Source organism: Novosphingobium sp. SG720, from assembly GCF_012275365.1.
Taxonomy (GTDB): Bacteria; Pseudomonadota; Alphaproteobacteria; order Sphingomonadales; family Sphingomonadaceae; genus Novosphingobium; species Novosphingobium rhizosphaerae.
On the sequence record NZ_JAAZQN010000001.1, the window covers coordinates 1,817,763 to 2,048,448 of the forward strand.

The 230,686-nt window shown below is 65.5% G+C and carries 192 protein-coding genes and 4 pseudogenes (2 of these 196 only partly in view); 86 read left to right on the forward strand and 110 right to left on the reverse strand.

All coding sequences use genetic code 11. From position 1 onward, the window contains the following. The 6 genes from FHW94_RS08150 to FHW94_RS08175 form a co-directional block, all read right to left on the reverse strand. Positions 1-12 carry the beginning of an SDR family oxidoreductase gene (locus FHW94_RS08150; RefSeq protein WP_168555140.1) on the reverse strand. It extends 813 nt beyond the left edge of the window, so only the first 12 of its 825 coding nucleotides appear in the window; its start codon is at positions 10-12; its stop codon lies off the left edge, out of view. Positions 13-67: 55 nt separating this feature from the next. Beyond that, the gene (locus tag FHW94_RS08155; protein WP_168555141.1) at positions 68-1,018 is read right to left on the reverse strand and encodes a VOC family protein; all 951 of its coding nucleotides are present in this window, start codon (positions 1,016-1,018) and stop codon (positions 68-70) included. A 239-nt stretch (positions 1,019-1,257) separates the two neighbouring features. After that, the gene (locus tag FHW94_RS08160; RefSeq protein ID WP_349237461.1) at positions 1,258-2,100 is read right to left on the reverse strand and encodes a fumarylacetoacetate hydrolase family protein; all 843 of its coding nucleotides are present in this window, start codon (positions 2,098-2,100) and stop codon (positions 1,258-1,260) included. 108 nt (positions 2,101-2,208) lie between these two features. Continuing rightward, positions 2,209-4,230, reverse strand: a complete 2,022-nt coding sequence (locus FHW94_RS08165) for a TonB-dependent receptor (RefSeq protein WP_168555142.1) — start codon at positions 4,228-4,230, stop codon at positions 2,209-2,211. Between the two features lie 330 nt (positions 4,231-4,560). Next, on the reverse strand, positions 4,561-5,994 hold the full coding sequence (locus FHW94_RS08170) for an aldehyde dehydrogenase (protein ID WP_168555143.1): 1,434 nt from the start codon (positions 5,992-5,994) through the stop codon (positions 4,561-4,563). A 46-nt stretch (positions 5,995-6,040) separates the two neighbouring features. Continuing rightward, a complete protein-coding gene (locus tag FHW94_RS08175) occupies positions 6,041-6,895 on the reverse strand; it encodes a fumarylacetoacetate hydrolase family protein (protein ID WP_168555144.1) in 855 nt (284 codons plus the stop codon). Positions 6,896-7,149: 254 nt separating this feature from the next. Between FHW94_RS08175 and FHW94_RS08180 the strand changes: the two genes are divergently transcribed. Continuing rightward, complete coding sequence (locus FHW94_RS08180; protein ID WP_168555145.1) at positions 7,150-7,896, forward strand: cytochrome b/b6 domain-containing protein; 747 nt, start codon at positions 7,150-7,152, stop codon at positions 7,894-7,896. A gap of 251 nt (positions 7,897-8,147) precedes the next feature. Here FHW94_RS08180 and FHW94_RS23015 read toward each other — a convergent pair whose 3' ends face one another. The 3 genes from FHW94_RS23015 to FHW94_RS08195 form a co-directional block, all read right to left on the reverse strand. Next, positions 8,148-9,146, reverse strand: a complete 999-nt coding sequence (locus FHW94_RS23015; RefSeq protein WP_210425481.1) for a hypothetical protein — start codon at positions 9,144-9,146, stop codon at positions 8,148-8,150. Next, positions 9,143-9,865 (reverse strand): HupE/UreJ family protein, encoded by a 723-nt coding sequence (locus tag FHW94_RS08190; protein ID WP_210425482.1) that lies wholly within the window; start codon positions 9,863-9,865, stop codon positions 9,143-9,145. The genes FHW94_RS23015 and FHW94_RS08190 overlap by 4 nt, the downstream gene beginning before the upstream one ends. A 111-nt stretch (positions 9,866-9,976) precedes the next feature. Next, positions 9,977-11,326, reverse strand: coding sequence for a helix-turn-helix domain-containing protein (locus tag FHW94_RS08195; protein ID WP_168555146.1), 1,350 nt, complete (start codon positions 11,324-11,326; stop codon positions 9,977-9,979). A gap of 156 nt (positions 11,327-11,482) precedes the next feature. On the opposite strand from FHW94_RS08195, the gene FHW94_RS08200 reads away from it, so the two are divergent. The 3 genes from FHW94_RS08200 to FHW94_RS08210 are packed head-to-tail and all read left to right on the forward strand — an operon-like array spanning position 11,483 to position 14,366. Beyond that, the gene (locus FHW94_RS08200) at positions 11,483-12,256 is read left to right on the forward strand and encodes a c-type cytochrome (RefSeq protein WP_168555147.1); all 774 of its coding nucleotides are present in this window, start codon (positions 11,483-11,485) and stop codon (positions 12,254-12,256) included. Next, positions 12,253-13,152 (forward strand): peptidylprolyl isomerase, encoded by a 900-nt coding sequence (locus FHW94_RS08205; RefSeq protein WP_168555148.1) that lies wholly within the window; start codon positions 12,253-12,255, stop codon positions 13,150-13,152. The genes FHW94_RS08200 and FHW94_RS08205 overlap by 4 nt, the downstream gene beginning before the upstream one ends. Next, a complete protein-coding gene (locus FHW94_RS08210; RefSeq protein ID WP_168555149.1) occupies positions 13,149-14,366 on the forward strand; it encodes a HupE/UreJ family protein in 1,218 nt (405 codons plus the stop codon). Before FHW94_RS08205 ends, FHW94_RS08210 begins: the two co-directional genes overlap by 4 nt. 363 nt (positions 14,367-14,729) lie before the next feature. Here the strand turns inward: FHW94_RS08210 and FHW94_RS08215 are convergent, their stop codons facing one another. The 9 genes from FHW94_RS08215 to FHW94_RS08255 all read right to left on the reverse strand — a co-directional run bounded on the left by FHW94_RS08215 (position 14,730) and on the right by FHW94_RS08255 (position 22,146). Next, on the reverse strand, positions 14,730-15,242 hold the full coding sequence (locus FHW94_RS08215; protein WP_168555150.1) for a DUF6644 family protein: 513 nt from the start codon (positions 15,240-15,242) through the stop codon (positions 14,730-14,732). Between the two features lie 28 nt (positions 15,243-15,270). Then, on the reverse strand, positions 15,271-15,756 hold the full coding sequence (locus tag FHW94_RS08220; protein ID WP_168555151.1) for a DUF6644 family protein: 486 nt from the start codon (positions 15,754-15,756) through the stop codon (positions 15,271-15,273). Between the two features lie 162 nt (positions 15,757-15,918). Beyond that, positions 15,919-16,437: a nuclear transport factor 2 family protein gene (locus FHW94_RS08225; RefSeq protein ID WP_168555152.1), complete on the reverse strand. Its 519-nt coding sequence runs from the start codon at positions 16,435-16,437 to the stop codon at positions 15,919-15,921. Beyond that, a complete protein-coding gene (locus tag FHW94_RS08230; RefSeq protein ID WP_168555153.1) occupies positions 16,434-17,465 on the reverse strand; it encodes a hypothetical protein in 1,032 nt (343 codons plus the stop codon). The genes FHW94_RS08225 and FHW94_RS08230 overlap by 4 nt, the downstream gene beginning before the upstream one ends. A gap of 32 nt (positions 17,466-17,497) precedes the next feature. Beyond that, positions 17,498-18,226, reverse strand: coding sequence for a hypothetical protein (locus tag FHW94_RS08235; RefSeq protein WP_168555154.1), 729 nt, complete (start codon positions 18,224-18,226; stop codon positions 17,498-17,500). Positions 18,227-18,236: 10 nt separating this feature from the next. Continuing rightward, positions 18,237-18,641: a DUF6152 family protein gene (locus tag FHW94_RS08240; protein ID WP_168555155.1), complete on the reverse strand. Its 405-nt coding sequence runs from the start codon at positions 18,639-18,641 to the stop codon at positions 18,237-18,239. A gap of 288 nt (positions 18,642-18,929) precedes the next feature. Next, positions 18,930-20,279, reverse strand: coding sequence for a hypothetical protein (locus FHW94_RS08245; RefSeq protein WP_168555156.1), 1,350 nt, complete (start codon positions 20,277-20,279; stop codon positions 18,930-18,932). Positions 20,280-20,330: 51 nt separating this feature from the next. Continuing rightward, positions 20,331-20,981: a YceI family protein gene (locus tag FHW94_RS08250; protein WP_168555157.1), complete on the reverse strand. Its 651-nt coding sequence runs from the start codon at positions 20,979-20,981 to the stop codon at positions 20,331-20,333. Between the two features lie 271 nt (positions 20,982-21,252). After that, a complete protein-coding gene (locus FHW94_RS08255; RefSeq protein WP_168555158.1) occupies positions 21,253-22,146 on the reverse strand; it encodes an acetoacetate decarboxylase family protein in 894 nt (297 codons plus the stop codon). 461 nt (positions 22,147-22,607) lie between these two features. Between FHW94_RS08255 and FHW94_RS08260 the strand changes: the two genes are divergently transcribed. Then, positions 22,608-24,809: a TonB-dependent receptor gene (locus tag FHW94_RS08260; protein WP_246865926.1), complete on the forward strand. Its 2,202-nt coding sequence runs from the start codon at positions 22,608-22,610 to the stop codon at positions 24,807-24,809. A gap of 191 nt (positions 24,810-25,000) precedes the next feature. On the opposite strand, the gene FHW94_RS08265 is transcribed toward FHW94_RS08260, so the two are convergent. From FHW94_RS08265 to FHW94_RS08300, 8 genes are read right to left on the reverse strand one after another with little or no spacing between them, the layout of a single operon-like run. Then, positions 25,001-25,858 carry a hypothetical protein gene (locus tag FHW94_RS08265; protein ID WP_168555160.1) on the reverse strand — a complete coding sequence of 286 codons (858 nt, stop codon included), beginning with the start codon at positions 25,856-25,858 and terminating at the stop codon, positions 25,001-25,003. After that, positions 25,855-26,367 carry a DUF6152 family protein gene (locus tag FHW94_RS08270; RefSeq protein WP_168555161.1) on the reverse strand — a complete coding sequence of 171 codons (513 nt, stop codon included), beginning with the start codon at positions 26,365-26,367 and terminating at the stop codon, positions 25,855-25,857. Before FHW94_RS08270 ends, FHW94_RS08265 begins: the two co-directional genes overlap by 4 nt. Further along, a complete protein-coding gene (locus FHW94_RS08275; RefSeq protein ID WP_168555162.1) occupies positions 26,367-28,004 on the reverse strand; it encodes an FAD-binding oxidoreductase in 1,638 nt (545 codons plus the stop codon). Before FHW94_RS08275 ends, FHW94_RS08270 begins: the two co-directional genes overlap by 1 nt. A gap of 2 nt (positions 28,005-28,006) precedes the next feature. After that, positions 28,007-28,543 (reverse strand): hypothetical protein, encoded by a 537-nt coding sequence (locus FHW94_RS08280; protein ID WP_168555163.1) that lies wholly within the window; start codon positions 28,541-28,543, stop codon positions 28,007-28,009. Beyond that, a complete protein-coding gene (locus tag FHW94_RS08285; RefSeq protein WP_168555164.1) occupies positions 28,540-28,977 on the reverse strand; it encodes a cytochrome c in 438 nt (145 codons plus the stop codon). The genes FHW94_RS08280 and FHW94_RS08285 overlap by 4 nt, the downstream gene beginning before the upstream one ends. Position 28,978: 1 nt before the next feature. Then, entirely contained in the window at positions 28,979-29,617 is a 639-nt protein-coding gene (locus FHW94_RS08290; protein WP_168553772.1) for a hypothetical protein, read from the reverse strand. 41 nt (positions 29,618-29,658) lie between these two features. Continuing rightward, positions 29,659-30,540 carry a hypothetical protein gene (locus FHW94_RS08295; protein WP_168555165.1) on the reverse strand — a complete coding sequence of 294 codons (882 nt, stop codon included), beginning with the start codon at positions 30,538-30,540 and terminating at the stop codon, positions 29,659-29,661. A 16-nt stretch (positions 30,541-30,556) separates the two neighbouring features. After that, positions 30,557-31,030: a DUF6152 family protein gene (locus tag FHW94_RS08300; RefSeq protein WP_168555166.1), complete on the reverse strand. Its 474-nt coding sequence runs from the start codon at positions 31,028-31,030 to the stop codon at positions 30,557-30,559. Positions 31,031-31,341: 311 nt separating this feature from the next. On the opposite strand from FHW94_RS08300, the gene FHW94_RS08305 reads away from it, so the two are divergent. The 5 genes from FHW94_RS08305 to FHW94_RS08325 all read left to right on the forward strand — a co-directional run bounded on the left by FHW94_RS08305 (position 31,342) and on the right by FHW94_RS08325 (position 37,657). After that, the gene (locus tag FHW94_RS08305; RefSeq protein WP_168555167.1) at positions 31,342-32,346 is read left to right on the forward strand and encodes a fumarylacetoacetate hydrolase family protein; all 1,005 of its coding nucleotides are present in this window, start codon (positions 31,342-31,344) and stop codon (positions 32,344-32,346) included. A 67-nt stretch (positions 32,347-32,413) separates the two neighbouring features. Beyond that, positions 32,414-33,025, forward strand: a complete 612-nt coding sequence (locus FHW94_RS08310; RefSeq protein WP_168555168.1) for a TetR/AcrR family transcriptional regulator — start codon at positions 32,414-32,416, stop codon at positions 33,023-33,025. Positions 33,026-33,126: 101 nt separating this feature from the next. Then, the gene (locus FHW94_RS08315; RefSeq protein WP_210425484.1) at positions 33,127-36,111 is read left to right on the forward strand and encodes a molybdopterin-dependent oxidoreductase; all 2,985 of its coding nucleotides are present in this window, start codon (positions 33,127-33,129) and stop codon (positions 36,109-36,111) included. Continuing rightward, positions 36,108-36,953 (forward strand): 4Fe-4S dicluster domain-containing protein, encoded by an 846-nt coding sequence (locus tag FHW94_RS08320; protein ID WP_168555169.1) that lies wholly within the window; start codon positions 36,108-36,110, stop codon positions 36,951-36,953. The genes FHW94_RS08315 and FHW94_RS08320 overlap by 4 nt, the downstream gene beginning before the upstream one ends. A 41-nt stretch (positions 36,954-36,994) precedes the next feature. Then, a complete protein-coding gene (locus FHW94_RS08325; RefSeq protein ID WP_168555170.1) occupies positions 36,995-37,657 on the forward strand; it encodes a VOC family protein in 663 nt (220 codons plus the stop codon). An 8-nt stretch (positions 37,658-37,665) separates the two neighbouring features. Here FHW94_RS08325 and FHW94_RS08330 read toward each other — a convergent pair whose 3' ends face one another. The 3 genes from FHW94_RS08330 to FHW94_RS08340 all read right to left on the reverse strand — a co-directional run bounded on the left by FHW94_RS08330 (position 37,666) and on the right by FHW94_RS08340 (position 39,877). Continuing rightward, the gene (locus FHW94_RS08330; protein WP_168555171.1) at positions 37,666-38,352 is read right to left on the reverse strand and encodes a TetR/AcrR family transcriptional regulator; all 687 of its coding nucleotides are present in this window, start codon (positions 38,350-38,352) and stop codon (positions 37,666-37,668) included. Between the two features lie 200 nt (positions 38,353-38,552). Further along, positions 38,553-38,996: a sugar nucleotide-binding protein gene (locus FHW94_RS23570; protein ID WP_168555172.1), complete on the reverse strand. Its 444-nt coding sequence runs from the start codon at positions 38,994-38,996 to the stop codon at positions 38,553-38,555. A gap of 131 nt (positions 38,997-39,127) precedes the next feature. Beyond that, positions 39,128-39,877 (reverse strand): Crp/Fnr family transcriptional regulator, encoded by a 750-nt coding sequence (locus FHW94_RS08340; protein ID WP_168555173.1) that lies wholly within the window; start codon positions 39,875-39,877, stop codon positions 39,128-39,130. Positions 39,878-40,138: 261 nt separating this feature from the next. Between FHW94_RS08340 and FHW94_RS08345 the strand changes: the two genes are divergently transcribed. Then, complete coding sequence (locus FHW94_RS08345) at positions 40,139-42,361, forward strand: catalase (protein ID WP_168555174.1); 2,223 nt, start codon at positions 40,139-40,141, stop codon at positions 42,359-42,361. Here FHW94_RS08345 and FHW94_RS08350 read toward each other — a convergent pair. From FHW94_RS08350 to FHW94_RS08370, 4 genes and pseudogenes are all read right to left on the reverse strand, one after another. Further along, entirely contained in the window at positions 42,294-43,286 is a 993-nt protein-coding gene (locus tag FHW94_RS08350) for an NAD(P)/FAD-dependent oxidoreductase (RefSeq protein ID WP_349237462.1), read from the reverse strand. The genes FHW94_RS08345 and FHW94_RS08350 overlap by 68 nt on opposite strands. A gap of 63 nt (positions 43,287-43,349) precedes the next feature. Further along, positions 43,350-43,880: a hemerythrin domain-containing protein gene (locus FHW94_RS08355; protein ID WP_168555176.1), complete on the reverse strand. Its 531-nt coding sequence runs from the start codon at positions 43,878-43,880 to the stop codon at positions 43,350-43,352. 194 nt (positions 43,881-44,074) lie between these two features. Then, positions 44,075-44,368: pseudogene (locus tag FHW94_RS08360) on the reverse strand (bifunctional methylenetetrahydrofolate dehydrogenase/methenyltetrahydrofolate cyclohydrolase); the annotation flags it as partial. 103 nt (positions 44,369-44,471) lie between these two features. Next, the gene (locus tag FHW94_RS08370) at positions 44,472-45,179 is read right to left on the reverse strand and encodes a YafY family protein (protein ID WP_168555178.1); all 708 of its coding nucleotides are present in this window, start codon (positions 45,177-45,179) and stop codon (positions 44,472-44,474) included. 103 nt (positions 45,180-45,282) lie between these two features. Here FHW94_RS08370 and FHW94_RS08375 point away from each other — a divergent pair, with 103 nt between their 5' ends. Continuing rightward, positions 45,283-45,894, forward strand: coding sequence for a glutathione S-transferase (locus FHW94_RS08375; protein ID WP_168555179.1), 612 nt, complete (start codon positions 45,283-45,285; stop codon positions 45,892-45,894). Positions 45,895-45,980: 86 nt separating this feature from the next. On the opposite strand, the gene FHW94_RS08380 is transcribed toward FHW94_RS08375, so the two are convergent. Beyond that, positions 45,981-46,922, reverse strand: coding sequence for a GlxA family transcriptional regulator (locus FHW94_RS08380; protein ID WP_246865928.1), 942 nt, complete (start codon positions 46,920-46,922; stop codon positions 45,981-45,983). 122 nt (positions 46,923-47,044) lie between these two features. On the opposite strand from FHW94_RS08380, the gene FHW94_RS08385 reads away from it, so the two are divergent. After that, a complete protein-coding gene (locus FHW94_RS08385) occupies positions 47,045-47,839 on the forward strand; it encodes an SDR family oxidoreductase (protein ID WP_168555180.1) in 795 nt (264 codons plus the stop codon). Between the two features lie 39 nt (positions 47,840-47,878). Continuing rightward, positions 47,879-48,643: an SDR family NAD(P)-dependent oxidoreductase gene (locus FHW94_RS08390; RefSeq protein ID WP_168555181.1), complete on the forward strand. Its 765-nt coding sequence runs from the start codon at positions 47,879-47,881 to the stop codon at positions 48,641-48,643. Between the two features lie 74 nt (positions 48,644-48,717). Here the strand turns inward: FHW94_RS08390 and bdcA are convergent, their stop codons facing one another. Continuing rightward, the gene (gene bdcA, locus FHW94_RS08395) at positions 48,718-49,431 is read right to left on the reverse strand and encodes an SDR family oxidoreductase (protein WP_168555182.1); all 714 of its coding nucleotides are present in this window, start codon (positions 49,429-49,431) and stop codon (positions 48,718-48,720) included. 145 nt (positions 49,432-49,576) lie between these two features. On the opposite strand from bdcA, the gene FHW94_RS08400 reads away from it, so the two are divergent. Continuing rightward, positions 49,577-50,473: a LysR family transcriptional regulator gene (locus FHW94_RS08400; protein ID WP_168555183.1), complete on the forward strand. Its 897-nt coding sequence runs from the start codon at positions 49,577-49,579 to the stop codon at positions 50,471-50,473. Between the two features lie 26 nt (positions 50,474-50,499). On the opposite strand, the gene FHW94_RS08405 is transcribed toward FHW94_RS08400, so the two are convergent. After that, on the reverse strand, positions 50,500-51,699 hold the full coding sequence (locus FHW94_RS08405) for a cytochrome P450 (protein ID WP_168555184.1): 1,200 nt from the start codon (positions 51,697-51,699) through the stop codon (positions 50,500-50,502). A gap of 92 nt (positions 51,700-51,791) precedes the next feature. On the opposite strand from FHW94_RS08405, the gene FHW94_RS08410 reads away from it, so the two are divergent. Beyond that, positions 51,792-52,757, forward strand: coding sequence for a LysR family transcriptional regulator (locus FHW94_RS08410; RefSeq protein ID WP_210425485.1), 966 nt, complete (start codon positions 51,792-51,794; stop codon positions 52,755-52,757). A gap of 16 nt (positions 52,758-52,773) precedes the next feature. Here the strand turns inward: FHW94_RS08410 and FHW94_RS08415 are convergent, their stop codons facing one another. The 4 genes from FHW94_RS08415 to FHW94_RS08430 form a co-directional block, all read right to left on the reverse strand. Continuing rightward, the gene (locus FHW94_RS08415; RefSeq protein WP_168555185.1) at positions 52,774-53,595 is read right to left on the reverse strand and encodes an amidohydrolase family protein; all 822 of its coding nucleotides are present in this window, start codon (positions 53,593-53,595) and stop codon (positions 52,774-52,776) included. After that, positions 53,586-54,575, reverse strand: coding sequence for an aldo/keto reductase (locus FHW94_RS08420; protein WP_168555186.1), 990 nt, complete (start codon positions 54,573-54,575; stop codon positions 53,586-53,588). The genes FHW94_RS08415 and FHW94_RS08420 overlap by 10 nt, the downstream gene beginning before the upstream one ends. Further along, a complete protein-coding gene (gene fucP, locus FHW94_RS08425; protein WP_168555187.1) occupies positions 54,572-55,900 on the reverse strand; it encodes an L-fucose:H+ symporter permease in 1,329 nt (442 codons plus the stop codon). The genes FHW94_RS08420 and fucP overlap by 4 nt, the downstream gene beginning before the upstream one ends. 65 nt (positions 55,901-55,965) lie before the next feature. Next, a complete protein-coding gene (locus FHW94_RS08430) occupies positions 55,966-56,976 on the reverse strand; it encodes a zinc-binding alcohol dehydrogenase family protein (protein ID WP_168555188.1) in 1,011 nt (336 codons plus the stop codon). A gap of 385 nt (positions 56,977-57,361) precedes the next feature. On the opposite strand from FHW94_RS08430, the gene FHW94_RS08435 reads away from it, so the two are divergent. Together FHW94_RS08435 and FHW94_RS08440 are read left to right on the forward strand one after the other, a co-directional pair. Beyond that, complete coding sequence (locus FHW94_RS08435) at positions 57,362-60,274, forward strand: TonB-dependent receptor (RefSeq protein WP_349237463.1); 2,913 nt, start codon at positions 57,362-57,364, stop codon at positions 60,272-60,274. Between the two features lie 68 nt (positions 60,275-60,342). After that, positions 60,343-61,851, forward strand: a complete 1,509-nt coding sequence (locus FHW94_RS08440) for a tryptophan halogenase family protein (RefSeq protein ID WP_246865929.1) — start codon at positions 60,343-60,345, stop codon at positions 61,849-61,851. An 11-nt stretch (positions 61,852-61,862) separates the two neighbouring features. Here the strand turns inward: FHW94_RS08440 and FHW94_RS08445 are convergent, their stop codons facing one another. Together FHW94_RS08445 and FHW94_RS08450 are read right to left on the reverse strand one after the other, a co-directional pair. Then, on the reverse strand, positions 61,863-62,192 hold the full coding sequence (locus FHW94_RS08445) for an L-rhamnose mutarotase (protein WP_168555571.1): 330 nt from the start codon (positions 62,190-62,192) through the stop codon (positions 61,863-61,865). 26 nt (positions 62,193-62,218) lie between these two features. Beyond that, the gene (locus tag FHW94_RS08450) at positions 62,219-63,865 is read right to left on the reverse strand and encodes a DUF5597 domain-containing protein (protein ID WP_168555190.1); all 1,647 of its coding nucleotides are present in this window, start codon (positions 63,863-63,865) and stop codon (positions 62,219-62,221) included. A 215-nt stretch (positions 63,866-64,080) separates the two neighbouring features. Here FHW94_RS08450 and FHW94_RS08455 point away from each other — a divergent pair, with 215 nt between their 5' ends. The 3 genes from FHW94_RS08455 to FHW94_RS08465 all read left to right on the forward strand — a co-directional run bounded on the left by FHW94_RS08455 (position 64,081) and on the right by FHW94_RS08465 (position 68,636). Continuing rightward, positions 64,081-65,658, forward strand: a complete 1,578-nt coding sequence (locus FHW94_RS08455) for an alpha-L-fucosidase (protein WP_168555191.1) — start codon at positions 64,081-64,083, stop codon at positions 65,656-65,658. A gap of 33 nt (positions 65,659-65,691) precedes the next feature. After that, complete coding sequence (locus tag FHW94_RS08460; RefSeq protein ID WP_168555192.1) at positions 65,692-67,779, forward strand: beta-galactosidase; 2,088 nt, start codon at positions 65,692-65,694, stop codon at positions 67,777-67,779. A gap of 74 nt (positions 67,780-67,853) precedes the next feature. Then, positions 67,854-68,636: an IclR family transcriptional regulator gene (locus FHW94_RS08465; RefSeq protein ID WP_349237464.1), complete on the forward strand. Its 783-nt coding sequence runs from the start codon at positions 67,854-67,856 to the stop codon at positions 68,634-68,636. A 48-nt stretch (positions 68,637-68,684) separates the two neighbouring features. Here FHW94_RS08465 and FHW94_RS08470 read toward each other — a convergent pair whose 3' ends face one another. After that, the gene (locus FHW94_RS08470; protein WP_168555194.1) at positions 68,685-69,575 is read right to left on the reverse strand and encodes a LysR family transcriptional regulator; all 891 of its coding nucleotides are present in this window, start codon (positions 69,573-69,575) and stop codon (positions 68,685-68,687) included. Between the two features lie 119 nt (positions 69,576-69,694). Here FHW94_RS08470 and FHW94_RS08475 point away from each other — a divergent pair, with 119 nt between their 5' ends. Next, complete coding sequence (locus FHW94_RS08475; RefSeq protein WP_168555195.1) at positions 69,695-70,450, forward strand: SDR family oxidoreductase; 756 nt, start codon at positions 69,695-69,697, stop codon at positions 70,448-70,450. 63 nt (positions 70,451-70,513) lie between these two features. Here the strand turns inward: FHW94_RS08475 and FHW94_RS08480 are convergent, their stop codons facing one another. Together FHW94_RS08480 and hisD are read right to left on the reverse strand one after the other, a co-directional pair. Continuing rightward, positions 70,514-71,299 carry an SDR family oxidoreductase gene (locus FHW94_RS08480; protein ID WP_168555196.1) on the reverse strand — a complete coding sequence of 262 codons (786 nt, stop codon included), beginning with the start codon at positions 71,297-71,299 and terminating at the stop codon, positions 70,514-70,516. Continuing rightward, the gene (gene hisD / locus FHW94_RS08485; RefSeq protein WP_168555197.1) at positions 71,296-72,627 is read right to left on the reverse strand and encodes a histidinol dehydrogenase; all 1,332 of its coding nucleotides are present in this window, start codon (positions 72,625-72,627) and stop codon (positions 71,296-71,298) included. Before hisD ends, FHW94_RS08480 begins: the two co-directional genes overlap by 4 nt. 207 nt (positions 72,628-72,834) lie before the next feature. Between hisD and FHW94_RS08490 the strand changes: the two genes are divergently transcribed. Next, the gene (locus FHW94_RS08490; RefSeq protein ID WP_168555198.1) at positions 72,835-73,884 is read left to right on the forward strand and encodes a LacI family DNA-binding transcriptional regulator; all 1,050 of its coding nucleotides are present in this window, start codon (positions 72,835-72,837) and stop codon (positions 73,882-73,884) included. Between the two features lie 22 nt (positions 73,885-73,906). Here FHW94_RS08490 and FHW94_RS08495 read toward each other — a convergent pair whose 3' ends face one another. After that, positions 73,907-74,389 (reverse strand): Lrp/AsnC family transcriptional regulator, encoded by a 483-nt coding sequence (locus FHW94_RS08495; protein ID WP_168555199.1) that lies wholly within the window; start codon positions 74,387-74,389, stop codon positions 73,907-73,909. 125 nt (positions 74,390-74,514) lie between these two features. Here FHW94_RS08495 and FHW94_RS08500 point away from each other — a divergent pair, with 125 nt between their 5' ends. The 9 genes from FHW94_RS08500 (at position 74,515) to FHW94_RS08540 (ending at position 88,922) form a co-directional block, all read left to right on the forward strand. Further along, positions 74,515-76,860 (forward strand): transketolase, encoded by a 2,346-nt coding sequence (locus FHW94_RS08500; protein WP_168555200.1) that lies wholly within the window; start codon positions 74,515-74,517, stop codon positions 76,858-76,860. 256 nt (positions 76,861-77,116) lie between these two features. Next, positions 77,117-80,071, forward strand: a complete 2,955-nt coding sequence (locus FHW94_RS08505) for a TonB-dependent receptor (protein WP_168555201.1) — start codon at positions 77,117-77,119, stop codon at positions 80,069-80,071. A gap of 81 nt (positions 80,072-80,152) precedes the next feature. Continuing rightward, the gene (locus FHW94_RS08510; protein WP_168555202.1) at positions 80,153-81,448 is read left to right on the forward strand and encodes an FAD-dependent oxidoreductase; all 1,296 of its coding nucleotides are present in this window, start codon (positions 80,153-80,155) and stop codon (positions 81,446-81,448) included. A gap of 40 nt (positions 81,449-81,488) precedes the next feature. Further along, positions 81,489-82,871: an MFS transporter gene (locus FHW94_RS08515; protein ID WP_168555203.1), complete on the forward strand. Its 1,383-nt coding sequence runs from the start codon at positions 81,489-81,491 to the stop codon at positions 82,869-82,871. 10 nt (positions 82,872-82,881) lie between these two features. Further along, positions 82,882-84,588, forward strand: a complete 1,707-nt coding sequence (gene ilvD, locus FHW94_RS08520) for a dihydroxy-acid dehydratase (protein WP_168555204.1) — start codon at positions 82,882-82,884, stop codon at positions 84,586-84,588. Positions 84,589-84,596: 8 nt separating this feature from the next. Next, complete coding sequence (locus tag FHW94_RS08525) at positions 84,597-85,310, forward strand: MarR family transcriptional regulator (protein ID WP_168555205.1); 714 nt, start codon at positions 84,597-84,599, stop codon at positions 85,308-85,310. A 74-nt stretch (positions 85,311-85,384) separates the two neighbouring features. Continuing rightward, positions 85,385-86,674, forward strand: a complete 1,290-nt coding sequence (locus tag FHW94_RS08530; protein WP_210425486.1) for an aconitase X catalytic domain-containing protein — start codon at positions 85,385-85,387, stop codon at positions 86,672-86,674. Beyond that, positions 86,671-87,117: a DUF126 domain-containing protein gene (locus FHW94_RS08535; RefSeq protein WP_168555206.1), complete on the forward strand. Its 447-nt coding sequence runs from the start codon at positions 86,671-86,673 to the stop codon at positions 87,115-87,117. The genes FHW94_RS08530 and FHW94_RS08535 overlap by 4 nt, the downstream gene beginning before the upstream one ends. Before the next feature lie 215 nt (positions 87,118-87,332). Then, entirely contained in the window at positions 87,333-88,922 is a 1,590-nt protein-coding gene (locus FHW94_RS08540; RefSeq protein WP_168555207.1) for a carboxylesterase family protein, read from the forward strand. A gap of 55 nt (positions 88,923-88,977) precedes the next feature. On the opposite strand, the gene FHW94_RS08545 is transcribed toward FHW94_RS08540, so the two are convergent. Then, complete coding sequence (locus FHW94_RS08545) at positions 88,978-91,128, reverse strand: TonB-dependent receptor (RefSeq protein WP_168555208.1); 2,151 nt, start codon at positions 91,126-91,128, stop codon at positions 88,978-88,980. 528 nt (positions 91,129-91,656) lie between these two features. On the opposite strand from FHW94_RS08545, the gene FHW94_RS08550 reads away from it, so the two are divergent. Together FHW94_RS08550 and FHW94_RS08555 are read left to right on the forward strand one after the other, a co-directional pair. Continuing rightward, a complete protein-coding gene (locus tag FHW94_RS08550) occupies positions 91,657-92,934 on the forward strand; it encodes an MFS transporter (protein ID WP_349237465.1) in 1,278 nt (425 codons plus the stop codon). Positions 92,935-92,942: 8 nt separating this feature from the next. Then, the gene (locus tag FHW94_RS08555) at positions 92,943-94,193 is read left to right on the forward strand and encodes an arsenic transporter (protein WP_168555209.1); all 1,251 of its coding nucleotides are present in this window, start codon (positions 92,943-92,945) and stop codon (positions 94,191-94,193) included. A 24-nt stretch (positions 94,194-94,217) separates the two neighbouring features. On the opposite strand, the gene FHW94_RS08560 is transcribed toward FHW94_RS08555, so the two are convergent. From FHW94_RS08560 to FHW94_RS08570, 3 genes are read right to left on the reverse strand one after another with little or no spacing between them, the layout of a single operon-like run. Beyond that, positions 94,218-97,223, reverse strand: coding sequence for a TonB-dependent receptor (locus FHW94_RS08560; protein WP_168555210.1), 3,006 nt, complete (start codon positions 97,221-97,223; stop codon positions 94,218-94,220). Next, positions 97,204-98,151 carry a FecR domain-containing protein gene (locus FHW94_RS08565; RefSeq protein WP_168555211.1) on the reverse strand — a complete coding sequence of 316 codons (948 nt, stop codon included), beginning with the start codon at positions 98,149-98,151 and terminating at the stop codon, positions 97,204-97,206. Before FHW94_RS08565 ends, FHW94_RS08560 begins: the two co-directional genes overlap by 20 nt. Continuing rightward, positions 98,148-98,699 (reverse strand): RNA polymerase sigma factor, encoded by a 552-nt coding sequence (locus FHW94_RS08570; protein ID WP_168555212.1) that lies wholly within the window; start codon positions 98,697-98,699, stop codon positions 98,148-98,150. The genes FHW94_RS08565 and FHW94_RS08570 overlap by 4 nt, the downstream gene beginning before the upstream one ends. 220 nt (positions 98,700-98,919) lie before the next feature. On the opposite strand from FHW94_RS08570, the gene FHW94_RS08575 reads away from it, so the two are divergent. The 4 genes from FHW94_RS08575 (at position 98,920) to map (ending at position 104,177) form a co-directional block, all read left to right on the forward strand. Beyond that, positions 98,920-101,727, forward strand: coding sequence for a TonB-dependent receptor (locus FHW94_RS08575; protein WP_246865930.1), 2,808 nt, complete (start codon positions 98,920-98,922; stop codon positions 101,725-101,727). A gap of 96 nt (positions 101,728-101,823) precedes the next feature. Next, complete coding sequence (locus FHW94_RS08580) at positions 101,824-103,086, forward strand: histidine-type phosphatase (protein ID WP_168555213.1); 1,263 nt, start codon at positions 101,824-101,826, stop codon at positions 103,084-103,086. Between the two features lie 91 nt (positions 103,087-103,177). After that, entirely contained in the window at positions 103,178-103,384 is a 207-nt protein-coding gene (locus FHW94_RS08585; RefSeq protein ID WP_168555214.1) for a ParD-like family protein, read from the forward strand. 1 nt (position 103,385) lies between these two features. Further along, complete coding sequence (gene map / locus FHW94_RS08590) at positions 103,386-104,177, forward strand: type I methionyl aminopeptidase (RefSeq protein ID WP_168555215.1); 792 nt, start codon at positions 103,386-103,388, stop codon at positions 104,175-104,177. A 34-nt stretch (positions 104,178-104,211) separates the two neighbouring features. On the opposite strand, the gene ftrA is transcribed toward map, so the two are convergent. After that, a complete protein-coding gene (ftrA, locus tag FHW94_RS08595; protein ID WP_168555216.1) occupies positions 104,212-105,177 on the reverse strand; it encodes a transcriptional regulator FtrA in 966 nt (321 codons plus the stop codon). 90 nt (positions 105,178-105,267) lie between these two features. Here ftrA and FHW94_RS08600 point away from each other — a divergent pair, with 90 nt between their 5' ends. The 5 genes from FHW94_RS08600 to FHW94_RS08620 all read left to right on the forward strand — a co-directional run bounded on the left by FHW94_RS08600 (position 105,268) and on the right by FHW94_RS08620 (position 110,235). Continuing rightward, positions 105,268-105,876, forward strand: a complete 609-nt coding sequence (locus tag FHW94_RS08600) for a glutathione S-transferase (RefSeq protein WP_168555217.1) — start codon at positions 105,268-105,270, stop codon at positions 105,874-105,876. Between the two features lie 135 nt (positions 105,877-106,011). Then, positions 106,012-106,632, forward strand: a complete 621-nt coding sequence (locus FHW94_RS08605; protein ID WP_168555218.1) for a glutathione S-transferase family protein — start codon at positions 106,012-106,014, stop codon at positions 106,630-106,632. A gap of 67 nt (positions 106,633-106,699) precedes the next feature. Beyond that, positions 106,700-108,727 (forward strand): pyridoxamine 5'-phosphate oxidase family protein, encoded by a 2,028-nt coding sequence (locus tag FHW94_RS08610; RefSeq protein ID WP_168555219.1) that lies wholly within the window; start codon positions 106,700-106,702, stop codon positions 108,725-108,727. A gap of 33 nt (positions 108,728-108,760) precedes the next feature. Further along, entirely contained in the window at positions 108,761-109,225 is a 465-nt protein-coding gene (locus tag FHW94_RS08615; protein WP_168555220.1) for a nuclear transport factor 2 family protein, read from the forward strand. 101 nt (positions 109,226-109,326) lie between these two features. After that, entirely contained in the window at positions 109,327-110,235 is a 909-nt protein-coding gene (locus FHW94_RS08620; RefSeq protein WP_168555221.1) for a LysR family transcriptional regulator, read from the forward strand. A gap of 48 nt (positions 110,236-110,283) precedes the next feature. Here the strand turns inward: FHW94_RS08620 and FHW94_RS08625 are convergent, their stop codons facing one another. After that, on the reverse strand, positions 110,284-111,186 hold the full coding sequence (locus FHW94_RS08625) for a LysR family transcriptional regulator (protein ID WP_168555222.1): 903 nt from the start codon (positions 111,184-111,186) through the stop codon (positions 110,284-110,286). A gap of 94 nt (positions 111,187-111,280) precedes the next feature. Between FHW94_RS08625 and FHW94_RS08630 the strand changes: the two genes are divergently transcribed. Beyond that, entirely contained in the window at positions 111,281-112,156 is an 876-nt protein-coding gene (locus FHW94_RS08630) for an oxidoreductase (RefSeq protein WP_168555223.1), read from the forward strand. Positions 112,157-112,163: 7 nt separating this feature from the next. On the opposite strand, the gene FHW94_RS08635 is transcribed toward FHW94_RS08630, so the two are convergent. Further along, the gene (locus tag FHW94_RS08635) at positions 112,164-113,150 is read right to left on the reverse strand and encodes a LysR family transcriptional regulator (protein ID WP_168555224.1); all 987 of its coding nucleotides are present in this window, start codon (positions 113,148-113,150) and stop codon (positions 112,164-112,166) included. A gap of 262 nt (positions 113,151-113,412) precedes the next feature. Between FHW94_RS08635 and FHW94_RS08640 the strand changes: the two genes are divergently transcribed. From FHW94_RS08640 to FHW94_RS08650, 3 genes are all read left to right on the forward strand, one after another. Then, positions 113,413-115,050 (forward strand): GMC family oxidoreductase N-terminal domain-containing protein, encoded by a 1,638-nt coding sequence (locus FHW94_RS08640; RefSeq protein WP_246865931.1) that lies wholly within the window; start codon positions 113,413-113,415, stop codon positions 115,048-115,050. 19 nt (positions 115,051-115,069) lie between these two features. Then, entirely contained in the window at positions 115,070-117,508 is a 2,439-nt protein-coding gene (locus FHW94_RS08645) for a TonB-dependent receptor (RefSeq protein ID WP_168555225.1), read from the forward strand. A gap of 101 nt (positions 117,509-117,609) precedes the next feature. Then, positions 117,610-119,103, forward strand: coding sequence for an aldehyde dehydrogenase family protein (locus tag FHW94_RS08650; RefSeq protein WP_210425487.1), 1,494 nt, complete (start codon positions 117,610-117,612; stop codon positions 119,101-119,103). A 13-nt stretch (positions 119,104-119,116) separates the two neighbouring features. Here FHW94_RS08650 and FHW94_RS08655 read toward each other — a convergent pair whose 3' ends face one another. From FHW94_RS08655 to FHW94_RS08675, 5 genes are all read right to left on the reverse strand, one after another. Continuing rightward, positions 119,117-122,710, reverse strand: a complete 3,594-nt coding sequence (locus FHW94_RS08655; protein WP_168555227.1) for an ABC transporter permease subunit — start codon at positions 122,708-122,710, stop codon at positions 119,117-119,119. 19 nt (positions 122,711-122,729) lie between these two features. Further along, positions 122,730-123,623 (reverse strand): ABC transporter ATP-binding protein, encoded by an 894-nt coding sequence (locus tag FHW94_RS08660; RefSeq protein ID WP_168555228.1) that lies wholly within the window; start codon positions 123,621-123,623, stop codon positions 122,730-122,732. A gap of 162 nt (positions 123,624-123,785) precedes the next feature. Next, positions 123,786-124,376, reverse strand: coding sequence for a TetR/AcrR family transcriptional regulator (locus FHW94_RS08665; RefSeq protein ID WP_168555229.1), 591 nt, complete (start codon positions 124,374-124,376; stop codon positions 123,786-123,788). Then, on the reverse strand, positions 124,376-125,779 hold the full coding sequence (locus FHW94_RS08670; RefSeq protein ID WP_168555230.1) for an efflux transporter outer membrane subunit: 1,404 nt from the start codon (positions 125,777-125,779) through the stop codon (positions 124,376-124,378). Before FHW94_RS08670 ends, FHW94_RS08665 begins: the two co-directional genes overlap by 1 nt. A gap of 13 nt (positions 125,780-125,792) precedes the next feature. Further along, positions 125,793-127,379 carry a DHA2 family efflux MFS transporter permease subunit gene (locus tag FHW94_RS08675; RefSeq protein WP_210425488.1) on the reverse strand — a complete coding sequence of 529 codons (1,587 nt, stop codon included), beginning with the start codon at positions 127,377-127,379 and terminating at the stop codon, positions 125,793-125,795. A gap of 118 nt (positions 127,380-127,497) precedes the next feature. Between FHW94_RS08675 and FHW94_RS08680 the strand changes: the two genes are divergently transcribed. Next, the gene (locus FHW94_RS08680) at positions 127,498-128,661 is read left to right on the forward strand and encodes an HlyD family secretion protein (protein ID WP_349237466.1); all 1,164 of its coding nucleotides are present in this window, start codon (positions 127,498-127,500) and stop codon (positions 128,659-128,661) included. Between the two features lie 21 nt (positions 128,662-128,682). Continuing rightward, positions 128,683-129,489 (forward strand): SDR family oxidoreductase, encoded by an 807-nt coding sequence (locus tag FHW94_RS08685; RefSeq protein ID WP_349237467.1) that lies wholly within the window; start codon positions 128,683-128,685, stop codon positions 129,487-129,489. Between the two features lie 75 nt (positions 129,490-129,564). Here FHW94_RS08685 and FHW94_RS08690 read toward each other — a convergent pair whose 3' ends face one another. Then, complete coding sequence (locus tag FHW94_RS08690; protein WP_168555232.1) at positions 129,565-130,185, reverse strand: LysE/ArgO family amino acid transporter; 621 nt, start codon at positions 130,183-130,185, stop codon at positions 129,565-129,567. A gap of 75 nt (positions 130,186-130,260) precedes the next feature. On the opposite strand from FHW94_RS08690, the gene FHW94_RS08695 reads away from it, so the two are divergent. Next, positions 130,261-131,178 carry a LysR family transcriptional regulator ArgP gene (locus FHW94_RS08695; protein WP_168555233.1) on the forward strand — a complete coding sequence of 306 codons (918 nt, stop codon included), beginning with the start codon at positions 130,261-130,263 and terminating at the stop codon, positions 131,176-131,178. On the opposite strand, the gene FHW94_RS08700 is transcribed toward FHW94_RS08695, so the two are convergent. Beyond that, positions 131,175-131,732 (reverse strand): DNA-3-methyladenine glycosylase I, encoded by a 558-nt coding sequence (locus tag FHW94_RS08700; protein ID WP_168555578.1) that lies wholly within the window; start codon positions 131,730-131,732, stop codon positions 131,175-131,177. The two genes, FHW94_RS08695 and FHW94_RS08700, sit on opposite strands and share 4 nt — an antisense overlap. Before the next feature lie 301 nt (positions 131,733-132,033). Here FHW94_RS08700 and FHW94_RS08705 point away from each other — a divergent pair, with 301 nt between their 5' ends. Next, positions 132,034-133,212: an MFS transporter gene (locus tag FHW94_RS08705; RefSeq protein WP_168555234.1), complete on the forward strand. Its 1,179-nt coding sequence runs from the start codon at positions 132,034-132,036 to the stop codon at positions 133,210-133,212. A 57-nt stretch (positions 133,213-133,269) separates the two neighbouring features. Here FHW94_RS08705 and FHW94_RS08710 read toward each other — a convergent pair whose 3' ends face one another. Next, complete coding sequence (locus FHW94_RS08710; protein WP_168555235.1) at positions 133,270-133,953, reverse strand: TetR/AcrR family transcriptional regulator; 684 nt, start codon at positions 133,951-133,953, stop codon at positions 133,270-133,272. Positions 133,954-134,100: 147 nt separating this feature from the next. Continuing rightward, entirely contained in the window at positions 134,101-136,308 is a 2,208-nt protein-coding gene (locus tag FHW94_RS08715) for a TonB-dependent receptor (protein WP_168555236.1), read from the reverse strand. A gap of 385 nt (positions 136,309-136,693) precedes the next feature. On the opposite strand from FHW94_RS08715, the gene FHW94_RS08720 reads away from it, so the two are divergent. The 4 genes from FHW94_RS08720 to dld are packed head-to-tail and all read left to right on the forward strand — an operon-like array spanning position 136,694 to position 140,754. Beyond that, on the forward strand, positions 136,694-137,548 hold the full coding sequence (locus FHW94_RS08720) for a fumarylacetoacetate hydrolase family protein (protein WP_168555237.1): 855 nt from the start codon (positions 136,694-136,696) through the stop codon (positions 137,546-137,548). A gap of 4 nt (positions 137,549-137,552) precedes the next feature. After that, positions 137,553-138,284, forward strand: a complete 732-nt coding sequence (locus FHW94_RS08725) for an SDR family oxidoreductase (RefSeq protein ID WP_168555238.1) — start codon at positions 137,553-137,555, stop codon at positions 138,282-138,284. Further along, positions 138,281-139,045 carry an SDR family NAD(P)-dependent oxidoreductase gene (locus tag FHW94_RS08730; RefSeq protein ID WP_210425489.1) on the forward strand — a complete coding sequence of 255 codons (765 nt, stop codon included), beginning with the start codon at positions 138,281-138,283 and terminating at the stop codon, positions 139,043-139,045. Before FHW94_RS08725 ends, FHW94_RS08730 begins: the two co-directional genes overlap by 4 nt. A 35-nt stretch (positions 139,046-139,080) precedes the next feature. Continuing rightward, entirely contained in the window at positions 139,081-140,754 is a 1,674-nt protein-coding gene (dld, locus tag FHW94_RS08735; protein ID WP_349237483.1) for a D-lactate dehydrogenase, read from the forward strand. Between the two features lie 84 nt (positions 140,755-140,838). On the opposite strand, the gene FHW94_RS08740 is transcribed toward dld, so the two are convergent. Then, positions 140,839-141,435 carry a TetR/AcrR family transcriptional regulator gene (locus tag FHW94_RS08740; RefSeq protein WP_246865932.1) on the reverse strand — a complete coding sequence of 199 codons (597 nt, stop codon included), beginning with the start codon at positions 141,433-141,435 and terminating at the stop codon, positions 140,839-140,841. 271 nt (positions 141,436-141,706) lie between these two features. On the opposite strand from FHW94_RS08740, the gene FHW94_RS08745 reads away from it, so the two are divergent. Continuing rightward, positions 141,707-142,711, forward strand: a complete 1,005-nt coding sequence (locus FHW94_RS08745; RefSeq protein WP_168555239.1) for a DUF1080 domain-containing protein — start codon at positions 141,707-141,709, stop codon at positions 142,709-142,711. Between the two features lie 118 nt (positions 142,712-142,829). On the opposite strand, the gene FHW94_RS08750 is transcribed toward FHW94_RS08745, so the two are convergent. Together FHW94_RS08750 and FHW94_RS08755 are read right to left on the reverse strand one after the other, a co-directional pair. Beyond that, positions 142,830-143,237 carry a DUF6379 domain-containing protein gene (locus tag FHW94_RS08750; protein ID WP_246865933.1) on the reverse strand — a complete coding sequence of 136 codons (408 nt, stop codon included), beginning with the start codon at positions 143,235-143,237 and terminating at the stop codon, positions 142,830-142,832. A gap of 38 nt (positions 143,238-143,275) precedes the next feature. After that, entirely contained in the window at positions 143,276-144,181 is a 906-nt protein-coding gene (locus FHW94_RS08755) for a TIM barrel protein (protein ID WP_168555240.1), read from the reverse strand. A 215-nt stretch (positions 144,182-144,396) separates the two neighbouring features. On the opposite strand from FHW94_RS08755, the gene FHW94_RS08760 reads away from it, so the two are divergent. Genes FHW94_RS08760 through FHW94_RS08775 form a run of 4 tightly spaced genes read left to right on the forward strand, consistent with a single transcriptional unit; the run spans position 144,397 to position 147,793 of the window. Continuing rightward, the gene (locus FHW94_RS08760) at positions 144,397-144,903 is read left to right on the forward strand and encodes a heme-degrading domain-containing protein (RefSeq protein WP_168555241.1); all 507 of its coding nucleotides are present in this window, start codon (positions 144,397-144,399) and stop codon (positions 144,901-144,903) included. Continuing rightward, entirely contained in the window at positions 144,900-145,925 is a 1,026-nt protein-coding gene (locus FHW94_RS08765) for a Gfo/Idh/MocA family oxidoreductase (protein ID WP_168555242.1), read from the forward strand. The genes FHW94_RS08760 and FHW94_RS08765 overlap by 4 nt, the downstream gene beginning before the upstream one ends. A gap of 21 nt (positions 145,926-145,946) precedes the next feature. Continuing rightward, positions 145,947-146,990, forward strand: coding sequence for a Gfo/Idh/MocA family oxidoreductase (locus tag FHW94_RS08770; protein ID WP_168555243.1), 1,044 nt, complete (start codon positions 145,947-145,949; stop codon positions 146,988-146,990). Further along, the gene (locus FHW94_RS08775; RefSeq protein WP_168555244.1) at positions 146,987-147,793 is read left to right on the forward strand and encodes a hypothetical protein; all 807 of its coding nucleotides are present in this window, start codon (positions 146,987-146,989) and stop codon (positions 147,791-147,793) included. Before FHW94_RS08770 ends, FHW94_RS08775 begins: the two co-directional genes overlap by 4 nt. Positions 147,794-147,851: 58 nt before the next feature. Here FHW94_RS08775 and FHW94_RS08780 read toward each other — a convergent pair whose 3' ends face one another. The 5 genes from FHW94_RS08780 to FHW94_RS08800 all read right to left on the reverse strand — a co-directional run bounded on the left by FHW94_RS08780 (position 147,852) and on the right by FHW94_RS08800 (position 151,902). Continuing rightward, positions 147,852-148,121 carry a hypothetical protein gene (locus FHW94_RS08780; RefSeq protein ID WP_168555245.1) on the reverse strand — a complete coding sequence of 90 codons (270 nt, stop codon included), beginning with the start codon at positions 148,119-148,121 and terminating at the stop codon, positions 147,852-147,854. Next, positions 148,058-148,312, reverse strand: coding sequence for a hypothetical protein (locus FHW94_RS08785; protein WP_168555246.1), 255 nt, complete (start codon positions 148,310-148,312; stop codon positions 148,058-148,060). The genes FHW94_RS08780 and FHW94_RS08785 overlap by 64 nt, the downstream gene beginning before the upstream one ends. An 83-nt stretch (positions 148,313-148,395) precedes the next feature. After that, positions 148,396-149,811, reverse strand: a complete 1,416-nt coding sequence (locus FHW94_RS08790; RefSeq protein ID WP_282599577.1) for an NAD-dependent succinate-semialdehyde dehydrogenase — start codon at positions 149,809-149,811, stop codon at positions 148,396-148,398. Positions 149,812-149,876: 65 nt separating this feature from the next. Further along, positions 149,877-150,887, reverse strand: coding sequence for a dihydrodipicolinate synthase family protein (locus FHW94_RS08795; protein ID WP_168555248.1), 1,011 nt, complete (start codon positions 150,885-150,887; stop codon positions 149,877-149,879). A gap of 13 nt (positions 150,888-150,900) precedes the next feature. Then, positions 150,901-151,902: an NAD(P)-binding domain-containing protein gene (locus FHW94_RS08800; protein ID WP_168555249.1), complete on the reverse strand. Its 1,002-nt coding sequence runs from the start codon at positions 151,900-151,902 to the stop codon at positions 150,901-150,903. 146 nt (positions 151,903-152,048) lie between these two features. Here FHW94_RS08800 and FHW94_RS08805 point away from each other — a divergent pair, with 146 nt between their 5' ends. Then, a complete protein-coding gene (locus FHW94_RS08805) occupies positions 152,049-152,714 on the forward strand; it encodes an FCD domain-containing protein (protein ID WP_168555250.1) in 666 nt (221 codons plus the stop codon). A 75-nt stretch (positions 152,715-152,789) separates the two neighbouring features. On the opposite strand, the gene FHW94_RS08810 is transcribed toward FHW94_RS08805, so the two are convergent. From FHW94_RS08810 to FHW94_RS08820, 3 genes are all read right to left on the reverse strand, one after another. Then, a complete protein-coding gene (locus tag FHW94_RS08810; RefSeq protein ID WP_168555251.1) occupies positions 152,790-154,505 on the reverse strand; it encodes a tannase/feruloyl esterase family alpha/beta hydrolase in 1,716 nt (571 codons plus the stop codon). A gap of 35 nt (positions 154,506-154,540) precedes the next feature. Then, a complete protein-coding gene (locus FHW94_RS08815) occupies positions 154,541-155,740 on the reverse strand; it encodes an MFS transporter (RefSeq protein WP_168555252.1) in 1,200 nt (399 codons plus the stop codon). A gap of 72 nt (positions 155,741-155,812) precedes the next feature. Then, a complete protein-coding gene (locus FHW94_RS08820; protein ID WP_168555253.1) occupies positions 155,813-158,284 on the reverse strand; it encodes a TonB-dependent receptor in 2,472 nt (823 codons plus the stop codon). A gap of 171 nt (positions 158,285-158,455) precedes the next feature. On the opposite strand from FHW94_RS08820, the gene FHW94_RS08825 reads away from it, so the two are divergent. Then, the gene (locus FHW94_RS08825; protein ID WP_168555254.1) at positions 158,456-159,088 is read left to right on the forward strand and encodes a response regulator transcription factor; all 633 of its coding nucleotides are present in this window, start codon (positions 158,456-158,458) and stop codon (positions 159,086-159,088) included. 21 nt (positions 159,089-159,109) lie between these two features. Here the strand turns inward: FHW94_RS08825 and FHW94_RS08830 are convergent, their stop codons facing one another. The 5 genes from FHW94_RS08830 to FHW94_RS08850 all read right to left on the reverse strand — a co-directional run bounded on the left by FHW94_RS08830 (position 159,110) and on the right by FHW94_RS08850 (position 165,809). Beyond that, on the reverse strand, positions 159,110-162,484 hold the full coding sequence (locus tag FHW94_RS08830; RefSeq protein WP_168555255.1) for an ATP-binding protein: 3,375 nt from the start codon (positions 162,482-162,484) through the stop codon (positions 159,110-159,112). A gap of 183 nt (positions 162,485-162,667) precedes the next feature. Then, positions 162,668-163,648: a nitronate monooxygenase family protein gene (locus FHW94_RS08835; protein WP_168555256.1), complete on the reverse strand. Its 981-nt coding sequence runs from the start codon at positions 163,646-163,648 to the stop codon at positions 162,668-162,670. Then, positions 163,648-164,808 carry an acetyl-CoA C-acetyltransferase gene (locus FHW94_RS08840; RefSeq protein WP_168555257.1) on the reverse strand — a complete coding sequence of 387 codons (1,161 nt, stop codon included), beginning with the start codon at positions 164,806-164,808 and terminating at the stop codon, positions 163,648-163,650. Before FHW94_RS08840 ends, FHW94_RS08835 begins: the two co-directional genes overlap by 1 nt. A gap of 60 nt (positions 164,809-164,868) precedes the next feature. Then, entirely contained in the window at positions 164,869-165,645 is a 777-nt protein-coding gene (locus FHW94_RS08845) for an enoyl-CoA hydratase-related protein (RefSeq protein ID WP_168555258.1), read from the reverse strand. After that, a complete protein-coding gene (locus tag FHW94_RS08850) occupies positions 165,642-165,809 on the reverse strand; it encodes a hypothetical protein (RefSeq protein WP_168555259.1) in 168 nt (55 codons plus the stop codon). The genes FHW94_RS08845 and FHW94_RS08850 overlap by 4 nt, the downstream gene beginning before the upstream one ends. Positions 165,810-165,983: 174 nt before the next feature. Here FHW94_RS08850 and FHW94_RS08855 point away from each other — a divergent pair, with 174 nt between their 5' ends. Next, positions 165,984-167,510, forward strand: a complete 1,527-nt coding sequence (locus FHW94_RS08855; protein ID WP_168555260.1) for an acyl-CoA synthetase — start codon at positions 165,984-165,986, stop codon at positions 167,508-167,510. Between the two features lie 16 nt (positions 167,511-167,526). On the opposite strand, the gene FHW94_RS08860 is transcribed toward FHW94_RS08855, so the two are convergent. From FHW94_RS08860 to FHW94_RS08875, 4 genes are read right to left on the reverse strand one after another with little or no spacing between them, the layout of a single operon-like run. Next, positions 167,527-168,633 carry an NAD(P)-dependent alcohol dehydrogenase gene (locus FHW94_RS08860; RefSeq protein WP_168555261.1) on the reverse strand — a complete coding sequence of 369 codons (1,107 nt, stop codon included), beginning with the start codon at positions 168,631-168,633 and terminating at the stop codon, positions 167,527-167,529. Positions 168,634-168,647: 14 nt separating this feature from the next. Continuing rightward, positions 168,648-169,508, reverse strand: a complete 861-nt coding sequence (locus FHW94_RS08865) for an AraC family transcriptional regulator (protein ID WP_168555262.1) — start codon at positions 169,506-169,508, stop codon at positions 168,648-168,650. Positions 169,509-169,519: 11 nt separating this feature from the next. Beyond that, positions 169,520-170,749: a cytochrome P450 gene (locus tag FHW94_RS08870; protein ID WP_168555263.1), complete on the reverse strand. Its 1,230-nt coding sequence runs from the start codon at positions 170,747-170,749 to the stop codon at positions 169,520-169,522. 2 nt (positions 170,750-170,751) lie between these two features. After that, positions 170,752-172,974: a TonB-dependent receptor gene (locus FHW94_RS08875; RefSeq protein WP_246865934.1), complete on the reverse strand. Its 2,223-nt coding sequence runs from the start codon at positions 172,972-172,974 to the stop codon at positions 170,752-170,754. Positions 172,975-173,229: 255 nt separating this feature from the next. Between FHW94_RS08875 and FHW94_RS08880 the strand changes: the two genes are divergently transcribed. After that, positions 173,230-174,660, forward strand: a complete 1,431-nt coding sequence (locus FHW94_RS08880; RefSeq protein WP_168555265.1) for an aldehyde dehydrogenase family protein — start codon at positions 173,230-173,232, stop codon at positions 174,658-174,660. A 97-nt stretch (positions 174,661-174,757) separates the two neighbouring features. On the opposite strand, the gene FHW94_RS08885 is transcribed toward FHW94_RS08880, so the two are convergent. Then, positions 174,758-175,096, reverse strand: a complete 339-nt coding sequence (locus FHW94_RS08885; RefSeq protein ID WP_246865935.1) for a hypothetical protein — start codon at positions 175,094-175,096, stop codon at positions 174,758-174,760. Between the two features lie 369 nt (positions 175,097-175,465). Between FHW94_RS08885 and FHW94_RS08890 the strand changes: the two genes are divergently transcribed. The 6 genes from FHW94_RS08890 to FHW94_RS08915 are packed head-to-tail and all read left to right on the forward strand — an operon-like array spanning position 175,466 to position 184,264. Next, on the forward strand, positions 175,466-178,291 hold the full coding sequence (locus FHW94_RS08890) for a TonB-dependent receptor (RefSeq protein ID WP_168555267.1): 2,826 nt from the start codon (positions 175,466-175,468) through the stop codon (positions 178,289-178,291). A gap of 2 nt (positions 178,292-178,293) precedes the next feature. Further along, positions 178,294-179,325, forward strand: a complete 1,032-nt coding sequence (locus FHW94_RS08895) for a LysR substrate-binding domain-containing protein (RefSeq protein WP_168555268.1) — start codon at positions 178,294-178,296, stop codon at positions 179,323-179,325. Continuing rightward, positions 179,325-180,653: a citrate:proton symporter gene (locus FHW94_RS08900; protein ID WP_168555269.1), complete on the forward strand. Its 1,329-nt coding sequence runs from the start codon at positions 179,325-179,327 to the stop codon at positions 180,651-180,653. Before FHW94_RS08895 ends, FHW94_RS08900 begins: the two co-directional genes overlap by 1 nt. Positions 180,654-180,664: 11 nt before the next feature. Next, on the forward strand, positions 180,665-181,990 hold the full coding sequence (locus tag FHW94_RS08905; protein WP_168555270.1) for an acyclic terpene utilization AtuA family protein: 1,326 nt from the start codon (positions 180,665-180,667) through the stop codon (positions 181,988-181,990). Next, a complete protein-coding gene (locus FHW94_RS08910) occupies positions 181,990-182,298 on the forward strand; it encodes a hypothetical protein (protein WP_168555271.1) in 309 nt (102 codons plus the stop codon). Before FHW94_RS08905 ends, FHW94_RS08910 begins: the two co-directional genes overlap by 1 nt. After that, positions 182,291-184,264, forward strand: coding sequence for an alpha/beta hydrolase domain-containing protein (locus tag FHW94_RS08915; protein ID WP_168555272.1), 1,974 nt, complete (start codon positions 182,291-182,293; stop codon positions 184,262-184,264). Before FHW94_RS08910 ends, FHW94_RS08915 begins: the two co-directional genes overlap by 8 nt. Before the next feature lie 141 nt (positions 184,265-184,405). Here FHW94_RS08915 and FHW94_RS08920 read toward each other — a convergent pair whose 3' ends face one another. Continuing rightward, positions 184,406-186,175, reverse strand: coding sequence for a tannase/feruloyl esterase family alpha/beta hydrolase (locus FHW94_RS08920; RefSeq protein ID WP_168555273.1), 1,770 nt, complete (start codon positions 186,173-186,175; stop codon positions 184,406-184,408). Between the two features lie 119 nt (positions 186,176-186,294). Between FHW94_RS08920 and FHW94_RS08925 the strand changes: the two genes are divergently transcribed. Continuing rightward, positions 186,295-186,711, forward strand: coding sequence for a MarR family transcriptional regulator (locus tag FHW94_RS08925; RefSeq protein ID WP_168555274.1), 417 nt, complete (start codon positions 186,295-186,297; stop codon positions 186,709-186,711). A gap of 47 nt (positions 186,712-186,758) precedes the next feature. On the opposite strand, the gene FHW94_RS08930 is transcribed toward FHW94_RS08925, so the two are convergent. Together FHW94_RS08930 and sigJ are read right to left on the reverse strand one after the other, a co-directional pair. Continuing rightward, positions 186,759-189,044, reverse strand: coding sequence for a TonB-dependent receptor (locus FHW94_RS08930; RefSeq protein WP_168555275.1), 2,286 nt, complete (start codon positions 189,042-189,044; stop codon positions 186,759-186,761). 161 nt (positions 189,045-189,205) lie between these two features. Next, positions 189,206-189,988: pseudogene (gene sigJ, locus FHW94_RS08935) on the reverse strand (RNA polymerase sigma factor SigJ); the annotation flags it as partial. Here sigJ and FHW94_RS23205 point away from each other — a divergent pair. Both FHW94_RS23205 and FHW94_RS08940 read left to right on the forward strand, forming a co-directional pair. Beyond that, positions 189,987-190,115: pseudogene (locus FHW94_RS23205) on the forward strand (DoxX family protein); the annotation flags it as partial. The pseudogenes sigJ and FHW94_RS23205 sit on opposite strands and share 2 nt — an antisense overlap. Positions 190,116-190,171: 56 nt before the next feature. Beyond that, positions 190,172-190,351 (forward strand): annotated as a pseudogene (locus FHW94_RS08940) (IS3 family transposase); the annotation flags it as partial. Positions 190,352-190,368: 17 nt separating this feature from the next. Here FHW94_RS08940 and FHW94_RS08945 read toward each other — a convergent pair. The 3 genes from FHW94_RS08945 to FHW94_RS08955 are packed head-to-tail and all read right to left on the reverse strand — an operon-like array spanning position 190,369 to position 193,032. Further along, positions 190,369-191,349: a hypothetical protein gene (locus tag FHW94_RS08945; protein WP_168555277.1), complete on the reverse strand. Its 981-nt coding sequence runs from the start codon at positions 191,347-191,349 to the stop codon at positions 190,369-190,371. After that, positions 191,346-191,819 carry a DUF2269 domain-containing protein gene (locus FHW94_RS08950; protein WP_168555278.1) on the reverse strand — a complete coding sequence of 158 codons (474 nt, stop codon included), beginning with the start codon at positions 191,817-191,819 and terminating at the stop codon, positions 191,346-191,348. Before FHW94_RS08950 ends, FHW94_RS08945 begins: the two co-directional genes overlap by 4 nt. Continuing rightward, positions 191,812-193,032 carry an SDR family oxidoreductase gene (locus FHW94_RS08955; RefSeq protein ID WP_168555279.1) on the reverse strand — a complete coding sequence of 407 codons (1,221 nt, stop codon included), beginning with the start codon at positions 193,030-193,032 and terminating at the stop codon, positions 191,812-191,814. Before FHW94_RS08955 ends, FHW94_RS08950 begins: the two co-directional genes overlap by 8 nt. Positions 193,033-193,300: 268 nt before the next feature. On the opposite strand from FHW94_RS08955, the gene FHW94_RS08960 reads away from it, so the two are divergent. Together FHW94_RS08960 and FHW94_RS08965 are read left to right on the forward strand one after the other, a co-directional pair. Then, on the forward strand, positions 193,301-195,037 hold the full coding sequence (locus FHW94_RS08960; RefSeq protein WP_246865936.1) for a sensor histidine kinase: 1,737 nt from the start codon (positions 193,301-193,303) through the stop codon (positions 195,035-195,037). After that, a complete protein-coding gene (locus tag FHW94_RS08965; RefSeq protein WP_168555280.1) occupies positions 195,034-196,359 on the forward strand; it encodes a sigma-54 dependent transcriptional regulator in 1,326 nt (441 codons plus the stop codon). Before FHW94_RS08960 ends, FHW94_RS08965 begins: the two co-directional genes overlap by 4 nt. A gap of 263 nt (positions 196,360-196,622) precedes the next feature. Here the strand turns inward: FHW94_RS08965 and rlmJ are convergent, their stop codons facing one another. Together rlmJ and FHW94_RS08975 are read right to left on the reverse strand one after the other, a co-directional pair. Next, complete coding sequence (gene rlmJ / locus FHW94_RS08970; RefSeq protein WP_168555281.1) at positions 196,623-197,453, reverse strand: 23S rRNA (adenine(2030)-N(6))-methyltransferase RlmJ; 831 nt, start codon at positions 197,451-197,453, stop codon at positions 196,623-196,625. Positions 197,454-197,787: 334 nt separating this feature from the next. Then, positions 197,788-198,351, reverse strand: coding sequence for a MarR family transcriptional regulator (locus tag FHW94_RS08975; RefSeq protein WP_168555282.1), 564 nt, complete (start codon positions 198,349-198,351; stop codon positions 197,788-197,790). A gap of 151 nt (positions 198,352-198,502) precedes the next feature. On the opposite strand from FHW94_RS08975, the gene FHW94_RS08980 reads away from it, so the two are divergent. From FHW94_RS08980 to FHW94_RS09005, 6 genes are all read left to right on the forward strand, one after another. Further along, entirely contained in the window at positions 198,503-199,000 is a 498-nt protein-coding gene (locus tag FHW94_RS08980; RefSeq protein WP_168555283.1) for a DUF3237 family protein, read from the forward strand. Further along, positions 199,000-200,673 (forward strand): CocE/NonD family hydrolase, encoded by a 1,674-nt coding sequence (locus FHW94_RS08985; protein WP_168555284.1) that lies wholly within the window; start codon positions 199,000-199,002, stop codon positions 200,671-200,673. Before FHW94_RS08980 ends, FHW94_RS08985 begins: the two co-directional genes overlap by 1 nt. 3 nt (positions 200,674-200,676) lie before the next feature. After that, a complete protein-coding gene (locus tag FHW94_RS08990) occupies positions 200,677-201,171 on the forward strand; it encodes a DUF3237 domain-containing protein (RefSeq protein ID WP_168555285.1) in 495 nt (164 codons plus the stop codon). Positions 201,172-201,267: 96 nt separating this feature from the next. Then, positions 201,268-204,195, forward strand: coding sequence for a TonB-dependent receptor (locus tag FHW94_RS08995; RefSeq protein WP_168555286.1), 2,928 nt, complete (start codon positions 201,268-201,270; stop codon positions 204,193-204,195). A 67-nt stretch (positions 204,196-204,262) separates the two neighbouring features. Continuing rightward, a complete protein-coding gene (locus tag FHW94_RS09000; protein ID WP_168555287.1) occupies positions 204,263-205,861 on the forward strand; it encodes a carboxylesterase family protein in 1,599 nt (532 codons plus the stop codon). Further along, on the forward strand, positions 205,858-207,474 hold the full coding sequence (locus FHW94_RS09005) for a tannase/feruloyl esterase family alpha/beta hydrolase (RefSeq protein ID WP_168555288.1): 1,617 nt from the start codon (positions 205,858-205,860) through the stop codon (positions 207,472-207,474). Before FHW94_RS09000 ends, FHW94_RS09005 begins: the two co-directional genes overlap by 4 nt. On the opposite strand, the gene FHW94_RS09010 is transcribed toward FHW94_RS09005, so the two are convergent. The 17 genes from FHW94_RS09010 to FHW94_RS09090 form a co-directional block, all read right to left on the reverse strand. Continuing rightward, complete coding sequence (locus FHW94_RS09010; protein WP_168555289.1) at positions 207,456-207,854, reverse strand: nuclear transport factor 2 family protein; 399 nt, start codon at positions 207,852-207,854, stop codon at positions 207,456-207,458. The genes FHW94_RS09005 and FHW94_RS09010 overlap by 19 nt on opposite strands. Beyond that, the gene (locus FHW94_RS09015; protein ID WP_168555290.1) at positions 207,851-208,249 is read right to left on the reverse strand and encodes a nuclear transport factor 2 family protein; all 399 of its coding nucleotides are present in this window, start codon (positions 208,247-208,249) and stop codon (positions 207,851-207,853) included. Before FHW94_RS09015 ends, FHW94_RS09010 begins: the two co-directional genes overlap by 4 nt. After that, positions 208,246-209,631: an MFS transporter gene (locus FHW94_RS09020; RefSeq protein ID WP_168555291.1), complete on the reverse strand. Its 1,386-nt coding sequence runs from the start codon at positions 209,629-209,631 to the stop codon at positions 208,246-208,248. Before FHW94_RS09020 ends, FHW94_RS09015 begins: the two co-directional genes overlap by 4 nt. A 166-nt stretch (positions 209,632-209,797) precedes the next feature. Beyond that, a complete protein-coding gene (locus tag FHW94_RS09025; RefSeq protein ID WP_168555292.1) occupies positions 209,798-211,327 on the reverse strand; it encodes a carboxylesterase/lipase family protein in 1,530 nt (509 codons plus the stop codon). A 74-nt stretch (positions 211,328-211,401) separates the two neighbouring features. Then, positions 211,402-212,520, reverse strand: coding sequence for an NAD(P)-dependent alcohol dehydrogenase (locus FHW94_RS09030; protein WP_210425490.1), 1,119 nt, complete (start codon positions 212,518-212,520; stop codon positions 211,402-211,404). A gap of 51 nt (positions 212,521-212,571) precedes the next feature. Further along, the gene (locus FHW94_RS09035) at positions 212,572-214,029 is read right to left on the reverse strand and encodes a benzaldehyde dehydrogenase (protein WP_168555293.1); all 1,458 of its coding nucleotides are present in this window, start codon (positions 214,027-214,029) and stop codon (positions 212,572-212,574) included. A gap of 1 nt (position 214,030) precedes the next feature. Then, the gene (pcaD, locus tag FHW94_RS09040; protein ID WP_168555294.1) at positions 214,031-214,828 is read right to left on the reverse strand and encodes a 3-oxoadipate enol-lactonase; all 798 of its coding nucleotides are present in this window, start codon (positions 214,826-214,828) and stop codon (positions 214,031-214,033) included. After that, positions 214,825-216,027 carry a 3-oxoadipyl-CoA thiolase gene (gene pcaF / locus FHW94_RS09045; protein WP_168555295.1) on the reverse strand — a complete coding sequence of 401 codons (1,203 nt, stop codon included), beginning with the start codon at positions 216,025-216,027 and terminating at the stop codon, positions 214,825-214,827. Before pcaF ends, pcaD begins: the two co-directional genes overlap by 4 nt. Further along, positions 216,024-216,698, reverse strand: a complete 675-nt coding sequence (locus FHW94_RS09050) for a 3-oxoacid CoA-transferase subunit B (RefSeq protein WP_168555296.1) — start codon at positions 216,696-216,698, stop codon at positions 216,024-216,026. The genes pcaF and FHW94_RS09050 overlap by 4 nt, the downstream gene beginning before the upstream one ends. Further along, entirely contained in the window at positions 216,698-217,408 is a 711-nt protein-coding gene (locus FHW94_RS09055) for a CoA transferase subunit A (RefSeq protein WP_168555297.1), read from the reverse strand. Before FHW94_RS09055 ends, FHW94_RS09050 begins: the two co-directional genes overlap by 1 nt. An 11-nt stretch (positions 217,409-217,419) precedes the next feature. Continuing rightward, positions 217,420-218,196 carry a benzoate diol dehydrogenase BenD gene (gene benD / locus FHW94_RS09060; RefSeq protein ID WP_168555298.1) on the reverse strand — a complete coding sequence of 259 codons (777 nt, stop codon included), beginning with the start codon at positions 218,194-218,196 and terminating at the stop codon, positions 217,420-217,422. Further along, positions 218,193-219,215 (reverse strand): benzoate 1,2-dioxygenase electron transfer component BenC, encoded by a 1,023-nt coding sequence (gene benC / locus FHW94_RS09065; protein ID WP_168555299.1) that lies wholly within the window; start codon positions 219,213-219,215, stop codon positions 218,193-218,195. Before benC ends, benD begins: the two co-directional genes overlap by 4 nt. Before the next feature lie 28 nt (positions 219,216-219,243). Beyond that, a complete protein-coding gene (benB, locus tag FHW94_RS09070; RefSeq protein WP_168555300.1) occupies positions 219,244-219,750 on the reverse strand; it encodes a benzoate 1,2-dioxygenase small subunit in 507 nt (168 codons plus the stop codon). Beyond that, positions 219,747-221,135, reverse strand: a complete 1,389-nt coding sequence (locus FHW94_RS09075) for a Rieske 2Fe-2S domain-containing protein (RefSeq protein ID WP_168555301.1) — start codon at positions 221,133-221,135, stop codon at positions 219,747-219,749. The genes benB and FHW94_RS09075 overlap by 4 nt, the downstream gene beginning before the upstream one ends. Positions 221,136-221,148: 13 nt before the next feature. Then, positions 221,149-222,054 (reverse strand): dioxygenase, encoded by a 906-nt coding sequence (locus FHW94_RS09080; protein WP_168555302.1) that lies wholly within the window; start codon positions 222,052-222,054, stop codon positions 221,149-221,151. A 52-nt stretch (positions 222,055-222,106) separates the two neighbouring features. Then, a complete protein-coding gene (gene catC, locus FHW94_RS09085; protein ID WP_168555303.1) occupies positions 222,107-222,397 on the reverse strand; it encodes a muconolactone Delta-isomerase in 291 nt (96 codons plus the stop codon). Next, positions 222,397-223,557 (reverse strand): muconate/chloromuconate family cycloisomerase, encoded by a 1,161-nt coding sequence (locus FHW94_RS09090; RefSeq protein WP_349237470.1) that lies wholly within the window; start codon positions 223,555-223,557, stop codon positions 222,397-222,399. Before FHW94_RS09090 ends, catC begins: the two co-directional genes overlap by 1 nt. Before the next feature lie 107 nt (positions 223,558-223,664). Between FHW94_RS09090 and FHW94_RS09095 the strand changes: the two genes are divergently transcribed. The 3 genes from FHW94_RS09095 (at position 223,665) to FHW94_RS09105 (ending at position 226,035) form a co-directional block, all read left to right on the forward strand. After that, positions 223,665-224,633 carry a LysR family transcriptional regulator gene (locus FHW94_RS09095; RefSeq protein WP_168555586.1) on the forward strand — a complete coding sequence of 323 codons (969 nt, stop codon included), beginning with the start codon at positions 223,665-223,667 and terminating at the stop codon, positions 224,631-224,633. A 118-nt stretch (positions 224,634-224,751) separates the two neighbouring features. Continuing rightward, positions 224,752-225,423, forward strand: a complete 672-nt coding sequence (locus FHW94_RS09100; protein WP_168555304.1) for an OmpW family outer membrane protein — start codon at positions 224,752-224,754, stop codon at positions 225,421-225,423. A 159-nt stretch (positions 225,424-225,582) separates the two neighbouring features. After that, positions 225,583-226,035 carry a YaiI/YqxD family protein gene (locus FHW94_RS09105; protein ID WP_168555587.1) on the forward strand — a complete coding sequence of 151 codons (453 nt, stop codon included), beginning with the start codon at positions 225,583-225,585 and terminating at the stop codon, positions 226,033-226,035. A gap of 374 nt (positions 226,036-226,409) precedes the next feature. Here FHW94_RS09105 and FHW94_RS09110 read toward each other — a convergent pair whose 3' ends face one another. Next, positions 226,410-228,086, reverse strand: coding sequence for a DUF5597 domain-containing protein (locus FHW94_RS09110; RefSeq protein WP_349237471.1), 1,677 nt, complete (start codon positions 228,084-228,086; stop codon positions 226,410-226,412). A gap of 611 nt (positions 228,087-228,697) precedes the next feature. Next, on the reverse strand, positions 228,698-229,324 hold the full coding sequence (locus FHW94_RS09115; protein WP_349237472.1) for an NUDIX domain-containing protein: 627 nt from the start codon (positions 229,322-229,324) through the stop codon (positions 228,698-228,700). Positions 229,325-229,481: 157 nt separating this feature from the next. Between FHW94_RS09115 and FHW94_RS09120 the strand changes: the two genes are divergently transcribed. Next, positions 229,482-230,546, forward strand: a complete 1,065-nt coding sequence (locus FHW94_RS09120; RefSeq protein WP_168555306.1) for a bifunctional nicotinamide-nucleotide adenylyltransferase/Nudix hydroxylase — start codon at positions 229,482-229,484, stop codon at positions 230,544-230,546. A 52-nt stretch (positions 230,547-230,598) separates the two neighbouring features. Next, positions 230,599-230,686, forward strand: the start of a protein-coding gene (locus tag FHW94_RS09125) for a nicotinate phosphoribosyltransferase (RefSeq protein WP_168555307.1). It continues 1,295 nt past the right edge of the window; 88 of the gene's 1,383 nt are visible here — the first part of the coding sequence; its start codon is at positions 230,599-230,601; the stop codon falls past the right edge of the window.

Here is a 230,686-nt window from a genome sequence, read left to right on the forward strand (position 1 = left end):
TGCGACTGGCATTGCAATTCCTCTCGTTTGGCCGGGATCGACGCTCAACGGCGCGCCCGACGCGTTGTTACTTCATCAGTTCCTTGATCACCGGATTGGGCGGCCCCCACTGCCCGCCGAGCAGTTCCTCCAGCCCGGCGATGCCGCCGCCATCGGCCGCACGCAGCTGGTCGCCGTCGGTCCAGTGCTCGATCTCGTGGCCCCAGGGATCGTTCCAGTAATCAAACACCTGGCTGCCCAGGATATGACGCCCAACGCCCCAGTGCGAATGCCACCCGGCCTGCATCAGGTAATCATGACCGGCCATCAGGTCGTCGACATCGGCCACTTCGAAGGCCGAATGCATGAACTGCGGCGGCGCGCCGGGGCGGCAGAACAGGAACACCGTGTGATGGTCGCAAGGTTCGTCGCCGCGATCGGCCCGCATGAATGCGCCGATCGCCACGCCCGGCTCGGGCTGGATCTCGTCAGACGTCACGAAGCCGAAGCGAGTCTTGTACCACTCTTCCGAGCGGCGGAAGTCCGACACCCCGAACACGCAATGCCCCAGGCGCATGACATGCGATGGCCCCTGGCGCACCCGGCGGAACCGCCCAACGCGCGGATATTCCCCGGCGTGGTTCCAGGCATCGGGATAGGGCGCCCGGCGATCAACCGGCGGCAGGGCTTCCTGTTCGGCCACGGCCTCGATGCAGAAACCGTCGGGATCGGTCAGGCGCACCACCAACCCGCCCCCCGGCGCGTCGAGCGGTTCAACCTCAAGGCCATCATGCGCGGCCAGCGCTTCAAGATCGGCGCGATCGCGCACCCAGATACCAAGGGCGGCAAAGCCGGGCTCGCCGCGCTCGGTGGCATGAAGGAACGGTGCGCGCCCGGTGCCGCGCATGAACAGGCGATCGGGCTCCTGCTCGGCCACCGAATCCGCCATGCCGAAATCGAGCAGGAACGCCCGCATCCTGTCGAGGTCGGGCGCGCGGAAGCGCACATAGGCGACGTCGTAGGCTTTGGCGATGCTCATGATATCTCGCTCCGCGATGGGCCGGCCGAGACCCCGCGATCGGGCGGCGGGCCAGGAATTGCCCGGCTGACGGTGTCCGCGCCGGACTTCAAGTTAATTAAACTATATAGTCATTTTTGACCAATTCGGTCAATACGCCATTGGCGGTGCGTCCCCCCGAATGCACCGCCAATGGGTTTCTGCCTGCGTCCGCACCTGCCGGGGTGCGCATGGCGCGTGCGGGCCACAGGCAGAACCGGTCAATCCGGAGTACAAACGCCTTCGATATGGCCAAGGCCGGCGATCTCGCAGCGGCAAACATCGCCGGGCGAGAACATCGCCTGCGGACGCCGGGCCCAGCCCACGCCGCCGGGCGTGCCGGTGAAGATGATATCGCCCGGCTCCAGCGTCATCGCCTGCGACAGATACTCGATCTGCGCCCACACATCGAACACCAGGTTGCCGGTGTTGGACGATTGACGCACTTCGCCATTCACCGTGCAGGTGATCGCGGCCCCATGGGGATTGGGCATCTCGTCGGCCAGGGTAATCCACGGACCGAACGGCGAATGCCCGTCGAACGACTTGGCAACCGACCACTGCGGGGAATGGCCCTGCCAGTCGCGGACGCTCACATCGTTGCCAACGCAATAGCCAAAGACGGCAGCAGGTGCGTCTTCGCAGCTGATGTTGCGCCCGCCCTTGCCGATCACCGCGACCAGCTCCACTTCATAGTCGACGCTGTCGGGCGACGCCTTGGGCAGCGGGATCGGGTCGAACGGGCCCGAGGTCGAGCTCGACGCCTTGAGAAACCACATCTGCTGTTCGGGCCGCGGACGGCCGGACTCCGCAATGTGGTCGGCATAGTTGAGACCGATGGCGAGGATCTTGCCAGGACGGCGGATCGGCGCGAGCAGGCGCACCGTGTCGAGCACGATCCACCCCGTTTCCGACGCCTCAAGCGCACGCAGGCGATCCTGCCAGGCGTCGAACCCGGCGATCAGGTCGATCATGGCCGGTGCCCCGGGAACGGGCAGGATCGCCCCGTCCTTGACGATGCCCACCTGTTCGGCGCCGCCGGCCTCGAATGTTGCGAGTTTCACTCTGGTCTATCCCTCTGCTCGAACCAGCCGCGACACGCACCACGCGTCGCGGCGGCTTGCCTGTTTCATTGCCCTTTCAGCGCGGGCGATGTTAGGTGCCTCAATCGGTCAGAAATGAACGCGAACGCCCATGCGCAGCGTGCGCGGCTCGACCACGCGGCTCAACCGCCCCTCGACCGGGGCAGCATCGAAGCCGGGAATATAGGACTGGTACCAATAGGCGATGTCCTTGTCCTTGCTGGCCAGGACGTTGAGCACTTCGCCATAGACCTGGAAGGCGCCGAAGGTTCGTGCCGCGCGGACGTTGACGACGTTGCTGCCCTTGTCCCGCTGGGAATTGTCCTCGACCAGCGGATAGGGCCCGAGATGGCGCAACCGCACGCTGGCTTCCCACGGCCCATCGACGACGGAAATACCCGCCGAGGCTGCGTTTTCAAAGGCATTGGGAATGTATTGACCGTTGTCGTAGCGGGCATGGCTGGCAGTGTAGTTGCCATCGAGCGCAAGCCACGGCACCGGGCGCCAGAACGCCACCAGTTCATAGCCGCGTCGACGGCTGGCAGCGGTGGGTTCCACGGCATTGGAATCGCCCACGAACTTCAATTCGCTGCCAAGGTCGAGCCACCAATAGGTTGCCGTCAGGCTGAAATGCCCGAGCTGGAAGCGCGCGCCCAGTTCCTTGCCCGTTCCCGGCACCAGCACGGGCACCGGCGTGGTCGTTACTGCACCACGCACGTCGTTGGAGTGGAAGCCGCGCCCCCAGCTGGCATAGAGCTCGACGTGGGGGCCGACTTGATAGGCCACTTGCAGCTTGGGCGAGAGGATCGCGTCGTTCCCCCTTCCCTGCCCCAGGGCCACGGCCTCGGGATCGAGCGCATGGACCGAATAGTGGTAGTAGTCCCCGCGCAGGCCACCAATGACGCGCAAGCCCGAAAGGGGACGCCAGGTGGCCGAAGCGTAAAGCGCTGCCGACGCTTCCTCCACCGAATAGGTGCCCTGCGACGCAACGAGGCGACGGGCATCGGTGTGCAGCACGCCGACGCGGCCGATATCGTCGTAGCGGTTTTCGGTACCGATTGTCAGCGCAAGGCGATCGGAAACGGTCCAGTCCCGGCTGCCGGTCAGGCCGTAGATCTTGCGCCGGTCGACCTGGTGGATCTGTGCGCTCTGCCCGGCCGCATCATAGTACTCGGGGTTGGAGTACATGTTCCAGTTGTAGTACTGGAAATAGGCATTGGCGCGCCAGTCTTTGCCGGTGTAGCCAACATTGCCGATCAGGCGGGTGGTTTCCCCCGTCGCGGTGGGATCGGGCGAGCAGTAGGCATTGGCACAAAACGACGAGCCGATGATCCGCTCAGGGATCTGCTCGGTCGGCCGCCAGGTGCCGCGATAGCCATGCAGAGTCACGTCGAGTTCGCCGGCGCCAACGGGCCGGACATATTTGACGAAGCCGGCATAATGGCGCAGCCGCTCGGGCTGTTGCCACGGCCCGTCATAGACCCGGTAATCGCCAACCGCGGTGAGCAGGGCGCCGTCACCGGTCTTGATCGTGCCGCCCGCCGCAAGCCGGCGATGCCCATAGGAGCCGATCTCCGTCGAAATCCACGGGGCATCGTACTTGCGGATGGTGGTCATGTAGGCCGCGCCGGCCATGGCAAAGTCGCCGCCATCGGCGCGGTAGGGCCCTTTGCGGAAATCTTCGCGCGCAACGATTTCCGGGATCAGTCCATTGAGGTCGAGATAACCCTGGCCGTGGCCGTGGGTGCGGAAGTTCATCTGCACGCCATCGATATAGGTGGTGAAGTCCGAGCCGTGGTCGAGGTTGAAGCCGCGCAGGAAATACTGGTTGGCCTTGCCGCTGCCCGAATGCTGCGCGGCGACCATCCCGGGAACGGCCTCAAGCAATTCGGCGGTGCGCAACAGCGGCCGCACCAGCAAGTCCGAACCGCTAATCGTCCCTTCGCTCGCCGATTGCGCCGTGCCGATCTTCAGTTCGCCGCGGCCGAACACGACGATGTCGGCGCCACTGGTCCCAGCCTGTGCGGACGCTGCATCCGGGGCGGGCGTTGCATCCGGGGCTGGCGTTGCCGCTTCCTCGGCGAAGGCCGGCATGGCGGCCATCGGCATCATGGCGAGGACCGCGACCGATGCGACGCGGCGAGGCAAACAGGTGTGCAAGACTTCATCCCCTCAGGTGTTCTTTGACGGCGTGGCCGGCGTACCTGTGCGGCAGCCGCGGCGAACACCGTCGGTTGGTAGGCATCGCCTTGGGGGCAAGTTATCGGGAACGCATGCACTTTACCGTTGCGATCGACGTTTTGTAACGCAATCCCCGTTCTCGTAACTATCTATGGAATATGAATTTTATTCAAAAGACATTGATAGCCCCGAAACGACGAACGCCGCCCCCACCTAGTGGCGGGGACGGCGCTTGTCAGCCAGGATCGCGCGACGCGGCGATCAGATCGGATAGTGGCCCGGTTGGGTTTCCATGGTGATCCAGCGCAGTTCGGTGAAGCTGTCGATCCCGGCCTTGCCGCCAAAGCGCCCATAGCCAGACGCGCCAACACCGCCGAACGGCATCTGCGCTTCATCGTGCACCGTCGGGCCATTGACGTGGCAGATGCCCGACTTGATCTGACGCGCCACTTTCAGGCCGCGTGCAGTATCGCGGGTAAAGACCGCAGCCGAAAGACCATATTCCGTATCGTTGGCCAGTTCGATTGCATGGGCTTCGTCGCGGGCACGAATTACGCCGACGACCGGACCGAAGCTTTCATCGCGGAACAGCTTCATGCCCTGCGTTACGCCATCGACGACATGCGCGGGCATCAGCACGTTGTGGGTGGTTTCGCCGCCGACCAGCAGCGTGGCGCCCTGCGCCAGCGCGTCGTCGACCAGCGAGCGACAATGCGCCACGGTCTTGGCATCGACCACCGCGCCCAGCGGGGTCTTGCCCTCGCGCGGGTCACCCACGGCGAGCGTTTCGACCTTCGCCTTGAAGCGCTTGGCAAATTCTTCGGCCACGGTTTCGACCACGATGATCCGCTCGGTGCTCATGCAGATCTGGCCCTGGTTCATGAACGCCCCAAACGCCGCGGCCTTGACCGCTTCATCCAGGTCAGCATCTTCCAGCACGATCAGCGGCGCCTTGCCGCCCAGTTCGAGCAGGCAGGGCTTCAAGTGGCCGGCCGCGCGGGTGGCGATGATCTTGCCAACCGCGGTGGAGCCGGTGAAGTTGATCCGGCGCACGGCCGGATGGTCAATCAAGGCACCGACGATTTCTGCGGCATCCTCGGGCGCATTGGTCACGATCTGCACCGCCCCGTCCGGCAGGCCGGCAGCCTGAAAGGCTTCGACGATAAGGGCGTGGGTGCGCGGGCACTGTTCGGAAGCCTTGAGCACCACGGTGTTGCCGCAAGCCAGCGGCATTGCAATCGCGCGCACGCCCAGGATGATCGGCGCGTTCCATGGCGCGATGCCAAGCAGCACGCCGACCGGCTCGCGCACGGCCATCGCGATGCACCCCGGCTTGTCGCTGGGGATCACTTCGCCGCCGATCTGCGTGGTCATCGCCGCGGCCTCGCGCACGATGCCCACGGCCAGCATGAGGTTGAACCCGGCCCAACCCTCCGTCGCGCCGATCTCGCCCATCATCGCGGCGATGAAGTCGGGTGCGCGCGCTTCGAGTTCGGTGGCCGCGTTCAGCAGCAACGCCCGGCGGGCATTGGGGCCAACCGCCGCCCAGGCGGGAAAGGCGGCCTGGGCCGCATCGCAGGCCGCTTGCGCATCGGCAACGGTGGCCGCGGGGGCTAGGGTGGCAACGTCACCGGTCACCGGGTTGCGCCGCGCAAAACTGCGCGGCGCCGGGGTTTCGATCTGTGCAACGCTCATCGTGCTCTCTCCCGTTGTGCAGTCGTGCTGCATTGCTTGGCCTGGTTCAGCCAGCGTCGGCAAAGCGGTTTTCGATATGGCCCAGGCCATCCACGGCAACGCGCACCACGTCGCCCGCTTTCATGAAGCGATGCCCCGCGATGCCAACGCCGGCCGGCGTGCCGGTGGCAAGCAGGTCACCCGGCTCAAGCGTCATGACCTGGCTGAGATAGGCGATCTGGTCGTAGATGTCATAGATCATCTCACCGGTCGAGGCACGCTGGCGCTCTTCGCCATTGAGTTCGAGCGTGAGCGTGAGCGCGTGCGGATCGGCCACTTCGTCGTCGGTGGTGATCCACGGACCGATCGGGCCGTGCGTGTCGAACGACTTGCCCAGCGTGAAGGTTGGCGAACGGAACTGCCAATCGCGCGCGGTAACATCGTTGCACACCACGTAACCGGCGATGACCGATCGGGCGTCCTCGCGCGAGACATGGCGGCAGCGCTTGCCGATCACGACGCCGAGTTCGGCCTCGTAGTCGACCATGTCGGGCGCAGAGCGCGGCACTTCGACTTCGGCATAGGGCCCGTTGATGCAGGTCACCTGCTTGTTGAACCAGATCTGGGTCTTGGGCGCAGTCACGCCCGCCGCTTCGGCTTCGTCGACATGCGACTGGTAGTTCATGCCGATCGCGAGGTACTTCTGGGGATCGCCGATCGGCGCTTCGAGAGTCACGTCAGCCAGCGGGAACGAAGGTTCGGACAGCGCATCGATCGCGCTGCGCAGCGCATCGAAATCTTCCAGCAGGGCGCGCATCGAAGCCCCGGCGCCGGGCGCGGCCGCGCTGATATCGACGACATGGTCGTCAACCACCTTGCCAAGGCGGGTGCGGCCATCAACGGTAAACCTGGCAAGTTTCATCGTTCGCAGTCCTTTCAGATCATCGTCCCAGAGCGGTGGCGCGGCCTTGCCGCAGGCGGCCGCGGCGGATCGCGCCCGGCCTTGGCGGCGGGAACGTCGCGCCTTGCTTTTGGCTGACTAGTTTGTACAATGATGACTGTCTAGTTCATTTTTAGCGCCAAGACGGCCAGGACAGGAACGATCCTGCGCGGCCCTGGGCACGACGAACCAAGGCCGGAAACGGCGCTCATCAATCACGGGACGGAGGATAAGGAATGGCAGCGAACGCCGCCGAGGATGGCCAGCGTTATACCCGCGTCGCGATCGTGCTCCATTGGGCAATCGCGATCCTCATTATCTACAACCTGGTCAGCGGCCTGCTGGTCTGGGACATCGGCCGGGCCTGGTTCAAGGCGCACAAGCCGTTCTATGCGTTCGGCATCACGTCGCACTTGTCCTCCGGCCTCACCGTGCTCGCGCTGACGATCGTGCGCATCGTCTGGCGCCTGATGCACGAGCCGCCCGCGCATGCGCCTGGAACAAAGACATGGGAGCGGCACGCCGCCCATCTTGCTCACTTCCTGCTTTACGCCGGGATGGTGCTGATGCCGCTGTCGGGCTGGGCGATCCTTTCGGCCCATCCGCCGGTCGGGTCGGAAGGCGCCAAGGTCGCGCGGATGGCGATGGGCGCATCGCCGATGGCCGCACCGCCCCCGGGCGCAGCCAAGGCTCCCCCGCCCCCCGGTCCCGGCGCACGTCCCGGCGGTCCGCCGCCGCCTCCGGGTATCTGGTGGCTGGTGCCCCTGCCCGCGATCACCCCGATTGCCGAGATCGGCCGCGAACCCGGCGGCGTGAAGCCGCAGATGGAACTGCACGAGGAATTCGCCGCCTGGCACAAGGTGGGCGGATACCTGATGCTGGCGCTGTTGCTGCTCCACATCGGTGCCGCCCTCAAGCACCAGTTCCTCGATGGCCAGGCCGAATTGCAGCGCATGAGCCTGCGCCGCCGGCGCGACGCCTGATCACCCAACCGCAACAATGAAGGGCCGCCGGGAGATAAATCCGGCGACCCTTTTTGTGTCTAGGTGGTGAACCACAAACGGCGAGCATATCGGGCCAAAGCGAACGCCGCGAAGGCTGGATGCCTTTGCAAGGGGCACTTTGCGCTGAGATGGCAGCCATTTCGGCGTCCCGTCGGAATTTGAACCAAAGCCCCCGCCACAACGCGGCCTTTGGCCTCAAACCTCAGTGGCGCCATTCATGAATTCACACCCTAGTCCACGCCAGGCGCGTAGACCTTATGGCAGGCGTTGCAGGCATCGTTAATTTCCATGCCGGCGGCCATATAGGTATCGTCGTTGCGGCGCCCCGTCGTCTCGGCAACGCGCAACGCCGCGGCACGCAGGCGAAGTACCGCTTCGGTCCACGCGGGCTGGTCCACGCGGCGCCCAGGGATGAGCAGGACATTGCTCAGTTCGGCCAGCATCTGCGCATCGTTGCGCGCTTCCTGCCACTCCTGGTCGGTGCTGGGAAACAGCGAGCGGAGGCCCTTGTCGTCCGAGACATAGCCCTGTCGCTTCCATGTCTGCTGCGCAGCGTGGCTCATCACCTCGGCCATGAAGCGCTTCATCGGCAGGCGCGTGTCATAGGGCGTGGCATCACCACCCGTTCCAGACGCGGCGGCGGTGGTCGCCCCGGCAGTGGATCCGCCAAGCGGCGCAAAACGCTCGACAGGGCCGCGCACCGTCGCGGTGATCACCACCGGGCTGGTGCCCGTGTTCTTCCAGAACCAACCGTGACGCCCGGTAAATCCGGCTGTGAAGCGACCTTCGCCATGCGATGCCGTCCCGCGGGCATAGGAGGTGTAATCGCCCGGCCTTGCCGGCCGTTCGGGATCGCCGTGGAATTCAAACTCGACCGGCTGGCCGTCGGTCGCCCACTGATAGGTCATTGCCACGCCGGCGGCCATCACCGCCTTGGCCTCGCGCCCTCCATAGGGGCCGATCACCATGCGCACTTGCCGCGCGCCATCGGGCAAGGTCGTCACGCTGTCACCCGCCGTGGCAGTGGCGGCAAGCCCGGCTCCATCGCGCTGGGCAACCTTCATCGCCCCCATCTGCGTCAGGCCCAGCACGCGGCCCAGCCCGGTGATGTCGATCCCCCGCTCGGCGGGCAGCACCGCCACCACGAGGATCAGGGCGGACATACCGACGGCGGCAGCCACGGCGGTATTGAGACCACGCCGCGACAGCGGCTCGGGTGAAACGGTCACGCGGCACCTCCTGCGATGAGACCGGCAATCTGCTGGCCGAAAAGAACAAGACCCGCCGTCATTAGGGCGACGTTGGCGACCAGCGCCTGGCGAGGGAAACGGGGGCTGCGGCGCCACCACGACATCACCAGCACGATTGCGCCCAGCGCCATCAGCTGGCCCGCCTCGACCCCCAGGTTGAAGGCGACGAGATTGACCACCAGCCCGTCCCTCGCGAGGCCGAGATCCTGCAGCTTGGTGGCAAGACCCAGGCCGTGGCACAGGCCAAAGCCGAGCACCATCAGCCGCGGGTCGGGCCGCCACCCAAACCAGCGGGTGAAGGCATCGAGATTATCGAGCGCCTTGTAGACGATCGAAAGCGCAATGATGGCGTCGACGGCGCGAGGATCGACCGGTAGCGCCAAAAGCACGCCGAGGATCAGCGTAGCGCTGTGACCAAGCGCGAAGAGCGATACGTAGAGTGCGACCTGCCGCCAGCGAAACAGGAAGAACACCACCCCCACCAGGAACAGCAGGTGATCCGTGCCCGTCACCATATGTTTGGCGCCCAGATAAGCGAAGGGACCCGGCTGGATGCCATGGGTCAGCGCCAGGAACCCACGATCGCCCTGGGCCACATCGTGCGCCAGCGCCGAGCCGGCCAGGCTGAGGAAGGACGCCAGGGCCATCACCCCAGCGCACCCGGCCCGCAGCGCCACCGAAAACCGCCTGCCGTCCATCGCTCTCCCCTGCCTCGTTTGTGCAGAAGGACTGCGCTAGCGGGATCGGGTCACGCTAGTTTCGTACGGTGACGAATAAGATGAAACGCGCTTTTCGGGGTTGCCGCCGCTTCATCTTGCGCTGGCGGCGGGGCGTGGCGACGCGGCCGGCACAGGGCTCGACGGCGCGATGTCCCCAGGCTGCCAGATCCCGCCGTCGCGGATGGGCCGGGCAAGGACGAGCGAACTGCCCAGGTTGAGGTTACCCTGGGTGCGCACTTCGAACAGCGCCTCGAAAGCCCCATCGCCGGTGCGCGTGTCGATGGCATCAAGCTGCGCGCGATCGGCGGCGATCTCGGCCATTTGCACCACTGCCGCGTCGCGCGTGCCCGCCACGATGACGATGCGATTACCGGTTGGCCCGATCAGGCTGGCGATATAGCCATAATCGCGTTGCGGCACCTTTCCGGCCGCAACCAGGCTCCAATCGGAGCGGAACCGTCTGCCGCTGGCCTTGTCGACCAGTTCGTCGAAATCCTCGCCCAGCCGGAAGCCCGAGGCGCGGAACAGCGGATCCTGCAAGGGGCCAAGGCCGCTGAGGAAACCGATGTAGACAATGTTGGCGGCCTTGAACACGTCGGGCTTCACGTCTGACATGGCTTCTACCGGCGGCCGCTCGGAACTGCGCATGGCTGCGGCATTGACCGTGGGGAGTATGCTGCGCAGCGCCATCCCGGTGCTGACCGGCAGGTAATGCAGGTCAAGGTCCATGTTCTGGCCGACCTTGTCGGGATTGAGCAGCAGGTAGGCATCGAGATCGGCGCGCGAATTGATCGCGAAATCGCGTACCAGGCGAGTCACCACGATCCCGTCGCTCGCCTCGCCATAGACATAGTAATCGCCCAGCACGACCATCATCGGCCGGCGATTGTCGAGCAGCGGCTTCCATAGCTTGTTGAGCACCGGGCCAGCACCAACGGGTGGCCGCGTGCTGTAGATTGCCCAGCAGACAAGATTGAGCAGCACCAGGCCGATCGCAAGCGCGACGAAGGGCCGATCGGCCAGCCGCCGACGCCAGCCGGGCTGTGGCGCTGCATCGACAGGAGACGCGGGGGCCAGGGCAGCCGGTGCCGCGGCGGCCGCCTCGGCGTCTTCGGGCGTTGCCAGGACAAGGCGGTATTCACCCAGCGGGATCGACAGCCGATCGCCCGCTTCCGTCGCACGCGCATAGTGTTCGCCCAGCTTGCGCCGCAGCCGGTGGATGTAGACCCGCACCGATGCGTCGAGCATAACGTCGAAATCTTCGCGCTTGGCAAACACCTCCTGCGCGATCTCGATCTCGCGCGGGGTCTGCCCCTCGAGCGAGCGGGCAAGCAGGTAGTCGAACAGGCGGATCAACGGTTCCGACCGGCCCAGGTCGCCGCTCTCGCGGACGCGGGTCGCCTCGGCCGCGAGCCGTTCGCCATACGTGGTCTCGGCCAAGTTCATCCCCCCTCGCTACCAAGCCTGCCGACACGGGCAAGCGCAAAGTGCATTTGGCCGCTTACCGCCCGGCTCGGGCCCGTTACGCAAGGTGTAACCTGAAGATAACTGTACGTTGCTGGACGCAAGACTGGGGAAAAGCCACGCGACTGTTCGATGACCGCACCATCTTCGAAAGCCGCGCCACCGCGCGCGCGCCGCCTGCTCCTCATCTTGCCGCTGGTCGCGCTCGGCACGTTGGCGATCGCCGTCGCCATGTCGCACGGCGGCAAGGCTGCCGGCGTGTTGCGCGCAGACCCTGAGACGATCCTTGACGATCCCGCGCTGCGCGAAACCGCGCTCAAGGCCGGGAAAGAGGTTTTTGCGCAGCATTGCGCCGCGTGCCACGGTGAAAACGGCAAGGGTGACACCCGTATCGGCGCGTCCGACCTGACCGACCGCGACCGCCTTTATGGGGATGGCACGGTGTCGCAGATCGAGGACATCGCACGCTATGGCATCCGCGCCGGCAACAAGCGCGGCTGGAACCTTGCGGTGATGCCCGCCTATGCCTCGCCCGTGCCCGACAAGGCCGAAGCGCTGCCGCCGCAAAAGCCCGCCGACATCGAGGCGCTGACCCAGTTGCTACTCTCGTTCACCGCGCGGGCCACCGACGAAGCCGCCGTCGCGCGCGGGCGGCTGGTCTATTCGAAGGCCGGCTGCTGGGACTGCCACGGTCGTGACCTGGGCGGCGATCCGGCAATCGGTGCACCCAACCTTACCGACGATGTGTGGATCTACGGCGGCCGCGCCGACGATATCCGCCGCTCCATCTCGCATGGCCGCGCCGGCACGAGCCCGGCATTCGGCCGCACCCTCACCCCCGCGCAGCTGCGCAGCGTCGCGGTCTATGTGGCCTCGCTGTCGCGAACCGAACAGGACGGGAAATGACCAACCAGATTGCCTCACCCGACGGGCCTCGCGCCTGGACCCGCGACCTCGACAAGCCCATGGCGCGGCGCTCGCTGCTGCTCGCCGCAGCCGGCGCGCTCATCGGCCTGGGCATCGCCGGCTATGGCCTGTTCACCGCGCAAGGCACCCGCACGGCATCGGTGCCGGCCGAAGACGCCGCGCTGGTCAACAACGTGCCGGTGCTGCGCGCCGACCTGATCGCCCAGACCACCGCGCTCCACGGCATTCCTTATGCGCAGGCAAGCCAGGCGCAGCGCAAGGCCGTGCTCGACGGCATGATCCGCGAAGAGCTTTACGTCCAGCGCGGGATCGAAATGGGCCTGGCCAACGACGATATCGATGTGCGCCAGGCGCTGGTCCAGGCCACCGAGGGACAGATCGCGCAAGATGCCGCCACGGCCAAGCCGGCCGAGGACGAATTGCGCCATTGGTATGACACCCACCGAACCCAGTATGCCAGCGAAGGCATGATGACGCTGCACGAATGGCTTGCCCCGCGCGGGGCCGATGCGGCGCGGCTCGTTGCCTCTTTGCGCGCCGGGGCCACGCCCGCCTCGCTCGGCCTGCGCACGACCGGCCGTGTCGACGATGGCGAGGAATTCTACTTTGCTGCCGAGGAACACCTGGGCAAACCGCTGTTCGCCATTGCCAGGACGATGGCCGATGGCGCGGTTTCCGACCCGCAACCGGCGCCTGATGGGATGCATATCCTGCAGATGGTGCGCAACCGTCGCCCGGTGCCGACCGCGTATGATGCCGTGCGCGACCAGGTTTTGCGTGATTTCATCGCCGACAAGGTGGCGCGCCTGCAGGATGGCAACAACCGCTTCCTGCGCAAACGGGCCGATATCAAGATCGCGGCCGATCTCAAATGAGCCCGCGCCCCCTTGCCCGGCTGCTGCTGGCCCTGGCCGCTGCGCTGTTTGCGCCGTTTTCTGCCGCAAGCGCGCACACCCGCTCGGAATCGCATTCGACCTGGCTGGTCGATGGCAGTTCCGTCCACCTGACCTTTTCGGTGGCTGATCTGGAGGCGCGCCGGCTGACACCCGACGGACGCCCACCCAACAACCCGCAGCTGATCGGCTACCTCCTGCCGCGGGTGGGTGCCACCGCGGGGGGCAAGGCCTGCCCCCTCGCCGGCAAGCCCCGTCCGGTTGCCGCGGCAACCGGCTATCGCCGGGTCGAATTCTTCTACGATTGCCCGTCGAGCGAAGGCATCGTGCTGCACGACACCGCATTTTTCGAAATCGTGCGAACCCACGTCAACATGGCGCAGATCCAGACGGCGAAGGGCGATTTCGCCGAAGACGTGCTGACCGCCGAGTCGACCGAAATCGACATGACCAGCGCGCAGGGCGGCGAGATCGAGGGCGCCGGGTTCTTCACGTTCGTGAAGATGGGCATCATGCACATCTTTACCGGCGTCGATCACATGAGCTTCCTGCTCGGCCTGGTGCTGATTTCGCGCCGATTCAAGGACCTGATCTTCGTGATCACCGGGTTCACCATCGGTCACAGCCTCACTCTGGCGCTGGCGGTGACCGGGATCATCCGCCCGCATGCCGAATTCATCGACGCCCTGGTGGCGCTGACGATCGCGCTGATCGGCGTGGAAAACCTTGCCGTGCAAATACGTCGGCCCGGCCTTTTCGCGCTGTGGACCGCCGGCGCGCTGTTCGGCATGGCCGTGCTCAAGCTGCTGGGCATAGGCCTGCTGCCCTTTACCTTGCTGTTTGGCGCCGGGCTTTTTGCCTCGAACTATCTGATGGTGGCCGGCCATGTCCGCGATGCCGATCGCCTGCGCCTTGTCGTCACGCTGGTGTTCGGTTTGATCCATGGCTTCGGCTTTGCGGCCGACCTGCTCAACGAATCGATCCCGCCAGCCAAGCTTGCCGAGCTACTGGTCGGGTTCAACCTGGGCGTGGAAATTGGCCAATTGACGGTCGTCTCGTCGCTGGTGGCCGTGGTCACCGTGCTGCGCCGCTATCGCCTTACACTGCCGCGCCCGATCACCGTTGACTTGTGCGCCTCGTTTCTCGTGCTCGAGGGCGTCTACTGGTTCGTCAGCCGCAGCTACAGCCTGAGCTGACCACCGCTGTTCCCTGCCCCACCCGGGGCGCTTCCCACCTGCGCCCTTCTCTTCGGAGAAGGGCGTTTTTTTTGCGCCCAGCGCCGCGCCAGGCGCAGTGCCACGCCACCCGTGTGGCACCCCATTGGATACGCACGCCGTGCCGCTTCTGCGCCCGGCATTCGCCTCGGATCGAGCTTGCGCGCAGGACGGGCACAGCAACCCTCGCCCTGCCCAACGCCGATCAGGCGGCAACCCAACGTCCACGCCAAAGGACCCTGCCGTGCTGCACACCACCCCTGCGCAATGCTGCACGCAAAAAAGCCGGGCCGACCCCTTGAAGGATCGGCCCGGCTCGTTCGGGCAATGCATTGTGCCAGGCGATCAGGCCAGCGGGTAGGCGTAGCCGATCCAGCGGCCAAGGAAGATGATCACCAGCCACAGCGTGAGCGACGTGACGCCGGCAACGCGGGCGCTGATGGGCGTGGGCAAGCGATCGTCCCACTCGCCGATCTTGCGATAGGCGGTCATGTGGAACACCGCCATGTTGATCCCGGCAATGGCGATCGCCACAAGCTTGAGCCGGAACGGAATGCTCTCGGCATAGCCGGTGGCGTTGGACACGAACAACAGCGAGCCGGTGATCGCCGCGATCACGAACGCAACCCAGGTAAAGGGCAGCATATCCATGATCAGCTGGCGGGCGCCACGACGATGCGAGGCAAAGCCGAGCAGGCGCAGGTCGACGATCACGATGGTGCCGACCACGACGGCAATCATCAGGACATGGGTGCTTTCGATCCACGGAAACAGCGTGCCGCTTTCGCGGATGGCCGTGGCGATCGACGAATCGTAGAGCGCCTGAAGCAGGCCGCCTTCGGAGCCATCGGGTTCCATCTCTTATCCTCCAGACAAATTTCGTTTTTTACAGGTAGGCGATCCAGCGGCCGCAGAAGATCACCACGATCCAGATGCCCAGCGAAGCCCAGGCCAGCGGCTTGACCAGCGCAGCGGCGCGGGCGTGCTCGGCCCGGTATTCGGGGTGCAGGATCGGATAGCGGAACAGCAGGGTGAGCACGAAGCCGGTCAAGACCAGCGCCATCTTCGCCCAGAATGCAGTGTTGGTCAGCACGCGGTAGGGTTCTGCCATGCCGAGCACCAGGCCGCTGCACAGCAAGATCGCCAGCGACGTCCACATCCATGGCAGATGGCGGCGGACCACTGCCTGGGGCGTCTCGTCGGTGGCGAGCACGCCGGCAAGGCGCAGGTCCATCACGATCGCCGAGCCGACGACGCCGGCAATGGCGATGATGTGGATGCTCTGCACCGTGGGGATGATCCAGGTGGCTTCACGGATGCTCGTGCTGAGCTCGGAGCTATAGAGATTGCTTGCGAACTGTTCGACGGACATGTCGGTGGGTTCCTCGGGATTGGCAGGCAGTCGGCGTTCATCGGAAGTGCCGGCGGCGCGAGCGGCCGGGATGCACCTCCACGCATGCAGCGATGACCGAGCCTGCGGGACAACGCTTGTTATTTACGGTTCCAGGCAACAAAGCCCGGCGTAACAAGCACGTTACGGTTGCGCCGGGGCGGGTGCACCGCCGCCTGCGGGCGGCATCGGCGTTCCAACGTCCCAGTGCTCGACCAGTTGGCCATGAGCGATGCGGAACATGTTGAAGATATAAGTGGGTCGCGGGCGGCCGTCGGGGCCGGGCAGGTCCCGTGCGGTCAACAGCATGACGCGGTCGCCTTCGGCCATGACCGCGACGGTGCGCGCCGGGGGCATGCCCTTCATTGCCGGCATCGCCTCGAACATGGCAATCAACTTGTCCCGCGCGCTGCCCGGTCCAGGCAGGTCTGCCAGGCCCGCAGCGTGCTGCACATAGTCGGGCGAGAGGAAGCGCTCGGCAATGCCCCGGATGCGCTCGCGGGTCGTGCCAGCGGCATCCGCCTCGTCAAGCGCGCGATAGAATTCGAGCACCAGTTGCTTGTTCGCAGCCTCGGCCGGCACCGGGTGGGCACCGGCTGAAGTCGCGACCGCGAACAGGCCCGAAAGCGCCACCGCCAGGGCGCCCTTGCGGAGCGGGCTCATTCCTGCGGCTCGGGAACAAGGCCCGCATCGGGGCTGACGCTGGGATCGCCGACCTGCTCCTCGCAGTTGTATTCGGCAAAGACGGCCTGGTGCGGAATCCAGCCATAGCTGCGCACGATCGTCCACGGCGCGGTATAATACGTCGGGTCGACGATGGTGGTGGCAATTTCCAGGAAGGGAACATGGCCGCCATCATCGACCTTGCGGATGCGCTGGATCAGCTTGCCTTTGGCCGACAGCGGCGTGCCATCCACATCGAGCCAGATCGCCTGGCGGAAATCGCTGCTCTCGACCACCAGAGTGTTGCCATCCCAATGCCCGACCGAGCGCCCCATGTATTGCTTGGCGACCGGCAAAGGCGCGCGCTGCGGATCGAGCGAGATGTACCAGCGTCCGTGGTACTCCTCGAACACGAACTCGACGTAATCGCGCGTCTGGGTGATCAGGAACGGAAAATTCAGGTCCCGCTGCCACTGCGGGCCAGGCGGCCGGCAGATCGCGGACGCATTGATGAACGGTGTGCCTGCTACCAGCGACTTGACGCGCCGCGCCAGCACTTTGGCACCTTCCATCGTATAGGGCGCCGGAGCGCCATAGATATCCTTTTGCGAACGGAACTGCAGAGGCTGGTTGTTGAACCAGGTGCCCTGGAAATCGCGCGGGTCCGACGCCGGCATGGCAGCATCGGCCGGCAGCGGCGGACGCGGCGGCAGGACACCGGGCCCCGGCGGCGGCAGTTCGGCCACCAGCTTCTGTGCCGGGGTCAGGACTGGCCCGGGGGGCGGGCTCCCAGCGGGCGGGCCGGCCGAAGCGCCGGGCGGCAGGCGAAGCTGGCCACCTTGCGCGGGCGGGCCATCAGCACCGCCGGCCGGCGGTGCCTGGGTGGCGGAAACACCCGGCGGTGGCCCGGCAGGCGGTTGTTGGCCTTGGGCCAGCGCCGGGGCGGACGCTGCCGAGAGCAGCAACGCGAGCGCGGAAGCGACCGTGCCGCTCCTCCGCCCGCCCGGAAACGGAAAGGGGATCGTCATGCAGACTTGCTCCAGATCGGGTGGCAGGCGCCTCAGCCGGGGAATGCCGGCTTGTGGGCGGTGATGCGGTCGAGGCAGACATCTTCGGGGAAGATCGCGTCGGGCTGGCGCTTGTAGGTCACCACCGCTTCCCAGGGATGGGTGAAGTAGGCCGGATCCTCGATCGTAATGCGATCCTCGAGCGTGTCGGCATCGAGCAGGCGATAGCGCTCGGTCACCTTGAGGTCGTATCCGTGCGGGACAAGATCATCGATCAGCGTGCGGTCGGAAGCGCCTTCCATTACCGAAACCAGCGTATCGCCTTCCCAGTGTCCCTTGGACTTGCCGGTGGCAGTGGGCACCAGGCCCTGCCCCAAGAGATCGGGCTGGGGCGGCACACCCACGTTGATCTGGCGCAGCGCGCGGTTCCATTCATAGTCGAACGTCACCACGCCCTGGCGATACCAGATCTTGAAACGCATCGGCGACAAGGCCAGCCGCGGCACGCCAGGATTGGAGCAGCGCGACAGGGTGATGTCATAGTCGTCGATCTTGTTCTGCGCCCGCAGCTTGCGATTGGCATCATAGGCCTTGCGGCCCTCGGCGGTAAACGGCACGGCGCCGGCAACAGGCTTGAGCGTCGTGGTGGGTGTGGCGATCTTCCACACCCCCTCGATCGCTGGCTTGGCGGGCTGGGCTGCGGCCTGGGCAGCGCCGCCCAGCAGGACAGCCGCCAGCAAGGCGCGCAGCGCCGGGCGCGCGCGGGTGGTTTCGATCGCCATGTCGGATCCTTCAGTTGCCGCCCGCGCGGGCGGCTTCGACGTCGGAAAAGGTCTTGCCGCTGGGCAGGCGCAGGCTCGCCATGGCCCCGCCGGGCTGGCCGCTGATGTTCGGGTGGAACACCACCTTGACCTTGTCACCACGGCGGAAATCGCGGGGCGTCAGACCCTGCTTGGAAAACATCAGCGGGCTGCCGGCCACGATCGACATCTGCCGCTCCTGCCCCTTGTCGATGTAGATCAGCACCATCGAGGAGTGCGGCGCGCCCCAGCGGAATTCCTTGAGCGTGCCATCGACCGACACCGTGCGGTTCATGTCGTAGGCCGCAAAGGAGTGGTGCGCCAGCGCCGGTGCGGAAAGGCCGAGGGCCACCGCCGCAAGGGGCGCCGCCAGCCGTGCTCTTTTCAACGTGATCATTATGTTACTCCAAACGGGCGGCCCCGGATGGACGGCACGGACGATGCCTTTCCGGCACGTCCCTTCATAACGGCGGCACAGCTGCGCCACCGCCAGGATCGGCCGGTCGCTTGCGCAGGTCATGCAAAGTCCGCAATCGGACTGGCGCCTTGCAGGCAGGACCGGGCCGTTGGCTCGTCGTGCGGTTCCATCCTTGCCCCCCACCCCATGACGGTGAGCGTCAGGTTGACCGCATGCTAGATCGCTATGCCGCAGAAGTTAGATGAATCATCTCGTTGGCAGGAGCGGTCAGGCCACCGCGCGCAGAACCTCGGGCAAGGGCTGCATGACATCGAGCTTGAGCTGGGCAAGCGCGTCGGCAGCGGCAACATCACCGGCCTGGATCGCCGCGAGAATGCGCCGGTTGAGCGCAATCACATCACCGCGGTCCACCGGGGGCATCGGGTCTGCCGCCAGGAACACGCTCGCCACGCCCAGCGAGCGCACGACCATGGCCAGCAGGGCGTTCCCGCTCAAATCGAGCAACAGGTTCTCGAGCGTCAGGGCCTCGAACGCATCGTGCTTGGGCACGGTCAAGGCCGGGGCGACAAGGCGGCCGGCAAGCTGCCGCGCCGCAGCCAGGCCCGGCGCTCCGCTCACCAGCAGGGAGATAGCCTCGCGATTGTCGCGCGGCGAGGTGGCGCTGGCCATGAGGCAGGGCGCCAAAAGGCGGATCACCCCAGTCGGCGCGGCCGGCGGCGCCAGTTCGGCGCCCTTGCGGCCCTGGCGGCAGCGCACGATGCCGAAGTCCTGGAGGATGCGGCGCGCCTGGCGAACCACCGCGTCGGTATAGCCCAGGCGCATCGCGGTTTGCCATTCGGCTTCCTGGCTGGCAGGACTGCCGCTCAACTCGCGGGTCAGCCGCGCGGCAAGCGCCATGGCAGACTTGCGGCCAGACAGCGAAAACGCCCGCTCCGCGATTTCCAGCGAAATGATCGGTGACGCCGCCTGGTCGCTTGCCCCCAGCACATCGAGCCTGGCGATGGCCGCGGCAAGATTGCCGTTGCAAACCGCTTCGGCAAACACCGCATCGTCATCCGGCGCCTCTCGCCCGGCGGCCGTGCGCACCAGCATTTCGGCAAGCCGTGCCAGCAGGACCATCGTCGTGTTGCCGGTCTGTTCTGCCAGCGCCACGGCAAAGCCGTGCGAAGCGCCCGGCGCGGTGGACGCCACCGGCGCGATCCGCCGGCGGATCGCCGCGCTGGCAACCATGCGCCACACCAGTTTCCGGAATTCCTCGATCGCCGCGCGCGTTTCGCCGGCCAGCGCAAGATACATCAGCACCGCGCCGACAATATCTTCGAGCGCGGGCGCAGCCACGAACAACCCGCCACCCGGCCCGCGCCGCACGTCGAGCAGGCCACGCGCTTCGAGAATGGTGATCGCCTCGCGAAAGGCGGGGCGGCCAAGGCCAAGGCGCTTGCGCACGTCGGGCAGCGCGCCGAGCGACTGGCCAACCGGCCAGCCCTGTCGCAGCAGGCCCATCTCCATGTCGTGCACCGCCTCGTGCGCCAGACTTGCCGGATCGAGCGCTCCAAGCATGCAGGCGCTGATGCGCTGGAGTTCGTCCGCGCCGCCTGCCCGCGTAAGGTCAGCCATAACCACTTTCCGCCTTCTCCCAAGGTCCTCTCGCGCCGGCCGATTTTCGGCTCAGCCCTTTATGAATTCTGCGTCGAGGACGACCGTGACCTTGCCCACCATGCGCGACATTTGCGTCTGAGTAAATTGGGTGGTGTCGATAACCATCGAGCCCGTAAAGCCTGCCGTTGGCGCCCCTGCCATCGAGCGACCGACGCCGACGAGTTCTGCCTCGATCGTAGCGGGCTTGGTCACGCCCATCAGCGTCAGGTCACCATCGATCAGCGCATGGCCGGGCGTGGTCTGGCGCACGCTGCGCGACACGAACCGAGCCTCGGGATAGGCGGCAACATTGAGCGATTGCGCGCTTTCCGGGGGAATCTTGTAGACGATCGGAGCGTAGAAGGGCTTGGCGTCAACCGTCACGTCCAGCGCGATGGCCCCGGCATTGGCGGGATCCCACTGCAAGGTGCCCTGGCGCACGCCAAAGCGCAGCACGTTGTAGGACATGCCACGGTGCAGCACGCGTGCAACCACCGACGAATGTTCCAAGTCGACGTTATAGCGGCCCGCGGGCGCCGCGGCCGGATCCTTGCTGGCCGGGGCCATGGCCACGGCCGGCGGCATCGGCGCGTTGGCCGGCGCACCCTGCGCATGAACGAAACCGGCGATGCCTGCCGGAATGGCGGCCATGGCAATCAATCGTCCCCAGGTCATGCCCATCGTGAACTCTCCCGTTTGCGGTGCCGGAACCGACCGGTCTTCCGTTTGGCGCCGCAATGAAACGCGGCCGCCACGCGCCGGCCCATGCCGGCAGAAACCTTGGCCACGGGCCAGAATCGGTGCAAAACTGCCGATGCCGCCTGCGACTCCGAATTATTTGACCTATTTAGTCATATTTGAACATTACGGTCAAGTAAGGCAAAAATAGTGCTGCGGCTTGGGGCGGACCCTGGATACCAGGCCCCGCCCCGCGTCACGCCGTAGAGATGCCTCAGGCCGGCTCGACCGCGCGGTGGGCATTCATCGCCACGCCGATGCCAGGGCCGCTGAACGCCACCATTTCGGCATCGACATATTCGATGATGTCGAGATCGGCGATGCCGTTGACGATGTGGGACGAAAGCGGCAGCTGCTCGAACGTGGCACGGTGCCAGTTGACCGCACCCTTGCCCGTCCAGCGACGGAACTCGAATTCGTCAAAGCTGATATTGACCTGCGCACCGCCACTGCCGGCCGGCGCCGCCGAGGTGGTGACATAGGCCAGGTCGGCGCCTTCGCTGCCATTCGGGCTCGTGCGGGGCATGTACTTGTAATACATCTGCGCCCCGCCGTTGGAGCCAGGCAACTGCTTGACTGGATTGGCTTCCTCGACGAGATTCGACATCTCGATATCGAAGAAGGTGTGTTCATACCACGAGGCTTCGCACGTGGCGTGGCCCGCGGCCTCGTCCCAGGCGATATCGGTGAAATTGGCGAACATCTTGGGGAAGCCCAGTTCTTCGCGACCAGTCATGATCGCGTCGGGCGCGCCTTCCCAGATGATGGGGCACAGTGCCCCGTCGAGCCGCTCGGTCTTGCCCTGATACGTTACCGGGAAATCGACCGAGAGGATGCCATAGCCACGGCCGGCCAACCAATAGAGATCCTTGAACCAGGCGCAACTGACCGACACGATCGGTTCGCCACGCAGGCTGAAACCGATCGGCAGTAGCTTCTCGAGCTTGGCAGGATCGGTCCGATAGGCAACCTTCATCCATTGCGCGCGCATCCGCCCTGCTTCCTCGGCCGTCCACATGCGGCCTTCGGGGTGCTGGCGCGGACCGGGCGTAGGGCCGAACATGATCGGCATGCGATAGCGCGAAGAGGGATCGGGAATAAACGTCATGTCGATGCTTCCGTTCGTGTTGGAGTGAAAAAATGGTGGTGATGGCCCTGCCCCTGCCCGGCCATGAACCGGCGGGCACGGCCGAGTCGGCCCAAGCCGGCGAGGCGAGAGGCGTCGATCTGTGATATTGGATTGCAGGTGCCGGATGCGCGTTGTGCACGTCCACGCAACCCGTGCCCCGTCAGGCGTGCTCTCTCCCGTTCATGCTCATTTCTGGACTATAAAGTCATATTTGAACCAAGTGGTCAAACTCTAACTCGCTGTCTGTCCCAAAGGGCAGGACACCGCATGTGCGAACATGACAAGAACGCAATTCATGCATCTATCTTGTCCGCCACCGCTTGCTAGGCCCATGTCGATAGTGGCGCGGCAAAGACGACGCCCAGTCCTGCCCAACAAACAAGTCTGACACGGGGAACGTCAGGAAACGTGAGGGGAAGATAATGAAGCGAATCCCATATATGATGTCGACGTCGCTGCTGGCGGCACTAGCGGCCGCGCAGCCTGCTTTCGCCCAAGAAAGCACGCCTCCCGCTCCAGAGCATGCGGCCAGCGACACCGGCAACGCCGGCCTTCAGGAAATCATCGTCACGGCCGAGCGCCGCTTCAACACCGCGCAACGCACGGCCGCCGCGATCAGCGTGCGCACCGGCGCGGATTTGCAGCTTCAGGGCCGCTATGAACTCAAGAACATCCTGGAAGACGTTCCGGGGGTTTCGGGCGGCGCCTCGTTCGGGGTGAACACATCGCAGGCCGGCGGCACCGACAATGCGGCGACGGGCCTGGTGTTCCGCGGCATCCAGTCGAACTCGGGCGTGGGTGGCAGCGCCACGTCGACCGCGGCGGCCGCAGCGATCTATGTCGACGATGTCTACAACGGCATCGGTGGCGGCTACGACATCGGCCGGGTCGAAGTTCTGCGCGGTCCGCAAGGCACGCTCTATGGGCGCAGCGCCACCGCCGGCGTGGTGGCGATCCATACCAACGATCCCGATTCCAAGGCGTTTGCGGTCAATGCCACGGCCGAAATCGGCAATTACAACCTGCGGCGTTTTTCGGGCGAAGTGAACCTGCCGCTTGTCACCGACAAGCTGGCGCTGCGCGTTTCGGGCAACCACTTCGAACGCGATGGCTATTACACCGCCCAGGGCGACGCGCGCCGCAGCACCAGCTTCCGCGGCAAACTGCTGTGGACACCCACCGAAAACTTTTCGGCGCTGCTGGGCTATGCCCAGGAATTCAACCAGACCCGCTCTGGCGGTGTCGCGGTCAGCCAAGGCTCTTCGCCCACCGATTTCGTCTTCGTGCCCCAGGCAGTGGGCACCGGTCGCAATCACTTCCGGCAGTACTGGGCCAACTTCAACCTTGATCTTGGCGCCGTGGCGGTGACGTATATCCCGGCCTATCGGACCTGGTACCAGAACGCCACGACGATCGCGCGCAGCGCCCCTCCTGGGCCGAACATCGACAACTTCGTCTATGTTCCCAAAGACAACTTCATGACCCACGAGGTCCGCATCCGCAGCACGGCGACCGACAGCAAGCTGCGCTGGCAGGCCGGCTTCATGTACTATCGCAACGCGCTGAGCGAGACGAACAACCTGTTCAATCTCGATCTGCCGCCGGCCGGCGCCTATCTGTTCAAGTCGAACACCCACAAGGTAACGACGGCCGAAGGCGTGTTTGCCGAAGCGACCTATTCGTTTACGCCCGAAACCCGCCTGACCGCGGGCCTGCGCTATGACCACACCAAGATCGAAGTGGACCAGGACTATACCGGGTTCACCGGCATCACGGCGTCGCTCAGCGGGCCGCAGCGCGTCGCCGCGTTCAACAACGTGACCTACAAGGCGCGTCTCGAACACGACGTGACGCCGCAGAATCTGGTCTACGCCTCGATCTCCACCGGCTTCTCGCCGGGGGACACCTCGCTGACCCAGGACCTTGCCGGCGTGCCCCAGGTCCAGGTGCTCAAGGCGCAGACGCTCACCGCCTATGAAGTGGGCACCAAGAACCGCTTCCTCAACAACCGCCTGCAACTCAACCTTGCCGGGTTCTACAACGACTACGGCGGCTATCAGACCGCAGGCATCAACGTGGCGCCTCCGGGTCCGCTGCGCATCTTCCAGACGATCACCGTGCCGGTGAAGACCTATGGCTTCGAGTTCGAACTGCAGGCGCGGCCTTGGGCGCGCGGCACGTTCCAGCTCAACGGGTCCTACACCCACGCGCGCTATGGCGACTTCGGGATCTATGCGGCGTACTTCTCGACGCATGAGGTTTCGCCCTCGCCGCCGTGGCAGGTTGCCGCTTCGTACGATCATCGCCTGAACCTGGGCGATACGACGTTCGTGATGCGCGGCGCGCTGCGCTTCGTTTCGGCCCACGACAGTTCGCGCATCACCGTGCAACAGGCGCTCGACGGTGCTTCGCCCTATATCCGCGTGCCCACGGTGCTGTTGGCAGACCTCAACGCCAACTGGATCATCAACGATCACCTGTCGATCGCGGGGTATGTGCGCAACCTCACCGACAAGCGCTATCTGCCCGACAACTGGAACGTGGCGCAAGTGACGGCGGGCAATCCGCCGGTCGTGACGGTTTCGGCCAACTCGCTGAGCGAGCCGCGCACATTCGGGATGCTGGTCGACGTGAAGTTCTGACCAGCTCCACCGGCACCAGCCAACGCAACGGCGCTGCCCGGCCCCAGCCGGCAGCGCCGTTTTCGTTGGCGAAATTGCCGGGCGCTCCGCAGCGGTGCCAACGGCAAAAGGCCGGAGCGGGTTTGTCCCGCTCCGGCCTTTGCTGCGTCATGGCTGTCAGCCGGCGCGCTGGCGACGCGCCGGCCAGGTCGTCAGCGATCCTGCGCCTTGTCCTTGACGTTAACCTCGAGCTTGCCCGTATCGGGATCGAGATAGTCGCGGTTGTCGGTGCAGGCCCATTCCTGCGGCTCGTTGCGCCGCTCGATGCCGCGGATGAACTTGCGCGGCGGAAGGGCATAAGGGCTCTTGAAGATCGTATCGTCGTAGATCGTCGTCTGGATTTCGAGCGTGTTGAAATCCAGCAAGCGCATCCGCTCCACCAGGCGCAGGTTCGGGCCATGCGGACCGAACACCACGCCCGCCAAGGGCGAGTGATCGCCCTGCACCCGCACGTCGTTGGTCAAGCGGCCGATCTGGAACACCGTATCGGGCGCGAGGCCGGTGGTATCGACCACCAGCGTCCCGCCTTCCCAATGCCCGATCGATTCCCCCAGGTATGAAGGATTGGGCATTTCACTGTGCTGGCGCCCATCGGTGTGGATGAAGCGCGTCATCCCCGACGTCTCGATATAGAGCGCGATCATGCCGGGCGACTGGAAGAACTTCATCGGCATGCCACCGATGTTCTGCACGAACGGCATGCCGAGCGGTTTGCAGTTGGTGAACGGGCTATCCTCGGCGGGCTTGTACTTGGCGATATAGTCACGCGCAAACGGGGTGTAATCGGGCGGCGTGGAGAAATCATCGGCGATCGGGTTGATCGACTGCCAGGTGCCTTGCCAGAAATCGGGCTGGCGGGCGATCTCCTGCCAGGCCGCAGCCTGTTGCTCGGGCGTGCGCGCCACGGCCGGTGCATCATCGGCGCGGGCTGCGGGGGCGGCAAGTGCCAGGGCCGACAGCGCGACAAGCGCGCCGGTGCGAAGCTGGCGATGAACGCGGTTGGGGCTCATTTGTAGGGTTGTCCCTGCGGCTTGGTGGGAACCTTGACCGGGCCGCCGGCCAGGGCCTGGCCGTTGGAGCCGGCCGGATCGACCAAGACCTTGCCCTTGGCCAGGAACACGTTCTGGATCGAACCGATCGGACGCCCATCAAGACCGGGGTGCACATCGACCACGATCTTGTCGCCAGACTTGATGTCGCCCGCGTTCCAGCCCCAGCGCGCCATCATGTTGGGGCTCGATCCCACCAGCGACCATTGCTCGGTGCTGCCATCGGCCTTGCGCACCACGACGATGAGCCAGGTGTGCGGATTGGCCCAGGTGAACTCACGCACCGTGCCGGTCAGCGTGGTCAGCTTGGCCATGTTGAACTTGGCAAAGGAGTGGTGCGCGTCGGCGTTCTGGGCCCAGAGCGCGGCCAGCGCGGCAAGGGCAAACTTCCATTTGCCGTGTCTTTTCTGCGGTACGTCCATGGTGACACTCTCGCTATGCATAAGGTTCTGCCAGTAAATTGCGCGCATCAGCCGGCCGCCTTGGCCGCCCGCGCGCGGATCGCGTAGCGCCCGACCGACATGATGCCGTTGGGATCGACCGCGTCCTTGATCGTTTCCAGGAAATCGCGAAGCGCGTGGTCGTTGTAGGAATAGGTGCCCATGATCAGGTCGTAGAACGCAGGGGCGGTCCGGTATTCGCCCCAGCCACGCTCTGCGGCCACTGCCACCAGTTCCCGGAAAATCGCACGCACCTTGGCATTGACCTCGGGCGAGCGCGTCACCGGCAGGCCCATGGCGAACAGGAACGCGCGCTCGAAGATCGCCGAGGGGAACTGCAGCGGCGGGCCAGGCAGCTTGTACTTGCGGCCGATCCGCGCAAACACGTCCATCGCCTCGATCGCGGCCTCCCCCGTGCGCGGAATGACCGGCGAGAAGAAGATGTGACCGACGACCTCCTGGTCCTCGTAGGTGTACATCGGGCCCAGGCTGAACGTGCGCAACGAGGGAATGCCGAGCGGACCTGGATCGAACATCCGGGCGACGTCCTCGGCCGGCAGCGGCAGGGCACGGACCGGGTTGAGCGTGAATTGCGCGCCGGGAATGGCGGAAACGGCCTCGCGGATGCACTCCCACTGCGCCTCGATGAACCGCGCCGGGCCATAGAGCTGGAATTCGCAAGACCAGAACGGCAGGCCGGCCGCCTGCGCCGCCGCTTCCAGCTTGGTCATGTCGGCGCCCGCCGGGTCTTCAAGGATCACGCGGATCGCGGGATCAATCGCTGGCGGCCCGCCGAAATGGGCCGCATCGCCACGCGTCCCGGTCGTCGGGCTGGACAGCGTCCACAGCCCCTGCACGATCTTGCCCTGCTCAAGCCGGCCGATGATATCGACCAAGGGGATGATGTCGTGGAACCGCGGCACCGTCAGCACCCCCGTGGCGTGGCTTTCGGGCTGGGGCATCAACCAGAACCCCATCTTGGTGACCACGCCAAAGTTGGACTGCTTGAACAGGCCATCGATGCGCGGGCCAAAGCCAGGGCGGAACTGCTGCCATGTCTTGGCGCCGGGCATGGCCCCCATGCCGGTGCGCAACACGCGCCCGTCGGGCAAGACCACTTCCATCCCGCATTGCGCATCGAAATGGTTGCGATAGGGGGCCAGGGTCACGCCCACCCCGCCATCAAGGGCGTTGCCGATCAGGCTCCCCCAGCCGGGACTGGGGCAGTCGATCCATAGCTTCAGGCCCTTTTCCTGGATGTAATTGTACAGATCGAAATAGCTGACCCCAGGCTCGACCACCACGTAACCGTTGCGTTCGTCGATCTCGATCACGCGGTTCATCCGCTTGAGATCGAGGACGACGCTGCCGGCCACGGCCGGGGCGGCGCCACCATAGCCCAGGTTCTTCCCCGTCGAGATGGGATAGACCGGGATGCGATAGCGATTGGCGATCCGCACCAGCGCGGCCACCTCTTCGGCGCTGGCGGGGGCGACGGCAGCCGCTGCGCGCGGTTCGTCAGCCTCTCCCCACAACACCGAGTAGGAATCGCGGTAGAGTTCGAGATCCTCGTCGCTGGTGAACAGCCAGTCGGCGCCGACCACTTCGGCAAAGGCCCGCAGCGCGGCCGCAAAATCGGCCGGGCTGACGTGGGGGGGCACGTTCACGGTCAACTCTCCTGTCGAGCGGCGCGCAAGGGGGCGCCGGCTCGCTTGTGCATGGTCCACACGTGCAGCCGCCCGGCCTCGCACGATCGGTTGTAAGTGGCGCGCCCGGCTTGCATGGCCGGCGCGGCGGGCGCGATGGCCCCCAGCGCGGCGCCCAGATCGCGGCTGCAGGCTGGATCATCGGCGGCATGGCAGGTATGGCCGGTGAGACGGAAACCATGATCCGCGGCGATCTGCTCAAGGCAGAACAGCGTTGCACCCGACGTCACGCCCGAAACCGCCTGGCTGTCCGCAAACATGCGCGCCATCGCGGCATAGCCGGTCACATCAGGGGTGAACTGCAGCACCGATGCCGGCGCAGCGGCGAGCCTGCCGGACAGCTCGCGCGGCAAAGGCGCCCTGCCGTCGATGACGACGGCATCTATCGGCCGCCAAGCCACCCGCGCTTGCGCGCCAGCACCCAGCCCTGCGCCACCTGCCAGCGCCAGCGCTCCGCCGAGCATGGCACGCCGGGTGCAGACAGGCGTGAGCGAGCTCATGGCTTGCCCCCGCCAGACCGGCGGCGGGCCGGCGGCTTCGTCAGGTAAGTGGCAACAGCCGCCAGTTCGGCGTCGCTGATCTCGGTCTTGCGGAACGAAGGCATGAACGAAATGCCTTGGCGCACCACCTGCCGCACATAGTCGGGCGACAGGTCGCTGCGCTGCTCGAGGATTGCGGGCACCGCGCCCTGGTACTTGCGCTGGAGCGCCAGGCTGCCCGGCCCGGTGGGCGTGGCATGGCAATCGGCACACCACTTGCGATAGACCGGCAGCGCTGCAACCGGCGCTGTGGCCACGGGCTTGCCTGCCACAGGCGCGGGCGCGGGCCGGGCCTGCCCGATGGCAGCCCCCGCGCCCAACGCCAGAACGGCGGCCAGCACAACGGGGACGCGGGTTACGGCCCCGCGCCGATCCACGCCCGAATTGCCCTGCATGTTACTTCGCTCCGATGACCGTCTTGCGCTGCAGAATCCGCCACTCGCCGTTGCGCTTCTCCAGCACGTCTTCGTAGTGCCCGGGCAGGCCGACCGTGGTGATCTTGGTCGCAAGATCAGGATAGACGCTCACGAAATAACCGTAGTGCGTTGCCCGGGTGGCACTCTGGAACTCGAAATGGTGGCTCAGCGACAAGTGCCACGGCGGATTGCCGTTGCCGATGGCATTGACGCGCGGCATTCCTGCCGGCGCGGTGCCAGGACCAGCCGGTGCGCCAGGCGCCCCAGGGCCACCCGGCCCACCAGGCGGCGGAAACCCGGGTGGTGGCGATCCGGGCGGACCACCGGGCGCGCCACCCGCCGAAGGCGGAGGCATCGCCGCCGCGCGATAGGGCATCGTAAAGCTCTTGCCGGGTTCGGGCTCGGCGATGATCGTCGCTTCGGGCCAGAATGCCCGGTCGAAGCGCGCCATATCGTGCTGCTCAAGCCCGAGCGTGTAGTTGTCGACCGCATCGTTCACGCCGACCCAATCGTCCACGGTCGGATGATAGGCCGCAGCGGCGGGCGCCGTCTGGGCCTGCGCCCCGGCCGCAGCGGCAAACGTCAGGACGCTCCCCGCCAAGGCCATTGCAAGTTTCATATCGCGCATCACGTCCGCTCCCCGGCAAGGCTCGATGAACCTTATTTGTTGGCTTCGTTTTCCTTGAGCTTCTTGAGAACCGCTTCCGGATCTTCCATCACCGTCGCATTGGCATTGGGATCGAAGTTGACCGGATCGTCGGCGGTTCCGCAAACCCACTCGGCGGGCCAGCCGGCTTCGCCGCGGTTGCGCTTGAAGATCTGGGGATCGGCCTCGTAGGGCTTGGTCCAGATCGTGTCGTCATAGATGGTCAGGCGGATTTCCATCGTATCGGGATCGAGCAGGCGGAAGCGTTCCACCATGCGCATGTCCGGCCCGTGCGGGCCAAAGATGGAATCCGGCGGCAGGACCAGGCGCCCCGTGCCCTTGCCCGGGAAATTGGTGTACTGCGTCAGCACGTCATCGTGGAAGCTGATGCTGTCGACCACCAGCGTATCGCCTTCGAAATGCGCGACCGATTCACCCAGGTAGCTGGGGTTCGGCCGGTCCGAATGCTTCCCGTTGAGACGCAGGAAGCGAGTCATGCTGCTGTTTTCGATATAGATCGCGATCATGCCCGGTTCGTAGAAGAACTTGAGCGGCGACCCGAGGCGCTGGATGATCGGCATGCCGGGCGTCTTGCAGCCTGCCCCGGCGAACGGAATGTCCTCGATCGCCTTGAACTTGTCGGCATGGGCCTTGGCCTGCGGCGTCAACGGCGTGCCATTGGCCTTGTCGAGGAACGAGGTAACGCTCTGCCAATTCCCGGTGAAGAAATCCGGCATCCGCGTCACGTCACCCCAGGCCGAACCCAGTGGCTGGGCGCCGGCCGGTGCCGCGGGCGCAGCAGGCGCGGGCGCTGCAGGCTGCGCCACGGCCAAGGTCGTCGCGATCGGCATGGCAGCGCATAGCGCGGCTGCAAGCACGGTCTTGGTATGAAACATCGATCGACCTTTTCGCTTAGCGGGGGTGCGGGGCAGAACCGGGACCGCCAGGGCCGCCAAGGCCGCCGCCGGGCGCAGCGCCAAAGCCCGAACCGAGCACGCGGCCAGTGGCCAGGCGCACTTCGTTGATCAGGCCCACCGGCTTGCCATTGCGGCTAGGGAAGCCCGAAACGGTGACTTTGTCACCAGCCTTCATGTCGTGAGAATTCCAGCCGCTGCGGGCCAGCATACCGGCGCTGCCGGCCTCGAAGCCCCAGATCACCTGGGTGCCGTCGGGCTTGACCGAACGCAGGTAGAGCCACGAATGCGGGTTGGACCAGACCCACTTTTCCACCGTGCCACTCACGACGACCTTCTTGGTCATGTCAAACGGGGCGGCCGAGTGGTGGGCCGACGCCGGCGCCGCGACCAGGGCAAGAGCCGGGCCACCAGCTACGATCAGCGCGGTTTCCAGCAGGCCGGGGAAGCGAGGTAAACGAAACACTTTCACCGCAGTCACCTTTCGAAGTTTCAGGCACGCCTCTCCAACGGCACGCCCCCGCTGGCCCCATTGTGCCGGCGGTTGTCCCATTATGTGCGCCCAGCCGCGTCCGAAAGCTAGGTGCCACAATTAGATGTCCGCGCCGGGCACTGCCGGGCAATTGGCGGGAAACTGCGAATTTTTGCACCTAACTCGGATCGGGCCAAACGATACGATCGGCCTGGCATGCAGCGCGCCGGCCGGTCTCTTCCGCCGGCAAGCGCATGCGGCGGGCGCCGCTTGCCCGCCCTTCCCGTTCCTGACCAAAAGGGCCCCATCGCGTGAAGCTCGCGACCATTCGTAATGCCACGCCCGACGGCGCGCTCCACCTTGTCTCGCGCGATCTGTCGCGCATGGCCCCGGCCGCGCCGATCGTGGCGACGCTGCAGCAGGCCATCGAGCAGTGGGCGCTTGTCGCGCCGCGCCTGGCCACGCTTGCCCAGCAGCTCGAACTTGGCGCGGCACCTGGCATGATGCCGTTCGAGCCCAGGCTCGCCGCCGCGCCGCTGCCGCGTGCATGGCAGTGGCTCGACGCCTCGGCGTTTCACGCGCATGGCGACTTGCTTGAAACGGTCTTCGGCATCGATCCGCCCCCCGAAAAACGCACCGTTCCGTTGATGTACCAGGGGGCGGGCGACGACCTTCTGGGCCCCTGCGACGATATTGCACTCCCCAGCGCGGACGACGGCATGGATTTCGAAGGCGAAATCGCCGTGATCGTCGATCGCGTGCCGATGGGCACGCCGGCCGATGTGGCCCATCGACATATCCGCCTGCTGATGATCGCCAACGACACCAGCTTGCGCGTGCTGGCCGGGAAGGATCTGCGCACCGGGTTTGGCTTCCTCAATTCCAAGGCTTCGACCAGCTTTGGCCCCGTGGCGGTAACGCCAGACGAACTCGGGCCGGCCTGGCGCGACGGGCGCATCCACCTGCCGCTGCAGGTTCATTGGAACGGCACGCTGTTCGGCAGGCCGCATTGTGGCGCGATGGGCTTTTCGTTCGGCGAACTCATCGCCCACGCCGCGCGCACCCGGAACCTTGCGCCGGGCACGATCATCGGCTCGGGCACCATTTCCAACGACGATTTCCGCACCGTCGGTTCGGCCTGCATCGCGGAACGGCGCGCGATCGAACTGATCGATGAAGGACAGCCGCGCACGGCCTACATGGCGTTCGGGGACAGGGTCCGCATCGAGATGCTCGACGAAGCCGGGGCATCGATCTTCGGCGCAATCGACCAGGCCTACGTCCGCGCCGCCCCGCCGGCCCAGCCCCACGCCTAGCCGAAGGAAACGAACGGTGACGGGAAAAGCCTTGCCTCCGCCAATGCCAAGGATCGACCGCCGGCGCGTGCGCACCCGCAGCGCGCTGATCGGGGCCGGCCAGAAGCTGTTTGCCGCGCGATCGATCGACGGGGTGACGATCGACGACATCGTCGCTGCCGCCGACGTTGCCAAGGGTAGCTTCTACAACCATTTCGACGACAAGGAGACGCTGGCTGAAGCCATCGTCGAACTGGTCCAGGGTGACTGCGAACGCGAAGTGCAGCAGGCCAACCATGCGATCCAGCATGCCGCCTGCCGCATGGCGCGGGCCATGGCAGCGCTGATCCGCTATGCCGAGCGTCATCCCGATCGCTATCGCGCGATGGTCAACCTGTCGAAGCGACGCGCCCAGATGGACGCACCGATCAACGCGGGCCTGCGGCACGACATCCGGACCGGGCTCGCCAATGGCGAGTTCTCGGCGCTCTCGGTCGAAGGCGGGATGCTCACCGTATTCGGGTTGGTGGCCACCGCCGTCGATCATCTCGTGGTCGCCACACCGCGGCGCGAACCCTCTGAAGTCGCGCGCGAAATGGCATTCCTGCTGCTGCGTGCGCTGGGCGTGCCAGGCGAGCGCGCCAGCCCCATCGCCGAACGTGCCGCGCAAGAGGTCTTCGCCGGCAGCGACGGCTGCTGACCTGCACCAAGGGGCAGGCGGCGTGCGAAAAGCTGCACCGAGAAGTTGACTACTTCGTATAATAGTGGGATACATCGGGCAGATGGTGAGGATGACGATTGGTGGATATCAAGGCACTGCGGCTGAAGGCGACGCTGTTCGCGCTTCCCAAGGTTTTTGCGCTTAAGGCAAAGGGCAGCCCGCAGTTCCGGGCCTTTCTCGAACAGAAGGCCTGCGTGGTGCAGATCCGCCTGGCGGACGGCAGCATCGCCCGCCACTATGCCTTCGACCGCGGCCGGATCGTCAGCCGCAAGGGGCTGCACCCCAGCCCCGACGTGGTGATGCAGTTCAAGGACGTCGATACGGCCGTTGCGCTGACCACCCCGCCGATCAACTATGCCGAGGTGATCCACGCCGGTAAGAACTTCCGCGTGGCCCTGATGGGCGACGAGGATCTGATCGCATGGTTCACCCAGCTCGCCTCGCGCCTCGATTCCGACGGTTGGAAGATGGGCGAGCCCATGCCCGACGGCAGCACGCGCTATACCCAGATGACCAACGGTGGCCCGCTCCACGTCTACGTCAAGGACGGCAGGATCGTGCGCACCGCAATCATCGAATTCACCAAGGACGATCCCGAGACCTGGACGATGGAGGCCAGGGGCAAGCGCTTCACCCCGCGCCGCAAGGCTTATGTCGCGCCGCATTCGCTCGCCATGAAGTCGATCGTCTATTCCGAAGACCGCCTGCTCTACCCGATGAAGCGTGTCGACTTCGATCCCGACGGCGAACGCAACCCGCAGAACCGCGGCACATCGGGTTATGAGCGGATCAGCTGGGACGAAGCGCTCGATATCGTCTCCAAGGAAATCCTGCGGCAAAAGCAGGTCCATGGGCCGGGCGCGATCGCGCTTGCCCACCCTTCCCACCACCAGTGGGGCAATGTCGGCTATTACCTGTCGGCGATGATGCGCTTCGGCAATACCGTGGGCGTCACCCGCGTGATGCTCAACCCGGACAGCTGGGAAGGCTGGTACTGGGGGGCGATGCACCACTACGGCAATTCGATGCGGCTTGGCGCGGCTGCCGGCTATGGCGGCCTGGAGGATGCGCTCAAGGAAGCCGAGCTGATCGTCTACTGGTCGAGCGACCCGGAATCGCAGTTCGGCGCCTATGGCGGCACCGAGGCGAGCGAGCGGCGGCTTTGGGCCAAGGAACTCGGCATCGAAGCGATCCACATCAACCCGCACTATTCGCCCACGGCGGCGTTCACCGGCGGCAAGTGGCTGCCGATCCGCCCGGGCACCGACACCGCCCTGGCCCTGTCGTTGATGTACGTGTGGATCCAGGAAGATCTCTACGACCGCCATTTCGTCGAGAACCGGTCTACCGGGTTCGACGAATGGAAAGCCTATGTCATGGGCGAAACCGACGGCGTGCCCAAGACCCCCGAATGGCAGGAGGAAGAAACCGGCATCCCGGCGCGCGAGGCCCGCGCACTGGCGCGACTGTGGGGCCGCAAGAAGGTCTACCTGGGCTGCGGGGTCAACGGTGGCGGCTTTGGCGGCGCGTGTCGCAATGCCAGCGGCATCCAGTGGGCGCGCGCCATGGTCATGCTCATGGCCATGCAGGGCTGGGGCCGCCCGGGGGTGAACTTCGGCAATCTCACCAACGGCACCCCGGTCAATCTCGAATTCTATTTTCCCGGCTATGGCGAAGGCGGGATTTCGGGCGAACTGATGGCCACTGGCTCGGCCACCAACAATTACGTTCGCATGCCGCACCTGCTGTCGATGAACCCGGTTCCCCAGATCGTCCCGCGCCAGAAGCTGCCCGAGGCGATCCTCGAAGGCTTCGCCGAAGGCTACCTGCTGGAGCCGACCAGCATGGAAATCCAGTTCCGGCCCTACTTCTACCCGGCGCCAGGCTGTTCCAAGATTCACATGCTCTATCGCTATGGCGGCTCGTCGATGGGCACGATCGCCAGTTCCGCGCGCTTTGCCGAAATGTACCGCTCGCCCGAACTGGAATGCGTGGTGGCACAAGGCATCTGGAACGAAGGCGAGACCCGCTTTGCCGACATCATCCTGCCTGCCTGCACCCAGTTCGAGCGGCATGACATCGGCGAATGGTCGAATTCTTCGGGCTTCGGGTATCACTGGCAAGCCCAGCTCAACCACCGCGTCATCGCCATGCAGCACAAGTGCATCGAGCCGCTGGGGGAATCGAAGTCCGACTACCAGATCTTCTGGGACATCTGCAAAAGGCTGGGTCTGGGCAACTATTACTCCGAGGGCTGCTCCGAGCTCGACTGGGCGAAGCGCGTGTTCGACTCGTCCGACCTGCCCAAGCACATCTCGTGGAAGAAATTCCTGCGCAAGGGCTACTACGTAGTACCGCCCGAAAAGCCCGAGACGCGCGTGGCGGTCGACATGCGCTGGTTCTATGAAGGCCGTCCCAAGGACTTGCCCGAGCCCTTCCCGTTGCCCGCCGGATATAGCCACAAGTGGCTCCATGGTCTTCAGACCCAGTCGGGCAAGTTCGAATTCGTGCCCAACTCGCTCAAGCGGTTGCAGCCCGAACGCCCCGACCGCCCCGCGCTGATGCGCTATACCCGCCCGTTCGAAGGCGCGCGCGAGGGCGAGCGGTATCGCCGCTATCCCATCCAGTTGCTCACGCCGCATCAGCGCTTCAGCTTTCACACCGCGCAGGACGGCAAGGGCAGCGCGATCAGCGATCTTGCCGATCACCGCGTCTGCGTCGATGGGCACTATTACTGGATCGTACGGATCGCCGAAGACGACGCGCGGCGGCGTGGGATTGCCCACCACCAACTGGTGCGCGTGTTCAACGATCTGGGCAGCGTGATCTGCGCGGCCGAAGTGACCAACCGCCTCGCCGCCGGCGTCGCCCATTCCTATGAATCGTCGGCGAGCTACCAGCCGCTCGGCGAACCGGGTGCATCGCCCGATATCGGCGGCTGCATGAACATCCTCACGCCCAACCGCATGCAGGCCGACGGCACCGTCGCCTCGGCCGGATCGCTGTGCCTTGTCGAAATCGAGGCCTGGTTGGGCACGTCCACGCTGCAGGAAGCCGCCGAATGAGCAAGTACAACCTGATCTTCGATGTCGCGCGGTGCAACAGCTGCAACAACTGCGTGCTGGCGACCAAGGACGAATACCTGGGCAACAGCTTCCCGGGCTATTCCGAACCCGCACCGCGGCTGGGTGACCTGTGGTTGACGCTGGCCCGGCACGAACGTGGCGCCGCACCGATGATCGACGTGTCGCACTATATCGAGACGTGCCAGCAGTGCGATAATCCGCCGTGCCTGACGCCAGAGACCAGCGATGTCGTCTCCAAGCGCGCCGATGGGATCGTGGTGATCGATCCGGTCAAGGCCCGTGGCCGCAGGGACCTGGTGGGCACCTGCCCCTATGGCCAGATTCACTGGAACGAGGAATTGCAGCTGCCGCAGAAGTGGTCGATGGATGCGCATCTGCTCGACAACGGCTGGAAAGAGCCGCGCGCCGTGCAGTCTTGCCCGACACAGGCCCTCACGTTGGCCAAGCTGGACGACGCGCAGATGGATGCGCGCGCAAGCGACGAGGGGCTGGTTCGCCTCCACTCCGAACTCGGCACACGCCCGCGCATCTGGTACCGCAACTTCGACCGCGTCAGCCACTGCTTCCTTGGCGGTGCGCTGGTTCGCCGCGAGACCGGGCGCGAGGATTGCGCCGCCGGCCTGCGGGTGCGCCTGCTACAAGATAACAAGGTCCTGATGGAACAGGACAGCGATCCTTTCGGCGAGTTCAAGTTCGAACCGCTCGAGGGTCGGGGAGAAGTCTACCGACTCCAGGTGGCCCATGCCACCGGCGCGGTCGTCTTCGAAACGGACGTCACCTTGGATGACAACACCTATCTCGGAGTGATCGAAGTCCGGTGAGCCATCGGGTCGGTGTTTCCACCGACAAGAAGGACTTACCCATGGCAATATCCGAAGAAACCGGCCGCGAGGAGATCCTGGCCCGCAGCGACATCCGCCCTTCGCAATTGGCCCATATCGTGCTGCGCACCGCGCAGTTTGCGGTCATGCGCGATTTCTACCTGGCGTTCCTGAACGCCCGGGTGGCCTATGAAAACGCCTTTGCCAGCTTTCTGCGCTATGACGAGGAACACCACCGCGTGGTGATCATCGCCATGCCCGGGGCGGCCCCGGTCCAGCCCCGCGCCTCCGGCCTGGAGCACTATGCGTTCAGCTATGCCTCGCTCGGTGGCCTGCTCGCCACCTACCAACGGCTCAAGGCCTTGGGGATCAGGCCGGACTGGTGCCTCAACCACGGGTTCACGATGTCGATCTACTATCGCGATCCCGATGGTAACCAGGTCGAAACCCAGTTCGACACCATGGCGTGCGCCCAAGCCGACGCCTACATGCGCAGCCCCTATTTCGATATCAATCCGATCGGCGTCGACTTCGATCCGGAAGTGTTGCTCGCCCGCTATTTGCGCGGAGACCCGATGGGCGAACTGGTCCGCTTTGGCTCGGCGCCCTACCCCGATGGAGTTCCTCATATCCGGCCAGGCGGCGTACCCGATTACGACTTTGACGGCGCCCTGTTCGCCAGCACGTCGGCCCCAGCAGGATAGGTCAGGACCTAGATCGCACCGCCAAGGTGATCGTCTTCGTCCGCCGGCTCGGGAAACAGATCGGCGACTGCCTTTTCGGCAATCGACTGCGCACGCCGGGTGCTCACGCCCAGCGCGCGCAGCAGGATGAATGCCATTTCGCGCGCGATTTCGGGCGGGGCGCTGCGCGCGCGGGTGGCTGAAAGATACTCCACGGCGGTGGCGATCAGGCCGAAGACGGTGAGCATCCCGCCCTGCAGGGTGATGCCGCTGAATTGGCCAACATCGAGCCCAGCGGCGATGTCGCGGCGCAGCCCGGCGTTGATCGGGGCCTCGATGTTGGTGCGCCGCTTGGACAGGCTGACCATCGAGCGATAGCGATCCGGGTGCGCACGGGCGTAGCGGATCAACGCCGCCATGGCCCTCGCGACGCGACTGGCCGGATCGGTCACATCAAGGTTGGCACTGGCTACCTCGCGTTCGCAATCGCCTTGTACCAGATCGACGATCGCGCCGGCCAAGCTCTCCTTGTCGTCGAAATGGTTGTAGAAACTGCCCTTGGCGACATCGGCTGCGGCGACGATATCGTCGATCGTCACGCCGTCGATCGAACGCGCGGCAAACAGGCGCTGCCCCGCCCCGATCAATGCCGATCGGGTACGCAGGCGCCGACGGTCTACCTTGACCTCGTTGGCGTCATTGGTGGGTTGCGACACGGCGAGTCTCCGGCAGGCTGGGCGTCCATGCGATCCACCGCAAAGCCCGAATGGCATGCGGCAATTTGACTGCGCTATTGCACAAAACGGGCGATGAGCAACCCCCTCAGCGGCGCGGCCGATTGCCAATGCGGGTGGCCAAGGGCGAAATACGCCTGTTCCAAGGGGTAAGGTATCGCCCAGGGCACCGCGCTCCGTATTCAGGCCATGGCCGGAACCGCTGGCGTCAAGCGCGTCGGCAGTTTCAGCACACTGGCGAATTGCGCGATCGCTGCCGTCAGCGTGGGCATCATCATTCCGCATTCCGTGCCAAGTGGCGCGTGACGCGGGCGCGCGGCGACCCAACCCATTGCCGCTTGCGCCAGTGCCTCGATCCGCCCGGCCGGAAGGTTGAGCGCGGTGGCCAGGTCGACGGCGAAATCGGCCCACGACACGGCGCCAGCATTGGCAAGATGCCACAGGCCCGTTTCGCCATCGATGACCAGATCGACCGTCATGCGCGTCAGATCGGGCACATAGGTGGGCGACGTGACGCAGTCCGCCGCGGCGGCAAAGCTGCGGCAGGCATCGGCCAGGGCAACGGCACCCACATGGTTTGCCGCCAGGCAGGCAGCGGGGTGGGCTTCGGCGTCATCCACCCGCACCAGCCCGCGGCATTGATCACCGCCCAACCGGCCGGGTGGAATATCGGGTTGCTGCCAGCGGCCGCCTGATCTTGAGCTGGGACTGAGCGGCAACGCGGCCAACCTCGCCAAAACACTTCGCTTGGCGCCGATCATCTTGATCGGGCGTTCGCCACCGATACCGGCGACAACGACTGGGCGATATAGAGATAGTCCGGGTTGAACTGGCCGCGCGCGGCCAGGCGATCGGGATCGGGAATATCGACGAGCGACGAGCGGAATACGCATAGCCGCTCTTCGCGCAACTTGCGCATCACCCGGTTGACGTGAACATTCGTCAGGCCGCAAATTTCGGAAAGATCGGCCTGGGTCAGCGCCAGGGTAAAGCGGTGGCCATCGCTCAACCCCGCCGACACCAGGCGCGCGTTGGTTTCGCACAGGAAATGCGCGACCCGCCCCATGGCATCCAGCCTGCCCAGGCGGAACAGCCAGGCGCGGTGGATGGCCGCGTCAATCAGCGTGGCAAACCACAACTTGCGCATGAGGTGGGGCCGCTCCACCAGGATGGCCTCCAGCGCGGAATGCGGGATCGTGGCGGTCTTGGCCGCGGTGACAGTCTGCACATCGTGGTCCAGCTCTCCCAAGGGAAAAGCATGCAGATCAACGAAATCGCCGGGAAAATGCACCGCAACGAGTTGCCGCAACCCGCGGCGATCATCGATGTAGCGAGACACGATGCCTTCTATCAGAAGCGTGCTGTAATCGAGTTTCACACCGGCGCGCACGATCGTTGCTCGCGGCGGCAGCGTGTTCACCTCCACGACCGCTGATTCCAGGGCCGCGCGTTCATCGTCATCCAGCCTGACGCCCCGTTTGCCGCGTAGAAACCTCTCGGTGAACATGCACGCTCTCCTCTCACGTCGCGCGTATGCCCGCTGCCGCACCACCAAGCAGGTGCGCGGCATGCGGACGGTAAGCTGCCATCAATCGTATCAACGCAGGTTAGTTTGATCCGCGTTCCTGCAACTTCCCCGATCCCCTGGGGTTCCGGTCGAGACGCTGCGCGTAACTTACGACGCCATCATGCTTTTGCTGGCGGCGCCGGCACCACCGCTCGCTGCGATCAATCCAGCTGACAAACCGCTCACCGACAAGGACACGACATGGCGATCAAGCCCGAGAACACGGAATCTTCCGCACCACCCCCCGGCACTTTGGCGCCTGCGCAGCTTTCCGGAACAGACCTGGGCGGAGAGACGCCAGCAAAGGCATCGCCCGTGCCCGGCGATGCCGACATCAGCTTTTCGTTCGACGAACCGCTGGGCGATGGCGGCGAGACGCACCAGGTTGCCGATGGCGACGTGGCAACGCTTACCACGCAGCAAGGCATTCCGGTGTCCGATGACCAGAACAGCCTGCGTCAGGGCGCGCGCGGCCCATCGCTGCTGGAAGACTTCCATTTCCGCGAAAAGATCTTCCATTTCGACCATGAACGCATTCCCGAACGCGTCGTGCACGCGCGCGGCTATGGCGCGCATGGCTATTTCGAACTGACCGACAGCCTGGCTGACGTATCTCGCGCTGACGTGTTCCAGCGGGTGGGCGAACGCACGCCGGCTTTCGTGCGGTTCTCAACGGTTGCAGGCTCCAAGGGCTCGTTCGACCTTGCCCGCGACGTGCGCGGGTTTGCGGTCAAGCTCTATACCCAGGAAGGCAACTGGGACCTGGTGGGCAACAACATCCCGGTGTTCTTCATCCAGGATGCGATCAAGTTTCCCGACCTGATCCACGCCGCCAAGCCCGAGCCGGACCGCATGTTTCCGCAAGCGCAGACTGCCCATGACAATTTCTGGGATTTCATCAGCTTGAGCCCGGAAAGTTTCCACATGATCATGTGGACCATGTCGGACCGCGCCATTCCGCGCTCCTTCCGCACCATGGAAGGCTTTGGCGTCCACACTTTCCGCCTGGTCGATGGCGAAGGCAAATCGACCTTCGTGAAATTCCATTGGAAGCCCCGCCAGGGCCTGCAATCGGTCGTGTGGAACGAAGCGGTCAAGATCAACGGGGCCGATCCCGATTTCCACCGGCGCGATCTGTGGGATGCCATCAACGCCGGCGATTTCCCCGAATGGGATCTGGGCGTCCAGCTGTTCGACGACGCGTTTGCCGATAGCTTTGATTTCGACGTGCTCGATGCCACCAAGCTCATTCCCGAAGAGCTGGTGCCGATCCGCATCGTCGGTCGCCTCGTGCTCGATCGGGCGGTCGACAACTTCTTTGCAGAAACCGAACAAGTTGCCTTCTGCACGCAAAACGTGCCGCCGGGTATCGATTTCTCCAACGATCCGCTGCTCCAGGGCCGCAACTTTTCGTACCTCGACACGCAAATCAAGCGCCTGGGCGGCCCCAACTTCACGCATATCCCGATCAACGCGCCGAAATGCCCGATGGCGCATTTCCAGCAGGACGGCCACATGGCCATGCGCAACCCCAAGGGCCGCGCCAACTATGAGCCCAACAGCTGGGGTCCCACCCAGGGCGGCCCACGCGAAGACCCCGCCCGCGGGTTCGTCACCCACGCCGAAACTGCCGACGGGCCCAAGCAACGGGTGCGCTCGGAAAGCTTTGCCGATCACTACAGCCAGGCCCGGCAGTTCTATATGAGCCAGGCGGCGATCGAGCAGAAGCACATCGGCGATGCGCTGGTGTTCGAGCTGTCGAAAGTGGAGCGGCCGGACATTCGCGCACGCACTGTCTCGCACCTGCGCAACATCGATGAAACGCTGGCGGCCACCGTGGCCGATGGCCTTGGCCTCGCGCTTCCCGAGGCGGCCGTCGCCGCGCGCGAGACGATGACGGACCTGCCCCCGTCCGACAAGCTCAGCATCGTCAAGAACAACCCGGAAAGCTTCAAGGGTCGCAAGCTCGGCATCCTGGTCAGCGACGATGCCGATGTCGATCTGGTGCTGGGGCTGGTCGATGCGCTTGAAGCCGAAGGCGCGGTCTACGAAATCGTCGCGCCCAAGATCGGCGGCGTCACGCTGTCGGACGGAACGACGCTTGCTGCCAAGCACAAGATCGACGGCGGCCCGTCGGTGCTGTTCGATGCGGTGGCGATCGTGGTTTCGACCGATGGCGCAGACCTGCTGGCGCGCGATGCGGCAGCCAAGGACTTCGTCACCGATGCCTTTGCCCACTGCAAGTTCATCGGCTTTTCGGCCCAGGCCGAAACGCTGCTGGTTGCCGCCGGCGTTGCCGGTTTGCTCGATGAAGCCTGCCTGCCGCTTGACGTGACCGAGGATGCAACCGCGTTCATCACGGCCTGCCGCACCTTGCGCTATTGGCCGCGTGAACTCGCGGTCGATCTTGACGCGCAGAGCTGAACAGGAATGAGGGGTTTGCCGCAGCCAGATCGTTACGGATCGTGGTTGCGGCAACCCCCGCCTCCCCCATGGCATGGGTGATCTGGTCCAGACCAAGCACGACATCGCCGGCCGCATAGAGACCGGGCAGCGAAGTGCGCTGGTGGCTATCGACCAGCACGCATCCTTCGGCGGCAAGGTCGGCGCCCAGGTGCTGGGCAAGTTGCGAGCGCACCGTCGATCCGAGCGCGGGGTACAACGTGTCGAAAGCGCGCGTTTCCCCCTCGATATCGAGTTCGATCTTGTCGAGCCCAAGCCGCATCGCATGGCACCGCCCCGCCAGGATAACGCCCGCATCGGCGAGGCTCTCCAAAGCTGTGGCGTCCAGGTCGTGGCCCGATGCCGGGGCGACAAGGGTGATGCGCGACGAAAAGGACCGCAAGAACAGCGCTTCGCCGCAGGCTCTTTCGCCCGTGCCGAACACGGCAATGTTCAATTCGCTGGCTTCATGGCCATCGCAGATCGGGCAATAGCGGATAAGCCCTCGGGCAACGCCCTGGTCGTGGTCCGCCTCGCGCAACAGTTGAGGCCGATGATTGACGACACCGGTTGCCAGCAGCACGGCCTGGGCCCGAATGGTGCTTTGTGCCGTGCTCGCGACGAAGCCAGGGCCGCTTCGCACAAGCCCGGTTACCTCGCCCCGCCGCAGATTGGCACCGAACCCGCGCGCTTGGCGGCGCATGCGGTCAAGCAGCACCGGCCCGGCGATCCCATCGGGAAAGCCGGGCGTGTTGTGTGACATGGGGATCGATGCCGCCCGGCTTTGAGCGCCATCGACGACGGTGACGGAAAGATTGAACCGTGCGAGATAGATCGCCGCGGTCAGGCCCGCGGGCCCGCCACCGATCACCAGGCAGTCGCAATTCGTGCCTGCCCACTCATCCACGCGGCAGGCCCTGCCGATGGAGGACGTGCCGGCGATCATCCGGCGATCGCCGGCGCATCAGGGTCATTTGCTCGCCTGGGCCATCAGTTCGGCCTTGCGCGCGGCCAGCTGTTCGCCAAGCTTCTGAAGGTCGAGATCGCTGTCCTTGCTTTCGGGGAACATCTCGCCTTCTTCTTCCTCGACGTGGTGGTTGATATATTCGCCCAGCACGGTCACCTTGGCGTCGAACAGGCGGTCGCCAGCCTTCATCGCCTGGATTTCGGCGATCAGTTGCTTGGCGCTGGCGTGCTCCACTTCGGCCTCGTCGAGCAGATCATCGTCATCGATCGCCTCGCGCGTGGCGGGATAGTAGATCTCTTCCTCGATCTGGGCATGAACGATCAGGGCAAGGCAGATCTTGTCGGCCAGTGCCTGCTTTTCGGCATCGTCTTCCAGTGTTTCGTACTTCTTGAAGAAGTCCTTCACTTCCTTGTGATCGTCCTTGAGCAGCTTGATCGCATCGCTCGGCTTGGACGCGGCGCGCGCGGTCTTGCGGGCGGTCTTGGATGCGGGTGCCGAGGCCTTGCCCTTGGTGGTCTTGGTGGTTGTGGTCATGCGGAGGTCCTCATCACGATCGCGGATAGCCCGCGCGTTTCCACATGAACGTTCGGCAGAGTGAACGGCGCCGGCAGCGGCCTGAAAACTAACCTCGATCAAAGCGAATTTTAAATGCCGCCAGGCCGGCTGCATGAACATCGCACGCGATGCGGCAAAGCATCCGTGTCCATTACGGCTGCCAAAACGCGCGTTCATGCGGGCGTTAGGCCCCCTGCTTGCGCAGCCTTGATCGTGTTCGACAGCAGGCAGGTGATGGTCATCGGTCCAACGCCCCCCGGCACCGGCGTGACTGCGCGCGCATGGTCCATTTCATGGATCGCGGCATCGCCGACCAGGCGATCCTTCTGCCCCGCACTCCCCGCCAGCCGCGTGATGCCGACATCGATGACCACCGCGCCCTGCTTTACCCAGAATCCACGCACCAGCGCGGGCGATCCTGCCGCGGCAACGACGATATCGGCCTGGCGCGCGATCTCGGGCGCTCCAGTTGGCTTACGAGCAGCGGATCATCCCGCGCAAGTGAGCCTGGACGAGTTGTTCGATCCGGCGATGCAGGCGCTCAACTGACGCGAGAGCCTTTGCGGCCGGTCATGGCGACGCGGCGGCGGCATTGCGCCGTTCCATCATGTCGCGCTTCCACCGCTGGCGCAGTGCGGCCGGCCGGATGCCGTGCAGTTGCTCCAGGAAACGCGCGGCGAGGATACGATCGGCCCGGAAATGCCGGAAATCCTGCCGCAGTTCGCACCACGCAGCCAGCATCCGGGTTTCGTCAAGGAAGCCGACGATGACCGGCCAGACGACGCGGCAGGTCTGATGGCCGTGCTGGTCGAGATAATCGATCTCGATCTTGCGGCCGGCGCGGATCCATTCGCGCGCGCGGGCAAGGTTGATGCCATCGGGGACTGGCGTGGTGATCGACCGCGTGCCGATGGCCGGATCGGCGATAAGGGCACGCAACTGGTCGGGCACGACGCGGGTGATCTTGGCGATCAGGTCGCGCGCGGCGTTGGCAAGCACCGGGTCACCGCGACTTGCCACCCACTGGGCACCCAGCACGGCTGCCTCGATCTCGTCGGGTGTCAGCATGAGCGATGGCATGTCGAACGCATCGTCGAGGATATAGCCGAACCCGGCTTCTCCCTGCACCGGCACGCGCTGGGCGATCAGATCGGCCACGTCGCGATAGACCGTTCGCTGCGAAACCTCGAGTTCACGGGCGATCTCTGCGGCAGTCACCGGCCGCGACGAGCGACGAAGGATCTGGATGATCTGGAACAATCGATCCGCTCTGCGCATGATGGCATCTCCTGCTGACAGAATGCTGTCAGCAGGGTCAGTGTACAAGGTAAATCGTTCTGCACACCGGTGCATAACCCCTTGCCTTGAGAGGAACAGCTCGATGATTACCCTTTTCCACGCGCCCAAGTCGCGCTCGTCCCGCATGATCTGGCTGCTTGAAGAGATCGGCGTTCCCTATGAAATCCGTCCGGTCTCCATCTTCCGGCCGATGACCGGTGACGGGCAGCCCGACCCGGCCAATCCCCATCCCGACAAGCGCGTGCCCGCCGTCGTCCATGATGGAAGGCTGCTCGCGGAATCGGTTGCGATCGTGCTCTATCTGCTCGACGCCTTTCCCGAAGCGAACCTTGCCCCGGCCCAGGCCGATACGGACCGCGGCGATTACCTCACGTGGATGGCGTGGTACGTTGCCGAACTGGAACCCGCGCTGTTCGCTGCCCAGGCTGGCGACCTTGCCGGCTCGGCGCAGAAGCAACGCGGCCATGACGCGGTCGTCGCGCGGTTGAGAAATGCGCTCGCCGCGGGCCCTTATGTCATGGGAGACGCGTTCACCGGGGCTGACTTGCTGATCAGCAGCGCCATGACGTTTGGCCGCGCGGCCTTTCCGGCCGACGCCCTGTTCGATGCCTATCTCGAACGGTGCCGCAACCGCCCCGCCGCCATCCGCGCACTTGCCCTCGACGATCAGGCGGGCCCCCAGCCGGCGGCCTGACGCCGGCCGCACGATCCGCAGCAAGGCCTGATCAGCACCGTTGCCACGGCGCGTCCCGCCGTGGCGCGGGGTTTATCGCGCGTCCATCACGCCGCCCGGGCAAGCCGGCGCAGGGTTTGCGGCGGCTGCCCGTACTGCCGCATGAAGGCTTCGCGCATGCGGCGCAGATCGACAAAGCCGCTTTCCTGCGCGATCTGGTCCATCGGGTGGCGCGTTTCCTCGATCATCAGGCGCGCGGCTTCCAGGCGGATCTGCTCCACCGCCTTGGCTGGCGTCTGGCCGGTTTCGGCGCGGAAGGCGCGGCTGAACTGGCGCGGGGAAAGTGCCGCAACCTCGGCCAGCTCCTCCACGGTGAGCGGATTGGCGAGATGCGCCTTGGCAAAGATCAGCGCCTTCTGGATACGGTCACTGCTCGGCGAAAGTTCCAGCAGTTCCGAATGCTGTGATTGTCCGCCCGCGCGGCGATGATGCATGACAAGCCGGCGGGCGACTGCCGATGCCACGTCGCGGCCGAGATCCTTTTCGATCAGGGCCACTGCAAGGTCGAGCCCCGCGGTCAGCCCTGCCGATGTCCAGACCGGCCCCTCATTGATGAAGATGCGGTCATCCTCCACCCGCACATCGGGAAAGGCTGCCCGCATCTCGCGCGCGTAAGACCAGTGGGTGGTCGCCCGCCGGCCATCGAGCAAGCCCATCTGGCCCAGCAGGAATGCCCCGGTGCAAAGCCCGGCCACCCGGCGCGCCTCCTTTGCCATGGCGCGCAGCCGTTGGAGCACCGTCTCGTCCTGCTGGGGCGGCGGCACCAGGCCGGCCAAGAGCAGCAGCGTGTCGATCGGTCCAACATCATCAAGCCGGGCGGTGGGAACGGCAAAGCCACTCGACGACATGATCGGCCCGCCGTCGACCGAGGCGATCGACAAGGTGTAATAGTCTTCGCCCTGCAGACCGTTGGCGAGTTCGAAGGCCGCCTGCACGCCCAGCGCGAGAAACTGAAATCCTGGCGTCAGCACCATCGAAACATGTGGCAAGGGGGTTTCCGATCTTATGTCCTGAAAACGTACTTTCTACGTCATACCAGACATCGCGCATCAGGTCCATAAGGTCCGTGTCGAGAGCAAGCACGCTCTCTTGCCAGACAAGGACCAAGGCCATGAACACCAAGGGTACTGCACTTATCACCGGCGCCTCCACCGGGATCGGCGCGATCTATGCCGATCGCCTGGCCGCGCGCGGCCACGATCTCATCCTGGTGGCGCGCAACAAGGACAAGCTCCAGTCGCTCGCCGCGACGATCTCGGACAAGACGGGCCGTGCGGTGGAAGTCCTGGCCGCCGATCTTGGCGATACTGCCGATCTGGCGCGGGTCGAAACGGTGCTGCGCGAAGACGCGAGCATTTCGGTGCTGGTCAACAATGCCGGCATCGGCACCCACACCACGCTGCTGGAAAGCGATGTGGAGCGAATGGAAGCCATGGTGCGCCTGAACGTTACCGCGCTGATGCGGCTGACTTATGCGGCGGTGCCGGGCTTCGTGGCGCGCGGTGGCGGCACGGTGATCAACATCGCTTCGATCGTGGCCGTGGCGCCCGAACTGCTCAACGGCGTCTATGGCGGCACCAAGGCTTTCGTCCAGGCTTTCACCACCTCGCTCAACCACGAACTGTCCGCACAGGGCATTCGCGCCCAGGCGGTGCTGCCCGGCGCAACCCGCACGGACTTCTGGGCGCTTGGCGGCCTGCCGGTGGAGCACTTGCCCAGCGAAATCGTGATGCAGGCCGAAGACATGGTCGATGCCGCGCTGGCCGGGCTCGACCAAGGCGAAACCAGCACAATCCCGGCACTGCGCGATGTGGAACTGTGGCACGCCTTCGAAACGGCGCGCCGCGCCCTTGGCCCGCAGCTGTCGGCGACCCAGTCCGCCCCGCGCTTCCACGCCGCGGCCTGAACCCGTCCCCATCCTCACCAAGCAGACAGGATTGAACCGATGAAACTGACGGGCAACACCATCTTCATCACCGGCGGCACCAGCGGCATTGGCCGCGGCCTTGCCGAAGCGCTGCACAAACTTGGCAACAAGGTGATCATCTCGGGCCGGCGCACCGCGCTGCTGGCGGAAGTGACGGCAGCCAACCCGGGAATGGCCGCAATCACGCTGGACGTTACCAGCCTCGACAGCATCCAGGCGGCGGCACGCGAGCTGATCGAAAAGCACCTCGATCTCAACGTGGTATTCAACAACGCCGGCTTCATGCCGTTCGACGATGTTTCCGGCCCGGTGGACGACGTGCTGACGCAGGACCTGATCACCACCAACCTGCTGGGCCCGATCCGCGTGACATCGGCCTTGATCGAGCATCTCAAGACCAAGGCGGGCGCCACCGTGCTCTATACCAGCAGCGTCCTGGCCTTTGTGCCGATCGCGAGCAACGCGGTCTACTCGGCCACAAAGGCGGCGCTCCATTCCTTCGCGCTGTCACAGCGCTTCCAGTTGCGGAACACCAATGTGCGCGTGCAGGAAATCGCGCCGCCGTGGGTGGATACCGATCTGATCTACAAGAGCGGAGACCCCCGCGCGATGCCTTTGCCCGATTTCATCGAGCAGACGCTGGTCGCCCTGGCGACGGACGATCCCGAAGTGATCGTCGAGGCCATCCGCCCGCTGCGCGACAATCCGGGCGCAAACGAGCATGCCCTGTTCGACGCGTTCAACCAGAGCCTGGTGGAAAACCCGATCCCGGTCGGGGCCTGACCGCCCCGCGGCGGGAGAGGCGCAGCGTCGGCCGCCCCTCTCCCACGCAGGCACGGCGCATTCATGCGGGCTGATCAGGCGCCAAAGCCGCCATCGATGGTCTGCATCGAGCCGGTGATCATGGCGCCATGTGGCCCGGCAAGGTAGGCAGCCAGTTCGGCAATCTCGTCGCCCCGCGCGTGGCGCTTGATCGCCATGAAGCCGTGCATCATCGCTGCCATCGGCCCTTCGGCCGGGTTCATGTCGCTGTCGGTCGGCCCAGGCTGGATGCTGTTGACCGTGATCCCGCGATCGCCGAAATCCCGCGCCAGCCCCCGCACCATGCCCTGCAGGGCCGCCTTGGTCATGGCATAGGCGGCGCCGCCGGCAAAGGGCATGCGATCGCCATTGACCGAGCCGATGACGATGATCCGGCCATCATCGTTCATGCGTCGCGCCGCTTCTACAGCAGCATGATAAGGCGCCCGGATGTTGACGTCGATCATGCGATCGATGTCATCGGCATCCAGGTCCAGTGGGTTGCCCAGCACCAGCGTGCCGGCATTGACAACCAGGACATCGAGCGCTCCGCGTTCGGCCACTGTGGCAATGAGCGCTTGGCGGTCGGCGCTGTTCGCCTGGATCGCCTTGGCGCCCGTCTCGGCGGCTATCGCGTCGGCCGCATCGTGCGAGCCTGCATAAGTGAAGGCAACCGAAGCGCCAGCCGCGCTGAAGCGGCGAACGATTGCAGCACCGATCCCCTGGCTGCCGCCGAGGATCAGGACATTCTTTCCGGCAAAATCACGCATGATCAGTCTCCTGTGAATCGATTTCCAGCAAGAGCGAACCTTTTGCGTGTCAGGCCCTTCCCGCTGTCTGGACCTGAAGATGCCAATGATGCATCGTTCGAACTAGCCATACAATTCCGGAACTGGATGACGAAAAATCCGAACAATGATGAAAGTTGACGGTATTGCCGCATTCGTCGCCACGGTTGATGAGACGTCGATCAGCGCGGCATCACGGCGGCTTGGCCTGGCCAAGTCGGTGGTCAGCGAACGGCTGGCCGAACTGGAACGATCGCTGGGCGTGACCCTGATCCAGCGCTCCACTCGCAAGCTGACCCTGACGAGCGCGGGCCAGGCGCTGCTCCCCCGCGCACGGCGCATCCTGCGCGAAATGGAAGAGGCCATGACCGAACTCGACGCCAGCAGCGGCAAGCTGGCGGGACCGCTGCGCATCTCTGCCCCGGTGGGATTTGGTACGCTGCACCTTGGCCCCGCCATTGCCGGCTTCCTGCACGATCATCCCGGCATCGAGATGGCCCTCGAACTGGACGACAGCTTTGTCGATGCCGCAACCGGCGGGTTCGATGCGGTCTTGCGGCACGGCGCGATCGGGGATGGCCGCCTCATCGCGCGGCGCCTGGCGCGCAGCCGGCGGTTGCTGGTTGCCTCGCCAGCCTATCTTGCCTTGCACGGCGTCCCTGCCTCGCTGCCCGATCTCGAACGCCATCGCGGCGTGCTCTATGCCAACCGGGCGGGCGACTGGCGCTTTGCCGTGGGTGCGGGCTGGTCGGTGGTCAGGCCCAAGGCGCCCTTGCGCGTCAACAACGGCCTCGTGATGCGCGACGCTGCCCTCGCCGGCCTGGGATTGGCACTGCTGCCCTCTTTTTTCGTGCACGCGGAAATCCGCAATGGAGCGCTGGTGGAAATCGACGTCGGCGCGCCGGCAGAAGGCGCGGAACTGTTCCTGACTTATCCGCGCGATCACGGCGCGGCGGCGAAAATCCAGGCCCTGGGCGAAAGCCTGCGGCGCAGCTTTGGCGACCCGCCCTATTGGGAAGCCTGACGGCGCCGCGCCAGTCATGGTGGCGCTCAGGCCAGCTCAACTTCCAGCGGCAGGTTCGCCAAGGCATAGAGCGTGTTGTTGATCCGGCGCGTGGGCGGCGCGGCCAGGCGCAGCGCTGCGACGCGATCGACCAGCGCGTCCAGCACGATTTCCGCCTCCTGCCGGGCAATCATCTGCCCCAGGCACTGGTGAATGCCGAACCCGAAGCCGACATGGCCACTGGTCTGCCGCGTGATCACGAATTGGTCGGGATCGTTCCATTGCCGCGGATCGCGGTTTGCCGCAGCCAGGAACGTGACGATCTTTGCGCCTTCAGGAAGGGAAACGCCGCCAAGCTCGACCGCGCGCGTGGTCGTGCGGAAGAAGACCTGTGCGGTCCCTTCCCAGCGCAGCGCTTCCTCGAACGCGCGCTTGACCAGCGATCGATCGCTGCGCACGGCCGCCCAGGCTTCGGGATGCCGGGCAAAGGCGTGGATCATGTTGCCGATGCCGTTGATCGTGGTGTCCACACCGGCGGACAACAGCGAGCGAACCAGCAGCTCGCATTCCGGCTCGGCCAGACCGGCTTCGCGTCCGAAATCATGGACATCCCGCCCCCACCCGCCCGGTTGCAGGTTCTGATAGCGGCAGGCATCGGCTATCCACGCCTGCGCCGCCTCGATCCCGACCAGGCTTTGTTCGAACACGGCGTTGCGCGGGCCAAAGGCGTTGAAGACCGACGTGGCATAGGCCAGCAGGTGATCGCGCCCGTCAGGCGGCAGGCCGACCATGTCGGGGAAGATGCGCAGCGGAAACAGCTCGGCAAGCTGGGTGACAGCATCAAACCGGCCGCGTTTCACCGCCGCCTCCACCAGGTCCGCCGCCACTGATCGCCATCCTTGGGCCAAGGCCTTGAGCCGCGGCAGGGCAACCACCTTGTTCATCACGCTGCGGGTTTGCCGATGCAGCGGCGGATCGCGTTCGAGCAGCAGCGAGGGCGTGCGGAATGGCGTTTCGCGCGCGAAATCGGCCAATCCCACCCCCCGGCTGGAACAGAATGTCTGCCAATCGGTGAGCACATGCTGCACTTGCGCATGGCGCGCGACGCCAAACACGCCATAGCGCGGGAACCACAGCACCGGCCCCGCTTCGCGCAGCGTGGCGTGATGGGCATAAGGATCGGCCAGGAACGCCGGGCTGAACGGGTCCAACGCAATGCTTGCCGGTTCGCTCGTCGTGACAGTCATGGCCCCTCGTTCCACCGCTTACTTGTGTGTCCGGCATAGAGGGGCAACGTCACGCTGTTTACCTGATAACCTCGATAGCCTAAATCCAGAATATGGATATCTCCCGCCTCGACATGAACCTGCTGGTGGTGCTCGACGCCTTGTTCGAAGATCGCACCACCACGCGCGTGGCCGAGCGTCTGGGGATGAGCCAGCCGATGGTCAGCTATGCCCTGGGCAAGCTGCGCCAGACCTTTGGCGATGCCTTGTTCGTGCGCAGCGGCAACGCCATGGCCCCCACGCCGCTGGCCGAAACGTTGCGCGATCCGATCCGCCGGGTCTTGCAGACGGTGCGCGGCGAAATCCTCAAGGAAACGCGGTTTACGCCCGCCACGGCCCAGCGGCGCTTCACCATCTGCCTGTCCGATATCGGCGAACTGGTGTTCCTGCCCCGCCTTGTGGCGAGGCTTGCCCAGGCTGCCCCCCTTGTCACGGTGCGCAGCGTCTCGCTTTCACCGCGAGACATCCGCGCGGGCCTCGCCGATGGCACGATAGACCTTGCCCTGGGCTATTTCCCCGATCTGACCGACGGCGCGACCTATCAGCAAACGCTGTTTACCCATCCGTTTGCCGTGATGATGCGGCGCGGGCACCCCTTGCTCGCCACGCGTTTGACGCTCGATGCGTTTCTTGCCGCCGACCATGCGGTCGTCTCGCAGGAAGGGCGAAGCCAGGAAATCTTCGAAACGCACATGACAGAGCTGGGGCTATCGCGGCGCGTGGTAATCCAATCACCCCACTTCCTCAGCCTGCCGCTCCTGATCGCGCAGTCCGACGTGATCGCCACGGTGCCGCAAGCGGTGGCACGTGCCTTTTCCCACATGGCGCCGGTCACCAGCGTCGATCCGCCGCTTGCCATTCCCGCCATCGTGCTCAAGCAATTCTGGCACCGGCGCGTGCACGACGATCCTGCGGTCCGCTGGCTTCGGGGCGTATTGGCCAGCCTGTTCCTGGGGCGCGACCCGACGCTGGAAGAAAGCGACCCGATCTTTTCCAATCCTGTCCGCGCCGCACCCTGATGGCGGGAAGATGCGATCAGACGCCGTAGAAAGCCCGGGCCGCGTCCACGAACAGCCGCTGCGGTGCCAGCCCGGCCGCAGCAGCCAGCCGCTGCGCCGCTGTCAGCCAATCGGCATAGCGATCACCGGCAAGATGCAGCACCGGCCAATCGCTGCCCCACAGCAACCTGTCGCCAAAACACCGCGCCAGATGTTCGACATATGGCGCCAGCGCTTCGGCGTCCTGATGTGCAGCCTGCTCGGTCCGCAAGCCTGACAGCTTGCACCACAGGCCGTGATCAGCCAGGCGCGCCATGTCGTCGCGCCACGGGTCCAGTTCATTGCGCGCAGCAAAAGGCTTGGCCGCGTGGTCGATCACGATCGGCAAATCGGGCCAAAGCCGGGCAAACGCTTCCAGGATCGGCAGGTGGCGCGGCTGGACCAAGGCGTCGAAGCGCAAGCCGTGTGCCAGCATCGCCTCGAGCGCGGGGGTCAGCGCGTCTCCCAAGATCCACGCGCTATCCGCAATGGACTGCAGCATGGGGCGCAGGCCCCGCAGCTTGCCGTGCCCGGCCAACGCAGCAACCCTGGCTGCCGCCCCCGGCGCCGCCAGATCCACCCAGCCAACCACGCCCAATACCCATGGTGTCGCATCGGCGAGCGCCAGCATCCAGTCGGTATCGGCATCGCTGGGTTGGGACTGGACCAGGATCGTCCCGGCAAGCGGCACCGCCGCCGCTTCCTGCAACAGATCGGCCGGGCCGAAATTGCGGTGGATGGCCGCTTGGGCCGGCGTCGGCCATTCATGGCCAGGCGTTGCGAGGTCCCAGAAATGCTGGTGGGCATCGATCACCCGCATGATGCGTCTTCTCGCAACAGGCCTTGCGCTTTCAATTCCGCCCAGAAATCGGCGGGAATGGGCCACTTCATCCAGGCGATGGCGCGCTCCACCTCGGTGGGGTGGCGAAAACCCGCGATCACTTGGGCGACGGCCGGATGATGCAACGGGAACTGCAATGCGGCGGCAGGCAAAGGCACGCCATGCCGCGCAGCGACCGCGTTGATCCGGCGCACCTTGGCCACGAGTTCGGGCGCAGCGGGGGCATAGTCATAATAGGGCGTGCCCGGCCCGTCCGGCCCCGTCGCCAGGATGCCCCCATTGAACGGCGCGGCCAGCCAGACTTGCGTGCCCGCCTGGAGGCAGGCCGGCAACAAGGCATCGAGGGCCGATTGGTCGAGCAGGGTATAGCGACCGGCAATCAGGATGGTATCGACCTGCGTTTCCTGCATCAGCGAGAGACAGACGGCCGTTTCGTTGACGCCGAGGCCGATGCCGCCGATGCAGCCATCTTCCCGCAGCCGTTGCAGCGCGCGCCAGCCGCCACCCTGCAACAGATCGTGCCAATGCCCGCCATGATTGGCGCCGTGGGTCTGGCTGCCGACATCGTGGACCAGGAGCCGGTCGATATAGGCCAGGCCCAGGCGGTGCAGGCTGGCCTCGTGCGAGCGCAGGATGCCAGCGGCCGAATAGTCGTAACGAGCGCGAAACGGCATTGGCGAAACGAAGCCATCGTGCAGGCCAGCCCTGCCCATGGCAGTATCGGGCTCAAGCACCCGCCCCGCCTTGGTCGACAGGGTGAAGCCGGTACGAGCGCGCAAGGCATCGCCCAGCCGCCGCTCGGCTAGGCCGCGCCCATAATGCGGGGCGGTATCATAGTGGCGCAGGCCCAGTTCCCAGGCCTTGTCCACAGTGCTGGCAGCGTCCTCGGCCGAAACCGGGGCCATGAGATTGCCCAACGAACTGCCGCCGAACCCCAGGCGCGTGGCAAAGCCGGTCATGCCACGGCCACCCTTTCGCCCAGGCGGCGGGCAAAAAACGCCACGCCCGCAAAGCACAGCAACGGCAGCACCAGCGCCGGATGCAGCGACCCGGCATGAAGCGCGATCTGTCCCATCAGCGGAGGAACAACCGCGCCGCCAACGACCGCCATGACAAGGCATGACGCACCCAAGGGCATCAGCGGGCCCAGATCCTCGATGCCGAGGGCAAAGATCGTGGGAAACATGATCGACATGAAAAAGCTCGACAGGATGAGCGCCGCAACCGCCACCGTGCCGCCCGACAAGACGGCCAGCGCCATCAGCACCATGTTCACCACCGCATAGCCCACCAGCAGCACCGCCGGGCGAAACCGGATCATCAGCGCCGCGCCGGCAAAGCGCCCAAGCATGAACAGGACCAGGCTGAACGACAAGAGGTATGCCGCCTCCCGCTCGGTGATCGTCGGCAGGGCATCCTTGGCAAAATCGATGAAGAAGCTCCAGATGCCCACCTGCGCGCCGTTGTACAGGAACTGGGCAATGACCGCTCTGCGCAGCTTTGGGCGCGCCAACAGGCGGCGCGCGGCACCGGCTTGCAGGGGCGCCGCCGCGCCGGTCTGGAGCCTGGGCAGCGGGGCAAACACAAAGGCAAGCCCAACCAGCAGGACCGCCAGGCCGAGCACGAGGTAGGGCACCTGCACCGTCTGCGCCTCGCTCGCCCGATAGGCCGCCCGCTGCGCCGCGCTCATCGCTGCCAGCGCGGCGCTGGAATGCTCGACGCCGGAAAAGATGAAGAGCCCGCCGATCAGCGGCGCCACGACACCGCCGATCCCGTTGAACGCCTGCGCCAGGTTGAGGCGCTGCGACGCGGCAGCCGGCGCACCAAACGCCGCGATGCAGGGGTTGGCGGCGGTTTCCAGAAATGCGGCGCCCGCCGCGATGGCATAAAGCGCGGCCAGGAACAGGGAAAACGTGCGCGCAAGCGAGGCAGGATAGAACAGGAACGCGCCCACGGCATAGAGCGCCAAGCCAACCAGGATGCCAGCACGATAGCCATAACGGCGCATGATGATGCCGGCCGGCAAGGCCATGGTGAAATAGCCGATGTAGAACACGAACTGGATGAACCCGGCTTCTGCCCGGTTGAGGCCCAGCGCCTTCTGGAATTGCCGGATCAGGATATCGTTGAGATTGTTGGCCAGGGCCCAAAGGAAGAACAGGCTGACGACCAGCGCGAACGCCACGCCGAAGCCCGGAAGGATGAACCCGCCCGCGCCGGAATGCCCCTCGTCTGCCGGCCCTGCCTTGGCCGGGTCACTGCCGGCCTGCGGCGCAGTGTGCATCAATCCTTCTCCTGTTGCTTGTCTTATCAACCCGATCTGCGCCGGGGCCTAACACACCGTATCGGTCAGACTTCCACAATAGCTTTCAAGATCCGGTCGGCATCGGCGATCAGAATGGCCATCTGATCGGGCAGATCCGCCATCTGCACGCTGTGGGTGTGCAGCGCCGCCACGGGGATGGCCCCGCTGCGCATCGCCGCGATCACCCGTTCGAAATCCACCTTCAAGGCATTGCGGCAGGCAAGCAGCGTGGTTTCGCGCTTGTGGAATTCCGGATCGGGAAACACGAGGTCGTCCTTCACCACGCTGACCAAGGCGTAAGTGCCGCCGTGCGCCACGAAATCCAGGCCCCGCTGCATCGCCGCGATGCTGCCGGTGGCGTCGAACACCACGTCATAGAAATCGCCGTTCGTGCGAGCGGCCAGGTTGGCGTTGAGATCCGCATCCACCAGCAGCACATCGGCAAAGCCGAGCGCATCGCGGGCATAGTCCAGGCGGGCGGCGCGCGTATCGAGCAAAGTCACCAGCGCGCCATCGAGTTGGGCGAACAGGGCAACCGCCACACCGATCGGCCCAGCGCCGGCAACCAGCACGCGATCGCCTGCGATAACACCGGCCCGCGCAACGGCATGGGCACCGATGGCCAGGAATTCGATCATCGCCGCTTCGTCGAACGACAGGCCATCCACGTCCATCACCGCTTGTTCGGGCACGGCGATCCATTCGCACAGCCCACCATCGGCATGAACCCCCAGCACCGCGATGTTGACGCAACAGTTGGGCTTGCCGCGGCGGCAGGCAACGCATGTGCCGCAGGGCAGGTAGGGATTGATCGTCACCGTCTGGCCGGCGCGGAACGCGGAACCCGCCGGCGCTTCCACCACTTCGCCCCCCAGTTCATGGCCGATGACGCGCGGGTAGCTCAGGAACGGCTGGTTGCCGGTGAAGATGTGATAATCGGTGCCGCACAGCCCCACCCGCCGCATCCTGACCAGCACCTCGCCTTCCCCGGCGCCGGGCGAGGCCCGGTTGGCCGCCGAAAGTTCAAACGGCTTCTGGCAAACGATCGCTTTCATGGAATGGCCTTGCACGCGGTTGCGGAATTGATTGCAAATATGAAATGCAATTATCGTTTATGCAATGGCGGATTTCGTTCGAGACTCGGGCGAAGGCCATGAGGCTGGCAATCGGCATCACGCGGGGCCGATAAAAACGGCGGTTCCACGCGCAGGCCGGCCAAGCATGAGACGCTGAGAGCGCACCACTAGACGATTTTTATTGATTTATATTCAATACCTTAAATTCACCTTCACGCCTCACCTTCCGTCGCCTCGATCACCGCAAAGCACCTCAATAATTTTCACATATGCATTTGTATTTTCATTTGTGGCAAGTTGCACTATGATACCGCTCACAACGCAGATGCCGCGATGCGCGGCCTGGATCATGGGAGGGCAATTCGTGATTGCGATCAGACAGGTTTTCGGTGGGGCGTCGACACTCGCATTGGCGCTGGCGTGCAGCCATCACGCAGTGGCCCAGACCGCAGCGCAAACCGACGCGACGGCGCCCCAAACGCCGCAATCCACCGTCACCACCACCACCACCGGTACACCGCCAGCCAACGCAGACGATGATAGCACCACCCAGGGTGCCATCGTGGTCAGCGGGCTGCGGCAGAGCCTGGCGACGGCCCAGGCGATCAAGCGCAACGCCAGCCAGTTGGTCGACTCGATCACGTCGCAGGACATTGGCCGCCTGCCCGACACCAACGTGGCCGAAGCGCTGCAGCGCATTTCGGGGATTCAGATCCAACGCAATCGTGGCGAAGGCAGCGCGATCGCCATTCGCGGGCTTACCGAAGTGCGCACCGAACTGAACGGCCGCGACATCTTCTCGGCCAACGGCGGGCGCGGCCTATCGCTGGAAGAAATCGGTCCCGATCTGCTTTCGGGGGTGGATGTCTACAAGAACCCGTCGGCCGAACTGATCGAAGGTTCGCTGGGCGGTACGGTCAACCTGCGCACGCGCATGCCCTTTGATTCCAAGGGCCAGGTCGTGTCTTTGACCGGCAGCACCACGAACTACGATTTTGCCAAGAAGCAGCATTTCGGCGCTTCGGGCCTGTACAGCAATCGCTGGGAAACCGGGCTGGGCGAGATCGGCTTCCTGGTAAACGCCTCGTGGCAGCAAACCGCGTTCCGCCAGGATGCGGTACAGATGGAGCCGTATTACTACCATGGCCCCAACGCCATGTCAGGCGCCACGGTGCTCGACTCCCTGGTGCCGGGCTATGAAACGCAGAACGTGCAGGTGCCGGGAGGCGGCGGCTTCAACGATGCAGTGGGTGACCGCAAGCGCTTCAGCGCCGCGGCCGCACTGCAGTGGAAGCCTTCGAGCAACCTGGAAATCTACGCGCAGTTCCTGACGGCGCACTATCGCTATCACGACTATGGCCTGTCGTTCTTTGCCTATGGCAGCGACCTGGCGCCAACCCCGGGGTCGACCTACACGGTCGACAACGGCGTGGCGACTTCGGGTTCGTTGCAAGATCCCAACGGGGCTGCGGTTGTCTATCAAGGCAATCGCAAGACCATGACCAACGATTACTCGGCGGGCATGAAATGGGAACTGGCCAGCAACCTGCATGCCTCGGTGGATTACCAGCACATCCATTCGACCGCGCAAGTCCAGCAGGTCAACCTCACGATGACACTGCTGACGCCGGCGCAATCGGGCCAGCATTACAATCTGCTGTTCGATACCCGCGGCAAGACGCCCTCGCTGTTGATCGACACGCCGGGCTATCTCACCGATCCGGCCAACTATGCGTTTACCGCGATCCAGCCCTATGCCGAAGACAACAAGGCCGATGCCGACAGCCTGCGCGCCGATCTCGATTGGGATTTTGGCGAAAGCGGCCTGCTGCGCAAGATCACCGTGGGCGCCCGCTATTCCAACAAGCGCGCGATCAACCGCAATACGACCTGGGGCACATGGACGGCGATCGATGGCTCCAATTGCCCCAATTCGGTGTGCACCGGGGCCGATTTCCCCGAATTCGTCGAGGCCAATGCGCTGCAAAGCTCCCTGCTGCGCGGCCAGGCCGCAAGCTCGGTGTTCGGCAAGGTCTTGCAGTGGCGGCTCAGTTCGGCGGCCAATCCCAGCCAGGCCTTTGCCGATGTGAAGGCCATTTCCGGCCAGAACATTGCGTTCCGCTCGTTCGATTCACCCGACGCGTTCAACGGCCGCGTCACGGAAAAGACCACCTCGGCCTATATCCGCGCCATGTTCGGATCCACCGTGCTGGGCATGGACTGGGACGGCAACGCGGGCGTGCGCTATGTCCAGACCAAGCAGACCGGCGTGGGATCGAGCGTGCTGAGCTATCGCACCGACAGTTCGACCTCGGCCGTCACCGTGGTTGAGCCCTATACCGGTGGGCAGGACTATACCAAGTGGCTGCCCAGCGTGAACCTGCGTCTGAAAATGACCCCCACACTCCAGGCTCGCTTCGCGTTTTCCAAGAACATCAACCGTCCTGATTTCACCCAGCTCAACCCCAGCTATTCGCTGACGCCAACCTACAACGGCACCAGCACCACGCCGACCACCGTCAACCCCAGCCTGCCCTATGACGCCCAGACCAACCCTTATGCCGGCACCGGCACGGTTGCGGGCAATCCCAACCTGAAGCCCGAGCGCGTGACGTCGTTCGATGCCTCGCTGGAATGGTATTTCTCGCCCACTGGCTATGTCTATGCCACGCTATTCAAGAAGAACCTGCGCGATCTGGTCGATAACCGCACTTATTCGATGACGCGCGATATCGAAGGCGTGGGCAACGTCGAATTCAATGTGACCACGCTGGTCAACGTGTCGAAGGGCGGCGTAAAGGGTTTCGAAATCGGCGCACAGCGCTTCTTCGATTTCCTGCCCGGCTGGCTCTCGGGCTTCGGGGTTCAGGCCAACTACACGCTCGCAGACAGCAACGCCGGCGTGATCGCCCAGGGCACGGCAGGCAGCACTAACCAGGTGGCGGTGCCGCTGATCGGCCTGTCGAAGCACAGTTTCAACCTGATCGCGCTCTATGACAAGTTCGGCTTCAACTTTCGCCTGGCCTATAACTGGCGCAGCAAATACCTGCTGACCACAACCGGCGTGGGCACGCAGACGCTGCCCGAATTCGTCCGCCCCTATGGCGTGCTCGATGCATCGGCGAGCTATGATTTCAACGAGCACCTCTCGCTCACGCTCGATGCCTCCAACGTCACCAACACTGCCTATCGCAGCTATCTTGGCACTTCGGCCAATCTGCGCGATTTCAAGTATGATGATCGGCGGCTGTCGGCGCGCGTGCGCGTGCGCTTCTGACCGCTTGCGGGCGGGCCGCTTTGCATGGCCCGCCCGCTCACCATGCTATCGACGGCAAGGCCGGAGGAATGAAAATGGGCCAGAGCGCGGTGCGCCATGTCACGATCGTGGGCGGCGGCACGGCCGGTTGGATGGCCGCCGCCGTTTTGGCGCGCAGCCTGCCGCCGGGCCACGTGACGATCACCGTGGTGGAATCATCGGCCATCGGCACGGTCGGCGTGGGCGAGGCAACGATCCCGCCGATTCTGCGCCTCAATGCGCTGCTCGGTGTTGACGAAGATGAACTCGTCCGCCGCACCCAGGCCACCTACAAGCTGGGCATCGAATTTCGCGATTGGCGCGCGCAGGGCCACACTTACTTCCACCCGTTCGGCACTCTGGGCGCAGACCTGAACGGGGTGGATTTCCACCACTACTGGCTGCGCACGCGCCAGGGCGAACTGGCCGACTATTCGCTGCCGGCGCAGGCCGCGCACGCCGGGCGGTTCGCCAGGCCTGCCGATGATCCGCGCAACGTGCTCTCGCGCATGGCCTATGCGCTGCATTTCGATGCCACGCTTTATGCGGCCCTGTTGCGCGACATCGCCGTGCAGCACGGCGCCGTGCATGTGGACGGCCGCATCGTGGATGTTGCCCTGCGCGATGACGATGGCTTTGTCGAAAGCCTGCGCCTGGAAGACGGGCGCGCGATCGGCGGCGACCTTTTCATCGATTGCTCGGGCTTTCGCGGGTTGCTGATCGAACAGGCGCTGTCGACCGGTTATGAAGATTGGTCACACTGGCTGCCGATGAACCGGGCCCTGGCGAGCGGCACCCGCACGCACCAAGCACCCCAGCCCTTCACGCGGGCAACCGCGCAGGATGGCGGCTGGATCTGGCGCATTCCGCTGCAGCATCGCGTGGGTAACGGCCATGTCTATTGCAGCGACTTCATCAGCGACGAAGCCGCGCATGACACGCTGATCGGCCAATTGGATGGCGAAGCACTGGGCGAAGCGCGCCCGCTGCGCTTTGTCACCGGGCGTCGCAAGCAGGCATGGAACCGCAATGTCGTGGCGCTGGGCCTGGCGTCGGGATTTATCGAGCCGCTGGAATCGACATCGATCCACCTGGTGCAGCAGGGCGTGACGACGCTGTTGTCCCTGTTCCCCGCCGACCGCATCGATCCAGTCGAAGTGGCCCAGTACAACCGCCTGGTTCGCCGCGATTTCGAAACGGTGCGAGATTTCGTGATCCTGCACTACAAGCAGACACACCGCCGCGACACGCCGTTCTGGCGCCATGTCGCGGCGATGGAGGTGCCCGAAAGCCTGCGCGATCGGATGGCGTTGTTCGCCGCCAATGGGCGCCTGATGATCGAGCCGGGCGAACTGTTCACGCAAACCAGTTGGGCTGCCGTCATGCTCGGCCAGGGGCTGATCCCGCGCGGCTATGATCCCCAGGCCGATCTGGTTCCTGCGCCAGAGCTTGAAGCGCAGCTTGGCCGCATGCGCGGGTTGATCGCCCGGGGGGTGGACGCCCTGCCCGCGCACCTCGATTTCATCAGGCACGCGGGCGGCCTGGCGGTTTCAGCCTGATAAGGGCGCGGTCAGGGCTGCTCGGCCAGGCTATAGATCCGTTCCGCGGGCACCCATTTCACCCCCACCGGCGCAAACGGCAGTCGGCGCTGAAACTGGTCCATCAGCGTTTCCCAGGCACGGACATCGGGATCGGTGGCATCGCGCTGCGCCTTGGCCGCGGCCGAAAAGGCCGGCCCGGTTTCCATGATCATGCACAGCCGGTCGCCCACCTGCCAGATTTCCAGCGCGCGGATATCGCTTTCGCGGATCGAGCGGGTGACGGCCGCCGGCGGGCCGCCGGGCCGATGCCACATGCGATAGGCGCGGATCGCCTCCGCCTCGTCATGGAGATCGAGCATCAGCACGTGCCGTTCTGTGGGCGTGCTCACCGGTAATGCCCCATGGTCACTTTGAGCACCTGCGGGCGATCGGTCAGGTTCAGGCCATAGTCGGTCTGATCGCCGTTCCAGATGCGTGTCATCACCCACTTGCCATCGACCATGCGGCCTTCTTCGGCGCGCAGCATGATGCCCTTGCCGGGCGAGCCGGCCGCCGGCGCGAAATTGACCCGCACGTGGTCTCCGATCAGGAGAAACTCATCGTCCGAAAGCTGCATCACGGCAAAGCCACCAACCGGCTTGTCGGCGGCCGGCGTGGGATCGGCCTTGAAGAACGTCCATTCCTTCATGCCAAACTGCCACTCGCCCCAATCGCCGCTGATGGTCCAGTTGCCCATGGTGGTGGAAATCGGCTTGCCGTCATCGGGCTTGGCCCCGCCCCAGGTGGAGCGAGACACCGCCAGCTTGGCCCAATCGCGCATCATCGGCGCCAGCATGCTGTATGGCAGGGCAAAGGCCCCCAGGGTCTTGTCGTCGAGTTCCTTGGCGCCCAGCGGGTAGTTCATATAGCCGCTCAGATCCATGCCGAACGGAGAAAAGCCGATCGCCCCACGCCCCAGCGCCGGATAGAAATAGCGGCCGAACAGCACCGAATTGCCGATTTCCGGCACCATCAGAGCGTTATCCGGGCGGTTGTACTTGTCCATATAGAACAGCACGTTGTCGCTTTTTCCGTCATAGATGTCGGGCGCGGCCAGGTCGATCGCGGGCGCGGCGGCCTTCCACACGTCGATCACGTCCTGCTGCGGTCCGCCGCTGGCCACGCCATCGGGATCGGGCAGGTTCGATGGCCCGGCCAACGCCGCGTTGACATACATCGGCAGCGGCTTGATCGCCTTGCCGGCCCGGGCGATCTCGTTGACGTAGCTGGCGGTGTACCAGGTGTTGAAATAGCGATCGGCCTGAGCCCCAAACGCCTGCGACCAGGTGCCGGTGCGGCCGGTTGCTCGCGCCAGCGCCGTGGGAATCGGCAGGGCAAACAGCCGCTCGGCTTCCGCGCCATGGTCACGGGGCAAGCGATAGCTGCCGGTTTCGTTTTCCACCTGCACCATGATCACGGTGTTGCGGGCGTCATGCGCGCGGATGTATTCCATCAGCTTGACGAAGGCGCGCTTGTCGCTGGCCAGGGTATTGGCGCCATGCGCGCTCAGCACCTGGTGGTCTTCACCGTCCTTGCGCTTCATGCGTGGGAAACGCCGGTTGTCCAGCTTCACCCAATCGGGCGTATAGCTGTAGTTGGTGTTTTTCCAGGTGCCAAACCACAGCAGCACCAACCGCTTGTCATGCTGGCGCGCCTGATCGAGCAGCGTGCCGAGGTAGGAGAAATCGAACTGGCCTTCGACCGGTTCGATCTGCTGCCAGGCAACCGGCACCTCCAGCGTATTGGCGTGGATGCGATCGAGCACGGGCCAGATGGTATCGAGATAGGCCGGGTAGTTGACCGCATTGTTGGCTTGCGCACCGAGCATGAAGAACGGCGCGCCATCGACGATCAGCGCGTGACGGCCGTTGCGCGTCTCGATCCGGGGCAGCGGCGTGGCGGCATCGGCCGCCGGGCCACCCGCCGCCCATGCCGAGGCTGGGCTCACCAGTGCCAGGCCGATAGCCGCGATCAAACTCTTTTGGTGCTTCATGACCTCTCCTCGCCTGGGCTTGCGGACGCTTGATCCTGTCACAAGCAGGCCGCCTTATGTTAGCGCTATCTACATCGCGCCGGCAAATCTGCAAATCTGTCGATTCGCTTGCCAATGATGTTGCATTTTGAAAATGCATTTGCAAATATGGTAATACAGCAAGCACGGACGCAGGCTTTCACGCCTTTTGCCGCCGCGCGCCAGGGGAGGTAGAAATGGACGCAATCACCAAGCGCGATCTGCTGCGAGGATCCGTGGCCACCGCGCTGGGCCTTGGCGCCGCCGGTGCGAACGCCGCCGCCCTGGGCCAAAGCGCCGGCCAGCAGGACACTGCCCCCGAACCCGGCCTGCCCCCGATTGCCAAGGGACGTTTCGATTCCAGCGTGGCGTCGCTCAAGACCTATCAGACGCCGGACTGGTTCCACGACGCCAAGTTCGGCATCTGGTCGCACTGGGGCGTCCAGGCCGTGCCCCGACAAGGCGATTGGTATGCCCGCTTCATGTATGTGCCGGGCCATCCGCACTATGACCATCACCGCAAGACCTATGGGCACCCTGCGGAATCCGGCTACAAGGATATCATCCCGCTGTGGAAGGCCGAGCGTTTCGATCCCGAAGCGCTGATGGATCGCTATGCCGCCGCCGGCGCGAAGTATTTCGTGTCGATGGGCGTGCATCACGACAATTTCGACCTGTGGAAGTCCACCCATCACCGCTGGAACGCGGTCGCGATGGGGCCAAGGCGCGACATCGTGGGCGAATGGCAGCGCGCCGCCCGCCGCCGCGGCCTCAAGTTCGGCGTGTCGGAACACTTGGGCGCAAGCTATACCTGGTGGCACCCCAACGGCCTTTACGACCAGTTCTGGCCCAAGCTGGGCGTGGCCTATGACGGGGCCGATCCGGCCTATGCCGACCTCTATCATGGCAACCATGACGAGCCGTTCCGCAACACGCCGGAAAGCTGGTACACGCAGAAGACGGCTTACCACCGCATGTGGCTGCGCCGCTTGCGCGATCTGGTCGACAATTACGAGATCGACCTGCTCTATTCCGACGGCGGCCTGCCGTTCGGCGAGATCGGACGCTCGCTTGTCGCGCATCTTTACAACACCAGCATCGCGCGCCGCGGGCGGCTCGACGCGGTCTATACCTGCAAGGATTCCGGCTCTGGCGAGTTCCACAAGGAAGCCTGCGTGCAGGATGTGGAACGCGGCGTGATGAACGGCATCCACCCGCTGCCCTGGCAGACCGACACCTCGAACGGCGACTGGTTTTTCGCCGAAAATTCCGATTACAAGACGGCCCGGCAGATCATCGCCATGCTGGCCGATATCGTCAGCAAGAATGGCAACATGCTGCTCAACGTGGTGCAATATGCCGATGGCAGCCTGCCGCCACAGTCAGACCAGCTGCTGGCCGATCTGGCCACCTGGATGAAGATCAACGCCGTTGCGATCCACGGCACGCGGCCCTGGCACGTCTTTGGCGAAGGGCCCACCGAAACCGCCTCGGGCATGTTCAAGGAAAGCGGCGACTATACCGCCCAGGACATCCGCTTCACCACGCGGGGCGAAACGCTTTACGCGCTGACCCTGGCCGAAGCGACCGGCCCGGTGGCCATTGCCGCGCTGGCGCAGGGCAATCCCCACGAACGCCGCCAGGTTCGGCGCGTGCGCATGCTGGGCCATGGCGGCCGGGCTTCGTTCCGGCAGACCGACCAGGCGCTGGTAATCAATCTGCCCGCCGCCAGCCCCACCCGCCAGGCCACCGCCTTCGAAATCACCTTCGCCTGAATTCATCGCGTTTTGCCAAGGATCATTGGACCCATGCCACGCCGCTCCACCGCTTTCGTCCGCGCCGCCCGCACGGCTGCCACCCTGGGCCTGGCCATCGCCCTGCCCGCCATCGCCGTGCCGCAACCGGCCGCCGCGCAAAGCGCACAAGGGCATCCTGATTGGCCCGGAGCCGGCGATCTGTTCGTCGGCACGTGCTACCAGCCGATCGATCGCTCGCCCGCGCAGATCAAGCAGGACATCGCGATCATGAAGGCGGCCGGTTTCAACATGGTGCGCATGGGCGACCTTTCATGGGATTCTTTCGAACCGGAAGAAGGCCGCTTCACCTTCGAATGGTTCGACGATGTCATCGCGCAAATGCACAAGGCCGGCATCAAGGTGATTGTCGATATCCCCGGCCAACCCGCGCCGATCTGGCTGCACAAGGCCTATCCGGGGGTGGACCTGGTCAACCAGGAAGGCGCCCGGCTGCATCCGGCCACGCGCTATTGGGACAATATCAGCGATCCCGATTACCGCCGCCTGATGCGCCGCATGGCTGAAAAGATCATGCAGCGCTATGCCCACAATCCGGCGGTCATCGCGCTGGGTTACACCAACGAGATCGGCAATGGCCAGATGTCGTTTTCCGAGGCGGACCGGCAGCGCTTCATCACCTGGCTCCAGCACAAGTACGGCAGCATCGAAGCCTTGAACAAGGCCTGGGCAACCCAGCGCTGGTCGCGCCGGATCAACACCTGGGATCAGGTCGACTTGCCCTATCTCCACGGCCCCGGCCCCAACGAACGCTATCTCGACCTGCACCGCTATTGGTCGGATGACACGGTGGGCGCGCTGCGCGAACTGGAAGCGGTGCGCAAGCAGTTTGCCCCCAACCTGCCCGTGGCATCGAACTTCTGGCCGACCGCCTGGGGCAAGGGCTTCGACTATCTGCGCGCCTGGGAAGGCATTTCCACATATGGCGCGCAAGGGTTCTATCCCGGCGAACCGGTGGGCGCGGCGTTCGAAGTGATGATGAATAAGGCGGGCCACACCACCCCGGTGTGGTTCAACGAATTCACCGCCGGCGGGGGCGGTTTCTATGGCACACCCGGCCGTTCGCGTATGTGGGCCTATTTCGGGCTGCTCTATTATTCGCAGACGTTCCTGGCCTGGACATTCAATTCGCATAGCGGTGGCGAGGAACAGGCGCTGTTCGGCCTGGTCGACCACGATGGGCGGCCATCGTGGAAAGTGGACGAATTCGCCACGATCGCCCGCGAATTCAAGGCGATCAAGGCGCTCGGCTTCCCGCGCTATCACACACCGCAAGTGGCCCTGCACTATTCCTTCGACACCAACTGGCTGACCTCGCCACCCGAGGGGCCCAACACCATGCAGGAATACTTCAAGGGCAAATACCAGGAACAGGTGAAGGCCGGCTTCGAACCGTTCTACCGCGACAATATCGACACCGCAGTGATCGATATCGGCCACGATGCCATCGACAAGTACAAGCTGGTGGTACTCTCCAGCGCCTATGTCATGGACCAGGCCACGTCAGACGCAATCCGCAAGTATGTTGCCAATGGCGGCACCGTGATCATGACCGGCTATTCCGCGAAAGTGGACAGCACGGCTAAGTGGTTCGAAACGCCCCTCCCCGGCGGCTTGACCGATGTGTTCGGCCTGCGCACCAACGAATTCTATCGCGCGCCACAGCCGCTCAAGGTCTCGTTCGCCGGGCAGGCGCTGACCGGCACCGACGACTACTATGAAGTCCTCGAACCCTCTACCGCGCAGACGCTGGCGACGTTCGAAAACACCCCCAAGCGCAGCCCGGCGATCACCGTCAACCGCTTTGGCAAGGGCCGCGCGATCTATCTTGCCACCGCGCCGCAGGCGGCCCTGCTCGGCCCGCTGGTCCGCTCGCTCTATGCCCAGCTTGGCATCGCGCGCGGCCCGGAAACGCCCGACGGCGTCGTCGCGCGCGAGGTCGATGGGCGCACGCTCTACGTCAACACCACGCCCGCCCCGATCACCGTGCCCATCGCGGGTTCCAAGACCGGCGCGATCAGCAGGCAACGCTACACCGGGCACCTCGATCTGCCGGGCTATGGGGCAGAGATCGTGGAGTGAAGGAACCGCCGTTTGACTGCCGCCATATCTCATATAATGCAAATCCGCCCTGAACCAGGACGGACGGAGCATTGATGCGAACAGGTCCCAAAGCGAGTTATGCCGCGCCCGCGGTGGAGAAGGCTTTCGAGGTGCTGGAGCTTTTCGCCAGCCGCCCCGATGGCGCCTTGATCAGTGAAATGGCGGTTCAACTGGGCCGATCCGTGGGCGAGATTTTCCGCATCGTCATCGTCATGGAAAAGATGGGAATCCTGCGCAAATCGCACAAGGATGATCGGTATTCGGTGGCCTACAAGTTCCTCGATCTGGCCTACCGCGTGACCCATGCCAAGGATCTGGTCGAAACCGCAAAGCCGGCCATGCGCCAACTGGCGCTGGATACCGCGCAATCCTGCCATCTGGTGGTGATCAACGACAGCGCGGGCATGGTGATCGCCCGCGAACAGAACCCGGGCACGCGCGGCTTCTCGCTGCGCCTGGGGGCCGCGGTGGATATCCTCAACAGTTGCTCGGGCCAGGTCTTGCTTGCGTTTTCACCCGAGGAACTGCGCGATCACGTGATCGCGCAGGCATCCCGCCTGACCCCGCAACCCCCATCGCGCGCCGCGTTGGACAAGCGGTTTGGCGCCATTCACCGCCGCGGCCACGAACAGCGCAAAAGCCCGATAACCCGCGGCGTGACCGACATCAGCTATCCGGTGTTCGGGCCCGATGGCATGGCCGCCGGCGCGCTGACCATCCCCTTTCTTGAACTGATCGACGGATCGCAACGCGTGGACATGGAAACCGCACGGCAAATGCTCGACCGGGCTGCCCAGGAGATTTCCATCTCGCTTGGCCATACGCCGAGGCCTTGACGCGCTAGCGCGGCCGACGGCGGTGATACCGCTTCAAGCGCACTGGCCCTATGTCGGAAAGGTCGCCGCCAGATAATCGATCAGGGCGCGCACTGCCGGCGGCAGGCCGCGCCTGGTGGTGAAGACAAGGTGCACGATCCCCGTCTGCGCCCGCCATTCGGGCAGCACGTGAACGAGCCGGCCATCGGCCAGGGCGGCTGCGCAGACATGATCGGGAAGCAACGCCACGCCAAGGTCATCAACGGCTGCCGCGCGCACCGCGGTAAAATCGCTGCACGTCATGCGCGGTTCGTGGCGGATACGATGCGCCTCGCCACTCTTGCGTTCAAGCACCCATTCCACTTCGCCGATCTCGTCGGACGTGCCCAACGTCGGCACTTTGGCTAGCGCGGAAAGATCGTTGCCGATGCGGTTGGCCACCTGCGGGCTGGCAACCAGGATGCGCGCCGATGTGCCGAGCGTGCGCATCGTCAGCGCGGCATCGCTGGTCAGCGCCACGCGCACGCGCAGGGCCAGGTCGATGCGCTCCTCGATCAGATCCACGGCCCGGTCCGTGGCGACGAGCTGCAACCGCACCCGCGGATGGCGCGCCAGAAACCCCGGCAGGATTTCCGAAAGGATTTCGACCAGGCCGGTGGGGCAACTGAACCGGACGCGCCCGTGCGGCTCGGCCTGCGCTTCGGCAACCAGTGCTGCGGCCTGCTCCGCTTCGGCAATCATCGCGCGGCAGCGCTCATAAAAGGCCTGGCCCACATCGGTAACGCGAAAGCGACGGCTCGATCGCTCGATCAGCCGCGCGCCAAGCCGCGTCTCGAGCGCAGCGATGCGGCGACTGAGCTTGGACTTGGGCTCTCGCAGTGCCCGGCCCGCCGCGGCAAAGCCACCGTGGGCGACCACTTCGGCAAAGTAGGCGTAATCGTTGAGATCGGCGCGCATCATCGTTCCCCTGATGGAACGATATGTATCATTTCTGCAGACTACAGCCAAGATCGTTGCAGGTTCATATCCCTTTCCAGCGGCGCAGGAACGCGCCGACCATACAATCAGGAGCATGAACCATGACGCAGGATTTCAACAACAAGGTGGTGGTGATTACCGGCGGCACCTCGGGCATCGGCCTTGCCACGGCGCAGGCCTTTGTGGCAGCGGGCGCTTCGGTGTTCATCACCGGCCGCCGCCGGGACACGCTCGACGCCGCCATAAAAGCCATCGGTGGGCGAGTGACCGGCGTGCGCAGCGACATGTCCAACCTGGCCGACATCGATCGGCTCTATGATGCCGTCCAGCAGCAGCATGCCCAGATCGACGTGCTGTTCGCCAATGCCGGGGGCGGCAGCTTCGCCCCGCTCGGCGCGATCAGCGAGGAACAGTACCAGCAGACCTTCGACACCAACGTGAAGGGTGTGCTGTTCACCGTGCAAAAGGCGCTGCCGCTGCTGCGTGACGGGGCTGCCGTGGTCATGACCAGTTCGACCGCCGCGGTTACCGGTACGGCCGCCTTCAGCGTCTATTCTGCCACCAAGGCCGCCGTGCGCAGTTTCGCGCGCAGCTGGATTCTCGACCTCAAGGACCGCAAGATTCGCGTGAACGCCGTAAGCCCCGGGCCGATCGAAACCACCGGCCTCGTCGAACTGGCTGGCGCCGATGCCGCCGCCCAGCAAGGCCTGCTCGACATCCTGGCCGGGCAAGTGCCGCTCGGTCGCGTTGGTCAGCCCCAGGAAGTGGCCAAGGCCGTGCTGTTCCTCGCTTCGGACCAGGCGAGTTTCGTCAATGGCATCGAACTCTTCGTCGATGGCGGCATGGCCCAGATCTGACAAGAGCGGTGCCTGGCGGCGCTGTTCGCTTGTCGAGCAGCGCCGCCAGGCCTGCGCCATCAATCAGTCTGCGGTCCAGCCACCATCGACAACCAGGCTGGTTCCGGTGATCAGGGCCGAAGCATCGCTGGCCAGGAACACGACCGCGCCCATCAGGTCTTCCACCGTGCCCAGGCGGCCCAGCTTGATCTTGGCGAGCACGCTTTGACGGAACGCCGCGTCTTCGAAAAACGGCTTCGTCATCGGCGTTTCGATGAACGTCGGGGCGATCGTGTTGGAACGGATGCCATGCGGCGCTAGGTCCAGGGCGAAAGCCTTGTTAAGCCCCTCGATCGCCCATTTGCTGGCGCAGTAGAGACTGCGGTTGGGCCCACCGACATGGCCCATCTGGCTGCCGATGTGGATGAGGCTGCCCCCTGCGACGCCTTCAGCCAGCATGGCCTTGACCGCGGCTTGCGCGACAAAGAACGCCGACTTGACGTTGAGATCGAGCACGGCGTCATAGTCTGCCTCGCTCACCTGCCACAGCGGCATGGGGCGATTGGTGCCGGCATTGTTGACCAGCACGTGGAACGCCGGGCGCGCGGCAAAGAAGGCGGCCACGGCGGCCAAGTCGCTCACGTCGAGCACGGCCGCCTGGGCCTTGCCGCCCGCAGCCACGATCGCCGCAGCGCCCGCCTCGATTTCCGCAGCGGTGCGGGCAACCAGGGTCACCTCGGCGCCGGCCTGGGCCAGGGCTGCCGCCATGGCCAGGCCGATACCCCGCCCCGCCCCGGTGACGAGCGCGCGCCGCCCGTCTAGCCGGAAGCTGGGCGTTTGCGGCAGCGCGCTGATGCTCTCCCCGCTCATGCCCTGGTCAGTTCCGAAGGTTCGGCCTGGCCGGCATAGGGCACGTTGCGCCCACCAAAGCGGCGCACGCGGATATTGGCCTGTTCGCCATGGCCGGCAAAGCCTTCCAGTGCGCACAGACGGCTGCAATATTCACCCACCAGCGCGCTTGCCTCATCGGTCAAGACCTTTTGGTACGTGCAGGTCTTGAGGAACTTGCCCACCCACAGGCCGCCGGTATAGCGCGCCGCCTTCTTGGTCGGCAGGGTGTGGTTGGTGCCGATCACCTTGTCGCCGAACGAAACGTTGGTGCGCTGGCCCAGGAACAGGGCGCCATAGTTGGTCATGTTCTTGAGGAAATAGTCGGGATCGGCGGTCATCACCTGCACGTGCTCGCTGGCGATATCATCCGCGATGCGCACCATCTCCTCATAGCTATCGGCCACGATCACTTCGCCAAAGCTTTCCCACGCCTTGCGGGCGTGTTCGGCCGTGGGCAGGATTTCCAGCAGGCGGTCGATTTCAGCCATGGTGGCGCGGGCAAACTTCTCGCTGTTGGTCAGCAGGACACCGGGGCTGTCGGGGCCATGCTCCACCTGACCGAGGATGTCGGTCGCGGCCATTTCGGGGTCGCAGCCGATCTCGTCGGCAATGATCAGGGTTTCGGTGGGGCCGGCAAACAGGTCGATCCCCACGCGGCCGAACAGCTGGCGCTTGGCTTCGGCGACAAAGGCATTGCCCGGGCCAACCAGGATGTCGACCGGATCGATGCTCTGCGTGCCGATCGCCATGGCGCCGATCGCCTGGATGCCCCCCAGCGCATAGATTGCATCGGCGCCGGCCATGGCCTGCGCGGCAACAATGGCGCGCGCCGGCTTGCCCTGGAACGGCGGCGCGCAGGTGATCACGCGCGAAACCCCGGCAACCTTGGCAGTGATCACGCTCATGTGTGCCGAGGCGAGCAGCGGATACTTGCCGCCTGGCACATAGCAGCCGGCCGCGTTGATCGGCACGTTCTTGTGGCCCAGGATCACGCCAGGCAGCGTTTCGACTTCCACATCCTTCATGGAATCGCGCTGGATCTGGGCGAAATTGCGCACCTGCGCCTGGGCAAATTCGATGTCCTTGCGCTCTTGCGGCGAAAGGCTGTCGACCGCCGCATCGATCTCAGCCTGGCTCAGGCGGTAATCGTCGCGATCCCAACCGTCGAACTTGATGCTCATCTCGCGCACGGCAACATCGCCGCGCTGCTCGATATCGGCCAGCGCCGCCTCAACGATATCGCGCACCTTGCGGTCGGTCGCTGCCTTCACGTCTGCGGCCGCGCCGCGCTTGAGCCATTGGGCCATCTGCGAAAATCTCCCTGGCGATCGGTCACTCCCGTCGCTTCACCCATCAATGAATACATATTCACGGAGATTTTGGAATATGCAATTTTCGATAGAGATAAATTCGCTTTTTTGATTTGAATGCATATTCACCGATCCGCGCATGCCAGGCGCTCATCGCGCTGATCTCCGTTTGACCGCCTGCCTGCCCAACGATAGGAACCAGGGATGGTTGATCCGTCCGACGCCAATCTGCCCCCTGCCGGTACCGCGGCGCCGTCCGTCACCGTGCACGACGTGGCCCGAGAGGCTGGCGTCTCGCAATCGGCCGTTTCGCGCGCCTTCACACCGGGTTCCAGCCTCGCCGCGGACAAGCGCGAACGTATTATCGCCGCGGCCGCGCGGCTGGGCTATCGCCCCAATCCGCTGGCACGATCGTTGATCCGGGGCAGATCGGGCATTGTCGGCGTGGGGGTGGGCAATCTTGCCAACCCCTTCTTCGTCGAGACGCTGCAGCTGCTGTCGGATTGCCTGGACAGGACCGGTCTGCGCCTCATGCTGTTTCCGGCACAAGGCGAACCCTCGATCCAGGACGTGCTGCATTATCGCATCGATGCGCTGGTGCTGTTGTCGGTAAGCCTGTCGTCCATGCTCGCCACGGAATGCCGGCGTGCAGGCGTCCCGATCATCCTGTACAACCGCACCACCGACCAGCGTGAAACCTCATGCGTTGTGGGGGACAACGCGATCGGTGCCCGATCCGTTGCCGCGCACCTGCTGGCCGGTGGCCACCAAAGGCTCGCGTTCATGGCAGGCTCGCCCGACGCGTCCACCAATATCGAGCGTGAGGCCGGGTTTACTGCCTATCTGGCCGAACAGGGCCATCCCGCGCCGCTGCGCGAATGCGGCCATTTCGCGTTTGATGCTGCCATGGCCGCCACGCGCCGCCTGCTCTTGCGGCCCGATCGACCGGACGCGCTGTTTTGCGCGAACGACACCATGGCGCTGGCCGCCGTGACCGTGGCAAGGCACGAGTTCGGGCTCGATGTCGGCCGCGAGATTTCGATCGTCGGCTATGACGACGTGCCGATGGCCGCGTGGCCCGGCTTTGCGCTGACCAGCTATTCCCAGCCGGCGTCGCTGATGGTCGATGAAACCGTGCGCCTGATCCACGCCCTGCGCCAGTCTCCCAAGAGTCATGAAGCCGTGGTCTGCCCCGGCACCCTGGTCATCAGGGGCAGCTCGCGCCCGGTGCGGGTGGAGCAATTCACCCGCTAGGCCGGCGCCAGGGTGGCAGCGGTCAGGCCCCGCCCTTGCTGACCGGCAGCGCGGTCTTGTAGACAACGGGCCGCAACGCGAAACTGGTCGTCACCTGAGACACGCCCGCCACTTTCGTCAGCTTGTGGCGCAGGAAATCCTCGAACTCGCTCAACGAGCCGACCAGCACGCGCAGTTGATAATCGGCCTCCCCGGTCATCAGGTAACATTCCATCACTTCCGGGAAGTTGGTGACCGAGGCTTCGAACAACGACAGGCGCGTGTCGTCCTGCTGCTCCAGCCGGATGCGCACGAATGCGGTAACGCCCAGCCCGACCGCTTCGGGATTGACCAGGCCGACATAGCCCTGGATGACCCCGCTGTCCTCCAACTGGCGCACCCTGCGCAAGCAGGGGCTGGGCGATAGGCCCACGGCATCGGACAACTGCTGGTTGGTGATTCGACCATCGGCCTGGAGGCGCTCCAGGATCCGCAAGTCAATGCCGTCTAGCCGGTCGATTGGCATAAAATTGCTCCAAGCCCGCTCTAGCAGCAGATCATGCCAATATACTGCGCAACACGCGCAATCTTTGCAATGACCTCTTGGGCAATGGTTGGCTAAATTCACGCACAGCAAATCAGAGGATCGCCATGGCCATCGTTGCACAACAGCAAGACCTGCAGGATAACGTTGAGGCGCTCGAAGCGCTCGATACGCGCCTGCGCTGGCTTTCGGCCTGGACCGTCCACAATGCCAATCACGTGCGCAAGAAGCGCGACGGGATGAAAGTGGGTGGCCACCAGGCCAGTTGTGCCTCGATGACGACCATCATGTCCGCGCTCTATTTTCATGCGCTGCGCCCGCAGGACAAAGTGGCGGTCAAGCCACACGCCGGGCCGGTTCTGCATGCCATTCACTATCTGCTGGGCAACCAGAGCCTGGACCAGTTGCAGCGCTTTCGCGGGCTGGGCGGCATGCAAAGCTATCCTTCACGCACGAAAGATCAGATTCCCGTCGATTTTTCAACCGGGTCGGTTGGGCTGGGCGTTGCCATCACGGCCTTTGCCAGCCTGGTGCAGGACTATCTGATCGCCCATGGCCAGTTGCCTGCCGACAAGGCCGGCCGGATGATCGCCCTGATGGGCGATGCCGAGCTCGACGAAGGCAACATCTACGAATGCCTGATCGAGGGCTACAAGCACGAAATCCGCAATTGCTGGTGGATCGTCGATTACAACCGCCAATCGCTCGACAGCACGACGGCCGATCGCATGTTTCGCCGTTTCGACGATATCTTCGAAACCTGCGGCTGGCGCGTGCTGACGCTGAAATATGGCAAGCTGCAGCGCGCCGCGTTCAGCCAGCCGGGTGGCGAGAGCCTGCAGGATTGGATCGACAACTGCCCCAACGCCGACTTTGCGGTGCTTACCTACCAAGGCGGGGCCGCCTGGCGTGATCGCCTGAGGGCCGACATCGGCCACAAGCCGCACGTCAAGGCGCTGCTCGACGGGTTCGACGATGCCACGCTGGCGCAGGTCATGACCAACCTGGGCGGCCATTGCGTGGAAACCCTGCTGGAAGCGTTCGCGGCGGCCGATGACGATACGCCCACGATGTTCATCGCCTATACCATCAAGGGTTACGGCCTGCCGCTCGCCGGCCACAAAGACAATCATTCGGGCATGATGAACCCGCAGCAGATCGCGCAACTGCGCGAAAGCTTGAACATTGCCGAGGGCGCGGAGTGGGAGCCTTATGGCGGCTTGGGCAACAACGTGGCTGCCGCGCTGCGCGACTTTGTCGGCCGCAGCGCCTTTGCCGCAACGCCGCCCGAGCACGAGGCCCCTGCCGTGCCGGTGCCGGCGCGCCTGCCTGCGCCCGACGGCCAGGACCAATCAACCCAGTCTGCGTTCGGTCGCATCCTCATGGACCTGGCCAAAAGCGGCGATAGCCTTGGCGACCGCATCGTGACCACCGCGCCCGACGTGACGCAGACCACCAACCTGGGTGGGTTCGTCAACCGGCGCGGCCTGTTCCGCCGCAGCGAATTGCAGGACGTGTTCCATGCCGCCAAGATCCCGTCGGCCCAGCGATGGTCGGGGCATGCTGCTGGGCAGCACATCGAACTGGGCATCGCCGAGAACAACTTCTTCCTGATGCTGGCGGCCCTTGGCCTTGCCGCCCCGCAATTCGGCACGCGCCTTCTGCCCGTGGGCACGGTTTACGATCCGTTCATCGCCCGCGGCCTCGATGCGCTCAACTATGGCTGCTATCAGGACGCGCGCTTCCTGCTGGTGGGGACGCCATCGGGACTGACATTGGGGGCCGAAGGGGGCGCCCACCAATCGATCAACACGCCGCTGATCGGCATGGGCCAGCCCAACCTCGACTACTTCGAGCCCGCCTATGCCGATGAAGTGGCGATTTTGATGCGCCACGCATTCGAGCACATGCAGAAGCCTGACGGCAGTTCGGTCTATCTGCGGCTCAGCACCCGCTCGATCCCGCAGATCGAACGCACCGACGACGCCTGGGAAGCCGATGCGATCCGCGGCGGCTATTGGCTGCGCAAGCCAGCGCCCGATGCCGAAGCCGCCATCGTTTTCACCGGCGCCATCGCGCCCGAGGCGCTTGCCGCATGGGAAGCCTTGGTGGAGGACATGCCTGGGCTGGGCCTGCTCAACGTCACGTCGCCCGATCTGCTTCATCGCGGCTGGTCGGCCCGCCGCGCCGCGCGCTGGACCGGTGGCCCGATCGTACCCAGCCATGTCGAGCATCTGCTTTCGGGGCTGCCCGCTACGGCCGGGCTCGTCACGGTGATCGATGGCTCGCCAGGCGCGCTATCCTGGCTGGGCGGCGTCAAAGGCATGCGCGTAAGCCCGCTGGGTATCGACCGCTTTGGCCAGACGGGCGATCTGCCCGATCTCTATCGGGCGTACCGACTGGATGTCGATGCGATCATCGACGCCGCATCGGAACTGTTTCTGGACGCTTGACGCGCCCTAGAATCCAGACATCGCAGCGCATTCTGGTGCGGCAGGGCCAGGCACGCCACCGCCTTGGCGGGGCCGGGCCCTGCCGTGTCCGCTTTCACCAGCACGCCCAAGCCTCCGCCCGGTTGTGACGCGCACGCGTTTCGTTGCACTTGCCGAACCGACGCCATTCGAACCTCTAATAAAGTACCTTGCTATCTAAAATCACATTAGGTAGCTTGCGACTCAACGGGAAGATACCCGACGAGAGGATCGACATATGAGGAAGGCGTCTTGTGACCAGCCTGCGCGCAGGCTTGTTTCCATCATCGCTCTGGCCTGGACGACATTGCCGACGATGGTCCTGGCCCAATCGCTCCCCAGCGAGCCGCGCACCCCTGCCGCCCAGGCAGACGATGGTGCCGCCGAGGAGAGCACAACCGCTTCGGGCGGCCCCATCGTGGTTACCGGCACGCGCATCGCCAGCGGGTTCGATGCCCCCACCCCGGTTTCGGTCATGGGCGCTGAGCGCCTGGCCGAGCGTGGCGCCGGCAACATCGGCGACGCTCTGAACGAACTGCCCGCCTTCCGCTCGACACAGACGCCGGCGTCCACCGGCCTGTCGGCTGCCGCCGGTTATGTGGGTGGGCGCATCCTCGACTTGCGCGGTCTTGGCTCGGTGCGCACGTTGACGCTGGTGGATGGCAAGCGCTTCGTGCCTTCGACCACGCAGGCCACTGTCGATACCAACATGATCCCCTCGATCCTGCTGCAACGGGCCGAAGTGGTCACCGGCGGCGCTTCTGCCGTCTATGGGTCTGACGCGGTGTCCGGCGTGGTCAACCTGCTGCTAGACAAGAAGCTGACCGGCTATCGCTTCAACGCCCAGGCCGGCGTTTCGAAATACGGCGACGCCAGCACGCGCCAGATCGGTATCGCCGGAGGCTGGGCAATCGGCCAAAGCGCGCATCTTATCCTCGGCGGCGAATACGAGACCAACGATGGGGTAGAGGCCTGCCGCGTGCGCGAATGGTGCGCCAACGGGCAGATCAACTGGGGCCGCAATCCCGGCCAGACCGGCCTTCCGGCAAACAACATCCTCAGCAACGTTCATCCCTGGTCGGCCTCGTACAATGGCGTGACCACCCCGCCCTCCTCGGCTTACACCGGCAACGCGGTTCCCACCCTGCGCCCGATCGACGGCATCACCTTTGGCCGCGATGGCACGCCGCGCCGCTTCCAGTTCGGGTCGCTGGTCAATTCGCTCTACCAGGTGGGCGGCGAAAGCGACGGGCCGGGCGAGAACATCTACTTCGATTTCCCGATCGTCTCGCCGACCAAGCGCTACAACGCCATGGCGCACCTGACCTGGGAGGCGAGCCCTGCCCTCACGCTCGAATTCACCGGCAACTATGGCCATGCCGAAGGGTGGCACCGCGCGGTCGCCTATCGCAACACCGCGCTCACGATCCGCGCCGACAACGCGTTCCTGCCACGCTCGGCCGACCCGACGCTCGACATCCCGATGATCCTGGCCGCCAGCGGGCTGACCAGCTTCACCCTGGGCAAGGGCTTCGACGATATCGGCCCCGGCCAGATTCACGTGCGCAACAACGTGATCCGCGCTGTCGTCCAGGCGCGTTATGACCTTGGTGGCGGATGGAAGGCCGATGCCTACTACCAATTCGGGCGCAACAGCTTCCGCAGCGACCTGACCGGCGGCACCGTGACCTCGCGCCTGCTCAACGCGATCGACTCCGTTTCGGTCAACGGCACGCCGACCTGCCGGATCAATGCCGACGCCTCGACCGCCAACGACGATCCGGCGTGCGTTCCGCTCAACCCGTTCGGCTATGCCAACGGTTCGACCTTTGCGGCGGCCAAGGCCTATGTCACCGCCAACGGCTACCAGACCAACGTGACGACCGAGCATGTCGCCGCCGCCAACGTGACCGGCTCGCTGTTCAACCTGCCGGGCGGTCCGCTGGGCGTGGCCGTGGGCGGCGAATACCGCAACGATGCGGTCAAGGGCGATGCCGACCTGCTGTCACAGAGCAACCGCTTCTTTACCGGCGGCGGCTCGCTGATTTCGGGCCGCATCGCCGTGGCGGAAGGCTATGGCGAAATCGAGGCACCGATCCTGCGCCATGTTCCCTTCTTCGACGAACTGGGGCTCAACGGCGCGATTCGGCGCACGCACTACAAGCGTTCGAGCGACTTCTTCCCCTCCAGCTCGCTGAGCGTGACCACCTGGAAGTTCGGCGGCACCTGGGCACCGATCGAGGCGCTCCGCCTGCGCGCCACACGCTCGCGCGATATCCGCGCGCCCAACGTGTCCGAACTGTTCGGCCCCACCACGCAGACGCAGGGCATCCTCACCGACCCCCAGCGCGGCGGCGTGCAGACCGTGGCGCCGATCACGCAAGGGTCCAATCCCAATCTCCAGCCCGAAAAGGCCGACACTTTCACGGTCGGCGCGGTGATCCAGCCGCGCGGCGGGTTCCTCGGCCGCTTGCGCGCCTCGGTCGACTATTACCGGATCGAGATCAAGGATGCGATCAGCACGCTGGGGCAGCAGAACATCGTCACCCGCTGCTTCCAGGGCGATCCGCTCAGTTGCTCGCTGGTTACCCGCGACTCCTCCGGCGCGATCACCAACATCGTCGATACGCAGCAGAACGTGAACAAGCTGATCGCGCGTGGCTTTGATATCGAGGTGTCCTACCGCCAGCCCCTGGGTGGCGACGCCAGCCTCAACACCCGCGTGCTGGCCAGCAACGTGATCGACCTTATCACCGTCGACGCGGTTGGCCCCACCGAGCGTGCCGGGCAGACCGGGCTGCGCGCGGGCACGCCGCCGGGCATTCCCGACTGGACGGTGGACGGCATGGTCACGCTCGACCTGCCCGACCGGTTCAGCTTCTCCACCCATGTCCGCTGGATCAACAAGGGCTTCTACAACGCCGCCTTCATCGGCCCGGATCAGGATGGCTATGCCATCACCGCGCCGACCAGCTCCAACACCAACAGCGTGCCATCGAAGACCTACGTCGACCTGCTCGCCACCTTCCGGGTGCGCCAGCAGGGGGCGCAGAAGTTCGACGTGTTCTTTGGCGTGGACAATGTCTTCAACACCGATCCGCCGCGCGTTCCCGGCGCCAACGGCTCGGGCAACAACGTGCTGTTCAACCCGGTCGGCCAGTCCTTCAAGGCCGGGGTCCGCGGCACGTTCTGATCACTCTCACTTGCCCCGGGGCGCTTCCTCCTCCCGCGCCTCGGGGATTTTTCTCCCTTGCTGACAATGGATTGTGCCAAGATGCTCGAACGCCCCTTCGACCCTGAGACCCGCATCGTTTCCCGCCGCGACGCGCCCGGCCTGATCGAGCGCGAATGCGATATCTGCGTGGTCGGCTCCGGCGCATCGGGCGCTTCGGCGGCGATCGAGGCAGCCCGCGCGGGTAACCGCGTGATCCTGGTCGACGGCTTGCCCTCGCTGGGCGGCCAGGCGGTCAATTCGATCATCGGCATGTTCTGCGGCCTCTATACCCCCGGTCTGGATGGCCGCCAGCTCACGCACGGCATCGCCGACGAGATCATCGCCGGGCTGACCGCCAATGGCGACGCCCACATCATCCAGGGCGGGGTGATGAAAGTGGTAATGTACAACGAGGTCGCGCTCGGTCGCTGGGTGGAGAAGGCCGTGATTGCCGCCGGTGTCCAGCCCTTGACCGGGGCGATCATCCGCCAGGTCCATGTCGAAAGCCGGCGGGTTACCGCGCTCGACATCGCCACGCGCCACGGCGATGTGCGCATCCGCGCGCAAGGCTTCATCGATGCCTCGGGCGACGCGGCGCTCACCTGGCAGGCCGGCTTCGATTGCCGTGTCCAGGCCGAAGGTCAGATCTACGGCTCGCAGATGCTGATCGTCGAGGGCATCGACGACGCACACAAGCCCGATTGGGACACGATGGCCCGCCGCATCGCCGAGCGAGGCGAGCAATATGGCATGATGCGGCGCGACGGTTTTGCCGCGACATTCCCCGGCACCGACATCGCCATGGTCAACATGACGCACATCGAAACGCCGCTCGATCCGTTCGAAGCGGCCGAGAAGCAGATCGATGGCAAGGAGCAGGCCGACCGCACGCTGGTGTTCCTGCGGGCCGAATTTCCCGAGGCTTTCGGCAAGGCGCGGGTACGGGCCTATGGCCTGCCCGGCGTGCGCCAGACCCGCTGGATCGTGGGCACGCACCATCTCACCACCGCGGAAGTGCGCGCCGCCACGCGCTTTGACGATGCCATCGCGCGCTGTTCCTGGCCGCTCGAGCAGCATCACAACCGCGAGGGCTATGTCTGGGAAACCTTCGGGCCCGACCATATCCACACCGTGCCGCTGCGCTCGCTGGCGGTGGCCGGGGCCGACAACCTGCTGGCCGTGGGGCGCTGCATCGATGCCGATTCCACCGCGCTGTCATCGGTGCGGGTCATGGGGCCGTGCATTGCCATGGGGGCCGCCGCCGCCCATGCCCTGACGATCGCGGGTTCGGGATCGGTCCACCAGGTCGACATGGGCTTGCTCCGCCAGAAGATTGCAGCAAATCTCGAAGGATAAGGTCGCGCACCAAGCCGGCCAGCCGGGAAAGGATCCCTGAATGGGAAAGGCCAGCAGGACCATCGACGTTGCCCGCGTGATCGACGCGCGCGGCCTTGGTCCGTTCAATTACCGCCTGATCGCGCTGTCGTGGCTGATAACCGTGTTCGACGGCTTCGACATGATGATGATCAGCTTCACCGCGCCCTACATGCGCGACGAGTTGGGGCTGACCAAGCCGATGCTGGGCAATGTCTTCTCTGCCGGGCTGCTCGGCATGATGATCGGCGGCTTCGTGCTGGCCTGGCTGGGCGACCGGCGCGGCCGGCGCCAGACGATCGCGCTGGCGGCGGTCGCCTTTGGCATCCTTACCGCCGCCACTGCGCTCGCCCGGTCCTATGAAGCGCTGCTGGTGCTGCGCTTCCTCGACGGTTTCGCGATCGGCGGCATGCTGCCGCTCGCCTGGGCGCTCAACATCGAATACGTGCCCACCCGGCTGCGCTCGACCGTCGTGACGGTGATCATGATGGGCTACAGCCTCGGAACCGCGCTGGCCGGGCCGGTCACGGTGTGGCTGGCGCCGCGCTTTGGCTGGGAAGGCGTGTTCGTGGCAGGCGGCGCTGCGACTTTGGTGATCGCCGCCGCGCTGTTCGTCTGGCTGCCCGAATCCGTGCGGTTCCTGGTGGCGCGCAACCGTGATCCGGTGCGCCTTGCGGCCACGCTCAACCGCATCGATCCCGCGCTCGGCGCCACGCCCAGCGACCAGTTCGTGCTGGGCGACGAGGCCAGGGTGGCGGCGGGCAACTTCCGCGTCGGCCAGCTTTTTGCCGGGCCGCTGCGCTGGATCACCCCGCTGCTGTGGCTGGGCTATATCGCCAGCACGCTGGCGGTCTATTTCAAGGCCAACTGGGGTCCGATCGTTTACGAGGACCTGCATTTCCCGCGCGACCTGGCCGCCTATCTCTCGTCGTTCTCCGGCATGATGGGTGCGGTGCTGGGCCTGCTCCTGATGCGCTTTACCGATCGCAAGGGCGCCTTGGCCGTCGCCTTCTTCCCGGCGCTCGCCGCGCCGGTGCTGCTGCTGATCGGGCTCGTGCCGTTGAGCCCCATGGCCTTCCTCGTGCTCTCGGTGATCTCCACCAGCCTGGTCGGCGGGGCGCATTTCGGCATCCTGTCGATCGCCGGGATCTATTACCCGACCGCGATCCGCGCCAACGGTTCGGGCTGGGCCACCTCGGTCGCCAAGATCGGCGGCATTGCCGGGCCCATCCTGGGCGGCCTCGTGCTCGCATCGGGCCTGCCGGTGGTCACCAGCTTTGCGATCCTCGCGATCTGCCCCGTCGTGCTGGCGCTCTCGGCGTTCGGCATCGCCTTCGCCGTCGGCCGCGAACAGCGCGCCGGCGCAGCCTCCGCCCCTGCCCCCTCGTTTTCCCCCATATCCTGAAAGGCCGGCCATGACCGCTCCCGATCCGCAGACTCAACGCCCCCTGCGCAGCCTTGCCGCCAACTCCCCGGTTCGTCAGGCCCACTGGCGCGCGCTTGGCCTGACCGACGCCGACTTGCTCAAGCCCAAGATTGCCGTGGTCAATTCCTCGTCGGAATTGGCGGTGTGCTTCGCCCACCTTGATGGGGTGGCCAAAGTGGTCAAGGACGCGATCCGCGCCGCGGGCGGCGTGCCGTTCGAAGTGCGCACCACCGCCCCTTCCGACTTCATCACCGGCGCCGGCCGCCAGGGGAGCTACATCCTGGCCGCGCGCGACCTCGTGACCAACGATATCGAGGCCCAGGTCGAAGCGGCGATGCTCGACGGCATGGTCTGCCTCACCAGTTGCGACAAGACCCCGCCGGGCCACCTGATGGCGGCCATGCGGCTGAACATCCCCACGCTGCTGGTGATCGGCGGCTACCAGGCCTCGGGCACGGTCGACGGCGATCCGGTCGATATCGAGGACTTGTTCTCAGGCGGAGTCGGCGCCAGCCTGGGCAAGCCCGGCAAACATGCGATGGAGGACGTGACCCGCAATGCCATTCGCGGCCCCGGCGTTTGCGCCGGTATGGCCACGGCCAACACCATGCATTGCGTGGTCGAGGCGCTGGGCATGTGCATCGCCGGTTCGGCGCCGGTGCGCGCCAACAGCGACAAGATGTTCGACGCGGCCCGCGCGGCCGGCGCGCGCATCGTCGAGATGGTTCACGAGGACCTGACCCCGCGCCGGATCATGACGCCCGGCGCGTTCCGCAACGCTGCGGCCATGGTCCTGGCCGTCTCGGGTTCGATCAATGCGATCAAGCACCTGCAGGCAACAGCCACCGAAGGCGGAGTAGACGCCGATCTTTTCGCCATCTGGGATGAAATCGGCCGCAAGGTCCCCACGCTTTCGGCGGTGCGCCCCAACGGCCCGGTTCGGATCGAGGGTTTCGAGGATGCCGGCGGCGCCCGTGCGATGCTCAAGCAGTTGGAGCCGCTGCTCGACCGCGAGGTGCTGGTGGCATCGGGCCGCACCATGGGCGAGGATCTGGCCGACGCGACCATTGTCGATGCCGAGATCATCCGTCCGCTCGACCGCCCCGTATCCGAGGGGCCGTCGATCGCGATCCTCAAAGGCTCGCTCGCGCCCGAAAGCGCAGTGGTCAAGCTGGGCATCCGCGACGGCACCCGGCCCGAGGCTTTCGAAGGCACAGCCCGTGTATTCGAGGATACTGCCAGCGCCATGAAGGCGATCGCGGCGGGACAATTGCAGAAGGGCGACGTTCTGGTGCTGCGCGGCCAGGGGCTCAAAGGTGGGCCGGCGATGGGCGGCGGCGCGTCGATCGTGCTGTTCGCCATCGACGCGGCGGGCCTGGCGCGCGACGTGGCCTTCATCACCGACGGGCAGCTTTCGGGCTTGTGCCTCAAGGGCCTGACCATTGCCGAAGTCGCGCCCGAGGCTGCGATCGGCGGCCCGATCGCCCGGGTGCGCGACGGCGACCGCATCGAGATCGACGTCGCCACGCGGCGCCTTGATCTTGCCGTCCCGGCCGACGAACTGGCGCGGCGGCCAGCACCGGGCAACGCCTTTCCCGTGCCGGCGGATGGCTGGCTCGGGATCTATCGCCGCGATGTGCAACCGATGGCAACCGGCGCGGTGCTGCTCGACCTGCCGGTCGGTGGGCGAGGCTGACTTCGCCCATGGCCCCGCCCCGGTCACGCCCGGCCGCGCCCGCTTCGGTAGCAGACTATACAATCCCGCCGGCCTCGGGCATGGTGGCGCCGATGGACGATACCGACGGCAAGGCGCGAACGCGCGACCGCACCGACCACAAGCGTGGCCCCAAGGCCGCCCCGCCCAAGGCGCCGGCACAGGCGCGGCCTGGCCGCCGGCGCGAGGAGATTGCCTTGCCCGGTGGCTTTGCCACTGATGAATCCGAACGCCACCTGATGCGCTACCGCCGCGCCAGCGGCGACAGCACCGACGACGGCCTGTTCCGCGTCACCCGTGCCATCGTCGTGGCGGGACGGTTGTGGCGCAAGGTTGCCAACGACCGCATCAAGGCGCTCAACCAGACGATGGCGCGCTGGGAAACGCTGTTCCACGTCGCCTATTCCGATGCGGCGTTGACCCAGGGCGACCTCGCCCGGTTGATCAGCGTGGAAGGGCCAACGATGGTGCGCATGCTCGACGCGCTGGCCCGCGACGGACTGATCGAGCGCGAGCAGAGCACCGAGGATCGGCGCGTCACGCTCAATCGCATCACCCCGGCCGGGCAAAAGGCCATCGAGGACATCATGGCGATCACCAATGAACTGCGCGGCGACGTGCTGGCCGGGATCGAACCGGAAAAGCTGGCCGTGACCGTCGAAGTGCTCACGCGCATTCTCAAGCGCCTCGATTCGATGCGCTAAGCACCATTGAGCGCCCCCGATACTGGGGGATTTTGCTAAAATAGATAGCTTGCTACAAGATGGAGAGGATCGACATGGTGACGCTCACCACGCAAGAAAAGGCGATGCTCGATGGCGCGCAGGGGCCGGCGGTGGCCCGCGCCATGGCGCTGCTGGTTCGCTATGCCGAGGCGCTGGGCGCCGAGGATTTCGTTGAAACCAACAATGTTGCCGGGGTGCCGGGCTCCGCCTCGCCGTGGATGAAGGAATATTACGCAGCTGACGGCGGCGACTATCGCGCGGTGTTCTCGCGTTTCGATCTCGATTCCGATGACGTCGTCGACGTGCCGCGGATGAATGCGTTTTCGTGCCACCTCCAGGGCGGCATGGACCCCGAACTGTGGCGCGAACAGGGCATGACCGAGGCCGCCAATGCCAACTTCCGCTCCGACGAGGCAGAAGTAGCGGCCCATGGCATCCAGTTGCTCAAGACCTGCACGCCCTATCTTGCCGGCAACGTGCCGGTGATGGGCGAGCATTGCGCGTGGATGGAATCGAGCGCGGTGGTCTTCTGCAACTCGGTGGTCGGTGGGCGCACCAACTGCGAGGGGCGTGAATCGACCAGCGCGGCGATGCTGGCAAAGCGTATTCCCAACTGGGGCTTTCACCGCGATGCGTACCGCCTGGGCCAGCACGCCATCGACGTGCAAGTGCCGGTAGACGATGTGTTCGACTGGGGCCTGCTCGGCTATTTCACCGGGGCGGCAGTGGAGGACACGATCCCTGTGCTCTCAGGTGCCATCGCCAACCCTTCGCTGATCCGCCACAAGCACTTCGGCGCGGCGGCGGCCTCTTCGGGCGGGGTGGAGATGTACCACATGGTCGGCATCACGCCCGAGGCGCGCGATCTGGAGACCGCGTTCGGCGGGGCCCCGCGCGGCGAGCGCTTCATCTATGATGCAAAGGCGCGGCGGCGCACCTGGGAAACGCTCAACAGCGTCGGGCAGAGCACGGCAGTCGATTTCGTCATGCTCGGCTGCCCGCACTACTCGATCGAGCAGATCGCCGAGGCTGCGCATCTGATCGAGGGCCGCCGGGTTCACGCCAACTGCGCCCTGTGGATCTTCACCAGCCGCGCGGTGAAAGCCGTGGCCGATGCGGGTGGCCACACCGCCACCCTGCGCGCGGCCGGCGCCCTGCTGATGACCGACACATGCTCGGCAATCAGCCAGGCGATCCCGCCCGGCACCCGCGTGGCCGCCTTCGACAGCGCCAAGCAGACTCATTACCTGCCGGCGATGATGGGGATCGAGGGCTGGTTTGGCACCACCGCCGAATGCATCGATGCCGCCTGTACCGGCGTCTGGCGTGGGGACCTCGCATGAGTGCCGCCCCGCTCCCCACCCGCACGCCCGATTATGTGATCCACGGGCGTTGCGTCGTTCCCGGCGTCATCGTTGGCGAAGCGCTGGTCACGCGCGACACGATCTCTGGCTGGGGCGGTGTAAACCCCATGGCCGGAACCGTGATCGAAAGTCGGCATGAACTCAACGGGGTAAGCTTTGCCGGCAAGATCCTGGTGTTCCCCGGCGCGAAGGGATCGTCGGGCTGGTCGTCGATCTTCCATATGACGCGGCTTGCCGGCACCGCCCCGCTGGCCCTGCTGTTCAACGTGACGACCACGAAAGCGGCGCTGGGCGCGGTGGTGCTGCGGGTACCGGCCCTTACCGATTTCGACCGTGACCCGCTCGATCTGATCGCCAGCGGTGACCTGCTGCGTGTGGACGCGGGCGAAGGCCGCGTGGAAGGCTGGCGCGCGCTGCCCTAAGGCGCGCAGGCGCCATTCCACCGGCGAGGCCGTGGACAAAGCGCCCGCTCCCCGCGATCGGTGCGCGGCGGATCGGCGTTGCGAATTCGGGCACGCGCGCGTGCGGGATGGGCTACAGACCTAAGGCGGCCGCCTGCTCAGGCTTTGCCGGCTGGCGTGCCTGTTTCTCAGGATGGTTCGCAGGACCGGGGCGCCAGAAAGAAAGGCACGGTTCCATGTCCACGCTTGATCGTCGCAGCTTCCTTTCTGCCGGTGGCGCCGCGCTTGCCGCCACGGCCGCATCGGCCCACACGCCAACACGGCGACCGTCCGTCGTCACGGTGACCGGTGGCAAAGTCGCCGGCCGTGCAACCGCGGTGCCTGGTGTGACGGCCTGGCTCGGCATCCCTTACGCAGCGCCACCTGTCGGACCGATGCGTTGGCGCCCGCCTGGCCCGGTTCAGCCGTGGCGGGGGGTGCGGCCGGGCGATCGTTTCGGCGCCAGCCCCTGTGCCATGCCGCAATCCTTCGACGGCCCTGACCAGCGCGTGCCGGGCATGTCGGAAGACTGCCTCACGCTCAATGTCTGGGCTCCGCCCCGCGCGGACAAGCCGCGACCGGTCATGGTGTGGATCTACGGCGGCGCCTATGTCTCGGGGACGACGGACGATCCACGCTATGACGGCGCGGCGATGGCCGGGCAGGACGTGATTTTCGTCAGCATCAACTACCGCGTCGGCATCCTGGGCTTTTTCGCCCATCCCGAATTGGCAAGTGAGTCGCCCGATGGCGTTTCGGGCAACTATGCCCTGCTCGACCAGATCGCCGCGCTGCGCTGGGTCAAGGAGAACATCGCGGCGTTTGGCGGGGATCCGGGCAATGTCACGATCCTGGGCCAGTCGGCCGGCGCCTTCAGCGTCGCCTATCACCTGGTCCTGCCCCAATCGCGCGGCCTGTTCCATCGTGCCATCGCGCAAAGCGGCGCGCCGATGGGCCAGGTCAACGGCCTGTCGATGATTGCCGATCTGGCCCCGATGGAGCAGGCCGGCCTGGCCTTTGGCGCAAAGGTCGGCGCGCCCCGCCTGGCAGACTTGCGCAAGATGGACGCCATGGCGCTGGTCAGGGCCTATGACGGATCGTGGAATTTCCAACCGGCGCTCGACGGGCACGTGATCCCCGCCCACCCCTTTGCCATGATCCGCGACGGCAACCACGCCCGCGTGCCCCTGCTCGCTGGCTACAATGCCGACGAAGGCGCGATCTTTGCGCCGATGGGCGGAGGCACGGTGGCCGGCCTGGACGCAGCGCTGACAGAAACGTTCGGCCCGCTGGCGGCCAAGGCGCGCGCGGTCTATCCCGCGCAAACCGCGCAGGAAGCCGCCGCGCGTGGCGCGGAAGTGTTCGGCGACCTGATCTTCAACTGGAACACCGCCGCGCTCGCCTCTGCCATGGCCCGGTTCGGCAGCGATCCGGCCTATCTCTACCATTTCACCTATGACGGCATGCCGCGCCTGGGCAACGGCACGCGTCGTTGCGCCTTCCACGGGGCAGAGATCGGGCTGGTGCTGCGCACCCTGGGCGCGCGGGGCGAGCCGGTCAGCGCCGAACAGCGCGCGATCAGCGCCATGCTATCGGGCTATTGGCTGGACTTTGCCCGGCAGGGCGATCCCAATGGCGGGGGGCGCCCAGCCTGGCCCCGGTTCGTGCCCGGAACCCCCAGCGTGTTTCATCTTGAAGGGCTGCAGCCACGCGCGGGAGAAATCCCCTTCGCGCGCCGCATGGCACTCATCGGCGAAGCCTGGGCCAATCCGATCCTGCAAGCCTGAACACGAAAGGGCAGCGGGACGGGCAAGCGCGCCCGCCCCGCTGCCCCGCATTTAATCAATAGCGATACTGCAAGGTCGCGCCGATCGTGCGCGGGCGATAGGTCTGGTTGAAGTACAGATAGCTGCCCACGCCGTCGTGATTGCGGGCCAGGAGGTCGCGCGAGTTGGTGAGGTTATCGACGAACAGCGAGGCATCGAACCCGCCCATGCGACCACCGAACCGCAGTTGCAGGAAATTGGTGCCGCCCAGGGCATAGAGGCCCGGGTCATACCCATAGGCGCCCTTCACCGTATCGAGCGCGCTGCTGCTGGCAAAGCTGTAATCGAGGCGCAGGTAGCCGTCGATCGCAGCGCTCACCGGGCGTTCCACCGTGGCATAGAGGTGGCCGCTCCAGATCGGGCCACTGATGCGCTGTCCAGCGGCCTTGAGCAGCAGGCCGTTGCCGCCATAGACGTTGTCGTCATAAGTCAGGTTGGTATAGCCGATGTTGCCGCCCAGCACGACGCCCTTCGCCGGCTTGACTTCGATCGCCGCTTCCACGCCGCGTCCGGTGGCGTTGCCCAGGTTATCGATGAACGAGAAGCTGCAGGTGGGCAGGCGGATCGACTGCTGCATGTTGCGCCACTTGAGCAGATAGCCGCCGACATCGAAGTTGAGCAGCCCAGCCAAGGCCTTGCCCTTCGCTCCGGCCTCGTATGACCACAGCGAGTCCGACTTGTAGGCGGAGGGGACGTTGGTCATGCCCAGCGTAGCCAGATCGCCATCGCAGGCGGAGCTATAGGTCGAAGGCTGTGCGCCGGCCGGGCGGAAACCCTTGGTGGCAGAGGCATAGAGCATCGTGGTGGGCGTGACCTGGAAGTCGATGCCGAACTTGGGCGTCCAATCCCCTTCGGTGTTGTGCGCGGGCGAAACGATGTCGGTACCGCCGGTATAGGGCCCCTTGACCGTATCGACGAAGTTGAACACGTCGTGGGTATAGCGCAGCGCGGCGGTGATCTTGAGGCGATCGACCGGCTTGAAATCGACGCTGGCAAAGCCGGCCACCTGGGTGTCGCGCGCCTCGACGAGGTTCACATAGCTGTAGACCCCTTGGTATTGCGGGCTACCAAAGACCAGCGTCCCCTCGACGAGGCCGGACTGGGTGAAATTGCTGAACGATTGCTTGGTCTTGGAGAAAAATCCGCCCACGCTCCAATCGAGCGTCTTGTTGCCATAGGACTGGACGCGCACTTCCTGGGTGAAGTTGCGCTGCTTCATCGTCAGGAAATCCTGGCTGTTGGACGGATCTTCGTCCGCGTATGTGCCGAACGGATCGCCGGTGTTGATGAACCCGAAATAGGTTCCGTAGCTCAAGGTCTGCTGCTGATCGCGCGCGAAGTACGACGTGGTCGAGACAACTTCGAGCGTGCCATGCTGCCAGTCGAGCGTCAGCGACGGCAACCAGAACTTGTCGGTGGTGGGGTCGGCTTGCGGCGTCCCGGTGACGTAGTTGGACTTGGCCGCATTGCCGTAGCCTTCCCAGTAATCGTCCCGGCTGTTCTGGCGGGTACGCTGGAAGAACAGCTTGGGCGTAACCGTCAGGTCCGGGGTGGCTTTCCAACCCAGCGCCAGGCGCACCGAATAGTTGTCCTGGTAATTCACGTCCTGCTGCTGGACGATCCCGGTGGTGGGCGAGACGCGATCGACATAGCCGCCGACATGCTGGTACCAGCCACTGGCCCGGAATGCGAGGGTCGGAGTGATCGGCGCGCCGACCGCAAGCCCCGTCTCGAAACTGGGCGAACCGTTCTGGGTGAACGAGAGCTGCGAGCGCGAATAGACCGAAAGCTTGTCGAAGTTCGGGCTGGTGGTGATGAACCGCACCGCACCACCTTCGGCACTGGCACCAAACTGCGTGCCTTGCGGCCCGCGCAGCACTTCAACGCGTTCCAGGTCGAACACGCGTGGATAGGGATTGCCGCCGTAATAGCCCACATTGCGCATCTGGATGGGGGTATCGTCGATATAGAGGGCCGTGGTGGCCGAGCCGACATCGGACTTGAGCCCGCGAATGGCGATGTTGGAGCCGTTGTTGCCGGTGACGCCCGCCGTGGTCGAGAAGTTCAGCGCCGGCGTGAGACGGGCGATATCATCGATCGAGCGGATGTTCTGCTGGTCCATCAATTCCTGGGAATAGGTCACGATGGACAGCGGAACCTTGCTCAAGACCTCGTTATGGCGCTGGGCAGAGACGACGATCTCATCATCCGAGGCAGTCTGGTCCGCCGGGGAAGCCTGCGCCAATGCCTGGTGGCCAGTACCGATCGCTATCAGGATTGCAGCCGCACTTGACAGGCTTCTTATACGCGCATTCTGACGTGGCAAAAATCCAATAGCTCTATCGCACATCAACATTACACAACCCCTCATTTTCATGACTTGATGGTTTCGATATTTTGCGAACGCTGGATTTTTATATCGGCCTATTTGCCGGGATTTTTGCCCTGGCGATCAGACTGCCGCAGCGTTGCGGCAGACAAGCCCGATGGCTATTGCATTTTAGGCACCGCGGTGTTGCCATTGTCACCGCCTTGGGCCGCACGGAGGGCGCCTGTGGTCGCTGTGACCGATCCACCTTTGCGAGCGCGCGCACCTGCCAGGCGCGTGCAGGCAGGGCTATCTGCCCACATTGCCAGGGAAACATTACCCAGCGCCGGGGTTGAACTCGCCGCGTATTGGAAAAAGGCGGCAGGCGTGGGCGCAACAGCAGCAGATGCAATCGATCGTGGCCAGCGGCCGTCTGCCACCACGGACCAGCGGCGCGCTGCGCGCGCGCTCCAGGCGCTCAATTTCTTCATGGCAGACATGCAGGCCGGCATCGGCCCGTTCCTGGGCGTGTTCCTGCAACAGCGTGGCTGGCAGACCGGCCCGATCGGCACGGTAATGACCGCCGGCGGCATTGCCGGCATGGCCATGACCGTTCCGGCCGGCGCGTTCATCGACCACACCCCTCACAAGCGCTGGGTGGTGGTGGTCACCGGCATCTGCACCGTGCTCGCCTCGTTCCTGCTGCTGTGGTCGCAATCCTTCGCAGTCGTGGCAGGCAGCCAGGTGGCCACGGCGATCGCCGGTGCCGCGATTGGCCCGGCCGTTGCCGGCATCACCCTGGGGGTAGTTCGCCAACGCGGCTTCAACGCGCAGAACGGGCGCAACCAGGCGTGGAACCACGCCGGCAACATGGTTGGTGCCGGGCTTTCGGGCTGGCTGGGCTGGCGCTTTGGCATGCCGGCGATCTTCTTTCTGGCCGCTGCGTTCGGGGTCCTGGCGATCGCTTCGGTTCTTTCCATTCCCGAACGCGCGATCGATCACCGTGCCGCGCGCGGATTGGAGCACCACGACCAAGCCCAAGCCAATGGACAGGCCGAAGGCTTTCGCGAACTGCTGCGGCAAAAGCCGCTGATGATCCTGGCTGCGGCGCTCGCGTGCTTCCACCTGGGCAACGGGGCAATGCTGCCGCTTTATGGCATGGCGGTGGTCGGCATGGGCAAGGGTGACCCGGCGATGTTCACCGCCACCACGGTGATGGTGGCCCAGGCGGTGATGATCGTCGCCAGCCTCGTGGCGATGAAGCTGGCGCAAGGACGTGGCTATTGGCTGGTCCTGCTGGTTTCGTTCGCGGCGCTGCCGCTGCGCGGCGTTCTGGCCGGCACCTTCATCGAACATTGGGGCGTATGGCCGGTCCAGGCGCTCGATGGCATCGGCGCGGGCCTGCAGAGCGTGGCGGTGCCCGGCCTGATCGCCTGCCTGCTCAATGGCACGGGCCGGGTCAACGTGGGCCAGGGCGCGGTGATGACCGTGCAGGGCGTGGGCGCCAGTCTTTCGCCCGCGATCGGCGGCTGGCTGGCGCAGATGCTGGGCTATCACGCCACGTTCCTGATCCTGGGCGGCTTTGCGCTGGTCAGCCTGGCGCTGTGGATCGGCTTTGCCGCTACGCTGCGGCCGGCTTGCGCCGTTGGCGATAGATGGCCATGAGCGCGACGATGTCTTCTGCCACCGGCGCCATCTGGGCGATTGCCAGCCTTTCCACCGCCGGGGTGATTGCCCGCCCGATGCGCTGGCCGGAATGGATCTGGGCGGTCAGCGGCGCAGCCTTGCTGCTGGTCACCGGGTTGATGCCACTGGCGGCGGCTGGCTCGGCCGTGGTCAAGGGGCTGGACGTCTATCTGTTCCTGACCGGCATGATGCTGTTGAGCGAGGCGGCGCGCCAGCACGGCGTGTTCGACTGGATCGCCGCCGCTGCGGTCAATCACGCCAGGGCTTCGCGCGCACGGCTGTTCACGTTGGTCTATGTGACCGGCGCGGGGGTGACGGTGTTCCTGTCGAACGACGCCACCGCCGTGGTGCTGACCCCGGCGGTTTTTGCCGTGGCGCGGCAGGCGCGGGCTGAACCGTTGCCGCTGCTGTTCGCCTGCGCGCTGATTGCCAATGCGGCCAGTTTCGTGCTGCCGATTTCCAATCCCGCCAACCTCGTGCTCTATGGCGGGCATATGCCACCGCTCGGCCCCTGGCTGGCGGCCTTTGCCCTGCCCTCGATCGCCGCGATCGGTGCGACCTACGTTGCGCTGCGCTGGTATTTCCGGCGCGACCTGGCCGGGCAATGCGCAACCGTGGTGGAGCGCCCCGCCCTGTCGCGCGCCGGCCAGGCGGCCCTGCTGGCCATCGTGCTGACGGCCGGCGTGCTGATCGCGGCCTCCGCGTTCGACCGCCCGCTGGGCCTGCCCACCGCGCTGGCCGGTCTTGCCTGCGCCATCGGCGTCTCGCTGCAGGCCCGACAATCCCCGCTGGGGCTGGCGCGGCATGTGGCATGGGGCGTGCTGCCGCTGGTCGCGGGATTGTTCTTGGTGGTCGAAGCAGTGGCGCGTACCGGTGCGATCGGCGCCGTGGCCAACATGCTGGCGCAGGCTTCGGCCCATCCTGCCAGTGCGGCCCTGGCATCGGGCACGGTGCTGGCACTGGTGTCCAACATCATGAACAACTTGCCTGCCGGGCTGGTCGCCGCCAGCGCGGTGGCCCTGGCGCACCCGCCCCGCGTGATCGTCGATGCGCTGCTGATCGGGGTCGATCTGGGCCCCAACCTGTCGATCACCGGCTCGCTCGCCACGATCCTTTGGCTCCAGGTGATCCGGCGCGAAGGCGAAGACGTGGGTTTTGCCACGTTCCTCAAGGTGGGCCTGGTTGCCATGCCGCCAGCGCTGCTTTTGGCACTGCTGTGCCGGATCATCGCTGGCTAGGCAGCATTTGGGCTGATTGCCGAGTCAAAATCCGGCGGACCACGTCAACAGCAGTTGCCGCCCGCCCAGGATCGTCTGCGGCACGGCGTCGCTATATCGGCCGATCGTGGCGCGATAGGCTGTATCGCCCAGCGCATTGCGCAAGGCGAGGCGCAGCGTCTGGGTGCCCCAACTGCGCGCCATGGCGAAATCGATCTGCCGCGAAGGCCGCACCCAGGTATCGAGCGCGCTGCCCGAAAGCGGCGCGGTGCCGGCAAAGCTCGGCACCTCGATACCGTATTCCTGGATATAGGCGCCGGTCAGGCGGCAGGCCGCATCGGCCGAGAAACGACCATCATCATAATGCAGCCGCAACAAGAGGTTGCTGGCCGGGGCATATTGCGTGCGCTCCACCCTGTCCAACGCAGGGTTTTCCAGATGTACGGCACTGTGCAGCAGCGTGAGATCACCGGCCAAGGCAAAATGGCGCAACGCCCCGGCCACAAGGCCAAGCGGCAGGGCCACGCTCGCCTCTGCGCCCAGGATCGTGGCGGTGCCGCCGTTTTCGGGGCGGATCAGGCGAACGGCGCGATATTGCATCACGCTGGCCGGATTGTTCAGATCATTCCCGGTATCGTTGAGATAGCGGGAGAGGCGCTTGGCAAAGGCGCCAAGTGCGAGATGAAGCCCCCCCGGCCCCTGCCAGGCCAAGCCCAGATCGAGGTTGGTCCCGCGCACCGCCTTGAGATCGGGGTTGGACACCTGGATTTCGGTAACGCCCTGGCTGTCGCGCGTGGCGCTGCCACCGCCGGTCAACTGGAAGGGCGATGGCCTGGTCATGCTGGTCCATAGCGCCGCATCCGCAGTCCACGGCCCGGCGCTACGCCAGTGGAGCGTCACGCTGGGCAGCAGCGCGGCATAGCGCGCCGCAAGCCGGTTCCAGCCATAGGCCACCCCATCGGCCGGCACACCATCGTTGCCCGCCAACCAATAGCGGCCGCCAATGTGCGACCATTCCCCGCGCAGGCCCAGCGCCGCGTCCAGCCCATCGGCCAATGGCCGGCCCACCACGACATAGGCCGCAAGCCGGTCTTCCAGCACGGCATAGGCATTGGCATTGCTGTCATCGATCGTACGCGGCTGGACGGTGGCGCGGCCGATCGCGCGCAGCAGGGCGGCATCGGAAATGGTCGGGATGGTATAGTCATAGATCCCGCGCAGAACGGGGCCGATCTGCCCGTCGACCAACCCGCTGTTGCCAAGCGTGGTGCCGGCCGGCAGCGTATCGGCATAGAGGAAATGCGCGGTCGCGCGGCTGCGCCACGATCGCACCGCCAGGCCGCCGATCTCCCCATCCCAGGCCGCATCGTCTGCCAGGCGCACCCGCCAATCGCCGCCCAGGCGATGGTCCTGGCTCGTCTCGCTCTCCCGCTCGCCCTGGTTGTGCACGGGAAAGGCCAGCGGATTGGCGACCAGCGCGACATCGCCGGGATCAAGCCGCAGCACCGGAAAGCCGCGCACATAGGCGGTGCGCACCCCGCCCGAAAGCCGCGTGGCATCGGCATCCCAGAACGAAATCTCGATATGGTCGGGCCGGTCGGTACGCCCCAGCGCGCCAAACACCCGCGCTTGCGCCTGCACGCGCCCGGCGTTCCATGCCAGGGCCAGTTGGGCCATGCCCAGCCGGTCGCGCTCGGGGTTGGTCTCGAACCAGTAATGCGCATCGGCGCGCACACTTTGCGTTTGCAACAGGCCGGCCGATGTGGCCGTCTGGGCAAAGAACCCGGCGGCGCGGCCGCCCTGCACGCTCACTTGGTACACATCCTGCGCGATGGCGCGGCTGGCCCACATCGCGCTGGCGGTCACCGTCAACCGGTCGTCGGCGCGCCAGCCCAGCGCTACGAATGCGGTTTCCTCGTGCGCAGAGCCGCGCGTTACTTGCGCGTTGACCGAGGCGAGCAGGAGATTGGCCGCAGGGTCCAGCCCCGGCGCGCTCTGGCCCTGCGCGTCGGTCAGCGCATAGGCCAGGTTGCCCGACTGATAAGTCTGCTCGACGCTGGCGAAATGCCGCCGGCTCAACGCCGCGCTGGCCGTCAGCGCCAGCCGCCCATCGGGCGCCTGCCAGCCAAACCCGGCATTGGCGCCCCACGTGCCGGCGTTCTGGCCAAAGCGCCAGGCCTGGTCGTCGGCCCCGGCGGTCAGGCCGATCCGCAGGCCCCGCGCCTTGGCGGCAAAGGGGGCCAGGTGATCGATATCGAGCGTTCCAGCAATCGCTTCGCCCGCCAGGCGGGCATCGAGCACGCGGTGCACTTGCAGGGCCATGTCGGGCGCCAGGGCCATCAGCCCCAGCTGCGTTCCCCGGCTATAGGGCAGGCTCTGCGGGATTTCGAAGCCGTCGATCCGCGTTTCCACATAAGTGCCCGGCAGGCCGCGCATCGCCACGAAATCACCGGTTGCGCGCCCGGCATGGTCCACCCGGCCCATCGCCCCTTCCAACGAAGTAGCCAGCGTGACGATGCCGGGCAGCCGGCCCAATGCCTCGGCAATCGTGCGGTCGGGCAGTCGGCGGATCTGCGTGCTCGCCAGCGCATCCTGCGGCCGCACCGCGTTGCCCGCGGTCCAGGCCCGCGCAGCCAGGCTGGCTTCCACCACGATCGCCGTGCGGTCCTCGATCGTGGGTGGAACGGGCGGGGCCACCGTGCGGCGGGGTACGGCCGGGCGGGTGCGTGGCGCAGGGGATTGTGGCCGGCGCAGGCGCACGGCGCCGCCCGCCAGACGCGTGGCGACCAGGCCATTGCTGCGCGCGAGGATATGCAGGGCCTGGTCGAAATCGCGGGCGCGGATGGCCGGCGCCTGCACCCCGGCCACGTCGCTCGCCGCAAACAGGATGTTGCGCCCGGTCCGGCGCGCCAGGGCCAGCAGCGCATCGCCCAGCGGCATCGCCGGCAGGACGACGCGCGCCGCCACAACGGGCGCCGCCATGGCATGGGCCGGGGCGAGCGCCAGGCAAAGCGCACCCAGCCAAGCGGCGCTAGCGGCGGAAAACCTCATACCCCTGCTCGGTCCGGCGCCAGGCCACGGGATAAAGCGCCCCAAGGGCATCGAGGAACTGGGGCACGTCGCCGATGCGATAGGTGCCATAGACATGCAACGCACCGATCGTGGGATCGTGCAGCACGATCGGCATGCCGCTGAGTTGCGCCAGCCGCGCTGCCACGGCTGCCAGCGGTTGATCCTCCACCACCAGGCGCCCTTCGCGCCAGGCCAGCGCCGCATCGGCATCGACCGGCGCAATCGTTGCGGTATCGCCGGCCAGCGAGACCTGCTGCCCCGGCCGGGGCGTGGCGATCAACGTGCCATTGCGGCTGTCTTCGATATCGATCGCGCCGCGCGCCAGGATCACGGCGGTCTGGCCATCGCGGCGTGCCACCGAGAACAGCGTGCCGCGATCCACCACGCGCACCTCGCCAGCCGTCACCGCAAATGGCCGTCGCTCGTGCTTCACGTCGAACGTGCCCTCGCCATCCAGGCGCACCGACCGGTCGAGCAACGTGGCGCGCAGCGTCACCGCGCTGCCCGGTGTCAGCCACACCCGGCTGCCATCGGCCAAGGCAAAGCTGGCCGTGCGGTCAGCCGGCGCGGCCAGGTGCTGCTCCTGCAGGTTGAGCGTCCACACTGCCACCGCCGCCAGCGCGGCCAAGGCCGTGCCCAGCACCGGGACCGCGATCTGCCAGCGCAACCGGGACTGGCTTGCCGGTGCCGCCGCCGCACCGCGCGCGTGCAGCCCCTTGGCTGCCGCGGCGCGCGGCGCCCCGCGCCAGGCGCGTTCGACAAGGTCCATCGCCGCCAGGTGTTCCGGCCTTTCCCGCAACCACGCGCGAAACGCAATGCGGTCTTCCTCGCTGCCGCTGCGCGCACGCTCCAGCCACTGCGCGGCCTGTGCCAGCAGGGCGCTTTCCCCAGAGTTGGGCGCACTCATCGGGCGCTGCCCTCCTTCAGGCGTTCGGCCATGCGGGCCAGCGTGCGTTCCACATGATGCGAAACCGCCTTGGGCGTGATCTTCAGCCGTTGCGCGGCTTCCTTGTGGCTGAAGCCTTCCACGCGCACCAAGAGGAACGCATCGCGCGCCACCGGCCCGATCGATTCCAGCGCATCGCCCAGCAGCGCCAGTTCCTCCCGGCCCGATGCGATGCGGTCGGGCGCCAGGGCACCATCATCGACGATATGCTCGTCCAGCGTGATATGGTCGTCGGACAAGCGGGCAGCCTTCCTGCGGTAGCGGTCGATCAACAGGTTAGACGCAACCCGGCGCAGAAATCCCCGAACATTGCCCACCGGGCCGGCTTCGGGCGCTGCCAGCACGCGCAAGTAGACGTCCTGGACCATGTCATCCAGGTCCTGCCCCTCGCGCATGCGCCGCCTGAGATAGGTACGCAGCGCCGCCATTTCGTCCGCGCTGGTCGCCGCCTCCAGCGGCCCGGGCGCCAGGCTCTGCGGCGCATGACAATCCCCGTCGATGCTCCGCATGTTTGACCCCGTTCTTGCCATGACAGCCCCTTGCGGCACCCGGCCCATCCAGACGGGAACGATCGCCCGCAGGCGCATAGCCGGGCGCCCTAGGGGCCTGCCGTGACAGCGGCGTGACATTTGTGCCGTCAAATTTTTTCGGGGAATCGCGGGGTGTGTCTGCGTCCTTCCGGGCAGACCCGCCCACTGCGGCCGGTCGTGTTTCTCGAAGGGGGAAAACATGCCAGTTTCGTATCTGCGCCCGGCCCTGCTGGCCAGCGCACTCCACACGATGATCGTTCCGGCCGTGGCGCAACAGGCGCCGCAAGCGCTGCCTTCGGCCGATGCCGATGCCGCGCCCACGCAGGACGAACGCGCCATCGTGGTGATCGGCACGCGCAAGCAGGCCGCCGATATCCAGTTCCAGTCCTCCCACCCGATCTCGGTTCTTTCGGAAGAAGACCTGCGCCACACCGCCGTGCACAACGTGGCCGAAGCGCTGGGCCTGTTGCCAGGCGTCAACGTCGTCAACACCGGCTCCTCGTTCATCGGCGGCGTCGATGGCGCCTCGCGCGGGGAAGGCATGTATGTGACCATCCGCGGCCTCAATTCCGAATACAACGTCAACCTGATCAACGGCGTCAACGTCGCCCAGGGCCAACCCTATAGCCGCGGCGTGCAGCTTACCCTGCTGCCGCCCACGGGCCTCAACACCATCGTGCTCAACAAGGCCTCGCGCGCCGATATGGATGGCGATGCGATCGGCGGCACCGTGGATTTCCGCACGCCCTCGGCCTTCGACTATTCCGATCGCCTGCACGGCAGCGTGACCGCCTCGGGCCGCCTCGAAACCCGCGCGCGCACGTATGGCGACAGCGGCCTGGGCGGCGGCGTGGCGGCAGAATTTTCGTCGCGTTTTGGCCCCGGTCACACCATGGGCATCTACGTCAGCGGCTATTACGACAAGCGCACGTACACCAACAGCGAGATCCGCGGCGCGCAATCGGCGCACGATGATGGCAGCTGGGGCTATCTCAATGCGTCCAACAGCTCGGGCACCAGCTATCCCGGCCTCGATCCCGAACGCAATGCCGCGCTCACCGGCTTTGACGCGGGCGTGTCCAGCGGCAAGACGCGCCGGTTTGGCGGCAATGCCTCGCTCGACTGGCGCCCCGACGATACCACGCGCGTCTATCTGCGCGGCACCTATGCCAAGGCGCTGACAGAGCAGGATTCCACCCTGGCGCAGTACAACGGTGGCACCAAGGCCTGGGTACTTTCGCCCGGCACCGATCGCTATATCCTCACCGTGCCTTCGGTCTCGGTGCGCAACTACTTCGAAACCAACCCGGAGACCGCAATCCTCGCCACCGCCGCCTTTGGCGGGGAAAAGCAGCTTGGCGCCTGGAAGATCGCGCCCGAAGTGTTCTACAGCGAAGGGCACAACAACCGCCCCAACCATATCGAGGCCTCGGCCCGCATCAACCAGTCCGACAAGTATACCAGCGGCTCCAAGATTCCGCTGGGCGGACAATCGGTTGGCTATAGCGACAACTACCCCGTCGCGCTCTATAACCAGGCCATCTTCGACGCGTTCGACAATTCCGCCAGCGTCCTGCCCGCGCGCCGCGCCGGCCAGCTCACCGAACAGTTCAGCGGCCAGCGCAAGTGGGGCGGCCGTATCGACGTGAGCCGCGAATTTGCCGATGACAGCCTGCTGCACAGCATCGCCTTCGGTGCCAAGCTGCAAAGCAGCAAGCGCAACGTGACCAGCCGCGACTGGACGACCGACTATGTGGCCAACTACCTGGGCCACAGCACGACCTGGGCGCAACTGGGCCTGACCAACGGCACTTATGCCCACACTTATCCGGGCCTTTATGACTGGTCGCTGCCACGCTTCAACAAGGCTGCGCTGTTCAACTTGTTCTACAAGTACCAGTTCGCCAACGAAGCCGATGGATCAAGCTACAACAGCTTCGACACATGCGGTTCGCTCTATGTGAACAACTACAATTGCGGCACGCTGTCGGGCCGCGAAACGGTGGCGGCGGGCTATGCCACGGCCACGCTCAAGGCTGGCAACCTGGAAGTGATCCCCGGCCTGCGCTTCGAACACACCACGATCAACAACACCTACTGGGTCATGGCCTATTCTGCCGGGGTCGAACAGCCTGGCGCCTTCTCCAGCAACCGCACCACTTACGACGTGCTGCTGCCCAGCCTGTTTGCCAACTGGCGCCCCAGCGACAAGATTGTGGCGCGCGGCGACGTGTGGTTTTCCTATACCCGCCCACCGTTCTTCCAGCTGGGCGGCAGTTCCACCGCCCGCGCCGGCGACGATGGCAAGACCACGATCGTGGAAGGCAATCCCAACCTGAAGCCGATCCGCGCGATCAACATCGACACCTCGGTGGAATGGAACTTCGCAGCCTCCGGCCATGTCATGCTGGGCGGCTATTACAAGCGGCTGACCAACTACCTCTATGACAGCGGCACCACGCTGCTCAATACCGCCACTAGCGACGGCACCGGGCAAACCTTCGTCACCCGCCCCCTCAACGGCGGCAGCGGCAATGTCTATGGCGTGGAATTTCAGGTGCAGAAGACCTTCGTCGAACTGCCCGGTGCGCTGCGCGGTTTCGGCATCGGCGCCAATCTCACCCGGCAGTGGACCAGCGTGGACATCGGCAACGGCGTGATCCGCAATATCCAGAACGCGCCCGACGTGATGGGCCAGGCCCGCGTGTTCTATGCGCTCGGTGGTTTCTCGATCGACGCCATCTACAACTACACCGGCGCCTATCTCGAATCCTACAACTACCTGGGCCAAGCCACCCGCTGGGACGATCGCTGGGTGCGCCCGGTCAAGCGGGTCGACCTCCACGCTGGCTACGATTTCGGCAATGGCCTCAAGGCCGACATCTCGGTGGCCAACTTGTTCAACAACTACACCTATTGGGCGCACATCGGGCGCCATTCGCTGGCCATTTCCGACATCGTCAACTCCGGCACCACCGGGCTGGCCAGCATCAAGTATTCGTTCTGATCGATCGCTGATCCTTCACTGGTCCCTCACCTGGGGCGGCGGCCGTCATCGTGCGGCTGTCGCCTCCCTTTCGTATTTCGCAGGTAACCGTCCGCCATGCTCCGTCCTGCCCCAATCGCCCTGTCCCTGCTGGCCGCGCTGCTGCCGGCCATGGCCGTCGCCCGCCCTGCGGCCCATCACTCGACCCCAGCCCCCTCGGGCTACCGCGTCGATCGCGTGGTCCTGCTCATTCGCCATGGCATCCGCGCGCCGCTTGATGGCGAAGCGGCGGCGGCGCCCTTGGCAGACCAGCCTTTTCCCCAGTGGGACACGCCCCCCAGCCAGTTGACGCCGCATGGCGCCCAAGCCTTGGCCCTGGTTGCCGGCTATGCGCGCACGCGCCTGATCGGCCAGGGCCTGCTTCCGGCGCGGGGCTGCCCCCTGCCCGGGCACGTGGCCCTCTGGACCAACAGCAAGTCGCGCACGATCGCCAGCGGCCAGGCCCTGGCCCAGGGCCTGGCGCCTGGCTGCCCGCTACCGGTCGACCATCGGCCAGAGGGGATTGCAGATCCGCTGTTCGATGCCTTGGAAGCGCAGGCGGTGCCGTTCGATGCGCCGGCCGCTGCAGCCAGCATCAATGCGCAGCTCAACGGCGGCGCAGCGCTGATGGCCGGCATGGACAAGGCCGTGGCCACGATGACGCGCGTGCTCGGCTGCCATCGGCCCTGCCCCATCGCCACCCTGCCCAATCGTATCGTGCCGTCGGCCGACGGCAAAGGGTTGAGCCTGACCGGCCCGATCGACCTTGCCTCGGGCACGGCGCAAGTGTTCCTGCTGCAATATGCGCAAGGCATGCCGCTTTCCCAGGTTGGCTGGGGGCGCGCCAACGCGGCCGACATTGCCACGATGTCCCCGCTCCACGCCCGGCTGTTCGATGTCTTCGCCCGCTCGGCCTATATGGCCCCGCGCGTGGGCGGCCTGATCGCGCGGCGGATCGCCACAACGCTCACCGTGCGCGAGGCACCGGATGTCACGGTCCTGGTGGGCCACGACAACACCATCGCCGCCGTCACCGCGCTGATCGGCACGCAATTCCAGCTGCCCGGCTATGGTCGGAACGATCCGCCGATCGGTGGCGGCCTGCTGTTCGAACGCTTGACCGAGCGGCACACGGGCCGGCACTTGTTGCGCCTGTCGTACCTCGCGCAAACGCCCGATCAGGCCCGCCAGCTTCGCCCCTTGCCGCAAACCGGCACGGGCCAGCCCCTGCACCGGCTGTCACTCGGCCGATGTGGCACCACCTGCACGCCGGCCAGGTTTGCCGCCCTGATCGCCCGCCAAACCGCAGCGCTGCCGCCCGCTCCCGGGATGGACCGCTGAATACGGTGAATGGCAACGAGCCGATGCTTTCCTTGACCAGCGCCGCCATACGAAGCATATACGTTTCATATATCGGAACGGGGATTGCGGCATGGGTATCGTCAAAATCGAAGACAATCTGCACGAGGAAGTCCGCAAGGCGAGCGCGGTCATGTGCCGATCGATTAACGCCCAGGCCGAATTCTGGATGAAGGTGGGCATGCTGGCCGAAGCCAACGCCACGCTCTCGTTCAACCAGATCGTCAAGGCGCAGCTGGAAGCGGCGCAGGTCCATATTCCCGAGGCGGCCGCGGCCTGACATGGTCAAGACCCCCGATGAACTGGCGTTGATGCGGATTTCCGGCCGCTTGCTGGCCCGCGTCTTTGAAATGCTGGATCAACAGCAGTTGGCGGGCATGACCACGATGGCGGTCAACGACCTGGTCGAGCGCTATATCACCGAAGAGCTTGCAGCCCGCCCGGCCAGCAAAGGGCAGTATGGCTTTGCCTATGTGCTGAACTGCTCGATCAACGATGTGGTCTGTCATGGTGTGCCGGACGGTTCGGCGGTGATCGGTGACGGCGATATCATCAATCTCGACATCACGCTCGAAAAGAACGGATATATCGCCGATTCCAGCAAGACGTACCTCGTCGGCGAAGTAGCGCCTGCCGCCAGACGGCTTGTCCGCGTGGCGCAAGAGGCGATGTGGCAAGGGATTGGCCGCGTCAGACCCGGTGCGCAGCTGGGCGATATCGGCCACGCCATCGAACGCCACGCCAAGAAGCATGGCTATTCGGTTGTGCGCGACTATTGCGGCCATGGCATCGGGTGCGAAATGCACGAAGAGCCGCAGGTTCTGCATTTCGGCAAGCCGGGCAGAGGCCTGCCGCTGCACGAAGGCATGGTCTTCACCATCGAACCGATGATCAACCAGGGCACCTGCCGGACTTTGACAAGGGACGATGGTTGGACCGTGGTAACCGCCGATGGGAAATTGTCCGCGCAGTTCGAGCATACCATCGCCGTGACCAGGGACGGGTTCGAAGTACTCACCTTGCGCAGCGGCGAAAAGCCCGCGCTGGCAGCGCCAGGCTTACGGTCGGCCTGACAACGCCCCCGCGGGCAAGCCTTGCTGGCTGGCATTACGATCCACGGCGTCCGAAACTTCGCCGATAGGCCGTGGGCGCAAGCCCGGTCGCGCCACGGAAATGCTGGCGGAAATTGGCGGCGGTGCCAAAACCGGCGCGCTCCGCAATTGTTTCGATCGACTGGTCTGTCTCTTCGATCAGCATGCGCGCCAAGGCGATGCGCTGCTGCTGAAGCCATCCGCCCGGCGTCAGTCCGGTCGCGCCGAGCACATGGCGATGGAGGCTGCGTGGGCTCAGATGCGCAGTGGCCGCCATGCGCTCGACGCTCCAGTTCTCGTGAAGGCGTGCCTGCACGGCGGCAAGAAGGCCGGCAAGGCGATGGCCCGCCGGCGGCGGCACGGAACGCTCGACAAACTGGGCCTGCCCACCCTCGCGATGGGGCGCAATCACCAGGCGCCGTGCCACGCTGTTCGCCGCCTTCTGGCCAAAGTCCTTGCGCACCAGATGCAGGCAAAGATCGAGGCCGGCGGCGCTTCCGGCCGAGGTCAGGATGTTGCCTTCGTCGATATAGAGCACATCGGGTTCCACCACCGCTGCGGTGGCCTGCTGGGCAAGCGAGGCCAGATGGCGCCAATGGGTGGTGGCGCGCCGGCCATCGAGCAGCCCCGCCTGGGCCAGCACGAAGCTTCCCCCGCAAATGCCCACCAACCGCGCCCCGCGCATGCTGGCGCATTTGAGCGCGGCCAGCAAGGCGGCGGGCGCAGGCTCATGCGGCCCCCGCCATCCCGGAATCACGATCGTATCGGCTTGGTCGAGCAGGCCCAGATCGCCATCGGGCACCACGCGCAACCCTCCGTTGGCGCGCAAGGGGCCAGGCTCGCCCGCAGCGGTAAGGCAGCGATACCAATGGGGGCCCATCTCCGGTCGAGCCAGGCCAAAGACCTCGTAGGCGCAGCCGAACTCGAAGGTGCAAAGGCGGTCATAGGTCAGGATGACGACCAGGGGATTGGCGTTTGGCATGATCCTTTCGATAGTTGTCATCCCTGCCAGTGGCAACGGCGGCAACGCGGTTTTATTGTGGTCAGGCAAACCACAACGGGGAAGATTGTGATGAAACTGATCGGCATGCTGGATTCGCCCTATGTGCGGCGCGTCGCTATCTCGCTGCGCCTGTTGGGGTTGGATTTCGAGCATCAGGCTATCTCGGTATTCTCCACGTACGACGCCTTTGCCGCGATCAATCCGGTGGTGAAAGCGCCCACGCTGGTGACCGACGAAGGCGTCGTCCTGATGGACTCCGGCCTCATCCTCGAACATGCCGAGCGCATGGCAGGGCTCACTTTGTCTCCTGCGGACCTTGCGGCGCATGCCCGGTCACAGCGGATCATCGGCCTGGCTCTGGCCGCCTGCGAAAAGAGCGTGCAGATCGTTTACGAACAGCTGCTTCGGCCCGAAGAAAAGCGTCATCAGCCATGGCTTGATCGCGTTCGCGGCCAGTTGGTCCAGGCCTATCACCTGCTGGAGAAGGAAGTCAGCCTGGCGCGGCCGTGGTGCTTTGGCGACCAGCCGCTTCAGGCGGACATCACCAGCGCCGTGGCCTGGCGCTTTACCCGCGAGATGGTGCCCGAAACGCTTGATCCGCAGGCCTTGCCAGCACTCAACCGTTTGTCGCAGTGGGCCGAAGCGAGCGAGCCCTTCGTAGAGTTTCCCTTCCACTGAGCCAGATTCGCGGCGCTGGTATTGCATCCCAGGCAATGATGTCGTGCCGCGAATGGGCATTATCGCTTGGGCGGTGGAGGCGCATCTTTCGGGTGCGGGCCGGATGCGGCCTTCGAACCACGCAGGAGCACTTCCATGAAGCTGTACCATCATCCGCTCTCGGGCCATTCGCATCGTGCCCGGCTCTTCGCATCGCTGCTCGGCCTCGATGCTGAGCTGGTCGAAGTCGATCTCCTTGCCGGCGAACACAAGCAGCCGGCATTCCTGGCCCTCAATCCGCTGGGGCAGGTTCCCGTGCTGGTCGATGATGAAGGCACGGTTGTTGCCGACTCCAACGCGATCCTGGTCTACCTTGCTCGCAAGCATGACCGCACCGACTGGCTGCCGGGAGATGCCGTTGGCGAGGCCGCCGTGCAGCGCTGGCTTTCCGTCGCGGCAGGCGAGCTTGCCTTTGGGCCGGCCGCCGCGCGCCTCGTCACCGTGTTCGGTTCGCGCCATAACCCGCAGGAAGTGATTGCACGGGCCCACGCCCTGCTGGCCAACCTGGAGCGCCATCTCCAACACCGCGACTGGCTGGTCGGCCCCGGCCCGACCATCGCCGACGTTGCCCTCTACAGCTACCTTTCGAGCGCGCCGGAAGGGAACGTCGACCTCGCCGCCTACCCCCGCGTTCGTGCGCTGCTGTCGCGGATCGAGAACCTTCCCGGCTTCGTGCCTTTCGTCGAGACGGCCGCCGGCCTTCGCGCCGCAGCCTGATGCGTGACCGGTGGTTTGCGCAACGTCCCGCAGGCAAACCACCGGTGCCCTCATGATGGAGGCAACCATGCCCGAAGCCACTCCGATCGAGCCCCAGGCCATCTGGCACGAGGGCGAGCGCGCCATCCAGGCCCATGTCGGCGCCGTGGCCCGCATGGCCGAACTGGGCGCTCGGGTGATCCGGCCGTTCATGCCCGACCAGCATCGCACCTTCTACGCACAGCTTCCCTTCGCAATCCTGGGCAGCGTCGATGATACCGGCGCGCCTTGGGCAACCGTGGTGGAAGGCGCGCCTGGCTTCCTCTCCTCGCCCGATCCCACCAGGCTCGCGCTGGCCGCCTTGCCGCATAGCGGTGATCCGGCGTTGGGCGGCATCTATGATGGTGCGGGATTGGGTCTGCTGGGCATCGAGCTGCACACCCGCCGCCGCAACAGGGTCAACGGAACCCTGCGCCAGACCAGCGATGGCGCGTCGGTGCTGGAAGTCGGGCAAAGCTTCGGCAATTGCCCGCAGTATATCCAGCAGCGTGACGCAACGCTGTCGCGCCCCCCAGCCAGTGCGCCAGCGCAGCCTGCGCAGGCCCTGGACAGGCTGGACGCTGCGGCGCGCGCGATGATTGCAGCGGCCGATACCTTCTTCGTCGCCTCCTACGCCGATCGGCCGGGGATCGGCCGCCAGGTCGATGTGTCGCATCGCGGCGGCAAGCCCGGCTTCGTGCGGGTGGACGCGCAAGGCGTGCTCACCGTGCCAGACTTTTCGGGCAACCTGTTTTTCGCGACGCTCGGCAACATCATGCTCAACGGGCGCGCTGGCCTGGTGTTCATCGATTTCGAAAGCGGCGATCTGCTGCAGATGTCCGGCACGGCGCAGGTCCTGCTGGATTCGCCAGAGATTGCCACGTTCGCCGGTGCCGAGCGGCTCTGGACATTTACCCCAGACCGCATCGTGCGACGGCCCGGTGCCCTCGCGCTGCGCTGGGCGTTTCGCGAACAGGGCTGGTCGCCCACCACGCTCGCCACCGGGCAATGGCGCAGGGCTTCGGACTGGCACAAGATGCGGGTTGTCCAGGTCGTGCAGGAAAGCGCCAGCATCCGCTCTTTCCACTTGCGCCCCGTGTCACCCGCGCCGGCTTGGCAGCATCGCGCCGGCCAGCACCTGCCGATCCGGATCAACCTGCCCGGTGCCGACCGGCCGCTGGTCCGCACCTACACGCTCTCGTCCGCTCCCTCCGATCCGCTCTACCGGATCAGCGTGAAGCGCGAGGGGGCGGTCTCGTCCTGGCTGCACGATCACCTGCACGAAGGCGATACGATCGAGGCCCGCGCCCCGGCAGGTGGTTTCGTTGTCGATGCAGATGCGCCCCGGCTGGCGGTGCTGATCGGCGCCGGGATCGGCATAACCCCGATGGTGTCGATGCTGCGCGAGCTGGTCAGCCGTGGCCATGGCGGCCAGCCGGCGCGCCCGGTCGTGCTGATCCAGTCTGCACGATCCCTGGCAGAGCGCGCGTTCGCGGCGGAACTGGGCCAAGTTGGCAAGGGCGTTCGGCTCGTGCGCGTGTTGGGCGATACGTCCGACGCGCAAGACGGCGCAGATTACGATGCTGCCGGGCGGATAGACCTGCCGCTGCTGGCACGCGTGCTGCCCTTTGGCGACCATGACTTTTACCTGTGCGGGCCAGGCGGCTTCATGCAGGCCATCTACGATGCGCTGCGCGGGGCCAACGTGCCGGATCACCGCATCCATGCCGAGGCATTCGGTCCCTCTGCCCTGCAACGGCGAGGCGATAGCCAGGCTTTGGCCGCGCCCGCCGTGTTGCCGGCCACCAAGCCGGTCCCCGTTCTGTTCACCGCCTCGCTCAAGGAGGCCCGGTGGGCGCCCAAAGACGGCACCTTGCTCGAACTTGCCGAAGCGCGTGGCCTCACCCCGGCATTCGGCTGCCGCAGCGGATCGTGCGGATCGTGCAAGGTCAAGCTGGTCGCTGGTTCGGTCGCTTATCCGCGCGCGCCTTCGGCCAGCGTTGGCCAGGACGAAGTCCTGCTTTGCTGCGCCGTGCCGGCGCAGCAAAGCGAGCAACCCCTGCAAATCGAAGCCTGACACTCTCCCCTCTCTCTATCGACAGGACATGCCATGACCCGCCCACCTCTGCCCCCGTTCGACGAAGCCAGCGCGCGCGAAAAAGTGCGCCTGGCAGAAGACGGCTGGAACAGCCGCGATCCTGCGCGCGTCGCGCAGGCCTATACGGTCGATAGTCGCTGGCGCAACCGTGCCGAGTTTTTCACCGGCCGCGACCAGGTCGAAGCCTTTTTGCGCCGCAAATGGGATCGCGAACTGAATTACCGCCTCATCAAGGATCTTTGGGCGTTCGGCGGCAACCGCATCGCGGTACGCTATGCCTATGAATACCACAACGACAGCGGGCAGTGGTTTCGCGCCTATGGCAACGAGAACTGGGAGTTTGCCGCCGACGGCCTGATGCACGTGCGCCATTGCAGCATCAACGAGCATCCGATCCGCGAAGAAGACCGCCAGTTCCACTGGCCGCTCGGCCGTCGCCCCGACGACCATCCCGGCCTCGAGCACTTCGGCTTCTGATGCGCGCGCGGGCGGATGACCTCGGGACATTGTTTGATCGGGGGGCGGCAACCTTGCGCGAAACGCTCCCCCGCGTACTCTAGGGCGGAAAGGAGACCATCGTGGACCGCTGGCAATCGATGCGCATCTTTGCCGAAGTGGCCCGGCATGCCAGCTTTGCCGAGGCGGCGCGGCGGCTGCACATGAGCGCCCCCGCCGTCACGCGCGCCGTCGCAACGCTCGAAGAGCATATCGGCACCCGCCTGCTGGTCCGCTCCACGCGCTCGGTCAAGCTCACCGAGCCGGGCGCGCGCTACTATGCCGATTGCCAGCGCATCCTTGCCGATATCGCAGAGGCCGAGGCGACGGCAGCCGGATCGTTCGCCACGCCTTCGGGCACGCTGACCGTTACGGCGCCTGCGATGTTCGGCCGGATGTACGTCCTGCCCGTGCTGACCGAGTATCTTGACCGCTACCCGCAAGTGGTGGGGCGCACATTGTTCGTCGACCGGCCGGTCAACCTGATCGAGGAAGGGGTCGATCTTGCGGTGCGTATCGGCCACCTGGCGGATTCGGCGCTGGTTGCAACGCGCGTGGGTTCTTCGCGCATGGTCGTCGTCGGCGCGCCAGACTACCTGCGCCAGCACGGCACGCCAACCAGCCCGGAAGATCTGCGCCGCTTTCGCATCGCTGCATCGACGGCAGCCTGGGCCTCGCCCGAATGGCAGTTCGCCAATGACGCGCGGGTGCGCATCGAACCAGCCATGCTGTGCAACACCAACGACGCGGCGATCAACGCCGCCCTCGCCGGCTGGGGCCTGACGCGCGTCCTGGACTATCAGGTTGGCGCTGCGCTGGCCGATGGGCGATTGCAGATCCTGCTCGAAGACCACGAGCCGCCTGCCTTCCCCATTCACGTGCTCCACACTGGCGGTTCGCATGCGCCGGCCAAGGTCAGGGCCTTTATCGACCTTGCCGTGGCCAAGCTGCGCACCAGCCGCTTGCAGGCCCGCGAAGGGCCACACCCATGAAGCAGCCAATCGCCACGCAGCCCTTTCGCGAAAACGGGTGCCTGGCTTTCAGCCAAAGCCGTGCCGCGTAAAGTCGATGAAGGCGCGCAGCGGTGGCGGCACGTGCCGGCGGCCGGAATAATAGAGCATCGGGCCCGAAAACGGCGAACTCCAATCCTGCAACACGGGCTCTAGCGCGCCGCTGTCGAGATATGGCGCGAGCCAGTCTTCGAACAGGGCGATCAATCCAAGTCCCGCCACGGCCGCGCTGATCAGCAGATCGCACGCCATGCCAGGCCGGACCAGCAGGCGCGTGGGTGGATCAACGCGTACGATCTCGTTGTCTTTTTCGAATTCCCATTCGGCCGGCGCGCCGCTGGAAAAGCGCAGCCCCAGGCACGCGTGCGCCAGCAGGTCGCGGGGATGCGCCGGGCGCCCTTGCGATGCCAGATACGCGGGCGATGCAGCCACCACGATACGCTGGGTTCGCGGCCCGATCGGCAGTGCGATCATGTCCTGCTCTAACCGTTCTTCATAACGGATTCCGGCATCTGCCCCGGACGCCAGAATATCGACGAAGCTGTCTTCGACCGTCACCTCCACGCGGATCTTGGGGTGGGCCAGCAGAAATGGCGGAAGAATGCCGGGCAGCACCGTGCGCGCGACGTTGGCGGGCACATTGAGACGCAACGTGCCCGCCGGTTCGTCAGTCTGCGCCTGCACGCCTTCCAGCGCGGCACCGATTTCCGCAAGGGCGGGAGATAGCCGCTCGAACAGCCGGGTTCCGGCCTCGGTCAGCGATATGCTGCGCGTGCTGCGGTGGAGCAGGCGCACGCCAAGCCTGCCTTCCAGCCTCCGCAAAGCTTCGCTCAGCCCGGACGCGGAAACGCCGGACATGCGCGCCGCCTCGCGAAAGCCCCCGGCGCGGGCCACGGCCGCAAAGGCAGAGAGATCATCCAGCTCGACAGGCATTGTGCGAAATTCCGTACAGACCGTTTGGAATGGGCTACCTTATCGATCATCGACGCCAGGTCTATATCCTCGCCATCGCTAGAGGAGATTTGCCATGACCGTTGCAGCCAAGGCCGGAAACTTTCGTTTGGGCACCCGCATCGTGAACAGGATGGGCTATGGCGCGATGCAGCTTGCCGGGCCCGGCGTATTCGGTCCGCCGCGCGACCGCCAGGAAGCGGTGGCCGTGGTGCGCGCCGCCGTGGCCGCCGGCGTCAACCATATCGACACCAGCGATTTCTACGGCCCGCACATCACCAACCAGATCCTGCGCGAAGCCTTGCACCCCTATGGCCCCGACCTGACGATCGTGACCAAAGTGGGCGCCGTGCGCGGGGACGATGCATCGTGGCTGCCTGCGCAAAGCCCCGCCCAGCTTACCCAGGCGGTTCATGACAATTTGCGCAACCTGGGGCTGGAGCGGCTGGACGTGGTCAACCTGCGTCTGATGGGCGATGTCCATGCGCCTAGCGAAGGGTCGGTGGAACAACAATTCTCGGCGCTGGCCCGCCTACAGGACCAAGGCCTGATCGCGCATCTGGGGCTGAGCAACGCCACGCCCGCACAGGTGGCGCAAGCCCAGGCCATCGCCCCGGTCGCCTGCGTGCAGAACCATTACAACCTGGTTCACCGTGGCGATGATGCGATGATCGATGAATTGGCAGCCCAGGGCATCGCCTATGTCCCGTTCTTCCCCTTGGGCGGTTTCAGCCCGATCCAGTCTGACGCCCTGTCCGCGCTCGCGGGCGATCTTGGCGCCACCCCCATGCAGGTTGCGCTGGCCTGGCTGCTGGCCCGCTCACCCAACATCCTGCTGATTCCCGGCACGTCGCGCACGGCCCATCTTCATGAAAACCTGGCAGCGGCCGAACTGAACCTGCCCGCGCCGGTGCAAGCGCAGCTTGATGCGATCGGTGCGGCGCCGCGTTGAAAGCCGGTCAGACGACCGCCAAGGCGCGCCGCGCCGCAGTGGCATCGGCGCGGTAATGGTTGGCAAGGAAGTCTGCCGCGATCTGCAGCCGGCGATCGGCACGGGCGCGTGAGGTCAGGACCAGCAGGGCCTGCGGCGATGGCAGGTTGAAGGCCAGGTCAAGCATCTCCAGGCGATGCGTGATCGCGTCGAGCGCCCGCGCCTCGGCAAACAGGCAGGCGACGGCGCCATCGCCCACGACGCTGGCAAGGATCGCGTTGTAATCATCGGTTTCGACATCGTACCGCATCGCTTGCAGCCCCGCCCGGTGCAGCGCGGCATTGACCACCTGGCGCAGCGGGTGTGGCGGCGACAGGCCAGCCAGCGGCCAGGCCATCAGGTCCTCTCGCGTGATCGCCGGGCGCCCGGCCAGCGGGTGATCGTGGGCGACGAACATCGCCAGCGGCTCGTCGATCACGCCTGCCGCGGTGACGGCCTGGCCAACGCCAAGCTCGGCAAAGCCCAACCCCTCGTCTGGCTCGGCAAGTTGGTCGGCAATCACGATGGCAAGGTCGAGCGTGCCGCTGCGCACGTCGGCCATGGTCTGGGACGCGGTCAGGTCGGTCGAATGCAACACGATCTGGCATTCGGGAAAGCGGCGCCGCAATTCCCCCACCCGGTGCGCAAGGTGGCGCAGCGCATAAGGCGCGATGCACACATGCCAGACGCTTTCCCCGGCCTGGACATGCGAACGCGCGTCATCCTCAAGCCGCGCGATGGCCAGCAAGACGTCTTCGGCGCGGATGACAATCTGCTCCCCTAAGGGCGTCAACGTCGGCACCATGCCCGGGCGCCGCAGGAAAAGCGGCCCGCCCAGCCTGGCTTCCAGCGCCCGCACGTGTTCGCCCACCACGACCGGCGCGAGGTTGAGCATCGCCCCAGCCGCGCGAAAGCTGCCCAGCCGGGCGACAGCCAGAAATATCTCGAGTTGGCGCAAGGTCAGATGAGTCTTCATGCCTCTCCCCGCCCCGCCATCTTCCGCAGGTGCTAGGTTTTATCCTAGCACCTGCACGGTATTTTCGCAATTCTTTGCGTCGTCTGCGCAAGCCTATCCTTGCCCCACAGATCGCGCGGCCCGCCAGAGGCTGCCGGCCACATGGGAGAAGGAAGTTGGACGCGACCCCAGGACAGTCCACGCACGCCAATCGCCTTGCCGTTCCGCAGGCCGGGCCGCGATCGCGTTGGGCCGCAAAGCCCCTCGCCTTGGAAACGCGCGCATGAACCTGGCGCGCATGGCGGCCGAAGCCGAGGTCATCGTCGTTGGCGGAGGATCCGCCGGCTGCGCCATGGCCGCGCGGCTGGCCGAGGCCGGGGTGGCGACCTTGCTGCTCGAGGCCGGGAAAAGCGACGTGACGCTGCGCAGCTATGTTCCCGCGCTCACGTTCGCGGTGGTCAACAACCCGGCTTTCGACCGCAGCATTGCGGCCGAACCCGATACCAGCCTGGGCGGGCGGCGCTACCTGTGGCCTGCGGCGCGGCGCCTGGGCGGTGGCAGCGCGATCAACGGCATGATCTACGTGCGCGGCCATCGCCGCGACTATGACGGCTGGGCCGAGCGCGGCGCAACCGGGTGGGGCTTTGACGATGTCGTGCCCTATTTCCGGCGCATGGAACGGGCCGAGGCCGGTGGCGACGCCTGGCGCGGCGATTCTGGCCCGATCACGGTGGCGCGCAATCGGATGTCGTATCCGGTGGTCGATGCTTTCATTGCGGCAGCTGGCGCGGTCGGCATCCCGCGCAATCCCGAGCAGAACGGGCGCCTTTCTGGCGAGGGCGCGTTCCACTCCGAGGCCACCCAGCACGGCGGACTGCGATGCAGCGCGGCACGCGGCTATCTGCGCGGCGCGATCGACACCAGCCGGCTGCGCGTGGTGACGGGGATCGACGTCCTCAAGGTGATCATCACCGCTGGCCGCGCCACCGGCGTCCTGGTGCGGCACGAGGGTGTGGAACAGGTGCTGCCCGCGCGCCTGGGCGTGGTGCTGTCGGCCGGCACGCTGAACACACCGCGCCTGCTCATGCTCTCGGGCATCGGCCCGGCCGCCGACCTTGCCCGCCACGGCATTGCCTGCCATGCAGACAGCCCCCAAGTCGGCGCCAACCTGCAGGAGCACGTCGGCGCGCACGTCGTGCTCGCCACCCGCAGCCGGTCGATCAACAGCGATACACGGGGATGGCGCGCCCTTGGCGAAGGGCTGTCGTTCCTGCTGCGTCGGCGCGGCGCGCTGACCACGTCGATGTGCCACGCCAACGCCTTTGCGCGCACTTCGGCAGAAGCAGACATTCCCGATGTGCAGATCTCGTTGACGGCGATGGCGTTCACCTTCGGGCCCAACGGGAGGGCGGTCCTGCTCAAGCGCCCTGCGGTAAGCGTCACGGTTTGCCTTGCCCGCCCGGAAGGGCGCGGGCGCGTGCAGTTGCAGTCTGCCGATCCCGATGCCCCCCCGCTGGTCCAACATCGCCTTCTGGGCAGCGACGCCGATCTTGAGCGGCTGGCTCGCGGCATCGAAATTGCCCGCGACATCACTGCGCAACCGCCCTTGGCAGACCTGGTGGAGGCCGAGCTTGCCCCTGGCCGAGCGGTATCCGGCGCAGCGCTGCGGGCGCATCTGCGCGACAACGCCATCCCGCTCTACCACCCGGTAGGCACCTGCAGAATGGGCAGCGACGCGGCCTCTGTGGTCGATCCCGACCTCGCGGTACGCGGGGTGGCAGGGCTGTGGGTGGCCGATTGCTCGGTCATGCCGACGCTGCCGGTCGGCAATACCAACGCGACTGCGATGATGATCGGCGACAAGGGCGCCGACCACGTCCTCAAGGCCATCCGCCAGGCTGGCATGGCCCGCGCTTCATAACAACGGGGAGAGAAGAACCATGACTGATCGTACCGCAATTGCGCAACGGCGCGTTGCCCGCGCCGCCTGGCTTGCCGCCGGCAGCGCGTTTGCACTCGCGGCCGCGCCGGCTTTCGCGCAGGACACCGCCGCCGCGCCCACGCAGGCCGGCCCGGCCGAGGCCGAACGCACCCCGGCGATCGAGGAAATCGTCGTCACCGCGCAGTTCCGTGGGCAGAAGGTGCAGGATACACCGATCGCGATCACCGCGATCAGCGCCAGCACGCTCGCCGCCAAGGGGCAGCTCAGCATCACCGACCTTGGCGCCACGGCACCCAACGTCAATCTTTCCAGTTCGACCGGGCTTAACGGCAGCGCCGTCGCTGCGTTCATCCGCGGCGTCGGCCAGGGCGATTCCAGCTTTGCGCTCGAACCTGGCGTGGGCATCTACATCGACGACATCTATTATGGCACGACCTACGGCGCGGTGATGGACCTGACCGACCTCGACCGGGTCGAGGTGCTGCGCGGCCCCCAGGGCACGCTCGCCGGCAAGAATTCGCTGGGCGGCGCGATCAAGCTGTTCTCGGCCAAGCCCAATGCCGATGCCGGCGGTTTCGTCGAAGGCACATATGGCCGCTTCAACCGCGTCGATTTGCGCGCCAGCGCGAACATCCCGATCACCGACGGCGTCTATGTTCGCCTATCGGGCGTGTCGAAGCACACCGATGGCTACATGCAGTTGCTCGACTATGGCTGCGTCAATCCAGGCAGCGGCATCGCCCCGACCACCGGCAACAACGATTGCCGCAACGGCACTGAAGGTGGCATTGATGTCAAAGCCCTGCGCGCCGCGCTGCGCATTGCCCCCGCCGGCTCGAAGCTCGAGGTCAACCTTGTCGCCGACGTGGCGCAGAACGATTCCGAGCAAGTCGCGACCAAGCTGGTCTATGCGAACAACCCTGGCGTGCGCAGCTATGTCGCCGGCGATCCGGCGGGCGGCGTGCCGTTCGACAGCCGCTTTATAACCTGCGCCCATTGCTACACCTCGTATGCGAACTATACGAGCGGCGGCAATTACACCTCCGGCTTGCCCAAGGTGTACCCCTTCACGCTGTTTCCCAACCTCCAGGTTGCGCCGGGCGGTTTTTCCACCAGCCCGAAAAGCGCGGTGAAAAGCTGGGGCGCGGTGGGCACGATCGACTATGCGCTGTCCGACGCACTCTCGATCAAGTCGATCACCGGCTACCGCTCGGCCAAGGGCACCAGCGGCATCGATCTTGATGGCTCTCCACTGGCGATCCTGCTCCAGGAATTCGGTTATGAACACCGTCAGTTCACCCAGGAACTGCGCCTCTCGGCCAAGTTCGGCAGCCTCGCCGACCTGACGCTGGGCGGCTACTATTACGATGCGCGCGACCATCTCACCGGGCGGGCGCAGATCCCCAACGTGGCCTTCGACTTCCGCACCGACGATCCCGTCAGCAACGTCAGCAAGTCGGTGTTCGGGCATCTCGAACTGCACCCGATCGCAGACCTGACGGTGATTGGCGGCCTGCGCTATACCAATGACCGCAAGACCTACACATTCGGTCGCCGCAATCCCGACGGCAGCGCAATTTCCCCGGCCAATTTCCCGCTCAACATCCTGCTGCTCGGCCTCGACGGGGCTAGCTCCACCTTCCGCGGCGAGCGGGTCGACTATCGTATCGGCGTCAACTACCGCTGGAGCCCGGAATTGATGACCTATGCCCAGGTCTCAACCGGCTACAAGGGCGGCGGCATCAATCCCCGCCCCTATTTCGCCAGCCAGGTGCAGCCCTTCAACCCAGAGACGCTGACGACCTACGAAGCGGGCTTCAAGTCGGATCTGCTGGGTCGTGCGCTGCGCCTTAACGGTGCTGTGTTCTATAACGATTACAAGAATATGCAGATCCAGTTGCAGGTCTGCCCGGCCTTCACCGATCCGTTTCCCTGCGCGGCGATCGGCAATGCCGGCAATGCCCACGTCAAGGGTGTCGAACTGGAAGCCACCTTGCGCCCGGTGCGCGGCCTGACGATCGATGGCAACGTCGGCTATCTCGACTTCCAGTATGCCTCGGTCAATGCCAACACCGGCATCAGCCGCAGCATGAAGGCCCCGTTCAACAACAAGTGGCAGGCGTCCGGCTCGGTCCAGTACCAGGCAGACCTCGGCAGCGCGGGCACGCTGACCCCGCGCCTCGATTGGACCTACCAGTCGAGCTTCTATTACAACGCGGTCAACACGCCGCTCGATCTCGTCGCCGGGCGCAGCCTGTTCAACGCCCGCCTGACTTACGAAGATGCCCGCAAGGCCTGGTCGGCAAGCCTTGGCGTCACCAACCTCGGCAACAAGTTCTATTACCTCGGCACTAGCTACAACGCCACGTACGGCGTTGCGAGCGGCGCCGTGGGCCGGCCGCGCGAATGGTCGCTGACCTTGCGCCGCACGTTCTGACCGGGCGGGGAGACGCGGGCGGGGTATCGACACCGCCCGCCTCCAGCCCGCGTCTCGCGTCAGCTCCCAGCCTCGATTCCGATACGCAAGGAATGCCCGACATGCCCCATGCTCCCGTCCTGCCGCACCTGCGCCATCCCCATCACCTGTTTATCGACGGTGCGTGGCGCGAGCCCCACGGCCGGGAGCAGACGCACGTGGTCTCGCCCACCACGGGCGCGGTGATTGCCACGCTTGCAAGCGGCGATGCCGACGATATCGCAGCCGCTGTCGACGCCGCACGGGCCGCTTTCGATCACGGCCCCTGGCCGCACCTCTCCCCGACAGAGCGGGCCGCGTACTTGCGGCGGATGGGCGAGCTGCTGCGCGCGCGCATTCCTGACCTCGCCAATGCCTGGATCGAGCAGATCGGAGCACTTGCCGGGGTCGCGCCGCTTGTGGTGGGCGGTGGCGTCGCCTGGTTCGACAGCTATGCCGACCTGGCCGACCGCTATGCCTGGAGCGAGACGCGCGCCCTGGCCGATGCGCCGGGCACAGCCCTGGTGGTGCGCGAACCGGTCGGCGTCGTTGCCGCGATCGCGCCGTGGAACAATCCGTTCGGGATCATGGCGGGCAAGATCGCCCCGGCCCTGCTCGCCGGGTGCACCGTGGTGATGAAGCCCGCGCCCGAAACGCCGATCGAAGCCTGGATCATCGCCGAAGCGGCACAAGACGCCGGCCTGCCGCCAGGCGTGCTCAACCTCGTCGTTGCCGATCGCGCCGCGTCCGACAGCCTCGTGCGCCATCCGGGCATCGACAAAGTGAGCTTCACCGGCTCGGTCGCGGCCGGCACGCACATTGCCGCGGTCTGTGGCGCGCGCATGGCGCGCTGCACGACAGAGCTGGGTGGCAAGTCGGCTGCCATCGTGCTCGACGATTTCCCGATCGAGACGGCGGCGCGCACGCTCGCGCGCACTATCACCATGTCGGCCGGGCAAATCTGCGCCGTGCTGAGCCGCGCGATCGTGCCCGAAGCCCACCGTGCGGCCTTCGTCGCTGCGGCGGTGGACGAAATGCGCCGCGTGCGCATCGGCCACCCGCGCGATGCCGCGGCCGAGATGGGCCCGCTGGCCATGGTCCGCCAACGCGAGCGGGTCGAGGCCTTCGTTGCCCAGGCGATCGCCGAAGGTGCCACGCTGGCCACCGGCGGCGCGCGCCCCGCCCACCTGCCCGATGGCGCCTATTACGAACCCACGCTGCTGACCGATGTCGGCCCCGCCAATATCGCCGCGCGCGAGGAAATCTTCGGCCCGGTGCTCACCGTCTTGGGCTATGACACGCTCGATCAGGCGATCGCGCTGGCCAATGCCACGCCCTATGGCCTCTACGGCACGGTCTTCACCCACGATGCGGCGGCTTTTTCCCGCGTGGCGCGCGGCGTACGCAGTGGCACCCTTACCCAGAACGCCTTTCGCTTCGACAGTGCCCTGCCCTTCGGCGGCTTCAAGCTGTCTGGCTGCGGGCGCGAGGGCGGGAAGGAAGGGCTCGACAGCTTTACCGAATACAAGGCGGTCATTCCCGCTGCAGCAGCACCGGCCGGTCATTCGGTGCTGTAACGCGGTTTGCGCTTCAGCCGCCGGTCACAGCCACCACGTTGTCGTCGCTCTTGCGATCGATAAAGGTGTTGTAGGGATCGACCCCGGCATAGGCCGGCTTGCGACGACTGGTCAGCACGATCGTGGCGGTGCCATCGCGCAGGCGATGCCGTTCCATGGCAATGACGTCGGCCGCCCCAAACGCGCCCTCGCCCGGCTGCGCGGTGAACAGCCCGATGTCGACATCCTGGTCGAGCGGCGTGGGCGTGCTTGCCCCCTTGCCATCGTCGCGTGCCATGCTCGCCGTCAGCGCCAGCGTAGTCTGCCAGGTCCCGTCGGGCAGGCGGCGGGTCACGGCGCGATCGGCCTTGAAATCCCACACCGTGATGGTTTCCAGCAAGTCGTGCACCAGCGCATGTTCCTGCGCGGTACGGGCCAGCGCATGGAAGCCGCGCACAAGGTCCATCGAGGTGGCGTAAGGTGGCCCCTGGAAGCGATAGCGTGCGAGGATCTGCCGAAGCATGCCGTTGACCCGCGCTTCGCCCAGCCGATCCTGCAGCAGGTAGAGCGCCACGGCACCTTTGCGATAGTGGATGTAGGGCTGGTCCTCCACCCGCGCCAGCGGCACTTCCTCCACCGCTTCGCGCCCGCGCGAGGCAAGGTAGCGATCAAGCTCGTAGCGCAGGAAGCGGCGGATCTTGTCGGGCCCGTACAACTGCTTCATGACCATCAGAGCGGAATACTGCGCCAGCGTCTCCACCATCATCGTGCCGCCCTGCATCTCGGCGCTGATTTCCTGGTGGCCCCAGTACTGGTGCGACAGCTCGTGCGCGGCGACATAGGTGGCGTAGTCGATCTTGTCGGGATCGCTGAAGTCACCCAGAAAACCGATCGATTCCGAGAACGGCATGGTGCCGGCAAAGGCCTGGGCAAAGCTGGCATAGCCCGGAAATTCCACTATGCGGGCATAGCCGAACTGATAGGGGCCGAATTCGCGGCGATAGTAGCCGAGCGCCACGCGCGCGGCGCGCTGCAGCCGGTCCACGTTATAGGCGTGGCGCGGATCGAAATAGATCGAGACCTGCACGCCATCGGCATCGCGCTTATCCACGCCATAGCGGGCAGACTGGATCGACCAGAAGTTGAGGATCGGAACGCGCGAGACGAAGCGCGCGGTGCGCCATCCGCCCTGCACCGTATCGGCAACCTTGTCACCGGGCGCCAGCGGCACCTGGTCCGCCGCTGTGGTCACCGTGATGTCGCTGGTCACCCAACTGGCGTTCGACAGGTAGTTGAACTGCCGCGCGCCCTGATCTTCCAACTTGGCCATGCGATGCTCACCGGGCAGGCCATGTTCGCGGCGCTTGACCGGATCGCTCAACATCGCCGCCCGCTGGATGCCGATCGTGGGCGCGATCTGCGTGGAATCGAGGAACGTGCCGTTGGCAAGCAGGCGGGTATCGTCGCCCAGCGGATTGAGGCCCGGCTGCCAGCGCTGCACCTTGAAATGTATCCGCGTCGTCTGCCCCGGGCCCAGCGGATGGTCGAACGTGAAGAAGCGCACTTGGCGGCGGTCGTCATCGTGGGTGGCGCGGGCGCCGTCGATCGTCAGTGCGAGCACGTCGCGGTCGTGCTGCGGCAGCATGAGGTGCACGGTGCTGAGCGGCGCACCGGTGGCATTGACCAGCGCATATGTCCCTTCGGCTTCCATCCGCGGCTGCGCCGGATCGATCGTGACCTTGAGCGTGACATGCGTGACGCTCGGTTCGGGCGCATGCTCATAGCGGGCGTAGAGCTTTTCGAGATCGGCGGCGTCGATCTCCTGCTGCGCACCGTTCTCGTAGTGGTTGCGAACGTCCATCTGGTAATAGAGCCAGGCCCCCGTGGCGGCCATGCCTGCCAGTGCGGCAAGGAGCAGCACCCCGGCCGGGCTACGCAGCCGGCGCAGCGCCTGGCGGCTGCGCACGCCGACGCCATCGTTGGCACCACGTGGCCACAGCAGGTGCGCCGCAGCCATCAGCGCCACGAGCAAAAAGCCCCAATAAAGCCGCAGCCACCAGTTGGTCACCCAGCCCACCCGCGCGCCGTTCATATCGGTCAGCGGGTTGGGCACGCTCGACGCGTATTGGTAGAGCGGATGGTCCCAATGCATCGCCGACGCCACGATGCCGAAGACGAACCACACCAGCAGCAAGCCCCAGCCAACATACTTGCTGGGCGAAACGACCTGCAGGAACACGGCAAGGCCGGCGAGCAGCACCATGTCCATTGCCGTCGGCACAAGGTACCACCACAGATACTGCCCAGGTTCGATCGCCGTGAAGCCGCTTGCCAATTGCACGCCGATGCCGACCAAGGCCCCCAGCGCCACGGTGACCACCAGGACCAGTGCGAGCGCCAGCACCTTGGGCAGCAGCAAGGCCCAGCTTGGCAAGGCGCTGGCATCGATGATCGCGCTGATCCGGCGCTCGCGATCGCGCCAGACGAGTTCGCCTGCATAGAACGCGGCGATCACGATCGGGCCGAGCGTGAACGCGCCGCGCAGTGCCGTGATCTGCAGGAACGTCGCAGGGTAGCTTTTGCTACCATAGAGGCTGTCGCTCAGGCTGAGTGCGGCAAGCGCGTTTATCGCCCCCACCGCCACCAGCACCAGGAAGGCCGGACTGCGCAGGATCATCCGCGCTTCGAACGCGATGCGTGCAAACAGACGCGGCCAGCGCGCGCGGGCCTGGTCGGGATCGGGCAAGCGCGCGACCCGGCTTGGCGTCGCCACGGCGAGCTTGCGTGCGCGTTTCGCCTCGCGCCGCAACTGGCGTTTGCTGGCGGCAGGCGCGGTAAAGCTGAAGCGCCACCACGCCGTGGCAAGCGCCGCGATCGTCACGGCCAGCCAGATCGCACGGTTTTCGAGAAACAGCGTGGAAAACGGAAAAGGCCGTGTGTTGATTTCGGCCAGGGTCCAGTACCGGGTTTCAAGCGAGATGGCGACGACGCCGAACGGATCGGTGAGCGCCGCCAGCGTGCGCAGGTCGGGATGGCTCGACAGGATGCCGCGCGTCACGCCCCAGATCAGCAGGCTGGCAACCACTGCAACATACGTCGCCATCATCGAGCGCGTGAGCGTCGCCACCGCGAAGAAAAACGCGGCGCACAACAGCAACGTGGGCATCGCCACGATCACAAAGGGCCGCAAATAGGCGTCGATCCGGTTGGGACCGATCGTTTCAGGGTCCAGCCAGGGCATCAGCGAGCCCACGAAGCTGCCCAATGGCACCGCCGCGAAAACCAGCAGAGAGACCAGGTAAGCGCCAGCGAAACGGCCGAACAGATAGTCGGCCTTGCGCACCGGCGTGGCGCGGACCAGGGGGCCAAAGCCGCTGTCATCATCCCTGACGATCACGTTCGCGACAAAGGCCGTCGTCGCAAACAGCGCGAAAATGGTCATCACGCCCTGGGTCATCGCCAGCGACAGCGTGCCGTTCTGCCACGCGTTGTCGGGCGTGCCACCGATCGTCAACTGGCTCGATGCCATGGCGCCATAGGCCAGCAGGAAGAACAGGGCAAACACCACCCAGAATACCGGGCTGCGCAGCTGATAGCGGATCTCGAAGGCGGCGATGCGGCCGAGCATGGCGGTGCCCCTTACTGGTTCAGGCGCCGACGGCCGGCGCGGCAGTGCGGGCAGCAAGCAGGGCGGAGAAATAGACGTCCTCGAGCCCACCGGGAACAGCCACGAAGCCGTCACCAGGGATGGTCTCGGCAATCACGTGCACGACCGTGCGCCCGCCGCGCAGACGGGTGGAAATCACGCGATGTTCGGCGCTGACCGCGGCGAGGTCAGCCCGGTCGATCGCGCGTTCCCACACCTGGCCAGACAGCGCAGCGATCAGCGTGGCCGGCGCGCCTTCGAGCAGTATCTGCCCCTGGCCCAGGATCGCCATGCGCGGGCAAAGGTCGGTGACATCGTCGACGATGTGGGTCGAAAGGATCACCACCACGTTCTCGCCGATCTCGGCCAGGAGGTTGAGGAAGCGATTGCGCTCTTCGGGATCGAGCCCGGCGGTCGGTTCATCGACGATGACGAGGCGAGGATTGCCGATCAGCGCCTGGGCAATGCCGAAGCGCTGGCGCATCCCGCCGGAATAGCCGGCCACCGCCTTGCGCCGCACATCCCACAGATTGACTTGCGCAAGCAGCGTTTCGACCGTGTCCCGCCGTTCGCCGCGCCCGGCGATGCCCTTGAGCACCGCCATGTGGTCGAGCAGATCATAGGCGCTTACGCGCGGATAGACGCCAAAGTCCTGCGGCAGGTAGCCAAGCTGGCTGCGGATCGCCTGGGGATCGGCGATCACGTCGATGCCGTCGAACGTAATGCGCCCGCTGCTGGGGATCTGCAGCGTGGCAACCGTGCGCATCAGGGTAGACTTGCCGGCGCCGTTGGGGCCGAGCAGCCCGAACATGCCCTTGGGAATTGTCAGCGTGACGCCGTCGAGCGCACGGGTGCCGTTGCCATAGACGTGCGAAACCCCCTGAAGTTCGAGCATGTTCTCAAGTGCCTCGCTGCCATGGTCGGACGAGCGCAGGCTAGGCGGCAGGCAGCGCGATGGCAAACGCGGCTCGACGAACGCCTTTTGACGGGCGGTTCGGGCCGCAATGCCACGCGCAATCGTGCGTACTTGAGCTGTGCGAGACCAAGCCCGCGATCATCACAGCGCGGTCGGCAAGCCGATCCGCCGCTTGAGCTGCTCTCGCGAAGCGCGCAAAGCAATCGATGCCGTCTCGTCGTCCAGCGTTCGGGCCAGGGTCATGGCGCCGACCATCTCGGCCAGGACCGAGGCCGCCAGCACGTCCGGTTCGGGCGCGCCGAGCCCGGCCAGGGCCTTTGCCAGCGCGGCGCGAAACGCGGCGATGCCTTGGGCAAAACGCTGGCGAGCGGCCTCCGGCATGCGGCTCGACTCACCCCCCAGGCTGGGGATCGGGCAGCCCACATCGGTCCGCCGCCGCGCTTCCTCGGAAAGGTAATAGTCGATGAGCAACGACATGCCCCTCGCCGGCTCGTTCCCGGTGAGATATCGTCTTACCATCGCATCGCTATCGCCAAACATCCGGTCCACCGCATGGGCAACCAGATCGTCACGGTTTTCGAAATGCGCATAAAAGCCGCCATGCGTCAGCCCCGCGCGCTTCATTAGCGCGGCAACGCCGATCCCGTCGGCACCCTTTTCGCGCATCGCCTTTGCCGCTTCATCCAGGATGCGCGCGCGCGTGCGCTCCTTGGGCGTCATGGTCTCGCTCATCAGCTTCGTGGCTCCCATCCTCCGCCCAACGCACGAACGGCCGAAACGGATTCGCGCGCCGCCTGGGCGCGTGCCTCCGCAAGGTGGTCGTTGGCATCCAACAGCGCGCGGTCGGCATCCAGTACGTCGATCAAGGCCAGCGCGCCACCCTCGTAACCCTGCCGCGCCTGATCGCGCGAACGGGTCAGCGATGCAACCTGCTGCTGGCGCAACGCGATTTCCGCCCGCGTTTCGGCAAGGCGGGTGATCGCGGTTTCCACCTCCTCGGTCGCCTTGAGCACCGAGCCGCGAAGCTGCGCCAGCGCCTCGGCCTCCTTGCCGCGTGCCTGCGCCACTTCCGCATCGACACGGCCGAAATCGAACAGGCGCCACCGCAGCGCCGCCCCGCCGCTCGCCTGCAGGGCATTGCCGGCAAACAGGCCGCCGGTCCCGATACTGGCAAAGCCGAGCAGGCCATTGAGGGACAGACGCGGGTAATAGTCGGCCATGGCCGCCCCGGTCCGGGCGCTGCTCGCGGCCAGATGCCGTTCGGCTGCCACCAGATCGGGGCGCCGGCGCATCAATTCACCCGGGATCGCGCTGCCGCTGGGATCGGGCGCATCGGGCACGGGCTGCGCCGCGGCCGCATGCAGCAGGTCCGATCCGGCCTGCTGGCCGGTCAGCACGTCGAGGCGGTTGATCTGGCCGGCGATCGCCGCGCGTAGCGGCGCCAGCGTCGCCTCCAATCCAGCGCTTTCGCCCAAGACCCGCTGGTGTTCGCGTTCGGCAACCAGGCCCTGCGCCGCCTGTTGGCCCAGAAGGTCGGCCAACTGGCGTTCGGTCGAAAGTTCGTGCGAGACGACATCGTACCGTGCCTGCAACCCACGCAACTGCAGATAGGCATCGGCCGTTTCTGCAGCAACGCTCAGGCGCACGGCGTCCTCGCTTGCCGCCGCGGCGGCAAAGTCGGCCCGCGCCGCCTCGCGCCCGCGCCGCAAGCCGCCGAACAGGTCGATTTCCCACGATGCCTGCGGGCCCACGGTATACAGAGAATAGTCGCGCGGCAGGTCCAAGCGACTGGACACCGCGCCAACGGGCGTGCGCAGCGACTGGCGCGTGCGTTCGGCCGAGGCGGCAACGCTGGCCTGGGGCAGCAGCGCCGCACCACTTTCCTGCACGGCGGCGCGCGCCTGGATCACCCGCGCGGCCGCGGCGGCCACATCGAGATTTTGCGCCAGCGCCATCTCGACCAGGGAATCGAGCACAGGATCGCCGAAACGGCGCCACCATTGCGCATCCGCCGCGGCGATGGGCACAGGCGCATGATAGGCACGGGACAGGGCAATCTTGGGAGGAACATAATCCCGGCCGGCGGTGCAGCCAGAAAGGGCCGAGACGGCAAGCAGGATAGCGGCAAGGCGCATGGCAAAGAACTCCTCAGTGCGCCAGATCGGGCGACGGCGGCGTGGCATTGGCGGGTGGGCGGCAGAACGGCACCATCACCAGCGCCGCGATGAACATCCAGGCGAGCAGCCGGAAGACGTCGTTGAAAGCGATGGTCAACGCCTCGCGGCCAACGACTTGGGCAAACAGACCTTGTGCCATCGTCAGGGCCTGGTGCGTATCGGGGGTGGCTTGCGCCAGGCGCCGCGCGATGCCCGCCACCATGTCCGACGCCGCGCCGGGCTGATGGCCAAGCGCTTCGCGGATCCGGCTTGACGCGATGCGGGCATGGTCACGCAGCAGGGTATTGACCACGGCAATGCCGATGGCGCCGCCCAGATTGCGCATCAGGTTGAACAGGCCAGAGGCATAGCGCAGTTCGGCTGGCTGGAAGCCCGACAGCGCCATGCTCACGCTGGGCACGATGCACAGCATCAGGGCAAGGCCACGCACGGCTTGCGGGAAAAACAGCTCCCAGAACCCCCACGCGCTGGTCATGTTGGACGTGAGCCACAGGCTTGCGGCGAACAGCGACAAGCCAACCGTGATCATCCAGCGCATGTCGACCCGCTGGCTGAGATAGGCGCTGACGACCACGCTCAACAGCTGCGTCACGCCCACCACGAACACCGTGGTGCCGATCTGCAGCGAATCGTACCCGCGGATGCGTGCCAGGTAGACCGGCACCAGATAGATCGCCGAATACATGCCGATGCCGATCACGAAATTGAACGTGCAGGCAAAGGCGAAGGTCGGCCGGCGGAACGGCTGCAACCGCACCAGCGGATTGCTGGACCGGAAGGAACGCTCGAGAAACAAGACGAAAGCGACGGCCGAGCACCAGCCGGCGATGGCAATGGTGGGATCGCCGAACCAGTCCTTGCGCGGTCCTTCCTCCAGCACATATTCAAGGCCGGCAAGGAACACCGCCATCGCCACGAAATGGCTCCAGTCGATCCGGCCGAACATGGATGGATTGGCCCGATCCACGCGAAGAATCTGCCAGGCCAGCAATGTCACCACGATGCCGGGGATGATGTTGATGAAGAACAGCCATCGCCAGTCGAGCGCCTGGGTGATCGCGCCGCCGGCACTGGGCCCCAACGTTGGCGCCAGCACGCTGACGGTGCCCAGGATGGCCGGGATCAGCGCCCGTTGCGCGCCGCTGAAGATCGTGAACCCCACCGCGAAGACCAACGGCACCATCGCCCCGCCGGTAAACCCCTGCAGCGCGCGGAAGGCGATCATCGATTCCATGTTCCACGACAGCCCGCACATGAGGCTGGAGAAGGTGAACATCCCCGCCGACATGACAAACAGCCAGCGGGTCGACATCGCCCCGGCGAGATAGCCCGACAGCGGGATCATCACCAGCTCGGCCATCAGATAGGCTGTCTGCACCCAGCTCACTTCATCCGGGCCGGCAGCGAGCCCTGCCTGCACGTCGCTCAGCGAGGCAGACACGATCTGGATATCGAACAGCGCCATGAACTGGCCGAACGCCATCACTCCAAAGATCAGGAACTTACGCGCCGTCGGCATCGCCGAGGGGTCTGCCGACCAGTCCTGACCAAGCTCCATCAGCCATCCCACGAACCCGCTTCCTTTCCGATCGACGAAATATGACTCGACATATGATGAACGTCATACAATATGATGTTCATCATATACGCAAGCAATCTCTGCAAGGAGGCGCGCGGTGAGCGCAAAGCCAATGGATGAACAATCGGAAGGACAGCAGCAAAGCGAAGGCTTGCCGCCAGCTGCGCAGAGTGCCGGCGCGCCCGCGAAGGCGCAACGCCGCGGGCCCGGCGGCCGCACGTTGCTGGTTTCGGCACTGGCGCTGGCGGCAGCGGCAGGCGGCGCCCTGTGGATCATGGCGCGTCCATCGGTCGAAGCGACCGACGATGCTTATGTGGCGGCCGATTCAACCACGGTGGCGCCGAAAGTTCGCGGCCTGGTTGGCGCCGTGTTCGTGCGCGACAATCAGGTCGTGCACGTCGGTGATCCCCTCGTGCGGATCGATTCTGAAGAATTCGATGCCAAGGCGGCGAGCGGGCGTGCCGATCTGGCGGATGCGGAAGCCGATGTCGCCGCAGCGCGCGCGGCGCTCGTCAGCCTTGACGCAGAAGAGCGGTTGGCCGCAGCGCAGGTTACCGCGGCGCGCACCACGATCCGTTCGACCGCCGCCGAGGCTGAGCGCGCAGAAACCGATCGCCAGCGCTATGACGCCCTGGTTGCCACAGGCGCTGTCGCACGCCGCGATGCCGAGACCTATCGTGCCACGGCGATCAACGGCGCGCAGGCGGCCGCCCGTGCCAAGGCACTGCTGGCCGTGTCGCGGCAGCAGGCAAGCGTGACAGCGGCACGCCGCCCCACCTTGCTCGCCGCGCTCGAAAAGGCGCAGGCAACACGACAGCGCGCGATCGCCGCACTCGATCTCGCGCGTCAGGATCAAGCCCATACGATCATCCGCGCCGCTGTCGATGGCGTGGTGGGCAATCGCCAGGTCCACGTTGGGGATTATGTTCAGCCCGGATCGCGCCTGCTCACGCTGGTGCCCATGAACGCCCTTTATGTGACGGCGAACTTCAAGGAAACGCAGACCCGCGACATGCGGGCCGGGCAACGCGCGACGATCAGCGTCGATGCGCTCGACCATGCGCTCTCCGGCCGTGTCGAAAGCTTTGCACCGGGCACCGGCTCCAGTTTCTCGCTGCTGCCGTTCGAACCCGGCACCGGCAACTTCACCAAGATCGTCCAGCGGGTGCCGGTGCGCATCCGCTTCGACCCCGGGCAAGCCGCCAACCCGGTGCTGCGGCCCGGCCTGTCCGTCACCGCCAAAGTCCGACTGTCCAACTGACTCGCTTTACGGAGAATGACCATGTCCCCCGGAACAGCTCTCATCACCGGCGCATCCACCGGCATCGGCGCCATCTATGCCGACCGCCTCGCCCGCCGTGGCCGCGATCTCGTCCTCGTCGCGCGCGACGTCACCCGGCTTGAAGCGCTGGCAGCGCGCCTGCGTTCGGAAACCGGCGCCCGTGTCGACGTGCTGCCCGCCGATCTGAGCGATCGATCGCAACTCGCCAAGGTCGAGGCGCGCATCGCCTCGGACGAAACGCTCACATTGCTGGTCAACAACGCCGGCATTTCGCTTGAAGGCACGCTGATCGACACGCCCGCGGTGACGATCGAGCACCTGATAGCCATCAACGTAACCGCGCCAACCCTGCTTGCCGGCGCAGCGGTGCGGGCATTTGCCGCGCGCGGTGCGGGCGGGATCATCAATCTTTCGTCGGTGCTCGCCCTCGCGCCGGAAATGTTCGACGGCACCTATAGCGCAACCAAGGCCTTCATCCTGAACCTGACCCAGGGCCTGGCCAAGGAAGTTGCCGACAAGGGAATCCGCGTGCAGGCCGTCCTGCCGGGGGCAACCCGTACCGAAATCTGGGCGCGGTCGGGCAAGGATATCGATTCCTTCCCCGCCGAATGGGTGATGGACGCCAGCGACCTTGTCGATGCGGCGCTGCTGGGCTTCGATCGTGGCGAGACAGTCACCATTCCGCCGCTCGCCGACGAGGCAAAGTGGCACGCGATTCAGGAAGCGCGGCTCGCCATGGCGTCCGAACTTTCCCGCCGCGACGTGGCACCGCGCTATCGCGTATCCGCAGAAAGCGCGGCGGTGTAAAAACGGCGCAAGGCCGCGGCACGGGGGCGCAGGCCGCCTCCGGCCGCGGTAGCCCAACGTGGCAATCCCGTGCCGTCAGTGGAAGGCGGTCACGACCAGCATCGCGGCCATGGCCAGCATGGTCATGCCGACAATGGCATCCAGCACGCGCCATGCGGCGGGCCGGGCAAAAAGCGGCGCCAGCAGCCGCGCGCCATAGCCCAGCAGGGCAAACCAGCAGGCACTGGCCGAGGCCGCCCCGGCAATGAAGAATGGCCGCAGGGGAGCGGGATGGGTCGCCCCTGCCGCACCCATCAACAAGACCGTGTCGAGGTAGACGTGCGGGTTGAGGAACGTGAACCCGGCAAGCGTGGACAACACCTTGCCCAGCGACTGCGCGCTTCCCGCGTCCACCGAAACCGCCTCGCCCTGCGCCATCCGGCGAAAGGCGAGAAGGCCGTACCAGCCCAGGAACATCGCCCCGCCCAGCGAGAGAATGCGCGTCAGTTGCGGCATGGATTTGAGAAAGGCTGCAACGCCGCTGACGCCCACGGCTATCAGCGACGCATCGGCCGCAATGCAGAAACCAACCACTGCAAGCACGTGGCGCCGCAGCAATCCCTGCCGCAGCACAAACAGATTCTGGGCTCCAATGGCAACGATCAGGGCTGCGCAGAGCGCGAAGCCGGCGGAATAAGTGGCGATGATGCTGTTCATGGCAGGCGCTATGGCCAAGTCTTAATCTTAAGAGAAACTTGATCTCCTTATCTAAATGAAGCTATGCTTCATCACATGCTCGATTATGCGGCGCTCTCGGTCGTGGCGGCGGTGGTGCGCGAAGGTACGTTCGAACGCGCCGCCGCGGCGCTCCACATCTCGCCTTCGGCCGTGTCGCAGCGGGTGCGGGCGCTGGAAGAACGGCTGGGCGCGATCCTTGTGCAGCGTAGCCAGCCATGCCAGCCCACCGCGCTCGGGCGGCGTTTGTGTGCCCATTTCGAGGCTGTGCGCCTGCTCGAAACCGACCTGCTATCCGACATGGGCGCCCCGCAGACGGCTGCCTCGCCACCCGTCACGCTCAAGATCGCGGTCAATTCGGATAGTCTGGCCAGTTGGATGGCCCCTGCCATCGTCGGATTCTCCCGCGAAACCGGCCTTCTGGTCGAACTCGTCGTGGATGACGAGGCGCACACCGCCGATCGTCTGCGCGGCGGGGATGTTGTGGCCGCGATCACATCGGAAAGCGCACCCGTGCAGGGATGCCGCACCACCCGCTTGGGCGCCTTGCGCTACCTTGCCTGCGCCAGCCCTGATTTCGTCACGCGCCATTTTCCCACCGGCGTGACCGCACAAGCGCTCCTGCATGCCCCGGTGATGCGCTTTGACCGGCGCGATGATTTGCAGGCGCGCTGGGCGATGGACCATGTCGGGGCGCCCGTGGGCAACCAGGTGCATTGGATCCCATCGACCCGGGCGTTCCTCGATCTGGCGCTGCGCGGCCTGGCCTGGGGCATGCAGCCAGCCGTCCTCGCCCTGCCTCACCTCGATCAAGGCACGTTGGTGGAACTGGTGCCGTCCACCCCGATCGGTGTCACGCTCTACTGGACGGTTGCCCGGCTGCATGCCGCAGCGCTTCGCAAATTGACCGAGGCAGTCAGACGTGCGGCCGGGACCGTGCTGGAAGATGCTGCCGGGTCCGGCGCCCCCGCCTAGCAGGCATTCCGCTGCGGGCAATCGATGGCATGATCGTTGACCATGCCGACGGCCTGCATGAAGGCGTAGACCGTCACCGCGCCCACGAACTTGAAGCCACGTTGCTTGAGCGCTTTGGACAGCGCTAGCGAGGTGGGATCGCTCGCCGGGACCGTCAAGCCATCGCCCAGTCGCGGCAGGCCATTGACGTGGGACCAAACGAATTGCGCAAAATCCTCGCCCTGCTGAGCCATGCGCAGATAGGCGCGGGCGTTGCCGATCGTCGCCTCGATCTTGGCGCGCGCCCGAATGATGCCCGCATCCTGCATCATCGCGGCGATCTTGGCCTCATCATATGCGGCCACCACCTCGGGCACGAAGCCGTCGAAAGCCCGCCGGAATCCCTCGCGCCGGTGCAGGATCGTGCGCCACGAGAGGCCTGCCTGAAAGCCTTCAAGCATAAGCATTTCCCACAGCGCGCGGGATTCGTGCAGCGGGATGCCCCACTCCGTATCGTGATAGGCGGCCATCACCGGATCGCCATCGGCCCAGGTGCAGCGTGCAAGGGCGGTCATTTTTCTGCGCAAACCTTCCAAGATGCGTTTCGCCGTCGTGGCCCGGATCGACCACCAGCCGGCCAACTGTAATCCGCCGCACCTGATTGCGCCAGTCAAGCGATCCGCCATTCGTGGCCTCCTAAGAGCCAGGCACGGCAGCGATCCAAGTCGGCACTTGCCTGCAAACTTATCAATGATTAGATAGCGCCATTCAACAAGCGCCGTCCCGCGCCAGACAGGGCCGGCGGAGAGAGGAATGCCATGGGCCTTTGCCCGCCACCGCCAGCACCAGCGCTAACGTATAAGGAGATCGGCGTTCATGGCCGCGCCTGAAACCAATCCACCGCCCGCCGCCGGAATGGCGCAAGGCGTCATCGTCATCCTGGCGGGTTTCCTGCCGATCCTGGCCATCGTGGCGCTGACGCCGGCGGTGCCGCAGATGGTTGCCCAATTCGCGCAGGTGCCCGGCGCCAGCACGCTCGTGCCTCTTGCCGTTACCGCCCCTGGGCTGATGACCGCGCTGTTCTCGCCGCTGATGGGCTGGTGTGCCGATCGCCTGGGCCGTCGCAGCTTGCTGATCTGGGCCACGGCGATCTACGGGGTTTTGGGGATTGCGCCGTTCTTTCTCGACAGCCTGACCGCGATCTTTGCCACCCGGCTGGCCCTGGGCATATGCGAGGCGGCGATCCTGACCGTCACCAACACGCTGATCGCGGATTACTATCCCGAAGCGGGGCGGCGGAACTGGTTGACCGCGCAAGCAGCGTTCGGGCCGGTGTTCGGCGTTTCGGTTTTGATCGGTTCGGGTGCCCTGGCTGCGGTGAACTGGCACTGGTCGTTCATGATATACGCCGTCGCGCTGCCGATGGCCGTTGCGATGGCGATCTGGCTGTTCGAACCCGCGCACAAGCGCCAGGAACAAGGTGCCAGGCCGGCGCCCTTCCCCGCCCGCCACGCGGCCGCGTTCGGCGCCGTCACGCTGTTTTCGGCCTCGCTCTATTATGTCTACATCGTCCAGATCGGGCTCGCTTTCGAAGGGATCGGCCTGCGCGCTGCAGACAAAATGGGCATGCTGGTCGGGCTGGCCAATATCGGCGTGTTCTTGGGCGGGCTGGCCTTCAAGCCGCTGTCGCAACGCTTGAATGCGGCTGGGCAGGTCGCGGCGTTTCTCGCCTTTGTCGGCGCAGGGATGATCGGCATCGGCCTTGCAGGCAGCGTGCCGGTCATGACCACCTTTGCCACCATCCAGCAATTCGGGGCCGGCATTCTGATCCCCGCGCTCGTGTTGTGGGCGATGAAGGATGTGCCCTCGCACCACCGCGGGCGCGTGATGGGCATCTGGAGCGCCTGCTTTTTCCTGGGCCAGTTCACCAGCCCTCTCGCCGTCTCGATGGTGCGGTTGACCGGCCTTTCGATCGGTGGGGCGTTTGCAGCGTTGGGCGGGACGGCAATCGCCGCGGGGGTTATCGCCGCGGTCAAAGCCCGCCGCAACGCCTGATCGCGGGGGCACGGGCGCCGGCGGAAGCAAGTAAGCGTGCCCGGCACCCGTGCCCGATTATTGCGCGCAAGACAGGAATGAAAGCGCCATCAGGGCCAGATCCTTCTTGTACACCATCCACTGCTGCGGCTGATGGTCTTCGCGCGCGCTGCCCAGCCCCAGTTGCCGGCACAGCACGGCATAAATCGCACGATAGATCGTGCCGGCCTTTTCCTCTGCCCGGTTGCCACCGAAGCGATCGCGATACGCCAGCAGGGCTTGCACCACCCGCTGCGCGGCGCGTTCGGCCTGGGCCTTGCCAATGGCGCTGATCACGGGATCATGTTCGGCCCGGTCCATGCACAGGCGCAAGATCCGGGCGTGCCGCTGCAGGACCTGGGAATAGGCTTCGATGAACGCCGAGAGAAACCCGGCAAGATCCACGCTATCCCGGCAGAGTTGCGCCATCATCGCCGCTTCTTCCTGCTCGACCACAATCAGCCGACGCTGCATGGCCGCGCGGATGAGATCGACCTTGGTCGGAAAGCGAAGATAGATCGAGCCGACGGAAACACCGCCGATCCGGCACACTTCGAGCAAGGTGAACGCCTCGCTTTGATGATCCGTCATCAGGCGGTCGGTGGCATCAAGCATCCGCTCCAGCGAGGCAGCACTGCGTTTCTGGCGCGCGACGTGATCCTGCCTGGGCGCACAGCCGCTTGCGCAAGGGACATCGGGATCGGGGACAAGATCGAAGCTCATGCGCCTGCCCCCGAAGATTGCCTGACCGACATCACCACACCTTCCCTTCGCCCCGGCGCGGCAACGCGATGGGCAATGCCTGGCGCCCGGTTCCCGGCACAGACATGCCCGCTACCATGGCAACCATGGCAGCGGGCGCTGCCGGGATCAGTAGCTATAGGCGATGCGCAGGCCATACGTGCGCGGCGGCATGAACTGATAGGCGTTGATGTAAGGCGTTGCCGTGAAATTGCGCTGGGCATTGGCGAACACCACCTTGTCGGTGAAGTTGCGCACGAACGCGGTCACGGTCAGGCCCTTGGCTGCAGGGGCATAAGTCAGCGACAGGTTGCCCATGGCAAAGTCCGCCTGGAGGGTGTCGGCGTTGTTGAACACGTCGAAGTAGTAGTCCGAGCTATACTTGCCATCGATCCGCGGCGTCAGCGAACCCGCGCCACCCATGTCGATCTTGTATTCAAGCCCGGCGGATACGGAAAGCGCCGGCGCATTGGGCAGGCGATTGCCGATCACGTTGCGCGATACGCTGCCGCCGGTCGCCGGGTCGGTGGTCAAAATGGCCGCCGTGCCGCTGCCGAAGCGGCTGTGGAGATACGTGCCATTGAGATCCAAGCGCAGGCCGCCGCGGGCAACGACAAGCTGGGCTTCCGCGCCATAGATCTTGGCATTGCCCACGTTGAAGACACCGCTGCCGCTTGAAACCGCCGGCGTCGCCTGCGAAGCCTGGTAGCCGGTGTACGTCTGGTAGAACACGTCGGCATTGAAGGTGACCGCGCCGCCAAGGAAGCGGTTCTTGGTCCCCAGTTCCCACGCCGTCACGTTTTCCGGGCCATAATCCACCGAAGGCGCCGAGCCGTTGGAATTGAACCCGCCCGACTTGTAGCCGGTGGAGAACTTCCCATAGACCATGTTGGTATTGGTGGGCGTCCAATCGAAACCAGCCAGGTAGGTCGGCTTGGATTGCGAGACATAGCCGTTGCCCAGGCCATAGTACGTGGGCAAGGTCCCCACGCAGGGCACGAATGGCCAGACAAATGCGGGGATGCCCGCGATATCGCACCGCAGCGCCGATTGACCGGTGCGCTGCTTGACGTCGTGGGTGTAGCGAACGCCCGCCGTCAGGTGCAATTGCTCGGTCACGCGGTAATTCGCCTGGCCGAACACGGCATCGGACTTGGTCTTGATGGCATAGTCGAATGCGATCAGATCCTGCCCGGCATATGTCCCGCTCAGTTCCCGCAAACCGTTGCGCAGCGTGTTTGCTTCCTGGAAGTGGAAGAAGCCCACTTGAACCGCCAGCGGGTTGGTCTGCGGCGTGGCAAGCCGCACCTCGTGATTCCAGGTTCGGGGCGCTTCGGCCTGATAGAACGTGGCCTGCGACGTTGCCGACCCACTGGCATCCAGCTTGTGGCGCCAGTCCTGCGCATCATAGCCACCGGCATATGTCAGCGTGGAATCGAGCGGCAGACCGCTGAGCGCGAATTCCCACCGCACGCGATTGCCGATCAGGCGGTTTGAAGTGGGCACGTAATCGGCAAAAGTGCGCGCGTCATAGTTGGTCAAGACCGTCCCCACCGCGCCGGACAAGGCAACGTCACCGACGTTGTCGATATTGTCGTGCTGGTATTGGATAAGGCCCTCGAAATTGGCAAAGGGCTGAAACGCCAGCGTGGCGCGCCCCGAAAGCGTCGCATCGTCATCGCCGCGCCCGCCCAGCACGGTCAGATTGCGATAGCCATCGTGGCGATGCGAAATGCCGGCAAAGCGCAGCTGGATTTTGTCGCTCACCGGAAGGTCCACCCCGGCGTCCACGTTGATCGCACCGAAATTGCCGGCTTCGATCGCCACGTCGCCACCCAGCGTCTTGCCCGGCTTGCGCGTGATCAGGCTGATCAGGCCACCGGTCGAATTGCGCCCGAACAGCGTGCCTTGCGGCCCTTTCAGCACTTCCACGCGCTGCAAGTCGTACATCGACGTGTTGATCGAATAGGACCGGTTGGTGAAAAAGCCATCGCGCGCAATCGGCACCGATGGGTCACCGATTTCCGTCACGTCGGTCGATGCGATGCCGCGCACGGCAACATAACCAGTGCCGTTGCGGGCCGTGAAGTTCACGCTGGGATCGATCCGCTGCAAGGCGGCCACGCTCGTCACGCCAGCGGCCGCCAATTGATCGCCGTTGTACACGGTCAGCGCGATCGGGGTTTTCTGGGCGCTCGAGGCAACGCGGTTGGCGGTGACGATGATGTCACCCGTCGGCACGGATCCGCTGCCATCGGCCGGCGCTTCCTCGGCATGGCCAGCCATACCCCAAAGACACGCGGCGCCAGCCATCAGCTTGATCAAAGACCTGTCCACAAACCCCTCCCTAGGTTGAATTTATCGGTTCGTCGCCGCGGCCCGGAACCAGGCCGCGGCGACCACGGGCGGACTAAGGGCCGGCGGGCAACCTGCAGGAAATCCGAAGACTGCAGGATCGCGTCGCGAGGAATCACCGTGTCCGCGCTTTCATAATTAATCGTCGATTAGATTTGATATCCAGACGCGTCAAGTGCCATTGCGGCAGAGCGCTCCGGACGCTTCTGTTCGCCACGAGCGCCCGCTCCCAACGAACGAAGAAAGCGTCTTTATCTCGCCACGGCTTTTGGCTATGCGCCAAACCTGATCATTGATTAGATACATTCAATAGGTGCAAGACCGGCGCCCCGCCGCTCAGCCTTGCGACCCCATCGCGGAGATCACCATGAAATTGGTTCGGTTCGGCCCCTTAGGCCAGGAAAGGCCCGGCATCGTCGACCGGGAAGGCGCGCTGCGGGACCTTACGGCCCATGTCCCCGACATCACCCCTGATGTGCTTTCCCGCGCGAGCCTGGAATGGCTTAGCCAACTCGACATGGCATCGCTGCCGATCGTTCCAGGCACGCCGCGCCTGGGCAGGCCTCTGGTCGGCACGCAGCAGTTCATCGCCATCGGCCTCAACTATTCTGATCACGCCGAGGAATCGAACATGCCGATTCCGGCCGAACCGGTCGTGTTCACCAAGGCGGTGTCCTGCATCCAGGGCCCGAACGATGAGGTGCGCCGTCCGCGCAATTCGGAAAAGATGGATTGGGAAGTCGAACTGGGCATCGTGATCGGCTCGCGCGCGTCCTACGTCGATCCCGCGCAGGCGCTCGACTACGTTGCCGGCTATCTGCTGTGCGACGATCTGTCGGAGCGGGCGTTCCAGCTTGAGCGCGGCGGATCGTGGGACAAGGGCAAGGGCTGCGAAACCTTTGGCCCGATTGGCCCCTGGCTGGTCACGGCAGACGAAGTGGGCGATCCCCAGCAACTGGGCATGTGGCTCGACGTCAACGGGCAGCGCATGCAGACTGGCAACACCGCGAAGATGATTTTCGATTGCGCCACGATCGTGAGTTATCTCAGCCAGTTCATGGTGCTCCAACCCGGTGATATCATCACCACCGGCACCCCGCCGGGCGTGGGACTGGGCAAGCAGCCCCCCGTCTACCTGCAGGAAGGCGATGTGATCGAACTGGGCATCGACAAGCTCGGTACCCAGAAGCACAGGGTCATCGCCTGGAACGAGGGGCGCTGAGGCGATGGCCGGGCGCCTGGCAGGAAAGACCTGCTTCGTCACCGGGGCGGCGCAGGGCATCGGCCGCGCCATCGCCGATCGCTTCGCCGCCGAAGGCGCGCGGGTTGCGGCCGCCGACTTGCGCTTTTCCGAAAGCTTCGCCTCGTCGGCGATCACCGCCGTGCCACTCGATGTCACCGATGACTGCGCGGTGGCACAGGCGGCGGCCGAATGGCCCGATTGCGCAGTGCTCGTCAACTGCGTCGGCTATGTCGCCAATGGGTCGATCCTAGACTGCTCGATGGCCGACTTCGCGCGCAGCGTGGATCTCAACGTGACGTCGATGGTGCGCACCATCCAGGCATTCCTGCCACGCATGCTGCAAAGGCGCGAGGGTTCGATCATCAACATCGCCTCGGTGGTATCCTCGGTGATGGCCGCTCCCAATCGCTGTGCCTATGCCACCACCAAGGCCGCGGTGATCGGCCTGACCATGGCCGTCGCACGCGATTTCATCGCCGATGGCATCCGTTGCAACGCGATCAGCCCCGGCACGGTGGAATCGCCCTCGCTGCTTGACCGCTTTGCCGCAACCGGCGATGCCGAAGCGGCGCGCAGCGCCTTCGTGGCGCGCCAGCCGATGGGGCGCCTGGGCGAGGCAGCCGAAATCGCGGCCGCGGCCGTCCTGCTCGCCAGCGACGAGGCCCGCTTCATGTCGGGTAGCAACATGGTCATCGATGGAGGAATGAGCCTGTGAGCAAACCCCTGGCCCTGTTGACCGGCGGCAGCACCGGGATCGGCCACCATCTCGTCACGGCATTGGCCGAGGCCGGCTATGCCGTGGCGTTCAGCTACCGCGCGTCGCCCGCACCGGCCGAGGCCCTGGCGCAAGACCTTGTTGCCCGTGGCCATGCCGCACGCGCCCTGGCCTGCGACGTGGGCGAAAAGGTGCAAGTGGAAGCGTTCGTTGGCGCCGCGATCGCCTGGGCTGGGCAGCCGCCCAGTCTCCTGGTCAACAACGCCGGAATCCAGGCCTGGGCGCCGCTGCTCGATCTTGCCGAGGACCAGTGGGACGATGTGCTGCGCACCAATCTCAAGGGCTGCTTCCTCAACACCCAGGTCGTCGGCCGCATCATGGCCGAGGCCGGCCAAGGTGGCGCGATCGTCAATATCGGCTCGGGCTGCAACAAGCTCGCCTTCCCCAACCTGGTGTCGTACACAGCCTCCAAGGGCGGAATCGAGCAATTCACCAAGTCCGCAGCGGTCGAGCTGGGCCGCTATGGCATCACCGTCAATTGCGTGGCGCCCGGCGCGATCGCGACCGAGCGAACCGCCGAGGAAGCGCCCGACTACTCCGCGAGTTGGGCGCCGATCACACCGCTGGGCCGTGTAGGCACGCCCGAGGATATCGCCGGGCCGGTGCTGTTCTTCGCCGGCCCGGGCGCGCGGTATGTTACCGGCCAGACCCTTTGGGTCGACGGCGGGGTATTCTCGCGCGCCGCCTGGCCCTATTCCTGAGGCGCGAACCGCCCCGCCGAGACTGCCGGAGATCGATCATCTCGCTTGTTCATTCGCTGCGCGCCATCGTCGGGCGACGGCACGTCCTGACCGGGCGCAGCCGCACGCGCCGCTATGATACCGGTTTTCGCCATGGTGGCGGCGAGGTGCTGGCGGTGGTGCGCCCCGGCACCCCGCTCGAGCAGTACGATGCGTTCTGCGCCTGCATCGCCGCAGGCGTGATCGTCATCGTCCAGGCCGCCAACACCGGCCTCACCGGCGGTTCGACACCCGATGGCCAATACGATCGCCCCGTGGTGATCATCAACACCATGCGGATCAAGGGCGTCCATGTGGTGCGCGGCGGCGCGCAAGTCGTCTGCCTGGCCGGATCCACCTTGTTCGAACTCGAAAGGGTGCTGGCGCCCCTTGGGCGGGAGCCACATTCGGTGATCGGTTCCTCGTGCCTGGGCGCATCCGTGGTGGGCGGGGTCTGCAACAATTCTGGCGGAGCGCTGGTGCAGCGTGGCCCGGCCTATACCGAATATGCCCTGTTTGCGCGCGTGACCGCGGATCGCCGGGTCGAGTTGGTCAATCACCTTGGCATCGCGCTGGGCACCGATCCGCGTGCCGTCCTCGAAACCTTGGCCAGGGGTGGACTGACCGACGAGCTTGTGCATGACGAAGGCCGCGCGGCGTCCGCGCGCGGCTATGCCGAAACGGTGCGCGCCATCGATGCCCCCACGCCGGCACGCTTCAACGCCGATCCGCGCCACCTGTTCGAAGCATCGGGCAGCGCCGGCAAAGTCATGGTCCTGGCCGTACGGCTCGATACCTTTGTGCAGGAAGCCGATGCCGCCACGTTCTACATCGGCACTAACGATCCAGACGAGTTGGAAACGCTACGCCGGCGTATCCTGGCCGAATGCGCCGACCTGCCGGTTTCGGGCGAATATATCCACCGTGATGCCTTCGATGTCGCCGCGCGATACGGCAAGGATATCTTCGTCGCGATCGAGCGGCTTGGCACCGACCGCCTGCCCGCGCTGTTCGCGCTCAAGGCAGCCGTCGATGGCTGGGCGCGGCGCATGCGCATCCTGCCCGGTCACCTGTCGGATAAATTGATGCAGGGGATCAGCCGCCTGCTGCCCCAGCATCTTCCCCCGCGGATGCGTGCTTGGCGCGACCGCTACGAGCATCATCTCATCCTCAAGATGGCCGGACCAGGCATTGCCGAGGCGCGGGCCGTGCTCGACACCATGTTCCCCAGCGCCACGGGGGCAATGTTCGCCTGCACCCCGCTGGAAGCGCGCAAGGCGTTCCTGCACCGCTTCGCGGTGGCAGGCGCCGCGATCCGCTATCGGATCATGCATGCCCGCCACTGCGGCGAGATCATCGCGCTCGATATCGCGCTGCGCCGCAACGATCGTCAGTGGCGCGAGGAATTGCCGGCACAAATCGCCGATGGCATCGAAATCGCGCTCTATTACGGGCATTTCTTCTGCCATGTGTTCCATCAGGACTACATCTTGAAGCAGGGCGTGGACCCACTGGAAACCGAACACCGCATGTGGGCCGTGCTCGACGCGCGCGGGGCGGAATACCCAGCCGAACACAACGTCGGCCATCTCTATCATGCCAAGCCCGCGCTGGCCGCCCACTATGCCGCGCTCGACCCCGGCAACCATCTCAATCCGGGCATCGGGCACACCTGCCGAACCGCCTGCTAATCGGCCGATTTCTCATTTGATTTAAGGCTGTCCGGCCATGCGAGGAGCTGCCCCTGTCGCGTCGGTCCCCTTGCCAAGCCGCGCTCAGGAATGCGTTGACGTTGGCAAAGCGTCGGAAAGCGCGGACAGCAGGCAGCGATCCACCAGTGCCTCGGCAATATCAACCGAGGGCAGCGTGCGCGGATCATGGGGACGGATCACCCCTTTGCGGCGCATCGTGGCAAAGCCATAGATGCCCGACCAGAACGCCACGCTGCGCACATCGGCCTCTGCATCCGCAATGCCGGGCAATGCCGCCACGATCTGGCTACGCAGCGCATCGTGGCCCATCAGCTGGAACTCGAGCAGGCCGGGATCGAGCGTCGGCATGGTCAACTCGCTCTCGTACATCAAGTCGATCAGGTTTGGATTGTCGTCGGCAAACTTGATGAACAGCACCCCCATGCGGCGCAGCTTTTCCTCGGGCGCCATCTTGCTGGCAACGACGATAGTGGTGCCCGCCAGCATGTCGCGAAATCCTTCCTTGGCCAGCGCCAGCAGGAACGAGCGACGATCGGGAAAGTGATAGTACGGGGCGCCGGGTGATACACCCACTTGTTGGGCCAAAGTGCGTATCGACAGGTTGATGTGGCCGTTTTGCTTCACATATTCGCGCCCGACATTGAGGAGATCGTTTCTCAAATCTTCCCGATGATACGGCTTTTTCTCGCTCATGGCGTCCCTCTGAATTTTCCGGTCCTTACCTACCACCAAACGCCGGCAATGCCAGCGACCATCTGATCACGGCATAGCCCCATGCCGCGCAAGTCGCGAAAATTGGCCCCTTGCCCGCAATGTAATCACTGATTAAACCGAGGGTCCGCCGGGAGAGATTGCCTTACGCCACCGGCGCCCGCCCCGACCGCCGCACTGCCGGGCCATTAGCCGTCCGATGATGACAGGACCCTATTCGATGTTCCGATCACACCGCCTCCGCTCCGTCGCTCCGCTCGCCCTCGGCCTTGCCCAGATTGCGGCGTCGCCTCCGGCTGCGGCGCAATCCATGGCCCCCGATGGCTCCACCCCCGAACAGCAGGCGATTGTGGCCAAGGACAAGCCGTTCCAGGCACAACCACTCACGCTGGTCAGCATTCCCAAGCCCGCCGGCCGCCGCATTGCATTGTTCAACGGGCGCAATCTCGATGGGTGGGATTCCTGGCTCGGCCTGCCCCAACCGATGATGACCTATGCCTTCACCAAGGACCGCCCGATCGGCCTCAACCGCGACGCCACCGGCGTTTTCAGCGTGGTGCAGGAAGACGGGCGCCCGGCGCTGCGCGTCAGCGGCAAGATCTTTGGCGCCTTGATCACCAAGGGCGACTATCACGCCTATCACCTGCATGCCGAATTCAAGTGGGGCACCTGGCAGCTTGGCACGATCCCGCGCAACAACGGCATTCTCTATCACGCCCATGGCCAGCAGGGCTCGTTCCTCAAGACCTGGAGCCCCTCGATCGAATTCGAACTCGTGCCACAGCACTTTGGCATGCTGTTGACCCCGGGCGATTCGAGCAAGGCAACCTCGTTCAACGATATCTTTTGGAACGTCAGCGCCCGCTCGACGGTCGGCAGCGATCGCACGATCCCCTATCCGTGGCGTCGCTTCATGCCTGATGGCACGCCGGCCGAGGTGGGCAACGTCGCTTTCGATGTCGATGCCGCTTCCGACGCGGAACGCCCGCTGGGGCAGTGGAACACGATCGACCTCTACGTCGTCGGCAATGCCGCCGTGCACGTGGTCAACGGTGTCCCGGTTCTCGCGGCCACCGGCATGCGCACCCGCGCCACACCCAGTTCTCCCGCCCAGCCCCTCACGCACGGGCGCATCCAGTTGCAGTCTGAAGGCGCCGAAGCGTTCTTTCGCAACGTCACGATCGAGCCGATCCGCCATCTGCCACGCGTGATCGCCAAGCGCTGACAACGGCGGCACCGAAACAGAGAGGGGCTGGACATCGCGCGATGCCCAGCCCCTCTCTGTTTTCCGACGCCGTGTGCGGCCAACCCCCGGGCCCTGCAGTGCCCAGGGGCCAAGGCGGTCAGGGCAGGACGATCGTCAGCAGGCGGTTCCAAGGCATCGTGTGCGGCTGCAACTTGGGCGGGAAATAGGGATAGCGTACGCGGCAGCCCACGTAGACCTGGTGGATACCCGGTTCGAGACCGCCGGGCCGGGGCACGATGATCGTGGCAGGATCGCCCAGTTCCCAGCGCACGTCGGACGCCGCGCGCAGTTCTTCGAGCGAAAAGGTCCGCCCGTTCAGCGCGAACAGGTTGTTTTCATACCCAAAGCGTTCCCCGTCGACCGCCACGTCGACCCCATCGAGCAGCGAGATGCGGAAGCCGCGGTAGTTGGGCGTGCGGATGCGGATTTCAAAGCCTTCGCGCGCATCGACGGGACCATAGTTCCTGAATCCCGTGCTCTGGATCGGCGCTTGTTCGAGCAACATGTGTGATTTCCTGTTATCTGGAGCGATGGATCGAGCGATCAGGCCAGGCGGCCTTCGTCGAAATCCTTTTCGAGCTTGCGCATCAGCAACTGTTGCCGGCGGACCTGGTCGATCGCGACCCACGGATCGCGCACGCCTTCGTATTCGCTCGACAAATAGCCGGAATACCCGGCGCGCTTGAGCGCCGAGATGACCTTGGGCAGCGGGATATGCTCATCCTCCAGATCATCGTTGATATGGTGGAACTTGGCCTGGATGAACGCCACGTACTGGATGATATCGAGCAGTTCCTCGGGATTGACCTTGATGCCGTTGAGAAAGGCGGTGTCGAATTCGCGCATCTCGGGCGTTTCCTGCGGCCAGAACGGCAGCGGGCGATCCTGGAAAATGCCGAAATCGATCAGCAGCGCGAAATTCTTCGTGCCGGTGCGCTCGATGAACTGGATATAGTTCTGCGTCACGCGATGGCTGATCGGCGTAGGTGCATGAATTTCCGGGCAGATCACGATGTCGAGCTTGTGCGCCAGATCCAGCACGCGTTCGACCGCGCCTTCCCAGATCGGATCGGGATCGAGATCGGACGTCACCACGCCGAACTTCGGGCGCAGGAACTTGAAGCCCAGGCGATGGGCAAGCGTGAGGTCGCGCTCCAGTTCCCCCGCGCCTTCCTCGACCGTGAGATTGCGTTCAAGATGCAGGCGCGTGTCCACCCAGGAACACATGTTGGTCGGTTCGAGCTGGTATTGGTCGAGCAGGCGAAACCAGGTGTCGAGCCATTGGCTCGACGGTTCGGGGTAGCCTTTCACATGCGCTTCGCCCAGTATCTCGATCCCGGTTGCACCGGTCCCGGCAACGGCATCAAAGCCTTCCTCAAGCCCCATGATCGTGCCGAAGTCATCGGTGTAACTGTAAAGCGAAACGCCATATTTGAACGAGGCTGTCATCATCAACTCCCTGGGCCCATGTCGAGCCCCGTGTTCCCTGGTCCCGCTCCATGCCGATGGACGGGTGACCCTGAGCGTCATTTAATCAGCGATCAAATTTACTGCAAGGCTTTTGAATCCAACGAACGCAGCAGGATCCTGGACAAACCAGTTGCATTCAATCAATGATCAGATAACGGCTGCCCGGACCGGGACGGGCACCAAGGGGACCAAGCATGGACGAGCCACTCCACGATAGCGACCTGGCGATCACGCGGATCGAAGCAGAAGTCGCGGCGCTCGAACTGGCGCATTTCGACCTGGACGATGCCTGGTGGCTGGGCAGCTATCTGCGCGAGCGTGCCGCGCGCGAAAACCTGCCTATCGCCATCGAGATCCGCCGTGGCGTGGCCACGCTGTTCGCCTGCCTCCTGCCCGGCGCCTCGGCCGACAACAGCGAATGGCTTCGCCGCAAGCTGGCGCTGGTGATGCGTTTCGAACGCTGCACTTATGCCCTGGGCCTCACCTTCCGGCGCGAGCCCGGCCTGTTCGAACGCCATGGTCTCGATCTGCGGGATCACATCGCGGACGGCGGCGGCGTGCCGATCCGCCTTGCCGGCACCGGAACGATCGGCGCGCTGGGCATCAGCGGGCTGCCGCAGGAAGACGATCACCGTTTGGCGATCGAGGCGCTTGGCGCGCTGCGCGCCCATCAGGCCAGCAGCGAAAGGACCATGGCATGAGCACGGTTCGTTGGGGCATCCTTGGCCCCGGCACGATCGCCCGCGAATTCTTCCGCAGTGCCGCTGCCTGCGCGTCAGGCGCAGTCGTCGCAGTCGCATCGCGTTCGCCCGATCACGAGCGGCTCGGGCGCGCGTTTCCCGGCGCGCGGGTGTTCGACGATTACGAGGAACTCCTCGCCGATCCTGGCATCGATGCGATCTATATCGCAACGCCCCACCCCTTCCACGCGCGCTGGGCCATCGCCGCTGCCGCGCAGGGCAAGCACGTGCTGAGCGAAAAGCCGATGGCGATGAACGGGGCGGAAGCCCGCGCAATGGTTGCGGCTGCCCACGCCAACGATACGTTCCTGGCCGAAGCCTACATGTACCGCCACCACCCGCTCACCACGTTCCTGCTCGACCTTGTACGCGGCGGCACGATCGGTGACGTCGTCCTGATCAAGTCCAGCTTTGGCTTTGCCCATCCCACCGGCGGCGCCGATCATCGCCTGTTCGCCAAGGACCTGGGCGGCGGGGCGATCCTCGACGTCGGCGGCTACCCGGTGACGATGGCCTGCCTGATTGCCGGCTATCGCGAGGCCGATCGCGCCCTGCAGCCGGTTTCCCTCAGTGCGGAGGGGCTGATCGGCCCGACCGGGGTGGACGAAGTATCCAGCGCCCTGCTGCGCTTTGCCAATGGCATCGTCGCGCAGGTTTCGTGCTCGATCGCACTCGTTCAGGACAACGTGCTTTCGATCATCGGCACCCGTGGCCGTCTCGAAGTGGACGACTTCTGGTTCGGCACAGGGGTGACCGGCGGCACCAAGATCGTGCGGCACGTAGCCAACGATGGCACCATCGAGGAATTGCCGCTGACCGAACCGCGCGATCTTTACAGTTTCCAGTTCGATGCCTGCAACGCCGCGATCACCGCAGGCCGCCGTGAACTGTCCTATCCGCAGCTGGACCTGGCCAGCAGCATCGCCACGGCCGACATCCTCGATCAGTGGCTGGCGGCCGTTCACGGCACCGCCGCGACATAGACGCGGCCCTCGGAGGAAACCATGTCAAGAATACTGGGCGTCGGGATTATCGGCACCGGGCCGGTTACCCAGGGGCTTCATCTGCCCACCCTGATGCGCCTGCGCGACCGGTTTCGCGTGGTTCACATCGCCGGCCGCACCGCATCGACCACCGCGCATGTCGCCGCGTGGCACGGCGCGCGGGCCGGTACCGACGTGGACGCCCTGCTGGCCGATCCGGCGGTTGAGGTGGTCGCGATCAATTCGCCGTCCGACCTTCATGCCAACCATGCGATCGCCGCGCTGGAGGCAGGCAAGGCGGTGCTGGTGGAAAAGCCACTCGCCACCTCCGCTGGCGACGCGCAACGTATTCTCGACTGCGCGCGGCGCACCGGTGGCCATGTCCAGGTGGGCACGATGCATGTCTACGATCCGGCATGGCAGGCGGCACTGGCACGGCATCGCAATCACATGGCGGCAGCCACGCTGATCCGCTCCACCATCGTGCTGCCACCCAATCCCTTGTTCGAAGACTGGTCCGGCCAGATTATCGGCCGCAAGGGCTATCCGCCGCCGTTCGATCTCACTGTGGCGCCGGTGCGGGCGGCGATCATTCGCGCCACGATCATCGGGCTGGCGGTGCACGAACTGCCGCTGATCCGGGAAATCGTGCCGGACTGGGGCGATCTGCGCGTGCTTTCGGCCCGGCCGCTGCCCCCCTTCGCCTACGATATCCATCTCGCCGTCGGCGGGCGCCTGGTCCAGTTGACCGCAACGCTTCACACCCACCGCTGGTCGGAATGGTCGATGGCCTTTCTTGGCGCGGACGCTGAAGTGCGCGTGGATTTCACCCCATCTTATGTGCCCGCGGGATCGGGCCGGGTTACGCTGGTTTCTGAAAGTGGGACGGCGATCGTTCCGCCGGTCACGGCCAATGGCTATCTCGCCCAATGGGTCCAGCTTCACGACGTGGTCTGCGCTGGCGCCGCGCCGCTGCACGGCCTCGCCGCAGCGGTCGAGGACATCGACCTGGCCCTGACCTTGGCCGACCGGTGCAGCGCCTGGGCCATGGAGCACGCCGCATGACAGCTCCCTGCCCCATTCTCGTCGGTGCCGACACCGGAACCGACCACGTCCTGGCGACTGTCATCGCCAGCCTGCCCAAAACGCTGGCCCTGGCCGCAAACGGACAACCTCCACAGGCACGGGCGATCAACGGCGGCGGTGACTGGTGCGCGGCTGTCCTGGCCGCGCTTGCCCATGGCACCCGGGGCATCTTGCTCGATCGCCCCCGCCCGGCACTGGCCACGGCAATCGCGCAGGTCCGCGCGGCCGCCCAGGCACAAGGTGCAACGGTCGTGGTGCGCGGCCAATGGTCGTCGCACGCCACGGTCGCGCAGTTGCGCTCGGCCGCCAGTGCGGACGAGGCACCGGTCCTGATCGATTGCCTGACGACCGGCCGCTCTGCCCGGCCGCACGCGCTGGCCCTGTTCGACCAGTTGCACTTTGTCACGACGCTTGTGGGCCCGGTGGAGCACGTGGTGACCGAGAGCGCCATGCCCAGTGCCACGATCGCGCGTGGACGGCTTGCCGGCGCCGGTGCCCAGATTGCATTCACGGCGGTCGAAACGCCCGGCCAGCTGACGTGCGACCTGCGCATACACAGCCTGGATCGCATGCGCCGGATCGTGCTTCCCGATAGCAGCGAATGGGACCCGGCCCTGGCCGTGGTCGCCACGCGCGAGGGGGAGCTATCGCTTCCCGCGCATTACGAAAGCGCCGATCGCGCGGCCTGGCTGCGTCTTGCCGACCTGATCGACAGCGCCGGCGGCAACACCGATGATCTCGCCACCCTCGCCCAGATCGCGCGCCATATCGAGGCGACTTGACGATCGCGCCCATCGCCGCCCCAGCCGCCCTGGTCGGGGCGGCCCGGGCCATACCCGGTCAGTAATTGAACGCGTTGTACGAGTTGCACTTGAAGATCGACGTGACCAAGTTTAGCAGGACCGCCAGCTTGCCGATCTGCACCGACGGTGACGTCGCCACATAGACGATATCCAGGTCGCGCATCTGGAAGTTTTGCGCCAGCAGCATGCCTTCGGCCGATCGGAAGTCCACGTGGTAGACCACTGGCACGGTGTCGCCCAGGGTCAGATAGTCGGGCAGCGGGGCGGTCCGCAGGCGCGCCGCGATATCCGCGCGTTCGTACCGCAAGACATAGACGCCATAAGGGTCGGCCTGCCGATCGCCTCGGCCAAGGTCAGCCGCGCCTTGCCGAAGAACACCTCGCTCTGCTTGTTGGTGGCGCCCAGCATGACCACGCTTTGCGGTTCGTGGTCCAGGGTGACAAGATCGCCGGGACGCAGGAAAATGTTCTGCGTCGGATCGCGCAGCACGGCGGCCATGCGCAGCGACCGTACCTGGCCGCCGCGCATCAATTGCACAAGCATGTCGCGCGCCTTGCCGGCGTCGCCCGAACGCCAATCGCTCAGAGGCCGCCCAGCGCGACGTATTTCGTCTCCAGGTATTCCTCGATGCCAACTTGCGCGCCTTCCCGGCCGAGCCCGGAAGCCTTGACCCCGCCGAACGGGGCGACTTCGGTGGAGATCAAGCCTTCGTTCACCCCCACCATGCCGAATTCGAGCGCCTCCATGACACGAAAAATGAGGCCGACGTCGCGCGCGCAGAGATAGGCGGCAAGGCCAAAGGGCGTATCGTTGGCCAAGGCCACGGCCTCGTCCTCGGTTTCGAAGCGGAACACCGGGGCGACCGGCCCGAAGGTTTCCTCGCCGAATATCCTGGCTTCGCGTGGCACATCGGCCAGCACGGTAGGCTCGAAGAAATTGCCGCCCAGCCGGTGGCGCTTGCCGCCTGCGGCCACGCTCGCCCCCCTGGCAACGGCGTCGGCAATGTGCTCCTCCACTTTGGCAAGCGCGGCTTCGTCGATCAGCGGGCCGATTGCGGCATCGGGTTGCGTTCCAGCGGCCACTTTGAGCCGCGCGGTCTCCTCTGCCAACCGCGCGACAAATGCGTCGTGAATCCCGGCCTGCACCAGGAAGCGGTTTGCGCCGATGCACGATTGGCCACTGTTGCGATACTTGGCTACCAGCGCCGCCTTGATGGCGCCTTCCAGGTCGGCATCGTCAAACACGATGAACGGCGCGTTGCCGCCCAGTTCCATGCTGGTCCGCTTGATCGACGGCGCGCACTGTTGCAGTAGCTTCGCGCCGATTTCGGTCGATCCGGTGAACGACAACTTGCGCACCAGCGGGCTGGCGGTCAATTCCGCACCGATCGCGCCTGCACTGCCGGTGACGATGTTGCACACGCCGGCCGGCAGCCCCGCGCGCTCGGCCAGCACGCCCAGCGCCAGCGCGGTAAGCGGCGTCTGGCTGGCCGGCTTGATCACGCCCGTGCATCCGGCAGCCCAGCCCGGCCCCGCCTTGCGCGTGATCATCGCGGCAGGGAAATTCCACGGCGTAATCGCGGCAAAGACGCCCACCGCCGCCTTCTGCACCAAGATGCGGCGGCCGTGCAGGTTCTGCGGGATGACCTGCCCGTTGACCCGCTTCGCTTCTTCGGAAAACCACTCGATGAAACTGGCTGCATAGAGAACCTCGCCCCGCCCTTCGGCCAGGGGCTTGCCCTGCTCCGAGGTGATGAGAAGCGCCAGGTCATCGATGTTCGCGATCATCAGATCGAACAGCCGACGCAGGATGGCGGCGCGATCCTTGGCCAGCGCCGCACGCCACGCGGGCAGCGCACGCGCCGCCGCATCGATCGCGCGCCGCGTTTCGGCCGCGCCACCCTTGGGCACGCGGGCGATCAGCGCGCCGGTGGCGGGATTGCGCACCTCGATCGTCTCGCCACTGTCGGCGCCGATCCACTGGCCATCCACCAGCATCGCCTGCCGCAGAAGCGTGGCATCCTTGAGCGGCAGCACAGTGAGCTTGTCCATAAGGGCTCCTTTCACGCCGGGTTCCGGCCGATGAAGAACAGCGCGTCGGCATCGGCGGTGGGATGCAGCCCCGCCGCTTCCTGCCCCCGCCGAAGCGCGACCATGTCGCGCTGATAGACGCGCGCGGTGGGGTGGCGCAGTGGCCCGCCGTTGTAACCCTGCAGCCAGCCTTCATACTTCCACATCATGCGGTTGATCAGGCCGTTGCCGGCCTGCGGCACGCTGGCAAACGCCTTGCGCGCGGGATCGATGCGATGAAATTCGGCGGTCGCCTCGTCAAAGCGCCGGGCTTGCAGCAACGCGAACACCCGCGGGAGCACCGGGCCGAAAAAGGCCGAGAAGTTGGTGCCGCAGAACGGCACGTCGATCAGTTGGGCCAGCGGGATGAATTCGTGCTCCATCGGGAAAGAGATCACGACTTCGTCATGGAACGCGCGGTGAACCTCGATCGGCCCCATGATGTGGGGCATCCCGCCTTCGGCCTTGATCGCAACCACGTTCGGGCAATCGTCGACCAGGCGGCGCAGCAGGTCTATCGGCATGTCGATCGGGCTGAACCGGCCAAACCCCCAGGTGGGAATGGGGAACAGCATCACGGCCATGTCCACCGCATCGCAGAACACCTTGGTATAGGCGTAAACTTCTTCCAGCGATTGCGGATAGAAATATGGCGGATAGCCGAGCAGAACCAGTTCCGCGCCGGCGGCCTGGGCCAGCAAGGCAGCCTCGATATTGTCTTCAAGGGTGTTGAACACCGCATGGTGCACCACGAAGATGCGCCCGGCGGCCTGCTCCACCATCACTTCCACGAAGCGACGGTATTCCGCCATTGTCATCGCCACTTCCGAACAGGCCAGGGTGCCGACGAAGCCGTGCGCGATGGTCTGTTCCACATCGTGCCGCACGGCGGCCTCGTTGAGGCGCTTGAAATCGCCGGTCATCGTGGGGATGACCACGTTGGCAACGCCAAGCATCTTGTCGCGCGCCCAGGCGCGGGCGTCGGAGCGGGTATAGCTGGGCATGGAGACCGTCCTTTTACTTGCTCTTGTCCACCGGGCGGACCGGAGCGGGAATGGAAGTGCCAAGACCGGCAGCGCGGGCCCGATCGACGCAGAGCGCGGCGATGGCGAGGTCTTGGATGGCGGCGCCGACCGACTTGTAGAGCACGATCTGCTCTGCCGCCGTGCGCCCCGGATGCGTGCCTGATATCACGGCCTCTAGGCTCACCAGCTTGTGGGCAAATGCCACGCCCGCCTGGTTGGCCGCGATCATGTCGCCAGTGTCATCGGCCACTTCTTCGACCATGTCGGCGACGATCAGGTCCGCCCGGGCGATTGCCTCGGGATCGAGTTCGCGCTGCTCGGGCAGGGTCGATCCAATCGAGATCACGGTCATGCCCGGCCGCAGCCAGTTGCCCAGCACGGTTGGGCTTTCATCGCGCGATCGTGCCGCGCAGAGGACCAGGTCGGCCTGCGCCACAGCCGCCTCGGCACTTTCCGCAGCCGTCACCGCGATGCCCTTTTCCGCCATGCTTTGGCAAAACGCGGTGCGGCTCGTTTCGCGCGGGCTGAACACCTGCGCCGCGCCCAGCGCGCCGGAACGCGCCAGGGCTTCAAGATGCGTGCGCGCTTCGAAACCCGAACCGATCACCGCCACGCGCGGCGCAACCTCGCGGCACAGCCGCCGTGCCGCCAACGCAGACGTTGCTGCGGTGCGCAGCCCCGTCACGGAAGCGCCGTCCAGCAATGCCGTCAATGCCATGGTCGCGCCGTCGAACAGCGGGATGAGATAGGATGCGGCCTGTGCCGTCATCGACGCGGCGATCAGCTTTGCGCCGATCACCTTCTGGCCGGGCAGCACGCCCGACAGCGTACGCAGCCACAAGCCATTGCCGCGCGCCATCGTCCGCGGCGGAAACTGGGCCGCAGCCACGGATGCGCCATAGGCAGCCGCCAGGGCATCGACCCCTGCCGCCCAGTCAAACGCCAAACGGACATCGGCGTCCGAAAGCAGCAGGGTTTGCGGCACTGGCAGCATGAAGCGATCCTTTCGTGGTGCCGGCCACACGCGAGTCCTGACCGGTTTGGTTAGGCGTATATCCGTGATTGATGCATGTCAATTTCCATATTGATTGGATATCATGCAGCGGCCGGCTGTGATACGGCGTGGCTACGGAGGATTTCTTGGCCGAAGACGAAGACCTTGCCCGCTTGCGCGCGTTGCTGGATGAAACAGCCGCGCGGGGTGAAGAACGGCTGCCGCCCGAACCGCGCCTGGGCGAAACGCTGGGCGTCTCGCGCGGGCGGCTGCGCACGTTGTTGCGTCGGCTGGAGGAGGAAGGCGCGATCTGGCGCCATGTCGGCAAGGGCACTTTCATCGGGCCGCGCCAGATGGTGGAAGTGCGCGATTTCGCCGCGTCATTCAGCGTGGGGGATATCCTGGGCGCGCGCCTGATCCTGGAGCCGCAACTGGCCGCCGAAGCCGCCATCCACGCCACCGACGAAGATCTGGCTGCGATGGACGCCTGCCTTGCCGACATGGCCGAGCCGCCCAGCTTCCTTCACTGGAAGCGGCTGGATGAACGGCTGCACCGGGAAATCGCCAAGGCGGCGCACAACGTCCTTCTGGTGCTGCTCTACGATACGCTGCGCACGCAGATGAAAGCCACGCTCGACCGGCGATTGGAACAGGTTTTCGGCGCAGAACCTGGCCCCAAGACCGATACCGACGCGCACCATGCCCACGTGGTGGCGGCCATCCGCCAGCATGACCCTGCGGAAGCAGAACGGGCGATGCGCGAGCACCTGGTGGCCGTGCGCCGCCACCTATTCGGGGTGCGCCAGGTCTAGCGCCCAGCCCGCAGGCGGGCAGAGGGGACATCCGCCGTTGCGGTAAGGCCGCAAGCGCATTCCCCCCTGCCGGGTTCAATCCGTTGGCGTTGGCGGAGCGGCGGGCAAGGCCGGCGCGAACGAACTGGCACGATCGATCGATCCGCGGCCGATGTAGCGGGCCACGCGGGGAAAGGGGAACACGGGGCGGCTGCGCGGCGCCAGCGCGGGGGAGGACGCTTGCGGCGCAGGCGGCAGCATGGCTGGGCCACCGGCTTGCGGCAAACCACCTTCCCCCCGACGGAGGCCAGCCGGTGGCATGGGCTGCCCATCTTGCGTGGGTGAACTGCGATGCGCCACCAGCCGGTCCGGCGCAGCGCCGCCCTCCACCCACGCCATCAGCGCGGCAAGGAGCGGGAACGTGTTCGGCCCATCTCCGCCCGAGCAGTGCCCCATGCCGGGAAACAGGAACAGGCGGGCAAACGCATCGCGCCGATCGGGCCCCATCGCCGCACCGACCTGTTCGAAATAGTCGATGCTGTTGAGCGGACTGATATGCGGGTCCGCCCAGCCATGCCAGAGGATCAACTTGCCCCGGCGCGCAGCGAACGCGTCAAGGCGTGGATCATCGGCGTCGTAAAGCGCACGGGCTGCCTGTTCGTTGCGCTGCGTCTCCGCCGTGAACGGGAAGGTCTGCGGGGTGAAGCCCGGACTGGCGCCAGGCGCGAAGATCAGGTGATTGATGGCCTGCCCGGCGATCATCGCACTCAACAGCGGCGCGCCAGGCGCTGCCGGCACGAAGACGCCGGCCCAGCCAAGTTCGCTGCCCGGCATCAGCGGGCCAACTTCAAGGGTTTGACCCTCTGCCGTGCGGGCGCCGGCATAGATGGCGCGCGCCGTTTCGATCTTGGCAAGGGTCAGGCAGCGGCCGGGCTGGTAGGCGCCCTTGCACAGCAGGACGCCAGGATCGACGCGGCAGGTGCGTGGATCGGTGATCTGGCCATCGACCAAGCCGTCAAGCCCATCGCAGGCGGCCAGTGCGGCGCGATGCAGCGGGGCCAAGTCTGCGGCAAGCAGGATGGGCTGCCCGTCTGCCGCCGTGTTGGCGCGGGCCAGCCAGGCGTGATGGAACGAATTCTGCACGGAGAAATGCAGCGCCGGGGCTCCAGCGGCGATACCGTCGAAATCCTGCGGGAAACGCTGCGCTTCCATCAGCGCTTCGCGCCCGCCGTCAGAACAGCCGGAAAAGTAGGAATAGCGGGGCGGATGGCCATAGAACGCCGTGGTCAATGCCTTGGCGACCAGCGCGGTGAGATGCACGCCCCGCCAGGCGAAATCCTCGCGCTGCTGCGGGTTGGCGCCCCAGGCGGCATCCATGCCCTGGTGGCCCATGTCGGTGCTGGCAAGCACGATGGCGCCATCGGTCACCGGCACGCAGCCATCCGCCTTGCCGGCATCGATGCGCAGGTTTCCGCAAAGCCCGCCGCAGCCGGTCTGGAGATAGCGCTGGGTCCAGCCCGACAGGGGCAGGCGCACCTCGAAGCGGATAGCGGGCGCGACCGTGCCCGATACCCGGCAATAGGGATGCGTGCCGGTAACGACCTCGGCGGTCTGCGTGGTCGTCGCGCCGGCCACGCGGGTGAGATCGACCTTGGCCAGCGCCGCACAATCGATCGCCGGCGCCACGGGCGCCAGTTTGGCAAGGCCGGGCGCAGCCGGCTGTGCTTTGGCCGGAACAGCCGCCGTTGCCGGCGCTGCGGCGGTCAGAAACGCCAGCACGAACGCCAGCAGCACGAAACATCGCTTCAACATGGAAACAGTCCTTTGCGAGCGCGCGGGAATGAAAGTCACGGTCGGTCCTCGCGGATGGCCAGGGCACATAGACCGGTGATCAGCATCGGCAGGCAGAACATGCCGAAGATCGCCACGAGCGGAAGGCCGAGCCCGATCGCCCAGCCCCCGATCATCGGCCCCAGCAGCGCGCCGCCGCGGCCGATCCCCATGGCCCAGCCGATGCCGGTGGCGCGCACGGGCGCCGAATAGACCGTGGCGGCCAGGGGATAGTTGCAATTGACGCCGCCCTGGAGCGTGATGCCGATCAGGAAGCAGACGGTGAGCACGCCGGCGAGCGGCATGGCCATGGCCCCGAACACCACGAAGAGCACGCTGGCGCCGCACAGCATCGCGAACATCAGCCACCTGAGGTTCCAGCGCGTGGCAAGGAAGCTGAGCGCGATCGTGCCGACGAAAGCGCCGGCGTTGTAGATGGCGCTGGCAATGATCGCATCGGTGGGGGCAAGGCCGGCCTGGATGGCAAGCTTGGTGATCCAGCTGGCAATGAAATAGAGCGCCATGAAGCCGTTGATCGTGCACAGCCACAAAAGCATCGTGTTGCGCCGCCGCGGGCCGCCAAGCGCCGCTGCAATTCCAACCTGGGCGGTTTCACGGCGCCCCAATTCCTCGCTGCCGCGCGGCGCCTCTGGAAGCGCATACCAGCACACCGGGAGCAACAGCAGGCTCACCAGCCCGGCGCCAATGAACATCGCCTGCCAACCGTGGAGCGGCAGGAGCCGGGCCACCACGAAGCCGGCCAGCGTTGCCCCCACCGGGTAGCCCGCCTGGGGCACGCCGGTGGCCACGTGGCGCATCGCATCGGGCGCGAACCCGGCCGAAAGCGCGGTGATGCTGGCCAGCACCGCGCCGATGCCGATACCCACGAAAATCCGCGCCAGCGCCAGCGTGACGATGCCGGTGGCCAGCCCGCTCGCCATCATCGCGGTGGCCATCAGCACCAGCGCGAAGAGCACCACCGGCCGCCGCCCGACGCGATCGGCCAGTGGCGCGACCGCCAGCCCGCCGATCGCCATGCCTACCAGCCCCGCGCTGAACACCACCGCCAGCGCGGGGGCACCAACGCCAAAGGCCCGCTGGAGCGCAGGGGCGACGTAGGTGAGAACGAAGACATTGACGCCGTCCACCATGTTGAGGGCAAAGCACAGCCACATCACGGCGATGCCGCGGGTGGACCAGGTCTGGGTTGTGGCCATGGGTGGCACGGGTTCCGTTTGCATGAGGTTTGTGCTGCGGGGCCGGGTCAGACGATGCCCCGCGGCCATCGATCAGAACTTCACGCCAAGGCGCACGCCATACAGCCGAGGCAGCGAGGTGGAGAAATTCACCGACCCGACCGGGAAGGCGGTGCCATCGGCTTCCGGCGCGGCGACGCTGCCGGTAAAGCCACCGTAGGTTCCGTTGTAGCCGTTGGGCCCGAATGTCTTCTGCAGTTTGTTTTCGATGTTCTCGACGAAAAGCTGCACGGTCAGTCCATCGTCCTGCGTCGCATAGGTGATGCTGGCGTCGCTGCGGGTGAACGGGCTCTGGCGGTATTGCACGGCATTGGCATAGTCGCTGAGCAGGTAGGAGGTGCTGTACTTGCTTGCCGCGCGCAGCCGCACTTGCGCCCCGTTGGCAAGATCGATCGTGTGCGTCAGCGCCCCGTTGAGTGTGAAGGCCGGCAGGTTGGGCAGCGCATAACCAGACCAGTCTGCAAAGACGCCCGTAAGATATCCGAGGTAGCCGGTCTTCAGGGAGCGGATGCGCGAGTGAGCATAGGCCGCGCCAATGTTGACCGCGGTGTTGCGGTCGACCTGGTAGCGCAGTTCGTTCTCCCAGCCATAAATTTCGACCGGCGCCAACTGGGTATAGAGCACGCCGGTAACACCCGCGGCGCCCACGAACAGCGCCAGGCCGTTGATCTGGTCCTTGGCATAGTCGTAGTAATAGGCGCTGGAGGTAAAGGTCAGCCCGCGCGCGGGGCGCCCCTTGTAGCCGATCTCGTAAGCGGTCATCGACTCCGGGCCATAGGGCACGACCGAAGCGCCGGTGGCAGGGTCATAATCGTTGAAACCACCCGCCTTGAACCCCGTCGCGACCGAGACGTAGAACAGGTCGTTCGGAGTTGCCTGGTAGTTGAGCCCGACTTTCCAGGTCACCTTGTGGTCTTTCTCGCTGCCGCTGTTGGCCCCGCCGATGCAGTCGTTGGGATAAGTGCACGCCGGGTTGCTGGCGGTGGCGACGTTGACCGCGAACGTGCCGACGCGGGCGTTCTCGTTGTTGCTGTAGCGCAGCCCGCCGATCGCGCTGAAGCGGTCGGACAAGTGCACGGTGGCCTGGCCAAACACGCCGTAGGACTTGTGCGTGGTGGTGTTGACGGGATCGATCGCCGTCAGCCAGGTCGACGTGTCGGTCCAGGTATCGACCGGCACTTTCCAGTTGTGGTCGCTCTCGTGGATCTTCTCGTAATAGTAGTTCACGCCCGCCACGTAATCGATCACGCCCGGTTCGGCGTTGGAGATGCGTGCTTCCACCTGCGAAGTGGCGAAGCGACCAGTATACTGGTCGAGCAGGAACACACCTGGCGCATCGGCACTGCCGGTGTCATAGGGGTTGGCGTTGCCGGTCACCTGGTTGCGCGCACTGAAATGCTGATAGCTGCCCAGCACGTCGAACTGCACCCCGCCGGCGCGGGCGGTGACTTGCCCGTTGACGTTGACGAAGTCGTTATCCTGATAGGCCGGGATCGGATTGGGGATGATCTCGAACGCCTTCTGCCCGCCGGCCTCGAGATTGGACAGCAGCGCGTTGCCCGGGCCAACGCCGCCGATATGACCGACGGTGGTGACCAGCGTGGCGCTGAAATCATCGCTGGGCTTGAGCAGAACCGAGAAACGCCCGGTGCGGTCCTTCTGGTCGCCCTTGGCCGGCTGGCCCGCTGCGGACAGGCGCGTCGTGCCGGTGGCGCCGCTGACGGTGGTGTCCACCGGGCGGAGGTAGCCATCGCGATCGTTCATGTTGCCCGCAATGCGCACCGCCAGGATAGGGGTGATCGGAATGTTGATGGCCGCCTCGGCCCGGCGGGTGTCGTAATTGCCGGCTTCCACCCGGGCATAGCCTTCGAACCGGTCGAGCACCGGCTTGCGCGTGATCACGTTGATGGCGCCGCCGGTGGAACTGCGCCCGTAAAGCGTGCCCTGTGGCCCGCGCAGCACTTCGACGCGGTCGATGTCGAAGAAGGCAACCCCCTGCTCCTGGCCGCGGCCGATGAACGCGCCATCGATGTTGAACGCGATGCCCAACTCACCCTTGGAAGTCTGGTCGCTGCTGGTCACGCCGCGGATGGTGACGTTGGTGCCGAACGAACCGTTGCCCACAACCACGCCGGGCACCAGGTTCTGCACATCGTTGACCGAATTGACGCCCACGGTGCGCAAATCCGCGCCGCCCAGGACCGCGATCGCCGCCGGCACCTTGAGCGAGGTTTCGGCACGCTTGAACGCGGTGACGACGATATCGGGCCCGGCAACGTCGGGCGAAGCCGAAGCGCCGGTGGCGGATGGCGCCACGGCCGAAGGCGCCGGCGAGGCGCCCTGGCTCGGTGCCTGGGCCTGTGCCGCAGGGGCAAGCATCAAGGCCATTGTCATCGCCAGGCCGGACAGGCCGGTGCGCAGCGGCAGTCCGGCGGCGCATGTATCGGATTTGGACCGGGCACGGCTCATCGTTTCCGCAAACGCGGGTTTCCGCCATTCGGACATCGCTCACTCCCTATTGATTTTCTTCATTGCAGCCGCAGTGGCGGCCCCGGCCTGTCGCTTAGCTTGCCCGGCAGGCAAAAGCGCCTAGACATAGGTCGAGCCGGCCACCGCTTGCCCGCCCGCACCAAGGCCGAGTAGGCTTGGCGCCCAAGCAACAATGGACCTTACGCAATGCACAGCGGGCCCGAACCAGCCCCCGATCAGTCTGCGGCAACCATTTGCCTGCGTGTCCTGCTGGTTGATGACCACCCGCTGTTCCGCCAGGCACTGGCCGCAACGGTGATGCAGATCGCACCGGGTCTGGAAATCGAGCAATACGATACGCTGGGCGCCGCGCGGCAGGCGCTTTCTCCCGATGATCGCGACGTTTTGGTGCTGCTCGATCTCAAGCTGCCCGATAGCCAGGGCGTGGCCGGGCTGCTCGGCCTCAAAGCCCACGCGCCCGCAGCGACCGTGGCGATCGTTTCGGCCACCGACGATGCCGAGACCGTGCTCACTGCCCGCGCCTGCGGGGCGGCAGGGTTCCTGTCAAAGGCGGCGGGCGTGGAGGAGCTATCGGCCGCGCTTGAAAGCCTGTTTGCCGGCGAGGCGTGGTTCGTCTCGCTTGATAGCGATGCCGCGCGCGATCCCCTTACCCCAACGCAGGGGCGCATCCTCGACGGGGTGCAGCGCGGGCTGATGAACAAGCAGATCGCCTATGAACTCGGCCTCACCGAAGCGACGATCAAGTACCACCTTACCGGATTGTTCCGCAAATTCGGGGTCCAGACCCGCGCGCAACTGCTGGCGGCAATGCGCGACTGAGCGCCGCGCCACGGCCCCTTGTCAGCCGGCCACAGCGGGGGCATGGCGCACCAGCAACGCTTGCAGCGCCAGCGGCGGGGTCGGCTTGTCGAGCAGCACGATGCCTTCGGCCTCGAGGGTTTCGACCCAGCTTTCGTCGGCCGTCGCGGTGACGAGAATGCGCAGCGGGCAGCGCCCGGCAAGCGTGCGCAGCAAGTCGAGCCCGTTGCCTTCGTCCAGCAGGTAATCGGCAATGGCCGCGTCCCATGCCCCGTTGGCCGGCACTTCGGCGAGCGTTCGGCACCGGGTCACCACACCGCCCCAGCGCTCGATCAGCGCGCTCATGGCGATGAGGATGTCAGCGTCATCGTCAAGACACAGCACGCGGATGCCGGCAAGATCGGCCATCGCCGGAACCGACACCGCAACGCGCGGCGCGGCCGGCGTCAATGGCCCATGCAAGGCAAAGACGCTGCCAGCCCCTTTCCGCGAATGGACATCCAGCGGATGCCCCAAGGCGCCAGCGATCCGCGCCACGATGGCCAGGCCCAGACCTGTGCCTTCGGCCAGGCTCTGCCCCTCGGGCAGGCGGCTGAACTCGCGGAAAGCCAGCGGCAGCTCGCTCTCGGCCATGCCCACCCCGCTATCGCGCACCTCGATCCGCAGCATCGCGCCGCGCCGGCGTGCCAGCATGACGATCCGCCCTTGCGGAGTATAGCGCAGCGCATTGACCAGAAGATTCTGCAGGATCGAGCGCAGCAGGTCGCGGTCGCTGCGCACCCAGTGCCGGGTGGGCAGCACAACCAGCTGCAGCCCGCGCGCCGTGGCCACCGGCGCAAACTCGGCCGCCAGCGCATGGATCACGGCGTTGACGTCGACCGCCTCCTGGCGCGGTTGCAAGGCGCCCAGTTCCAGCCGCGAGAGCGTTAGCAGCGCCTGGAGCATACGGTGCGCGCCTTCCACCGCCTGGTCCGCCTTTTCCAGCAGATCGCGCTGCTCGGCGCCGCTGACGCCCAACGTGGCGTTGCCGATGAACAGGCGCGCGGCATGCATGGGTTGCACCAGATCGTGGCTGGCCGCAGCCACGAAACGGCGCTGCGCGCGGGTCGCCTGCTCGGCCGCGCGGCGTGCTTCTTCCAGCGCGCTGTTGGCATGCGTCAACGCCCGCGTGCGCTCGTCCACGCGCTTCTCAAGCGCCGATCGATCCTGGGTCAGGATCGCCTGGGCCCGCTTGATCTCGGTCACGTCGTCCACCGTCAGCAGCACGTCGCCCCCGGCGATCACCTTGCGGGAGACGGCCAGAACACGCCCGTCGGCACGAGTGATCTCGGTCTTGGCCTGCATCGCCGGGCCTTGCATCTGCGCAAGGCCGGCGGCCGCAAGCAGCCCGCCATGGCTGCGCCCCACGGCCACGGTATCGGGCGGAATTCCCATCAGGGCCATGTACTGCGCGTTCCACACCACAAGCTGGCCTTCCGCGTCGAGCACGCAGACCCCCTGCGGCAGGCTTTCCAGCGTGGTCTGCAGCAGTTCTCGGCTGAACTGCACGGCGTGGCTGGCCTCATCGAGAATTCGCCCGATCTCTTCGGCATCCCGGCCGCCTTGGGCCATGGCAATCGCCACCACGTTGCGTGCCGAGGGCGCCCCGATCACGCCGGCCAGCACGCGCTCGGCAGCGCGGACCAGCGCGGGCGAAACCGGCGCCGCATCGGGCGCAATCGCGCGGCGAGACTGCGCGTGGAAATCGGCCAGCGTGCGCTGGGTCTCGGCCACGCCAATGAACTGTTCGAGCAGCCGGCGCAAGTCACCCACGCTCGCGCCGATGTCATGGCCACCGCGCTCGTCCACCGCCACGGGATCGAGCACGAACCGGTTGGCCTGGATTTCGTCGATCAGGCGCGGCCGCGCGCCCAGGGAAAAAGCGATGAAGCACGCGGTGTTGATCAGCAGGCTGGCGAAGATGGCAAGGTTGACGAACGGCGCCTGCGCCACCGGCCACATGCCGCTGCCGCCCCCCGACGCCGGCCCGGCTGCCGTGGTGAACGCAGGGATGGCGATCGTGCCCAGCCAGACCAGGATGCCCGCCGCCACCCCGGCAATGGCGCCGCGCGCGTGGGCGCGACGCCAGTATATCCCGCCGATCAGCGGCGGAACCAGCTGCGCCGACGCGGTCAGCGCGGTAAGGCCAAGCTCGGTCGGGCTCTGGATGTCGCGAATGCCAAGGTAATAGAACCAGGCCAGGGCGGCCAGCAGCACCACGGTGACCCGGCGCACGGCAACGACCACGGCGCCGATCGCCTGGTCCGCACGCCATCGGCGCAACTGGCCCGCCAGGATCGGCAGGATTACCTCGTTGGACACCATGGCCGAAATGGCCGTGAGTTCGACCACCACCATCGCCCCGCCCGCCGACAGGCCGCCGAGCAGCGCCAGCGCCGACACGACACTTTCCTGGCGCTGCATCGGAATGGCGAGCAGTTGCAAATAGGGCGCCACGCCCGTGCCACCCAGGCCGGCGCGGATGCCCATCGCAATCGTCAGCGTGGCGAGCACCCAAAGCGCGAAATAGGCCGGAACCACCCGCCGCGCCCACCGAATGTCTTCGGCGCGCTCCAATGTCACAAAGCCCAGGTGAAACTGGCGCGGCAGCGTAAAGGCGGTGATCGTGCACAAGGCGGTGAGCGTGGCAAAGCTTGGCAGCGCGGCCGCCTGCAAGGGCGGCAACACGCCCGACAGATGCGGCGTCGCCGCCGTCGTGCCGCCCGCAACCGCGCCGGCCATCAGCACGACGACCAGGGCTGCCACCGCACCAAGACCGGCAAGCTTCACCAGCGATTCCACCGCGATCATGCTGACGAAGCCGCGGCTGTGCTGGGTCAGGCTGGGCCGCCGCGTGCCAAATGCCATCGCCAAAACCACCAGTACGACCACGATCGCCAGCGCACTTGCGCCTTCGCTGTCACGGCGGGCGGAGGCAAAGCCCCATACATCGGCCAGCACCTTGAGTTGCAGGGCGATGTAGGGGAGCGCCGCGAGCGTTGCCACGAGCGAGGCAAGAATGCCCAACGCCCGGCTCTTGCCAAAGCGCGCGGCGAGGAAATCTGCCAGGGAGCCGACATTTTCCTGCTTGGCGAGCAGCGCGATACGGCGCCACACCGGTGCCAGCAGCGTCAACGCCAGGACCGGGCCAAGCGCATTGGCGACGAACAGCCAGCTTCCCTCGCTGGCATCGCCCACGGCGCCGAAATAGGTCCAGGCGGAACACAACGTGGCGAGCGACAACCCATAGCGCATCCCGCGCCATCGCCCCGACGCGCCCGCGGCGGATGCCGGCCGCCGGTCTGCCCGCCAGCCGATCACGCTCAACACGCCGACATAAACCGCGATGGTCGCCAGAATGGGGGCAAGATCGGTCAAGCGCGCAAGAGCCTTGGCAAGGGGACAACCCCAACCATGCACTGCAGGGCCGGGCCGGAGCAAGCGCCGGCGAGTCTAGGCCCGATGAAAGGCATTTGCCCGCCTTGCTGCAACATGGCCCGCGTTGCCCCTGCGGCACCAGCAGCGGCATGACACCATGTTGCGGGCTTTGCAGGGCGCCCGCTATCGCGCCGCGAACGCGGCCAGCCGCCCCGCAATCAGCGTTTCTGCCTCTGCCACGATCCGCTCGATCAGATCGCGGCACGTGGGCACATCATGGATCAGCCCCTGGACTTGTCCCGCCCAGATCAGCCCGGCATCGAGGTCACCGCTTTCCAGTGCCGTTCGCCCGCGCGCGCCGGATACCAGGGGGCGAATGTCTTCGAACACCGCGTCAGGATCGCCCGAGCGCGCGATCACCGCGTCAGACACGCTGTTCTTGGCCACCCGCCCGGTATTGCCAAAGCGGCGGAAGATCAGGTTGGTCGCGCGCTCGTCATTGGCGACGAGGAAGCGCTTCACCGTCTCGTGGATCGGCGCTTCGACCGTTGCGCAAAAACGGGTACCCATGTTGATGCCCTCGGCCCCCAACGCCAGCGCCGCGACCAATCCGCGCCCGTCGGCAAAGCCGCCACTTGCCAGCATCGGCACGCGCACCTGGTTGGCGGCGGCCGGAATCAGCACCAGGCCCGGCACGTCATCCTCGCCCGGGTGCCCGGCGCATTCGAACCCGTCGATAGAGATTGCGTCGGCCCCCATCCGCTCGGCCGACAGGGCATGGCGGACGGCCGTGCATTTGTGGATCACGGTGATGCCATGCGCCTTGAATGCTGCGACATGCTCATGCGGGCGGTGGCCGGCGGTCTCGACGATCGTAACGCCGCTCTCGATGATCGCCTGGCGATAGGCGGCATAGGGCGGTGGCGAAACCGAGGGCAGGATGGTGAGGTTCACACCGAACGGGCGATCGGTCATTGCCCGGCAGCGATCGATTTCGCGCCGCAGGTCGCCAGGGGTGGGCTGGGTCAACGCGGTGAGCATGCCCAGTCCTCCCGCGTTCGATACGGCAGCGGCAAGCTCTGCCCGCCCCACCCACATCATGCCGCCCTGGACGATGGGATGCTCGATGCCGAGCAGTTCGGTGATCCGCGTGCGCAGCGCCATCACAGCGCCTCGACGATCGTGACATTGGCGATGCCGCCGCCTTCGCACATGGTCTGCAGTCCGTAGCGCTTGCCGCGGGCGCGCAGCCCGTGGATCAGCGTGGCCATCAGCTTGGTCCCGCTGGCACCAAGCGGATGGCCGAGCGCGATCGCCCCACCGTTGACATTAAGGCGCGCGGGATCGCCGCCGACATGCTTGAGCCAGGCAAGCGGCACGGGCGCGAACGCTTCGTTCACTTCGTACAAGTCGATCGCGTCGATCGAGAGCCCCGCCTTGCGCAGCGCCCGATCGGTGGCAAACAGCGGCTCTTCAAGCATGATCACCGGATCGCCGGCGGTGACGGTAAGGTCAACGATCCGCGCGATCGGGGTCAACCCATGCGCTTTAAGCGCGCGCGCGCTCACCACCAGCACGCCGCTGGCGCCATCGCAGATCTGGCTGGCATTGGCGGCAGAGATCACGCCGCCTTCCTGCAGCAGCCGCACCGCGCCAATCCCATCCAGCGTCGCGTCGAACCGAATGCCCTCATCGCGCAGATGCGGTTCGCCATCGACCAGCACGGGCACGATCTCGTCGGCAAAGGCTCCCGCTTCGGTGGCGGCCGCCGCGCGGCGATGGCTTTCCAGTGCATAGCGATCGAGCGTCTCGCGATCGAAGCCGTGCTTGCGCGCGATCATCTCGGCGCCATGGAACTGGCTGAACTCGGTTACGCCAAAACGCGCGGCGATGGCAGGGCTGACAGGACCGATGCCGATGCCCTCACGCTGGTGGAACGCCAGGTTGGAGAACATCGGCACCCGCGTCATGCTCTCGGCCCCGGCAGCAATGACAATATCCTGCGTGCCCGACATCACCGCCTGGGCCGCGAAATGCACGGCCTGTTGCGACGATCCGCATTGCCGATCGATCGTCACCGCCGGCACGCTGACCGGCAGCTTGGATGCGAGCACGGCGTTGCGGGCGAACGCAAAGGCCTGCTCACCCGCCTGGGTAACACAACCCAGGATCACATCGTCGACCGCCGCCGGATCGATGCCGCTGCGATCAACCAGTGCGTTGAGCACAGTGGCAGCCAGATCGGCGGGATGCACCCCTGCCAGGCGGCCGTTGCGGCGGCCGCCTGCGGTGCGAACGGCTTCTACGATATAGGCTTCAGCCATGCTCAGACTCCCTGAAAATTCGGTTTGCGGCCCGTGGCGATGTTGGCGCCACGGCGATGGTCAGCAGCCCTTCCACACGGGCGCGCGCTTTTCGGCGAAGGCAGCCGGGCCTTCTGCCGCGTCTTGCGACAACAGCATCGCTTCCAGCGCGGGGTAAGACCATTGTTCGGCCATGGCCCGCTCGGCCGGCGTATCCAGCCCGCGCAGCACCGCGTCCTTGGTCGCCCGCACGGCCATTGGGCTGCAGGCCAGAATGTCTGCCGCCCATTGCCGGGCGAGCGCGAGCACGTCTCCGTCCGTCACCGCGTTGACAAAGCCCAGCCGCATCCCTTCCTCGGCCGATACCCGCCGGCCGGTGAGCATCATGCCCATCGCCTGCTTCAGGCCGATCGCGCGTGGCAGCCGCTGCATACCACCGGCGAGCGCGGCCAGCCCCACGCGCGGCTCGGGCAAGGCGAACACCGCGCGCGATTGTGCGACGATGATATCGCAGGCCAGCGCGATCTCGAACCCGCCGCCCATGGCCACCCCGTTCACCGCCGCGATCACCGGCTTGGCCAGGTCGAACCGCGCGGTAAGGCCGGCAAAGCCGCTGGGCGGCGTTGCCATGCCACCGCCCGATGCCTGCTGCTTCAGGTCATGGCCGGCGCAGAAGGCCTTTTCACCAGCGCCGGTGATGATCGCCACCCATTGGTCGGGATCGGCAGCGAACGCATCGAACACTGCCGCCAACTCCTCGTGTGCTGCAGCATGCAGCGCGTTGTGCGCCTCGGGCCGGGCAAGGGTAATGATCGTGAGGGGGCCGTCACGCTCGACGGTAATGCTTGGGCCGGTCACAAACGTTCCTTCCTGGTGCGCTTGATCGCCTTGCACGCGAAGCTTGCGGAACAGCGCGGGCGCACTGCCTTCTGCTGCGCAGGCCGCGTCGCGGGGTGAAACCGCGCTTGCGCCAACGCGTGGACATCATCGCGGATCTGCCGCTGCGGTTCGTTGGGGATCACGTGGCCTCTCCATTGGCATCCGTTGCCCGGATTGCGATGAAATGGGGAATAGCGAACATCGGGCGATTGGGCTTTGCCCGGGCGGTGCGCGGATTTTGACATTTCTTGCGCGCCGGTTGCTGCCCGCCCCACGCGCGTGGTTCCTCGCCAGCACAAGAGCAAAGGAGAGGAAACATGCACCCGGCCGATCATGCCGCGCGCAACCCGCACAAGGCCGCCCTGGTGCTGGCCGAAACCGGCGAGACGATCTGTTTCGGCACGCTGGAGGCGCTGTCCAACCAGAGCGCATGGCAATTGCGGGCACTGGGGCTGCGGCGGGGCGACGTTGTCGCCACCTTGTTCGCCAACGCGCCCGAAGTGTTCGTGTTCGGCTGGGCCGCGCAGCGATCGGGGCTGTACCAGACGGCGATCTCGAATAAGCTGAGCCCGCGCGACATCGCCTATATCCTGCGCGATTGCGGCGCGAAGCTGTTGGTGGTTTCAGCCGAGCATGCCGAACTTGCCCAGGCGGCGCTGGCCGACCTGCCGAACCTTTCCGCCTATCGCTGGACCGGCGCCGACGATCGGCTGGGCGACTGGCAGGCCGCAGCCGCGCGTCTGCCCGAAACCCGGATCGCCGATGAAAGCGCCGGGACCGACCTGCTCTATTCCTCGGGCACCACGGGCCGTCCCAAAGGCGTGATGCCGGCGCTGCCCGATGGGCCGATCGGCGCCGAAACGCCGCTGATGCGGATGGGCGCCACGCTTTATGGGATGGACCAGCACACCGTCTATCTCTCCACCTCACCGCTTTACCATGCTGCGCCGTTGCGCTGGGCCATGGCGGTGCAACAATTGGGCGGAACGGTTGTGGTGATGGAAAGGTTCGATGCCCAAACGACATTGCGCCTGATCGAACGCCACCGGATCACCCACGCCACATTCGTCCCCACCCATTTCGTGCGAATGCTCAAGCTGCCCGATGCAGTGCGCGCCGCGCATGATCTCTCTTCGCTGCGCGCCGTGGTCCATGCCGCCGCCCCCTGCCCCGTGCTCGTCAAGCGCGCGATGATCGATTGGTTCGGCCCGATCGTGCACGAATACTATTCCGGCACCGAATGCTGCGGGATCACCGCCCTGTCCTGCGAGGAATGGCTGCAAAAGCCTGGCTCCGTCGGCCGTGCCGTGCTGGGGCAGTTGCACGTTCTCGATGAAGCGGGACAAGAGCTGCCGCCAGGCGCGATCGGCTCGGTCTATTTCAGCGACGGGCCGACGTTCGAATATCTCAACGACCCGGAAAAGACGGCGGAAGCGCATGACGCGCGCGGTTGGGCGACACTGGGCGACATCGGCCATGTCGATCGTGACGGCTTCCTGTTCCTTTCGGATCGCAAGAGCTTCATGATCATTTCGGGCGGGGTGAACATCTATCCGCAGGAAATCGAAAACCTGCTCGTCACCCATCCCGCCGTCGCCGACGTGGCCGTAATCGGGGTCCCGTGCGAGGAAATGGGCGAATTGGTGCTCGCCGTGGTCCAGCCGGCCCCTTCCATATCCGCCGACGCTGCACTTGCCGAGGAACTGCGCGCTTTTGCCCGGCGCGAGCTGGGCTCGGTCAAGACCCCGCGCCGGATCGATTTTACCGATGCCCTGCCGCGCGAGCCCACCGGCAAGCTGTTCAAGCGCCTGCTGCGCGAGCGCTACGCGCCCCCCACCGGTTGAAGGGCGCGCGCCAAGCTTAGGGGATCAGCACGACCTTGACGCAATCGCCCCGCTTCTGCGCCAGAACAGCCTCGTTGATCGCGGCGAGCGGAAAGGTCTTTACCAGCCGGTCGAACGGAAATTGCCCGGCCCGGTGCGCCGCGATCAGTTCGGGAATGAAGCGCTGCGGATCGCTGTCGCCCTCCATGATCCCGACGATGCGCTGGCCATAGGTGATCATACCGGCCAGGTTGATCGTCAGGGCGTCTTCTGCGCGCGCGGGCACGCCAACGAGCCCGAGCATCCCCCGCGCGGTAAGCGCTCCCAGCACGGCCTCGATCGCCTCCACCCGGCCGCTGGTGTCGAAGGCGAAGTCCACGCCGTGCGGCAGCAGTGCACGCAGCGCAACAGTCACGTCTTGGGTGGTGGGATCGATCGTGTGCGTCGCGCCGAGTTCGCGCGCGAGTTGCCGCCGCGCGGCCACGGGCTCGATCAGCACGATCTGCGAACAGCCCTGGATCACCGCGCCCATCACTGCCGCCAGGCCGACCGGTCCTCCGCCGACGATGGCGATCGTCGATCCGGCCGGACAGGCCATCGAGCGCATCACGCCCCCAGCCCCGGTCTGGAACCCGCAACCAAGCGGCCCGAGGATTTCCAGCGGCGCTTCCGGATCGTCGATCTTGACGACATTGCCCGCGCGCACGATCGCGTGCCCGGCAAAGCTCGACTGGCCGAAGAAGTGCGAAGAGACCGCCTCATCGCCGCAGGCATAGGCCCTGGAACCGTCCTCCAGCCGCATTCCGGCGTAGTTGAGCGGGGGAAATTCGCGGCAATAGCTGGGCAGTCCTTCATCGCAGCGCGGGCAGTGGCCGCAGCTGGAAAAACCCAGCACCACGCGATCCCCGCGCTGCAAGCCGCTGACGCCCTCGCCCACCATCTCCACGATCCCGGCGCCCTCGTGGCCTAGCACGGCCGGCAACGGATAGGGCACGAACTGGTCGCGGAACACGAGATCGGTATGGCACAGCCCAACCCCGACAATGCGCACCATCACTTCGCCCGCGCGCGGGGCGTCCACGGCCACCGTCTCGATCGAAAATGCGCCATGGGGCTCACGGGCGACGGCGGCGATAGTCTGCATCAGGTTCCTCGAAGCTATTGCGGGGGATGTCGCCAACTGCTCGGGGTCTGGCCGGCATATTGGCGGAAGGCGCGGGTGAAGTGGCTCTGGCTGGTAAAGCCGGTCATGTCGGCGACCTGGGCCACCGACAGGTCGGACTGCCCCAGCAGGTCGCGCGCTCGGTCAAGCCGCGCTTTCATGACATATTGGTGGGGAGACACACCGGTCGCGCGCTTGAACACGCGGCAGAAGTGCGATGGCGTCAGCCCGGCCTTGGCAGCCAGCGCTTCCAGGCTGTGCTCGGCTTCCGGGCGCGCCAGGATGTCGTTCATGATCTGATGGATGCGATAGGCGGAAAAATCCGCGCTGGGAAACGCGCCTTCGTTGCTCAATGCCGAACCGCGCAGCGTGTGCGCCTTGAGCGCATCGAGCAACGTGCCGATATAAGCAGTGCGCTCGGGCGTGGGCGCGCCGTAGAGTTCGCCCAGGATCTGCCGGGTCAACGCAATGCCCAGCGGATCGGCAAAGGCGAAGCGCATCTCGCGAAACTGGCTGAAAGCCTGCTCCTGCTGCAACTGCGACAGGGGAACGGAAACGGTGACCACGTCCAGTTCCCCGTCGATCCGCCAGCCGGTGCGGCAGCCTGCCGGCACGATCGTTGCGCAGCCAGGGATCGAGCGCGCCGCGCTCCAGTGGTCGGCTTCCCACAACCGGGTATCGGGCTTGCCGCCGACATGGACCACGAACACCGGATCGACGAGCGCGGGCAATTCGTAACTGCCGATGAACTGGCGCCACCGCGCGAACTGCCACGCACCGATGTTCACGCTGCGATCGGGTGCGCGCCCGATCGTGTCGGCGATGATCGTCTCGTTCGTCGTCTGCCGGTTGCCCATCGCGCCTCTCCTCAGGCAGGCCGCAGATTGACGTCGAGGTTCTTGAGGCCGTTGATGAAGTTCGACCGGAACCGTCGCGGCAGCGCTTGCACTTCGAAAGAGGTAACACGATCAGCCAGCATGTCGAAGGCCACGCGCAACTGCATCTCGGCCAGTCGCGAACCGACGCAGACATGCTGACCCGATCCGAAACCGACGTGTGCCGCGCCGCGTCGCGCCACCAGGAAGCGGTCGGGCTCGGCAAACACCTGCTCGTCGCGATTGCCCGATATGTACCACAGGACAACCTTGTCCCCCTTCGCCACCTTCTGCCCGCCGATGACCGTATCTGCCATCGCGGTGCGGCGCATGTGCATCACCGGGCTGGCAAAGCGCACCATCTCGGCCGTCGCGGTCTTGAGCAGGTCGCGATCTGTGCGGATCGCCTGCCACTGGTCGGGATGGGCGGAAAAGGCGGCCACGCTGTGGCTGAGCGAATTGCGCGTCGTCTCGTTGCCGCCCACCAGCACCAGGATGAGATTGCCGACGAAATCGCGGAACGGCACCGGCACGCCGTCGACCTCCGCATTGGCAAGCAGCGACGCGATGTCCGGCGTCGGCTCGGCACGGCGGGCGTCGAACAAGTCCTGGGCGAAAGCGAAGAACTCGCCCAGGGTGGCTGCCATGGCATCCGGGCTCTGGCGGAATTCCGGATCGTCCTCGCCCACGAACGCGTTGGTCCAATCATAGAGTTTGGGCCAGAGGTCACCCGAAACGCCCAGCAGTTCTGCCAGCGTCATCAGCGGCAGTGGCGCCGACAGCAGCGGAACGAGATTGACCGGCTCCCCCAGCGGGATCGCATCGATCAGCCGCGCCACTCGCTCGCGGATGCGGGCCTCGATATCTCCCAGCCGCCCTGGCGCCAGGGCGGGCATGATGAACTTGCGATAGCGGGTGTGGAGCGGCGGATCGCGCGAGATGAAGGGCACCCCGATCGCGGATTCGCCAGCGCCCGTCAGCCCCACTTCGTTCTCGTTGAAAATGCGGTGGCCACCGTTTTCGTAAGCCGACGAAAACAGCTGCGGCTGGCGCGAAACCTCCACGATGTCGGCATGGCGCAGCACCGACCAGAAGCCGGCACCGTCGGCCTCGGGTGTCCAGTGGACCGGATCGTCCCGGCGCAGCCCGGCAAAAATGTCCCAGGGAACACCGGCCTCGTAAAGGCCGGGATCCTTCAGGTCGGTGCGAATGGCCGTGCTCATCGTCAGAAGCCCACCCGGATGGACGCGCCGTAAGTGCGCGGCATGGCCGGAACCAGGAAGTTGTAGGGAAAGCCCGCCCCGCGCAGGTCGAGCCCATAGGCATACGTGCGGGCGTTCAGCAGGTTGTTGGCAAAGGCCTTGATCGTGAAGCGGTCGATCGTGAGCGCGGCGGTGAGGTTCACCTTGGCATAGCCTTCCTGCTGCAATTCGCTGTTGCGCTGCGCCGTGCCCACGGCGTTCACCGCATTGAACGGCGAGAAGTATTGCCGCGAGAAATAGGCAACGTTCGGCGACACCGTCAGTCCGGTGCTGCCGTTGCGGAACACGGTCACGTCAGCGCCCGCCTGCGCGGTGAAACGCGGCGCGAACGGCAGATCGTTGCCCGCCAGATTGGTGCTTTGGAGCGTCAGTTCCTTGTACGTGGCGTGAAGATACCCGGCCGCCAGGTTGAGGACCAGGCCTGGCCCCACCCGCAGCCGCGCTTCGCCTTCGGCGCCATAGACTTCGGCCTTGGGCGCGTTGACCAGGTAGGACACGGGCCCCGGCCGCGTGTCCTGCACCTGCTGGTTGCGATAATCATAATAGAAGCCGGCCATGGACAGCGTCAGCGCATTGCCGAAATAGCGCCCCTTGAGGCCGACTTCATAGGCGTTGACCCGTTCGGGCTCGATGTAGTTGATCCCCGCCGAAGAGGTATAGCCACCGCCGTTGAACGCGCCGGAACGATAGCCGCGGTTGTAGCTGGCATAGACCAGCGTACCGTTGTCGAACGTATAGCCCAGCGAGACACGCCCGGTGAGCGCGTTGTTGCGGCCATCCAACTGATAGCGCGCCGCCGCGTTATAGGCACAGGTCCCCGGCACCGTCTGGCAGGGCACGGTGGTTGCCAGCGGCGTCTGCGTCCCGCCGATATCGCCGGCAAACAGATAGGCGTAGCCATCGCGGTACTGGCTGCGGTCCCAGGTGTAGCGCGCGCCAAGCGTGAGGGTGAGCTTGGGCGTCAGGGCATAGTCGCCCTGCGCAAAGATGGCGTAAGAGCGGCGCACCTGGCGATAGTGCTGGAAGAAGCCGCCATTGATCGTTGGCGCGATCGCCTGGCCGATGTTGAACGTGTTGTCGGTGATCGTCTCGTCCCAGCCATAGAAGCCACCGCCCACCAGCTTGAGCTTGCCGGCATCATAATTGAGGCGCGCTTCCTCGCTGAATTGCTGGAATTTCGACTGCCAGTTGATGTCGAGCACGTCGAGCGGGGAACCATCGGCCGCCTGCTGCAGGTTCTGCTTGCCACCATCGCGCGAGGTGATCGAGGTAAAGGTGAGCGCGGGCGAGAAGCTGTAGGCGATCGTGGCCGAGGCGCCATAGGCCTCGGTCTTGTTCAGGCCGATGCGGTTCTCGTTGACCTGGAAGAAATCGAGCCCGCGGCGGTAGGGCTGCAGCCCCTGCATCGCCGCCTGGCTGCCGCGATCGCGCCCGCCATAGACTTTGAGCTTGATATCGAGCGGCCCGTTGCCCGGGCGCATGCGCAGCGTCAGGCGGCCCTGCAGCGTATCCTGCGAATTGGCGTCGCGCCCGCCGGGATAGACATTCTGGATCTGGCCGTCGCCCTTGGCATAATTGCCGGCGATCCGCACACCCAGTTCGTCCTGCACCATCGTCGCTTCGACCGCAGCCTGCGCGGTGAAGGTGTTGAAATTGCCATAGCCAACCTCGCCATAGCCTTGATTGCCACTCAGCGTGGGGGTCTTGGTGATGAAGTTGATGGCGCCGCCCGTCGTGTTGCGCCCGAACAGCGTGCCTTGCGGCCCGCGCAGCACTTCCACGCGTTCCATGTCGAACAGGCCCATGCCGTGCGCGGTGCGGCTGGCGAGATAGATATCGTCGACATAGACGCCGATCGGCGAAGCCTGGTTGGAGTTGTATTCGTTGGCCACGCTGATGCCACGCAGCGAGAAGTTGGGCTGGGTCGAGCCATAGGGGCTGCTGACCTGCAGGTTGGGCACGGCGGTTGCCAGGCTGGCGGAATTGGTAATTCCCTTGCTGCTCAGCGTGTCTCCGCCAATTGCCGAAATCGCGATCGGCACGCGCAGGATGGATTCCGCGCGCCGCTGCGCCGTGACGATGATCTCGCCCTCGCCGGCTATCCCGCTGGTTGCTGCCGGCGCCGCCTGATCCGGCGTCGCAGGCGCGCTGTTGGCATCTGTGGTGGACTGCGCAAATGCCGACATGGGAAGTGTCGACGCACCCCCCGCTAGCAGCGCAGCGATGATCCTGGCTTTCATGGTGCCTCTCCGTCTGTTTCAAGGCTCTGTCCCGGCCTTTTCCAGTTGACGGTGTAGCGCAGCATTTCGCGCAGCGCGTTGCACCGACTTGCCGCGCTTTTTGACATTTCTTGCGCACCGCACGGCAGGCATCGGGCGATCTGATACGCCCCCGGCAAGAGCGCGACCGCAGGGCATCGCGCCGACCAAACGGAGAGCGACATGGAGTTCGAAGCGTCTTTTTCGATGACCATCGGCGGCCGGGCAGTGACCGGCAAACACGGCTTCGATGTGGTCAATCCAGCAACCGAAGCAGCGATCGCCCGCGCCCCGGATGCGTCACGTGACGAACTCGATGCCGCGGTCGCGGCGGCACGGTCTGCCTTTCCGGGCTGGGCGGCCACCGCGATCGACACCCGCGGCGCGCTGCTCGTGCAGCTGGCCGATGCGCTGGTGGCGGAAATCGACGGTTTTGCGAGGCTGCTGACTGCCGAGCAAGGCAAGCCGCATGCCGACGCCCGGACCGAGATCCTCGCCTCGGCCTATTGGCTGAAGGGGGCGGCCAGCCTGGCGCTGCCGGCCACCGTCAACGAGGACAGCCCGGAACGCCATAGCGAGACGCGGCACGTTCCCATCGGCGTCGTGGGCGCCATCGCGCCCTGGAATTACCCGATGGTGCTGGCGATGTTCAAGGTCGGCCCGGCGCTGCGCGCAGGCAACACCGTGGTGCTCAAACCTTCGCCGTTCACCCCGCTGACGACGCTGAAATTCGGTGAGCTGGCCGCACGCATTCTGCCGGCCGGCGTGCTCAACACCATCAGCGGGGGCGATCAGCTCGGCCCTTGGCTGACCGAGCATCCCGGCATCGACAAGGTGAGTTTCACCGGCTCCACCGCAACCGGTCGCCGGGTGATGCAGAGCGCGTCGGCCACGCTCAAGCGCGTTACGCTGGAACTGGGCGGCAACGATCCCGCGATCGTGCTGCCCGATGCCGATGTGGAGGCGCTGGCCGAGCCTCTGTTCTGGGCAGCGTTTGCCAACAACGGCCAGGTCTGCATCGCCACCAAGCGGATGTACGTGCACGAACGGGTCTATGATCGGCTCAAGCAGGCACTGGTCGCCTATGCCCGCACGGTGAAAGTCGGCAACGGCGCCGAGCAGGGAACGCAGCTTGGCCCGGTCAACAACGCGGTGCAATTTCGCCGCGTGCGCGACCTGATCGCCGATGCACGCACACAGGGCTACCAATTCCTGACCGGCGGCGAACCGCACGCCGGACCGGGCTATTTCGTGCCGGTGACGATCCTGGACAATCCGCCCGAAGCAAGCCGCATTGTCCAGGAAGAGCAATTCGGCCCCATCCTGCCGCTGCTCAAGTTCAGCGACGTGGACGAGGTCATCGCCCGCGCCAATGCAAGCGAGTATGGCCTGGGCGCCTCGGTCTGGGGCACCGACGAGGACGCTGCGCTGGCCGTGGCGCAGCGAATCGCCAGCGGAACGGTGTGGATCAACGAGACCCAGCATCTCAGCCCGCTCGCGGCCTTTGGCGGCATGAAGCAATCGGGCCTGGGTGTCGAAGGCGGCACCGAAGGGCTGCTTGAATACACCAACGCCCAGACCCTGGTTCGCCGCCGGAAGGCAAGCGACTGCTAGGCGGCGTGGGCAAATTCTTCGAGCCTCCGGGGCGGGCCATCTCGCCCCGGGGCAACCGCCGGCGCCCGGCAAGCTCTGGCCATTTGGCCAGCAAAGCTCAGATGGATTGGATGGTATAGGCGAACCAGGCTTGTTCCGCGTGGTCGTAAAGCTGGAGCACCTGGCTCTCCGCCGTCAGTGTATAGTGGCCGGACGAGCCGCGATCGTACCCACGGGCCGTGTTGCCATCGATTTCGAGCGAAACGAATGCATCGTCGCCAGCATCGTGCAACTCGGGAAGGGTGCCGCCGAATTTGGCCGAACGATCGCCGTCTTGGCCTTGGAGGCGGCCGCCCCGAACCTCTGCCGCGATTTGCAGGTCCTGCCCGGTCGTATGGTCGTGGACACCTGCCACCTTCTTTTCGAAGATGAAGGCGTAGGCTGCGGCGGCGATCATCGCGCGAGTGTGCGGTAGCATTCCCACCAAGTGGGAGCGGCGGCGCCAAGATGCAAGCGGGCTACTTGCCCGCAACGCCTTTTGCGAGAACGATCTTTCCCGCAGATGCCTGGAGCATCGCCGTTCTGGGCGCTGCGCACCGCATGGCCGTTGGATCGCCATGATCGGCGGCGCTGGCCGGCCGGTGGGGCATCTTATAATTTCAGGTTATAAGATGATCCGTTCATTATATTTCACTTGATCACGCTGCCACGCCATTCCGCCCCCACAACAAAACACCACCATGGTGGAGAGGGCAACGAGGCGAGCCAGCCTTACGGGCTGCTGCGGCGGCAACACCTCTTCGGCGATGGTGACCTGGAGGTGTACATGAAGGGCTTTTCAACGATCCGGTGCAATCTGCTCGTCGGTTCTGCGCTGGCGATCTGTGTGATGGGCGGACAAGGTACGGCGCAGGCGCAATCGGCTCCGCCCGCGGATCAGCCGGCGCCGGCCGAACCCAAGCCGCAAGAGATCGTGGTGACCGGTTCCTACCTCGGCAACATTCGCCAGGAAAACCGCGCGTCGCCCATTCTTGCGGTGGACAACGCCGCCATCGCGCGCACCGGCTCATCCTCGATCGGCGATCTCACCCGCTTCATTCCGCAAAACGTCGGCAGCACCGGGGGCTTGCAGGATCTTTCCAAGGGCGGCGCCGATACGCGCGATACCCGCTCTGCCAACCTGCGCGGTCTTGGCGCCGGCTCCACCCTGGTTCTGCTCAATGGCCGCCGCGTGACCCCGCAGGGCGGCGACGATTACGTCAACCTCAACAGCCTTACCCCCGACATCGCGATCCAGCGGGTCGAAGTCCTGCTCGACGGGGCTTCGTCAACTTATGGCGCCGATGCGGTGGCTGGCGTTTTCAACGTGTTGACCGACACCCGGTTCACCGGCCTGAAGGCCAGCGCCCAGTTCACCAGCGTGGCGAAATCGCCGGCATGGAACGCGCAGGCCATGCTGGGCGTAGGCAACGATCGCTTCCACACCGTGCTTTCCGGCTCCTATCGGTTTCAGGACAATCTCCAGAATTCCGATCGCGCGGTCACCAATTTCTTTAACCCCACGGCGGCCGGCTATCCCGGCAGCTATCTGCTGACAGGCCGCCCGCTTACCGCCACCGGGGGCCATGTGGTGATCAACGGCAACGATTACACCGCGCTTTACGATGCCAACAAATCGGCCACCGGCACGCTCAAGGTGGTGGACCCCAATTGCGGCGCGGATGGCACCAACAGCATCTATTCCCCCGCCAGTGGGGCCACGTTCGGCCTGGGCAACTGCCTCTACAATTTCCAGCCCAAGAACCCGATCCGGCCGCGCGCGCGCAGCATCAACATCCACAACGACACGACTTTCGAAATCAACGACGCCAACACCCTGTTTGCCGAAATCAGCTATTACCATCAGGATTCCCAGCGGTTTGGCGTGCCGTCCTATGCGCAGAATGCCGGCAATGCGACGATGCCCGCGTCCAATCCCTACAATCCGTTTGGCGTGGACGTGCTGTTCTATGGCCGTGTCATCGGTGCCCAGGGCTTTCCGGGTGGCTACGAATATCGCGTGATGCGCGACACGGTGAACCAGCAGCATTATGTGGCCTGGGCGCGCGGCAGCCTGATCGGGCGATGGAAGTACCTGGCCACCGGCACCTACTCCGCCTCGCAGACCATCGCGCGCGATCGCGATACCGACATGAACCTGTTCCAGGCCGCCCTGCGCGGCTATGGCGGCCCGAACTGCAACACCAACTTCCTCGGTGGTGGCAGCGGCGCCGTGGCCGGACAGGGCAGTTGCCTCTATTACAGCCCGTTCCAGGCCAACCTTGCGCAGATGGATCCCTCGCTGATCCACAACCTGCAAAGCGACGTCTTCACCGATTTCAAGCGCGAATACTACATTGCCGAAGCGGTGGTGAACGGCCCGCTGGCCAGCATCGCCGGCCACGAGATCAACGTGGCGCTGGGCGCGCAATATCGCCGCGAGAAATCGACCACCACGTATTCCGACCTGCTGCTTTCGGGCTATGGCGGCTTCCTGGGCAAGCATCTCAACACCGCTTTCTCGCGCGAGGTGAAAAGCGTGTTTGCCGAAGCGAACTACCAGCCGATCGACAGCCTCACGCTCAACCTGGCGGCGCGATACGAAGACGCCGGCGGCTATAGCAAGGCCGTGCCAAAGGTGGCGGCCAATTGGCGCCCGACCGAATGGTTCTCGTTGCGCGGATCGTACAGCAAGGCATTCCAGGCGCCCACGCTGGCCAACGGATCGGCCTCGTTGATCGGCACCAACGTGGTCAATGTCACCGACCCGGTCGATGGCACCACCTCGTTCCGCACGATCCAGACTTATGGCAATCCCGATCTCAAGCCGCAGTCGTCCACGGTCTACAACATCGGCGCCACATTCGTGCCAAAGCGCGGCGCGCGCTTCTCGATCGATTACTGGAAGTATCAGTTCAACAACCAGATTTCGACGCAGAACCCGCAGCAGGTGGTCAACACCGCGCCCAACGGCAGCGCGGTCATCCGCGATCCGCTGACCGGCACGCTGCAATCGGTGATCGTGACCAGCTTCAACGCGCCCAGCGGCACCAAGACCGCCGGCCTCGATCTCCAGGGCCAATATGCGTTCGATGCCGGCCCCGTCCAACTGACGCTGCGGGACACGCTGACCTATCTCCTGGCCTATGACGTCGATACCGGCGTGCTGCTGCGCGATGCCAACGGCAAAGTGACGGGTTCGGTCGTCTATGATGGCGTAGGCTATCGCAATGCCTTCACCCAATCGCCCACGTCATCCTCGGCCGCGCCACGCTGGCGCAGCGTGGCCGGCATCGACGCCGGGTATGGCCCTCACACGCTGTCGCTCACCTGGCGCTACACCGCCGGCGTCAAGGACGATTACGGGCAAAGCCTCAACACCTCGGGCAGCGGCGCGGTGGTGCCGACCGTCGCCACCAGCGTCAGCGCCTTTTCCGTGTTCGACGCGCAATATAGCCTGAATTTCGGCAAGGAAGATCGCTATGCGCTCACGCTCGGCGTGATCAACATGTTCAACACCGCGCCCGGATTTGCCAAGTACAACGGCTACCTGCCCTCGATCGCCGATCCGTTCGGACGGCAGGTCTATGCGCGCATCGCGGCCAAGTTCTGACGATGGGTGGCGGGCTTGAGCGCAGCATTCCAGCCGGGACCGGCGCCTTTGCCGCCTGCCTGCTGGACGACGCGCGCAGCGCCCGCCACCATGCGCCGGCCGCACGATCGCCCGTGCGGTTCCCTCTGGCGCACAGGTTCCGCATGCCCCGCACCCCCAGCCTTTCCACTTTGCGCCAGTTCCGCATCCTGGCCCAGGCGGCCAACTTCAGCCGTGCGGCAGAACTCGTGCATGTGTCACAGCCGGCCCTTTCGCGCACCATTCGCCTGCTGGAAGAAGATCTCGGCGCGCGGCTGTTCGATCGCAACCGCCGCCATGTTGCCCTCACGCCGGCCGGCGAAGACCTGCTGCGGCTGACCGAGCGCCTGATCGCCGATTTCGACGACGCGTTCGATCAACTGGGCCAGACGCTGTCAGGCCAGCGCGGCCGGATCGCCCTGGGCGTGCTGCCGTCCTATGCGGTGGGCGACCTGCCCGGCGTGCTCAGCCGTTTTCGCGATGCCTGGCCCGGTGTCGATGTCACGGTGCGCGAGGGGCTCGCGGGCACGATCTACCAGAACTTGCGCGAAAGGCTGATCGATCTGGCGGTGATGACTCCGCCCGACGACGCCGGGGAGGACTTCACGTTCGTGCCGCTGTTCACCGATCCCTGCGCGCTGGTCTGCCGCACCGGAGAAGCACCGGCCAATCCCGGCTGGCACAGCTTTGCCGATGCCCCCTTCATCGCCATGGCGCCCACCAGCAGCGTGCGCCAGATCACCGATGCGGCCCTGGCCCGCGCCGGGCTCGCCCCGCGCCCGCTCTATGAATGTGCACAGCCCGCCACGCTGGGTGCCTTCATCGCCGCGGGCCTGGGGATCAGCGCGCTGCCGCTCTCGTGCCGTCCCATGGTGGGGGCGCATGATCTGGAATGGCATCGCCTGGATGACAGCCGGGCCGAACGGGTGATCGGCATTGCCCATCTGTCGGGCCGCAGCCCCTCCCCCGCCGCCCAGAACATGCTGAGCCTGCTGACCGCCAAGGGGGCATACTGATGCCGGTTGCAGCCGTCCTGCCCGTGGGGGTTCTGGCGCTGGGGGCGCTGGCGATCGTCGGCGTGATGCTGGCGGTCATTCTCACCAACCGGCTTTCCCCGCTCGCGGCAATGATCCTTGTGCCGGTGATCGGCGCGGTCCTGCTGGGCCAGGGGGCCGGCGTTCCGGGCTGGATCATCGCGGGCGTGACCAAGATCGCGCCGGTGGCTGGCATGTTCGTCTTTGCCATCCTGTTCTTCGGCGTGGTCAGCGATGCCGGACTGCTGGCGCCACTGGTAGGCGCGGTCTTGCGCCTGGTGGGGCGCAAGCCGTCGCGCATTACCATGGGCACCGCGCTTTTGGCCTTGCTGATCCATCTCGATGGGTCGGGCGCGGTATGCTTCCTGATCACGGTGCCGGCCATGCTACCGCTTTACGACCAGCTCGGCATGGACCGCCGCATTCTGGCCTGCTGCGCCTCGCTGGCTGCCGGCGTCAATTTCCTGCCGTGGACGGGGCCCACCTTGCGCGCCAGCGCCGCGCTGCATCTTACCCCGGCCCAGATTTTCACGCCGATGCTCCCGGTCCAGTTGGTCGGCCTCGTCTTCGTGTTCGCCGCAGCGTGGTGGATGGGACGAGGCGAGGAACGGCGCTTGGCCGCCTTGCCCGGCGCGTCGGCGGCGGCCGATGCCGTGCCGACCGCCCCGGCGACCACGGACCCGCTGCACCGCCCGCGCCTGTTCTGGCTCAACCTGGCGATTACGCTCGCGGTCATTGCCCTGATGGTCACCGGCGTGGCAGAGCCGGCCGTCGTCTTCATGGTCGCTTTCGCCCTGGTCCTGACGATCAACTATCCGCGTGCCGAAGAGCAGCGTCTGCGGATCGAGGCGCATGCCCGCCCCGCCATGATGATGGCCGGCGTCCTGTTCGCAGCGGGCGCGTTTACCGGCATCATGAACGGCGCCGGGCTGATCCATGCCCTGGCCCAATCCAGCGTCGCGCTGGTTCCCGAGGGCATGGGGCGCAGCATACCGCTGCTGGTCGCGCTCACCGCCATGCCGCTCAGCGTCGTGTTCGATCCCGACAGTTTCTATTTCGGCGTCCTGCCGGTGGTGGCGCAAGTGGCCGGCCATTTCGGCGTGCCCAGCGTGCAGGTGGCCCAGGCCGCGCTGCTCGGCATGCACACGGTCGGCTTTCCGATCAGCCCGTTGACCCCGGCCACCTTCCTGGTGGCAGGCCTGAGCCGCATCGAACTGGGCGCGCACCAGCGCTTTGCCTTTCCCTGGCTGCTGGGCGCCACCCTGGTGATGACCGTGGCGGCGCTGGCCATCGGCCTGATCGGCATATGAGTGAGAAACGCATGAGAAGTATACGCATCGGTGCCGGGGCCGGCTTTGCCGGAGACCGGATCGAGCCGGCCGTCGAATTGGTCGAACGGGGCGAACTGGATTACCTCTGCTTCGAATGCCTGGCCGAACGCACCATCGCACTGGCGCAGCTTGCGCGGCGGCACGATCCGGCCGCCGGCTATGATCCCCGGCTGGCGCGGCGGATGCGTGCGGTGCTGGGCCCGGCCATGGCCCGCGGCGTGCGTATCGTGTCCAACATGGGGGCGGCCAATCCCTTGGCCGCCATGAACGCCGCGCTCGACGTGGCGCGCGAGATGGGCCTGGGCGGCATTCGCATGGCGGCCGTGCTGGGAGACGATGTCCTGACCAGCATTGCGGGCCAGGATCACCCGCTGGTCGACCGCGAAGGTTCCCTGGCCGATCTGCAGCCCATTTCGGCCAATGCCTATCTCGGCGCCTTTCCCATCGCGCGTGCCCTGGCCGAAGGCGCGCAGGTGATCTTCACCGGCAGGGTGTGCGATCCTGCGTTGTTCCTGGCGCCGATGATCCATGCGTTCGGCTGGGCCGAAGACGATTGGACCAGGTTGGCGCGAGGGACGGTGGTTGGCCACTTGCTGGAATGCGCCGGGCAACTGACCGGAGGGTACTTTGCCGATCCGGGTTACAACGACGTGCCCGGCCTGGCGCGGCTGGGCTTTCCGCTGGCCGAAGTGGGCGAAGACGGCAATGCCGTGCTTACCAAGGTGGCCGGCACGGGCGGGCAACTGACGCTCGCCAATGCGCGAGAGCAGGCGATGTACGAAATCCTCGATCCCGCCCGCTATCTGCAGGCCGATGTTGTCGCCGATTTCACCACGCTCCAACTGGCCCAGGCCGGGCCCGATCGCATTGCGGTTTCCGGGGTTACCGGCCATCCGCGGCCCGAAACCCTCAAGGTATCCGTCGGCTATGAGGACGGCTTCGTCGGCGAAGGGCAGATCGCATATGCCGGGCCGGGCGCGGCGGCGCGTGGGCAACTGGCGCTCGATATCGTGGCAGAGCGGCTGGCCTTGCTGGGCCTGCCGCTCGATGAAGTCCGCTACGACCTCATCGGTGTGAACTCCGCCAATGTCACTGGCCGGGCGCCAGATCCGGCCGAAGTGCGCGCGCGCGTTGCCGCTCGCTGCGCGGACCGCGCCATCGCGGCGGAAATCGGCGCGGAAGTGGAGGCGCTCTATCTCAACGGGCCCTCGGGCGGCGGCGGCGTGACCACGACGCTGCGCGAAGTGGTGGCTGTTGCCTCCATCCTCATCGGGCGCGAGACGGTGACGCCTTCCATTGTCCACGGGGTCAGCTGATGCAGCTGCGTGACCTCGCCCATGCCCGCACCGGCGACAAGGGCGACACTTCCCAGATCTGCGTCTTCGTGCGCGACGCTGCCCAGTTCGCGCGGCTCGAAAGGCTGCTGAGCGCCGAACGGGTGGCCGCGCACCTTGCAACGCTGCGACCCCTGCGGATCGAGCGCTTCGTGCTGCCCAATCTGGGCGCGGTGAATTTCGTGTTGCACGGGGTGCTCTCGGGCGGCGTCACGCGCTCGCTGGCGCTCGATGCCCACGGTAAGACGCTGGGCGCGCAACTGCTGGATATGGAGATCGACGATGCGTAGCGCCCTTCTGCTCGGCGGTGCCCTGCTGGCCCTTGCCTCTGGCGCGCAGGCGCGGGTCACGGCCATCCATGTCGAGACACGCACACCCGCTCCGCTCACGCCCGGAGAGCGCCCTTACGAGATCATCACCGGCACGTTCGAGGGCGATGTTTCGCCCCAGCGCGATGCGATCATCACCGATATCGCGCAAGCGCCACGCCAGCCGAATGGCCGGGTGGCCTATAGCGCCACCTTTGCCATCGCCCGGCCGCTCAAGGGCGGCAGCGGCGTGCTGTTCTACGATGTTCCCAATCGTGGCAATGGCAAGGTTGGCCCGGACGAAGATGGCCACATCCGCGTGATCAGCGGTTGGCAGGGCGATCTCGCCCCGGCGCCGGGCGTACAGACGGCCACCGTGCCCACGGCCAAGGGCCTCACCGGCCTGGCCCTTGCCCGCGCCACCGATCTGACAGGCAGAACTTGGGGACTGACCGGCGGCATTGGGCGCCCGGTGCCGCGCCCCCTGCCCGTTGATCTCGACCCGGCCCATGCCCGGCTCTATCGCCAGGGCAGCGATGCCGCCCCGTTGCAGCCGATCCCGCCGGATCAATGGGCGTTTGCCGATTGCCGCGCCGCGCCCTTCCCCGGCACGCCCGATCCGGCGCGCATCTGCCTCAAAGGTGGGTTCGATGCCGGCCAGGCCTATACCCTGGTCTACCAGGCGCGTGACCCGCTGGTGCTGGGCATCGGCTTTGCCGCCACGCGCGATCTCGTCGCCTTCCTGCGCCATGCCCGAACCGATGACCATGGCACGCCCAATCCGCTGGCCGGGCAAGTTCGCTGGAGCGTGGTCAGCGGCACGTCGCAATCGGGAAATTTCGTCAAGAGTTTCATCAACCTCGGTTTCAACCAGGATGAAACCGGCGCGCGGGTATTCGATGGCGCCAACCCCAATATCGCCGCGCGGCAGGTGCCGCTCAACTTGCGCTTTGCCGTGCCCGGCGGGGCGGCCACCCTGTTCGAGCCAGGCAGCGAGGGCACCCTGTGGTGGACGCGGTATGCCGATACCTTGCGCGGGCGTGGGCGACACAACCTGCTCGACCGCTGCTCCGCCACACACACCTGCCCCAAGATCATGGAGACGTTCGGTTCTACCGAGCTGTGGGGGCTGCGGCTTTCTCCGGCGCTGGTAGGCACTGATGCGCGGGCGGACGTGCCAATTGCGGCCAACGTGCGCCGCTATTACTTTCCCGGCGTGACCCATGGCGGCTCCTACACCGGGGGCATTTCGCTCGATGGTGACAAGCCCTGGCCTGGGGCACCGGTCTGTGTGCTGCCCAACAATCCCAATCCCTCGCTGCCCACCATGCGCGCGCTGCTCAAGCGCCTGGTGCAATGGGTCAGCACCGGCCGGCCCCCGCCACCCAGCCAGTATCCCACGTTGGCCCACGGCGATCTCGTCGCGCCAACGGCCGCCACTATGGGCTGGCCAGCCATCCCCGGTGCGCCGGTGCCGGACGGCAAGTTGAACGACCTGCTCGATTACGACTATGGCCCCGGTTTCGATTATCCCGATCTATCCGGGGTGATCACCCGGCAACCTCCGGCCATTCGCCGCACCATTCCCTCGTTGGTGCCGCGCGTGGATGGCGATGGCAACGAATTGGGCGGCGGGGTGCCTTCGGTCCAGCACCTGGTGCCACTGGGCACGTATCTTGGCTGGAACGTGCTGGCCCATGGCTATGGCGCAGGGGGCCCATGCGGGTTTGCCGGTGGTTTCATTCCGTTCGCCGTCACCCGCGCCGAACGCCTGGCCAAAGGCGATCCGCGCCCCTCTCTCGAAGAACGCTATGGCACGCATGCCGGGTTCGTCGCGCGGATCAAGGCCGTTGCCGCAAGGCGCGTAAAGGAAGGCTGGCTGCTGCCTGACGATGCCGCGCGCCTGGTGGCCGAAGCCGAGACCAGCCCGGTCCTGCGCAAGCCTTGAACGGAACCGATCAGGTCCGCACGCGCCCATCGGCGCCACGAACGATATGTTGGCCTCGTTGACGGTGGACAGGCAATCGATGAGGCCACCACAATGTTCGGCCACCCGCGCGGCATAGCGGGCGAACAGTGCGCTCCCGCCTCATTCCCGGCAAACAGACGACGATGCGCTTTCGCCGTCGCCGGCCCGCGCATGGGGCCATTGCGGATAGGGGCACAACAGGCGGGTTCGGCCCGGCCATGGGCTGTCTTCGCCCGCCGTGGCCGTGATTGCCTTGGGTGCCACACCCTTTTCCCGCCAGGCGACCAGCGAGGAGAAGATGTCAAAGCGATCGGTGGCGGGGCCACCGCGACCGTGGTTCATGCCCGGCACCGCGTAGAAGCGGATGAACCGTGCCGACTTGCCATGTTCGTGCCGATCCACGGCCGCCAGCCAACGGATCGTGTCCAGCACGGAAAAGACCGGGTCGCTCACGCCATGGAACAGGATGATCTTGCCACCGCGACGGTAGAACGGCGAAAGATCAGTGGCATCGGCGTGCATGAAATCCACCGGCGCTTCGTGCAGCGCCCCCCATGGTACATGCGCCGCGCGATAGGCCTCGTCGATGTCCGCGCCAAGCGCATAGCGGGTGAGCGACGTGACGTTATCGGCCACATCGAGTGGCGGGGAGCGGAATACCGCCGAATTGCTGGGCGCACCAAGGCGCAGCAACGCGCCGTTGTTGATGGGAGAGGCATAGGAACCCATTTTCCAGATGCGCCATCCTTGGGTTACGTCATTTGCCGTCTTTGCGCCGATTCCGGCATCCCACGCCCAGTCGGAATAGATTGCCTTGCCATCGCGGGTGTGCGGCCCACCCATCACCCGCCGCAGGGCCGCGACCTGCATGGGCAGCAGGCAATCAGGCGTCTTTTGCGCCGGGTCATCGCCATGGCACGTGACCTTGGCGAGTTCGGGCACGACACGCGCCGTGGTGCAGGCGGTGAAGTGCTCGATCATGCCATCGGTGCGCCCGTCCAGGCTATCGCAGGCCTTGAGGATCGCCCCTTGCGCCAGCAGGATGTCATCGTCGCTCATCGCCTTGTTGACGAGCGGCAGGCCATCGCTGCCGACCTGGCCCATGGCCTTGGCCACGGCAGCAAAGGCCTGTCCATCCCAAAGCTGCGCGATGGAAGCGTGGGCAAGGTGGAAACCTGGATACCCGATCAAGGCGGCATCGAATTCCTGCGGGAACCGCTGCACCGCCATCATCGCTTCCTGGCCACCCTTGGAACCGCCGACGAAATAGGTGAACGCAGGCGCGCGGCGATAGTAGGCACGGATCAGCGCCTTGGCCGCCTTCACCACGGGGCCGATATAGCCAAAGCCATAGTTGTGGCGCGCTTGCGCATCGTGGCCGAACGTCACCACGCCCTGGCGCGCGGGATCGGTGTTGACCGCATTGTCATGCCCGGAATCCGAAGAGACGACGGCATAGCCCTGCCCCAGCGCGGTTACGCCTGGCTGGCTGGAAAAGCCGCCCGCCGCATCGCCCAGGTTGCCGTCAGACCCGCCACCCCCTTGAAACACGAAGCGGCCGTTCCACCCCGCCGGCAAGCGCACGTGGAACTTGATGGCATACGTCTGCCCATTGGCACCGGCGCGCTCCTGCATCTTGCCTATCACTTCGCAATGAGCGGGCATGGCCGGCGTGGATGATGCAGGCCGGCCTTCCTCTGCGGGGCGCGCTTGCGCAGGCGTCGCCTCGCGAAAGGCGGCAAGCGACAGCGTGGTGGACGCATCGGGAAAGGCCACCCTGGACAAGGCGGCGCAATCCTGCGCGGACGAAACGGGCGCGGCCTGCGCGGGGCTGGCCCAGGCCAGCAGCGTTGCCAGTGTCAGCGGGCCCATTGCCAGATCGTGCTTCATCGCCGCTCCTTCGCTCTGTTCTTGATCGCTATTGGGTTATGCTAAATAACACGGTCCGCGCAGGGCAACCGCCGGCGCCCCTCTTGCCCAGGCCGCATCAGATCGAGATGGACATTTCCATGGACAATCCGTTCCTCGCCTATCCCGGCTATCTTCTGCGCCGCGCGGCGAGCAGCCGCCTGGCACAGTTGTCGCAGCATCTCGAACCCATGGGCGTGGGCGTTTCGGAAGGCTCGATCCTGGTTCTGATCGGCCGCAATCCGGGCCTGTCGCAGGCGGAATGCGGGCGTTTGCTGTCGATCAAGCGCCCCAACCTCAACCCCATCATCCGCCGCTTCGTCGAACGCGGCCTGGTGGTGACCAGCCCCGGCCGCGGGCGCATCCAGACGTTGAACCTCAGCCCCGCGGGCAAGGAACTGGCCACCCGCATCGTGGCTGAATTCTCTGCCCACGAGGCGCGCATCTATGCGTCGGTGCCAGAGCATCTGCGTGCCGAACTGGTTCCCTTGCTGCGGGCGCTGTGGTGCCCGCCTTGATCGGCTGCGCCGACAGGGCATGAGCCCTGCCGGGACAAGCCAAGCCATCAGAACGTCTTGCTGAGGCGCACGCCATATTCGCGCGGCGCGCCATAGAGTTCGTTCTTGCCGTTCTGCCCGGCCACGTAAAACTTGTTGGCCAGGTTGGTGCCATAGACCTCAGCCTTGAAGGTCCCCATGTCGAGCGTGATACTGCCCTGGAGCAGGCCACGCGCGGCAATCAGGTCGGTAGAGGCCTGGTAGGTGGGATAAGCCCACTGCGAACCGATATAGGCATAGCCCAGGCGCGGGGTCAGCGTGCGATCCCCACCCAGTTCGATGCGATAGGCTGCCGAAACGTTCCACGTCCACTTCGGACTATAGAGGTTGGGCCCGCCCGCGGTGCTGGTGATCACATAGTTGAAGCAGCCCGTGCCCACCGTGCCGGGGGTGCCGGCCGGGTTGCACTGCGGCGTGTTGACGCCCGCCGGGATCGCCCACTTGTTGACCAGCGACAGCGCGCTGAGCGAACTGTCGACAAAAGACAGGCCGCCATCGACCGACAGGGCATCGAACTTGCCCTGGAAGCTGGCCTCGAAGCCCTTGATATCGGAATTGGCGAGATTGACCACGCCGCTCTGCCCCGACAGCGGGTTGATCACGTCCATCTGGAAGTTGTTATACTTCATGTAGAACGCGCCGATCTGCGTCTTCACGCGGCGGCCGAACAGGGTGGACTTCCAGCCCGCTTCGTAATCCCATACCGTTTCCGGGGCGAACGTGCCGCCCGGCGGATTGATGCCTCCGTTCTTGTAGCCGCGCGCGGCAAACACGAAGAGCAGGTTGTCAGCGTCGGGCTTGAAGTTGAGCGCCAGCTTGCCGGTCATGCGGCCATCGCCTTCGCTGCCGGTCTGCGGCACCAGCACGGTGGCGCCCACCGGCGGGGTGGACAGGACCTGGTCGATTGTGGAGCCGGCCGCCGCGCGATAGACCGCGCCAAAGCCATCGACGTGGAAATGCGAATAGCGCAGGCCTGCATCGACCGAGAACTTGGGCGCGATCTGGTAGCTGGCCTGGCCGAACACGCCGAGCAGGACCTTGTTGGTCATCGGCTGGGGCAACGTGGTGAACGCCCCGTTGGTGCTGTTCCAGTTGCGCAGATCGATCTTGTTGCGCTGGGCATAGCCACCCAGCACATACTTGAACGCCCCACTATCGGGCGAGATGATGTTGATTTCCTGGCTATAGACCCGCTCGCGCACGTTGTTGGCGCCAACCACCTGGTTCTGCACTTTGCCCAGCGCGGCGAGCGCCGGATAGGTGGACCAGTTGGTGGGATTGATCGAGCTGGCGTCGGTTTCGGTCACCGCCGAGAGGCGCTTGTTCTGGTACGCGGTAACCGAGCGCACGGTCAGCCCGCCGTCGAACTGGTATTTCGCCTCCAGCACCGTGGCGAACGCGCGCTCGAAATTGGCGATCGGCGAGTCATAGCTGACCGTCCAAGGGGTGTTGGTGCGGCCCACGACATAGGGATTGTTGGCCAGCGTGGTGTTGATCGGCTGCAGTGCGAAGCCGCCGGTGCGGCGCTGCACCGCTTCCACTTTCAGGTTGGCCTGGAACCCGCCGGTCTTGAACAGCGCCTGCACGCGGCCGTCGATCTCGTTGAGCCGCTCCGGCTGGTTCTTGGCCGGCCCGACATCCTTGAACCAGGCATCGTGGCGGTTGAACAGGCCAGAAGCGCGGATGGCGAAATTGTCGCCCACCGGCAGGTTCAGCGCCCCGTTAATGCCGGCATTGTTGTAATTGCCATAGTTGGCTGCGGCATAGCCACCCAGCTTGCCCAGTTGCGGGCGCTGCGTGGTGAGATAGACGGCGCCACCGGTCGAGTTGGCGCCCGAAAGCGTGCCCTGCGGTCCGCGTAGCACTTCGGCCCCGGCCATGTCATAGAACTGGCCGTTGGACACGATCGGCGTCTGGAACACGCCGTCGATATACGTGGCAACACCGTTGGTCACCTGGGGCGAGGCAGAGGCCAGGCCGATACCGCGGATGTTGAAGCTGTCGGTGATACCCGAGCGCGAAATGGTGATGCCCGGCGCGGCGGTCTGCAGATCGAGTGCACGGCTCACGCGCTTTTCGGCCAGCGCTTCACCCGAAAGCGCGGTAACCGCGATGTTGACGTTCTGAACGCTCTCGCGCCGGCGCTGCGCGGTCACCACGATGTCTTTCACGCCGGGCTCGGTCGCGACGGCGGCCGGCTCTGTCGTTTCCGCCGCGAAAGCCGTTATCGATGAAAGGGCCGAGCTGCTCAGCAGCGCAAAAGCCACCAAAGGTTTCACTCGAAATCCGGTCATATTCCCTCTCCACACCTGCAGCGCGTTTCGCGCCTTCAAGTTATGTTATATAACATATGATGGAGCTGATCCAGTGGCCTGTTGTGGCGCACGAAAGAGATTTTCATCTGTGGCTGCGCGGCAACACCTGCGGGTGGAAACGCGCCAGCGGCGGCCAACGCTCAATGCACGCGCAGCAGCTTGTCCGGGTTGCGGATGACGTAGATCGCCTGGATCTCTCGATCCACGACCAGCAGCGCGGTGGTTTGCAGCAAGCCGTCGGGTTCCCTGGTAATGAACCCCGGCAGCCCGTTGATCACGGTAAAGCGCACGAGTTCCGACGGGACACGGCGCAACCGCGCCAAGGCCATCTGCGCGCGCAGATATTCGCTCGCGCCGTGCAGCACACGCGCCACCGACGGGCGCTTCCCACCGCCATCGGAATGGAACTGCACGTCCTGCGCGAGCAGAGCGCTCAATCGCGCCACGTCGCCTTTCTGGGATGCTTCGAAAAAGGCGATCGCGATGGCCTTGCCTTGGCCGTGATCGATCGGAAAACGTGGGCGGGCATCGCGCACGTGCATCCGGGCACGCCGGGCGAGTTGGCGGCAAGCCGGCTCGTCCCGGTCGAGGATGAGGGCGACTTCCTCGAAGCTTTCCCCAAACACGTCGTGCAGCAGGAACGCCGCCCGTTCCAGCGGGGAAAGCCGTTCGAGCGCCAGCAGCAGAGGCAAGGTCACATCGTCGTCCAGCGCTTCGTCCACGGTCGGCTCGGGCAGCCAGGGCCCGATATAGCGCTCGCGCTGAACGCGCGCCGATTTCAGGTGATCAAGGCACAGCCGTGTGACGATCCGGCGCAGGAAGGCTGCCGGCGTGGCCACCTGGCCATGGTCCACGGCCTGCCAGCGCAGGTAGGCTTCCTGCACCACGTCCTCGGCATCGGCCATCGTGCCCAGCATGCGGTATCCTGATGCCTGGCCAACGCACCTGAGTTGGGCAGGCCTGCTCCTGCCTTTGCTGGCAAAGGGCGGCGGCCGCGTTTCGCTCGACAACCTGCTGCGACACAAGTCCAGGCTGGCGCATGCCAAATAACGGCGATGGGCCTTTGAGTAGCTCTTATTTTCTAGCAAAGTTTCGTCTCCCCATTTAAACGCGAGCGCGTCCGGCGCCGGACCTGTAAAACCCGCGACGAAGCCCGGCAGGACGTGTTTGATTGCGTCGAGATGTTCTACAACCCGGTGCGCAAGCTCGCCAAGATCGGCATGCCGTCCCCCGTCGAGTTCGAACGGCAACAGATCCTGACAAACAAAAGGCGTCTACAAAACTAGGGGCTATTCAGTATGCCTCAGTTCACCTGGCTCGCTGTCCCTTCGGCGCGCTGCTTTATAATAGCCAGAATATTGCTCTGAATGTCGCCCAACAGAATTTCGCCCCAAAGCTGCGCGTATAGATTGACGTGCGTCTTGGCGATGTAATGCGTCCGCAGGGTCAGCAACGTCCGGTTCGCGGCCAAAGGGGTCAGCGTATAATCGCCGGTATCGATCTTCAGGAATTGCCCGTCAGGTGCAATATGCCGGTCCGTGTAGTCCTGGAGCGAGCTGTTGATGAAGGCAAACGACCATCCAAGCCGCCGTCCCGGTTGCCATTGGATGATCCGCTCCTCGAAATTGATGTGATCACCCCAATAGGCGGTGCGGATGGCGCCCACGCCATACCCACTCATTGTGGTTGCACGCGGACGCGGCAGGCGCAGCATGCTTTGCGTGAAATTCCATTGCCCTTCGTCGCGTCCAATATGCGCATTGGCTACGGCAAATGGCCAGACTTGCGCGGGCGCAGCCTCGATCACGATCGAGCGGGTGAGCGTGACCGGCTGCTCTGTGATCGGGATCCGGCTTTCCACGCTGCCACACATCAGCGGCAAAAAGAGCAGCGAAGCCTGAAATCGAGCCGGATGAGCCCGCCCTTTGCGCACGCGACGCAGGATGTAGACGCCAAGCCAGCCAAAGGCCAACCAGATGGGTGCCAGCATGACAAGGCAGATGACGCCCTCGCGCAGGAATATTGCCGATCCTGCGCAGACAATCGCGCCGAACACCGGCGGCACTGAAAGGTAAAAGGACCGTGGTCTCTCCAGCGCGGGATCCCCGACATAGCAGATCAAGGCGCAAAGATAGGCTGGCAGAACGGCCAGGAACCACAGGCTGGCAAAGGCCACGCTGTTCGCCTTGCTGGCGTTTATCAGGATATAGGCGCTGAACGCGATGGCCAGTGCCAGCGTGAACCCCGCGAGGATGCGTCCGCGATAGAATGGAGCATCGGTCATAGTGCAAACTCCGGTTTGGCGACCATCAGCCAGAAGATGGCGATGACGCCGACAAAGGCAGGCCAGCCCAAGGCGAACCACCAGCGCGCCAGGCGATGATAGTGCCGGGGCAATTCGGTCCCGTCTGGCGTGGCTTCGGCGATGCGGCGCATGGCGATCTGAATGGCCACCACCGGCAGCCAGCAAGCCCCCACCAGGATGTAGAGCACGATGGCGGCTACCAGCCATGGCGTGGTCAGCGGAAAGCCGGCCAGATGGGCCAGCCATACACCTGTCACCGGCTGCACAATGACGGCGGGCGTGGTGAACAGCCAATCGGCCAGTTCGACATTGCGGTTCACCACGCGTCGCGCCGCAAGCACACCCGAACGGTTGGCCATCCAGCCGTGAAACGCCGTGCCAAGGCCAGTGCCGAACAGCAGCGTCGAACTGAGGATATGGATGGTTTTGAGAAGCAGGTAATCAGGCACGGAGCTTTTCCATCGCGTTAATGGCGAGAGACAGGCCGAGGACGGCGAGGTTCTTGACCAGGGCTCCAAAGGGATCGCCCCAGAGTTCGGGCGCGATGGCGGCAAGGATCAGGCTGTAGGCAACCATCAGCGCGACCCCCACCAGTGCGGCCCCGCGGCAGCGCAGGATCAAGGCAAGGGCAACCGTCATGTCCGCCAGCGATCCGGCCCAGACGGTGCCAATCGCGGCCTCCCCCGTCAGGCCGAGGCGGGCCAACAAGTGGGTGTTGCGCCCCATGGGCGTGAGCAACAGTGGCACCAACCCACCGGCCAGCCAGACGGCCGCCAAAAGCCCGCGCAGCGCAGGCTCCATCGGCACCAGGCGGGCGGCCAGCACATCGCCGTGCGTCGCCGGATGAGCGGCCAGGAATTGCGCGACAGGTTGCGGCAAAAAACCCAGTGCAGTCACGAATGGCTCCACCGGCGCGGCATTTCCTGCCTCCAGCATCGTGAGGCTGTCGCGCGTCACCGGGCCGATGCCCAGAGAGGCGACGGCCCGGAGCATCCAGCGCGGCACCGGCAGGCTGCTGGCCACGCCAAGGCCCAGCCAGTGTCGCAGAATAGCCATCAGGTCCAGGATACGCATCGGTTGGGGCCCCACCGCATCCACCACCAAGCTCATGGGTAGTGGTCGCTGCAAAAGGCGCCAGATCGCATCCACAAGATCAGCGATGGCGATGGGCTGCACCATGCCGCCGCCTATGTCGGGCATGAGCGGCAAGGCGGCCAAGGCGCTGAACAAGGCCGTGCTGCCCCCACCCCGCCCCACCACCAGCGAAGGGCGGACAATGGCCCAGCCCAGGTCCAGCTTGGTCAAGTGCTCGTCCGCTGCGCGCTTGCTGCGGTGATAGGCGGTGGTGCCCTCGCTGGCACCGAGCGCCGAAATTTGAACCACCCGCGCCACGCCCGCACGTGCGGCGCCATCGAACAGGGCGATAGCGCCTCGGGCATGGACGCCATCATAGTCCGCCCCGGCAGCCAAGACGCCTGCGCAATTCACCAGCGCATCATGGCCACACAACCGCTCGGTCCAGACAGTTGCATCGTCCCGGGCAAGATCGCAGGCAATATCTGCGCTGCGCCGCCCAGCCACCGTCACCGCGCAGCCTTCGGCGCGCAGCCGCCCGGCCAGATGCCCGCCGATGAAGCCACCGCCCACGATCATCACACGCATCGCGGCTTCCTCAATCCATGTTTGGCTGTGGGACACGCCGCCATACGGCCAGGCCCAGTGTAACGGCATGGGCGGGCTGCGAGGCAGCAATCGGGATCAACATGGTTGGCTCCTTTCCCGAGCTGCGGCCGGGATGACCGCGTCATGCCCCCGGCTTCGCAACTGGCATGCCAATTGCGAAGATTGCCGGAAAACCGGGACTTTTGCCGGTGAAGACCTCGTGCGAATGTAAACGACGTGAACGGAAACGCCTGCTATGCTGTCAACGATGGATACAGCCCTTGGCATCATGGCCTATGTCGGCGCGCTGGGCCTGACCGCACTGGCTAGCTTGCTGCTGGCAGGCTTTGTCGCGGCCAAGGCGCGTGGTTTGCCGGGCGCATGGACGCTGGTGATATTCCTGTGCGGAGTGGCGCTGTGGAGCCTGGCCATGGCCGCTCCGGCGATGCTGGGCGCCAGGGCAGCGCCCTTTACGCTGACCGTGATCGCGCTTTCGCCATTGCCAGCCGCAGCCTTCGTGCATCTGGTATTCGCCTTCGCGCTATGCGGTGCGCTGCGACCGGTGGCTTGGACCAGTTATGGCGTGGCGTGCCTGGCAGTGGTCGCAGGCATTTGCCTGGGCGTGGGACGAATCGTACCCTGGCATGGCTTTGCGGGGGCCTTTGCGCCCTCGCTGGCGGGCTGGGGAGTGCTGGGCGTTACGGCGGTGCTGTCGGTGGCGGGCCATGTCCGCCTGTTCCTGACATGGCATCAACAGAGCGGGCTGCATCGCGATCAGGCCGGCGCTGTGTTCGTGTCGAGCGGGATAGGACTTCTCGCGCTTACCGGCTTTGCTTTCCCCGCGCTGGGGATCGAGGCATATCCCTGGCCGGTGCTGGCGCTGCCGCTCTATTCGGTGGCCCTGGTCTATGCGGTGCTGCGGCATCGTTTCATGGCGGGCGATGTATGGGCGCGGCGGGGCTTGGCGTGGATCCTCCTTCTGGCGGGCGCGGGGGGCGCGGCAGCGCTGATCGCCACTTTGCCACTGGCGCTTGCCGGTCGGCCAGAGGGCTTTGTGGCGACATGGGCGGCCTTGGCGGGCGCCATGGCGCTTGGGCTTCTGGTTATGGCGCCGCTCAAGCGGCTGACCGACCGGCTGGTATTCCCAGGCACCCAGCTGGATGTGGAGCCATGGCGCGATGCCCTGGCGCAGGTGGCAGACGAGCAGGCGCTGGGCGAACTGGCCAACGCCATGCTGCGCCAGCACCTGGGCCTTGCCGCCGATGGGCCAGGGTTGGCGGTGAAGGGAGAGGCCGTGACGCTGGCCGGATGGGACGATGCACCCGCCGCGCTGCGCCACACCGCCGCCCGCATCGCCGCGCTGGTGGAGGAAGCCGCTCGCCGCCTCGCCAGCGCACACCGCATGGTGGAAGCAGAGCGCGAAGCGAGGCTCGCGGAACTGGGGGCGTTGGCGGCGACGATCGCGCACGATCTGCGGAACCCATTGGGCATTGTGCAGATGGCAGCCACCGGAGCCCCACCCGAAGTGCGCATGGAGATTGGCGAGCAGGTGGGGCGCATGAACGCGCTCGTCACCGACATTCTGGATTATGCGCGGGCATGGACCATTACGCCGCGCCCCATCGAAATGGCACCTTATCTGTCCGGATTTGGCGTGCCGGTGGATGTGCCCGATGGCATGATGCTCCACGCCGATCCTGCCGCCTTGCGCCGTGCTCTGGCCAATCTGGTGGACAACGCTAGGGCGATGGGCGGTGACTGCATGATCATTGCCGATTGCCGCAGCATCGAGATTTGCGACAACGGCCCCGGCATCGCGCCTGAGATCGCCGAAAGCCTGTTCAAGCCCTTCGTTTCGCGCCGGGCCGGAGGCACGGGCCTCGGCCTCGCCATCGTCCGCCGTATCATGGAGGCGCATGGCGGCACTGCCACGCTGGCCCGGCGCGAAGGGTGGACCACCTGTTTTCGCCTGACATTCGGGCCTGATTTGCGAGAGCGCCGATGATCCTGCTGGCCGATGATGAACCCGCCTTTCAGCGCCTGACTGCAGGCTGGTTGCGCACGCAGGGACATGAAGTGACCACGGTGGGCGATGGCGATGCCGCGCAAGCCGTCTTTGCGAAGCAGCGGCCCGATGTCGTGCTGCTCGATCTGGCGATGCCGCCACATCACGATCCGCAAGCGGGCATTGCGCTGATCTCCGCCTTTGCGCCTGCGCCGGTGGTGGTGATGACCGGTCACGCTGATCAGGCACTGGCCATGCAGGCGATCGAGGCGGGCGCCTGGGATTTTCTCGCCAAGCCGGTCGATCCCGATCTGCTCCGGGTCGTCGTCGCCCGCGCGGTAGAACGGGCGAGGCTTGCGCAGGAATTGGCCCTGCTGCGCGCGCGGGATGAAGCCAGCGAGGACATGGGCCTGATCGGGCAATCCCCGCCAATGGTCGCCCTGCGCGCGCTGATACGCCGCGTCGCCCCTACCAACATGCCGGTCATGGTACTGGGGCCCAGCGGTACCGGCAAGGAACTGGTGGCGCGCGCGATCCACGCTACCTCGCCCCGCGCCAAGGGTCCCTTGGTCCCGGTACATTGCGGGGCGGTGCCGGCGGACTTGCTGGAAAGCGAGTTGTTCGGCCACCTGAAGGGCAGTTTCACCGGTGCCCATGCCGACCGTGCTGGCCTCGTCGAAGTGGCCCATGGCGGTACGCTGTTCCTGGATGAGATCGGCGAGATGCCGCCGGCCATGCAGGTCAAGCTGCTACGCTTCCTGGCCGATGGTACTTATCAGCCGGTTGGCGCACGCGAGATGCGCAAATCGGATGTGCGCATCGTCGCTGCCACGCATCGCGATCTTGCCGCCGCCGTCGCCGATGGCGTGTTCCGCGAGGACCTCTATTATCGGTTGAAAGGCCTGGTGCTGTCCACGCCAAGGCTGGACGAACGCGGGGCGGACAAGGCGTTGCTGGCGCAGATATTCCTTCGCCGCGCAGCACCCGGCATCAGCTTTGGCGTCGCCGCATTGGAGTGGATCGCCCAGCGCACCTGGCCTGGCAACGTGCGTGAATTGCGGGCAGCCGTGGAATGTGCAGCGGCCTTGGCGCAAGGCACTGCGATCAGCGTCGAGGACCTGGCCTTTGCCACCGGTGGAACCGCGCCCGTTACCTTGCCCGCCGCGAATGTGACCCTGGAAGAGGAGGTCGCCGCGTTGGAGCGCCGCCGGATTATTGAATCGCTCGAGCGTACCGGCCACAACCATACCCATACCGCCCGCGACCTCGGCCTCTCGCGTGTCGGGCTGCTGAAGAAAATGGACCGCATGGGATTGCGGTAGGCGCCGCCAAGCACGACACTCATGCTCCTCACAAGGCACGCGAACCGGTCATATGCTCACCGTCATGGCAGAGCGTTGGCATGCCAGGGCTTGGGACCTTCCTACCGTACCCAGCGCTTTCGGCAATCGACTGCGTTGCGGAGAACAGCGGGCCTGCCACTGTTCGCCGGTGAACGACAGCGAGCAAATCTTTCAAGATGCTTTGGGTGCAGCCAGCGGTGCGGCAATCTTCGTTTCGCAGAAAGGGGCAATGAGAGTTTTGTTCAATTGCCCAACCAATCGGTGATGATCTCGCCGCGATGCCCCTCTGGCGCCAGTGCGGCGCGCAGCGCTTCCAGCAGAGGCGGCAGAGCCTGCGTGAAGGCGTAGGGCGGGTTGACGATGAAAAGGCCAGCGCCATTATAGATGCCGGGCTGATCGCGATCGTATAACCAATGCTCCACCGTCAGAAATTTCGGGATGTTGAGCTTGCGCAACTGCTCCTTCCACCGCGAATGCGTGGCACGGTCTTTCAGCGGATACCAGATCACCATCACACCATGCGCCCATTTGCGGTACGCTGCGGTGAGAGCGGCGATGATCCGCGCGCGTTCGTCCGTCTGCTCATAAGGCGGGTCGATCAGCACCACGCCGCGAGGTGTTCGGGGCGGCACCATCGCCAGCCAAAGCTCGTAAGCGTCTCGCTCATGCACGGCAGCGGATGTATCACGCATCGCGCCGCGCAGGGTATCGACGTCCTCGGGATGTTTTTCGTTCAAGATCAGGAGATCCTGCGGGCGCAGCAACTGCGCCAGAATCCGCGGTGAGCCGGGGTAAAGGTGCAGTTCGGACCCAACATTCACCGCCTGAACGGCGGCACGGTAGGGATCCAGCAAGGGGTTCGGGTCGGCAAAGGCCCGTAGCACGCCCTGCGCGGCTTCCCCGGTGCGTTGGGCCTGCTCGCCGTCAAGGTCGTACAACCCACAGCCGGCGTGGACGTCGATCAGGGTCAGCGCACTCTGTTTTTGCTGCAAAGCCCGCACAAGGGCGATCAGCAAGCAGTGCTTCACGACATCGGCGCTGTTGCCAGCGTGGAAGGAATGGCGATAATTCATTGTAATTCAGTATCCTGACGATCTGCCTCTAGAGGAGTTGCAGGGCGCAGGTGCCGCGTGCGAGGCGATTGAAGTGACCAATCGGGTGCTCCTATAATGTCAGGCGGAAACCTTCAACGCACTTCTACGCGAGGCTTCAAGCCCGCGTTGGCGATCGTCACCAGAGGCGTAGGAGGCAAGGCTCGATCGGCAGACACCCCGGCAGCACAACGGGGGCGGCGCCATGCAGGGCGCTCCGTGTCGATGCTGCTGCCCCCCTGATCCGGGTCAACATGCGCGCCGGCCAGTTTCAAGCGGCATCGGCGAACAGCACCAGGACCGCGCGCGAACCGCGTCAAGCCTTGAGCGCATCCGGGTTGGACAGCACGATCCGGCGCATCACCGTGCGCAATGCGGTGTCGAGTTGGGCGCGGTCTTCGCTCGACAGATCTTCCAGCCATTCCTCGTACATGTGCGTGCGTTCCTCACGCACCATGGCGTAGATCGCCTTGCCTTCGGGCGTGAGCGAGATCAGGCTGCTCTTGCGGTTGCGCGGATTAGGATCGCGCTGGATCAACTGCCGCGATTCGAGTGCCGCCACGGCACGGCTCACCTCGGAACGATCGACAAACGCCGCCTCGGCAATTTCGGCCGCGCTACACTGCTTCATCAGTTCGACATGCGAGATCACTCGCCATTCCGCCAGCGACATGGCCGCGCGATCGCGCACGTGCTGCGAAGTGACGCGGTCGATCATCTTGGCAAGCAGCAGGATGCGGTAGGGCAAGTGGCTCGGCCCGAAAAGCTGCCAGCGGCGCTCTGATACCGCCAGCATGGCGTGCCCGTCCCCCTCCACGAAGGAGCTGTCGCTCGCGAGGAGCGCGTGGCTGGGATTTTCGCTGGCGCTGTCCGTATCCATGCCGATTGCCATAGCCAAAAGATTGCCCCTTGTCATGCCGGACTTGTGGATGTATCAACAACTGACATAGTGAGAAATCAACAACTCACAAAATCACCCAGGAGAGGATCGCTTGGCCGAATCCCAACCCCCTGCGCCGGCACACCCCCCGGTGTCGGCGCCCCCCTTTGCACCCGACCATCCGTTTGCGCCGCGCTGCGAATTTGCCTTCACCATTTCAATCGATCTGGCGGGCCTGCGCTGGATCGAACCCTCTGCCATTGGCGATACCCGCGCCGCGATCTATGCGGCCAACGGCACGATCGAGGGGCCGCGCCTCAATGGCCGTGTCATCCCCATGTCGGGCGGTGACTTTCCGTTGCAGCGCCCCAATGGCGTGATCGATTTCGATGCGCGCTACTTGCTCGAAGCCGATGATGGCGCGGTCATCTATATGCAGAATCGCGGCTATCGCTGGGCGCGCAGCCCTGAAATCGCAGCGCGCATGGCGCGCAACGAGGATGTGGGCAGCGATGACTACTACATGCGCGTGGCGCCGCGATTCGAAGCGCCCGAGGGGCCGCATGCGTGGATGAGCCAGCACGTGTTCATCGGCGTGGCGGAGAAAATACCCAACGCCAACCGCATCCATTACTTCGTGGTGCTGTGATGGACGCGGCCGCGTTTGCTCCGCTGATGCGCCCCGGCAAGGATCCCCATACCGCGCCGGGCAAGCCCCCCCTGCCCCCGCGCGACCATGCGATCGAGCAGGACGCCGGGCTGGCGATCGAGCGCAACGTGGCGATCCCGCTGCGCGATGGCGTGCACATTTATGCAGATGTCTATCGCCCGGCAGGGTCGACCGGCCTGGCAGACCTGCCCTGCCTGCTATCGTGGAGCCCCTATGGCAAGCACGCCCGCAGCAACCGGGTGTTCTGGCCGCATTCGGGCGTCGATCCTGCTTGGCTTTCGCCGCTGACCCCGTTCGAGGGCGCCGATCCTCTCGCCTGGTGCCCGCGCGGCTATGCCGTGGCAGTGGTGGATCCACGCGGTGCCTGGCTTTCGGAAGGTGATTTCCACCACAACGGCGCGATGGAGGCGCAAGATTGCGCCGACACCATCGCCTGGCTGGCCGAGCAGCCGTGGTCGAACGGCAAGATCGGGATGACCGGGGTTTCCTACCTCGCCGCGATCCAGTTCTGGGTCGCTGCGCTGGCCCCACCCGCCCTAGCGGCGATCAATCCGTGGGAAGGCTTTACCGACTGGTATCGCGAATTCGCCTATCATGGCGGCATTCTCGAAACCGGCTTCCTGCCCCGCGCATCAGACAACATCGCCTATTCGCTGGGCCAAACCGAAGACACCTGGGCCAATGCCCAGGCCCACCCGCTTTACGATGCCTTCTGGCAAGGCAAGGAAATCGACCTTGGCGCGATCCGCACGCCGGCCTGGGTCGTGGCAAGCTGGTCGGACCACGGGCTGCACACGCGCGGCACGCTTGAAGCGTTCAAGGCCATTGGCAGCCCGCAAAAATGGCTGACCGTGCACGGCCAAAAGAAGTGGGCCAACTATTACCGCCCCGAAAGCCAGGCCGGGCGCGAGGCGTTCTTCGATCACTTCCTGCGCGGCCACGAAACCAGGCTGCCCGCCTGGCCGCGCGTGCGGATCGAAGTGCGCGATCGCCACGATGCCGCCGTGTGGCGCGATGAAGCCGAATGGCCGCTCGCTCGCGCCGTGGCGACACCGCTATGGCTCGGCGCGGACGGAGGGTTGCACGAGGCTGTGCCGGAAGCGCCAGGCAAAACGGCTTATGACGCGCAAACCGGCAGCGCGGTGTTCGAGCATCGCTTTGCCGAAGATACCGAGATCACCGGCCATGCCAGCCTGCGGCTGTGGGTGGAGGCCGACGGCGCCGACGACATGGACTTGTTCGTTGCCCTGCAAAAGCTTGACGCCACAGGGGCGCCGGTGGGGCAGACGTTCTATGCCTTTTTTGAAGACGGCCCGGTTGCCCTGGGCTGGCTGCGTGCCAGCCATCGCGCCACCGATCCGGCGCGCAGCACGCCGCTTCAACCGTTTCATTTGCACACCACCGAACAGCGCCTGAAACCCGGCCAGATCGTGCCGATCGACATCGAAATCTGGCCATCGTCCACTCGCTTTGCTGCCGGGGAAAGCCTGCGCCTGGTTATCCAGGGGCGCGACATCCCCGACAAAGGCCTACCCCGCCTGCCTTTTGCGGCCCACGCGCAGACCCGCAACGCCGGCCGCCACGTGCTGCACCTGGGCGCAGCGCACCCGTCGCACCTGCTGCTGCCGGTCGTGCCGGCCAGGGAGGACTAGCCCATGGACAATGCCGACGATCTTGCGCTCCATGCCGAGCACGCGTTCGACATCCGCATCAATTTCGACAAGCGCTGGGTCTGGCCCGTCTCGGGCGGAGCCAGCGCCGGCTACACCTCGGTGGGCGCTGGCTGCACCGTTTCCGGGCCGCGGCTCAACGGCCGGCTGGTTGATTTCAGTGGCGCGGATTGGCCGGTCGTGCGTGCCGATGGCGTGGTCGAACTCAACGCGCACTACATGATCGAGGCTGACGACGGCGCCCATATCTATATCCACAACCGTGGCTATGTGCATGGCCCGCTGCGCCTGCCGGGTATGGCCGAGGACGCGCCGCCAATCCCGCGCTATTTCCGTTGCACCCCCTATTTCCGCGCCCCGACCGGGCCGCACGAATGGCTCAACCGCAGTGTGCTGATCGGTGTCGGCGCGCGGCGACCGCACGTGTCGCCCGGCGATCCGCCAGACCATTCGCTGTTTCGCTACTACCTCGTGCGTTGATCGGGGCCGGCCACCGGCCCGCCCCCTTCCGCCCGAGCATCGTCATCATAACCACAACCCCGAACATGCAATCGGGGAACCAGAGAGGACGCCATCATGAAGGGTAAGACTGCCTACGCTTCCGCCCGCCACGCCAGGCTGCTCGCCAGTGCCGCGCTTGGCCTTGCGGCGATGCCATCGCTTGCGTCGGCGCAAGATGCGCCCGCCGCAACACCGGTCCCTGCCGCCGATCAACCCACCAGCGCCGAACGCGCCGAAGAACAGGCAATCATCGTCACTGGCTCGCGCCTTGCCAACAGCTCGTTCAACGCGCCCACCCCGGTCACTACGCTGGGCACCGAGCGCCTGCAAAAGATGGGCGCGACCAACATCGGCGAGGCATTGGCCACCCTCCCCTCGTTCCGCGCGTCATCCTCGCCCTCCAATTCGACGGTGGGGTCCAACATCAGCCCGGTCAATGCTGGCGCCCGCATCGCCGATCTGCGCGGGCTTGGCCAAAGCCGCACGCTGGTGCTGGTCGACAGCCGGCGCTTTGCCCCCAGCACGTCGACCGGCACGGTCGATCTCAACCTCATCCCGACGCTGCTGATCGAGCGGGCCGATATCGTTACTGGCGGCGCCTCGGCGGCCTATGGCTCCGACGCGGTTTCGGGGGTGATCAACATCATCCTCAACAAGCATCTCGAAGGGGTGCGCAGCAATTTCGAATATGGCGTGACCGATCGCGGCGATGGCAACAATTATGTAGCCCAGATCGCCGCCGGCACCAGCTTTGCCGATGGCCGCGGCCATGCCGTGTTTGGTGCCGAATACGACAAGGATCTGGGCGTGGGCGGGTGCTATACCCGCACCAACTGCTCGAACGAGGTCGGCAACCTGACGCAGACCGCTGGCGTCAACGGGCGGCCCGCCAACAACATCGCCTATAACGTACATACCGCGACGCTCACACCGGGCGGGTTGATCACCGGCGTCGTCAACGCCGCCGGCACGCGCTCGGCCGCGCGCGGTGGCCCGCTGGGCGGCTTGCAGTTCGACGCCAATGGCAACGCTGTGCCGTTCTCGTATGGCCAGAATGCCGGCGCTTTGTTCATGGAAGGCGGCACCGGTGCCGGCCTCAACAGCTTCTTCGGCGATCCGGCACTGTCGATCCCGGTCACCCGCTACAACGCCTTCGGCCATTTTGAGTACGAAGCCTCGCCCGCCTTCACCGGCTTTATCGACATGAGCTATGGGCATGTCGCCGGCTATACCAGCGGCCCCGAAGTGCGCGATGGCGGTTTTCCCGGGAATGGCAGCCTGATCAAGATCGACAATCCGTTCCTGCCCGATGCGATCAAGCAGACGATGCAGGCCAACGGCATCACCGGGCTGGTCATCGGCAAGCTGGGTACCGATTTCGGGCAGATGAACAGCGTGTCCAAGCGTGACACATTCCGCATCGTGACGGGGGCCAACGGCAAGCTCGGCGGCAACTGGGCATGGGATGCCTATGTCCAGTATGGCGTGACCGATTATACCCAGTCCACCGTCAACGATCGTATCACCGCCAATTATGCCAAGGCGATCGATGCCGTGGCCGATCCGGTCACAGGCAAACCGATCTGCCGCGTTGCGCTGACCGATCCCAATACCGCATGCCGCCCGCTCGACATTCTCGGCCAGGGCCAGTTTTCGCCCGAGGCCAAAGCCTATGCCTTTGGCACGACTTACCAGCACACCCGGTTCAGCCAGTGGGCAGGTGCCGGCAACGTGCATGGCACGCTGTTCGAAGGCTGGGCCGGGCCGATGACCGTGGCCACTGGGGTAGAAGCACGGCGCGACCAGTTGTCCATCACCGTCGATCCGATCTCGGCGGCCAACGGCTTTTACGTGTATAACGCGACGCCCACGCGCGGCCATGTGACCGTGATCGAAGGTTATGTCGAAGCCGGGCTGCCGCTGCTCAAGGACAGCCCGCTCGGCCGTAGCCTCGACCTCAATGGCGCGATCCGCCGCACCCATTACGACACCGCCAACCTTACTGTATCCAACAGCTTCAACGCCACGACGTGGAAGATCGGCGGCACCTATGCGCCGATCGACGGTGTGCTGCTGCGGGTCACGGAATCCCAGGATATCCGCGCGCCCAACACGGCAGAGCTGTTTACCACCCCGGTAACCGGCGTGGGCGCGCTGTCTGACACCAAGACCGGCTCGCAGGTGTTCGCGACGATCTACACCGGCGGCAACATCAATCTTCACCCGGAAAAGGCGCGCACGTTTACAACCGGGATCACGCTGCAACCTTCAGGCGCGCTGCGCGGGCTGCGGCTGTCGGCGGATTACTACAAGATCAGCATCCGCGATGCGATCGCCACCTTGGGCGCCCAGGTCATCGTCAACACCTGCAACACCACCGGCGCTGCCGATATCTGCGGGCTGGTGACGCGCAACTCCAGCGGCATTCTCCAGTCGGTGTCGGTGCTCTACCTCAATCTCAACCGCCAGGATCTCAAGGGCCTGGATTTCGAAGCCAGCTATCACACCAACCTCGGCGCGGAATCTGCACTCGATCTGCGCGCGCTTGCCACCCACACCATCAAGCTGACGAACAGCGCGGTGCTGATGCCGGGCACGACCACGCCGGTCAACCGCGCTGGCGACAACGGGCTCAACGGGGTGCCATCGTGGGTGGTCGACGGGTTCGCCTCGGTGACACTGCGCCGCCTGACGCTGAACCTGCAGGGGCATTTCATCTCGGGCGGCAAGTACGATGCGTCGCTGATCGGACCGGAAGACCCGGGTTACAACGTCAACCTGGTGAACAGCATCAACATCAACCGCGTGCCGTCCCGATTTTACACCAATATTGGTGCCAGCTTCGATCTGATCAAAAGCGGATCACGCACGCTTCAGGTCTATGGCAACGTCACCAACCTGTTCGACGTGATGCCGCCGCCATTGTGGAACGGCAATAACAACTCGGTCTATTACGACGTGATCGGCCGCCGCTATCGCGTGGGCGTGCGCTACAACTTCTGACCGATCCAGCCGGTCGCGGCAAACGGGGGCCTGCCGGCAGGCAGGCCTACACCCGCCCTTTTTCGGAGTGCGTGCCATTTCCGCCAAAGCACCATCGACCGCCACCCTGAACCGGCGCACCGTGCTGGGCGGCGCGCTCGCCAGCGGCACGCTATGGGTGGCCCCGTCCATTCGGGCCGCCAATGCCGGCGTGGTGCGCACCACCAGCGGGCTGGTGCGCGGATCGGTCGAACAGGGCGTGCACGTCTTCCGCGGCCTGCCCTATGGCGCAGATACCGGCGGCGCGCGGCGGTTCCTGCCGCCCGCGCCGCCGCCGCAGTGGCCCGGCGTGCGCGACGCGCTGGCGTTTGGCGATCGCTGCCCCCAGCTTGCCCCTCCCGGCGCCCCCGTCGAAGCGGACGTGCGGCAAAGCGAAAACTGCCTGGCCCTCAATGTCTGGACCCCTGGCGTGAACGACGGGCAGCGCCGTCCGGTCATGGTGTGGATTCACGGCGGTGGCTTTGCCCTGGGCGCGGGCGACGCGCCGGTCAACGATGGGCTGCGGCTATGCCAGCGCCGCGATGTGGTGCTGGTTTCGGTCAACCACCGCCTCAACGGATTTGGCTATCTCCATTTCGGCAATCTGGCAAAATCCGACACGGCGGTGTCCAATGTGGGGCAACTCGATCTTGTTGCCGCGCTGCGCTGGTTGCGCGCCAATATCGCGGCGTTCGGTGGCGATCCCGGGCGTGTCACGATCTTCGGGCAATCGGGTGGTGGTTCAAAGGTCGCTGCGTTGCTGGCGATGCCGTCAGCGCGCGGCCTGTTTCAGCGCGCGATCCTGCAAAGCGGATTTGGCACTTATACCATCGCGCCAGACGATGCGGAGCGCCAGACCCGCGCGATCATGGCCGCCCTCGGCCTGGCGCCAACCGCGCCCGATGCCTTGCGCCAGGTGCCGGCCGATCGCCTGCTCGATGCCATTCGCCAGGTAACGGGCGGAGATCCCACCCGCGGGCCGGGCGTGGTGGCCGATGGCATCGTTGTGCCACACACCCCGTTCGGCCCCGGTGCACCGCCTGTCGCGCCAGATGTTCCCCTGCTGATCGGCCATACTGCCACGGAAACGACCGGGCTGTTTCCCCCGCCCCGCGCCTTCACCCTCGATTGGCCCAGCCTGCCGGAGATGCTCCCCGCCGCGGTGCATGACGCTGCGGGCCTGATCGCGGGCTTTCGAAGCCTTCACCCTGGGGCAAGCGCCAGCGACACCTATTTCGCCATCACGACCGAGCTTGGCATGGGCCGCAACGCCCGCATCGCGGCCGATCGCCATGCCGCCCTCGGCCGCGCGCCGGTGTTTGCCTATCTGCTCGATTGGCCGGTCATGCCACAGGGTGGCCGCATGCGCAGTCCGCATGGCCTCGACCTGCCGCTGGTGTTCGATACCCTGTCGCGCGCGCCCGGCGCTATTGGCCCGGATTATGCCGCTGCCCAGCCGCTTGCCGACACGATGAGCGCGGCATGGACGCACTTCGCCCGCCACGGCAATCCCAATGGCGCGGGGGTGCCACATTGGCCAGCCTATCGCCTGCCACAGCGGGAAACCATGGTGTTCGCCGCGATATCAGCCGCTCGCGCCGATCCACTGGGCGCGGAACAGGCCCTAATCGCACGGTATGCAGCATGATGCGCGGCTTCGCACGCGCGCTCGGTCTCTGGCTGGGCCTGCTCTGCAGCGCCCCGGCCAACGCAGCCCCCGCTTCCCCGCTCATCGCGCTGCCGGAAAGAACCGCGCAGGCGCCCGTGGTTCCCTGCGCCGCCCTGGTTACCCCCATCACCGCGCGCGCTGGCGCGATTGCCTATCGCGTGATCAGCGCCCGCGAACAGGAAGCCACCTGCCTCGTCACCGGCTATGCCGCGCCGCAAACCCAGTTCGTGTTGCGGCTGCCGTTGTCGGGCTATCGCGGCCGATTCCTTCAGGGCGGGTGCGGCGGCATGTGCGGCGTGATCGGCGAGACCATCGTCCCGCCCTGCAGCAATGCCCATCTGGCCGATGGCGGCTTTGCCGTCGCTTTTGACAATGGCGGCCACTTCGGGGCGGGCATCGGGGACGCGACCTGGGCCAGTGACCCGGAGCTGAGGATGCAGTTCGCCCACAAGGCCACCCATGCCACGGCCTCGGCCGCCAAGGCGATCGTGACACACTTTTATGGCAAGCCACCCACGGCCAGCTATTTCGTCGGCTGCTCGGGCGGTGGGCGTGAGGCCTTGATGGAAGCGCAACGCTATCCTGATGATTTCGATGGCATCGTCGCCGGTTCTTCGGTCTCCATGCCTGCCGCCATGCAACTGTTCCTGTGGGAAGCGCAGCACGGGCTCGACGCCAGCGGCCATGAGGTGTTCACCACTGCCGCCGTCACCCTGCTCCACCACGCGGTGATCGACCACTGCGATGCGCTCGACGGCATTCCCGATGGCCAGATCGACGATCCACGCCGCTGCGATTTCGATCCGGCCACGCTGCGCTGCCCCGATAGCGGCGACAGCAATTGCCTCACGCCACCACAAGTCAGCGCCGCGCGCGCCTATTACCAAGGGCCTACCGCATCCGATGGCACCGCACTGTTTCCCGGCGGCGCGCCCTATGGCAGCGAACTGGGCTGGGTCGGCGCGGGCGCGGCCACGCAGACGGGTAAGTTCGCCGCCGAAGCCTTTATCGCCCGGCTGCTCCTGCCCGATGGCCTGCCGGACAACTTCGTTTGGCGCGACTGGCGCTTCACCCGCGCCAGCCTTGCTCGGTTGCTCGCCGCAGGGGCGCCGTTCGACGCGACCGATCCCGATCTCACCCGCTTTCACGCCCATGGCGGTAAGCTGATCCTGTGGCAGGGCCTGGCCGATAATGCCGCCGGCGCGCGCGGCATGCTCGACTATTACCAGGCAGTGCGCGACACCATGGGCGGCCTGGTCGCCACCCGCGCGTTTGCCCGGCTATTCCTGGTGCCCGGTGGCTATCACTGCCAGGGCGGCTATGTGCCCTATGAAGAAGACTTCCTGGGGGCAATGGTGCAATGGGTCGAACAGGGTCGTGCGCCCGATGCGGTGCCGGCCATCGCCCGCTTGGCGGATGGTACGCTGCGCGAACGGCCGCTCTATGCCTATCCCACGGCCACGCACTATCTGGGTGGCGACGTCAACCGCGCGGCGTCATTCGCCCCGGCCCCGCCCGCTTCCGAACCGGCCGATGGCTTTCCCTGGCCGGGCTCTCACGCCAGAACCACGTCTCAAGCCAAGGGGCGATAAGCCCGCTTGAGCACGGCAGCGCGAATGCGGGTGTAATGCGGCCCGACGAAATCATAGAACACCAGGCTGTTGAGATAGCGCCGATCACCGCGCCGCATCGGCCCGGCGGCAAATTCCGGCAAGTCGGTCAGCGCCAGGAACTCGGATTCCAGCTCCGCCGCCAACACTTGGCCATCGTGAAAGCATTGCCGCACCGTGATGGTGCGCTGGGTGTGCTGCTTGATCGGGCGATAGAACGCCACGATCGCCGCCCGGCCCACCAGTTCGGTGCCGTTGCCGATCACCAGCCGCACATCGGGGGCGTAGAAATCGCACAGCGCATCATAGTCGCTGCGGTTGAATGCATCGATATAGGCAGCGAGGCGCGCCTCGGGATTCATGCCCGGCCTTTGCCGAACCGGGCCGACCGCACACGCACAAAGTGCCCGTCGTCAATATCATAGAGCACGAAGTTCACGCTCTCCCGCCGGTCACCCGCCAGCATCCCGCCAGTCGGCATATCAGGCCAGTCACGCCGCGCCACCAGGCTTGTGCGCAATTCGGCGGCAATGCGGCTGCCATCAGGCGCGCCGACAAACGTCAACAATTCCAGCGATTCATCGAGATAAGCTTTTACCGTGCGATAGAAATCGAGCACCGCAGCTCGCCCAACGACTTGTGCAGCCTGGCCGGCAAAGACCACATCCTGCGCGTAATAGGCGCCAAAGCCGTCAAAATCGTTGCGGTTGAACGCGGCGATATAGCCTTCGAACCAGGCGCGCAGATTGGCGCTCACGCCGCCGGCTCCGCCACGAAGTAGTCCTGGCGCAGGGTGCGCGCGGCCAGCAGGAACATCACCGCGGCAATGAAGAACACGCAGACCGATGCCATCAGGGCGGAACGCAGCCCGCTGGCAGAGGCTGCGGCACAGGCTTGGTGCGCGGCATCGAGCGCTCCCATGCCGGGCCGCGCCGCCGGACAGCGCGCCAAGTAATCCGCCGCACCATAGGCGCGCGTGGCGAACCAGTCGCTCATCCAGCCCACGAACGTGGGTCCGCCACCATAACCCACCAGGGTGTAGAACATGCCGAATACCGCCGCCCCGGTGGCGCGCATACGGGGCTCCAGTAGGTTCTGGATCATGCCCGTGGTCGGCCCATAATACAGCAGCAGGAAACAGCCCGACACGATCAACAGCACCGTACCGGTGATCGGCGATGCAGCATTGAGCGCGATCCAATAGGAAAATGGCGCGATGAGCAGCCCGATCGCGGCGCCCCAGGCCGGCCAGCGTCCATCGCCGCGCCGCGCCAGCCAATCGGTTCCGAACGAGCCGATCAGCAGCCCGCTGCCCAGCGCCAACGCCGAAATCGTGCCATAGAGCGTGCCGGCCGTGCGCGCCGGCAGATCATAGGCGCGGCTGAGAAAGACAGCCAGGAACTGCGAGATCGAACTCATCCCAAAGCCCGCCAAGGCGCCGCCGGCAATCACGTAGACCAGCGCCGGCTTGCGTCCCACCACCTTGAGAAACGCGCGGAAATCGGGCGCCGGGCGCGGCGTGGCGGCCAAGCCATCGGCAAGCCCCCGACGCGGCTCGCGCAGCAACAGCACGACGAGCAGGCCGATCAGCAGACCCGGCAGGCCCATCACCACGAATGCCGTGCGCCAGCCCCACATTCCAGCCACTGCACCGCCAACCGAGGCGCCGACAAACGTGCCGATCGGAGAGCCGAGCAGGATCAAGCCCATGACCGAGGCGCGCCGCTGCCGGGGAAACAGATCGCCGACCAGCGACGAGGTAGCCGGCTGCGATCCCGCCTCGCCCATGCCCACGCCGATGCGGCACAGCATCATCTGGATAAAGCTGCCGGCCGCAGCACATGCCATGGTCATTCCTGACCAGAACAGGATCGCCGCGGTGATGATGCCCAGCCGCGAACGGCGTTCAGCCAGTCGCCCGATCGGCACGCCCAACAGCGCATAGAGCACCGCGAACGACAATCCCTGCAGAATGCCAAGCTGGAAGTCGCTGAGCGCCAGGTCGCTCTTGATCGCCTGGGCGGTGACCGCAAAGACCGAGCGATCGGCGAAGTTGAACGTCGCCACCAGGAAACTCATGGCGATGAACGTGCGGCCATACCTTGGCGACAATAGCCGCTCGTCTTCATCGTTGCGCATCGCTCTCCTCCGCACGGCATCGCGCCGCGCTTGTCTCGTGCAGCGCCGCTGCCATGGCAGTCTTGCGCCCTCGCCACCGTTGTGGAGGAAGGTTGGTGATTAATCAATACATATCTCGAACAGCCCCGCAGCTCGGCGTCCCCTTGGCAGAAATCATCCTCGTCCGTTATTCCGGCCCGCGATAACGGTTCCATGCGATCCGGCGCGCTTGGCGGGGGTCGCTTTCGTCACGATCGGTGAAAGCGAAGACGTGCGTTGCCCGGCCTGCCTCATTGTACTGGGCCCAACCCGGTGAAATGCCTTGGGCAAAGTCCAGGAAGACCTGCCGGAAGCGCCGGCTTACCTCCCTGGAGCGCCGTTTGCGGAACAAGTCGAGCAGCCCGAGTTCCCCTTCCCCGGTCGTGCCGAACAGCATCGGCAGGTCGAGGCCGTGCGTCGCTTCCCCGAACACCAGCCGAGTGAGTGGCGTGGCGTAATCGAAGCGATAGACCCAGCAATCGCTGAACTGCGCGTGCCCCTCGCCAATCTGGATGGTTGGCAGCCAGAAATTGAGGTCTCCGGCGATGTCCACAGCGGTCCGGCGCGAAGGATACCCCGGATAGGCTGCGGCGATGCGGGTTCGGAGCGCGGGTTCCTCGCTGGCAAACATCGCCTCCAGCCGGTTTACCCGGCTGCACAGCACGGGCAGCGCCTTGTCGAGCATGGCGCCTTCGCGCGACATGGTGCCGATCACCAAGGGGGCAGGATGGGCCTTGCCCTCGCGAAACGCGTCAATCGGGTGCTGCGGCAGGAAATCGCCGTCGATCACCGGCGAACTCGGCAGAAAGCCGGGGTATCGATCTGGTGCGATATCGTAGAAAAAGCGTGCCGCCACCGCGTTCAAATCCTGCGCAGGCAGGCGCTTGAGCGCGCGCGCCGCCACGTCCTTTGCCTCTGGATCGACACCCAACATGGCCAGGAGTTCGCGGGCGAACTGGTTGTGCCGCTGCGGACTGTGGACGCTGATGCCGGCGGCGCTCATGGCGAACACGCGATGGAACAGCCCACGCGCAGCCGGAATGCCCATCAGCGTCACCGCAGACATCGCCCCGGCAGACTGGCCGACGATCGTGACGTTACCGGGATCGCCGCCGAACGCATGGATATTTTCCTGCACCCAGGTGAGCGCCGCCACTTGGTCACGCAAGCCCGGATTGCTGTCGATCGGGTTCTCGTCGGTCGACCAGGCGCTGAAATCCGAAAAGCCGAAAACACCGACGCGGTAGTTGAAGCTGACGAAGACGATATCGCCTTCAGCGACCAGATGCTGCCCGCGATAGAGCGGCGTCCGGCTTCCCCCCAGCGAGAAGCCGCCGCCGTAGATCCACACCACCACCGGCCGTGGGCCGTTGCCCGCATCGAGCGGCGCGGAGACGTTGATGGTCAGGCAATCCTCGTCCATCGGCGTCTTGCGCCCCGCGCCGCCGATCGGCTCGAAACCGCGCTTCTGCACCGGCAGCGCACCGAATTCGTACGGATCGCGGATCCCCTGCCAAGGCTGCGGCGGGCGCGGGCCACGAAACCGCCAGTCGCCAACTGGCGGCGCGGCATAGGGAATGCCGCGCCAGGTGCGAACGCCGCCATCGACGACGCCCCGCACCGTACCCGATCGCGTCTCGATAAGAAGATCAACGGGTTGCGTGGGGTTTAGCGCCATTGTGTCCACCTCTCATCGATCGCGCCGCGCGGTCGGGGCTGACGAGGCCGCCAGCGGCAGCCTCGTCGCAACGGTCAGGCCGGCAGCCGAAGGATCGGCTTGATCGTCTTTCCGTTCTCGCTGTCGCTGACCGCCTGGTTGATGTCGGCAAAGTCGTAGAATTTGACCAGCCGATCAAACGGGAAACGGCCCTGGGCGTGAAGCGCGATCAGTTCCGGGATGAAGACCTGCGGCACGGCATCCCCTTCCACGATGCCCATGATCCGCTTGCCCGGCACCATCACCATGTTCACGTCGAACTTGGCCTCGGTGCCAAGCTTGGGCGCGCCGACGATACCGCAGGTGCCCAGGATCGTCAGCGCGTCGATCGCCTGGCGCAGAACCTCGGGCCGCCCGCTGCTTTCCAGCGTGAAATCTGCGCCGCCCCCAGTGATTTCCTGGATCGCCGCCACCGGATCGGTTTCCCGGCTGTTGACCACGTGGGTGGCGCCCAGTTCCAGGGCCAGTTCCAGCCGGCTTGGCGTCACGTCCACCGCGATGATCTTTGTCGCCCCCGCAACACGGGCGGCCATGATCGCGCTCAACCCCACTGCGCCCGAGCCGAAGGCGGCAAAGCTGGCGCCAGCCGGCACCTTCATCGCGCGCAGCACCGCCCCCGCGCCGGTCTGGATGCCACACCCCAGCGGGCCGAGCAGTTCCAGTGGCGCGTCCTTCGCCACTTTGACGACATTGCGTTCCTGCGCGATGGCAAAGCTGCCGAACGACGACTGGCCGAAGAAATGATCGTGCAGCACATGCCCATGCGCATCGCAAGTGGCGGTGGAGCCATCCTTGCGGCCACCGCCGAAGTTCAGGCCGAAGAAATCAGCGCAATGCGCGGGATGCCCGGACAGGCAGGGATTGCACACGCCGCACGACGCGAAGCTGAGGACGACATGGTCCCCCGGCGCCACCGCGGCAACGCCAGTACCGATCGCCTCGACCACGCCCGATCCTTCATGGCCGAGCACAGCCGGAAGCGGCACTGGATAATATTGATCGCGCACGATGATGTCGGTGTGGCAAACGCCCACCGCGACGATCCGAACCAGCACTTCGCCCGGCCCGGGCGCCGCGATCTTGGCGGTCTCGATTGCAAAGGGAGCGCCTTGTTCGCGAGCGACGGCGGCGGTGATTTCACGCATTTCGGTCATCATCATCTCCTGGTTGCTTTTGGCTTGGCCTTGCTGGGGCGAGGCGGCGGATCAGAACGGATAGGCGGGCGCGGCGGCCTTCACGGTCAGCCACTGCCAATGGGTGAATTCCTCCCAGTTGGCCGGGCCGCCGATCGACGATCCGTTGCCCGACGCACCAACCCCGCCAAAGGGATTGACCACCTCGTCGTTCACGGTCTGGTCGTTGATGTGAACCAGCCCGGCGCGCAGTTGCTCGCCCAGCGCCATGGCGCGGCCAACGTTGTTGGAGATCACGGCTGCGGACAGGCCATATTCGGTGTCGTTGGCCATCGCGATCGCCTGGTCATCGGTATCGAACGGAACCAGCACGGCCACCGGCCCGAAAATTTCCTCGTCGAACGCGGCCATGCCGGGCGTCACGCCTTCCAGCACCGTGGGCGCAAGGCAGAGGCCATCGACGGTGCCGCCCGCCGCCACCCGTGCGCCAGCCGCAACGCTGCGATCGAGGATATCACGCGCATGATCGAGCTGTGCCTGGTTGATCAGCGGGCCGACCGCGACAGCGCCCGACATCGGATCCCCCGCCGGCAGCGCCCTTGCCTTGTCCGCCAGCTGCGCGGCAAAGGCGTCGAAGATCGCGCGATGGACGAGGATACGCCCTGCCGTCATGCAGATCTGGCCCTGGTGCAGCCAGGCCCCCCAGGCCGCGTTGCGCACAGCCAGATCGAGATCGGCATCCTCAAGCACGATCAGCGCATTCTTGCCGCCAAGTTCGAGCGAAACCTTTTTCAGGTGCCGGCTTGCGGCCTCGCCCACCTTGCGGCCCGCGGCGGTCGAGCCGGTGAACTGGATCATCGCGACATTGCGATCCTCGCACAGCGCGGCCCCCGCCGCGCCGCCACCCGGCAGCACCGCGAGCACCCCGGCCGGCAACCCGGCCAGTTCGAACAGGCGCGCAATCACATAGCCGCCGCACACCGCCGTGCGCGGATCGGGCTTGAGCACCACCGCGTTGCCCACCGCCAGCGCCGGTGCCACTGCCCGCATCGCGAGGTAGAGTGGGAAGTTGAACGGCGCGATCACCCCGACCACGCCAAGCGGGCGACGGCGGGCAAGGCTCAGCCGACCTGCCTCACTGGGCAGGACCAGGCCTTGGGCCTGATGCGGCATCGCGCCGGCCAGCTCGATCGCCTTGACGGTGATGGACAGCTCGAACTCCGCCTTGGCGCGCACCGAGCCGCTTTCGCGCATGATCCAGGAGACGATCGATTCCCAGTGCGCACGCGCCAGCGCCGCCGCCTTGGGGAAGACGCTGGCCCGCACATCGGGAGCGGCCGCGGCCCAGCCGGCCTGAGCGGCGCGGGCTGCCGCCGCCGTGCGGACAACCGTTTCCGCATCGGCAGAGCCCGCACGCCCCAGCACCGCACCGGTGGCCGGCTCGATCACGTCATAACTATCGGCAGCCTGCACCCAAGCGCCATCGAACAGGCGACCATCGAGATGCCCATCGTCCAACAAGGTCGTCATATCACTCTCCGCTTGTCTTATTCAGATGATCGAGCAGCGCGGCCGTGAAGGCAGCGGGCTGTTCGAGATTGGACAGGTGCGCCGCGTCCAGGATAACGCCGGTCGCGCCCGCGATTCCCTCGATCAAGGCCCTCGTCTGCTCGGGCGGGGTGGCGGGGTCCTGCGCGCCCCCGATCACCAGCGTGGGCGTTTCGATCAGGCTGAGCAGTGGGCGCAGGTCCATGTCCCGAATGGCAGCGCAACAGCCCGCATAGCCTTGTGGGTCGGTGACATGCAGCGTGGCAAGGATGGCTGCGGTATTGTCCGGATCGGCGCGAAAGGCGGGCGTGAACCAGCGCTCCACCACCGCGTCGGCAATGGCCGCCATGCCCTGGCTGCGCACCGTGGCGATCCGCGCATCCCATGCCGAGGGCGGCCCCATATAGGGCGCGCTGTTGGCGATGACGAGACGGGTGAGCCGCTCGGGCGCATGGACACCCAGCCACTGCCCGGTCATGCCGCCAAGGGACAGGCCACAAAACGCGAACCGGGCAAGCCCGAGCGCGTCGGCCAGTTCCAGAACGTCGCGGCCCAGCCGGTCGAGGCCATAGCCGCCGGGCCAGGCATCGGAGGCACCATGGCCGCGCGTGTCATAGCGAATGACGTGGAAGTGCTGCGCGAGAGGCGCCAGTTGCGGCGTCCACATCGCGCGATCGGTGCCCAGCGAATTGGACAGGATCAGCGGCGGCGCCGCCGGATCGCCATCACTGGTCCAGGCAAGGCGGCAACCGTCGCCAAGGGTGAGATGGTGCGGGCTCATACGCGCTCCACCACCAGCGCCAGGCCCTGGCCCACCCCGACGCACAGTGTCGCCAATCCCAGCTTGCCACCGGATTTCTCAAGCTGATGCACCAGTGTCATGGCGAGACGCGCACCCGACATGCCAAGCGGATGGCCCAGCGCAATGGCGCCGCCATTCGGATTGACGCGGGGATCGTCGTCGGCCAGCCCCAATCCACGCAGCACCGCCAGCCCTTGCGAGGCAAAGGCCTCGTTCAGTTCGATCGCGTCGATCGCCGCCAGCGACAGCCCCAGCCGGGCAAGGAGCTTCTGCGTTGCCGGTACGGGGCCAATGCCCATGATGCGCGGGGTAACCCCGGCACTCGCCATGCCCAGGATTCGTGCGCGCGGCGTCAGGCCATGGTCGCGAACCGCCGCCTCGCTGGCGACGATCATTGCCGCCGCGCCATCGTTCACGCCAGACGCATTGCCCGCCGTCACCGTGCCATCGGGCCGAACCACCGGGCGCAGCCGTGCCAGCGTGTCGAGCGTGGTATCGGCACGCGGGTGTTCGTCGGTATCGATGCGCGTCTCGTGGCCCTTTCGGTCGGTGATCGTCACCGGCACGATCTCTTCGGCGAAGAAGCCGGCCGCCTGCGCGGCAGCGGCGCGCTGCTGACTGCGCAGCGCGAACAGGTCCTGATCCGTGCGGCCGATGCCGAAATCGGCGGCCACGTTCTCGCCCGTCTCCGGCATCGAATCCACGCCATGGCCCGCCCGCATGCGCGGATTGACGAAGCGCCAGCCTATCGTGGTGTCGTGAATTTCCGCCTGCCGGGAAAAGCCGCTTTCCGCCTTGGCCAGGACGAAGGGAGCGCGGCTCATGCTTTCCACGCCCCCCGCGATCAGCAGGTCGGCGTCGCCAGCCAGGATCGCGCGGGCGGCAGTGCCGACTGCGTCGAGGCCCGATGCGCATAGCCGGTTGATCGTGACCCCGCCGACCGTTTCGGGCAGCCCGGCGAGCAGCGCTGCCATGCGCGCCACGTTGCGATTGTCCTCGCCCGCCTGGTTTGCACATCCCAGGATCACATCATCGACCGCTGCCGGATCGAAAGCGCCGCGTTCGACCAATGCCGCGATCGGCACCGCCGCAAGATCATCGGCCCGAACCGAAGACAGCGCGCCGGCATAGCGGCCGATCGGCGTGCGCACCGCATCGCAGAGAAACGCAGCAGTCACAGCAATGCCTCCGCTGCCAATGCGATCTGTAGCGGGGCACCGGTTTTCGCGGTCACTTCCTCTACCGAAATGCCGGGGGCCAGTTCGATCAAGCGCAGCCCGCCCTTTGCGCGATCGACCTTGATCACCCCCAGATCCGTGACGATCAGGTCGACACAGGCCCGCCCCGTCAGCGGCAAGGTGCAGCGTTCCAGGATCTTGGGCGTCCCGTCCTTGGCGACGTGGTCCATCACCACCACCACCTGGCGGACACCGGCGACGAGATCCATCGCCCCGCCCATGCCCTTCACCATCTTGCCCGGGATCGTCCAGTTGGCGAGATCGCCATTGGCGGCAACTTCCATCGCGCCCAGCACCGCCATGTCGATATGGCCTCCGCGGATCATCGCAAAGCTGTCTGCCGAAGAGAAGAAGCTCGACGTCGGCAGCACGGTGACCGTCTGCTTGCCGGCGTTGATCAGGTCGGGATCCTGCTCGCCGGTATAGGGAAACGGGCCAATGCCCAGCATGCCGTTCTCGCTTTGAAGCGTGACGGTGATGCCCTCGGGCACATGGTTGGCAACCAGCGTCGGGATGCCGATCCCCAGGTTGACGTAATAGCCGTCGCGCAGCTCGCGCGCCGCGCGCGCTGCCATGGCATCGCGGGTCCAGCCTTTCGCATCGGTGCCCATCAGGCGTGCTCCCTTTCGCGGGTCGTCAGCTTCTCGATCCGTTTCTCGTTGATCGTCGCGCGCACGATGCGATCGACATAGATGCCCGGTGTGTGGATGCAGTCGGGATCGAAGCTACCTTCCGGCACGATCTCTTCCACTTCGGCCACCGTCACGCGGCCTGCGGTTGCCATGTTCGGGTTGAAGTTGCGCGCGGTCTTGCGGAACATCAGATTGCCGGCCGGATCGGCGCGCCACGCCTTCACGATCGCAAGGTCTGCGCGCAGCCAGGTTTCGCGCACATATTCCTCGCCCTCGAACGTCTCGACCGGCTTGCCCTCGGCCACCACGGTGCCAACGCCGGTGCGCGTGTAAAAGGCAGGGATGCCCGCCCCGCCGGCGCGAATGCGCTCGGCCAGCGTGCCCTGCGGGTTCAGTTCCAGTTCCAGCTCGCCAGACAGGTATTGCTGCTCGAACAGCTTGTTCTCACCCACATAGGACGAGATCATCTTGCGCACCTGCCGGCTTTCCAGCAGCATCCACAAGCCGAACCCATCGGCACCGGCATTGTTGGAAATGACGGTCAGTTGCCGGACGCCCGATGCCCGGATGACGGGAATGAGGCTTTCGGGATTGCCCGAAAGGCCAAAGCCGCCGGACATGATCGTCATCCCATCGAACAGCAGTCCATCCAGGGCGGCGGCCGGGCTGTCATAGATTTTGCTGGTCATGCTTGCGTCCGTTATCCGAGATCGCCACCCGCGACGGGCAGCACCGTTCCGGTGATGTAGGAAGCCTCTTCCGAGGCGAGGAACAGGATCGGCGCGACCTGCTCCGCGATGGTGCCATAGCGTTTGAGCAAGGCCGACTGGGTGACCTGCTCGACCACGTCCGCCATCCAGGCCTGCTCTTGCGCGCTATCGCCATCGGGATTGCGCGGCACCCGGCGCGGGGGGGCCTCGGTCCCGCCGGGGGCGGTTGCAACCACGCGAATGTTGTTCGCGGCATATTCCATCGCCAGGCTTTGGGTCAGCGCGTTCACCCCGCCCTTGGCAGCCGAATATGGCCCCCGGCGGATGCCGCGCGTGGCGTTGGAAGAAATGTTGACGATCGTACCGCGCCCCCTGGCAAGGAAATGCGGCAGCGCGGCGTGGCAGCACCACAGCGTTGGCATCAAGGAGCGCCGAATCTCCGCTTCGATCTGCGCGGGTTCGAAGGCATCGAACGGGCGCATGCGGATCGCGCCGCCAACGCCGTTGATGAGGATATCGAACCCGCCGAACCGGGCAACCGCTGCGGCCATCGCCGCCGATGCGCCTTCGTGGGTTTCCAGATCGGCAACGAAGGCGGCGGTTTCGCCTTCGGCGGCTGCGGCCACTTCGTCAACGAACGGCGCCCGATCGACGAACAGCACGCGTCCGCCTTCCAGGGCAGCGCGTTCGGCAACGCTGCGGCCGATGCCCTGCGCCGCGCCGGTCACCACCAGAACCTTGCCGGCAAAGCGTGCCTGCGCGCTCATGTCGGCACCGCTTCGGTCGGCGCGAACTTCTCGTAATGGAAATGCGCCGGTGTCAGCCCCCGGTCGCGCACCGCGGTGCGCACCGCCTCCACCATCGGTGGCGGCCCGCACAGATAGAGATCGCAATTCCCCACATCGAACGGCACGCCGTCAAGGTGATCGGTGACATAGCCATGGCGCGGATGCGCGGCATCAAGGCTGCTGATACATGCGCTCCAGGTGAAGCCCGGCAGCCGCGCCGCCAGTTCGTCAAGCCGATCGGTTTCCACCAGATCGCGCTGTTCGGTCACGCCATAAAGCAAATGGAGCGGCGCATTGCAGCTACGGTCGGCCAGCACTTCCAGCATCGACAGGATCGGGGCAAGCCCGGTGCCGCCGGCCAGCAGCAGGATCGGCCGGGTGACATCGCGCAGGAAGAAGCTGCCCTGCGGGCCGACCATCGACAGCCGATCGCCAGGGCGCGCGGTTTCCACCAGCCAGCGGCTCATCCGCCCGCCCGGCACATTGCGGATCAGGAACTGCGCTTCGGCGGCCCCTGGCTTGGAGCTGAACGAATAGGAGCGTGACTCCTTCGTGCCTGGCACGAACAGGTTCACGTATTGCCCCGGCAGGAAGGCCAGCGCCTCGGGCTGGTCAAGCGCGACGCGCAGCTGGATCGTGCTTTGCGAAACAAGCTCCACCGAGACAACCGTGCCCTCGTGCGCCTTGGGCGCCACCTTGCACGCCTGCGCAGGCACCGGCACGGCAACGACGCAGTCTGACGCGGGCACCATCTGGCAGGTCAGCACCAGCCCCTCGCCCAGTTCGTCGGCGCTCAACGCTTCCTCGAGATAGTCGTCGCCCATATCGTAGCGGCCCTGCTCGCAGCGGCACTTGCAAGTGCCGCAAACCCCGTCCGAACAGTCCATCGGCAGGTTGACCTTCTGCCGATAGGCGGCGTCGAGCACGGTCTCGCCGGGATTGCAGTCGATGATGCGGGTGGCGCCGTCCTCGAAGGTGAGCGCGATGCGATAGGTCATTCCAGCCTCTCCCGGCCAGCGTCGCGGATCACAAGTGATAGATGTCCACGACCTGGTGAATATAATCGTTTTTCAGCACCACCTTCTTGGCGGTGATCACCGGCGTCTCGCCCGACACGTCGAGCGTGTAGAAGGACGTGCCGAAGAACTGGCTCGTCACCGCATAACGATGGCTGAGCGTGTGCCAGTTGAAGCGCAGATCCACCGCGCCTTCGCGTTCGGCCAGCAGTTCGACATTGGCGATCATGTGGCTCGTGCGCGGCTCGGGCGTGCTCGCGCCCGAACGCTCGGTCTTGATGCGGAAGACGCGGTCTTCCAGCCCCTGCCGGTTGGGATAATAGATCAGCGAGATGTGGCGCTGCGGATCTTCGACCAGACGGTCGTCGTCATCCCAGGCCGGCATCCAGAACGTTGCGTCCGGCGCATAGCAATCGAGCCATGCATCCCATTCGCGATCGTCCAGCAGCCGTGCCTCACGGTGCAGGAAGGCAAGCACGTCCTCGCGCGCGATCGGGCGCTGCAGCAGCGCGGTCATGCCACGGCCCTCAGGCTGGTGGCTGGCGGCAGCGCCGCGCCATCGCCGCCCCCGCCGCCATCGGCTTCGATTGCGGCAAGCAGCGCCTGCGCCCAATATTCGTGCTGGCGCACGAACAGGCCTTCGTCCTCGCTGCGCTCGCCGCTCAGGATCGGGTCCAGCCCCATCGCGCGGGCATTGTCGTCCGGCCCTTCGATCCAGCGCGTGGCGCCGCGGCTCAGGTCGTTCCACAAGTCGCCCGCGCCGGCATAGGCGGTCTGGCAGGCGCGGAATTCTTCCAGATCGTCAGGCGTGCCCATGCCGCTGACGTTGAAGAAATCCTCATACTGGCGCAGCCGCAGCGCGCGCTCGGTGGCGCTTTCGCCCTTGGGCGCAAAGCAATAGATCGTCACTTCGGTCTGATCCACGCTGATCGGCCGCACCACCCGAATCTGGGTGGAAAACTGGTCCATCAGATAGACATTGGGATAGAGGCAAAGGTTGCGCGTCTGATCGACGATGAACTTCGCGCGCTCTTCCCCCAGCCGCTGCGCCAGCGCCTCGCGATGGGCATGGATCGGCCGCACTTCGGGGTTGAGCAGTTGCGTCCACAGCAGGATATGGCCGTTTTCAAAGCCATAGACGCCACCAACGCTTTTCGACCAGCCATTGGCATCGACGGTGCGCGTGCCTTCCTCGTCGTAGTCCCGATGCGCCATCGTCGCGGCATAGTTCCAATGGACCGTGCTGACGTGATAGCCGTCGGCGCCGTTCTCGATCTGGAGCTTCCAGTTGCCGTTGTAGGCGTAGGTCGAGCTGCCGCGCAGCACTTCGATCCCGTCGGGCGCCTGGTCGACGATCTGGTCGATGACCGTGCGCGTCGCGCCGAGATAGTCGGAAAGCGGCTGCACGTCTGCGCGCAGGCTGCCGAACAGGAAGCCGCGATAGCTTTCAAAGCGCGCGATCCGCGTCAGGTCGTGCGATCCGGCCGTGTCGAAAGCGTCGGGATAGCCGCCGCTCTTGCCGTCCTTCACCTTGAGCAGCCGGCCGGTATTGCTGAACGTCCAGCCGTGGAAGGGACACGTGAAGCTGCCCTTGTTGCCATGCTTGCGACGGCACAACGTGGCGCCGCGATGCGCGCAGGCATTGATGAACCCGTGCAGTTCCCCGCCCTTGTCGCGCGTGACGACAACCGGGGTGCGCCCGATCCAGGTGGTGAAATAGTCGTTCGGCTCGGGGATCTGGCTTTCATGCGCCAGATACACCCAATTGCCTTCGAAGATGTGCTTCATCTCCAGATCGAAGAGATCGGGATCGGTGAAGACATCGCGGCGGCAGCGGAACAGGCCGGCCTCGGGGTCGTCGACAACCGCGCTGGCGATGCGTTCGGCAAGGGTCGAAGTCACGGTCGGGCTCCTCTCAGGCCAGGGCGGGCTCGGCAGCCGCACGGCTGCGGGCGGAAAGCTGTTCGTCTTCGGCGCCGGCGGCGCGCTGCAGGCGGAAATCAAAGGCGATATAGGCGCTGTCGCCCTGACGCTGCGGCACCGGCAGCAGCCCCTCGCGCGTACCAAAGGCGAAATCGTCCTTGGCGAAGGGATCGTCGCCGAAGTTGATCTGCGTGGTCAGCGTACGATAGCCCGGCGCCTCGATGAAGAAATGGACGTGGGCCGGGCGATTGCCGTGACGTCCCAGCGCCTGCATCAGCACGTCCGTAGCTCCGCCCGGCGGCACGCTGTAACCGTTGGGCATGCGCGAATGAAAGCTGTAGCGCCCGTCCGGGCCCAGCTTGATGCGGGCGCGGTTGTTGAACGGCGTCTGCTCCCCGGTCGGGTCGAAATGCGAATACCAACCCTTGGAGTTCGCGTGCCAGACATGCAGTATCACGTCGGAAACCGGCTCGCCGTCCGGCCCGATGACCCGCCCGTTCATATAGAGCGCGCCGGTATCGTCAGGGTCCTTGCTCAGGTTGACATCGCCTTCCACCAGCGGCGCACCGGCGACATAGAGCGGTCCTTCAATGGTGCGCGGCGTACCGCCGGTCAGCCCCGCCTCGGCATCCTTGGCGTCCATGAACAAGTCGAGGAAATGCTCCAGTCCGGTCCCGGCCACGAGCAGGCCGAACTCGTCCGCGCCCTGCTGCAGGAACGTGACGGCCTGCCAGAATTCGCTTTCGCTCACGTCATGGCGGACGATCACAGCGGCGGCCGCCTCGATGATATCCCGCATGATCGCCTTGACGCGCGGCGAACCGTCAGCGCTGCCGATGCCGGCCGCCGTGTCAAAAAGGGCCTGGACCTCGTGGGTCTTGACGAAACTGTCGTCCATTTTCTCTCTCCTTTTCGTCCGGCGCCTGGGACGCCTGTCGTTTGCTTGCGGATCAGTGGTCGTCGTCGTGCAGCGAGGATGGATGCCGGCAGAGCGGCGTCACGCGGATCGTCATGAAAGGGTAGAGCGGCAAGCCGACCAGCAGATCGTGCAGTTGCGCATTGCTCTCGACATCGAAGATGCTGACGTTCGCATAGCGCCCGACCACCCGCCAGATATGGCGCCAGGTGCCTGCCCGCTGCAGTTCCTGGAACCGCGCCTTTTCCGCATCCTTGAGCCGCTGCGCTTCCGCCGGATCGAACCCCAGCGGGATGGCGACGTCCATTTCAACCTGGAACAGCATCAGCCGCGCCCTCCCAGCACATGAAGCGTCGGAGCCGTGCGGTCACGCCGGAAGCGGGCGAGCCGGTCTTCGTCGATGGCAACGCCCAGGCCAGGCCCGTCGGGCACTTGCAGTGCGAAATCGGCATAGACCAATGGCTCCTCGAGAATCTCCTCGGTGAGCAGCAGCGGCCCGAACAGTTCGGTCCCCCAGGCCAGGCGCGGCAACGTGGCAAAGAGCTGCGCAGAGGCGGCCGTTCCCACGCCCGCCTCCAGCATCGTGCCGCCATAAAGGCCAACGCCAGCCGCATCGGCGATGGCGGCCACTTCGCGCGCCGGCAAGAGCCCGCCCGATTGGGCGATCTTGAGCGCAAAGACGCGGGCGCCGGCATGGGCAGCGATCGTGAAGGCCGATCGCGGACCGTGCAGCGCCTCGTCCGCCATCAGCGGAAGGGCATGCCGCGCCGAAAGACGCGCCATCGCGGCCAGCGCATCCCGGGCGACCGGCTGCTCGACGAGATCGCATCCGGCTTCGGCCAACAAGGCCATGCCGAGATCCGCCTGGGTCTCGTCCCAGCCCTGGTTAACGTCGACCCGCACACTGCCGCGATCGCCGATCGCACGCTTGATCGCGGCAACGTGCGCCACATCCGCGCGCACGTCGCGCTTGCCGATCTTCAGCTTGAAGATGTTGTGGCGCCGCGCGGCGATCATCGCCTCGGCCTCCTCGATGTCGCGCCCGGTATCGCCGCTGGCCAGAGTCCAGGCGACCGGCATGCTGTCGCGCACACGGCCCCCACCGATCAGGTCCGCAGCCGGGATGCCCAGCCGCTTGCCAGCCACATCGAGCAGCGCGCTTTCCACCGCGCTTTTGGCGATGCGGTTGCCCACCACATGGCGGGAGATCGCGGCCATCGTTTCCGCCACGCGGCCCAGATCGCAGGTCGCCAGGACCGGCGTGATATAGGTGTCGATCGCCAGCTTGATGCCCTCGGCGCTTTCCTCGCCATAGCTGAGGCCGCCGATCGTCGTGCCTTCGCCGATACCCTGGATGCCATCTGCGGTACGGATACGCACCAGCACGATGGTCTGGCGGTGCATCGTTGCCATTGCCAGCACATGCGGGCGGATCGTCGGCAGATCGACGAGAATGGCTTCGACCGACTGAAGCGCAACCTTCACAAGCAATTCCCGAAATTGGTGTTCGATGCCGGCTAGGTAGGATCCGGGAGGGCGCGCGCCAAAGACTATTGCAGTCTCCAATCGATACCTATTAGGTATGGTGCATGATAAACCTGCGCCAGCTTCGTTATTTCGTCGCGGTTGCCGAAGAGCGGAACTTCACCCGCGCGGCAGACCGGCTGCACATCGCGCAGCCCCCGCTCAGCCGGCAGATCCAGCAACTGGAGGCCGAAATCGGCGCCCCGCTGTTCGATCGCGCCGCAAGACCCTTGCGCCTCACCCCCGTGGGTCGCCTGGTTTTCGAACAGGCGACGCAACTGCTGGGAAGAATGGGCGAAATGCGCGACATGGTGGCCCGCGCGGTGAAGGCCGAGCAGCGCCGTTTCGCCATCGGCTTCGTCGCCTCCACCATCTATGCACGGCTGCCACCGCTGATCCGCGAGTTCCGTCGCCGCGCCCCCCAGGTCGACTTGTCCCTGGGCGAACTGGTCAGCCTCGATCAGATCGCGGCACTCAAGGAAGGGCGGATCGACGTCGGTTTCGGCCGGATCAGATTCGAGGATGACGCCGTGCGGCGCATCGTTCTCCGCGAGGAGCGGCTGGTCGTGGCCATCCCTGCGGAGCACCGGCTGGCAACGGCAACGACACCCCTGTCTTTCGATGAACTATCCGGCGAGCCGCTCATTCTCTATCCCCGCGAGCCGCGCCCCAGCTATGCCGATCAGGTGCTGAGCCTGTTCCGCGACCGCGGCATTTCACCCCGCATCGCCCACGAGGCACGCGAGTTGCAAATCGCCATCGGGCTGGTCGCAGCAGAGGAAGGGCTGTGCATCGTGCCGGAATCGGTGCGCAAGTCGCTGATCGACGGCGTTACATTCCACGATCTGGCCGAGCCCGCGACATCACCGATCATCATGAGCCACCGCGCCGAGGACCACACCCCCGAGCTGGCACTAATGGCCGAAATCGTCGCGCGCATGTACAGCCTGTGGGGCTACGCGGTGCCGGACAAGATCCTCAAGCTGGCCGGTCTGAGCGCCGATGCGCTGGTGCGGCCGGAGGCTTCCACACCCTGAAAGTATCGGCCACATATCGACATGGTCTTGGACGCTATCTCCGACCATCTGCCATCTCCCTGGTGAAGCCGCACCATCGGCCACATCGCCGCCGAACCGGCAGCAGGGAGAGAAAAAGATGAAAACGCCGCTCGTGGCAGCCAGCGCGCTTGCCATTGCCTGTTTCCCGACCATGGCACTGGCGCAAGACACGGACGGCACATCACCGCACTGGTATGTTCGAGCAGCGGTTGGCCACATCACCTTCGACGAAAAGGCGCAAGTCAAAGTGGGCGGCGAACCCCTTCCCGGCGCCAACGGTACGCTGTCGAACAACACCACGCTGACGACGGAATTCGGCTACCATCTCACGCCGCATCTGTCTTTGGCGGCCACACTGGGCATCCCGCCGGAAACCACACTCACCGCGGCCGGCTCGCTGGCGGGAGCCGGCGTGCTGGGCAAGGTGGGCTATGCGCCGGGCAGCTACACCCTGCGCTATCATTTCGGCGCACCCGGCGCCCGCGTGCGGCCTTACGCCGGCGCTGGCCTTAACTGGACGATCGTTCTCAAGAATCACGATGGCCTGCTGCGCAACATCCGCGCGTCGGACACCACCGGCCCGGTCGTGACAGGCGGCGCCGACATCGCCCTGAGCCGCCGCCTGGGCGCCTTTGCCAGCGTTATGAAAGTCTGGACGCGGACGAACGCCAGCTTCGACATGCCTACCCCGGCCGGGCTGGTGCCAGGCACCACCCGCCTGCAGATGAACCCGACCCTGCTCCAGGCCGGCGTGCAGGTCCGCTTCTAAATCCGTCGGGAACGCCCTGCCGAGGTCTACACCCAAGCGCCGCCCAGCAGAGCTCAGCAGCTTCAACCGCGGCTTGGCGCAACATCGGCATGCGATGGTTGGGGAGTTGAAGGCAAGCGCCGTCGCCATTCAAGCACGGTGGCGCTATGGCACGTCATGATGCAGATTCTGATCGATGCCGACGCCTGCCCGGTGAAAGAGGAAACCTACAAGGTTGCATTCCGCTACAACGTACCGGTGGTTGTGGTCAGCAACAGCCCGATCCGCGTGCCACGCGATCCGCTGATATCGCGCAAGGTCGAGAGCGAGGCGTTCGACGCGGCCGACGACTGGATCGTCGAGAACACCGTTGCCGGTACGGTTGTGATCACCGCAGACATCCTGCTGGCCGACCGCTGCCTGAAATTGGGGGCCGCGGTGATCGCACCGAACGGCACCCCATTTACCAGCGCCTCGATCGGCAGCGCCATCGCCATGCGGGCGATCATGTCCGATCTGCGCGCCGGCGGTGAGCAGGTTGGTGGACCTGCCCCTTTCAGCAAGACCGATCGCTCACGCTTTCTGTCCGCGCTGGATCAGGCGCTAACCAGACTGCGGCAACGGAACGGATGACGGCGAATTGTCCATTTTCACGCCCATTCGATACGCTCAGTGCGTGAAATTGAAGCAATGATCTGTCGGTATTTCCGGCTCTGATACGCTTGTCTTCCTGCTTCAGGCGACGCCTTGTGCGCGCCGAAACCAAGGCAGGATCGTCTCGTGATTGGCAGATGAATGATTTGCCGTTTGAAAGGGGCGGGATGCGAGCGATGAGCCCCACCTCTGAAAGCGGCAGCGATCGACCAGGCAACGCGCGCGGAATGGCAAGGATTGGCGTAAGCCGATGTCCTCGTGCCGCATCGGAGCAGCATGGGTTGGTCAGGGCTTGCCATCTGCGTCCGTTGCGCTGGTTTGCAAAAGTCAGACGTTGACTGACAACCCGAAATTCAATCTGCCTTTCGCAACAGGCGGATCCGGACCAGACCGATGCGGTCCATAGGAATAATGGTCAGGCGTTCGTCTCCATTGATGACTCGCCCTGCCTTCCAGCCATCTTCGGTGAAGCGCCCTTCCTCGACCCGGTCGATTTCGACGAGGCCTGCCTTGTCAGCAAAATCAACCGTGAACCCGCGACCCATTACCAGAAAGCTGCCGTTGCCCTCATCAATGACAAGGCCAAACGGGCGACCATCCCCTGGCGCTGGCTGACCATGCTCGGTCTCGCTGGGCAATGGCGCGGGCACAGGCGGGGCCTGAAGGCCAGCATCGAGCAACATTTGCTTGAGCAACACCTGCGTCTCACGCACCGTGATTGTATAACCGCCCAGATGAATTTCGGTCAGTTTCCCGTCGTCGATCAGAATTCCGGCAATGCGCTTCTGCGCCTGTGCCCGCGTGATCACGTCATCCATATTGGCCAGCATTGCATAGGCCTGCGCCAACTGGCTGTCCGGCTTGCCGTCCTCGATGCCAAAGATGGAATAGCCGATCGCGCCATGCTGGCCCAAGGCCCAGAACAGATTGCCGGTGCGGAATTGCGCCTCGGGCACAAAGAGTGGATTACCCGCGTGATCATAATCGGCCAGCGGCACCTTGGCATCGGGTACGTAGATGTCTGGCGAAAGCATGTCGAGCGAAGGGGCTGCCGCCTTCCATACGTCCAGCACCCGCTTGGCAGGTCCGCCGCTGGGATATTGCCCAGCCATTGGCTGCCGATCCTGCGGCCCCAGCCAACCATTGACATACATGGGTAGAGGTAGGGCCTTTTTGCCCTCTGCGGCCAGCGCCTCCATATAGCGGGCGAAATGCCACGCCATAAACACTTCTTCGGCCTGCCAGTCCGTGCCGAAGACCTGCGCCCAGGTTCCACTGCCGCGGCGCCCCTGACGCGCCCACAAATCTGCCAGTTCGGGGCGCAAAGTCTGCCAGTGTGCCTTCAGATATTGAAGCAGGGACGCGGGTACCTGCTGCCCCCAAGCCGCATTCGCTAGTGATGAACGGTCTCGGCTATCATGCAACATGCCGGTTTCGTTGTTGACCTGCACCATGATGACGCGATGATCAGGATCGGCCTGTGCCAGATGCTTCATAAAGGCAGCAAAAGCGCGCCGATCAGCATTCAGCAGTTCGGGCGAAAAGACTGACAAAACAGGCTTGGGCATGGCGCCCGGATAGGTAAAGGCTTCTGCAAACTGGCCTTTTGCCACGGCACGGGGGAAACGGGCAGGATTGGCGCGCACCCAAGTCGGCGCATAGGTCGAACTGGCATTCTTGAACGCTCCGAACCAAATCAGCACCAGCCGCATATCGTGCTGACGGGCCCGCGCAATCTGGGCATCGATCAGAGTATAATCAAAACGACCTTCCTGCGGTTCGAAGTCTTCCCAACTCACCGTGCTGACCACAGTGCGGACGTGCATCGCTTTTAATTTGTCCCACACCGGCTGCATATATTCGGAGTTGGAGGCACTGGAATTGTGCAATTCGCCACCAAGCGCGAGGTATGGCTTGCCATCCACAAGCAGCTGGCGATTTCGGATGACCGGCAATTCCTCGGCATGCGCAGCAGGAAGGAGCGCCCCCGTCGCCAAGGCCATCAACGAGCCCAGCAGAATCCTCTTCACAATGCATCCCCTCTTCGATTTTTGCTCAATGGCGCGCGAAGCCTAAGTAGAACAAAGGTTCTGATATGACAATGGAGGCTCTGCCGCGTGCGATCCAATTTGCGGGGCGACCGCATGTATGGCCGCTTTCGAGACAAGCGGTCGTTCGAGTGCCAAATGCCTGACGGCTTGAACTGATCAAAACTCGCCCTTTGGCATCGTTGGTCCCTGCACCTTGAACCAACTCGAAGCAACGGTGCCCCTACAAGTCAAATGCCGATCAAAGTGGTCCTTCTGGACTCTCCGCGAGAAAGGCCGAGAGCCAAACGGAATTTCGTCCCTTGCGGGCAGTCCACCAATTCAAGCTGCGCGGCGCGAACTGGCCTTTGCCACGTTTGCGGCGCATCTTGAGCCAGCGCCGCAAATCACGCAGGGGCGCGACAGTCGAACGCAGGGCATGCAACGGCAGCCGCTCGTGCAGATTGTGTGCAGAGGCTCGTTCACAACAGACGCTTGCTGGTGATGCCAAGGCACGTCGATCCACAGCCTCGCATGTGCAGCCCACGGTTCAAAGGCGCCGCTATGGCCGCCGCTCATGCGCCTGAGTTGAGGCGTCGGAACCTGCCGTTCATTCAGAGCGAGGAGTCCGGCACGGCCCGGCGGTAGAACTCCGCAGGCCGGAACGCGGTCTGCGCCTCGCGCTGACCGGTGCCCTCGATCCATCCCGTGTCGAGCAAGCGGCGGCGGAACGCTGGTTTGTTGACCGCCTTGCCGATGATCGCTTCGTGCACTTCCTGTAAGTCACGCAAGGTGAACAACTCGGGCAAGAGCGCCAGCGCAACCGGTGCATAGTCCAGTTTGCCGCGCAGGCGTTCGACCGCCAGTTCGATGATGGCAGCGTGATCGAAGGCCAGCGGCGCTTGCGAGCCAGCCGCCGGCGCCAGCAGCAGGTCTTCTCGCTTGGCAACAGCATCGGTCAGGCATGCTGCAGGCATCAGGGCAAAGTACGCGACACTGATCACTCGCATGCGCGGGTCGCGGCCGGGATCGCCGAACGTGTAGAGCTGTTCGAGCCAGCCTTCCACCATGCCGGCTTTCTCCATCAGAACCCGGCGCGCGGCCTGTTCCAGCGTCTCGCCTGGGCCGACGAAACTGCCCGGGAGCGCCAGGGATCCGGCAAAGGGAGGTTGCGCGCGCCGCTGCACAAGCACGGACAAGCGCCCCTCAACCACCGTCATCAGCACGAGATCGACCGTCACCGCCACTGGTGGGTAATCGGCAGGATTGTAAAGTTCGGGAGCAGTCTCAGCCATGCCTCACACTTAGATGTTGACGACATATATGCAAAATGGATATTAGAGTTCTATCGTGAGCCGGGGAGTCCGCCTCGCCTGACCATTCGAGGGAGTCTCGAACATGAGCACGATCGATTTCGGCGTCTTCATCGGACGCTTTCAGCCGCTGCATCTGGGCCATGAGCACGTCATTTCCCACGCCTTGGAGCGCGTGAACCGCCTGATCGTGCTGATCGGTTCGGCCAACATCGCGCGTGATCCGCGCAATCCGTTCACTTATGCCGAGCGCGAAGCCATGCTCCGCCGCGCTTTCCGGCACGAAATGGCCGAGGGCCGCCTGATCGTCGCGCCGCTCGACGATCACCTCTATTCCGACACCGCCTGGGTGGCCCAGGTGCAGCGCGTGGTCCGCGGCATTGTCCTGGACCATGGCAATCATCATGGGTTCCAGAACCACGGGATCAGCGATTTCCGGGTGGCTCTCACCGGATACGGCAAGGATGCCTCTTCCTATTACCTGAAGCTGTTTCCCGAATGGGAAAACCTCCAGATCGACAGCCAGTACGGCACGTTCTCTTCCTCTCATGTCCGTCGCCGCTATTTCCAGCGTATTCCCGAAGTGCCAGCCACGATCCTCCCGGCCAGCGTTGCCCAGTTCATGCAGGAATTCATGCTGGGTGACGTGTTCCGCAGGCTGCTGGAGGAAGCCGAATATCTCGAAGCCTACCCTGCGCAGTGGGGCAAAGGTCCCTTTGTCACGGCCGATGCGGTCGTGGTCCAGTCGGGCCACATCCTGCTGGTCGAGCGCGGCGGTCATCCAGGCAAGGGCCTGCTGGCACTGCCGGGCGGCTTCGTCGCGGCGGACGAGCGCATCCGTGACGCAGCAATCCGCGAACTGCGCGAAGAGACCGCGATCAGTGATGGCAAGGGGCAGATCCCGCCCGCCATGCTGGCAAGCTTCATCGAGGATGCCCGCACCCGTGTGTTCGATGCGCCCACCCGCTCCCTGCGCGGCCGCATTATCACCCATGCCTTCCTGTTCCGCCTGCCCGAGCGGCGCAAGCTGTTCAGCGTCAAGGGGGGCGACGATGCCGCCCATGCGCGCTGGTACCGTTTCGGAGACCTCAGCCCGGACATGTTGTTCGAGGATCACTGGGCGATCATCGAGGCAATGGCCGACCTTTGAACGCCTGTGCGGGGGAGTCCCGCCCGGCCTGATCGTGTGAGGAGTTCACATCATGACCAATCCCATCCTGGCAACCGACAGCTACAAGCAAAGCCACTTCCTGCAATACCCGCCCGAAGCGCGCGCGATCAGTGCCTATG

Bases quoted from the DNA above. Each gene is read 5' to 3' on its own strand.
- FHW94_RS08155 (WP_168555141.1), bottom strand. From the start codon at position 1,018: ATGAGCATCGCCAAAGCCTACGACGTCGCCTATGTGCGCTTCCGCGCG.
- FHW94_RS08165 (WP_168555142.1), bottom strand. From the start codon at position 4,230: ATGATGCCGATGGCCGCCATGCCGGCCTTCGCCGAGGAAGCGGCAACG.
- FHW94_RS08170 (WP_168555143.1), bottom strand. From the start codon at position 5,994: ATGAGCGTTGCACAGATCGAAACCCCGGCGCCGCGCAGTTTTGCGCGG.
- FHW94_RS08175 (WP_168555144.1), bottom strand. From the start codon at position 6,895: ATGAAACTTGCCAGGTTTACCGTTGATGGCCGCACCCGCCTTGGCAAG.
- FHW94_RS08180 (WP_168555145.1), top strand. From the start codon at position 7,150: ATGGCAGCGAACGCCGCCGAGGATGGCCAGCGTTATACCCGCGTCGCG.
- FHW94_RS08190 (WP_210425482.1), bottom strand. From the start codon at position 9,865: ATGGACGGCAGGCGGTTTTCGGTGGCGCTGCGGGCCGGGTGCGCTGGG.
- FHW94_RS08200 (WP_168555147.1), top strand. From the start codon at position 11,483: ATGACCGCACCATCTTCGAAAGCCGCGCCACCGCGCGCGCGCCGCCTG.
- FHW94_RS08205 (WP_168555148.1), top strand. From the start codon at position 12,253: ATGACCAACCAGATTGCCTCACCCGACGGGCCTCGCGCCTGGACCCGC.
- FHW94_RS08210 (WP_168555149.1), top strand. From the start codon at position 13,149: ATGAGCCCGCGCCCCCTTGCCCGGCTGCTGCTGGCCCTGGCCGCTGCG.
- FHW94_RS08215 (WP_168555150.1), bottom strand. From the start codon at position 15,242: ATGGAACCCGATGGCTCCGAAGGCGGCCTGCTTCAGGCGCTCTACGAT.
- FHW94_RS08220 (WP_168555151.1), bottom strand. From the start codon at position 15,756: ATGTCCGTCGAACAGTTCGCAAGCAATCTCTATAGCTCCGAGCTCAGC.
- FHW94_RS08225 (WP_168555152.1), bottom strand. From the start codon at position 16,437: ATGAGCCCGCTCCGCAAGGGCGCCCTGGCGGTGGCGCTTTCGGGCCTG.
- FHW94_RS08230 (WP_168555153.1), bottom strand. From the start codon at position 17,465: ATGACGATCCCCTTTCCGTTTCCGGGCGGGCGGAGGAGCGGCACGGTC.
- FHW94_RS08235 (WP_168555154.1), bottom strand. From the start codon at position 18,226: ATGGCGATCGAAACCACCCGCGCGCGCCCGGCGCTGCGCGCCTTGCTG.
- FHW94_RS08240 (WP_168555155.1), bottom strand. From the start codon at position 18,641: ATGATCACGTTGAAAAGAGCACGGCTGGCGGCGCCCCTTGCGGCGGTG.
- FHW94_RS08245 (WP_168555156.1), bottom strand. From the start codon at position 20,279: ATGGCTGACCTTACGCGGGCAGGCGGCGCGGACGAACTCCAGCGCATC.
- FHW94_RS08250 (WP_168555157.1), bottom strand. From the start codon at position 20,981: ATGGGCATGACCTGGGGACGATTGATTGCCATGGCCGCCATTCCGGCA.
- FHW94_RS08255 (WP_168555158.1), bottom strand. From the start codon at position 22,146: ATGACGTTTATTCCCGATCCCTCTTCGCGCTATCGCATGCCGATCATG.
- FHW94_RS08260 (WP_246865926.1), top strand. From the start codon at position 22,608: ATGATGTCGACGTCGCTGCTGGCGGCACTAGCGGCCGCGCAGCCTGCT.
- FHW94_RS08265 (WP_168555160.1), bottom strand. From the start codon at position 25,858: ATGAGCCCCAACCGCGTTCATCGCCAGCTTCGCACCGGCGCGCTTGTC.
- FHW94_RS08270 (WP_168555161.1), bottom strand. From the start codon at position 26,367: ATGCGCGCAATTTACTGGCAGAACCTTATGCATAGCGAGAGTGTCACC.
- FHW94_RS08280 (WP_168555163.1), bottom strand. From the start codon at position 28,543: ATGAGCTCGCTCACGCCTGTCTGCACCCGGCGTGCCATGCTCGGCGGA.
- FHW94_RS08285 (WP_168555164.1), bottom strand. From the start codon at position 28,977: ATGCAGGGCAATTCGGGCGTGGATCGGCGCGGGGCCGTAACCCGCGTC.
- FHW94_RS08290 (WP_168553772.1), bottom strand. From the start codon at position 29,617: ATGAAACTTGCAATGGCCTTGGCGGGGAGCGTCCTGACGTTTGCCGCT.
- FHW94_RS08295 (WP_168555165.1), bottom strand. From the start codon at position 30,540: ATGTTTCATACCAAGACCGTGCTTGCAGCCGCGCTATGCGCTGCCATG.
- FHW94_RS08320 (WP_168555169.1), top strand. From the start codon at position 36,108: ATGAGCAAGTACAACCTGATCTTCGATGTCGCGCGGTGCAACAGCTGC.
- FHW94_RS08325 (WP_168555170.1), top strand. From the start codon at position 36,995: ATGGCAATATCCGAAGAAACCGGCCGCGAGGAGATCCTGGCCCGCAGC.
- FHW94_RS08340 (WP_168555173.1), bottom strand. From the start codon at position 39,877: ATGTTCACCGAGAGGTTTCTACGCGGCAAACGGGGCGTCAGGCTGGAT.
- FHW94_RS08345 (WP_168555174.1), top strand. From the start codon at position 40,139: ATGGCGATCAAGCCCGAGAACACGGAATCTTCCGCACCACCCCCCGGC.
- FHW94_RS08355 (WP_168555176.1), bottom strand. From the start codon at position 43,880: ATGACCACAACCACCAAGACCACCAAGGGCAAGGCCTCGGCACCCGCA.
- FHW94_RS08370 (WP_168555178.1), bottom strand. From the start codon at position 45,179: ATGCGCAGAGCGGATCGATTGTTCCAGATCATCCAGATCCTTCGTCGC.
- FHW94_RS08375 (WP_168555179.1), top strand. From the start codon at position 45,283: ATGATTACCCTTTTCCACGCGCCCAAGTCGCGCTCGTCCCGCATGATC.
- FHW94_RS08385 (WP_168555180.1), top strand. From the start codon at position 47,045: ATGAACACCAAGGGTACTGCACTTATCACCGGCGCCTCCACCGGGATC.
- FHW94_RS08390 (WP_168555181.1), top strand. From the start codon at position 47,879: ATGAAACTGACGGGCAACACCATCTTCATCACCGGCGGCACCAGCGGC.
- bdcA (WP_168555182.1), bottom strand. From the start codon at position 49,431: ATGCGTGATTTTGCCGGAAAGAATGTCCTGATCCTCGGCGGCAGCCAG.
- FHW94_RS08400 (WP_168555183.1), top strand. From the start codon at position 49,577: ATGATGAAAGTTGACGGTATTGCCGCATTCGTCGCCACGGTTGATGAG.
- FHW94_RS08405 (WP_168555184.1), bottom strand. From the start codon at position 51,699: ATGACTGTCACGACGAGCGAACCGGCAAGCATTGCGTTGGACCCGTTC.
- FHW94_RS08410 (WP_210425485.1), top strand. From the start codon at position 51,792: ATGGATATCTCCCGCCTCGACATGAACCTGCTGGTGGTGCTCGACGCC.
- FHW94_RS08415 (WP_168555185.1), bottom strand. From the start codon at position 53,595: ATGCGGGTGATCGATGCCCACCAGCATTTCTGGGACCTCGCAACGCCT.
- FHW94_RS08420 (WP_168555186.1), bottom strand. From the start codon at position 54,575: ATGACCGGCTTTGCCACGCGCCTGGGGTTCGGCGGCAGTTCGTTGGGC.
- fucP (WP_168555187.1), bottom strand. From the start codon at position 55,900: ATGCACACTGCGCCGCAGGCCGGCAGTGACCCGGCCAAGGCAGGGCCG.
- FHW94_RS08430 (WP_168555188.1), bottom strand. From the start codon at position 56,976: ATGAAAGCGATCGTTTGCCAGAAGCCGTTTGAACTTTCGGCGGCCAAC.
- FHW94_RS08440 (WP_246865929.1), top strand. From the start codon at position 60,343: ATGAAAATGGGCCAGAGCGCGGTGCGCCATGTCACGATCGTGGGCGGC.
- FHW94_RS08445 (WP_168555571.1), bottom strand. From the start codon at position 62,192: ATGCTCGATCTCCATGACGAGGCGGAGGCGATCCGCGCCTATCGCATG.
- FHW94_RS08450 (WP_168555190.1), bottom strand. From the start codon at position 63,865: ATGAAGCACCAAAAGAGTTTGATCGCGGCTATCGGCCTGGCACTGGTG.
- FHW94_RS08455 (WP_168555191.1), top strand. From the start codon at position 64,081: ATGGACGCAATCACCAAGCGCGATCTGCTGCGAGGATCCGTGGCCACC.
- FHW94_RS08460 (WP_168555192.1), top strand. From the start codon at position 65,692: ATGCCACGCCGCTCCACCGCTTTCGTCCGCGCCGCCCGCACGGCTGCC.
- FHW94_RS08465 (WP_349237464.1), top strand. From the start codon at position 67,854: ATGCGAACAGGTCCCAAAGCGAGTTATGCCGCGCCCGCGGTGGAGAAG.
- FHW94_RS08470 (WP_168555194.1), bottom strand. From the start codon at position 69,575: ATGATGCGCGCCGATCTCAACGATTACGCCTACTTTGCCGAAGTGGTC.
- FHW94_RS08475 (WP_168555195.1), top strand. From the start codon at position 69,695: ATGACGCAGGATTTCAACAACAAGGTGGTGGTGATTACCGGCGGCACC.
- FHW94_RS08480 (WP_168555196.1), bottom strand. From the start codon at position 71,299: ATGAGCGGGGAGAGCATCAGCGCGCTGCCGCAAACGCCCAGCTTCCGG.
- hisD (WP_168555197.1), bottom strand. From the start codon at position 72,627: ATGGCCCAATGGCTCAAGCGCGGCGCGGCCGCAGACGTGAAGGCAGCG.
- FHW94_RS08490 (WP_168555198.1), top strand. From the start codon at position 72,835: ATGGTTGATCCGTCCGACGCCAATCTGCCCCCTGCCGGTACCGCGGCG.
- FHW94_RS08495 (WP_168555199.1), bottom strand. From the start codon at position 74,389: ATGCCAATCGACCGGCTAGACGGCATTGACTTGCGGATCCTGGAGCGC.
- FHW94_RS08500 (WP_168555200.1), top strand. From the start codon at position 74,515: ATGGCCATCGTTGCACAACAGCAAGACCTGCAGGATAACGTTGAGGCG.
- FHW94_RS08505 (WP_168555201.1), top strand. From the start codon at position 77,117: ATGAGGAAGGCGTCTTGTGACCAGCCTGCGCGCAGGCTTGTTTCCATC.
- FHW94_RS08510 (WP_168555202.1), top strand. From the start codon at position 80,153: ATGCTCGAACGCCCCTTCGACCCTGAGACCCGCATCGTTTCCCGCCGC.
- FHW94_RS08515 (WP_168555203.1), top strand. From the start codon at position 81,489: ATGGGAAAGGCCAGCAGGACCATCGACGTTGCCCGCGTGATCGACGCG.
- ilvD (WP_168555204.1), top strand. From the start codon at position 82,882: ATGACCGCTCCCGATCCGCAGACTCAACGCCCCCTGCGCAGCCTTGCC.
- FHW94_RS08525 (WP_168555205.1), top strand. From the start codon at position 84,597: ATGGCCCCGCCCCGGTCACGCCCGGCCGCGCCCGCTTCGGTAGCAGAC.
- FHW94_RS08530 (WP_210425486.1), top strand. From the start codon at position 85,385: ATGGTGACGCTCACCACGCAAGAAAAGGCGATGCTCGATGGCGCGCAG.
- FHW94_RS08535 (WP_168555206.1), top strand. From the start codon at position 86,671: ATGAGTGCCGCCCCGCTCCCCACCCGCACGCCCGATTATGTGATCCAC.
- FHW94_RS08540 (WP_168555207.1), top strand. From the start codon at position 87,333: ATGTCCACGCTTGATCGTCGCAGCTTCCTTTCTGCCGGTGGCGCCGCG.
- FHW94_RS08555 (WP_168555209.1), top strand. From the start codon at position 92,943: ATGTCTTCTGCCACCGGCGCCATCTGGGCGATTGCCAGCCTTTCCACC.
- FHW94_RS08560 (WP_168555210.1), bottom strand. From the start codon at position 97,223: ATGAGGTTTTCCGCCGCTAGCGCCGCTTGGCTGGGTGCGCTTTGCCTG.
- FHW94_RS08565 (WP_168555211.1), bottom strand. From the start codon at position 98,151: ATGAGTGCGCCCAACTCTGGGGAAAGCGCCCTGCTGGCACAGGCCGCG.
- FHW94_RS08570 (WP_168555212.1), bottom strand. From the start codon at position 98,699: ATGCGGAGCATCGACGGGGATTGTCATGCGCCGCAGAGCCTGGCGCCC.
- FHW94_RS08575 (WP_246865930.1), top strand. From the start codon at position 98,920: ATGCCAGTTTCGTATCTGCGCCCGGCCCTGCTGGCCAGCGCACTCCAC.
- FHW94_RS08580 (WP_168555213.1), top strand. From the start codon at position 101,824: ATGCTCCGTCCTGCCCCAATCGCCCTGTCCCTGCTGGCCGCGCTGCTG.
- FHW94_RS08585 (WP_168555214.1), top strand. From the start codon at position 103,178: ATGGGTATCGTCAAAATCGAAGACAATCTGCACGAGGAAGTCCGCAAG.
- map (WP_168555215.1), top strand. From the start codon at position 103,386: ATGGTCAAGACCCCCGATGAACTGGCGTTGATGCGGATTTCCGGCCGC.
- ftrA (WP_168555216.1), bottom strand. From the start codon at position 105,177: ATGCCAAACGCCAATCCCCTGGTCGTCATCCTGACCTATGACCGCCTT.
- FHW94_RS08600 (WP_168555217.1), top strand. From the start codon at position 105,268: ATGAAACTGATCGGCATGCTGGATTCGCCCTATGTGCGGCGCGTCGCT.
- FHW94_RS08605 (WP_168555218.1), top strand. From the start codon at position 106,012: ATGAAGCTGTACCATCATCCGCTCTCGGGCCATTCGCATCGTGCCCGG.
- FHW94_RS08610 (WP_168555219.1), top strand. From the start codon at position 106,700: ATGCCCGAAGCCACTCCGATCGAGCCCCAGGCCATCTGGCACGAGGGC.
- FHW94_RS08615 (WP_168555220.1), top strand. From the start codon at position 108,761: ATGACCCGCCCACCTCTGCCCCCGTTCGACGAAGCCAGCGCGCGCGAA.
- FHW94_RS08625 (WP_168555222.1), bottom strand. From the start codon at position 111,186: ATGCCTGTCGAGCTGGATGATCTCTCTGCCTTTGCGGCCGTGGCCCGC.
- FHW94_RS08630 (WP_168555223.1), top strand. From the start codon at position 111,281: ATGACCGTTGCAGCCAAGGCCGGAAACTTTCGTTTGGGCACCCGCATC.
- FHW94_RS08635 (WP_168555224.1), bottom strand. From the start codon at position 113,150: ATGAAGACTCATCTGACCTTGCGCCAACTCGAGATATTTCTGGCTGTC.
- FHW94_RS08640 (WP_246865931.1), top strand. From the start codon at position 113,413: ATGAACCTGGCGCGCATGGCGGCCGAAGCCGAGGTCATCGTCGTTGGC.
- FHW94_RS08645 (WP_168555225.1), top strand. From the start codon at position 115,070: ATGACTGATCGTACCGCAATTGCGCAACGGCGCGTTGCCCGCGCCGCC.
- FHW94_RS08650 (WP_210425487.1), top strand. From the start codon at position 117,610: ATGCCCCATGCTCCCGTCCTGCCGCACCTGCGCCATCCCCATCACCTG.
- FHW94_RS08655 (WP_168555227.1), bottom strand. From the start codon at position 122,710: ATGCTCGGCCGCATCGCCGCCTTCGAGATCCGCTATCAGCTGCGCAGC.
- FHW94_RS08660 (WP_168555228.1), bottom strand. From the start codon at position 123,623: ATGCTCGAACTTCAGGGGGTTTCGCACGTCTATGGCAACGGCACCCGT.
- FHW94_RS08665 (WP_168555229.1), bottom strand. From the start codon at position 124,376: ATGAGCGAGACCATGACGCCCAAGGAGCGCACGCGCGCGCGCATCCTG.
- FHW94_RS08670 (WP_168555230.1), bottom strand. From the start codon at position 125,779: ATGCGCCTTGCCGCTATCCTGCTTGCCGTCTCGGCCCTTTCTGGCTGC.
- FHW94_RS08675 (WP_210425488.1), bottom strand. From the start codon at position 127,379: ATGGAGCTTGGTCAGGACTGGTCGGCAGACCCCTCGGCGATGCCGACG.
- FHW94_RS08685 (WP_349237467.1), top strand. From the start codon at position 128,683: ATGTCCCCCGGAACAGCTCTCATCACCGGCGCATCCACCGGCATCGGC.
- FHW94_RS08690 (WP_168555232.1), bottom strand. From the start codon at position 130,185: ATGAACAGCATCATCGCCACTTATTCCGCCGGCTTCGCGCTCTGCGCA.
- FHW94_RS08695 (WP_168555233.1), top strand. From the start codon at position 130,261: ATGCTCGATTATGCGGCGCTCTCGGTCGTGGCGGCGGTGGTGCGCGAA.
- FHW94_RS08700 (WP_168555578.1), bottom strand. From the start codon at position 131,732: ATGACCGCCCTTGCACGCTGCACCTGGGCCGATGGCGATCCGGTGATG.
- FHW94_RS08705 (WP_168555234.1), top strand. From the start codon at position 132,034: ATGGCCGCGCCTGAAACCAATCCACCGCCCGCCGCCGGAATGGCGCAA.
- FHW94_RS08710 (WP_168555235.1), bottom strand. From the start codon at position 133,953: ATGAGCTTCGATCTTGTCCCCGATCCCGATGTCCCTTGCGCAAGCGGC.
- FHW94_RS08720 (WP_168555237.1), top strand. From the start codon at position 136,694: ATGAAATTGGTTCGGTTCGGCCCCTTAGGCCAGGAAAGGCCCGGCATC.
- FHW94_RS08725 (WP_168555238.1), top strand. From the start codon at position 137,553: ATGGCCGGGCGCCTGGCAGGAAAGACCTGCTTCGTCACCGGGGCGGCG.
- FHW94_RS08745 (WP_168555239.1), top strand. From the start codon at position 141,707: ATGTTCCGATCACACCGCCTCCGCTCCGTCGCTCCGCTCGCCCTCGGC.
- FHW94_RS08750 (WP_246865933.1), bottom strand. From the start codon at position 143,237: ATGTTGCTCGAACAAGCGCCGATCCAGAGCACGGGATTCAGGAACTAT.
- FHW94_RS08755 (WP_168555240.1), bottom strand. From the start codon at position 144,181: ATGACAGCCTCGTTCAAATATGGCGTTTCGCTTTACAGTTACACCGAT.
- FHW94_RS08760 (WP_168555241.1), top strand. From the start codon at position 144,397: ATGGACGAGCCACTCCACGATAGCGACCTGGCGATCACGCGGATCGAA.
- FHW94_RS08765 (WP_168555242.1), top strand. From the start codon at position 144,900: ATGAGCACGGTTCGTTGGGGCATCCTTGGCCCCGGCACGATCGCCCGC.
- FHW94_RS08770 (WP_168555243.1), top strand. From the start codon at position 145,947: ATGTCAAGAATACTGGGCGTCGGGATTATCGGCACCGGGCCGGTTACC.
- FHW94_RS08775 (WP_168555244.1), top strand. From the start codon at position 146,987: ATGACAGCTCCCTGCCCCATTCTCGTCGGTGCCGACACCGGAACCGAC.
- FHW94_RS08785 (WP_168555246.1), bottom strand. From the start codon at position 148,312: ATGGCCGCCGTGCTGCGCGATCCGACGCAGAACATTTTCCTGCGTCCC.
- FHW94_RS08790 (WP_282599577.1), bottom strand. From the start codon at position 149,811: ATGCTGGTGGATGGCCAGTGGATCGGCGCCGACAGTGGCGAGACGATC.
- FHW94_RS08795 (WP_168555248.1), bottom strand. From the start codon at position 150,887: ATGCCCAGCTATACCCGCTCCGACGCCCGCGCCTGGGCGCGCGACAAG.
- FHW94_RS08800 (WP_168555249.1), bottom strand. From the start codon at position 151,902: ATGCTGCCAGTGCCGCAAACCCTGCTGCTTTCGGACGCCGATGTCCGT.
- FHW94_RS08810 (WP_168555251.1), bottom strand. From the start codon at position 154,505: ATGTTGAAGCGATGTTTCGTGCTGCTGGCGTTCGTGCTGGCGTTTCTG.
- FHW94_RS08815 (WP_168555252.1), bottom strand. From the start codon at position 155,740: ATGGCCACAACCCAGACCTGGTCCACCCGCGGCATCGCCGTGATGTGG.
- FHW94_RS08820 (WP_168555253.1), bottom strand. From the start codon at position 158,284: ATGTCCGAATGGCGGAAACCCGCGTTTGCGGAAACGATGAGCCGTGCC.
- FHW94_RS08825 (WP_168555254.1), top strand. From the start codon at position 158,456: ATGCACAGCGGGCCCGAACCAGCCCCCGATCAGTCTGCGGCAACCATT.
- FHW94_RS08835 (WP_168555256.1), bottom strand. From the start codon at position 163,648: ATGGCGCTGCGCACGCGGATCACCGAACTGCTCGGCATCGAGCATCCC.
- FHW94_RS08840 (WP_168555257.1), bottom strand. From the start codon at position 164,808: ATGGCTGAAGCCTATATCGTAGAAGCCGTTCGCACCGCAGGCGGCCGC.
- FHW94_RS08855 (WP_168555260.1), top strand. From the start codon at position 165,984: ATGCACCCGGCCGATCATGCCGCGCGCAACCCGCACAAGGCCGCCCTG.
- FHW94_RS08860 (WP_168555261.1), bottom strand. From the start codon at position 168,633: ATGCAGACTATCGCCGCCGTCGCCCGTGAGCCCCATGGCGCATTTTCG.
- FHW94_RS08865 (WP_168555262.1), bottom strand. From the start codon at position 169,508: ATGGGCAACCGGCAGACGACGAACGAGACGATCATCGCCGACACGATC.
- FHW94_RS08870 (WP_168555263.1), bottom strand. From the start codon at position 170,749: ATGAGCACGGCCATTCGCACCGACCTGAAGGATCCCGGCCTTTACGAG.
- FHW94_RS08875 (WP_246865934.1), bottom strand. From the start codon at position 172,974: ATGTCGGCATTTGCGCAGTCCACCACAGATGCCAACAGCGCGCCTGCG.
- FHW94_RS08880 (WP_168555265.1), top strand. From the start codon at position 173,230: ATGGAGTTCGAAGCGTCTTTTTCGATGACCATCGGCGGCCGGGCAGTG.
- FHW94_RS08885 (WP_246865935.1), bottom strand. From the start codon at position 175,096: ATGATCGCCGCCGCAGCCTACGCCTTCATCTTCGAAAAGAAGGTGGCA.
- FHW94_RS08890 (WP_168555267.1), top strand. From the start codon at position 175,466: ATGAAGGGCTTTTCAACGATCCGGTGCAATCTGCTCGTCGGTTCTGCG.
- FHW94_RS08895 (WP_168555268.1), top strand. From the start codon at position 178,294: ATGGGTGGCGGGCTTGAGCGCAGCATTCCAGCCGGGACCGGCGCCTTT.
- FHW94_RS08900 (WP_168555269.1), top strand. From the start codon at position 179,325: ATGCCGGTTGCAGCCGTCCTGCCCGTGGGGGTTCTGGCGCTGGGGGCG.
- FHW94_RS08905 (WP_168555270.1), top strand. From the start codon at position 180,665: ATGAGAAGTATACGCATCGGTGCCGGGGCCGGCTTTGCCGGAGACCGG.
- FHW94_RS08910 (WP_168555271.1), top strand. From the start codon at position 181,990: ATGCAGCTGCGTGACCTCGCCCATGCCCGCACCGGCGACAAGGGCGAC.
- FHW94_RS08915 (WP_168555272.1), top strand. From the start codon at position 182,291: ATGCGTAGCGCCCTTCTGCTCGGCGGTGCCCTGCTGGCCCTTGCCTCT.
- FHW94_RS08920 (WP_168555273.1), bottom strand. From the start codon at position 186,175: ATGAAGCACGATCTGGCAATGGGCCCGCTGACACTGGCAACGCTGCTG.
- FHW94_RS08925 (WP_168555274.1), top strand. From the start codon at position 186,295: ATGGACAATCCGTTCCTCGCCTATCCCGGCTATCTTCTGCGCCGCGCG.
- FHW94_RS08930 (WP_168555275.1), bottom strand. From the start codon at position 189,044: ATGACCGGATTTCGAGTGAAACCTTTGGTGGCTTTTGCGCTGCTGAGC.
- FHW94_RS08945 (WP_168555277.1), bottom strand. From the start codon at position 191,349: ATGACCGATGCTCCATTCTATCGCGGACGCATCCTCGCGGGGTTCACG.
- FHW94_RS08955 (WP_168555279.1), bottom strand. From the start codon at position 193,032: ATGCGTGTGATGATCGTGGGCGGTGGCTTCATCGGCGGGCATCTGGCC.
- FHW94_RS08960 (WP_246865936.1), top strand. From the start codon at position 193,301: ATGGATACAGCCCTTGGCATCATGGCCTATGTCGGCGCGCTGGGCCTG.
- FHW94_RS08965 (WP_168555280.1), top strand. From the start codon at position 195,034: ATGATCCTGCTGGCCGATGATGAACCCGCCTTTCAGCGCCTGACTGCA.
- rlmJ (WP_168555281.1), bottom strand. From the start codon at position 197,453: ATGAATTATCGCCATTCCTTCCACGCTGGCAACAGCGCCGATGTCGTG.
- FHW94_RS08975 (WP_168555282.1), bottom strand. From the start codon at position 198,351: ATGGATACGGACAGCGCCAGCGAAAATCCCAGCCACGCGCTCCTCGCG.
- FHW94_RS08985 (WP_168555284.1), top strand. From the start codon at position 199,000: ATGGACGCGGCCGCGTTTGCTCCGCTGATGCGCCCCGGCAAGGATCCC.
- FHW94_RS08990 (WP_168555285.1), top strand. From the start codon at position 200,677: ATGGACAATGCCGACGATCTTGCGCTCCATGCCGAGCACGCGTTCGAC.
- FHW94_RS08995 (WP_168555286.1), top strand. From the start codon at position 201,268: ATGAAGGGTAAGACTGCCTACGCTTCCGCCCGCCACGCCAGGCTGCTC.
- FHW94_RS09005 (WP_168555288.1), top strand. From the start codon at position 205,858: ATGATGCGCGGCTTCGCACGCGCGCTCGGTCTCTGGCTGGGCCTGCTC.
- FHW94_RS09010 (WP_168555289.1), bottom strand. From the start codon at position 207,854: ATGAATCCCGAGGCGCGCCTCGCTGCCTATATCGATGCATTCAACCGC.
- FHW94_RS09020 (WP_168555291.1), bottom strand. From the start codon at position 209,631: ATGCGCAACGATGAAGACGAGCGGCTATTGTCGCCAAGGTATGGCCGC.
- FHW94_RS09025 (WP_168555292.1), bottom strand. From the start codon at position 211,327: ATGGCGCTAAACCCCACGCAACCCGTTGATCTTCTTATCGAGACGCGA.
- FHW94_RS09030 (WP_210425490.1), bottom strand. From the start codon at position 212,520: ATGACCGAAATGCGTGAAATCACCGCCGCCGTCGCTCGCGAACAAGGC.
- FHW94_RS09035 (WP_168555293.1), bottom strand. From the start codon at position 214,029: ATGACGACCTTGTTGGACGATGGGCATCTCGATGGTCGCCTGTTCGAT.
- pcaD (WP_168555294.1), bottom strand. From the start codon at position 214,828: ATGAGCCCGCACCATCTCACCCTTGGCGACGGTTGCCGCCTTGCCTGG.
- FHW94_RS09050 (WP_168555296.1), bottom strand. From the start codon at position 216,698: ATGGGCACCGATGCGAAAGGCTGGACCCGCGATGCCATGGCAGCGCGC.
- FHW94_RS09055 (WP_168555297.1), bottom strand. From the start codon at position 217,408: ATGACCAGCAAAATCTATGACAGCCCGGCCGCCGCCCTGGATGGACTG.
- benD (WP_168555298.1), bottom strand. From the start codon at position 218,196: ATGAGCGCGCAGGCACGCTTTGCCGGCAAGGTTCTGGTGGTGACCGGC.
- benC (WP_168555299.1), bottom strand. From the start codon at position 219,215: ATGACCTATCGCATCGCGCTCACCTTCGAGGACGGCGCCACCCGCATC.
- benB (WP_168555300.1), bottom strand. From the start codon at position 219,750: ATGACCGCGCTGCTGCAGCGCCCGATCGCGCGCGAGGACGTGCTTGCC.
- FHW94_RS09080 (WP_168555302.1), bottom strand. From the start codon at position 222,054: ATGGACGACAGTTTCGTCAAGACCCACGAGGTCCAGGCCCTTTTTGAC.
- catC (WP_168555303.1), bottom strand. From the start codon at position 222,397: ATGCTGTTCCAGGTTGAAATGGACGTCGCCATCCCGCTGGGGTTCGAT.
- FHW94_RS09100 (WP_168555304.1), top strand. From the start codon at position 224,752: ATGAAAACGCCGCTCGTGGCAGCCAGCGCGCTTGCCATTGCCTGTTTC.
- FHW94_RS09105 (WP_168555587.1), top strand. From the start codon at position 225,583: ATGCAGATTCTGATCGATGCCGACGCCTGCCCGGTGAAAGAGGAAACC.
- FHW94_RS09120 (WP_168555306.1), top strand. From the start codon at position 229,482: ATGAGCACGATCGATTTCGGCGTCTTCATCGGACGCTTTCAGCCGCTG.